The organism is Leucobacter luti, from assembly GCF_004217175.1.
Lineage (GTDB): Bacteria > Actinomycetota > Actinomycetes > Actinomycetales > Microbacteriaceae > Leucobacter > Leucobacter luti.
This window is the reverse complement of record NZ_SHKI01000005.1, coordinates 113,445-344,130: the sequence shown is the minus strand read 5'-3', so window position 1 is coordinate 344,130 and position 230,686 is coordinate 113,445. Positions and strand designations below refer to the sequence as shown.

Annotated in this window: 189 protein-coding genes, 4 tRNA genes, 1 pseudogene and 1 riboswitch (2 of these 195 only partly in view); of the genes and pseudogenes, 81 read left to right on the top strand and 113 right to left on the bottom strand. The window is 69.3% G+C overall.

Annotated features, from left to right (window positions below):
- On the bottom strand, positions 1-1,269 hold the 5' portion of the coding sequence (locus EV139_RS10610; protein ID WP_130454302.1) for an oleate hydratase. The gene continues 507 nt to the left of window position 1, outside the view; the window shows 1,269 of its 1,776 coding nt (coding positions 1-1,269); the start codon lies at positions 1,267-1,269; the stop codon falls past the left edge of the window.
- Between the two features lie 405 nt (positions 1,270-1,674).
- Here EV139_RS10610 and EV139_RS10605 point away from each other — a divergent pair, with 405 nt between their 5' ends.
- Complete coding sequence (locus tag EV139_RS10605; protein WP_130454301.1) at positions 1,675-2,655, top strand: DMT family protein; 981 nt, start codon at positions 1,675-1,677, stop codon at positions 2,653-2,655.
- A gap of 57 nt (positions 2,656-2,712) precedes the next feature.
- Here the strand turns inward: EV139_RS10605 and EV139_RS10600 are convergent, their stop codons facing one another.
- The 3 genes from EV139_RS10600 to gad all read right to left on the bottom strand — a co-directional run bounded on the left by EV139_RS10600 (position 2,713) and on the right by gad (position 6,107).
- Positions 2,713-3,798 carry a linear amide C-N hydrolase gene (locus EV139_RS10600; RefSeq protein WP_130454300.1) on the bottom strand — a complete coding sequence of 362 codons (1,086 nt, stop codon included), beginning with the start codon at positions 3,796-3,798 and terminating at the stop codon, positions 2,713-2,715.
- Positions 3,799-3,917: 119 nt separating this feature from the next.
- On the bottom strand, positions 3,918-4,625 hold the full coding sequence (locus EV139_RS10595; protein WP_130454299.1) for a hypothetical protein: 708 nt from the start codon (positions 4,623-4,625) through the stop codon (positions 3,918-3,920).
- 81 nt (positions 4,626-4,706) lie between these two features.
- Positions 4,707-6,107, bottom strand: a complete 1,401-nt coding sequence (gene gad, locus EV139_RS10590) for a glutamate decarboxylase (protein ID WP_130454298.1) — start codon at positions 6,105-6,107, stop codon at positions 4,707-4,709.
- A 372-nt stretch (positions 6,108-6,479) separates the two neighbouring features.
- Here gad and EV139_RS10585 point away from each other — a divergent pair, with 372 nt between their 5' ends.
- Both EV139_RS10585 and EV139_RS10580 read left to right on the top strand, forming a co-directional pair.
- On the top strand, positions 6,480-7,859 hold the full coding sequence (locus EV139_RS10585; protein WP_130454297.1) for a threonine/serine exporter family protein: 1,380 nt from the start codon (positions 6,480-6,482) through the stop codon (positions 7,857-7,859).
- A 31-nt stretch (positions 7,860-7,890) separates the two neighbouring features.
- Positions 7,891-9,102 carry an ATP-grasp domain-containing protein gene (locus tag EV139_RS10580; protein ID WP_130454296.1) on the top strand — a complete coding sequence of 404 codons (1,212 nt, stop codon included), beginning with the start codon at positions 7,891-7,893 and terminating at the stop codon, positions 9,100-9,102.
- 11 nt (positions 9,103-9,113) lie between these two features.
- On the opposite strand, the gene EV139_RS10575 is transcribed toward EV139_RS10580, so the two are convergent.
- A complete protein-coding gene (locus tag EV139_RS10575; RefSeq protein ID WP_241989025.1) occupies positions 9,114-10,316 on the bottom strand; it encodes an alpha/beta fold hydrolase in 1,203 nt (400 codons plus the stop codon).
- 6 nt (positions 10,317-10,322) lie between these two features.
- Positions 10,323-11,402 (bottom strand): FUSC family protein, encoded by a 1,080-nt coding sequence (locus EV139_RS10570; RefSeq protein ID WP_130454295.1) that lies wholly within the window; start codon positions 11,400-11,402, stop codon positions 10,323-10,325.
- A 159-nt stretch (positions 11,403-11,561) separates the two neighbouring features.
- Between EV139_RS10570 and EV139_RS10565 the strand changes: the two genes are divergently transcribed.
- On the top strand, positions 11,562-12,260 hold the full coding sequence (locus tag EV139_RS10565; protein ID WP_130454294.1) for a hypothetical protein: 699 nt from the start codon (positions 11,562-11,564) through the stop codon (positions 12,258-12,260).
- A gap of 35 nt (positions 12,261-12,295) precedes the next feature.
- On the opposite strand, the gene EV139_RS10560 is transcribed toward EV139_RS10565, so the two are convergent.
- The 3 genes from EV139_RS10560 to EV139_RS10550 form a co-directional block, all read right to left on the bottom strand.
- Entirely contained in the window at positions 12,296-14,482 is a 2,187-nt protein-coding gene (locus EV139_RS10560; RefSeq protein ID WP_130454293.1) for a YhgE/Pip domain-containing protein, read from the bottom strand.
- Between the two features lie 5 nt (positions 14,483-14,487).
- Positions 14,488-17,031 carry a YhgE/Pip domain-containing protein gene (locus EV139_RS10555; RefSeq protein ID WP_198677537.1) on the bottom strand — a complete coding sequence of 848 codons (2,544 nt, stop codon included), beginning with the start codon at positions 17,029-17,031 and terminating at the stop codon, positions 14,488-14,490.
- Positions 17,032-17,326: 295 nt separating this feature from the next.
- Positions 17,327-17,399: transfer RNA gene (locus EV139_RS10550), tRNA-Arg, on the bottom strand.
- Positions 17,400-17,508: 109 nt separating this feature from the next.
- Between EV139_RS10550 and EV139_RS10545 the strand changes: the two genes are divergently transcribed.
- The 3 genes from EV139_RS10545 to EV139_RS10535 all read left to right on the top strand — a co-directional run bounded on the left by EV139_RS10545 (position 17,509) and on the right by EV139_RS10535 (position 21,179).
- On the top strand, positions 17,509-18,135 hold the full coding sequence (locus EV139_RS10545) for a TetR/AcrR family transcriptional regulator (RefSeq protein ID WP_130454291.1): 627 nt from the start codon (positions 17,509-17,511) through the stop codon (positions 18,133-18,135).
- A gap of 77 nt (positions 18,136-18,212) precedes the next feature.
- A complete protein-coding gene (locus EV139_RS10540; RefSeq protein ID WP_130454290.1) occupies positions 18,213-19,925 on the top strand; it encodes an MDR family MFS transporter in 1,713 nt (570 codons plus the stop codon).
- Between the two features lie 36 nt (positions 19,926-19,961).
- Positions 19,962-21,179: an MFS transporter gene (locus EV139_RS10535; RefSeq protein WP_130454289.1), complete on the top strand. Its 1,218-nt coding sequence runs from the start codon at positions 19,962-19,964 to the stop codon at positions 21,177-21,179.
- Positions 21,180-21,193: 14 nt separating this feature from the next.
- On the opposite strand, the gene def is transcribed toward EV139_RS10535, so the two are convergent.
- Positions 21,194-21,757 carry a peptide deformylase gene (gene def / locus EV139_RS10530; protein ID WP_130454288.1) on the bottom strand — a complete coding sequence of 188 codons (564 nt, stop codon included), beginning with the start codon at positions 21,755-21,757 and terminating at the stop codon, positions 21,194-21,196.
- A 137-nt stretch (positions 21,758-21,894) separates the two neighbouring features.
- Between def and orn the strand changes: the two genes are divergently transcribed.
- On the top strand, positions 21,895-22,545 hold the full coding sequence (gene orn / locus EV139_RS10525) for an oligoribonuclease (RefSeq protein WP_130454287.1): 651 nt from the start codon (positions 21,895-21,897) through the stop codon (positions 22,543-22,545).
- Positions 22,546-22,685: 140 nt separating this feature from the next.
- Positions 22,686-25,025 (top strand): putative bifunctional diguanylate cyclase/phosphodiesterase, encoded by a 2,340-nt coding sequence (locus EV139_RS10520; protein ID WP_130454286.1) that lies wholly within the window; start codon positions 22,686-22,688, stop codon positions 25,023-25,025.
- Positions 25,026-25,055: 30 nt separating this feature from the next.
- On the opposite strand, the gene EV139_RS10515 is transcribed toward EV139_RS10520, so the two are convergent.
- A complete protein-coding gene (locus EV139_RS10515; RefSeq protein ID WP_130454285.1) occupies positions 25,056-25,937 on the bottom strand; it encodes a hypothetical protein in 882 nt (293 codons plus the stop codon).
- Positions 25,938-26,198: 261 nt separating this feature from the next.
- Here EV139_RS10515 and EV139_RS10510 point away from each other — a divergent pair, with 261 nt between their 5' ends.
- Positions 26,199-26,969 carry a hypothetical protein gene (locus EV139_RS10510; RefSeq protein ID WP_130454284.1) on the top strand — a complete coding sequence of 257 codons (771 nt, stop codon included), beginning with the start codon at positions 26,199-26,201 and terminating at the stop codon, positions 26,967-26,969.
- Entirely contained in the window at positions 26,969-27,922 is a 954-nt protein-coding gene (locus tag EV139_RS10505; RefSeq protein ID WP_130454475.1) for a ThiF family adenylyltransferase, read from the top strand. Before EV139_RS10510 ends, EV139_RS10505 begins: the two co-directional genes overlap by 1 nt.
- Positions 27,923-27,926: 4 nt before the next feature.
- Here the strand turns inward: EV139_RS10505 and EV139_RS10500 are convergent, their stop codons facing one another.
- Both EV139_RS10500 and EV139_RS10495 read right to left on the bottom strand, forming a co-directional pair.
- On the bottom strand, positions 27,927-28,574 hold the full coding sequence (locus EV139_RS10500; protein ID WP_130454283.1) for a hypothetical protein: 648 nt from the start codon (positions 28,572-28,574) through the stop codon (positions 27,927-27,929).
- A 234-nt stretch (positions 28,575-28,808) separates the two neighbouring features.
- Positions 28,809-28,884 (bottom strand) — tRNA-His (locus tag EV139_RS10495).
- A 151-nt stretch (positions 28,885-29,035) separates the two neighbouring features.
- Here EV139_RS10495 and EV139_RS10490 point away from each other — a divergent pair.
- The 3 genes from EV139_RS10490 to EV139_RS10480 are packed head-to-tail and all read left to right on the top strand — an operon-like array spanning position 29,036 to position 30,266.
- On the top strand, positions 29,036-29,383 hold the full coding sequence (locus EV139_RS10490; RefSeq protein WP_130454282.1) for a metallopeptidase family protein: 348 nt from the start codon (positions 29,036-29,038) through the stop codon (positions 29,381-29,383).
- A gap of 5 nt (positions 29,384-29,388) precedes the next feature.
- Positions 29,389-29,676 (top strand): ATP-dependent Clp protease adapter ClpS, encoded by a 288-nt coding sequence (gene clpS / locus EV139_RS10485; protein ID WP_130454281.1) that lies wholly within the window; start codon positions 29,389-29,391, stop codon positions 29,674-29,676.
- Positions 29,673-30,266, top strand: a complete 594-nt coding sequence (locus EV139_RS10480) for a DUF2017 family protein (RefSeq protein ID WP_130454280.1) — start codon at positions 29,673-29,675, stop codon at positions 30,264-30,266. Before clpS ends, EV139_RS10480 begins: the two co-directional genes overlap by 4 nt.
- A gap of 90 nt (positions 30,267-30,356) precedes the next feature.
- Here the strand turns inward: EV139_RS10480 and dinB are convergent, their stop codons facing one another.
- Positions 30,357-31,571 (bottom strand): DNA polymerase IV, encoded by a 1,215-nt coding sequence (dinB, locus tag EV139_RS10475; protein ID WP_130454279.1) that lies wholly within the window; start codon positions 31,569-31,571, stop codon positions 30,357-30,359.
- 81 nt (positions 31,572-31,652) lie between these two features.
- Between dinB and EV139_RS10470 the strand changes: the two genes are divergently transcribed.
- From EV139_RS10470 to EV139_RS10460, 3 genes are all read left to right on the top strand, one after another.
- Positions 31,653-33,404 (top strand): glycerol-3-phosphate dehydrogenase/oxidase, encoded by a 1,752-nt coding sequence (locus tag EV139_RS10470; protein WP_130454278.1) that lies wholly within the window; start codon positions 31,653-31,655, stop codon positions 33,402-33,404.
- A 111-nt stretch (positions 33,405-33,515) separates the two neighbouring features.
- Positions 33,516-35,030: a glycerol kinase GlpK gene (glpK, locus tag EV139_RS10465; protein WP_130454277.1), complete on the top strand. Its 1,515-nt coding sequence runs from the start codon at positions 33,516-33,518 to the stop codon at positions 35,028-35,030.
- 158 nt (positions 35,031-35,188) lie between these two features.
- Complete coding sequence (locus EV139_RS10460) at positions 35,189-35,584, top strand: hypothetical protein (protein WP_130454276.1); 396 nt, start codon at positions 35,189-35,191, stop codon at positions 35,582-35,584.
- A 97-nt stretch (positions 35,585-35,681) separates the two neighbouring features.
- Here EV139_RS10460 and gatB read toward each other — a convergent pair whose 3' ends face one another.
- The 9 genes from gatB to EV139_RS10415 form a co-directional block, all read right to left on the bottom strand.
- Positions 35,682-37,196: an Asp-tRNA(Asn)/Glu-tRNA(Gln) amidotransferase subunit GatB gene (gene gatB, locus EV139_RS10455; protein WP_130454275.1), complete on the bottom strand. Its 1,515-nt coding sequence runs from the start codon at positions 37,194-37,196 to the stop codon at positions 35,682-35,684.
- Positions 37,196-38,731 (bottom strand): Asp-tRNA(Asn)/Glu-tRNA(Gln) amidotransferase subunit GatA, encoded by a 1,536-nt coding sequence (gene gatA, locus EV139_RS10450; protein ID WP_130454274.1) that lies wholly within the window; start codon positions 38,729-38,731, stop codon positions 37,196-37,198. The genes gatB and gatA overlap by 1 nt, the downstream gene beginning before the upstream one ends.
- Positions 38,731-39,066 carry an Asp-tRNA(Asn)/Glu-tRNA(Gln) amidotransferase subunit GatC gene (gatC, locus tag EV139_RS10445; protein WP_130454273.1) on the bottom strand — a complete coding sequence of 112 codons (336 nt, stop codon included), beginning with the start codon at positions 39,064-39,066 and terminating at the stop codon, positions 38,731-38,733. The genes gatA and gatC overlap by 1 nt, the downstream gene beginning before the upstream one ends.
- A 45-nt stretch (positions 39,067-39,111) precedes the next feature.
- Positions 39,112-39,798 (bottom strand): DNA-3-methyladenine glycosylase I, encoded by a 687-nt coding sequence (locus EV139_RS10440; RefSeq protein WP_130454272.1) that lies wholly within the window; start codon positions 39,796-39,798, stop codon positions 39,112-39,114.
- Between the two features lie 121 nt (positions 39,799-39,919).
- Complete coding sequence (gene ligA, locus EV139_RS10435) at positions 39,920-42,322, bottom strand: NAD-dependent DNA ligase LigA (RefSeq protein ID WP_241989024.1); 2,403 nt, start codon at positions 42,320-42,322, stop codon at positions 39,920-39,922.
- Positions 42,323-42,420: 98 nt separating this feature from the next.
- On the bottom strand, positions 42,421-43,641 hold the full coding sequence (gene mnmA, locus EV139_RS10430) for a tRNA 2-thiouridine(34) synthase MnmA (RefSeq protein ID WP_130454271.1): 1,221 nt from the start codon (positions 43,639-43,641) through the stop codon (positions 42,421-42,423).
- A 9-nt stretch (positions 43,642-43,650) separates the two neighbouring features.
- Entirely contained in the window at positions 43,651-44,841 is a 1,191-nt protein-coding gene (locus tag EV139_RS10425) for a cysteine desulfurase family protein (protein ID WP_130454270.1), read from the bottom strand.
- Positions 44,842-44,849: 8 nt separating this feature from the next.
- Positions 44,850-45,821, bottom strand: coding sequence for a tetratricopeptide repeat protein (locus EV139_RS10420; RefSeq protein ID WP_130454269.1), 972 nt, complete (start codon positions 45,819-45,821; stop codon positions 44,850-44,852).
- Positions 45,822-45,823: 2 nt separating this feature from the next.
- A complete protein-coding gene (locus EV139_RS10415) occupies positions 45,824-47,914 on the bottom strand; it encodes a DUF8094 domain-containing protein (protein ID WP_130454268.1) in 2,091 nt (696 codons plus the stop codon).
- Positions 47,915-48,167: 253 nt separating this feature from the next.
- Here EV139_RS10415 and EV139_RS10410 point away from each other — a divergent pair, with 253 nt between their 5' ends.
- Both EV139_RS10410 and EV139_RS10405 read left to right on the top strand, forming a co-directional pair.
- Complete coding sequence (locus EV139_RS10410; protein WP_130454267.1) at positions 48,168-51,080, top strand: hypothetical protein; 2,913 nt, start codon at positions 48,168-48,170, stop codon at positions 51,078-51,080.
- A gap of 100 nt (positions 51,081-51,180) precedes the next feature.
- Positions 51,181-51,714 carry a ribonuclease H family protein gene (locus tag EV139_RS10405; RefSeq protein ID WP_130454266.1) on the top strand — a complete coding sequence of 178 codons (534 nt, stop codon included), beginning with the start codon at positions 51,181-51,183 and terminating at the stop codon, positions 51,712-51,714.
- Between the two features lie 125 nt (positions 51,715-51,839).
- Here EV139_RS10405 and EV139_RS10400 read toward each other — a convergent pair whose 3' ends face one another.
- From EV139_RS10400 to rpsB, 8 genes are all read right to left on the bottom strand, one after another.
- The gene (locus tag EV139_RS10400) at positions 51,840-52,121 is read right to left on the bottom strand and encodes an ATP/GTP-binding protein (protein WP_130454265.1); all 282 of its coding nucleotides are present in this window, start codon (positions 52,119-52,121) and stop codon (positions 51,840-51,842) included.
- Positions 52,122-52,133: 12 nt separating this feature from the next.
- Positions 52,134-52,766 (bottom strand): aggregation-promoting factor C-terminal-like domain-containing protein, encoded by a 633-nt coding sequence (locus EV139_RS10395; RefSeq protein WP_130454264.1) that lies wholly within the window; start codon positions 52,764-52,766, stop codon positions 52,134-52,136.
- A gap of 89 nt (positions 52,767-52,855) precedes the next feature.
- Positions 52,856-53,410 carry a DivIVA domain-containing protein gene (locus EV139_RS10390; protein WP_241989023.1) on the bottom strand — a complete coding sequence of 185 codons (555 nt, stop codon included), beginning with the start codon at positions 53,408-53,410 and terminating at the stop codon, positions 52,856-52,858.
- 50 nt (positions 53,411-53,460) lie between these two features.
- Positions 53,461-54,378: a phosphatidate cytidylyltransferase gene (locus EV139_RS10385; RefSeq protein ID WP_130454262.1), complete on the bottom strand. Its 918-nt coding sequence runs from the start codon at positions 54,376-54,378 to the stop codon at positions 53,461-53,463.
- Between the two features lie 5 nt (positions 54,379-54,383).
- Positions 54,384-54,938 carry a ribosome recycling factor gene (frr, locus tag EV139_RS10380; RefSeq protein WP_130454261.1) on the bottom strand — a complete coding sequence of 185 codons (555 nt, stop codon included), beginning with the start codon at positions 54,936-54,938 and terminating at the stop codon, positions 54,384-54,386.
- A gap of 35 nt (positions 54,939-54,973) precedes the next feature.
- On the bottom strand, positions 54,974-55,693 hold the full coding sequence (pyrH, locus tag EV139_RS10375; protein WP_130454260.1) for a UMP kinase: 720 nt from the start codon (positions 55,691-55,693) through the stop codon (positions 54,974-54,976).
- 118 nt (positions 55,694-55,811) lie between these two features.
- Positions 55,812-56,642 (bottom strand): translation elongation factor Ts, encoded by an 831-nt coding sequence (gene tsf / locus EV139_RS10370; protein WP_130454259.1) that lies wholly within the window; start codon positions 56,640-56,642, stop codon positions 55,812-55,814.
- Between the two features lie 44 nt (positions 56,643-56,686).
- Positions 56,687-57,577 (bottom strand): 30S ribosomal protein S2, encoded by an 891-nt coding sequence (gene rpsB, locus EV139_RS10365; protein ID WP_130454258.1) that lies wholly within the window; start codon positions 57,575-57,577, stop codon positions 56,687-56,689.
- 385 nt (positions 57,578-57,962) lie between these two features.
- On the opposite strand from rpsB, the gene EV139_RS10360 reads away from it, so the two are divergent.
- Positions 57,963-58,529: a peptidoglycan DD-metalloendopeptidase family protein gene (locus tag EV139_RS10360; RefSeq protein ID WP_130454257.1), complete on the top strand. Its 567-nt coding sequence runs from the start codon at positions 57,963-57,965 to the stop codon at positions 58,527-58,529.
- A 123-nt stretch (positions 58,530-58,652) separates the two neighbouring features.
- Here the strand turns inward: EV139_RS10360 and EV139_RS10355 are convergent, their stop codons facing one another.
- The 5 genes from EV139_RS10355 to EV139_RS10335 all read right to left on the bottom strand — a co-directional run bounded on the left by EV139_RS10355 (position 58,653) and on the right by EV139_RS10335 (position 63,463).
- A complete protein-coding gene (locus EV139_RS10355) occupies positions 58,653-59,642 on the bottom strand; it encodes a tyrosine recombinase XerC (RefSeq protein ID WP_130454256.1) in 990 nt (329 codons plus the stop codon).
- Positions 59,643-59,646: 4 nt separating this feature from the next.
- Entirely contained in the window at positions 59,647-61,017 is a 1,371-nt protein-coding gene (dprA, locus tag EV139_RS10350; RefSeq protein WP_130454255.1) for a DNA-processing protein DprA, read from the bottom strand.
- Positions 61,014-62,588, bottom strand: a complete 1,575-nt coding sequence (locus EV139_RS10345) for a YifB family Mg chelatase-like AAA ATPase (protein ID WP_130454254.1) — start codon at positions 62,586-62,588, stop codon at positions 61,014-61,016. Before EV139_RS10345 ends, dprA begins: the two co-directional genes overlap by 4 nt.
- Entirely contained in the window at positions 62,585-63,007 is a 423-nt protein-coding gene (locus tag EV139_RS10340) for a YraN family protein (RefSeq protein ID WP_130454253.1), read from the bottom strand. Before EV139_RS10340 ends, EV139_RS10345 begins: the two co-directional genes overlap by 4 nt.
- 132 nt (positions 63,008-63,139) lie before the next feature.
- Positions 63,140-63,463 carry a DUF2469 domain-containing protein gene (locus tag EV139_RS10335; protein WP_130454252.1) on the bottom strand — a complete coding sequence of 108 codons (324 nt, stop codon included), beginning with the start codon at positions 63,461-63,463 and terminating at the stop codon, positions 63,140-63,142.
- Positions 63,464-63,618: 155 nt separating this feature from the next.
- Between EV139_RS10335 and EV139_RS10330 the strand changes: the two genes are divergently transcribed.
- The 4 genes from EV139_RS10330 to EV139_RS10315 all read left to right on the top strand — a co-directional run bounded on the left by EV139_RS10330 (position 63,619) and on the right by EV139_RS10315 (position 71,122).
- Entirely contained in the window at positions 63,619-64,386 is a 768-nt protein-coding gene (locus tag EV139_RS10330; RefSeq protein WP_198677536.1) for a hypothetical protein, read from the top strand.
- On the top strand, positions 64,383-65,978 hold the full coding sequence (locus EV139_RS10325) for a DNA polymerase Y family protein (protein WP_130454251.1): 1,596 nt from the start codon (positions 64,383-64,385) through the stop codon (positions 65,976-65,978). The genes EV139_RS10330 and EV139_RS10325 overlap by 4 nt, the downstream gene beginning before the upstream one ends.
- A gap of 75 nt (positions 65,979-66,053) precedes the next feature.
- The gene (locus tag EV139_RS10320) at positions 66,054-69,710 is read left to right on the top strand and encodes an error-prone DNA polymerase (protein ID WP_130454250.1); all 3,657 of its coding nucleotides are present in this window, start codon (positions 66,054-66,056) and stop codon (positions 69,708-69,710) included.
- 95 nt (positions 69,711-69,805) lie between these two features.
- Positions 69,806-71,122 carry a nicotinate phosphoribosyltransferase gene (locus EV139_RS10315; RefSeq protein ID WP_130454249.1) on the top strand — a complete coding sequence of 439 codons (1,317 nt, stop codon included), beginning with the start codon at positions 69,806-69,808 and terminating at the stop codon, positions 71,120-71,122.
- Positions 71,123-71,200: 78 nt separating this feature from the next.
- Here the strand turns inward: EV139_RS10315 and EV139_RS10310 are convergent, their stop codons facing one another.
- The 3 genes from EV139_RS10310 to EV139_RS10300 form a co-directional block, all read right to left on the bottom strand.
- Positions 71,201-71,485: a DUF3039 domain-containing protein gene (locus EV139_RS10310; RefSeq protein WP_130454248.1), complete on the bottom strand. Its 285-nt coding sequence runs from the start codon at positions 71,483-71,485 to the stop codon at positions 71,201-71,203.
- Positions 71,486-71,558: 73 nt separating this feature from the next.
- Positions 71,559-73,124, bottom strand: a complete 1,566-nt coding sequence (locus EV139_RS10305; RefSeq protein ID WP_130454247.1) for a hypothetical protein — start codon at positions 73,122-73,124, stop codon at positions 71,559-71,561.
- Positions 73,094-74,173 (bottom strand): ABC transporter ATP-binding protein, encoded by a 1,080-nt coding sequence (locus tag EV139_RS10300; RefSeq protein WP_241989022.1) that lies wholly within the window; start codon positions 74,171-74,173, stop codon positions 73,094-73,096. Before EV139_RS10300 ends, EV139_RS10305 begins: the two co-directional genes overlap by 31 nt.
- A 293-nt stretch (positions 74,174-74,466) precedes the next feature.
- Here EV139_RS10300 and EV139_RS10295 point away from each other — a divergent pair, with 293 nt between their 5' ends.
- The gene (locus EV139_RS10295; RefSeq protein WP_241989021.1) at positions 74,467-75,249 is read left to right on the top strand and encodes an ABC transporter permease; all 783 of its coding nucleotides are present in this window, start codon (positions 74,467-74,469) and stop codon (positions 75,247-75,249) included.
- A 1-nt stretch (position 75,250) separates the two neighbouring features.
- Positions 75,251-76,021 (top strand): ABC transporter ATP-binding protein, encoded by a 771-nt coding sequence (locus EV139_RS10290; protein ID WP_130454245.1) that lies wholly within the window; start codon positions 75,251-75,253, stop codon positions 76,019-76,021.
- Between the two features lie 33 nt (positions 76,022-76,054).
- On the opposite strand, the gene EV139_RS10285 is transcribed toward EV139_RS10290, so the two are convergent.
- Positions 76,055-77,290 (bottom strand): hypothetical protein, encoded by a 1,236-nt coding sequence (locus tag EV139_RS10285; protein WP_130454244.1) that lies wholly within the window; start codon positions 77,288-77,290, stop codon positions 76,055-76,057.
- Between the two features lie 59 nt (positions 77,291-77,349).
- Between EV139_RS10285 and EV139_RS10280 the strand changes: the two genes are divergently transcribed.
- A complete protein-coding gene (locus EV139_RS10280; RefSeq protein ID WP_130454243.1) occupies positions 77,350-78,402 on the top strand; it encodes a glycosyltransferase family 2 protein in 1,053 nt (350 codons plus the stop codon).
- A 69-nt stretch (positions 78,403-78,471) separates the two neighbouring features.
- Here EV139_RS10280 and EV139_RS10275 read toward each other — a convergent pair whose 3' ends face one another.
- The gene (locus EV139_RS10275; protein ID WP_130454242.1) at positions 78,472-78,936 is read right to left on the bottom strand and encodes an Lrp/AsnC family transcriptional regulator; all 465 of its coding nucleotides are present in this window, start codon (positions 78,934-78,936) and stop codon (positions 78,472-78,474) included.
- Between the two features lie 213 nt (positions 78,937-79,149).
- Between EV139_RS10275 and EV139_RS10270 the strand changes: the two genes are divergently transcribed.
- Positions 79,150-80,544, top strand: coding sequence for an MFS transporter (locus tag EV139_RS10270; RefSeq protein WP_198677535.1), 1,395 nt, complete (start codon positions 79,150-79,152; stop codon positions 80,542-80,544).
- Positions 80,545-80,709: 165 nt separating this feature from the next.
- On the opposite strand, the gene EV139_RS10265 is transcribed toward EV139_RS10270, so the two are convergent.
- Entirely contained in the window at positions 80,710-81,465 is a 756-nt protein-coding gene (locus EV139_RS10265) for a FadR/GntR family transcriptional regulator (protein ID WP_130454241.1), read from the bottom strand.
- A 271-nt stretch (positions 81,466-81,736) separates the two neighbouring features.
- Between EV139_RS10265 and EV139_RS10260 the strand changes: the two genes are divergently transcribed.
- The 5 genes from EV139_RS10260 to EV139_RS10240 all read left to right on the top strand — a co-directional run bounded on the left by EV139_RS10260 (position 81,737) and on the right by EV139_RS10240 (position 88,587).
- Entirely contained in the window at positions 81,737-83,257 is a 1,521-nt protein-coding gene (locus EV139_RS10260; RefSeq protein WP_130454240.1) for an ABC transporter substrate-binding protein, read from the top strand.
- Positions 83,258-83,365: 108 nt separating this feature from the next.
- Complete coding sequence (locus EV139_RS10255; protein ID WP_130454239.1) at positions 83,366-84,313, top strand: ABC transporter permease; 948 nt, start codon at positions 83,366-83,368, stop codon at positions 84,311-84,313.
- A gap of 2 nt (positions 84,314-84,315) precedes the next feature.
- Complete coding sequence (locus EV139_RS10250; protein WP_130454238.1) at positions 84,316-85,218, top strand: ABC transporter permease; 903 nt, start codon at positions 84,316-84,318, stop codon at positions 85,216-85,218.
- A complete protein-coding gene (locus EV139_RS10245; protein WP_130454237.1) occupies positions 85,218-87,104 on the top strand; it encodes a dipeptide ABC transporter ATP-binding protein in 1,887 nt (628 codons plus the stop codon). The genes EV139_RS10250 and EV139_RS10245 overlap by 1 nt, the downstream gene beginning before the upstream one ends.
- 52 nt (positions 87,105-87,156) lie before the next feature.
- Positions 87,157-88,587 (top strand): amidase, encoded by a 1,431-nt coding sequence (locus tag EV139_RS10240; RefSeq protein ID WP_130454236.1) that lies wholly within the window; start codon positions 87,157-87,159, stop codon positions 88,585-88,587.
- A 209-nt stretch (positions 88,588-88,796) separates the two neighbouring features.
- Here the strand turns inward: EV139_RS10240 and EV139_RS10235 are convergent, their stop codons facing one another.
- The 12 genes from EV139_RS10235 to EV139_RS10180 form a co-directional block, all read right to left on the bottom strand.
- Entirely contained in the window at positions 88,797-89,348 is a 552-nt protein-coding gene (locus tag EV139_RS10235; protein ID WP_130454235.1) for a hypothetical protein, read from the bottom strand.
- 26 nt (positions 89,349-89,374) lie between these two features.
- A complete protein-coding gene (locus tag EV139_RS10230; RefSeq protein WP_198677534.1) occupies positions 89,375-90,412 on the bottom strand; it encodes a lysozyme family protein in 1,038 nt (345 codons plus the stop codon).
- A gap of 1 nt (position 90,413) precedes the next feature.
- A complete protein-coding gene (locus EV139_RS10225) occupies positions 90,414-92,045 on the bottom strand; it encodes an Ig-like domain repeat protein (RefSeq protein WP_198677533.1) in 1,632 nt (543 codons plus the stop codon).
- A gap of 11 nt (positions 92,046-92,056) precedes the next feature.
- A complete protein-coding gene (locus EV139_RS10220; protein WP_130454233.1) occupies positions 92,057-92,491 on the bottom strand; it encodes a hypothetical protein in 435 nt (144 codons plus the stop codon).
- Positions 92,488-93,210 (bottom strand): biliverdin-producing heme oxygenase, encoded by a 723-nt coding sequence (locus EV139_RS10215; protein ID WP_130454232.1) that lies wholly within the window; start codon positions 93,208-93,210, stop codon positions 92,488-92,490. Before EV139_RS10215 ends, EV139_RS10220 begins: the two co-directional genes overlap by 4 nt.
- An 85-nt stretch (positions 93,211-93,295) precedes the next feature.
- On the bottom strand, positions 93,296-96,898 hold the full coding sequence (locus tag EV139_RS10210) for an immunoglobulin domain-containing protein (RefSeq protein ID WP_130454231.1): 3,603 nt from the start codon (positions 96,896-96,898) through the stop codon (positions 93,296-93,298).
- 100 nt (positions 96,899-96,998) lie between these two features.
- The gene (locus EV139_RS10205; protein WP_130454230.1) at positions 96,999-98,576 is read right to left on the bottom strand and encodes a hypothetical protein; all 1,578 of its coding nucleotides are present in this window, start codon (positions 98,574-98,576) and stop codon (positions 96,999-97,001) included.
- Positions 98,573-100,150, bottom strand: coding sequence for an HtaA domain-containing protein (locus tag EV139_RS10200; protein ID WP_130454229.1), 1,578 nt, complete (start codon positions 100,148-100,150; stop codon positions 98,573-98,575). The genes EV139_RS10205 and EV139_RS10200 overlap by 4 nt, the downstream gene beginning before the upstream one ends.
- Positions 100,147-101,196 carry a hypothetical protein gene (locus EV139_RS10195; RefSeq protein WP_130454228.1) on the bottom strand — a complete coding sequence of 350 codons (1,050 nt, stop codon included), beginning with the start codon at positions 101,194-101,196 and terminating at the stop codon, positions 100,147-100,149. The genes EV139_RS10200 and EV139_RS10195 overlap by 4 nt, the downstream gene beginning before the upstream one ends.
- Positions 101,193-102,068 (bottom strand): heme ABC transporter ATP-binding protein, encoded by an 876-nt coding sequence (locus EV139_RS10190; protein WP_241989020.1) that lies wholly within the window; start codon positions 102,066-102,068, stop codon positions 101,193-101,195. Before EV139_RS10190 ends, EV139_RS10195 begins: the two co-directional genes overlap by 4 nt.
- Positions 102,065-103,252: a FecCD family ABC transporter permease gene (locus EV139_RS10185; RefSeq protein WP_241989019.1), complete on the bottom strand. Its 1,188-nt coding sequence runs from the start codon at positions 103,250-103,252 to the stop codon at positions 102,065-102,067. Before EV139_RS10185 ends, EV139_RS10190 begins: the two co-directional genes overlap by 4 nt.
- Positions 103,249-104,385 carry a heme/hemin ABC transporter substrate-binding protein gene (locus EV139_RS10180; protein WP_130454227.1) on the bottom strand — a complete coding sequence of 379 codons (1,137 nt, stop codon included), beginning with the start codon at positions 104,383-104,385 and terminating at the stop codon, positions 103,249-103,251. The genes EV139_RS10185 and EV139_RS10180 overlap by 4 nt, the downstream gene beginning before the upstream one ends.
- 129 nt (positions 104,386-104,514) lie before the next feature.
- Here EV139_RS10180 and EV139_RS10175 point away from each other — a divergent pair, with 129 nt between their 5' ends.
- From EV139_RS10175 to EV139_RS10165, 3 genes are all read left to right on the top strand, one after another.
- Complete coding sequence (locus tag EV139_RS10175) at positions 104,515-108,273, top strand: S8 family serine peptidase (protein ID WP_130454226.1); 3,759 nt, start codon at positions 104,515-104,517, stop codon at positions 108,271-108,273.
- A gap of 125 nt (positions 108,274-108,398) precedes the next feature.
- Positions 108,399-108,998 (top strand): class F sortase, encoded by a 600-nt coding sequence (locus tag EV139_RS10170; RefSeq protein WP_130454225.1) that lies wholly within the window; start codon positions 108,399-108,401, stop codon positions 108,996-108,998.
- Between the two features lie 78 nt (positions 108,999-109,076).
- Entirely contained in the window at positions 109,077-109,775 is a 699-nt protein-coding gene (locus EV139_RS10165) for a metal-dependent transcriptional regulator (RefSeq protein WP_130454224.1), read from the top strand.
- Positions 109,776-110,183: 408 nt separating this feature from the next.
- Here EV139_RS10165 and EV139_RS10160 read toward each other — a convergent pair whose 3' ends face one another.
- Both EV139_RS10160 and EV139_RS10155 read right to left on the bottom strand, forming a co-directional pair.
- A complete protein-coding gene (locus EV139_RS10160; protein WP_130454223.1) occupies positions 110,184-110,987 on the bottom strand; it encodes an SDR family NAD(P)-dependent oxidoreductase in 804 nt (267 codons plus the stop codon).
- An 83-nt stretch (positions 110,988-111,070) separates the two neighbouring features.
- The gene (locus EV139_RS10155; protein WP_130454222.1) at positions 111,071-112,561 is read right to left on the bottom strand and encodes an aldehyde dehydrogenase family protein; all 1,491 of its coding nucleotides are present in this window, start codon (positions 112,559-112,561) and stop codon (positions 111,071-111,073) included.
- A gap of 177 nt (positions 112,562-112,738) precedes the next feature.
- Between EV139_RS10155 and EV139_RS10150 the strand changes: the two genes are divergently transcribed.
- On the top strand, positions 112,739-113,869 hold the full coding sequence (locus EV139_RS10150) for a 3-isopropylmalate dehydrogenase (RefSeq protein WP_130454221.1): 1,131 nt from the start codon (positions 112,739-112,741) through the stop codon (positions 113,867-113,869).
- A 326-nt stretch (positions 113,870-114,195) separates the two neighbouring features.
- Complete coding sequence (locus tag EV139_RS10145) at positions 114,196-116,103, top strand: DUF5979 domain-containing protein (RefSeq protein ID WP_130454220.1); 1,908 nt, start codon at positions 114,196-114,198, stop codon at positions 116,101-116,103.
- Here EV139_RS10145 and EV139_RS10140 read toward each other — a convergent pair.
- The 3 genes from EV139_RS10140 to EV139_RS10130 all read right to left on the bottom strand — a co-directional run bounded on the left by EV139_RS10140 (position 116,100) and on the right by EV139_RS10130 (position 123,956).
- Positions 116,100-118,469: a CDP-glycerol glycerophosphotransferase family protein gene (locus tag EV139_RS10140; RefSeq protein ID WP_130454219.1), complete on the bottom strand. Its 2,370-nt coding sequence runs from the start codon at positions 118,467-118,469 to the stop codon at positions 116,100-116,102. The genes EV139_RS10145 and EV139_RS10140 overlap by 4 nt on opposite strands.
- Positions 118,470-118,572: 103 nt before the next feature.
- Positions 118,573-120,432: a S1C family serine protease gene (locus EV139_RS10135; protein ID WP_130454218.1), complete on the bottom strand. Its 1,860-nt coding sequence runs from the start codon at positions 120,430-120,432 to the stop codon at positions 118,573-118,575.
- A 161-nt stretch (positions 120,433-120,593) separates the two neighbouring features.
- The gene (locus tag EV139_RS10130; RefSeq protein ID WP_130454217.1) at positions 120,594-123,956 is read right to left on the bottom strand and encodes a hypothetical protein; all 3,363 of its coding nucleotides are present in this window, start codon (positions 123,954-123,956) and stop codon (positions 120,594-120,596) included.
- Between the two features lie 423 nt (positions 123,957-124,379).
- Here EV139_RS10130 and EV139_RS10125 point away from each other — a divergent pair.
- Positions 124,380-124,453, top strand: a tRNA-Met gene (locus tag EV139_RS10125).
- A gap of 215 nt (positions 124,454-124,668) precedes the next feature.
- Here the strand turns inward: EV139_RS10125 and EV139_RS10120 are convergent.
- From EV139_RS10120 to EV139_RS10100, 5 genes are all read right to left on the bottom strand, one after another.
- Positions 124,669-124,860 (bottom strand): hypothetical protein, encoded by a 192-nt coding sequence (locus EV139_RS10120; protein WP_130454216.1) that lies wholly within the window; start codon positions 124,858-124,860, stop codon positions 124,669-124,671.
- Positions 124,861-125,087: 227 nt separating this feature from the next.
- The gene (locus tag EV139_RS10115) at positions 125,088-125,372 is read right to left on the bottom strand and encodes an SHOCT domain-containing protein (protein ID WP_130454215.1); all 285 of its coding nucleotides are present in this window, start codon (positions 125,370-125,372) and stop codon (positions 125,088-125,090) included.
- Positions 125,369-125,806 carry a DUF6325 family protein gene (locus EV139_RS10110; protein ID WP_130454214.1) on the bottom strand — a complete coding sequence of 146 codons (438 nt, stop codon included), beginning with the start codon at positions 125,804-125,806 and terminating at the stop codon, positions 125,369-125,371. Before EV139_RS10110 ends, EV139_RS10115 begins: the two co-directional genes overlap by 4 nt.
- A 2-nt stretch (positions 125,807-125,808) precedes the next feature.
- The gene (locus EV139_RS10105) at positions 125,809-126,363 is read right to left on the bottom strand and encodes an HdeD family acid-resistance protein (protein ID WP_130454213.1); all 555 of its coding nucleotides are present in this window, start codon (positions 126,361-126,363) and stop codon (positions 125,809-125,811) included.
- A 288-nt stretch (positions 126,364-126,651) separates the two neighbouring features.
- The gene (locus EV139_RS10100; protein WP_130454212.1) at positions 126,652-127,323 is read right to left on the bottom strand and encodes an alpha/beta fold hydrolase; all 672 of its coding nucleotides are present in this window, start codon (positions 127,321-127,323) and stop codon (positions 126,652-126,654) included.
- 168 nt (positions 127,324-127,491) lie between these two features.
- Between EV139_RS10100 and EV139_RS10095 the strand changes: the two genes are divergently transcribed.
- From EV139_RS10095 to EV139_RS10070, 6 genes are all read left to right on the top strand, one after another.
- A complete protein-coding gene (locus EV139_RS10095; RefSeq protein ID WP_130454211.1) occupies positions 127,492-128,082 on the top strand; it encodes a hypothetical protein in 591 nt (196 codons plus the stop codon).
- A complete protein-coding gene (locus EV139_RS16305; RefSeq protein WP_202318626.1) occupies positions 128,060-129,067 on the top strand; it encodes a SpaA isopeptide-forming pilin-related protein in 1,008 nt (335 codons plus the stop codon). The genes EV139_RS10095 and EV139_RS16305 overlap by 23 nt, the downstream gene beginning before the upstream one ends.
- Before the next feature lie 1,445 nt (positions 129,068-130,512).
- On the top strand, positions 130,513-133,254 hold the full coding sequence (locus EV139_RS10085; protein ID WP_198677532.1) for a SpaA isopeptide-forming pilin-related protein: 2,742 nt from the start codon (positions 130,513-130,515) through the stop codon (positions 133,252-133,254).
- Positions 133,255-133,335: 81 nt separating this feature from the next.
- Entirely contained in the window at positions 133,336-134,865 is a 1,530-nt protein-coding gene (locus tag EV139_RS10080; RefSeq protein WP_157993029.1) for a SpaH/EbpB family LPXTG-anchored major pilin, read from the top strand.
- Positions 134,866-135,090: 225 nt separating this feature from the next.
- Positions 135,091-135,996, top strand: coding sequence for a class C sortase (locus EV139_RS10075; RefSeq protein ID WP_130454207.1), 906 nt, complete (start codon positions 135,091-135,093; stop codon positions 135,994-135,996).
- A 181-nt stretch (positions 135,997-136,177) separates the two neighbouring features.
- Positions 136,178-138,766 (top strand): helix-turn-helix transcriptional regulator, encoded by a 2,589-nt coding sequence (locus EV139_RS10070; RefSeq protein ID WP_130454206.1) that lies wholly within the window; start codon positions 136,178-136,180, stop codon positions 138,764-138,766.
- A gap of 108 nt (positions 138,767-138,874) precedes the next feature.
- Here EV139_RS10070 and EV139_RS10065 read toward each other — a convergent pair whose 3' ends face one another.
- The 3 genes and pseudogenes from EV139_RS10065 to EV139_RS10055 all read right to left on the bottom strand — a co-directional run.
- Positions 138,875-139,129: an integrase core domain-containing protein gene (locus EV139_RS10065; RefSeq protein ID WP_130454205.1), complete on the bottom strand. Its 255-nt coding sequence runs from the start codon at positions 139,127-139,129 to the stop codon at positions 138,875-138,877.
- 22 nt (positions 139,130-139,151) lie between these two features.
- Positions 139,152-140,222, bottom strand: coding sequence for an IS110 family RNA-guided transposase (locus tag EV139_RS10060; protein ID WP_130454204.1), 1,071 nt, complete (start codon positions 140,220-140,222; stop codon positions 139,152-139,154).
- A gap of 263 nt (positions 140,223-140,485) precedes the next feature.
- Positions 140,486-141,001 (bottom strand): annotated as a pseudogene (locus tag EV139_RS10055) (IS3 family transposase); the annotation flags it as partial.
- Positions 141,002-141,073: 72 nt separating this feature from the next.
- On the opposite strand from EV139_RS10055, the gene EV139_RS10050 reads away from it, so the two are divergent.
- Positions 141,074-142,245, top strand: a protein-coding gene (locus EV139_RS10050; protein ID WP_130454202.1) for an IS3 family transposase whose coding sequence is annotated in 2 segments (ribosomal slippage) — positions 141,074-141,350 and positions 141,350-142,245 — 1,173 coding nt in all. Because the reading frame shifts where the segments join, the coding sequence is not laid out codon by codon here.
- Positions 142,246-142,266: 21 nt separating this feature from the next.
- Here the strand turns inward: EV139_RS10050 and EV139_RS10045 are convergent.
- Entirely contained in the window at positions 142,267-142,470 is a 204-nt protein-coding gene (locus EV139_RS10045; protein WP_198677531.1) for a hypothetical protein, read from the bottom strand.
- A 256-nt stretch (positions 142,471-142,726) separates the two neighbouring features.
- Between EV139_RS10045 and EV139_RS10040 the strand changes: the two genes are divergently transcribed.
- Together EV139_RS10040 and EV139_RS10035 are read left to right on the top strand one after the other, a co-directional pair.
- Positions 142,727-143,263, top strand: a complete 537-nt coding sequence (locus EV139_RS10040) for an antirestriction protein ArdA (protein ID WP_130454201.1) — start codon at positions 142,727-142,729, stop codon at positions 143,261-143,263.
- 118 nt (positions 143,264-143,381) lie between these two features.
- Positions 143,382-144,494 carry an AAA family ATPase gene (locus EV139_RS10035; RefSeq protein ID WP_198677530.1) on the top strand — a complete coding sequence of 371 codons (1,113 nt, stop codon included), beginning with the start codon at positions 143,382-143,384 and terminating at the stop codon, positions 144,492-144,494.
- Positions 144,495-144,623: 129 nt separating this feature from the next.
- Here the strand turns inward: EV139_RS10035 and EV139_RS10030 are convergent, their stop codons facing one another.
- Positions 144,624-144,881 carry a helix-turn-helix domain-containing protein gene (locus tag EV139_RS10030; RefSeq protein ID WP_130454199.1) on the bottom strand — a complete coding sequence of 86 codons (258 nt, stop codon included), beginning with the start codon at positions 144,879-144,881 and terminating at the stop codon, positions 144,624-144,626.
- Between the two features lie 121 nt (positions 144,882-145,002).
- Here EV139_RS10030 and EV139_RS10025 point away from each other — a divergent pair, with 121 nt between their 5' ends.
- The 3 genes from EV139_RS10025 to EV139_RS10015 are packed head-to-tail and all read left to right on the top strand — an operon-like array spanning position 145,003 to position 146,890.
- Positions 145,003-145,860, top strand: coding sequence for a hypothetical protein (locus EV139_RS10025; RefSeq protein ID WP_130454198.1), 858 nt, complete (start codon positions 145,003-145,005; stop codon positions 145,858-145,860).
- Positions 145,860-146,159, top strand: a complete 300-nt coding sequence (locus EV139_RS10020; protein WP_130454197.1) for a hypothetical protein — start codon at positions 145,860-145,862, stop codon at positions 146,157-146,159. Before EV139_RS10025 ends, EV139_RS10020 begins: the two co-directional genes overlap by 1 nt.
- The gene (locus tag EV139_RS10015; protein ID WP_130454196.1) at positions 146,156-146,890 is read left to right on the top strand and encodes a hypothetical protein; all 735 of its coding nucleotides are present in this window, start codon (positions 146,156-146,158) and stop codon (positions 146,888-146,890) included. The genes EV139_RS10020 and EV139_RS10015 overlap by 4 nt, the downstream gene beginning before the upstream one ends.
- Before the next feature lie 1,082 nt (positions 146,891-147,972).
- Here EV139_RS10015 and EV139_RS10010 read toward each other — a convergent pair.
- The 5 genes from EV139_RS10010 to EV139_RS09990 all read right to left on the bottom strand — a co-directional run bounded on the left by EV139_RS10010 (position 147,973) and on the right by EV139_RS09990 (position 153,703).
- Positions 147,973-149,460, bottom strand: coding sequence for a hypothetical protein (locus EV139_RS10010; protein WP_130454195.1), 1,488 nt, complete (start codon positions 149,458-149,460; stop codon positions 147,973-147,975).
- Positions 149,461-149,856: 396 nt separating this feature from the next.
- The gene (locus tag EV139_RS10005) at positions 149,857-150,207 is read right to left on the bottom strand and encodes a hypothetical protein (RefSeq protein WP_130454194.1); all 351 of its coding nucleotides are present in this window, start codon (positions 150,205-150,207) and stop codon (positions 149,857-149,859) included.
- Positions 150,208-150,349: 142 nt separating this feature from the next.
- Positions 150,350-151,876 carry a DNA primase family protein gene (locus EV139_RS10000; protein ID WP_130454193.1) on the bottom strand — a complete coding sequence of 509 codons (1,527 nt, stop codon included), beginning with the start codon at positions 151,874-151,876 and terminating at the stop codon, positions 150,350-150,352.
- Positions 151,877-151,880: 4 nt separating this feature from the next.
- Entirely contained in the window at positions 151,881-152,183 is a 303-nt protein-coding gene (locus EV139_RS09995) for a helix-turn-helix domain-containing protein (protein WP_130454192.1), read from the bottom strand.
- A 209-nt stretch (positions 152,184-152,392) separates the two neighbouring features.
- The gene (locus EV139_RS09990) at positions 152,393-153,703 is read right to left on the bottom strand and encodes a site-specific integrase (protein WP_130454191.1); all 1,311 of its coding nucleotides are present in this window, start codon (positions 153,701-153,703) and stop codon (positions 152,393-152,395) included.
- 475 nt (positions 153,704-154,178) lie between these two features.
- Between EV139_RS09990 and EV139_RS09985 the strand changes: the two genes are divergently transcribed.
- Positions 154,179-154,252 (top strand) — tRNA-Met (locus EV139_RS09985).
- 112 nt (positions 154,253-154,364) lie between these two features.
- On the opposite strand, the gene EV139_RS09980 is transcribed toward EV139_RS09985, so the two are convergent.
- Positions 154,365-155,102 carry an SDR family NAD(P)-dependent oxidoreductase gene (locus tag EV139_RS09980; protein ID WP_198677529.1) on the bottom strand — a complete coding sequence of 246 codons (738 nt, stop codon included), beginning with the start codon at positions 155,100-155,102 and terminating at the stop codon, positions 154,365-154,367.
- 250 nt (positions 155,103-155,352) lie between these two features.
- On the opposite strand from EV139_RS09980, the gene EV139_RS09975 reads away from it, so the two are divergent.
- On the top strand, positions 155,353-156,480 hold the full coding sequence (locus EV139_RS09975; protein ID WP_130454190.1) for an AAA family ATPase: 1,128 nt from the start codon (positions 155,353-155,355) through the stop codon (positions 156,478-156,480).
- A 141-nt stretch (positions 156,481-156,621) separates the two neighbouring features.
- Here EV139_RS09975 and EV139_RS09970 read toward each other — a convergent pair whose 3' ends face one another.
- Positions 156,622-159,654, bottom strand: coding sequence for a UPF0182 family membrane protein (locus EV139_RS09970; protein ID WP_130454189.1), 3,033 nt, complete (start codon positions 159,652-159,654; stop codon positions 156,622-156,624).
- 95 nt (positions 159,655-159,749) lie between these two features.
- The gene (locus EV139_RS09965; protein WP_241989018.1) at positions 159,750-160,886 is read right to left on the bottom strand and encodes a YlbL family protein; all 1,137 of its coding nucleotides are present in this window, start codon (positions 160,884-160,886) and stop codon (positions 159,750-159,752) included.
- A gap of 127 nt (positions 160,887-161,013) precedes the next feature.
- Between EV139_RS09965 and EV139_RS09960 the strand changes: the two genes are divergently transcribed.
- Both EV139_RS09960 and EV139_RS09955 read left to right on the top strand, forming a co-directional pair.
- The gene (locus tag EV139_RS09960) at positions 161,014-162,408 is read left to right on the top strand and encodes a zinc-dependent metalloprotease (protein ID WP_130454188.1); all 1,395 of its coding nucleotides are present in this window, start codon (positions 161,014-161,016) and stop codon (positions 162,406-162,408) included.
- 126 nt (positions 162,409-162,534) lie between these two features.
- A complete protein-coding gene (locus EV139_RS09955; RefSeq protein WP_130454187.1) occupies positions 162,535-163,449 on the top strand; it encodes a hypothetical protein in 915 nt (304 codons plus the stop codon).
- Between the two features lie 11 nt (positions 163,450-163,460).
- Here EV139_RS09955 and EV139_RS09950 read toward each other — a convergent pair whose 3' ends face one another.
- Together EV139_RS09950 and nudC are read right to left on the bottom strand one after the other, a co-directional pair.
- Entirely contained in the window at positions 163,461-165,179 is a 1,719-nt protein-coding gene (locus EV139_RS09950) for an ATP-dependent helicase (RefSeq protein ID WP_130454186.1), read from the bottom strand.
- Positions 165,169-166,182: an NAD(+) diphosphatase gene (gene nudC, locus EV139_RS09945; RefSeq protein WP_130454185.1), complete on the bottom strand. Its 1,014-nt coding sequence runs from the start codon at positions 166,180-166,182 to the stop codon at positions 165,169-165,171. Before nudC ends, EV139_RS09950 begins: the two co-directional genes overlap by 11 nt.
- 150 nt (positions 166,183-166,332) lie before the next feature.
- Between nudC and EV139_RS09940 the strand changes: the two genes are divergently transcribed.
- Entirely contained in the window at positions 166,333-167,724 is a 1,392-nt protein-coding gene (locus EV139_RS09940) for a phosphotransferase (protein ID WP_130454184.1), read from the top strand.
- Here the strand turns inward: EV139_RS09940 and EV139_RS09935 are convergent.
- Both EV139_RS09935 and EV139_RS09930 read right to left on the bottom strand, forming a co-directional pair.
- Positions 167,716-171,366 carry an ATP-dependent DNA helicase gene (locus tag EV139_RS09935; RefSeq protein WP_130454183.1) on the bottom strand — a complete coding sequence of 1,217 codons (3,651 nt, stop codon included), beginning with the start codon at positions 171,364-171,366 and terminating at the stop codon, positions 167,716-167,718. The two genes, EV139_RS09940 and EV139_RS09935, sit on opposite strands and share 9 nt — an antisense overlap.
- Entirely contained in the window at positions 171,363-174,581 is a 3,219-nt protein-coding gene (locus tag EV139_RS09930; RefSeq protein ID WP_130454182.1) for a UrvD/REP family ATP-dependent DNA helicase, read from the bottom strand. The genes EV139_RS09935 and EV139_RS09930 overlap by 4 nt, the downstream gene beginning before the upstream one ends.
- A gap of 233 nt (positions 174,582-174,814) precedes the next feature.
- Between EV139_RS09930 and EV139_RS09925 the strand changes: the two genes are divergently transcribed.
- Positions 174,815-177,502: a penicillin acylase family protein gene (locus EV139_RS09925; protein WP_130454181.1), complete on the top strand. Its 2,688-nt coding sequence runs from the start codon at positions 174,815-174,817 to the stop codon at positions 177,500-177,502.
- Between the two features lie 185 nt (positions 177,503-177,687).
- Complete coding sequence (locus EV139_RS09920; protein WP_130454180.1) at positions 177,688-177,912, top strand: DUF3107 domain-containing protein; 225 nt, start codon at positions 177,688-177,690, stop codon at positions 177,910-177,912.
- A 69-nt stretch (positions 177,913-177,981) separates the two neighbouring features.
- On the opposite strand, the gene EV139_RS09915 is transcribed toward EV139_RS09920, so the two are convergent.
- Complete coding sequence (locus tag EV139_RS09915) at positions 177,982-179,367, bottom strand: bifunctional phosphopantothenoylcysteine decarboxylase/phosphopantothenate synthase (protein ID WP_130454179.1); 1,386 nt, start codon at positions 179,365-179,367, stop codon at positions 177,982-177,984.
- A gap of 66 nt (positions 179,368-179,433) precedes the next feature.
- Between EV139_RS09915 and EV139_RS09910 the strand changes: the two genes are divergently transcribed.
- Positions 179,434-180,189, top strand: a complete 756-nt coding sequence (locus tag EV139_RS09910; RefSeq protein ID WP_130454178.1) for an NRDE family protein — start codon at positions 179,434-179,436, stop codon at positions 180,187-180,189.
- A 241-nt stretch (positions 180,190-180,430) separates the two neighbouring features.
- Here EV139_RS09910 and EV139_RS09905 read toward each other — a convergent pair whose 3' ends face one another.
- Both EV139_RS09905 and EV139_RS09900 read right to left on the bottom strand, forming a co-directional pair.
- Positions 180,431-181,747 (bottom strand): methyltransferase domain-containing protein, encoded by a 1,317-nt coding sequence (locus EV139_RS09905; protein ID WP_241989038.1) that lies wholly within the window; start codon positions 181,745-181,747, stop codon positions 180,431-180,433.
- 2 nt (positions 181,748-181,749) lie between these two features.
- Positions 181,750-182,469 (bottom strand): ferritin-like fold-containing protein, encoded by a 720-nt coding sequence (locus EV139_RS09900; protein ID WP_130454176.1) that lies wholly within the window; start codon positions 182,467-182,469, stop codon positions 181,750-181,752.
- A gap of 195 nt (positions 182,470-182,664) precedes the next feature.
- On the opposite strand from EV139_RS09900, the gene EV139_RS09895 reads away from it, so the two are divergent.
- Positions 182,665-184,224, top strand: coding sequence for a DEAD/DEAH box helicase (locus EV139_RS09895; RefSeq protein ID WP_420029108.1), 1,560 nt, complete (start codon positions 182,665-182,667; stop codon positions 184,222-184,224).
- On the opposite strand, the gene EV139_RS09890 is transcribed toward EV139_RS09895, so the two are convergent.
- The 3 genes from EV139_RS09890 to EV139_RS09880 are packed head-to-tail and all read right to left on the bottom strand — an operon-like array spanning position 184,221 to position 186,975.
- Complete coding sequence (locus EV139_RS09890; protein WP_130454175.1) at positions 184,221-185,042, bottom strand: ABC transporter ATP-binding protein; 822 nt, start codon at positions 185,040-185,042, stop codon at positions 184,221-184,223. The two genes, EV139_RS09895 and EV139_RS09890, sit on opposite strands and share 4 nt — an antisense overlap.
- Positions 185,039-185,926, bottom strand: a complete 888-nt coding sequence (locus tag EV139_RS09885) for an ABC transporter permease (RefSeq protein ID WP_241989017.1) — start codon at positions 185,924-185,926, stop codon at positions 185,039-185,041. The genes EV139_RS09890 and EV139_RS09885 overlap by 4 nt, the downstream gene beginning before the upstream one ends.
- The gene (locus EV139_RS09880; protein WP_237464350.1) at positions 185,926-186,975 is read right to left on the bottom strand and encodes an ABC transporter substrate-binding protein; all 1,050 of its coding nucleotides are present in this window, start codon (positions 186,973-186,975) and stop codon (positions 185,926-185,928) included. Before EV139_RS09880 ends, EV139_RS09885 begins: the two co-directional genes overlap by 1 nt.
- Before the next feature lie 29 nt (positions 186,976-187,004).
- Positions 187,005-187,115: riboswitch (TPP riboswitch) on the bottom strand.
- Positions 187,116-187,203: 88 nt separating this feature from the next.
- Here EV139_RS09880 and EV139_RS09875 point away from each other — a divergent pair.
- Positions 187,204-187,875 (top strand): YkoF family thiamine/hydroxymethylpyrimidine-binding protein, encoded by a 672-nt coding sequence (locus EV139_RS09875; RefSeq protein WP_241989016.1) that lies wholly within the window; start codon positions 187,204-187,206, stop codon positions 187,873-187,875.
- A 74-nt stretch (positions 187,876-187,949) separates the two neighbouring features.
- The gene (locus EV139_RS09870) at positions 187,950-188,804 is read left to right on the top strand and encodes an alpha/beta fold hydrolase (protein ID WP_130454173.1); all 855 of its coding nucleotides are present in this window, start codon (positions 187,950-187,952) and stop codon (positions 188,802-188,804) included.
- A gap of 113 nt (positions 188,805-188,917) precedes the next feature.
- Here the strand turns inward: EV139_RS09870 and EV139_RS09865 are convergent, their stop codons facing one another.
- Positions 188,918-189,760, bottom strand: coding sequence for a PHP domain-containing protein (locus EV139_RS09865; RefSeq protein ID WP_130454172.1), 843 nt, complete (start codon positions 189,758-189,760; stop codon positions 188,918-188,920).
- A 17-nt stretch (positions 189,761-189,777) separates the two neighbouring features.
- Positions 189,778-190,530 (bottom strand): SDR family NAD(P)-dependent oxidoreductase, encoded by a 753-nt coding sequence (locus tag EV139_RS09860; RefSeq protein ID WP_130454171.1) that lies wholly within the window; start codon positions 190,528-190,530, stop codon positions 189,778-189,780.
- Between the two features lie 137 nt (positions 190,531-190,667).
- On the opposite strand from EV139_RS09860, the gene EV139_RS09855 reads away from it, so the two are divergent.
- The gene (locus EV139_RS09855) at positions 190,668-192,047 is read left to right on the top strand and encodes an aminopeptidase P family protein (protein WP_130454170.1); all 1,380 of its coding nucleotides are present in this window, start codon (positions 190,668-190,670) and stop codon (positions 192,045-192,047) included.
- 14 nt (positions 192,048-192,061) lie between these two features.
- Here the strand turns inward: EV139_RS09855 and EV139_RS09850 are convergent, their stop codons facing one another.
- Entirely contained in the window at positions 192,062-192,451 is a 390-nt protein-coding gene (locus tag EV139_RS09850; RefSeq protein ID WP_130454169.1) for a YchJ family protein, read from the bottom strand.
- On the bottom strand, positions 192,448-194,109 hold the full coding sequence (locus tag EV139_RS09845) for a DUF885 domain-containing protein (protein ID WP_130454168.1): 1,662 nt from the start codon (positions 194,107-194,109) through the stop codon (positions 192,448-192,450). The genes EV139_RS09850 and EV139_RS09845 overlap by 4 nt, the downstream gene beginning before the upstream one ends.
- Positions 194,110-194,221: 112 nt before the next feature.
- On the opposite strand from EV139_RS09845, the gene EV139_RS09840 reads away from it, so the two are divergent.
- Positions 194,222-194,446: a hypothetical protein gene (locus EV139_RS09840; protein WP_130454167.1), complete on the top strand. Its 225-nt coding sequence runs from the start codon at positions 194,222-194,224 to the stop codon at positions 194,444-194,446.
- Between the two features lie 93 nt (positions 194,447-194,539).
- Here EV139_RS09840 and EV139_RS09835 read toward each other — a convergent pair whose 3' ends face one another.
- A complete protein-coding gene (locus EV139_RS09835; protein WP_130454166.1) occupies positions 194,540-196,150 on the bottom strand; it encodes an aminotransferase class I/II-fold pyridoxal phosphate-dependent enzyme in 1,611 nt (536 codons plus the stop codon).
- Between the two features lie 125 nt (positions 196,151-196,275).
- Between EV139_RS09835 and EV139_RS09830 the strand changes: the two genes are divergently transcribed.
- Positions 196,276-197,190 carry a LysR family transcriptional regulator gene (locus EV139_RS09830; protein WP_130454165.1) on the top strand — a complete coding sequence of 305 codons (915 nt, stop codon included), beginning with the start codon at positions 196,276-196,278 and terminating at the stop codon, positions 197,188-197,190.
- 61 nt (positions 197,191-197,251) lie between these two features.
- Here the strand turns inward: EV139_RS09830 and EV139_RS09825 are convergent, their stop codons facing one another.
- The gene (locus EV139_RS09825) at positions 197,252-198,724 is read right to left on the bottom strand and encodes an MDR family MFS transporter (protein ID WP_420029109.1); all 1,473 of its coding nucleotides are present in this window, start codon (positions 198,722-198,724) and stop codon (positions 197,252-197,254) included.
- Positions 198,725-199,055: 331 nt separating this feature from the next.
- Between EV139_RS09825 and EV139_RS09820 the strand changes: the two genes are divergently transcribed.
- Entirely contained in the window at positions 199,056-199,511 is a 456-nt protein-coding gene (locus EV139_RS09820; protein WP_130454163.1) for a carboxymuconolactone decarboxylase family protein, read from the top strand.
- 40 nt (positions 199,512-199,551) lie between these two features.
- On the top strand, positions 199,552-200,643 hold the full coding sequence (locus EV139_RS09815) for an FAD-dependent oxidoreductase (protein ID WP_130454464.1): 1,092 nt from the start codon (positions 199,552-199,554) through the stop codon (positions 200,641-200,643).
- Here the strand turns inward: EV139_RS09815 and EV139_RS09810 are convergent.
- From EV139_RS09810 to EV139_RS09785, 6 genes are all read right to left on the bottom strand, one after another.
- Positions 200,640-201,410 (bottom strand): amino acid ABC transporter ATP-binding protein, encoded by a 771-nt coding sequence (locus tag EV139_RS09810; RefSeq protein WP_130454162.1) that lies wholly within the window; start codon positions 201,408-201,410, stop codon positions 200,640-200,642. The genes EV139_RS09815 and EV139_RS09810 overlap by 4 nt on opposite strands.
- On the bottom strand, positions 201,407-202,231 hold the full coding sequence (locus EV139_RS09805; RefSeq protein ID WP_241989037.1) for an amino acid ABC transporter permease: 825 nt from the start codon (positions 202,229-202,231) through the stop codon (positions 201,407-201,409). Before EV139_RS09805 ends, EV139_RS09810 begins: the two co-directional genes overlap by 4 nt.
- 94 nt (positions 202,232-202,325) lie before the next feature.
- Positions 202,326-203,141, bottom strand: a complete 816-nt coding sequence (locus tag EV139_RS09800; RefSeq protein WP_130454160.1) for an ABC transporter substrate-binding protein — start codon at positions 203,139-203,141, stop codon at positions 202,326-202,328.
- A gap of 111 nt (positions 203,142-203,252) precedes the next feature.
- Positions 203,253-204,566, bottom strand: a complete 1,314-nt coding sequence (locus EV139_RS09795; protein ID WP_130454159.1) for an amidohydrolase family protein — start codon at positions 204,564-204,566, stop codon at positions 203,253-203,255.
- Positions 204,567-204,579: 13 nt separating this feature from the next.
- Entirely contained in the window at positions 204,580-206,181 is a 1,602-nt protein-coding gene (locus EV139_RS09790; protein ID WP_241989015.1) for an adenosylhomocysteinase, read from the bottom strand.
- Positions 206,174-206,866: a hypothetical protein gene (locus EV139_RS09785; RefSeq protein WP_130454158.1), complete on the bottom strand. Its 693-nt coding sequence runs from the start codon at positions 206,864-206,866 to the stop codon at positions 206,174-206,176. The genes EV139_RS09790 and EV139_RS09785 overlap by 8 nt, the downstream gene beginning before the upstream one ends.
- Before the next feature lie 51 nt (positions 206,867-206,917).
- Here EV139_RS09785 and EV139_RS09780 point away from each other — a divergent pair, with 51 nt between their 5' ends.
- Positions 206,918-207,292 (top strand): GNAT family N-acetyltransferase, encoded by a 375-nt coding sequence (locus tag EV139_RS09780; RefSeq protein ID WP_130454157.1) that lies wholly within the window; start codon positions 206,918-206,920, stop codon positions 207,290-207,292.
- A 31-nt stretch (positions 207,293-207,323) separates the two neighbouring features.
- Here EV139_RS09780 and EV139_RS09775 read toward each other — a convergent pair whose 3' ends face one another.
- The 5 genes from EV139_RS09775 to EV139_RS09755 form a co-directional block, all read right to left on the bottom strand.
- Positions 207,324-208,088: an ABC transporter permease gene (locus EV139_RS09775; protein WP_130454156.1), complete on the bottom strand. Its 765-nt coding sequence runs from the start codon at positions 208,086-208,088 to the stop codon at positions 207,324-207,326.
- Positions 208,088-208,936, bottom strand: a complete 849-nt coding sequence (locus tag EV139_RS09770) for an ABC transporter ATP-binding protein (RefSeq protein WP_130454155.1) — start codon at positions 208,934-208,936, stop codon at positions 208,088-208,090. Before EV139_RS09770 ends, EV139_RS09775 begins: the two co-directional genes overlap by 1 nt.
- Entirely contained in the window at positions 208,929-209,303 is a 375-nt protein-coding gene (locus EV139_RS09765; RefSeq protein ID WP_130454154.1) for a DUF1048 domain-containing protein, read from the bottom strand. The genes EV139_RS09770 and EV139_RS09765 overlap by 8 nt, the downstream gene beginning before the upstream one ends.
- 112 nt (positions 209,304-209,415) lie before the next feature.
- Positions 209,416-209,739 carry a PadR family transcriptional regulator gene (locus EV139_RS09760; RefSeq protein ID WP_130454153.1) on the bottom strand — a complete coding sequence of 108 codons (324 nt, stop codon included), beginning with the start codon at positions 209,737-209,739 and terminating at the stop codon, positions 209,416-209,418.
- A gap of 399 nt (positions 209,740-210,138) precedes the next feature.
- The gene (locus EV139_RS09755) at positions 210,139-210,801 is read right to left on the bottom strand and encodes an asparagine synthase (RefSeq protein WP_130454462.1); all 663 of its coding nucleotides are present in this window, start codon (positions 210,799-210,801) and stop codon (positions 210,139-210,141) included.
- Between the two features lie 228 nt (positions 210,802-211,029).
- On the opposite strand from EV139_RS09755, the gene EV139_RS09750 reads away from it, so the two are divergent.
- Together EV139_RS09750 and EV139_RS09745 are read left to right on the top strand one after the other, a co-directional pair.
- A complete protein-coding gene (locus EV139_RS09750; protein ID WP_241989014.1) occupies positions 211,030-211,350 on the top strand; it encodes a DMT family transporter in 321 nt (106 codons plus the stop codon).
- Complete coding sequence (locus tag EV139_RS09745) at positions 211,351-211,755, top strand: DMT family transporter (RefSeq protein WP_130454151.1); 405 nt, start codon at positions 211,351-211,353, stop codon at positions 211,753-211,755.
- Here the strand turns inward: EV139_RS09745 and EV139_RS09740 are convergent.
- Entirely contained in the window at positions 211,752-212,462 is a 711-nt protein-coding gene (locus EV139_RS09740) for a metal-dependent transcriptional regulator (RefSeq protein ID WP_130454150.1), read from the bottom strand. The two genes, EV139_RS09745 and EV139_RS09740, sit on opposite strands and share 4 nt — an antisense overlap.
- A 155-nt stretch (positions 212,463-212,617) precedes the next feature.
- Here EV139_RS09740 and EV139_RS09735 point away from each other — a divergent pair, with 155 nt between their 5' ends.
- Together EV139_RS09735 and EV139_RS09730 are read left to right on the top strand one after the other, a co-directional pair.
- Positions 212,618-213,640: a polyprenyl synthetase family protein gene (locus EV139_RS09735; protein ID WP_157993028.1), complete on the top strand. Its 1,023-nt coding sequence runs from the start codon at positions 212,618-212,620 to the stop codon at positions 213,638-213,640.
- Positions 213,637-214,656 (top strand): LacI family DNA-binding transcriptional regulator, encoded by a 1,020-nt coding sequence (locus EV139_RS09730; protein ID WP_130454148.1) that lies wholly within the window; start codon positions 213,637-213,639, stop codon positions 214,654-214,656. The genes EV139_RS09735 and EV139_RS09730 overlap by 4 nt, the downstream gene beginning before the upstream one ends.
- Before the next feature lies 1 nt (position 214,657).
- Here EV139_RS09730 and EV139_RS09725 read toward each other — a convergent pair whose 3' ends face one another.
- Positions 214,658-216,184 (bottom strand): APC family permease, encoded by a 1,527-nt coding sequence (locus EV139_RS09725; RefSeq protein WP_130454147.1) that lies wholly within the window; start codon positions 216,182-216,184, stop codon positions 214,658-214,660.
- A 226-nt stretch (positions 216,185-216,410) separates the two neighbouring features.
- Here EV139_RS09725 and EV139_RS09720 point away from each other — a divergent pair, with 226 nt between their 5' ends.
- Positions 216,411-217,178, top strand: coding sequence for a nitrilase-related carbon-nitrogen hydrolase (locus EV139_RS09720; RefSeq protein WP_130454146.1), 768 nt, complete (start codon positions 216,411-216,413; stop codon positions 217,176-217,178).
- A 110-nt stretch (positions 217,179-217,288) separates the two neighbouring features.
- Here the strand turns inward: EV139_RS09720 and speB are convergent, their stop codons facing one another.
- From speB to EV139_RS09705, 3 genes are all read right to left on the bottom strand, one after another.
- Positions 217,289-218,278, bottom strand: a complete 990-nt coding sequence (gene speB / locus EV139_RS09715; protein WP_130454145.1) for an agmatinase — start codon at positions 218,276-218,278, stop codon at positions 217,289-217,291.
- A gap of 189 nt (positions 218,279-218,467) precedes the next feature.
- Positions 218,468-220,141: a MocR-like pyridoxine biosynthesis transcription factor PdxR gene (gene pdxR / locus EV139_RS09710; RefSeq protein ID WP_130454144.1), complete on the bottom strand. Its 1,674-nt coding sequence runs from the start codon at positions 220,139-220,141 to the stop codon at positions 218,468-218,470.
- Positions 220,138-220,986, bottom strand: a complete 849-nt coding sequence (locus EV139_RS09705; RefSeq protein WP_130454143.1) for a DNA-methyltransferase — start codon at positions 220,984-220,986, stop codon at positions 220,138-220,140. The genes pdxR and EV139_RS09705 overlap by 4 nt, the downstream gene beginning before the upstream one ends.
- Before the next feature lie 110 nt (positions 220,987-221,096).
- Between EV139_RS09705 and EV139_RS09700 the strand changes: the two genes are divergently transcribed.
- Complete coding sequence (locus EV139_RS09700) at positions 221,097-221,453, top strand: VOC family protein (RefSeq protein ID WP_130454142.1); 357 nt, start codon at positions 221,097-221,099, stop codon at positions 221,451-221,453.
- A 48-nt stretch (positions 221,454-221,501) separates the two neighbouring features.
- Positions 221,502-221,999: a YbaK/EbsC family protein gene (locus tag EV139_RS09695; RefSeq protein ID WP_130454141.1), complete on the top strand. Its 498-nt coding sequence runs from the start codon at positions 221,502-221,504 to the stop codon at positions 221,997-221,999.
- Between the two features lie 50 nt (positions 222,000-222,049).
- Here EV139_RS09695 and EV139_RS09690 read toward each other — a convergent pair whose 3' ends face one another.
- Positions 222,050-223,189 (bottom strand): enoyl-CoA hydratase/isomerase family protein, encoded by a 1,140-nt coding sequence (locus EV139_RS09690; protein WP_130454140.1) that lies wholly within the window; start codon positions 223,187-223,189, stop codon positions 222,050-222,052.
- Positions 223,190-223,252: 63 nt separating this feature from the next.
- Positions 223,253-224,575, bottom strand: coding sequence for an MFS transporter (locus EV139_RS09685; protein WP_241989013.1), 1,323 nt, complete (start codon positions 224,573-224,575; stop codon positions 223,253-223,255).
- Between the two features lie 83 nt (positions 224,576-224,658).
- On the opposite strand from EV139_RS09685, the gene EV139_RS09680 reads away from it, so the two are divergent.
- The 5 genes from EV139_RS09680 (at position 224,659) to EV139_RS09660 (ending at position 229,541) form a co-directional block, all read left to right on the top strand.
- Positions 224,659-225,495 (top strand): DUF3097 domain-containing protein, encoded by an 837-nt coding sequence (locus EV139_RS09680; protein WP_130454139.1) that lies wholly within the window; start codon positions 224,659-224,661, stop codon positions 225,493-225,495.
- A 115-nt stretch (positions 225,496-225,610) separates the two neighbouring features.
- Complete coding sequence (locus EV139_RS09675) at positions 225,611-226,471, top strand: arginase family protein (protein ID WP_130454138.1); 861 nt, start codon at positions 225,611-225,613, stop codon at positions 226,469-226,471.
- Entirely contained in the window at positions 226,468-226,872 is a 405-nt protein-coding gene (locus EV139_RS09670) for a Fe-S oxidoreductase (protein WP_130454137.1), read from the top strand. The genes EV139_RS09675 and EV139_RS09670 overlap by 4 nt, the downstream gene beginning before the upstream one ends.
- A gap of 32 nt (positions 226,873-226,904) precedes the next feature.
- A complete protein-coding gene (locus tag EV139_RS09665) occupies positions 226,905-227,834 on the top strand; it encodes an alpha/beta fold hydrolase (protein ID WP_130454136.1) in 930 nt (309 codons plus the stop codon).
- A gap of 147 nt (positions 227,835-227,981) precedes the next feature.
- Positions 227,982-229,541: an ABC transporter substrate-binding protein gene (locus EV139_RS09660; protein WP_130454135.1), complete on the top strand. Its 1,560-nt coding sequence runs from the start codon at positions 227,982-227,984 to the stop codon at positions 229,539-229,541.
- 57 nt (positions 229,542-229,598) lie between these two features.
- On the opposite strand, the gene EV139_RS09655 is transcribed toward EV139_RS09660, so the two are convergent.
- Positions 229,599-229,865 carry a zf-HC2 domain-containing protein gene (locus tag EV139_RS09655; protein ID WP_130454134.1) on the bottom strand — a complete coding sequence of 89 codons (267 nt, stop codon included), beginning with the start codon at positions 229,863-229,865 and terminating at the stop codon, positions 229,599-229,601.
- A complete protein-coding gene (locus tag EV139_RS09650; RefSeq protein ID WP_130454133.1) occupies positions 229,862-230,494 on the bottom strand; it encodes a sigma-70 family RNA polymerase sigma factor in 633 nt (210 codons plus the stop codon). The genes EV139_RS09655 and EV139_RS09650 overlap by 4 nt, the downstream gene beginning before the upstream one ends.
- Before the next feature lie 69 nt (positions 230,495-230,563).
- Here EV139_RS09650 and aroA point away from each other — a divergent pair, with 69 nt between their 5' ends.
- On the top strand, positions 230,564-230,686 hold the 5' end (the start) of the coding sequence (aroA, locus tag EV139_RS09645) for a 3-phosphoshikimate 1-carboxyvinyltransferase (protein ID WP_130454132.1). It continues 1,314 nt past the right edge of the window; the window shows 123 of its 1,437 coding nt (coding positions 1-123); its start codon is at positions 230,564-230,566; its stop codon lies off the right edge, out of view.

Below are 230,686 nucleotides of genomic sequence, written 5' to 3'. Positions count from 1 at the left end.
GTAGTTGCCCACCGCCTCCGGGAACAGTCCGTACACCCACACTACGATCTGGTCTTTCGGCTGCTTCTTGAAGTGCGGCTGGCGGTTCACCGTCCACGACATGAGCCAGTTCGAATCCATCACGGTCACGATGCCGCCGGTGACCACCTTGCCGCTAAACGGGTCGCGCTTCGAGATCTTGCGAATGTACTCGGGGATGCGGGTATCGAGCGTGGTCACCGTCGCGGATTCCCACTTGGTCTTCGGGATGTTGCCCCCGAACACGTCGGGCTGCCCGAACGCCGGATCCTTCGCGGCGATTCGACGCCACAGGTCCCACGCGGGCGCGGGGCCGGTGTTGAGCTGCGCCGGGGTGTGGTGGTCCCCGTCGCTAGAGTTCTCGGTGAGGGAGCCAATTGTCATGAACAGGAGGTCGTCGTCGGTGAGGTCGATCTGCCCCGCCTCACCCCGCTCGCGCAGGTGAATGCGGGTCGCCTGCTTGCGGGGCTCATCGTGCGCAATCGCAAAGTCGACGTCGGTGATCACGGTGCTGTAGCGGAAGTTCACGCCGTGGTCGGTGAGCCAGGTGACGAGCGGCAGCACGAGCGATTCGTACTGGTTGAACCGCGTGAACTTCAGCGTGGTGAAGTCGGGCAGGCCCTGGATCTGGTGGATGAATCGGTGCAGGTAGAGCTTCATCTCGAGCGCCGAGTGCCACTCCTCGAAGGCGAACATGGTGCGCCAGTAGAGCCAGAAGTTGCTGTCGAGGAATTCGCGGGTGAACACCTCGTCGATGCGCTTATCCTCCATCTCCTCGGGGAGCGCGGTGAAGACGTTCGAGATCTCTTGCTGCGCCTTCTGACTGAGGGCGAACTTGAAGTCCGTGCCCCCGTCCTCGCCCTGCTGCTTCGTGGTGCGGCGGAGCGTCGAGTTCGGGTCGTCTCGGTTGAGCCAGAAAAACTCGTCGAGCACGCTCGCGTTCTCTTCTTCGAGCGAGGGGATCGAGCGGAACAGGTCCCAGAGGCACTCAAAGTTGCTCTCCATCTCGCGGCCCCCGCGGATGACGAACCCCTTCTCTGGGACATCGAGCCCATCAAGCGCGCCGCCGGGCAGGTCTTGCTGCTCGAAGATCGTGATGCGTGAGCCGTCCATCTGACCGTCGCGAATCAGGAACGCCGCGCCGGCGAGCGCCGCGAGGCCCGAACCGACGAACCAGGCACGCTTGGTGTCGACGCCCTCCGGCTTCCGCGGTCGCGCAAATGCTTCGTAGTTTCCACTCGTATACCGCACACTCGCTCCTCTGATTGGTCGCACTGGTCTTCACGTGCGCTGCTGTTCTCTCCGCTGGTATTCACTGCGCCGCTATTCACGTGCGCTGCTATTCACGTACACCGAGCGGCTCTTGTGTCCGCCCGCAGCCCTGAGGCACCCCACCGCCAGCGCGCCAAACAAACATGAAACTCACACGTTAGCAATGGGTTGCTCATAGGCTATCCGAAGCTTGACGCGCCGCGCCAGGCCATCGCGCCAGCCCGCCGGGTCGAACCATCGGGCCGCGAATCGCCGAATCCCGGAATGTAGAGCCCGATGCCCGAGCCGTCAACGCATAGGGAATCGATCACTGGCACATCAGTACACCACGATCACTAGACTGGAAACTCAGGATTCTTGCTTGTCCCGCAGAGAGGCGCATCGGTGACCCACGAACTATCGCACGTGACGGGAATCGCCCTGGCGGTGCTGTCCGCAGCAGCGCTTTCGTTTGGCAACGTCTGGCAAAGCCGGGGCGTGAAGATCGCCACCGCGCGCAAGGGCGACGGAAAGTTCTTCCTCACCGTGGTGAAGACACCGGTCTGGCTCCTGGGCACCGCACTCTACGGCGTCGCGATCCTGCTGCAGATCAGCAGCCTGACGTTCGCCCCGCTCATGCTCGTGCAGCCGATTGGCGTGCTGGCGCTGGTGTTCGCGGTGTTCCTCAACCCGCACTTCGGCGGCCCGAAGCCCACGGTCGCGGTGTACCGCGCGATGGGAGTGTGCCTCGTGGGCGTGCTCGGATATGTGATCATCGCCGCGCAGGTGAGTGAGCAGCGCTCGATCACCGACGCCGAGCTGGTGGGCGTGCTCCTCTCGCTCGCGGCGGTGCTCGCTGTCGCCGGCGTGAGCCTGGCTCTCAACCGGGGAAAGATCAGGATCCCGGTCGTCTACGTGCTGCTCGGCGGCGTATTCTCCGCGTTCGTCGCCGCGCTCGGGAAGACCGTCATCCTGCGCGTGCAGGGGATCTTTGCCGGCCACGCTTTCACACTCGACAGCGAGGGCGTCCTCACGCTCCTCTGCGTGATCGGCATCGGCATCGCCTCCGCACTCTCGATGTACTTCGTGCAGATGGCCTACACCTGCAACGCGTCCGACGTCGTGGTCGCGGGGACCACGGTGATCGACCCGGCAGTCTCGGTGGTGATCGGCATCGTCATCCTGCACGAGGCCGCAAACGCCCCGCCGTGGTCGCTCATCGCTATCGCCGTCGCCGGCTCGATCGCGGTCGTCGGCGTACTGAAGCTCTCGAAGGCCGAGACTCCGGGCAGCGGCGCCCCGAGGACCGAACCCACGGCGGGCGAGGCGCCGGCAGAGCCCGTGGCGGGCGAGACAGCCGCGGCGGGCCCGGAGCCCACAGCGTAAGAGCCCTCGGTGGCGGGATCACGATCCCGCCACCGAGGGCTCTTCTCGTCGAGCGAACTACTTCCCGGACTTCACCAGGCCAAGCTTGCCCAGCGACTTCACGATCGCAGTGAATTCGTCCTGCTTCCGGGCCACGAACTCAAGCGCGTCCTGCCCGGCCTGTACGATCCCCATGCCGAGGTCATCGACCGCCTCGAACTTGTGACTGACATCGCCGGCGATCCCGCCCTCGAGCGAGAGCTTGCTGAGCAGGTCGAGCTTCAGCACCTTCGTGCCCTCGGCAAAGCTCAGCTTCTCGAAGTCCACCCACACAATGTTCGGGCGCGTGGTTGACTCGAACGCGTACCGCTTGTTGGTGAGGTCGGCCACGACCTGCCAGATGGTCTGCGAGGCGTCGGGCTTGCCCGGCTCGGGCGTGCGGAACGGCTGCGCGGCGTTGCGAATAATGCTGAACATCGCGGCCATTGCCTGCAGCTCGGTCTTAGGCTGCACCTGGTGCTCCACGTAGTAGGAGGCCCGCGCGAAGCGGTCGGACGCGAGCGTGGACCCGGGGAGCGGCTTGTCTCCCCCGAACCCCTCGGTCTCCTTGAGGAGCTCAAGCTGCTTATCGAAGGTGGGTGAGTTCGTCATCACCTTGTAGTCGCGGCTGTGGTACACCTTCGCCGAGCCGTCGGTGTACTCAATAATGGCGGAGTCGCCACTCGCGTCGTTGAACGCGAGGTGCAGCGTGGGGACCAGCTTGCCGGTGGGGTCGAACAGCTGGGCGATCTTTACGCCCGAGCTCTCGGTCCACTCAACCGCCTCGGCGACGGTGGCGAAGTTGTCGAGGTAGTACTGCAGCCACACGGCCTGGCTCAGCTGCACGTCCGAGTCTGCCGGCTTGCCGTAGTTTGACTCCGCGAGCCACAGCACGTGCCCGGCGAACCCCTCCTCGTTCATGCCATCGGTCGCGATGAGGTCGAACGCGGTCGCGATCACGCTGCCGTACTTCGCCTTCCAGACGAGCTTGCCGTTGGCGCCGTCCTTGCGCTCGATCCCCCGCGGCATCTTCCACAGGTTGGTGAGGAGATCCATATGGAAGTCCATGTTCCGCCCAACAATCACCGCGCCGTTCGCGTCAGGCCAGAGTACTCGTGTACACATTTTGGGTCCCTTTCGGTCCTTGCACTCGTGAAGTGCGTTGTACGCTTCGGCGCCTGGACGGCCCCGAAGCGGGTCTCGGTTCGCCGGGCACCGGTGTGCCCCGCGAGGGTTCGGGTGAGTCAGGCACCGGCCGGACTCGGTGCCGCGGTCGCCGCGCGCACCGCCTGCGCCCGGTTCCAGGGCGCCTGCGGGAGCACAACTGCGGACGCAAGCACGAAGCACACGGCGCCGATAAACGTGCCCCAGTTGGCGACCGGCGCGTCCTTGCTCGATCCGTCACTCAATACGAACGCACCCACCGCTGACACCGCGAACGCGATGCACCCCAGCATGTTGATGTGCGCCGACCACCAGCCGGAGCTGCGCGGCTCCCAGAGAGTGTGCTCCGAGCGATAGAACGCGACGTACACAAAGAACGCGCTGATCAAAAACGCAACCGAGCCGCCGGCGTCCGGGTTCCACATGTAGTGCTTCTCGGCCGACACCGACTTGGCGGTGAGCGCCGTAGTGGTGCTCACGTTGAAGAGGATCGTGCCAAAGCTCTGCGTGGCAGCGGCGAGCCACTCCGCCCGAAGCGCTTTCCCCTGACCGGGCCGGCCCGGCACCGTCGCGTCGCCGCTGAGCACCACCTGGAACAGACCGGCCGTGGTGAAGAACCACGCGCCAATGAAGCAGCACCAGTTCGTGAACCCCACGCCGGCAAAGTCCCAGATCGAGGCGGCGGAGCCCACCGCGAAGAGGGATCCGCCGATGATGAAGTAGACGCTCTGCTTGGTGAGCGACGGGGTGAGAAATGCAGCGCGCGTGATGGTCGCGTGGGGTGTCATCTGTGATCCTGATCTCTGACGGAGCGCTCGGGACGCTTGGCTGCGGTGCCCGTGCGGACACCGCAGCCAAGCGGCGGTCGACTAGTGGGCGAAGCCCTGCTTCTTCGCCTCGCTGGGAAGCGGCGTCGTGAGGGCCTGGAGGTACTCCACTTCCTCCCGAATTGCCGTCAGGAGGTAGTCGGCGAGGTCCATGCTGAGGTCGGATCGCACCACGATGCGCTGCACGATCATGTCCGAGATATTGTCGGGCATCGGGTAGGCCGGCACCAGCCAGCCGCGCATGCGGAGGCGGTCGGCGAGATCATAGAGATCCCAGTTGCGTGCGCCGTCCTTCAGCTTCCAGGCGAACACTGGAATGGTGTCGCCCTTGCTGATGAGCTCGAACGACTCCATCTTTGCGATCGAGGAGGAGAGGTAGGTTGCCACATCGATCGAGCCCTGCTGGATCGCGCGGTAGCCCTCACGCCCCAGGCGCAGGAACTGGTAGTACTGCAGCAGCACCTGCGAGCCGGGACGCGAGAAGTTCAGCGCGAGCGTCGGCATGTCCCCGCCGAGGTAGCTCACGTGGAAGATCAGGCTCTCTGGGCACACCGCCTTGTTGCGCCACACGACCCACCCGACGCCGGGGTACACGAGACCGTACTTGTGACCGGAGGTGCTGATCGAGTTGACCCGCTCCACTCGGAAGTCCCACTCGAGCTCCGGCTGGCAGAACGGGGCCACCATGGCGCCCGAGGCGCCGTCGACGTGGATCTTCACGTCGAGGCCCGTTGCCGCCTGGATCTCGTCGAGCTTCGCCGCGATCTCTCGGACCGGCTCGTAGAGGCCCGTGTAGGTCTGGCCAAGAATTGCTACGACGCCGATCGTGTTCTCGTCAACGTACTTCTCGAGCTCGAAACCGTCGAGCACCAGGTGCTCCTTGGTGACCGGCACGTAGCGCGCCTCGACGTCCCAGTAGTTGCAGAACTTCTCCCACACCACCTGGACGCCGGCCGACAGCACCAGGTTTGGCTTCTCCGTCGACTTGCCCTCGGCCTTGCGGCGCTCCTGCCACAGGCGCTTGAGCGCGAGCCCGCCGAGCATGCACGCCTCGGAGGAGCCGATCGTGGACGTGCCGATGATGTCGTCGACATCGGGGGCGTTCCAGAGGTCCGCCAGCATGCGCCAGCAGCGGTCCTCGATCTCCGCGGTCGCCGGGTACTCGTCCTTGTCGATCATGTTCTTGTCGGCGGCTTCAAGGTGCAGCTTCTGTGCGTTCTCGTCCATCCACGTCGAGACGAAGGTGGCGAGGTTGAGACGCGAGTTGCCGTCGAGCATCGCGGTGTCGTGCACGATCTGGTACGCCGTGTCTGGAGCCATCAGCCCGTCCGGCATCTTGAACTTCGGGAGCGAAGACGCCTCGCCCGGCCGGGTGAAGACAGGCTTGATCTCCAGCTGTGCCTCCGAGCTCTGCTCGGCTGCGTTGCGGAAGCGTTCTGACATAGGGTGTCCTCTCCAGAGTTGAGAATGTTGCGGCTAGTGGTACACGGATTCAGAGCAGGCCGCCGGGCACGGCAGAGGGCCCCGTGGGAGGCCCCCCAGCGTGCGCCGCGGAGCGGCCGGATCGAGAGCCCTGGCGCGCGCGGGAGTGGCGCGGACCCCGCGGCGCAGCGGCCGAGAGTCGTGCGCCCGCGGCGGAGACAGCGGGCCCGGCATGAACAGACGGTGCGCCATAGTCCCCCCTCCAGATGCGGCCGGTAAGGCCCCCTAGCTCCACCTCTGCACCTCACCAAGATCAGTCACAGTGCAGTGTGAAACTCTTCCCTATCCAAGTGTTATCCTAGCAATTAACCATGAGCCGAGTTCAAGGATATTGTGACTTTCGTCCCGGATCGAGCGTCCGATGAGGGCGCCGCGCAGGACGGGAGCACCGGCATGAGTCTCCGGAGAACACGACTGCAGCGCGCCCTCGCGGCGATCGCCCCGGAACACTCGGACGAGCACGCCCGCGCCGAGCAATCGCCACGCCTCATTGAGCTGTTGGGCCTCCTCGGCCAGGCGCTACTCGCGGGCTCCCAGCCCACCAACGAGGTCGCCGCGACGCTCAGCTCCCTGGCCCGCGTCTACGGCCGCCCGGGCGTTCGCGTCGTGGTGCTCCCCACGGTCGTGCTCATCGAGGACCCGGGCGTGGCGCGCGACGCCCCCTCCATCTTCGAGGTCACGCAGTCGACGCTGCGTCTCGACCAGGTCGCCGACATCGAACGGCTCATTGCGCGCGCCGCGCACGACCGCACCGATCCAGCATCGGCGATCCAGCGGGCGCAGGAGATCATCGCGGCGCCGCCGCGCTTCGGGTTCTGGCGTTCCCTCCTCGGACACACGCTCCTCGCGGTGGGCTTCGGCCTCGTGATGAACCCCATCCCCGCCGCCCTGCCGGTCTACGCGATCCTGGGGCTCGCGATCGGGGCACTCGTGCTGCTCGGCTCACGCGTGCGCACGCTCTCGCTCGTACTCCCGGTTCTCGCCGCGTTTACGGCGACGGCGGTCATCGGCCTCATCGCACCGGATCTCGGAAGCGGCAGCACCCTCAGCCTGGTCACTCCGGCACTCGCGAGCCTGCTCCCCGGGCTCACGCTCACGATCGCCGCCGTCGAGCTCACGAACGGCCAGATCATCGCCGGCGCGAGTCGCCTGGTCTACGGGCTTGCCACGCTCGCCCTCCTCGCGTTCGGGCTCTACGTTGGCATCGTCGTCACGGGAATCTCCCACCCGCACACCTCGTCGGCGCCGCACCTGGGGCCGTGGGCGCCGTGGGTGGGGGTCGTCCTCGTTGCTGTCGGCTACTACCTCTACTCGGTCGCGCCCAAGCGCTCGCTCCCATGGATCCTCTTTGCCCTCGCGCTCGCCTACGCGGCGCAGCTCCTCGGGCACACTCTGCTGGGCCCCACACTCTCCGGACTTGTGGGGGCGCTCATCGCGGTACCCGCGATCTACCTCGTCGCGCACTTCCCGTCCGCGCCGCCGCCGGGCGTCATGCTGACCTGCGCGTACTGGATGATGGTGCCAGGAACCATGGGGTTCATCGGCCTCACCGAGGCGGTGTCCGGGACCGCCGGGGGCGGCGGTATTCTCATGCAAACCGCGGGGGCCGTGCTGTCGATCGCGATCGGCATGATCATCGGCACCGGGCTGAGCCGCGACACGGGGGCGTTCGCTCGCGCCTGGCAGCGCGAGCGCACCCATCACCTAAGCTGAGTGTTACTTATCAACTTCGAGAGGATTCTCTATGCGTGCCCTGGTACTGAGTTCACGGAACACCTTCGCTCTGGACATCATCCGGAAACTCGGGAGCTCCGGCCGCTACGTCGTGGCGGCAGACACCTTCGCCGGGGCGATGGGCAGCCACTCGCGCTTCCTCGCCGCGCACGAGGTCACGGCGTCACCCAGGTTTGAGACCGACCAGTTCATCGCAGACGTGTGCCGCATCGTCACCGAGCACAACATCGACACGATCATCCCCACCTTCGAGGAGGTCTTCTACCTCGCCGCGCGCGCCCACGACCTCCCGGCGGGGGTGCGACTGTTCGCTGGCGGGTTCGGCGAGCTCGCCCGCCTGCACGACAAGGGCAGTTTCCAGCGCCTCGTGGAGCAGGCCGGCGTACCGATCCCCGAGACCGTCGTGGTCTCGTCCGAGGACGAGCTGCACGAGGCGATCGCGCGGTTCCCACGCTTCTTCGCGCGCGCAGTGTTCTCGCGCGGCGGCGTGGGGCTCCTCACGAACACGGGACCGCTTGCCGGCAAGATGTCCGTCGCGGACTGCCACCCGACGGCCGACCAGCCCTGGCTGGTCCAGCCGTTCACCGACGGCCCGATGATTTGCACCTACAGCATCATCGTTGACGGCCGGGTGACCGCACAGTGCACCTATAGTGCCCCCGAGCAGTGGGCGCACAGCACCGGGATCACCTTCCTCGCGGAAGACAGCACGCAGACCCTCGAATACACGCAGCGCATCATCGACGAGCTCGACCCGAGCTTCACCGGCCAGCTCTCGTTCGACTTCGTGAAGCACGAGGGCGAGCTCTACGCGATCGAGTGCAACCCGCGACCCACCAACGGCGTGATCCTGCTGGAGACCGCCGAGTTCCTCGACGCGTTCGACGGAACCGTGATCGAGCCGGCAATTGTCGCCCCGGGGGTTGAACGCCAGATCCGCCTCGCGGTGCTCGCAGACGCGTTCGCCGAGCCCGTGCAGCACCTGAAGACCTCACTGCACGATCTGCTGCACGTCAAGGACATCGGCCACCAGTGGCACGACTCGTTTGCGATGATGTGGGGGCCGGCGGCACTGCTGCACGGCGCGAAGCTGGCGCACGGCGAGCGCCAGGAGCTCCTCAAAGCGATGGGCGAGGACATCGTGTGGAACGGCGAGCCAATCCCCGGCATGACCGACGCGGACGCGGCGGCACTCCTGGACGTGCACGCCCAGCGCATCTAGCCGAGCCGCCGCTACGTCACGAGTTCAAGCAGCCTGAGCCCTCCCGCGACGGGACCCCGCCGCGGGAGGGCGTCGAGGCGGTCCGCGATGCCCGGCAGCGTCTCGTGCTGCCCGGCCAGGAGCCGGTCAAGCGCGTTCAGGAGCGCCATCGGGTGCGTGTCGAGCGCACTGTGACCGTTCTGCAGGGGCACGATCACCGCGCCCGGCGCGGCGCGCGCAACCCGCGCGGCGATCTCGGGCGGCGTGCGGAGATCCCTGGCGCCACTGAGCAGCACCAGGGGCCACGCAATCGTGCCCGCGGCAGAGGCCAGATCAACCGGCTCCCCCGCGAACGCCGGAAACTGCCCAGCGAGCGGCGCGTACGTGCTCGCGGGGTCGAGCGGGTGCCCGTCCGGGTGCGCGCCGTACCCCAGCTCCCGAAACGCAATCGCCCCCACCAGGTCGAACTCGTAGATCCCCGGGTACCGCACGATCGTCTCGTCTCGGGTGGCGTACGCGGCGAGCGCGCGCCACGCGCCGCTCCGCCGGCTGCGAAGCCGGCGCTCAGCCAGTGCGACGAGCAGTGGCTCACCCCCGAGTTCGTACGCGGCACGAGTCACGTCGAGCAGCACGCGCGGATCGAGTCCGGCCGCGTGGAGCTGGCGCACCGCGCGGGCGGCAGGGCTCGGGCCCTCCCACAGCAGCCGCCGGATCACGGTGCGCTCGAGCTCAAGGTCCCCAGCCGACTGCAGCGCCGAGTCGAGGATCATTCCGGCCACCCGCTGCGGCTGCGCGGCGCCAAAGCAGGACGCCAGATAGCTCCCGTACGACGATCCCACGACGTGGACGCGTTCGACCCCCTCGTGATCGAGCACGGCGCCGAGGTCGGCGACCACCTCGTCAATCCGCATCGCCGCCGCGGGGAGGTCATGCCCGGTGAGATCGGTGCGCGAGAGTCCCACCCCACGGTGCTCCACCATGATGAGATCGAGACCGCGCCGCGCGGCGATGCGACGGAGGAATCGGTACGGGAGCACTGAGCCGAGCCCGGGCCCGCCGGGGATCACGAGGGCCGGCGGCCTCCGGCCCTCGGGACCCGTGCGCACGTACGCGAGGTCGAACTCGGGGGTGTGAGCGGTGGCGGGGCGGCGCAGCGTGCGCACCCCCGGAGCGCGCCACGCCGCGCCGAGCAGCGCTCCCCGCAGGGCGCGAAACGCGGGCCCGTCGGATCCCACGCCGCTCTACACTCGCTCGGGAGCGGAAAGGCCCACCCGGGAGAACCCGAACAGGTTCACGAGGAAGGCGACGAGGATCGACAGCGCCGCCCCGATGACCGTAAACCCGATACGCTCCGCGTTCAGCAGCTGCGTATCAACGTCGGAGGTGTCCATGAGGATCACCGCGATCGTGAGAAACAGCGTGTACTGCCAGTAGGGCCGCCGAATGACCATAAACACCAGGCACAGCCAGAGCGCGGGGAGCGCGAGCAGGTGCAGCAGCCCATCTGGCACCCCCGCAAGCGCGAGCGCCGAGACGACCACGAAGCCGAGCAGCGTGCCACTCACGCGACCCCACATCTTCGCCGGAGTGAACAGCTGCTGGGGGTCCGCAAGCACGTAGAGCGTGAGCGTGATCCACACCCAGTGCGTCTGCAGTCCACTCAGGGTGGCGACCACCATCACGATGGCAGAGAACAGCCCGAGGATCGCGCCGTATTCAAGCGGGATCCGGGGGTTCGGAACGTCCAGGCGGGCGAGGTGTCGCGTGCCCGCGGCGAGGCTCAGCACCACGACCGTCCAGATCCCCGCCAGCAGCATCACCACGCTCACGCCGATGAGGTACCGTGCATCGACGATCGGCGGGTCAGAGAAGAGCGCGGGTGGATCGTTCATGAAGTAGGGGGTCAGGATCGGGAGCTGCAGCACGGCTTTTCCCACCCCGCGGCTGGCCGCGTAGCCGTACGCGACGCCGAGCAGCACGAGCAGCAGCGCGAGCGCCCAGGTGTGCTCCCGAAGCAGGATCGAGATCACGCCCAAGCCGGTGAGCGCCACCACGACGGCAGCGCCGATCTTTGGCCCCCCGCTGATCCAGCCAAAGGCTGCCGCGAGCACGCCGAAGAACGCGACCCCGCTCACCCCCGGAACAAACGAGGTGGCGATGAACGCGGGGGCGGCGATGACGAGGAGCGCCACCAGCAGCTTGGCGGCGAGGATCAGGATCGCGCGCCGGGACCACTCCTTCGCGGGGGGACCGGCCGGCGCAGAGTGCTCGCGATCGGCCGCCTCAGGCCTGAGCGACTCCCCCGATGTGCGCGACTCCATACGAGCGATCCTAGTGCACGGCGCAGCCACTTTTACAGCCCCGCCTGTAGCTCAGCATCGCAAGGTATACGAGCTGGCTTGGCAGAAGCCATGTGTTCTCTCTACACTTTCTACGGAGGGCGACACCACTGGGGACGTCGCGCGGAGTGAAGGATTCACGTGCACGAGACACTCAGCTGGGCCGCCGCAGTGCTATCACTCATCGGGTTCGCCCTCGTCTTCGGCGTCCACCCAATGCTGTACGGGGCGACCGCCGACATGCTCGCGCGGGGCGGCGAGTTTCGGCCGTCGCTCGGCGCGCTCCTCGCGGGCCTCGTGTGCGGCGCGACCGCCATGTACGCGCTTCTCCACGTGGTCAACCCCACGCGGTACCTCGCCGCCGCTGAACACGACCTCGAGCGCGCGGCGACCAACCACACGATCGACCTGTGGACGGGAATCGCATTCATCGTCGCCGCCATCGTCGTGGTGACGTGGCGCCTCATTCACCCCGGGTTCGCCCCCGCCCCAGTGAAGCTGCCCCAGCAGGGCACCGCCGTGCTCGCCTACTTTGTGGTGGGGATTGGCTGCGCGGTCGTCGGCTTCACCACCTGGCCGCTCATGTACCTGGTCATGCGCGTGGTCACGGGGCTCAGCGCCAGCTTCATGCTGCGCGGCACCGCCTTCGCGGTGTTCCTCGCCGCACTCGTCATTCCGTTCGTGCTCCTGGCCTGGCTGTGGTCGCGGTTCCCCGTGGCCGCGAAGAAGATCACCACGGTCTACGCTCGCGTGCTCGCCGCAGACTACCGCTGGGGGCTCGCGATCGTGCTCGCCCTGGGCGGTGTGCTCCTCATCGGATTCGCCGCGCTCCCCCGCTAACTCAATTCAGCGCGGGGAGCGCAAGCACACCGCGGTCACATCAGCTTCGTCGACTCGAGCGCGCGCGCGAGGTCGCCGTTGATCTTGAGCACCGGCAGGCGCAGCACCAGTCCGATCAGGAGCGCGGGAACCACGAAGAGCGCGAGCTGCCCCAGCGAGATCCAGTAGTCGCCCTCGTAGATCCCCGCGATTGCCGCGCGCACCGCGTTCGTCGCGTGCGTCACTGGCAGCCAGGGGCTGATGCTCTGGAACCACTGCGGCAGCACCGACAGCGGGTATGCGCCGCCGCCGGCGGAGATCTGCACCACCAGCAAGAACACCGCGAACGCCTTCCCCGCCTCCCCAAACGAGAGCACCAGCGTGTAGGTGATCAGCGAGAACACGAACGACATCACCCAGCCCGCCAGGAGCAGGAGCAGCGGGTGCGCCACGTGCACACCGACAAAGCCCATCAGCCCGAGGTAGAGCAGCGAGCTCTGGAAGAACCCGAGCACCGCGAACATCCCGTAGCGGCCGAAGTACTCCTGCGTCTTCGTGAACGGGCCAGCGGCCGGCAGGATACTCGGCGACACATCCGTGCGGATCAGCACCGAGAGCAGAAGGGCGCCCACCCAGAGCCCGAGCACTGTGTAGAACGGAGCCATCTGGGCGCCGAAGGTATCCACCGGGTACACGGCGATGCGTTTGAGGCCCACCGGACTCGTCAGCTCCCCCGCGAGCGCCTCCTGGTTTCCGCCGATCAGCGCGACCACCTTCGAGAGGTCGCCGCCGCTCGCCGCTTCGCCGAGCGCGCTCGCCAGCTCCGAGAACTTGTCGGCCGCGTCACGCAGGTCCGTCGCAATCGCGGTGGTCGTCTCCTCGGCCTGGGTGAGGAACGCGACCAGGGAGGTCGACCCGCCAGACAGCGCTGTCGCAGCTGCGGCAAGGTCGCCGCCGATCTGCTCGAAGCCCGAGTTGATCCCGGCGAGCGATCCGGCCAGCTGCTCGAGTTTCGGTCGCAGCGTCCCGTCGTAAGAGTCCCGCGCGCCGTCGACGGCAGCGCGCGCGGCGTCGGCCAGCGCGATGATCTCGTCGCGATCCGCGCCCATCCCCGCACCGGTCTCCGCAAGCTTCGTGGCCGACGAGGTCACCCGGCTCGCGAGCGCAGTCTGGCGGTCGATCGCACCCTGGAGCGTCGCCGCCGTCCCCTGGAGCGCGGCCTTCAGCGCGGGATCCGAGGTCGCCTGGGCTTGCGCCTCAAGCGTGTCGTGGAGCTCCTGGTTGGCGGTGACCCGGACGTCGATGGCGCTCGCCGCGGCGGTCAGCGTCGCCGCTGCGTCCTCGGCCTGGCCCGCAAAGTCTGCGTCGAGCTCGGACAGCTGCGCGATCAGCGCGGTGTAGCTGCCCGAGGTGCTCGCGAGCGCCGCCGAGATCGACTCGTTCGCGGTACCGAGCACCGACTGCAATGACTGGGCCGCGGTCGCGCCCTCCCCGATCGCATTCGAGGCGTCCTGGACCGCGGCCAGAGACGCGTCGGTGAGCGACGCCGCACCACGCACGAGCCCCGTGCTCGACCCGAGGAGCGAGCTGAACAGCTCGAGCGTGGTGGCGCTCGATCCGATCGTCGTCGCGGCGGTCTGCGCGCTCGCCTGCACGCGCCCGAGCGCGGCGCGCGACTCGTCCGAGCCGGCTTGATCCGCGAGGGACGAGATGAGCGCGAGACCCACCTCGTTGAGCGTCTTCGTGAAGGTGGAGTTGATCGTGGTGGAGACCTCGGTCGCGGCCTCGTCGGTGATCTTGGGAGAGAGCGCGTTCTTCTTCTCGTTTGAGTAGTAGTCGATCTTCGCCGCCTGCGCGCCCGGCGCGAGGAAGGTCATCATGTCCCGGCTGAAGCTCGGGGGCAGGACCAGCGCGGCGTAGTAGTCGCCGGCCTTCGTACCCTCGATCGCCTCTTCCTCGCTGGTGAACACCCAGTTGAGATCCGTGTTTGCCCGCAGGTTCGAGATCACCTGCTCACCCACGTTGATCTTCATGGGGAACAGCTCCCCCTGGTAGCCCTCATCGGCGTTCGCGACCGCGACCTTGAGGTTCTTCACGTTGCCGAACGGGTCCCAGCTTGAGAGCACGTTGAACCAGCCAAAGAAGGAGGGCAGCACCACCACCCCGAAGAGCACCACGAGTGCGATCGCGTTGCGCTGCACCCGGCGCGCGTCGGTGATAAAGATCCGAGCGATATTCTTCATGTTCGTCACACCTGCTCTTCGAGCTTGCCGAGCTTCGCGTTCGAGTGGATCGCGCGTTCTTCTCTGGCGAGACGCGATTGCAGTTCAGGGGCGTCGAGCGTGCCGACCTTCTTTGCGTAGGCGATGTTCTGCTTGACGTACTCAAGCGTGACCACAAGCGCGATCACCAGCACGCAGAGCACGCCCCACAGGGCCAGCACCGTCGCCTTCGCGTCGGGGATCACCCAGGCGACGCAGGCGAGGAGCGCGGTGCAGAGCACGGCGATGAGCAGCGCGAGCCGCACGATCGAAAGGTGATGCGCCTCGAACCAGCGCGCCTGCTGCGCGGCCTTCGCGCGGAACGCCTCGCGGTTGGTGAGTGCCTGCACGATCTGCGTCACGCGGCGGCGCGAGCCGAGCACCTGCACGTTCTCGCTCACGAACAGGTCGGTTTGCGCGAGCCTGCCGTTGAAGAGCCGGGCGAAGTTGCCGAGCCGCTGCCGGAAGAACAGTCCCAGCAGGAACGACAGCCCCGCAAAGACCGCGAGCACACCGACGAACTTCCAGTAGTCGCCGCCGTAGAACCCGCCAATGGTCTCGCGCAACGCATCGATTCCGTAAGTGAACGGGAAGAACGGGAAGAGCGCTTGGAAGAACTCGGGCATCATCTGAATCGGGTAGATGCCCGAGGCGCCGGGGATCTGCATGATCACAAGGAGAATGATGAGCCCCTTGCCCACGTACCCGAACGACACCGCGAGGGCGTAGATCAGCGCCATATAGACGAAACCGATAAAGACACTCGTCGCGACGAATGCGACCGCGCTCGCCATTTGCACGCCGATCACCACGTTCCCCACGCTGACGAGCAGTGCCTGGAAGAAGTTAATGAGCGCGAGCAGCATCCACCGCCCGAAGTAGGCCTGCCGCACGGTGACCCCCTCGATCCCCTCGGTGTCGACCTCCTGCCGCAGCAGGACCACCAGCACGAAGGCCGCGATCCACAGCGACAGGTTGGTAAACAGCGGCGCCATCGCGGAACCGTACGTGGTGACCGGGAACAGAATCTTCTCCGTGACCTGCACCGGTGCCGCCATGAACTTCGAGATGTCGTCGGGGCTCAGGCTGGTCAGCGCTCGCACCTGATTGAGCAGGCCGGCGGCGCTGAGCGCGCTCACGTCCGTGCGCACGTCCGCGAGGTTCTGCTCCACCTCAGCGAGCGTGACATCGAGCGCCTCGCTCGCGGTGCGTGCCTGCTCCGCTTGCTCCTCGAAGGTGTCGAGGAGCCCCACCGCCTCGTCGACCAGGGCCCGCTGCGAGCCGAGCGCCGCCGAGAATCCGCCGGCACTCGCGGAGAGCGCGCTCATCGCGCTGTTGACGCCGGGGAGCGTCTCCACCATTACGTCCCGAATCGCCCCCGAGGTGGACGCGGTCTCGCGCACCGCCGCGTTAATGGCGTTCGCTGAGTCTTGAATCCCCTGGGTCACCGCGGACACGTCTGAGTTCAGCGTGCCGAGCTGCGCCAGGAGCGCCGCGTCCGCGTCAACCCGCTTCGTCAGGGTCTCGATCGCGCCGTCGAGCGTGGCGCGGATCGGATCGCCGGCCGGGAGTGCGTCTCGGATCACGGTGAGCTCGTCGACCACCTGTGCCGCGGCGTCGGCGACGACCGTCGCGTCGCTGATCGCGGTAGCGATCTCCACGTTTGCCTGGCTCGCTCCGGCGGCGAGCACCGAGAGCTTCTCATTGAGCTTTGCCGAGATCTCGGTGAGCTCAGCCGACCCCGCGGTGTACGACTCGGTGACCTCGCTCGTAAAGGTGGCGAGACCAGACTGCGTGTCCGCGACGATTGCTTGGGCCTCAGTAATGGCGGCCTGCACCTCGTCGATCACCCCGTCGAGCCGCAGGAGCGCGGAGCGCGAGTCCGCGAGCGCAGCCTCGCCGCTCGCGAGGCTCTCCTGAATGTCAACGATCCCTTCCCGCGCGTCGGCCACCTGCGCGCTGGCGTCCGTGAGCACGTCGAGCGAGGTGCTGCGCGCCTCGGTGAGTCGCGTGTCGATCGCGGTCCCGGCGCTCTCCACTGCCTCGGTGATGGTCTGCGACACGGTGGCGACGAAGGTGGAGTTGATCTGCGTCTCGAGCGTGGTCGCCCCCACCTCGGTGATCTTCGGCGCGATCGCGTTCGCCTTCTCGTTGACGAAGTACTCGAGCTCGGGGCGCACGAAGTCGCCCGTGGTGAGGCTGAGGAGATCCTCGCTGAACTCCTCGGGAATCACGATTGCCGCGTAGACCTCGCCCGACTCGACCGCCCGCATCGCGGCGTCCTTGCCGAGGAACTGCCAGCCGAGCTGATCGTTCTGCTTCAGCTGGGCGACCACCTGGTCGCCCACGTCCAGAGACCCCGTGAGCGAGGAGTAGGCACCCTCGTCGAGGTTGACCACGGCGACCTTCACGTCTTTCGTATTGCCGTAGGGATCCCAGAACGCGATGATGTTGAACCAGGCGTACAGCGACGGAATCACGATGATTCCGATGAGAATGATGACCGCCTGCGGAACTCGAAGGATCCTCATGAGGTCACGCTTGGTAACCCTCAACGCGTTCTTCAACCTGGCCCCCATCGACTATGCCTACACACAGACTACATTTAGGGAAGACACTAGCGTTACATCGATTTGAGGGGCTCTGATGCAACGCGCCGCGCGCGTCGCGGGGCGCGCGGTCGCCAGACCAGGTCCGCTCGGAGCTGCCTGACCCCGGCGACTCGGGCTCGCCTGGCCGCCGCGCAGCCGGGGGCCCGGCATGGCCGGGTCGGCGCGTAGCCGCGGTTCGGGCGCACTCGGGCCGACGCGCAAGCGAGACAAAAAGTGCCCCCGGCTGGACTCGAACCAGCGACCGACAGATTAGAAGGCTGTTGCTCTATCCACTGAGCTACGGAGGCGACCTTACGAGCGTACACTGAGGTCCGCGAAACTCGCGCAGCGCGCACCCCCGGGGCCTCGGTCGATACCATTTTGCACTCTCAGGCGAATCGTGCATAATTGCACTTCATGACCGAAAGTGCAGACATGTCCGGACGCGCTGCGAAGATGCGGCGTACCCGGATCGCAATTACCGAGCACGCCCGGAAACTCACGGCGGCTCACGGCCTCTCGGGCTTCACGATCGAGGAGGTCTGCGAGCCCGCCGGGATCTCCCGTCGCACCTTTTTCAACTACTTCCCCTCGAAGGAAGCGGCGGTGATTGGCTCGCCGCCGGATATCCTCGAGAGCCCCGCGATGGCGCGGTTCATGGCCGCGGGCGTTGCGGACGGGCGGATCAGCCCCACACTGCTCGAAGACATGGTGGAGATCGCGGTGGACGCGCTCGACGAGGTCTTCGACATCGCGGGCACCATCACCCACGTGAACGAGATCATCGCCCGAGAGCCCGCGTTCATGGAGAAGTTTCTCACCGACTCCGAAGAGCTCAACCGCCGATTCGTGGGCATGATCGAGCAGCGCGAGGGCCTCCCCGCCGGAGACCCGCGGGCGGCGCTCGCACTGCAGGTGCTGGGAGCGATGCTGCACGCCTCGGTGCACGAGTTCTTCGCCAGCGGGAGCACGGGCAGCATCGGCCCGCGCCTCCGCGCGGCGCTCGCCCAGACCCGCGCCCTCTTCACCTGCGAGACCGCCTAGTCCGACCGCGACCATTCACGCTCACACTCACACGTACCTTTCCACGCCACCAAGATCTTTCCGAAGGGCCCTCCGACATGACAGCAGTCGCCACCCCCGGCGCACCAGCAGCACCGCTGCTGCTCACCCAGCGCAGGATCTGGATCATCTTCTCCGCGCTCATCGCCGGCATGATGCTTTCAAGCCTCGACCAGACCATCGTGTCGACCGCCATGCCGACCATCGTCGGCCAGCTCGGCGGCGTTGAGCACCAGGCGTGGATCACCACGGCGTACCTCCTCGCCACCACCATCGTGATGCCGATCTACGGCAAGTTCGGTGACGTGATGGGACGGCGCACACTGTTCTTGATCGCGATCGCGCTCTTCACGCTCGCCTCCGTGGGTGCCGCGTTCGCGCCAGACTTCACCTGGTTCGTGGTCTTCCGCGCTATGCAGGGCCTGGGTGGCGGCGGCCTCATGATCCTCTCGCAGGCAATCATCGCCGACATCGTGCCTGCATCCGAGCGCGGCAAGTACATGGGACCGCTCGGCGCGATCTTCGGGATCTCGGCGGTCGCCGGCCCGCTCCTCGGCGGCTACTTTGTGGACCACCTCACCTGGCAGTGGGCGTTCTACATCAACATCCCCGTCGGCATCGCCGCGTTCCTCATCGCCTGGTTCGCGCTCACCCTGCCGAGCAAGAAGGTCACCAAGAAAATCGACGTGCTCGGCGTGGTCCTCCTCTCGATCGCCACAACCTGCCTGATCTTCTTCACCGATTTTGGCGGCGGCAAGGAGCACGGCTGGGCCGCTCCGGAGACCTGGCTGTGGGGCGCCGGCCTCGTGCTCGCCGCGCTCGCATTCGTGCTCGTGGAGTCCCGCGCAGAGGATCCGATCATCCCGCTCGGGCTCTTCAAGAACCCGATTTTCGTGAACGCCACCGCGATCGGATTCACGCTCGGCCTCGGCATGTTCTCCGCGATCGCCTTCGTGCCCACGTTCCTACAAATGTCGTCGGGCACCTCGGCCGCGGCATCGGGGCTCCTCATGCTCCCCATGATGGTCGGCATGATGGGCACCTCGATCTGGTCCGGCATCATGATCACCAAGCGCCAGAAGTACAAGGCGTACCCGATCGTCGGCACCCTGATCACGGCCGCGGCGATGACCGCGATGACGACGCTCACGGCGGCGACACCCATCTGGCTGATCTGCGTCTACCTGTTCTTCTTCGGCGCCGGCCTCGGCCTCATCATGCAGGTGGTCGTCCTCGTGGTGCAGAACGCCGTGGGAGCCGACGTGGTGGGCACCGCGACCAGCACGAACAACTACTTCCGCGAGGTTGGTGCGTCCCTCGGCGTCGCGATCTTCGGGGCCATGTTCACCACCCGCCTGAGTGATAGCCTCACCGAGGTATTCGCGGGCATGCCCAACGCCGACGCCGCGGTGTCGACCATCGACCCGCAGAAGCTCGCGGAGATGCCCGACGCGATTCGGGAGGGCGTGGTCAACGCGTACGCAGACTCGCTCGCGCCGGTGTTCTGGTACCTCATCCCGTTCATCCTGCTCGCGTTCCTGCTCGCGCTCTTCCTCAAGCATATCCCCCTGTCCGACCAGTCGGGCATGGTCGCGCGCGGTGAAGCGATCGCCGGGGACGAGGCCGAGGCGCTCGAGTCAGCCGCGCGCGGCGGGGCCGGGAACGACGGGGCCGGTAGCGCGGCGCCGGCGCACCGGTCAGCCGCGGGGTCCGCCGACGCGGACGCGACGCCGACCGGCGACGCCGCGGGTTCAGCCACGAGAGAACCGTAGCCGCGCTCGCTCACCCGTCGCCGGTAGGATCGACGGGTGAGCGACGCTTCGAAACCCCGGCTTCCGTTCGAGGTGTGGGCCCTCGTTGCTGGCGGGTTCACCGTGGCGCTCGGATACGGTGTGGTCGCCCCCGCGATCCCCCAGTTTGCGCTCGAGTTCGGCGTCACTGCGTTCGCGGCATCCGCGATCGTCAGCGCCTTCGCGCTCATGCGGCTCGTCTCTGCCCCGCTCGCTGGCTGGGTGGTGGGCCGGATCGGGGAACGTCGCACCTACACGATCGGGATCCTGATCGTTGCGGGCTCGACCGGCGCCGCGGCGATCGCCGCAAACTACGCACAGTTCGTGGTGCTCCGTGGCGTGGGCGGTATCGGGTCGGCAATGTTTACGGTCGCCGCGACGGCGCTCCTCATCAAGGTGAGCCCGCCCGAGGCTCGCGGCCGCGTCGCCAGCCTCAACGCCGCGGGGTTCCTGCTCGGCGGCCTGCTCGGCCCGGTATTCGGCGGCATTGTCGCAGGCCTCGGTATTCGAGCGCCGTTCGTGTTCTACTTCTTCACGCTGCTCGCGGCGGCAGCGGTCGTGGCGATCGCCCTGCGCCGCTCACGCGCGGCCGGCCACCCAAACGGGGACGGCGACGACGACGAGCGCGTCTCGCTCGCGGCAGCGCTCCGGGTGCCGCAGTATCGCACGCTCCTGCTGTCGGTGTTCTCGTTTGGCTGGGCATCGTTCGGCGTGCGCGTCTCGATCATCCCGATTTTTGTCGCCGTCGCGTTCAACGGCGACGCCGCCACCGCCGCCTGGATCCTCGCCGCCTACGCCGCCGGCAACGCGATCCTCATCTTCCCCTCCGGCCGCTGGAACGACACGCTCGGCCGCAAACCGATGCTGGTCATCGGCTCCGCCATCCTCGCGGTCACCTACGCGGCATTCCCCGCGTCCCCCACCCTGTGGGTGGCCGCGGGCGTGATGTTCGCCGCGGGCGCCGGTTCAGCACTCGTGAACCCCGGGCAGCAGGCCGTACTCGCCGATGTGCTCGCGCGCCGCAGAGGCGGCAACGTCGTCGCCGCCTACTCGATGATGAGCGACCTCGGCGGCGTGCTCGGCCCGTTGATCGCCGGTGCGATCGTGGACGCCGCGGGCTTTGGGTGGGCGTTCGCGGTCACCGCGGCGCTGATCGCCGTGGCAGGTATCGCTTGGACGCTCGTCCCCGACTCGCGGCAGCTCGGCCGCGACCCGGGCCACACCGAGAACCGATAGCCGCGCGGCGGCGCCTATCCTTCGAGGTCGTCGACGCCCGGCACCCAGCTCAGGCCCGGCCGCCCCCACCCGTTCTTGCGCTCAGCCTTCTGCGCGCCCCGGCTTTCCGGGTGCACGAGGCGATCCACGTAGAGCAGACCGCTCAGGTGGTCGTACTCGTGCTGCAGGATTCGGGCGAACCAGCCGCTGGCCTCCACTTCAAACGGCTTGCCATCGATGTCCTGCGCGCGGAGCAGTGCGCGCTCCGAGCGTCGCAGCGCGAATCGCTCGCCGGGAAACGACAGGCACCCCTCGATCTCCTCGTCGCCGGGGAGCCCGGGCTCGGGCGGCGAGATCCAGAGCGTCGGATTGATCGCGACACCCTGCGGGGCTGCCTCGTCCTGGTCCTCGTACAGCCACACAAACACCTGGAGCCCCACCCCGACCTGCGGCGCTGCGAGCCCCACCCCCGGTGCGGCCACCGTCGTCTCGAACATGTCGTCAACGAGCGTGCGAAGCGTCGCGTCGAACTCGGTGACGGGCGCGGCCGGGCGGTGCAGTACCGGCTCACCGGAGATCACAATAGGGAGAACAGCCATGACTCCCAGCTTAGGGCGTCTCGGACCCCGGCCCCGCCGCAGGGGCGGGCGATAGACTTGCTTGGCTGCGGGTTACTCGCAGCAGAGTGCTGCGGGCCACACGCGGCAGAGTATCGAACGCCGCGAGAGGAATCACCATGCCGAGTGCACCCGCCGAGCAGATTGTTTGGATCGACTGCGAGATGACGGGACTCGACGTGGACCGCGACGGCCTGTGCGAGATCGCCGTGATCGTGACCGACTTCGATCTCACGCCGCTCGATGACGGCTTCGACATCGTGATCAACCCGGGTCCCGACGCGCTGGCCAACATGAACGATTTCGTGCGCAACATGCACGAGACCTCGGGGCTTCTCCCCCGCATCGAGTCGGGCGCCACGCTCGCCGAGGCCGAGGAGCAGGTCATGGCCTATCTCAAGCGGTTCGTCACCGCGGGCCGGCGCCCGCTGGTGGCGGGGAACACCATCGGCATGGACCGCAGGTTCATTTCAAAGTACCTGCCCAACCTTGAGGAGACGCTCCACTACCGCAGCGTCGACGTGTCAACGATCAAGGAGCTCAGCCGGCGCTGGTACCCGGCCGCCTACTTCGGCGCCCCGGCGAAGCACGGTGGGCACCGCGCCCTCGCCGACATCGCCGAGTCGATCCAGGAACTCGCGTACTTCCGCGACGCCGTGATGATCGCGCAGCCCGGCCCGGACAAGGCGGCGTCGAAGGCGATCGCACAGTCGGCGACGGAGCGGTTCGCCACGCTCCTCAGCGGCCCCGCCGAACCTGAGTCAGAGTAAGGCGTGGGACGCGCGGTGTGACGACCGGTTTTAGCCCCCCAGTCGTGCCATAATAAACACCGCTGAGCAGCTGCACTTCGCGTCTGCGGCCGTCGCGGTATGGCACCGCGATTTGGGGGAAAGGGGCCGTGTTCAGACGCATGAATGCGACGACTCGAGACACAGCTTTTGCGGCACCGTTCGCGCTGATCGCCATCGGCACCGTCGCCTTTGGCGTCGGCCGCCTGATCTGGTCCGCTCCCGAGTCATGGACCCTCGTGCTCACCGTGATCATCGGGGTGCTCATTTGCGGTTCATTCCGCGTGGGCGTCGGCACGGCGCCCGGCTTCCCGGTGGTTGGGGTCACCATCACCATGCTCGCGATCGAGCCGATCAGCAGCTCCCCGTACACGGGCGTGGGCGTCTGGGCGATCGGGATCCTGCTCTCGCAGCTCATCGGCAGCAGTGACACCCTCCGCTCGCTGTACCTCGCGGGACTCTGCGCGGTCGCCGCGTTTGGTTTCGTGGCCGTCTCCGATTCCCTCACGTCTTCGGGGGTGTGGCTCCCGCTCGCATACCTGGCCGCGACCGCCGCCTACTACGCGGTCTTCCTGACCGGCGAGCTCGTGCGCTGGCGGCTGAGCCCCGCGTTCGACACGGCGCTCGGTTTCTCAATCATCAGCCCGCGCAAGCTCTCCCTCGTGGTCCTCGGAGTGGCCGCGGTCGCGACGCTCATGAACTACGTCGACGCCGCAATCATCCCCTGGCTTGAGTTCGATCCCGAGGTGCGCCGCGCGCCATTTGTGGTGCTGCTCGCAGCGGCGCTGTTTTACGCGCTCGCCCAACGCTCGCGCGCCACCGAGCTCGAGCAGCGGTTGCGCGCCATGCTGTCCGCGGCCGTTGAGCTGCCGCGTGAGACGGGCGCCGAGTTTATCGCCGCACTCCAGTGTCGCACCCGCACGATCCTCCGCGCCGCAAACGTCGAGGTGCGCGCGACACCCCCGGAACGGCAGGAGATCGGGGCGCCGGTAAAGTTCGACCCGGCAGCCGAGCCGCAGTACCTGATCGCCACCCACAAGGCCGGCGGCACGTCGTTCACGCGCGAGGATAAGCGGGCGATTTCGACCCTCGCGCACGTGGCGAGCGAGGCGGCGCGGGTGCAGAGCGAGGTCGATGCGCTTGAGCGTCGCGCAAGCACCGATCCCCTCACCGGCCTCCCCAACTACGGCGCGTTCCAGCAGGCGCTCGTGGCGGCAAACGAGCACCGGCCATACCACGAGGGCATCGCGCTCCTCTTCATCGACCTCGACAACTTCAAGAAGCTCAACGACAATTTTGGGCACCGCGCGGGTGACGAACTCCTCAAGGTCGTCGCGGAGCGGCTCCAGCACGCAGCCGGGGGCGGCGATTTCGTTTCCCGGGTGGGTGGCGACGAGTTCGTGGTGATCCTCACGGGGCTTGTCACGCTTGAGCAGGCCCGCGAGACCGCCGACCGCATTATCGCGGCGGTCAGCGACCGACTCACCCTCGACGGACACGACATGCGTCCGCTCGTGAGCGCGGGGCTCGCGTTTTCGCACCACCGGGAGATCGACGCGCAGACCCTCGTCGAAGACGCGGACCGCACCATGCTGCAGGTCAAGCGGTCGCGCCACCTCGGCTCCGCCGCCGAGCACAGCAGCGTCAGTGTGTCCACGCACCGCTCCACCCGCACCAACGACATTGTGGCGCGCGCGATCCGCGACGACCGGCTCGTCCTCGCGTTCCAACCGATTGTGGGTCTCGACGACGGCAAGATTTGGGCCTTCGAGGCACTCATCCGCTACGTTGACCCCGAGCTCGGCCCGATCACCCCGCCGTCGCTGGTGGCGCGGGCGAAGAGCCTGGGCCTCATGAACGAGCTGACGCAGCAGGTCATCACGAAGGCCCTGCGCGCGGCCTCCGAGTTCAATCGGCTCGAACCGAGCATCACGTGCATCACGGTCAACCTCGAAGTGGGCCAGATCAGCGACGCCGAGCTGGGGCCGTTCATCCGCGAAGCGGCGCGGGCGCATCCAGATCTGAAGCTCTGCGTCGAGCTCAACGAGCGATCCCTCCGCGAGGTCACGGACGAGCTGCGCCGCGACGCCGAGTCGCTGCAGCGCGCCGGCGTGCTGATCGCCCTCGACGACTACGGCTCCGATGACTCGTCCGTCGGCGCGCTCGTGAGATTCCCGATGAACATCCTCAAGATCGATAAGAGCATCATCAGCAACCTCGACGACGTGCGCCAGCGCGAGGTCGTCAAGTCCCTGCAGGTGTTCGGCGACAACCTCGACTACACGGTGGTGGTTGAGGGCATCGAGTCGCTCGACGCGGCGGAGGTGCTGTCCTCGCTCGGGGTGCGCAGCGCACAGGGCTACTTCTTCGGCCGCCCGCTCGGGTACGGCCAAACCATCGACCGGCTTCGCCGCTGGGGCACCCGCTCCATGGCCGGGCCGCGGGCCGGCAGCGGCGCGTAGCAGGGGGCCCGGCCGGCGCGTGGCAGGGCGCTAGAGCGCCTGCGGGGTCACGTCGACCCCACCGACCAGGCGCGCAATCGCGTCCTCGGGAACGAACTCCGGGTCCGGCTCGATGAACGCGTCGACCACGCCGATAAAGGACAGCGCGGCGACCGACCAGGTCTCGGTTGCGGCCCCCGCCTCTGCGGTAGCGTCGCCGCCGGAGTGCTCGCCGTCATCGGCCGGGAACTCGAAGTGGGCCTCCACCAGTGCGGGAACCGTCGCCCGCACGATTCCGAGGCCCTCGATCACCGACGCTGCGGCGATCACGAACGGCTGGTAGTCGTTGTGGAACACGGGTTTGAGGCGGTAGCCAACCGTGGGAAGCACGTTGCGGTAGAAGCTCTCCATCGTCTCCACGAACGAGAGCTCGCTGGCCCGCAGCGCCTCGAGCACCCGGTCCCTCGCCTCGCCCTCCGGCCACGACAGGATCGTGGTCGAGAGCGCCGCGTAGGTGCGCCACTTGCTCGACGCCGTCACCACGTCGAAGTTGTACTCCGCGGCGGTGCGAATCACGTCGATCAGCACGCCGCGGCGGCCCTTCGGCGAGTGCAGATCGTCGACGCGCATGCCGAGGTACTGCCAGGTGGTCAGGAGGGTCTGCGTGTCCGCGCGATCGATCCGCGCCTGGTTCGCAAGCTCGCAGAACAGATCGGCGAGAAACGCCTCGGCCGACGCCCACACCTGGGCAAACTGCCGAGTGGTGACTCCGGCCTCACGGGCCAACTGCTCGACGAGCGCCGCGTTGATCCCGAGCGAGAGCCCCACGGCTTCGACGTGCTGGGTGCCGCGCTGCAGCAGCCTCGCACGCACGTCCTCGAGCCCAGGATGACTCCCCTGTCCGCTCACCCGATCCCACATTTCTCCCGGCATAGCTCCCCCTGATCGCGACAGCCTAATTAATACATCCTACCAACCCGAAATGCCGCACAACAGCGTCGTTTTCGCCGTCGGATCCGGCCCACGCTTGCACCGCCGCCCGTTCTGCGGCTCGCCGCACCCAAAACGGTGTGTCGAGCGCAGTTATGCGGCAGAATAGTTCACCGCACGAGTGTCACCCGGCTGTGCCGTGGGGGAACGGCAGCAATGTCCGTGGCGAGTGACGCCGTGCTGTACCTGGGGGGGGCTCCACAGTTGTCCAATATTGACCGCACCGTCACGAATCACGACGTGATTCCGACGCTCAATTCGCACGTGTTCGATGAGCATCCGACAGCGAGGCTCGCGTGCGGGCTCATCGCCGTGAACGACGTCCCGCTTCCGGGGCTCGAATCCGAGTACGCGAGCCACTTCGAGCTCCGCCGGAGGGTCTACGTCGACCAGACCGGTCAGCTCGATGCGAGCGAGCTCCAGGACGACGGCACCGACCGCGACCCGGACGACGCGCGATCCGCAACCTTCGCGGTGTTCGAGAATCACCCGGCCGGCCTGCGCGTCCTCGGCGTTGCGCGCCTGATCCTGCGCGGCACCGACGCGCCGCTCCCCGTCGAGGAGTTCTGTCCAGACTCGTTCGCGACCGGCGAGCTCAGTCCGCGCAGCGTTGAGGTGTCCCGCGTCATCGCGCGGCACGAGACCGCGCTCGTGCAAAACGTGGTGCAGTGGCACCTCTTCACGCTCATGCTCGCCTACATCGCCAACCACGAACTCGAGCGCACCTTCGCGATCATCGAGCCCTGGTTCGAGCGCCACCTCAAGAGCATCATCTCCATCACCCGCATCGGTGAGCCGCGGTACGTGGAGCACTACCTCGACTACAACCTGCCGATCGAGATCGATATCCCCGCTTCGGCGCTGCTTGCAAACGCGCACAACGACGGCTTCATCGACCGCTACCGCGCGGCCGAGCCCGGACTCACGTTCGTGGGGCGCGCGGCGCGCGGCCCCCGAGCGGAGCAGGCAGCGTGATGCGCGGCAGCGTCTCCGCCCCCGAGTACTCACGCAACTTCGGCTTCTGGAACGAGGACGAGCAGCGCGCGCTCATGGCCGCGCGCGTCGCGATCGCCGGGGTCGGCGGAGACGGCTTCCAGCTGGGCCTCAAGCTGGCGCGGATGGGAGTGGCGCGCTTCAGCATCGCTGACCCGGAGGTCTTCGAACCCGAGAACGTCAACCGCGTTGAGGGCGCCACCGTCTCGTCGTTCAATCGGCGCAAGGCGGACGTGTTCCGTGACCGGGTGCTCGATATCAACCCGGACGCTGAGATCGACGTGTTCCTCGACGGGGTCACCCCCGACAACATCGAGGCGTTCATGCGGGGTGCCTCGCTCGTGCTCGACGAGTCAGAGCTCACCAAGCCCGAAATCGGCTCGCTCATCGCCCGGCAGGCGCGAGCGCAGGGGATCCCTGACCTCCTCGTCATGAACGTCGGCTTCGCGGCGCAGGTCACCTCGTTCGCGCCCGACTCCCCCTGGACCTTCGAGCGGTTCATGGGCTTCAGCGCGACGATGTCGCTCGACGAGATCGCCGCGGCCGGCGTGGACTTCTCCCGCTGCCTGCCCTACGTGCCGGGGTACACCGATCTGCGCTCGCTGCAAGCGGTGCAGGGCACGGTGGACACGCCGCCCGCGTCGCTCCCGTCAATCTCGATCGGCGTCGACGTGGCCTCGGCCATCGGCAGCGCGCAGGCGTTCCTGCACCTCACCGCCGGTGTGGCAAACCGCCGCCGCACGCCCGTGTGGGCGCCGCGAGTCGCCTACACCGACGCGTACTCGCTGCGCACGCGCGTGGTGCGCGCCGGGAAGCTCGCGCACCTGCGGGGACTCCTACTCGCGGCCGGACGACAGAAGCTGGGGCTCAACCCGCTCGGCAGCTACACGCCAGCCGACATCGCGCGCCGCGCGGCCGGGCGGGTCGAGGCGTAGCGACCTAATCGAAACCTTCCTCCACCAGCACGCAGCTCCCCTCGGTGATCACGTGTGCCTGACCGGAGCCGCCGACGACTCGGCTTGAGCTTTCGACGAAGAGTCGGTCCTTGAAGATGGACATGGAAAACCCTCCGTACATGCCTGGATACCCAAAGTAGAGGTCTTCGAGTGGCTCCAACGCGATGAGTTCAGTGGGAACCGGACGGACGCTCACGTGCCCCACGCGCTCGGTGCGCGCCGAGATCAGTTCCGCAAGGTGCCGGTCCCACGCAGCAAACCGCTGCTGCTCCTGCTCGTGGGGCACGCGCACGGCGAGTACTTCTGTCAGGTGCCCGTGGCCGCGCTGCCGGGACAGGTCGATCGGCCGGTCACCCTCTGCAGTGCGCAGCGAACGCCATCCGCCGCGGCGGATGAGTTCCGCCACCACGTCCACCGGCGCCCCGAGCCAGGCCGCCTGGTGGAGCGGCGCAAACAGTGATCGCCCACCGATCCGCCACTGATTCGCGCTCAACCGCTCATTCGCGTCGAGGAGCCCAAACACGTCATCCCACCTGCCAGCCCTGGCCGCGTCGGCGAGCAGAGTGACGCTCGCCACGTGGTTCTCGGTGAGGGACCCCGAATCAACGACGCCAGGCCATTCGACAGTCACGTGCTCCCCGCTTTCAGTCTTCGAGAGGTGTCCCCCAGACTACTTGGGCTGGCGGCACGTGCTGAATACCGCGCTCGCACGGCCCGCGGCGCGGCACCGCATCGCGCGCGAGCGAGCGCGCAATGCCGCGCGGCCGTGGTCGCGGCGCGGGCGCACCATGCGTGGAAACGAAAAAAGTGAGGCTCACACTCTCACAAGACCGAATCGTCTTGGGAGGGTGTGAGCCTCACTACTTGGGGTGGCTAACGGGACTTGAACCCGCGACCACCGGCACCACAAGCCGGTGCTCTACCGACTGAGCTATAGCCACCATGCGACCGCATTCACCGGGGCGAACGAGGCAACTCAACGATCATAACCCATATCGGGGGCCTCTCGCGAACCGGCGCGTCGCCCCGGGTGCGCCGCGCAGAATCTCGGTCTCTCACCCGCCGTTCGCCGCTTCTGTGTAGGGTGAAAGCATGCTCGTCATCCCCCTTGAAGAGTTCGAGGCCCTCGTATCCGACGGCCTCGATTCGCTGCACGACGACATGATGTCTCAACTCGACAACGTCATCTTCCTCGTCGAGGACCGACCGCAGGACGGCAGCGATATTCTCGGCGTCTACGAGGGCTTCTCCCTCGCCGAGCGCAACGTCTACGGCTATGGCGAAGAGCCAGACCGCATCATCCTCTTCCGGGAGAATCTCCTGGAGCACTGCGCCGACCACGACGAGCTCGTGCACGAGATCCGCGTGACGCTCGTGCACGAGATCGCCCACTTCTACGGGCTCACCGAAGAACGCATCCACGAGCTCGGGTGGGGGTGATGGGAATGACCGAGACCGAGGTCAGTCGCGTTGCAGACGCCCAGCTGCTGCCCGACCACGGCTGGCAAGCGGTGGTGTGGGACGATCCGGTCAACCTCATGTCGTACGTCGCGTACGTGTTCCAGACCCACTTCGGCTTTGAGCGCGGCCACGCGGAAGAGCTGATGCTGCGCGTGCACCACAGCGGCAGCGCGGTCGTTGCTGAGGGGAGCCGGGAGGCGATGGAGATGCACGTCGAGGCGATGCACGGCTACGGCCTGTGGGCCACCGTTCGCGAGGCTGGAGCCGCATGAAGCTGATGCCGACGCCCGATGGGCTGAAAGTCACGTTCGAGTACGACGAGGCAGCGATGCTGGACCAGCTCGTCACGCAGCTCACGCAGTTGCTCCAGAGCCACAGCGGCACCGCACTTGACCCTGACCCGCTGTTCGCGAGCCTGGAGGTGGGCGGCTCGGACGAGCTGCCCGAGGATCCGGCGCTTGCGCGCCTGTTCCCGGACGCCTACCCGGAGGACGGCGAGGCCTCGTCATTTCGGCAGGTCACCGAGCAGGGTCTCCTCAACCGCAAGCTCCAGGACGCGGCGGTGGTCACCTCCGCGCTGGGTCTCGGCGACCCACCGGCCGGACCAGCAGAACCGTCCGAGCCGATTGTGATCAAGATCTCACCGGTCACGCTCCCCGCCTGGGTGCGCACCCTCACCGCTCTGCGGCTGGCAATCGCCGCGCGCATCGGGCTCGACACCACCGAGGATCGCGAACAGCTCCTCGACGGCGACGACACCCGGGGCACGGTGCTCGTGTTCGACTGGCTCGCCGCAATCATCGAGTCGGTGCTCACGATCATGGCCGCGACCGACGAGGACGCCGCGAGCGACGCCGGCTGAGCGACGACGACGGCTCCTCGCCGGGCGACTGAGCGACGACGACGGCTCCTCGCCGAGCGACTGAGCGGCCGCCGCTGAGCACGACGCCCGCTAGGCGGGCGGCTGCAGCGATCGGGGGTCGACCACTTCGCCCCGCCCCGTGAGCAGGCTGGCCGAGGTGACCCCGGCGGCGCCGAATCTGCCGCGCACCTCGTCGACGGCCTGGTCGACGGCCCGCCAGTCTTCGTCGTCGCTCCACAGCGCCGCCGGGTCGCTCCCGGCCGGCGCGAGCTGCTCGGCGCGCACCCCGATGAGCCGCACTGGGCGTCCCGTGCCGAGGCCACCGAGCAGCTCGCGCGCGGTCTGGTAGATCCGCTGCGTGGCGTTCGTCGCCTCTGAGAGGGTGCGCGACCGCGAGACCGTCTCAAAGCTCTCCCAGCGCACCTTGATCGCCACGGTGCGCGCCTCGAGGCCCGCGTCGCGGAGCCGCTCCCCCGTGCGCGTGGCGAGGCGCAGCAGCTCACGCTCAAGAAACTCGCCGTCCACGACGTCGCGGGCGAAGGTCTCCTCGTGGCCGATGCTCTTCTCCACCCGCGTGGTCTCAACGGCGCGCGCATCGCGGCCGTTCGCCAGCGCGTGCAGCCGCTGCGCGCTCGAGGTGCCCACGAGGCGGGTGAGCGCGGGCAGCGGCTCGCGTGCGAGATCCGCCACCGAGTGGATCGCCCGCGACTTCAGCGTGCGCGCGGTCGCCTGCCCCACACCCCACATCGCCTCCACCGGGAGCGTGTGCAGGAACTCGACGGTGCGCGCCGGCGGGATCTCAAGAATGCCGTCTGGCTTTGCGCGCTGCGAGGCGAGCTTCGCGACGAACTTGGTCGCCGCGAGCCCCACGGACGCCGGGAGGCCCGTCTGCTCGCGGATCCGTTCCCGGAGCGCACGCGCGATGTCGGCCGGGGTGCCAAACAGCTTCAGCGATCCGGACACGTCAAGGAACGCCTCGTCGATACTGAGCGGCTCCACCAGCGGAGTGAACTCGTGGAAGATCGCCATCACCTGCTTCGACGCGCGGCGATACTTCTCGAACGAGGGCGGGATCAGCACGAGCTCGGGGCAGAGCTGCTTCGCCCGAGCAACCGGCATGGCAGAGCGCACACCAAAGCGACGCGCCTCGTAGCTCGCGCTCGACACCACCGAGCGGGTTGTGTCGTGGGCGGAGACCACCGGCTTGCCGCGCAGCTCCGGGTAGTCGAGCAGCTCGACCGACACGAAAAACGAGTCCATGTCGACGTGCAGCATCGAGGCCACCGAACGCTGCGACTCATTCATGCATCAATTGCACCACAGACCACCGACCTTTCTTGTAGCGTTAGCCGTGAACACCACTGGCTCCGGCACGAAAGCAGGCCCATGGCACGGCAGGACTCCCCCACCCCTCGCCCCTCGGTCGCGCGGCTGCGCGACCGGCCAACCGCGGACGTGATCATCGTCGGCGGCGGCATCAACGGCATCGCCACGTTCCGTGAGCTCGCGCTCCAGGGCGTCGACGTGATGCTCGTCGAGCGCGGCGACTTCGTATCCGGCGCGTCCTCCGCCTCGAGCCACATGGTCCACGGCGGCGTCAGGTACCTCGAAAACGGCGAGCTGCGGCTCGTGCGCGAGGCGGTCCAGGAGCGCAACCGGCTGCTGCGCAACGCGCCACACTACGTCGCCCCGCTCGAGACCACGATTCCGATCTTCAAGACGTTCTCCGGTGTGCTCACGGCCCCGTTCAGACTGCTCGTCTCGCACGGACGCGGCAAGCCGCGCGAGCGGGGCGCCCTGCTGATCAAGATCGGGCTCGTGATCTACGACACGTTCTCGCGCGGCGGCGGGCGCGTCCCGCGGCACCGCTTCCACGGGAGAGAACGGTCGCTGCGGGCACTGCCGCGGCTCAACCCCCGGATCAAGTACACCGCCACGTACTTCGACGCGTCGATGCACGACCCCGAGCGGCTCGCGCTCGACGTGCTGGGCGACGGGATCGCCGCCGGGCAGCAGCAACCGGGCGCGCTGCCCGAGACCGCAACCGCGCGCGCGGCGAACTATGTCTCGGCGGTCGGCTTCGCCGACGGCGGCGTGCAGCTGCGCGACGAGCTCACCGGGGACGAGTTCTCGCTCACCGCGCGGGTCGTGATTAACACGAGCGGCCCGTGGACCGACCAGACCAACGCGGCACTCGGCCGGCCCACCCACTACATGGGCGGCACGAAGGGCTCGCACATCGTGTTCGATCACCCGGAGCTGCTCGCAGCGACCGGCGGGCGCGAAATGTTCTTCGAGCACTCGGACGGCCGGATCGTGCTCATCTACCCGCTCAAGGGCCGGGTGATGGTGGGCACCACCGACATCGACGCCGACCCCGGCGAGCCGAGCGTCTGCACCGACGCCGAGGTTGACTACTTCTTCGACCTCATCCCCCACGTCTTCCCGAGCGTCACGGTGCGCCGCGACCAGATCGTGTACTCGTTCTCCGGGATCCGACCACTGCCCCGGCACGACGACACCGCGCCGGGCTTCGTGTCGCGCGACTACCGGATCGAGCACGGCTGGCTCGGGGGCGTCCGCACGCTCAGCCTCGTGGGGGGCAAATGGACCACGTTCCGCGCGCTCGCCGAGCACCTGGGCGATGAGACGCTGCAGCTGCTCGGCGCGACGCGTACCGTGAGCACCCGCGCCACCATGATCGGCGGCGGGGCGGGCTTCCCCAGGGACCGCGCCTCGCGGCGGATCTGGATCGCCAAGCACGGCGGCAGCCACGACCCGGTGCTCGTCTCCCGGCTGCTCGACCGGTACGGTACCCGCGCCACCGAGGTGCTCGCGACGCTCCCAGCCGCCCCCGAGGAGCTCGCCTCGGCGCCGGGCTACTCGGCCGAGGAGCTCGCCCACCTGGCCGGAGCCGAGGGTGTGGTCCACCTCGACGACCTCCTGCTGCGGCGCACCTCGATCGCGTTCGTCGGCGGGATGACGGCCGACACGCTCAGGGAGGTGGCCGCCGCGATCGCCCCCGCGCTGGGCTGGGACGCCGCCACCCAGGAGGCGGAGGTTGCGCGCACCACCGAGCTCCTCCGAACCGCCCACCGGGTCGAGCTCGGAGCACGCGGCCTCGTCGCGCAGCACTAGCGTCGCCACCCGGCGTCCGCCACCCGGCGCTCGCTGCCAGCTTCCCGATATTCCGTCCCTTCCCTTCGCAGACCAGATCGCCGTTCCGCCGCACCGTCAGAGGAGACCCACATGCCCGAATACGTGATCTCGATCGATCAGGGCACCACGTCCTCCCGCGCCATCATCTTCGACCGCGCCGGAAGTCTTGTCGCCGTGGGGCAGAAGGAGCACGCGCAGCTCATGCCGCAGGCCGGATATGTTGAGCACGATCCCCTGCAGATCTGGCAGAACGTGCAGGAGGTGATCGGCGTCGCGCTCGGCCGGGCGGACCTCACCGGCCAGGACATCGCCGGGATCGGCATTACCAACCAGCGCGAGACCACGATCGTGTGGGATCGCCACACCGGCGAGCCGATCCACAACGCGATCGTGTGGCAGGACACACGCACGCAGCCGCTCATCGACGAGCTCGCCGCGTCGGGCGGCACCGATCGCTTCCGCAGCACGACTGGGCTCCCGCTCGCCAGCTATTTCTCCGCGTCAAAGATCGCGTGGCTGCTCGAGCACGTCCCCGGCGCCCGCGAGCGGGCCGAGGCCGGCGATCTCCTCTTCGGCACCCCGGACACGTGGGTGCTCTGGAACCTCACCGGCGGGCCCGAGGGCGGCGTGCACATCACCGACGTCACGAACGCCTCGCGCACACTGCTCATGGAGCTCACCACACTCTCCTGGCACGACGAGCTGCTCCGGGCGTTCAACATCCCCCGCGCCATGCTTCCCGAGATCCGCTCGTCGTCCGAGGTGTACGGCCACGCCGAACCGTCCTCGCTGCTGCACGGCGTCCCGGTCGCCGGGATCCTCGGCGACCAGCAGGCGGCGACGTTCGGGCAAGCGGCTTTCGAGGCTGGCACGTCGAAGAACACCTACGGCACGGGCTGCTTTCTGATTTTCCAGACGGGCACGGAGATCGTCCACTCGACCAACGGACTCATCACCACCGTCGGCTATCAGCTCGGCGACGCTCCCGCACACTACGCGCTCGAGGGATCGATCGCCGTCACGGGGTCCCTGATTCAGTGGCTCCGCGACCAGCTCGGGCTGATCCGTTCGGCCGACGAGGTCGAGGCGCTCGCGGGCTCGGTGCCCGACAACGGCGGGGTGTACGTGGTCCCGGCGTTCTCCGGGCTGTTTGCCCCCTACTGGCGGCCCGACGCGCGCGGCGCGATCGTGGGGCTCACCAGGTACGCGAACCGCGGTCACATCGCGCGGGCCGCCCTTGAGGCGGTCGCGTACCAAACCCGCGACGTGCTCGACGCCGTCAACGCGGACGTGCCCGTCCCCCTGGCGGAGCTGCGCGTCGACGGCGGCATGGTCGCCAACGACACACTGATGCAGTTTCAGGCCGACGTGCTCGGCGTCCCGGTCGTGCGGCCGCGAGTTGCCGAGACCACGGCGCTCGGCGCCGCGTACGCGGCGGGCCTCGCGGTGGGCTTCTGGTCTGGCATCGACGAGCTGCGCGCCAACTGGCGGGAGGATCGCCGCTGGGAGCCGCACCTCGAACAGGCCGAGCAGGACCGGCTGCTTCGGCAGTGGCGCAAGGCAGTGTCGAAGTCGATTGACTGGGTCGACGCCGACACACAGTAGTTGGCACTCAGACAGCGCGGTCACACCCGCCCCGCTCACATGCGAGGCTGAGTAGCCCAGAGTCGCGAGTTACTCACAGACCCACCTGCGCGCCCAATTTCACGACCCCACCCTGGCACGATCGGTACACACCACACACAATAGGGAGCGTGACGACCGTGACTGAACCTCAAATCTGGACCGCCATCGGCTTGCTCGTCGCGACGCTCGTGAGCATGGTGGTGCTGACGTCGCGCGCCACGCACCGCACCGTGGGGGTCCTGGTAGACGGGCTCCGCGCCGAAATGCGGCTCCACTTCACTCAGATCGAGCGCAACTTCGAACAGATCGACCGCCAGTTTGCACGGGTCGACCGCCAGTTCGAGCGGGTCGAGCACCAGTTTGCGCAGATTGACGAGCGTTTCACGCGGGTCGAGCAGCAGTTTGATCGGATTGACGGGCGTTTCTCGCGCGTCGAGGCCAGGCTCGACCGCCTCTCTGCTGACGTCGCTGGCCTCGACCGCGATATGCAAACGGTGGTGCGCCGCGTCTTCCCCGACCCGGGCGCCGAGTAGCGCGCGCCGGCGCGACTCCGCCCGTGCACGCTCAACGGACGAGGCGCCCGGCGGATCACTCCGCCGGACGCCTCGTCCGGGTACTCCGCGAACTTCGTTACGCGCTCGCGCGCTCCAGCACGAGCTCGCGCACGCGCGCGGCATCGGCCTGGCCGCGCATTGCCTTCATCACCGAACCGATGATCGCCCCGGCGGCCTGCACCTTGCCGTCGCGGATCTTCGCGAGCACGTCGGGCTGCTCGGCAAGCGCGGCGTCGACGGCGGCGATGAGGGCCCCGTCGTCCGACACGATCGCGAGGCCGCGCGCGGCGACGATCTCCGCCGCGGTGCCCTCGCCGTCGATGATGCCGGCGATGACCTGGCGCGCCAGCTTGTCGTTCAGCGTGCCCTCGTCCACGAGCGCCACGACCGAGGCGATCTGCTCGGGGGTGATGAGCTCGGTCGGAACCGCGCTTCGCTCGTTCGCGATGCGCGCGATCTCGCCCGTCCACCACTTGCGCGCGGCATGGGCCGGCACGCCGGCGGCGACGGTCGCTTCGATCGCGCCGACCAGGCCCGCGTTGACGACGTCCTGGAACTCGAGTGCGGAGAACTGCCACTCGGAGATCAGGCGGCGCCGGCGCAGCGTGGGGTGCTCGGGCAGCCCGGCGCGGAGCTCCTCAACCAGCTCGCGCGACGGGGTGAGCGGAGCCAGGTCGGGCTCCGGGAAGTACCGGTAGTCGTCGGCGTCGCTCTTCGGACGGCCCGGGGAGGTCTCCCCGGTGTCCTCGTGCCAGTGACGCGTCTCCTGCGTGATCGCAGTGCCCTCGGAGAGCAGCTGCGCCTGGCGCTGGATCTCGAAGCGCACCGCGCGCTCGATCGAGCGCAGCGAGTTCACGTTCTTCGTCTCCGTGCGAGTGCCGAGCACGCTCATGCCGGCGTCCTCGTTGCCACGCGGCCGCAGGGACACGTTCGCGTCGCAGCGCAGGTTCCCGCGCTCCATCCGCGCATCGGAGATCCCGAGCGCCGTGACCAGCTCGCGGATCGTCGCAACGTACGCCGCGGCGATCTCGGGGGTGTCGGCCTCGCCGCCAAAGATCGGGCGGGTGACGATCTCGACGAGCGGCACGCCGGCCCGGTTGTAGTCAACCAGCGAGTACTCCGCACCCTGGATGCGCCCGGTTGAGCCGCCGATGTGGTTCAGCTTCCCGGCGTCCTCCTCCATGTGGGCGCGCTCGATCGGCACGTGCACCACACGGCCGCTCGCGAGCTCGATCTCCACCGTGCCGTCGAACGCGATCGGATCGTCGTACTGCGAGATCTGATAGTTCTTCGCCATGTCTGGGTAGAAGTAGTTCTTCCTCGCGAACCCGGAGACCTCAGCGATCTCGCACCCGAGCGCGAGGCCCAGGCTGATCGAGTAGCGCACGGCCTGCTCGTTGACCACCGGCAGCGCGCCGGGCAGCCCGAGGCACACCGGAGTGAGGTTCGTATTCGGCTCAGCACCGAAGGTGTTCGGGGCGGAGGAGAACATCTTCGTGGCGGTGTTGAGTTCCACGTGCACCTCGAGCCCGATGACCGGCTCGTAGCGCTCGAGCGCTTCCTCGAACTTCATCAGCTTCGTCTTCGCCATTACGCGGCCGCCTTCCGGCTCGGGGCACCTGCAAGGGACGGGGCCTGCGCCCAGAACGGCGCACCATCGCGGTCTGCGATGAGCTGCTCGATCGCGGCGCCGGCGCGGTACAGGCGAGCGTCTTCGAAGGCCGGGGCCATGAGCTGCAAGCCGACGGGCAGGCCGTCCTCGCTCGCGGTACCGATCGGGAGGCTGAGCCCCGGGATCCCTGCGAGGTTCGCGGGGATCGTGGTGGCGTCGTTCAGGTAGTCCTGCATCGGGTCTCCCGTGTGCGTGCCGAGCGCCCACGCGGTCGTGGGCGCCGTCGGCGAGGCGATCACGTCGACCTGGGCGAACGCCGCGGCGAAGTCGCGCTGGATCAGCGTGCGCACCTGCTGCGCGCTGCCGTAGTACGCGTCGTAGTAGCCGGCAGAGAGCGCGTAGGTGCCCAGGATGATGCGGCGCTTCACCTCGGCGCCGAAGCCCGCGGCGCGGGTCTCACTCATGACCCCCTCGACGGTGCCACCGCCGGCGGGGGTAACTCGGAGGCCGAAGCGCACCGAGTCGTACTTCGCAAGGTTGCTCGATGCCTCAGCGGGGAGGATCAGGTAGTAAGCGGCAACCGCGTACTCGAAGTGCGGTGCGTCGATCTCGACGATCTCGGCACCCTGTGCCTGCAGCAGCGCGAGCGACTCGTCGAAGCGCGCCTTGACGCCCGGCTGCACGCCGTCGATCATCAGCTGCTTCACCACGCCCACGCGAAGGCCGCGCAGGCTCGCCGGGTCGGCGCCGCTGCGCGCGGCGGCGGCCATCGACGGCCACGCGTGGTTGAGCGAGGTGGAGTCGTGGTGATCGTGCCCGGCGACCACGTCGTGCAGCAGCGCGGTGTCGAGGACGGTGCGCGCACAGGGGCCGATCTGGTCGAGGGACGACGCGAGCGCGATGGCGCCGTAGCGGCTCACCCCGCCGTACGTGGGCTTTGCGCCGACGGTGCCGGTGAGGGCGGCCGGCTGGCGGATCGAGCCGCCCGTGTCCGAGCCGAGCGCGAGCGGCGCGGCGAACGCGCCCACCGCGACGGCCGAGCCGCCACCGGAGCCGCCGGGCACGCGAGACGTGTCCCACTGATTGTGCGTGGGCCCGTACGCCGAGTTCTCGGTGGCCGATCCCATGGCAAACTCGTCCATGTTCGTCTTGCCGATGTTCACGAGGCCCGCGGCGCGCGCCTTCGCGACGGCGGTCGCGTCGTACGGCGAGCGGTAGCCCTCGAGAATCTTCGACCCGGAGGTGGCCGGCATGTCGGTGGTGACGAGCACGTCCTTGATCGCCAGGGGCACGCCGGCGAGCTCGCCAAGCTGCTCTCCCGCGGCCCGGCGCTCGTCGACCGCGCGCGCGGCCGCGAGCGACGCCTCGGCGTCGGTCGCGAGGAACGCGTGCAGCTCGCCGTCAACGGCGGCGATGCGGTCAAGGTGCGCCTGCGTCGCCTCGACGGACGACACCTCGCCTGCGGCGAGCTTCGCGGCGAGATCCGCCGCGGTCAGCTGAATCAGCTCGCTCATTACTGTTCTTCTCCCAGGATCGATGAAACGCGGAACATGCCGTCCGTCGTCTCGGGCGCGTTCGCGAGGGCCTGCTCGTGCGTCAGCACATCAGCGATCACGTCGGGGCGCGTCACGTTGTTCAGCGGGATCGGGTGGCTGGTCGCTGGCACGTCGGCGCTCACGACCTCACCCACCTTCGCGATATTCGTCAGAATCGAGCCGAGCTCGGTCGTGAGCGATTCGATCTCGGTGTCGGTCAGTGCGATCCGGGCGAGACCGGCGAGATGCTGCACGGTCTCGGCCGTGATCTCACCGCTCGTCGCGGCGGGACCGGCCGCAGAGGTTTCAGGCATGCTGCTCCATCATGGCTTCGGGTGTGGTTCTCAGACCCCACCATCTTAGCGAGCGGTCGCGGGGAGCCCGCCCGGTTCACCGTCTGGTGCGCGGCTGGACCCGCGCGCGGCGAACGGTGCGGGCGCGTCGGTGCGACTCCCGTCGATGTTCCAGAGCCCCGAGCACCCGCGCCGCGGGCTGGTGACCAGGTGGCCGTCGGCGATCCCGATCGCGGTCATCAGCGCGTAGACCGTCGTGGGGCCCACGAAGCTAAACCCGTGGCGCTTCAGTACGCGGGCGAGCTCGACCGACTCCGGAGAGGTAGCGGGCACCTCGGCGTCGGTCGCGGGCGCGGGCGACCGCTCCGGCATGTACGACCAGACGAGCTCCGCGAGTGACGGGCCGTCTGCCGCGGCGAGCTGCAGCGTGGCGCGGGCGTTGCCGATCGTCGCGTGGATTTTCCTCGAATTGCGGATGATGCCGGAGTCGGAGAGCAGCCGCTCAACGTCGCCGTCGTCGTACGCTGCGATGCGCCGCGGGTCAAAGCCGTCGAAGGCCTCCCGAAACGCCTGGCGCTTCCTGAGCACGGTGAGCCACGACAGCCCCGACTGAAACGCCTCGAGCGTGAGCCGCTCGAAGACGCCAACCTCGTCGGTGATCGGGTCGCCCCACTCGGTGTCGTAGTACTCGAGCAGGAGCGGATCTTGCGTGGCCCACGCCGCGCGCTGCGTGGGCGCGCTCTGGTCTGTCATGCCGTGTCCCTTCAGCTTTGATGGCCGCCGCCCTGGGCGGAGGTTTCGTTAAGCGTAGCGAGAGCCAGGGCAAAGCTCGCGGCAAGTTTTTCGGCTGTGGATAACTCGACCGCCGCGGCACCTATTCGGTCGCGGCAGCGGCCTCAGCCGCATCGCCGAGCTCTGCCTTGTCGCCGAGCCCCGCCGGCCCCTCCGTGACGAGCACGGCGAACTGCGCGGCGTCGAGCACGGGGATTCCGAGCTCCTCGGCCTTTGCCAGCTTCGATCCGGCGCCCGGCCCCGCCGCAACGTAGTCGGTCTTCTTCGAGACGCTCGCGGCGGCCTTCCCGCCGGCCTGGATGATCGCTTCCTTCGCGCCGTCCCGGCTGAAGCCGTCGAGCGTCCCGGTAGCCACGATCGTGAGCCCCGCGAGTACGCCCCCCTCGGCCACCGCGGCACCGGGGCCCGGATGCCCGGGGGTGGCCCACTGTACGCCGGCGGCGGTCCACCGCTCCACGATCTCGAGGTGCCAGTCGACCGCGAACCAGTCGGCAAGCGAGTCGGCGATGGTGCCGCCCACGCCGTCGACCTGCGCCAGGTCTTCCGGCGTGGCGGCGCGGATCGCGTCGAGTGAGCCAAACCAGTCGGCGAGCGCGCGAGCCGCCACGGGCCCGACGTGCCGGATGTTGAGTGATACCAAGAGCCGCCACAGGGGCTTCGTCTTCGCGCGCTCAAGCTCCTGCAGGAATGTCTCCGCATCCTTCGACGGCGACACCAGCTCGTAGTCTTTCCTCACGTTCGCGGCGCGGCGCTCGGCCGGGGTCTTGTCTTCCCAGCCCGGCGGGTACACCCGGTCGACCTTCTGGAACGGGCGGCGGCGGCGCGGCTCCCCCGTCTCGTCCTCGATAATCGGCTCCCCCGTCTCGGCGTCGCGTACGACCACCTGGATGGGGACGATCTGGTCAAGCGTCAGGTCGAACAGCCCCGCCTCGGTCTGAAGCGGGGGTGTGGCCGGCACCTCGGGCTGCGTGAGCGCCGCCGCGGTGATTTCACCGAGCACCTCGATGTCGAGCGCGCCGCGCGACCCAATGTGTTCCACCCGACCGCGCACCTGGGCGGGGCAGTCGCGCGCGTTGGGGCAGCGCAGATCGATGTCGCCCTCTTTCATGGCGCGCAGCTCGGTGCCGCACTCGGGGCAGCCCACCGGCATGCGCCACTCCACCTCGCTGCCGTCGCGCAGCTCAAGCACCGCGCCGAGCACCTCGGGGATCACGTCACCGGCCTTGCGGAGCACGACCGTGTCGCCGATCAGCACCCCCTTGGCGGCCACGACCTGCTGGTTGTGGAGCGTCGCCTGGCGCACCGTTGATCCGGCCACCTTCACCGGCTCCATCACGGCGTAGGGCGTGGCGCGCCCGGTGCGGCCCACGCCAACGCGAATATCGAGGAGCCGCGTGTGCACTTCCTCCGGCGGGTACTTGTACGCGATCGCCCAGCGCGGGGCGCGGCTCGTCTCGCCCAGCTCAGCGTGGAGCGCAAGCTCGTTCACCTTCACCACGATGCCGTCGATCTCGTGTTCGACGTCGTGGCGGTGCTCGCCGCGATCCTCGATGAACGCGGTCACCTCGGCCACGGTGTCAAACACGCGGGAGTGCGGCGAGACCGGCAGCCCCCACTCGCCCAGCAGGCGGTACGCGTCAGACTGCTCTGCGAAATCCGGATCCGCCCACGCACCGATCCCGTGCACATACAGCGAGAGCCGGCCGAGCCGCTCGCGCATCAGCTCGAGCTCCGCCGGGGTCTTCTTGTCGGCGCGCTGCCGCAGGCTGCCCGCCGCGGTGTTGCGGGCGTTCGCAAACTCGGGGTACCGCACCGGGATGTCTGCTGCGGCGCGCCCGCGCGCGAGCTGCTCGGCCACGAACTCGGCCTGCAGCGCGTGCTGGCGCTCGTTCAGCCACAGGAAGTCGGCGCCGCGCAGGAATACTTCCCCGCGAGCCTCAAAGAACTCAGGAATTCCGTCGCCGTGCAGGGTCCGCGGGATCGCCGAGATGAAATCGACGTTCTCGGTGATGTTCTCGCCCACGCGGCCGTCGCCGCGCGTGGTGGCGGTCTCGAGCACACCATTGCGGTAGGCGAGGCTGATCGCGAGCCCGTCGATCTTCAGCTCCGAAAGCCACCGCACCGGGCGCCCCGCAGCGGCTCGCGTCTTTTCGGCCCACTCCCTAAACTCGTCGAGCGTGAACACGTTGTCGAGGCTGAGCAGGCGCTCGGCGTGCTCGTGCTCGGGGAAGCCCGCCGACACGATGGCGGCCCCCACCTCGCGCGTGGGGCTGTCTTGACCCGCGAGCTCGGGGAACGCGCGCTCAAGCGCCTCAAGCCGGTGAAACTGCACGTCGTACTCGGCGTCGGAGACCAGGCTCGCACCCTCGGAGTAGTACGCGCGGCGCAACCGCTCGATCTCCGCGGCGAGGCGCGCGGCTTCTTCTCGCGCTGCGGCGAATTCAGTGGGCAGCTCGGCGGGAGTCTCGGCGGAAGAGGTGTTCACACGCCAATTCTAGGTTTGACCCCCGACAACACGCATCTGAATCGCGGCGCACCTGAATCGCAGCGCGGTAGATTCGCGGCGCTCCGGGCGTTTGGCGGCTAGGCGCGCTCGGAGCCGCCGACGGCGGCTGCCCCGTCGCCCGCGCCGGCCGCCTGATCGGGGGCGGCCTCGGCATCGAGCGGCACCGCGCGGTCGATCGTGAACTGGCCGAGTACGCGCGTGCCGATGTAGAGCACCGCTGTCTGCCCCGGGGCGACCCCGAGCAGCGGCTCGGCGTGCAGCAGGTCGATGTCGACGACGATCTCGTGCGTCGCGTCGGCGCGGTGCTGCTCCGTGCGCTCCGCCTCGAGAATCGGGACGAGGCGCGCCGTCGCGGGAACCGGATCGGCGTGGGCGCGGATCTGCACCTCGCAGCGGAACGTCTGAGCGGTGTCGAAGCCGGGCTCCCCCGCCCAGCTATAGCGTCCGCCCGCGATGCGGGAGATCGCGAGCCGCTCCTTCGGGCCAACCACCACCTGGTTCGACACCGGCCGGATCGACAGTACGTAGCGCGGCTTCCCGTCCTCAGCTGGACGCCCCAGTTGCAGACCGCGGCGCTGGCCCACGGTGTAGCCGTGCGCCCCATCGTGGCTGCCGATCACGGCGCCCGCCTCGTCAAGAATCTCGCCGGGCTCGCGGCTCACGTGGTCGGAGAGCCACCCGCGCGTGTCGCCGTCCGGGATGAAACAGATGTCGTGGCTGTCGGGCTTCTGCGCGACCTGCAGGCCGCGGTCGGCGGCCTCCGCGCGCACGAGGTCCTTCGACGGGGTATCGCCGAGCGGGAAGTAGCAGTGCGCGAGCTGCCGCTCCGTGAGCACCCCCAGCACGTACGACTGGTCCTTGGACCAGGCGCTCGCGCGGTGCAGCTCCCGCCCGCTCGCGCCGTCGGCGAGCGTGGCGTAGTGCCCCGTGGCGACCGTGTCGAACCCCAGCGCGATCGCCTTGTCGAGGAGCGCGGCGAACTTAATCTTCTCGTTGCAGCGCATGCATGGATTCGGCGTGCGTCCCGCCGCGTACTCGGCGATGAAGTCGTCGACCACGTCCTCGCGGAAGCGCTCACTCAGATCCCACACGTAGAACGGGATCCCGAGCAGGTTTGCCGCTCGGCGCGCGTCCATCGCGTCCTCGATCGTGCAGCACCCGCGCGAGCCGGTCCGCACCGTCCCGGGCATCCGGCTCAGGGCGAGATGCACGCCAACCACATCATGCCCGGCCTCGACCGCGCGGGCAGCAGCAACCGCGGAGTCGACACCCCCACTCATCGCCGCCAGAACTTTCACCGGAATAGTCTACGCCAGTCCGGCGCTGCGCGCCCGCCGCAGCGCATCTGGCAGCGCCGCGAGCAGCCGGTCGACCTCGTCCGCGGTGGTGTGGGCCCCGAGCGTGAAGCGCAGCGCACCGGCGGCCTCCGCCTCGGGCACGCCCATTGCGCGGAGCACGTGGGACGGCTCCGCGACGCCCGCCTGGCAGGCGGAGCCCACGGACGCTGAGACGCCGGCGGCGTCGAGCAGGAACACGAGCGAGTCGCCCTGGCAGCCGGGGAACGTGAAGTGCGCGTTGCCGGGTGCACGCTCCGCACCCGGGGCCGGCCCGCGCAGCACCGCACCGGGATCGGCCGCGCGCACGCCGGCGATCAGGCTGTTGCGGAGCGCCGTGACCCGCGCGAGCGCGGTGTTCCCCGGTGCCCCGGTCGGTGCAAGCGCGAGGCGCAGGGCAGCCGCAAATCCGACCGCACCGGCCACGTCCTGCGTGCCCGAGCGGGCGCGCTGCTGCGTGCCGCCGTGCACGAGCGGATCCGCCACCGCGCGGCGCCCGAGGAGCAGGGCGCCCACGCCGACGGGCCCGCCGATCTTGTGCGCGGATACGCTCACCGCCGCCGCTCCAGAGCGGGTGAAGTCGACGGGGACCTGCCCCAGCGCGGCGACCGCGTCGACGTGGCTGGGAATCCCGGCCGCGGACGCGATCTCGCACAGCTGCGCCACGGGCTGCACCGTGCCCACCTCGTTGTTCACCCAGATGAACGACGCGAGCGCGACCTCGGCCGCTCCCGCCGCCGCGATCGCGGAGCTGAGCGTCTCCGGGGCCAGGCGCCCGGCCCCGTCTATGGGGAGCCACACGAGCGTGGCGCCCTGGGTGTCGCGGAGCCACTCGGCGGCCTCGATCGTGGCGTGGTGTTCCCCCTCGGCAACGAGGATCGTGCTCCCCAGTCCCGCGCGCCGCCGCGCCCAGTACATGCCCTTCAGCGCGAGGTTCACCGATTCGGTGCCGCCGCTCGTGAAGATGAGCTCGGCGTGATCGCAGCCGAGCAGGCCCGCGATCTCGTCGCGGGCCTGCTCCAGCGCCTCGCTCGCCGCCTGGCCGTGCGCGTGCGTAGACGCGGGATTCCCCACGGTGCGCAGTGCGTCGACATACGCCGCGAGCACCGGCTCGGGCATCGGCGAGGTCGCGGCGTGGTCGAGGTATGCGCGCGTCTGGGGCATCGGCCCTCCTAGTAGAGCAGGTTCGCGAGCCGCCCCCGGGCGGCGATCACGCGCGGGTCAGCCACGCCAACCACCTCGAACAGCTCGAGCAGGCGCTCACGCACCACCGCGCGGGCGTCCTCGTCGCTCGCGGCGAACAGGTCGAGGAGTCGCAGGAACGCATCCTCGACGTGCCCGCCCGACACGTCGAGATCGGCGACCGCGAGCTGCTCGGCGATCCCCTGGGGCGCGGCAGCGGCGGCCGCGCGGACCTCCTCAGCGCTGACACCCGAGAGGCGCTGCAGCAACCGCATCTGCACGAGTGCGGCACGCGCCACGGCGTCGGCTGGCGCCTTCGCGAGCACCGCCTCCCACTCGGCGACTGCCCCGGCGAAGTCACCGCGCTCGGCGGCCTCGACCGCGGCGACGTGCGCGGCGGGGATCTCGGGCTCGCTCGGCGCGGCGTCGGCGGCCGTCGCGTCCTGGTCGGGCGCCGCGACGCGCCCCACCACCCCGTGCTGCTCGGCGAGCTGCAGCAGCTGCGTGAACACGTCGCGCACCTGCTCCTCCGGCTGCGCCCCCTGGAAGAGCGGCACCGGGCGCCCGGCGACAAGCGCGACGACCGTGGGGATCGCCTGCGCCTGGAATGCCTGCACGAGTCCGGGGTTCGCGTCCGCGTCGACGCGCGCAAGCAGCACGCGCCCGCCGAACTCGCGCGTGACCTTCTCGAGGACCGGGCTCAGTTCGGCGTTGGGCTCGCTCCACGCGGCCCACAGCTCGACCACCACGGGCACGACCGTCGAGAGCTGCGCGGCCTGCTCGAAGCTCGCGTCCGTCACGTCCATCACGAGCGACGGCACATCGACCACGCGCGCGTCGGGCGCACCGCCCGCGCCAGCAGCTGCGGGGCCGCCCGGCTGCGCGGCCGCCTGGCCGCGCGCGGCGAGGTGGCTCAGGTCAATGCCGCCACCGGGGATTCGTTCGGGGATCTGCTGTGACATCTCTAGTTCCTCACTCCTACAAGCTCGCTCGTCACTCCGAGGAGCTGGATCTTCGCGTCTTCGGCCTTGCTCGGGACGAAGAACAGCATCTGGTGCGCGACCTCCTGCACCAGGCGGTCCTGCTCGCCGCTCAGCCCCGAGAGTGCCGTTACCTCATCCTTAGCCTGCGGCTTGTACCGGCCGCCGTCGGCGTCCACAATCTGCTCCTCGATCACGGTCGTGGCGACGAGCGCACCACCGGCCCCGGTCGAGAGCGCAACCGGATCCTCGTCACCCTGGCGGGCAGTCACCGAGAACTTCATGGTCTGCCCCTTCTCGTCCGACTGCGCCTGCGCGGCCTCGGCCCGCACCTTGCCGTACGTGTCGAGCAGGGAGTCCGTGGTGAGGTCGAAGTACTGCGCCTCCTCGGCGTCTGCGCCGTTCTGCAGCAGCGCAGCGTAGGCAGCGCCCACCTGCCCCGGCTGCAGCACGAGCGTCTCGATGTCGTTCGCGAGCACGGCGGTCCCGTCCTCGGCGGGCGCGGCCTGCGGCATCGAGATGCCGCCGCGCAGCGCGATCACCCGAGACACCCGGTAGTTTTCGTGCGGGTTTGCCTGCGTCATCACGAGCGCGAGCGACGGCGACGTGCCGGTCGTCTCGGCCCCGGCCTCGGCGTCAGTGCCGGCATCGCTCGCGGCCGCCCCCGGGGTCGATGCCACCGTGACGAACAGGGTGCGCGGCCAGGTCTCGGTGCTCTGCATCAGCTCGTAGTCGAGCTCCTCCGCCGTGATCCGCGGCGGCACCACCCCGTAGTCCGGCTTTGCGGACCGGATCGCGTAGTTTGCGGCCCGCTGCGCGAGCGCGTCACCCGTGAACCGATCCTCCAGCGCGGACGCGTCGAGCGTGTCGTCGCCGGTCATCGCGTCCGCGGAGATCTGCTCGATGATCCGCTGCAGCTGCCCGTCGGTCACGGGGACCGGGGCGACCGCGGAGGCCGGCGACTCGGAGGGCGCCTCCGACGTCTTCGTGGGCGCCGCCGTCTGCGGCCAGTAGCTCGCCGAGCAGCCGCTCAGGCCGAGCGCGACCGTCAGCCCCAGCGCGGGGAGCGCGCCGCGCCGCGCCCACCCGGGGCGCCGCGACGTCACAGCCCGCCGTTCGGCCTTCGCTCCACCGGCCGCGTCGGGTGCGGCGGTAGGCGCCTCGGGTGCGGCGGTAGGTGCTTCGGCAGGTGTCTCGGGCGCAGCTGGTGCTTCGGTGTCGACTGGCGAGACGGGCGCGGCGCCCGCATCAGTGTCGGCAGCCGCGGGCGGGGCCTCAGACTCGGTCCCGTCGGCCGCTGCCGGCGTCGGATCGGCCGCCGGGCCCGCAGCTGCGGCGGGCGAGGCTGCGGCAGATCGCCGGGATCCGCCACGTGCCCTGCGATTGCGCAGGCCCTGCAGCGGGCCCCGACGGCCGCGACGCGGCCCAAGCCCGCGCCGGTCATGATCGACCGCGAGCAGGTAGAGCAGACCGCCCACGAGCGCGAGCACGCCGCCGCCAACGAGCAGCGGCCCCGCCCAAGGTGTGCTCCGATCCTGCGCCCACACGAGGGTCACGTCTGCCGGCATTGGCTGGGTCCCGTCTGCGGCTATCAACACCGACTGGTCTGAGGTCACCGATACCGGGACGCGCAGGGACTCGGTCTCAACACCGCTGCCGGAGGCGTCAATGGTGCGCTCCTCCAGCCAGAGATCGCTCCCCCGCGGGTCCAGGCCGGTCTCGGTGCTGACTCCCTCGGGGCCGGCGTCTTGCACGGGGGCGATCAGCGCACTGAGGAGCCGCTTCCCCTTGGTGTCAACCGAGAGTTCGGCGTGCAAAAAGGGCTCTACCCAGCCGCGAACGTCGCGAGTCGCGCCGGTGGCCACGAACGCCTGGTCGCCGGAGACGACCACGTTCGCCTGACCGGGCACCTTTGCAAACTCGGCGCCGTCGACGACCGCAAAGCTCGCCTCCGAATTCGTCTCCACGGGAAAGCTGATTTCAGCGGGTCCCGCAAGAAACGTGCGCTGGCCAATCCCCAGGATCAGCATGACGCCGGACAGCACGAGCGCTGCAATCGCAAGCACGTATCGCACGTGGGCTCCTCACATTGGTAATCGGTTCCGGCGGCCGCAGCACTGGTTTCGCTGCACGCAAACGGATCCTCAGCGTGTAACGCTACCCGAGCTTTCCGCATAATCCATGCGGACAAGCTCTGGATTCCCCCCGTCAGCCACGCAAAACCCCACTCGGCTCCCCGGGATGTGAACTATCATTAACCTTTACATGCCCAAGCCGCCACCCCCGGCGCGCCCGCGGGGATTTCTCGCCTCAGATTCCGGAGAGCACGTGTCAGAAGCAGTCCAGCCCTTCTCCCCTGCGTTTCGCGGCTACAACCGCGAAGAAGTAGACGACCGGATCGGAACTCTCACCGGTCACATCAGCGCACTCCAGTCACACATCGAGTCGCTGCAGTCGGCCCACCAGCAGGCGACCGGGGTGGGGCAGGAGCAGCGGCAGCTGATCGCGGAGCTCCAGGAGCAGGTTGCGGAGCTCGGCGCGAGCGGGTATTCGGGACTCGGACTCCGTGTGGAGAAGAGCCTGCAGGTCGCCGAGGATCACGCCCAGCGTCTCATGGCCCAGGCCGACCTCGACGCGGAAAAGCTGCGCCGCACCACCGAGGAGGAGAGCACGCGGGTGCTCGCCTCCGCGCAGACCCGGGCAGACGAGCTCCTGCGGTCGGCATCCGAGCAGGCCGAGACCCTCATCACCGGGGCCCGCACTGACGCCGCGCAGCAAGACGCTGCAGCGAACGCCGAGCGCGAACGCCTGCTCGAGGAAGCGACGCACACGGCAGAGCTCACCCGGAGCTCCGCCGAACGCGAGGCCGGGGTGGCGCGCGAGAGCGCCCACCGCGAGGCACAGGCGGCACTCGCTGCCGCGCAGGCCGAGGCCGAGCGCGTCACCGCAGAGGCACAGTCCGCCGCCGAGGAGCTCCGCGCGCAGACCGAGCAGCACGCCGTTTCGCTTGCGCGCCAGCAGGAGGAGAGCGAGCGCGAGGCCGAGCTGGAGCGGGCACGCCTGGTCCGTGAGGGCGAGCGCGCGCGCACCGAGTTCGAGGCGAAGCGCCAGCGCGAGGAGTCGGAGCTCGAGGAGCGATTCACCGAGCGCACACGCGAGCTTGAGGCCGGGCTCGACGCGCAGCGGCGCGCGCTCACCACCGAGATGGAGACGCTTCGCGGGCGGATCGCGCAGGAGCGCGCGGAGCACGACGAGGCGCTGCACACCGAGCGCGAGCAGCACGATCGTCGGATTGCCTTCGAGCAGCAGACCCACCTCGATCGCAGCGCGCAGGAGCGGTCCGAGCACGAGGCCACGATCACGCGTGAGCTCGAGGCGCACCAGGCAGAGCTCGCGACCCTGACGGACCAGGCCGCGCGCGAACAGGAACGCATCACCGCCCGGGCGACGCAGGAGCGCGCCGACGAGCGCGCCCAGCTCGACAGCGAGCTTGCGGCAAGCCGCGAGCAGCAGGAACTTCAGCTCGGCGGTGAGCTCACCGCGCACCGCGACCGGATCTCCTCGGAGCGCGAGGCGCACGACACGCAGCTCGCCACCGAGCGCGACGTGCACGACACGCAGCTCGCTGCGGAGCGTGAGTCGCACGACAACTCGCTGCGCGCCGCGATCGTGGCGCACGAGGCGAGCATGCGCGACGAGCGCGACGCTCACGAAACGCGGATCGCCGCCGAGCTGTCTGAGCACCAGCTTCGGATCGCCACCGAGTCCGACGCCCACGAGACGCGTCTCAGCAGCGAGCTCGGGGCCCACCAGCTCACGATCGCGGCCGAGCGGGAGGCCCACGAAGCCGGGATTGCCAGCGAGCGCGCCGAGCACGAGGCCCGCATCGCCGCCGAGCGCGCCGAGCACGAGGCCCGCATCGCTGCCGAGCGCGAGGAGCACGAGACCGCGATCGACTCGGAGCTGCAGGCGCACACGCAGGCTCTCGCGTCCGAGCGCACGACCCAGGACGACGCGCTCGCAAGCGAGCTCGCCGCGCACACCGAGCGGATCGCCACCGAACGCGCTGCGCACGAGCAGCGCATTGGTTCCGAGCTCGCGAGCCACCAGGACCGCCTCATCTCCGAGTGGGAGAGCCACCGCACGCAGATCGACGCCGAGCGCGGCGTCCACGAGCAGGAGCTGCGCGACGAGCGCGATCGCGCCGCGACCGAGCAGGCGCGCGGATTCGCGGAGCACGAGGCCCGCATCACCGACGCGACAACCGTGCAGAACGAGCGCCTCGCCGCGCAGCTGAGCGCACACGAGCAGCGGATCGCCGACGAGCAGGCGGCCGAAACCGAGCGGATGCGAATCTCGCGGGAGGAAGCTGCCGAGGCACTCGGGCTCGAGCGCGAGGAACTGGAGCTGCAGATCGAGCGTGAGCGCGCGAGGCTCGACACGGATCTCGCCCGCGAGCGCGCCGAGCACGATCGCCAGATCGCAGCCGAGGTGGCGCAGCACACCGAGGAGCTGCGCACGCAGCGCGAGGCTCAGGAAGCGGCAATCGCCCGCGAGGTCGCCGCGCTGCGCGCCACGGTCACCGAGGAGACCGACCTGCTGCGCGCCGACACGGTCGCCGAACTCGCGGAGTACCGCGGCGCAGAGGAGGGGCAGCTCGCCGCGCTGCGCACTGCGGCTGAGGATGCGGCACGTCAGCTGCGCGAGCAGATCGACACCGATACCCGCAACTTTGCGCTGCACGCGTCCGAGCAGCGCGAGACCCTCGAGCAGGATCTCGCCACGCGGCAGCGCGAGGCCGCGGAGGCCTCGCAGCGCGAGGTCGCCGCGGCGACCGCGGAGCTGTCGGAGCTGCGCACTCAGCTCGACGCGGCCCGCGCCGAGTACGAGACGATCACCCGCAACGCGGCGCAGGACGCCCGCAACGCCCGCGCTGTCGCCGAGCGCCAGGCCGCGGAGATCGTGCTGGAGGCCGAGCAGCGCGCACAGACCACGTTCGCGGCGGCCGAGGATCGCGCCTCGAAGGTACTTGCCGCCGCAGAGGACCGCATGACGCAGCTGAAGGTGGAGCGCGGCGCTGTGGCGCGCTACTTCGAGAGCCTCGGCGAGGTCATCACAAACGCGCAGAAGATGAGCACCGTGGCTGGCCGCCTCGTCGACGCGCCCGTCGCCGATGGGGTCACGGCCTCCGCGGCCCCGGACGCGCAGGCGGCCGCGGCGCAGCCCGCACCCGAGCAGTAGTAGCCCCGCGGGCGGCACACCGGCCGGGAGCACCCACACCAGCAGCACCCCGTCGCGGCACTCGCCGCGGCGGGGTGCTGTGTTCTGAGAGGATTGAACCATGACACTCACAGCTGCAGCAGACGGATCCGCCCTCGGGAACCCAGGACCCGCTGGCTGGGCCTGGGTCGTCGACGCGCAGCAGTGGCGCGCCGGGGGCTGGCCGCGCGCGACGAACAACCAGGGCGAGCTCATGGCGGTGCTCGACCTACTGCTCGCCACGGCCGACCGCGCGCCCGAGCCACTGCACATTCTCTGTGACAGCCAGTACGTGATCAACTCGGTGACGAAGTGGATGCCGGGGTGGAAACGGAAGGGCTGGCGCAAGGCCGATGGCAAGCCGGTACTCAACCGGGAGCTGCTCGAACGCATTGACGCCGCCCTCGTGGGCCGCACGGTGACGTTTGAGTGGGTTAAGGGCCACGCCGGCCACCCGCTCAACGAGGCCGCCGACGATCGCGCCCGCGCGGCCGCGACGGCGTTCCAGGCTGGCCGCGCGCCAGACGAGGGGCCCGGGCTCGCTGGCGCTGCCACTGCGCCGAGCGCGACCGTCGACGTCGATCCCGCGGAACCGGCGGCTCCCACGCTGTTCTAGGCGCGGCGCTCCCCCCCACCCGCCGGGTTCGAGTGCGGGCCGGAGCGAGACGGGTGTCTCGGGTGCGGGTGGGCGAAGCGACGCGGATCCGCCTGGCCCTCAGATCGCCCCGACTCGCAGACGCGCTACGCGAGCCGCCAGCAGTGTGCGTGGTAGTGCCGGCGCTCGCGAACTGCGGCGTCATCGCCAAACATGTGCTCTGCCGACCACGCAACGAGGTGCGCTTGCCCGGCCGGAATGGCGAGGCCGCAGTCGGGGCAGCGATACACCTTCTCGGCGCGCTGCGCAGAGATCTCGCGCACGAACCACTCGCGGCCCCGCCGAGTCTGCCTGCGCGCCCCGCCGTTCGCGAGTCGCGTGACGTCGGGGAGCTCGCTCGAGTGCGCGCGTCGGTGCTTACGGGGCATAGTGTCCCCGGATCACCACCAGTGGTTCGCGGTCCAGAACGCGTACGCCTGAGCCCAGCTGCCGTAGCGACCCACGGCGTAGCCGTTCGCCCAGGTGAGGTTGTCCACCGGGTCGTAGCCGTTGCCCGGCACCTTGCTGCACGGCAGTGCCTGGATGAGGCCGCACGCTCCCGAACTCGCGTTCGTGGCGTTCGGGTTCCAGGTGCTCTCCTTGGAGGCGATGAAGTCGACGTATCCCCAGTCGGCCTCGGCGATGCCCGCGGCGGCCATCCACTCGGCTGGCGATCCGCCGCCCGAGTACTTCGGCGGCGCGCCAGCGTCGACGCTCGGCTGCCCGGCGGCCGCGGCCGCCTTCGCGGCTTCGGCGGCCTTCGCAGCGGCCTCGGCCTCCTGCTTCTTGCGCACCTCTTCCGGGTCCGGCAGTTCCACGACGGGGATCTCGGCGTAGACGAGGTCGGCCGTCTCGGTCTCGTTCGGCGTGAACTCCTGGTGGATGCGCTCCTGGAAGGCGAGCGTGTCCACGTCCGCTTGGGCGCTGGGAAGCGCGAACGGTGCGATCACTGCCGCACCGAGGAAGCCCGCGACAGCGAGCCCGGCGACGGGTGCGCGAAAACGCGACCAGCGGGAGACGGATTTGGTATTCACAGAAGCCACAATGTAACGATCTTATCTCAGCGAGCGGATTCGGACAACGGCAGACGCAAAGTCGGCGTTCAGGTGCGGCACGCGCCGCGTCAGCGCGTCGCCAGGATGAGCTCGACCACGCCGTCGAGTAGCGCGTCGACCTGGTCTTCGTCGTAGCCACGCCACTGCGAGTGGAACACCACGTCGCGCACTTCAGCGGGCTTCAGGGCGAGCTCGCGCCGCTCGAACATCTCGGAGACGCGGTCGAGGAACGCGTCAACCTGCGAGCGGCGGTACCCCGTGGCGAACAGGCCGCGCCGGCGAAACCGGCGACCCCGCGGTCGCTGAATGCGGCCGCGCACCTCGGAGAGCAGCGCACGGGTCTCGTCCCACCACGCGTCCTCGCCGGCGGCTCGGACCTTCGCCCGGCGCTCACGCTCAAAGAACACCTCTTCGAGGCGATCGAGCGCCGCGTCGACGTAGCGGGTCGCGTACCCACCGCGCTTCACTTGGAACGCCGTGTGCCGCACCTCGGCAGCAGTCATCCCCGCACCAGCGGTGTCGGCCCCCTCGTACGAGGCTCGCGCGCGCGCCAAGAACTCATCAACCTGCTCGGGCGCGTACCCCGGGTGTGAGCCGGACGCGAGTGGGAACGATGTGTGCACCGCACCATTCTGCCCCGCGCCGCGGCGGGCTTGCTGTGAACGCGCGCCCATCAGACCACTCCGAGGAAGAGCGCGACGCCGTACACGCCGACGGCGGACGGCAGCAGCGAGTCGAGCCGGTCGAGGAATCCGCCGTGACCCGGGATCCAACTACTCATGTCTTTCACTCCGAGGTTGCGTTTGATCAAAGACTCGGTGAGGTCACCGCCCGTCGCGGTGAGGAGCACCACGAGGCCGAGGATGATGCCCACCCACCAGGGCTGCTGCAGCGCGAACACCGAGACGGTCACCCCCACGACGGCCGCGAGCACCGCTGCGCCGAAGAAGCCCTCCCAGGTCTTGTTCGGGCTGATTCGCGGGGTCATCTTGTGTTTGCCCAGCGTCACGCCTGCCGCGTACGCGCCGACATCGACCGAGACGACGATCACGACGAGCGCGAACACCCACCACTCACCGCGCTCCGGAGCGACCAGCAGCACGGTGAACGATGCGAGGAACGCCACGTACACGAGCGTGAAGAGCCCCGAGAATACATCTCGAATGAGCGTGCGCGGGGGCGTCTCCCATGCGGGGAACAGGCCCTCGACCAGGCGCCACAGCGTCAACAGCGCCGAACCGGCGAACAGCCCGACGAGCATGCCCTCGGCACCCCAGAAGAACGCGCCACCCACAATAATGAGGCCGCCGAGGACCACGCCGACGCGCGGCACCCGGCGCCCGGACACGCGGAACGCGGAGGCGAGCTCCACGAGAGCGACCGCGACCACGACCGCGACCAGCGCAACGAACACCTGCTTCACGAGCAGCAGGCTCGCGAGGAACACTCCCCCGAACACTAGCCCCGACAGGATCGCGAAGAAGAGGTTGCGACCGGCGCGCGCCTCAATGCGAGCGTTCGTCGCCTCGAGCTGCGCGCGCGTCGTCTCGAGCGCGCTCCGCAGCTCGTCCCGCTTCTCCGCCCCTGACACGCGGCTCAGACCTCCAGCAGCTCGGCTTCTTTGCGCTTCAGCGCATCATCGATCTGCTCGATGAACTGCTTGGTGACCGCCTCGAGCTCCTTCTCGGCGCGCGCGACGTCGTCTTCACCGAGCTCGCTCTTGAGCGCTTCGAGGTCGTCCTTGCCCTGACGGCGCACGTTGCGGATCGCGACGCGCGCGTCTTCCGCACGGCCCTTCACGATCTTGACGAACTCCTTGCGGCGCTCCTCCGTGAGGTCGGGCAGGGTGACGCGGATCACGGTGCCGTCGTTCGACGGGTTTGCGCCGAGGTTTGGCATGTCGCGGATCGCCTGCTCGATGTCCTTCATCGCACCCTTGTCGTAGGGGGTGATGAGGAGGCTGCGTGCGTCCTGGTTCTGCACCGACGCGAGCTGCGGGAGCGGCGTCGGGGTGCCGTAGTAGTCGACCTGCAGATTCTGCAGCAGGGCCGGAGTCGCGCGACCGGTACGCACCGAGGCGAAGCCGTCCTTTGCGGACTCGACCGCGCCGTTCATGCGGTCCTTGATGTCGACGAAGACCTCTTCGATCACGGTGCTCTCCTTTGTGTTGCCGAACTTGTTCAAGCTTAGCGGTGTACCAGGGTCCCGAGCTTCTCGCCCCGGATCGCGGCGGTGACATTCCCGGCCGGTTCCATGCCAAACACCCGCATCGGCATCCCGTTGTCCATGCACAGGCTGAACGCGGTCGAGTCGACCACCTTCAGCCCCTGGACGAGTGCCTCGCCGTAGCTGATGTCTCGGATGAGCGTCGCGCTCGGATCCTTCGCGGGATCGGCGGTGTAGACGCCGTCGACGCCGTTCTTCGCGACGAGCACCTCGTCGGCGTGAATTTCGAGCGCGCGCTGTGCCGAGACCGTGTCCGTCGAGAAGTACGGCAGTCCGGCGCCGGCGCCGAAGATCACGACGCGGCCCTTCTCCAGGTGACGCACCGCGCGGAGGGGAATGTAGGTCTCAGCGACCTGGGTCATGGTGATCGCCGACTGCACGCGGCTAGACACGCCGGCCTGCTCCAGGAAGTCCTGGAGCGCGAGGGCGTTCATCACGGTGCCCAGCATGCCCATGTAGTCGGCTCGCGCGCGGTCCATGCCGCGCTGCGACAGCTCGGCGCCGCGGAAGAAGTTACCGCCGCCGACGACGACAGCGACCTCGGCGTGCTCCATCGCGGCCGCGATCTCGCGGGCGATCTGGCTCACCACGTCGGGGTTCACGCCGAGCGTGCCCCCGCCGAACGCCTCTCCGGAGAGCTTCAGCAGAACTCGACGCTTACGATCTGCGGTCTCGGTCATGTGGATCTCCTTCGTGCGGCGCGGATAGTGAAAAACTGTGTGGCCTCGACTGAGGCAATGATAGTGCGGACATGCCACGGGACCCGGACCAAAATGGCCCGGGTCCCGTGAACACTCGCTAGGCTCCGACCTTGCTGCGCGCGAAGCCGGTGACCGTGATGCCGGCCGCGTCAGCGACCTTCTTCACGTCGCGCTTCTCGTCATCAAGTGCGTGCACCTGCTCGCCGAGCACGACCTGCTTGAAGAACGCGTTCAGACGTCCCTCAACGATCTTCGGCAGAGCGGCCTCGGGCTTGCCCTCGTTCTTCGAGATCTCGGTGACGATCTCGCGCTCCTTCTCGACGTCAGCGGAGGGAACTTCCTCGCGCGTCACGTAGAGCGGGTCTGCGAACGAGATGTGGCGGGCGATGCTGAGTGCAGCATCTGCGCCGTCGCCCTCGTACCCAACGACCACGCCGATCTGCGGCGGCAGATCCTTCGAGGTCTGGTGCAGGTACACCGAGGTCGCGGGCGCCTCGATGCGGGTCACCTTGCGGAGCACGATGCGCTCGCCGATGATCGCGGACTCGTCTGCGATCACGTCTGCAACGGTCTTGCCGTCGGCGGGGGCCGCGAGGGCCTCCTCCGCGGTCGACGCGTTTGCGGCGACGATCGCGTCGAGCACGCGCTCGGCCAGGGCGATGAACTTCTCGTTCTTCGCAACGAAGTCGGTCTCGCAAACGAGCTCGATCATCGTGGCGGCACCCTCGCTCTGACGAACCGCGACGAGACCCTCGCTCGCCTCGCGGTCGCCGCGCTTGGCAACACCCTTCAGGCCCTTGAGACGCAGGATCTCAATCGCCTTCTCGATGTCGCCCTCAGCCTCGACGAGTGCGTTCTTGCTGTCGAGCATGCCGGCGCCGAGACGCTCGCGCAGCTCCTTCACAGCAGCCATGCTTACTGCAGCCATGTGTGACTCCTTCTGAGTGGTTCAGTGACTAACGGGGAACCGAATTACTCGGCAGCCGGTGCGGCGGCCTCGGTCGCCTCAGCGGCCGGTGCCTCAGCAGCCTCGGCGGCGGGCGCCTCAGCAGCGGCTTCGGTTGACTCAGCGGCGGGCGCCTCGGTTGCCTCAGCGGCGGGTGCGTCTGCGTTCAGCAGCTCAACTTCCCACTCGGCGAGCGGCTCAGCAGCAGCCTCGCCAGCCTCGGGCTTCTGGTGACGCTCCATGAGGCCCTCGGCGATCGCGTCAGCGATCACGCGGGTGAGGAGTGCAACGGAGCGGATCGCGTCGTCGTTACCCGGGATCGGGTAGGTGACCTCGTCGGGATCGCAGTTCGTGTCGAGGATCGCGATCACGGGGATACCCAGCTTCTTCGCCTCGTCAATCGCGAGGTGCTCCTTCTTGGTGTCGACCACCCAGAGCGCCGAAGGGGTCTTGCCCATGTTGCGGATGCCGCCGAGCGACTTCTGCAGCTTGTCGAGCTCGCGCTTCTTGAGCAGGAGCTCCTTCTTGGTGAAGCCGCTCGTGGTGCCCTCGAAGTCGAGCTGCTCGAGCTCCTTCATGCGCTCCAGGCGGCCCGTGACCGTCTGGAAGTTCGTGAGGAGGCCGCCGAGCCAGCGCTGGTTCACGTAGGGCTGGTTCACGCGGGTCGCCTGCTCGGCAACCGCTTCCTGAGCCTGCTTCTTCGTGCCAACGAAAAGAATGTTGCCACCGCGTGCAACGGTCTGCTTCACGAACTCGTACGCCGAGTCGATGTAGCCGAGCGACTGCTGCAGGTCGATGATGTAGATGCCCGAGCGCTCGGTGAAGATGAAGCGCTTCATCTTCGGGTTCCAGCGGCGGGTCTGGTGTCCAAAGTGAACGCCGCTGTCGAGCAGCTGGCGCATGGTTACAACGGCCATTGCCGTCTCCTGTTCTGCGCACCACAATAGGCGCGCGCTTTCGGTTGTGTTCGGTCGCGAGTGCGACCAGATCCTGGTGCCCTCGGGCCCCGCCGCTTTGTTCCAGAGAACGAAAGACCGATGGCGGCGCTCCGATGAGTGGGCACGCGAAGTCACCTCTTTCGAGGTGCGTCGACCAGTGTATCACCAGGACCGGCAGTGTTTCGTGCAGCGACGCTCCGGGACTCGCTCCGGGATTCGCTCCGGGCCTCGCTCCGGTATTCGCTCCGTCCGCCGCGGCTCGCCCCGCGCTCACAGCCCGGGAAACGGTGGAATCCAGCCCGACTTTTCCCCAGCACGGTAGTCGGCCCCGGCGTTCGCGGGCGCCGCGGGCAGAGTAGCGTCCATGCGCCATCCTCTCACCGGCTCCCCGGCCGCCCGCCGCACGCACGCACGCGGCTCGGCCGCCACCCTTGCCACGGTAGCGACTGTGCTCGCGCTCGCGCCGGGCGTGCCCTCGCCGGGCAGCGCGGCGCGCGTGGCCGCGCAGGACGCCCGGTGGTGGCCGCCGCTCGCCGGCCAGCTCGTGGTGTCCGGGCCCTATGCTGCCCCGCCCACGCCCTACACCGCGGGGCACCGGGGCATCGATATGCCGGCGCTGCCGGGCGCCACGGCGAGCGCGCCCGCTACCGGCACCGTCGAGTTCGTCGGACGCGTCGTGGATCGAGACACGGTCACCGTGCGGGTCGACGCGGAGACCGTGTACTCACTCGAACCGGTGACGAGTCACCTCGCTGTCGGCGACCAGATCGCACGGGGCGGCGCGCTGGGGACCGTGTCGGATGGCGGGCACTGCGCCGACGAGTGCGTCCATCTCGGGGTGCGCGTGGCCGGCGAGTACGTCTCCCCCATGCGGTACCTGCTCGGGGCACCGATCCTGCTCCCCTGGGGCGAGCATGAGTCCCCCGGGTAGAGCGCGCCCGGCATGGGCTGGGCCAGGGTCGGGCGGGGCGGGAACGGGCGGGGCGGAGTGGGGATCCGGGCGGGGCAGGATCGGGCCGGGGCGGGTCACGGTACGGGTGGGCCGTCGGCGCTGTCAGGCGCGCGGGTGGGCCTGCCGGTAGCGTTCGGCGAGGCGCTCCGTGGACACGTGCGTGTAGACCTGGGTGCTCGCGAGGCTCGAGTGCCCAAGCATCTCCTGTACCACGCGCAGGTCAGCCCCGCCGTTGAGGAGGTGGGTTGCTGCGGTATGGCGAAGAGTGTGCGGCCCGCTGGGCCCGCTGCCGGGTTCTTGCGCGAGCTCGCGTGAGACGAGCCGGTAGACGGCGCTCTGCGTGAGCGGGTCGCCCTGGTTGCCGAGGAACAGCTGGGGATACTTTGGGGCGCGGTCTGGTTCGGCGGCGAGCGCCCCGGAGCGCGCGCGTTCGGGGCGGCTCCGGTCAGCACTGCGCGCAGAGAGCACCGGGCGGGCGCGTTCAAGGTACGTGTCGAGTGCCCTGGCCGCGGGCCCGCCGAAGGGGACGACGCGCTCTTTTCCGCCCTTGCCGAGGACGCGGACGGTCCGTTCGCGTCGGTCGAGGTTCGCGAGCGTGATCCCGCAGAGTTCTGAGACGCGCAGGGCGGTGGCGTAGAGGAGTTCGAGTACCGCGTGGTCGCGTCCCGCTTCCGGGTCTCCCCCGGCTTCTGGGTCTCCCCCGGCGGCGCGGCGGCCTACCCGGTCGAGGATGCGGCTGATCTGCTCGTCTCCGAGCACCCGCGGGAGTGCGCGCGGGGCTTTGGGCGTGCGCAGGCGCGAGGCCGGGTTGCCGGGGAGCAGGCCACCCCGTTCGATCCAGGTTCCGAACGATTTGAGCGTGGCGACGTTTCGCGCGATGGTGCTCGCGGCAAGTCCCCGCTGCTGTCGGTCCCAGAGCCAGGCGCGCATCAGTTCGAGGTCGCAGTGCTCCAGCGTGGGGGTTCCCGTGCGCTCGGCGAACTCGGTGAAGTCTTGGAGGTCTCTCCGGTAGGCGCGCACGGTGTGCTCCGAGTACCCGTACTCTGCGCGGACGGCGGTGATGAACGCCGCGGTCGCCGCTTCAAGGTGCATGCCCTCATTCTCGCCGCTGCAGGGCCCACTCGTCGCCTTCGGGGCCCGGCGTTTCGCCTTGGGCGACGTGTCCGAGGAGAGCGAGCTCGGCGAGCGCCCCGCGCGCCTCGGCGAGCTCCACCCCGGCCCGGCGCGCTACCTCCGCGGTGCTGCGGCGCCCGCGCAGCGGGAGGGCGTCGATGATTCTGCGATGAAGCGGGGGCTGCCGCGCGGACCCGGCTGGTGGCGCATCGCCTCCGGCGGGTCCCTCCCCGGGGAGCCCTGCCCGCGGAAGTTCGAGGAGTTCCCGGAGTTCCTCTTCGTTTGTGACGAGGTCCGCCCCGTATTCGCGGAGGAGGAGGTGGCACCCCGAGGATGCGGCACTGGTGATCGGCCCAGGCACGGCGCCGAGGGGGCGGCCGAGTGCGGCCGCGTGCCCCGCCGTGTTGAGCGATCCGGATCTCAGCCCTGCCTCGGTGACGAGGGTTGCCCGCGCGAGCGCCGCGATCAGTCGGTTCCGCTGCAGAAAACGCCACCGCGTGGGTGCGGCGCCGGGCACGAGCTCCGAGCACACGGCCCCGGTTGCCGCGATCCGTTCCAGGAGTGTTCGGTGCGCGCTGGGGTAGCTCCGGTCTGCCCCGCCGGCCAGTACCGCGATGGTGGGGTGCGCTGCGGCGAGCGCGGCGCGGTGCGCGGCCGCGTCGATTCCATATGCTGCGCCGGAGACGACGGTGACACCGGCGGCACCGGCGGCGCTCGCGAGTTCGGCGGTGATGTGCGCCCCGTACCCGGTGCAGGCTCGCGCCCCGACGATCGCGAGTTTGGGCGCGGCGAGGCGTGCGGGGTGTCCGCGGACCCACAGAGCGAGTGGCGCGTGGGCCCCGAGGTCGTTGAGCGCGACGGGCCAGGCGGGGGTCTCCGGGGTGAGAATACGCATCTGCCCGGCGATTCCACGGTCGAGGTCGGCGAGGCACGCTGCCCGGTCAAGGCGGGGCACCCAGCGGCGCACTCCAGCGGCGACGGCGCGCTCGTCGAGGTCGTTCGCTCCGGCAGCCCGCGCCCGGTCACAGATGGCGCGCCCGCTCCGTCCCGCGACCAGGAGCGACAGGAGTGGTGCTGCGCCGAGCGCGGCGATGAGCGTGCCCGCGACCGCGTCGCCGGGCTCGACCAGTCGCGCCCAGACGAGTCGCGCGAGCAGGGCTTCGGCTCGCTCCGGGGAGATGTCGCCCTCGGACTCCCCCGCTGCCCAGGTGGGAGAGACGGGCGGTTCCCCGGGAGGCGTTTCGGGCGCCGCCTCGGATGGCGCTTCGGATGGTGCTTCGGGCGGCGAGGTCAGGATGCGCAGCCGCTCCCGGAACTCGGGGTCGGCGCCGAGTCCCTGCACGTCGCCCCTCATGTCCCCACTCCGTTTCGGAGCACCAGCGCCTGCGCAATATCGTCGCGCCGTGGGCGCTCGCGTCCCGCGAGGTCCGCGATGGTCCAGGCAACCCTGAGCGCTCGGTCGTAGCCGCGGAGCGTGAGTGAGCCCCGGGCGAGCGCCCCGTCGAGCACCGCGGTGTCTGCCCGGGACAGCTGCTGCCCGGGGGCGCGGAGCCAGCGCCCGGGTACCTCGGCGTTGACGCGCCACGGGGTGCCCCGCAGCCGGTCGGCGGCGCGCGCTCTCGCTCGCCGCACGCTCCGCTGCAGCGTGGCGCTGCTCGGTGGCCCGTGTTCTGGGTCTGCGCGGTGCACGCGGGACACCCGGTGAAGCGCGAGCCGCAGGTCAATGCGATCGGCGAGCGGCCCCGAGACTCGGTGCTGGTACTTCACACGCGCACTGGGGGTGCATCTGCACTCGAGCGCGGTGTCGGGCGACCCGGCGTTGCCGCACGGGCACGGGTTCGCCGCGAGCACGAGCTGTACCCGGGCCGGCAGCGTGGTGCGAATCTGGGAGCGATGAATCTCTACGGTGCCGGTTTCGAGTGGCTGCCGGAGCGCGTCGAGGACCGCGCGGGGGAACTCGGGCGCTTCGTCCATCAGAAGCACCCCGTGGTGGGCGCGCGTCACGGCTCCAGGCCGCACGATGTTCCCGGTGCCGACGCCGATGATGGCGGCGGCCGAGGCTGTGTGGTGCGGGCTCTCGAGCGGTGGCCGGCGGACGAGCTCGGTCAGCGGCCGCCCGCCCAGGGACGCGATGCTGCTCACTTCGAGCGCCTCGGCATCGGTGAGTTCCGGGAGCAGCGTCGGCAACCGCGTCGCCAGCAGCGTCTTTCCGGCCCCGGGCGGCCCCACGAGTGACAGGTGGTGCCGCCCCGCTGCGGCGATGACGAGTGCCTGCACGGCGTCTGCCTGGCCAATGATTTCCGAGATGTCCCCCAGGTGGGCCGCTGCTGCCCCGTCGGGGCCCGACCCGCTCACCGCGCGGTCGCGTGGCGCCGCGGGGGTGACGATCCGGTGCGGCGGGCAGCCCTCTCGGTACCAGGCAACCGCCTCCGCGAGGGTCCCCACCGCGATGACCTCGATGTCCGGGACCAGCGCGGCCTCAGCGCCGCAGGCCGCGGGCACCATCACGCGCTGAAATCCAAGACGCTGCGCGGCAACCACCGCGGACAACAGCCCCGCCGGGCGGCGCAGCTCGCCACCGAGGCTGAGTTCACCCAGGTGAGCGATGTGCGGAAGGTGCGTTGCGGGGAGCCGCCTCGACGCCGCCAGCGCTGCGAGCGCGATTGCGAGGTCGAACCCCGCCCCGTGCTTGGGGAGCGCCGCGGGGCTCAGGTTCACGGTGAGGAACCGGTTCGTGAGCGCGATCCCCGCTTGAGACGTGGCGGTGCGAACGCGAAGCTTTGCCTCCGCGAGTGCCGCATCCGGGAGGCCGATGATGGTCATCCCGGGGAGCTGCTGGGATACCGCGGCCTCGACCGTCACCGCGGTCCCGTGCAGCCCGGTAAGCGCGACCGCGGAGGCCCGACAGACCTCGTCCCCGCTCACGAGACGCCCCGCAGATGATCGAGGAGGGGCTCTTGCCCGGGGCGGATCGTGATGCCGATCGCGTCGATCCGGAGCCGAGCCCCGCGCGCCCGGTTCGTGCGCGACCACTCAAAGAGGAGCCGACGGAGGCGTGCGACCTTGCGCGCGGTGATCGCGGTGAGTGGATCGCCGTACCCCGCGCCGGCACGGGTCTTCACCTCGACCGCGACGAGTGTGTCGCCGTCGCACACAACGAGATCGAGTTCGCCGTAAGCGCTGTGCCAATTGCGCGCGAGCACACGGCAGCCGCGCTTGGCGAGGTAATCGGCAGCGATCGCCTCGCCTCGGGCCCCGAGCGTTCGGTTCTCGTGCTCGTGTTCGTGCGCTTGGTGCGCCGTGGCTCCCCGCCGAGGGGTGGGTGATTCTGGTGCGCGGTTCATGTGAACACCTCCTGCCGATATCTTCGGCGCGAAGGGTCACGAAAAACGAGCGAGTGTGATCTCTGTGGATAACTCGGTCGCGAACGCCGCGGCGGAGGCGCTGTGAATGGTACTCGCGCCGCAGCTCACCCGTTACTCGTCGAGCGCCAACTCCTGCGGCAGGGAGAACTCGCGGGCAGAGAGCTCCTCAATATTCACGTCCTTGAAGGTGAGCACGCGCACCGATTTCACAAACCGATCGGCGCGGTAGACGTCCCACACCCACACATCGGTCATCGACAGCTCGAAGTAGAAATCACTCCCAGCGTCTTGGCGCTGCAGATTCACCTCGTTAGCGAGGTAGAACCGGCGTTCGGTCTCCACGACATAGCGGAACTGGCTCGCGATATCTCGGTACTCGCGAAACAGCGACAGCTCGGCCTCGCGCTCATAGTCGTCCAGCTCGTCCTCGTTCATCTGCCCCATCCTACGCCGTCCGAGCCCTCACGATCGAGTCGCGACGCCGAGCGGCGCTCCCGCTCACCGCGGGGCACCAGACACGGGTTCGGGCGCGCAACACACGGAGCAAAATCGAGATTGACTTATTCGAACATATATTCGAATATTGCTGCATGAACCCCTCAGCGACAGTCCGCTCGCTGCAGCAGCGCATCACTCAAATGCAGCCACTGCGGCTCGATGATCGCGCGCTCCCCACCGCCGCTCCACTACGTCCGCTCTTGCCCGGCGGCGCACTCCGCATGGGCTCCAGCTATTCGGTCCACGGCTCACTCAGCCTCGCGCTCGCGCTGCTCACGGCGGCATCCGCCGCGGGCTCCTGGTGCGGCATTATCGGCATCCCCACATTTGGTGCGGAGGCCGCGGCAGCGCTCGGCATTGCACTCGACCGCTGCATACTGATCCCACACCCCGGGGCAGACACCTTCGGTCTCGCCGGGGCACTCAGTGAGGTCCTCACGGTTGTCCTCGTCCACGCCGCAGAGCGCCCCCGCCACGGCGACACCGAGCGCATTTCCGCGCGGCTGCGCGAGCACGGCTCAGCGCTCATCACCACAAGCAGCTGGCCCCACCCAGAAAGCTCGCTCCGCGTCACCGGGTCTCGCTGGTCTGGCCTCGGGCAGGGCGAGGGGATCCTGGGCGACCGAGAGCTCTCGGTGCAGTCCGAAGACCGTCGCGGCCAGCAGCAGCACCTCGTGCGCTTCACCGCGGGCGCGCTCGCGGCGACACCCACGGGAGCGGCTCCGCCTCTCGCTGCGACACCACCGCTCACTGCGACACCACCGCTCGCTCCGACGCCACCCGTGGCACTCGTGGCGACGCTGCCCGGGTCGCACAGGGCATCTTCGCCAGAGCCGCACGGGGCGGGGGAACTCTCATGAGCTCCGGCGAGCGGGCGCTCGTGTTCTGGGTCCCAGACTGGCCCGTTCACGCGTACGTCCACGACCAAGACGACGACACAGACCCCCTCCCGCCACCCATCGCGCTCGTCGCGAATCGGCGTGTCGTGGCCTGCTCCGCGGCAGCTCGCGAGGCGGGCGTGCGCGTCGGGCTCCGCGAACGCGAGGCCCAAATGCGCTGCCCGGACCTCGCGGTTCGTCCCCACGACCCGGAGATTGACGAGCGCAGATTTGCTCCGGTGCTCGCTGCTATCGAGCGTCTGATTCCTGGCATCGAGTCTCGGCGCCCGGGCCTGTGCGCCATGCGCGCGCGCGGGCCCGCCCGCTACTACGGCGGGGAGGAGCCCGCCGCCGCCGCGCTCCTCGCACTCGCGACCGAGCTCGACCTCACGGGGGTGCGAATCGGAATCGCCGACGGCATCTTCGCCGCGGAGCAAGCGGCTCGTGCCGCCGCGACCGCGCCGGGCCTCGCCGTCCCATGCGCCGGGATACGCATCGTCCCCGCTGGCGCATCCGCGGCGTTTCTCAGCCCGCTCCCCGTCGATCACGCAGCGCCGGGAGACTTCGCAGAGGTCTTGAGCGGGCTTGGCATTCGCACACTCGGGGCGCTGGCAGCGCTCCCCGAGGATGCGGTACGGCAACGGTTTGGGGCCGCCGGAGTCGCAGCGCACCGCCGAGCTACCGCAACGGGCCCCGTCCACGGCGCCGAGGTGCGGCCCCGCGCGCCGGTGCGTGAGTTTTCCGTGGATCTCAGCTTCGAACCCCCCATCGACACCGCCGAACAGCTCGCGTTCGCCTGCGCGACGCTCGCAGACCGGTTCATCTCGGGCCTAGCCGAGGAGCGCCTCGTGTGCACGGCGCTCCGCATCGAACTCACCGACGACATCTCTGTCCGCCACGAACGGGAGTGGGCGCACCCGCATCGTTTCACCGCGAGCGATACCGTCGGCCGCGTGCGGTGGCAAGCCGCGTCCATCTCACACGACGCTGAGCGTGGCGGGGCGGGCATCACCCGCGTCAGAATCACACCGACGCACACCGATCGGGCCGCAGCGCACGAACCGGGCCTCTGGAACACCGAGCCAGATGAGCGAGTGCACCACCACCTCAGTCGCGCCCAGAACCGCCTCGGGCACGCCGCCGTCGGCACCGCGCAGCTCTCTGGTGGGCGGCTCCTCGCATCCCGCCAAACCATGATCCCCTGGGGCACCTCCCGCACCCGCCCCGCGGACACCCGCGGGTCGGCGAGCGCGCCCTGGCCCGGCGCCCTCACCGGCCCCGTCCCGAGCCGAGTATTCGCTACGCCCTTGTCAGCCGCGCTCCTCGACGTCGAGGGCGTCGCGGTCAGCGTCGATGCAGAAGACCTCCTCACCGCGCTCCCCGCCCGGCTTCGCGTCTCGCACACTGAGTTCTCGGATCGAGTCGAAGGCTGGTCAGCCCCCTGGCCAGTTCGCGAACGCTGGTGGCAGGGCGCTCCCGAGCGATTCCGCCTCCAGCTGCGACTCGCCGACGGGGACGCCTGGCTGCTGTATTACGAACGCGGCGAGTGGTTCGCCGAGGGCCGCTACGACTGACCCACGACCGCGCGCCCAGCGGCGCGCAGCGCGAACGATGGCACACGACACACGACACGTGAAGGGAGAACGACCGTGGGATGGAACAATCCACCACTCACGTGGACCGATTTTGAACGTCGTCTCTCCGGGCGCGCGCAGAGACCTGCACCAGACACCACGGCCGGCGCACCCAGCGCGGAAGAGAGCGCCGGCACCGCACCCGTTCAGTTCACGCCAGCCCCCCGCGCCGCACACTTCACTCCCAGCCCCGACTCGCACGACGCCGAGCACGTTGAGTACGCCGAGCTCCACGCGCACTCCCACTTCAGTTTCCTCGACGGCGCTTCTGCTCCCGAAGCGCTCGTTGCCGAGGCAGCGCGGCTGCGCCTCTCCGGCCTCGCCATCACCGACCATGACGGGCTCTACGGTGCGGCGGTATTCGCCGCGGAGGCCGAGGCAGCGGAGCGTGCCGCTGCCGCGGCGGAGCACACGCCGCTGCTCACGGTCTACGGCGCCGAGCTCTCACTGGGTCTCGATGCCCCGCAGCTGGGGGCCACCGACCCGATGGGAACGCATCTCCTCGTCCTCGCGCGCGGTGCGCAGGGGTATCACCGCCTCGCCGGCGCGATCACCGAGGGCCAGCTCACCGGCGGGGTGAAGGGACGCCCCAGCTATGATCTCGAGGCGCTCGCCGCGCACGGTAAGGATGACTGGGCCGTTCTCACCGGATGCCGCAAGGGCGCCGTGCGGCGCGCGCTGGCCGCGGGGTCCACGCGAGCCGAGAGCGAGGCACTCGCCGGGGCAGAGCTCGATCGCCTCACCGCTCTCTTCGGGGTCGACAACGTCTACGTGGAGCTCACCAGCCACGGCCACCCCGGCGACGACACGCTCAACGCCCAGCTCGCCGCCCTCGCCCGAGAACGGCACCTCCCCACCCTCGTCACCGGAAACGTGCACTACGCCACCACCGCGCAGGCACCCCTGGCCGAAGCGATGGCGGCCGTGCGCGCCCGCCGCAGCCTCGACGAGCTCGACTCGCACCTCCCCGCCTCCGGCGGCGCACGCCTGCGCTCCGGGGCCGCGCAGCTGCGCCGCTTCGCTCGCTACCCAGACGCGGTGCACCGCACAGTTCCGCTCGCACGGGAACTCGCGTTCCCACTCCGCTCCGCACGCCCGAGCCTCCCGCGACTCCCCGTCCCCCACGGCCACACCCAGATGACCTGGCTCCGGCAGCTCGTGCGCGAGGGCGCCGAGCGCCGCTACGGCACACTCACCGAGGCGGTGCGGACCCGCCTCGAACGCGAGCTCGACGTCATCGAGCAGAAGGACTTTCCCGGCTACTTCCTCATTGTGTACGACCTCGTGCAGGAAGCTCGCAGACGGGGAATTCTGTGCCAGGGCCGCGGCTCGGCCGCGAACTCCGCGGTCTGTTACGTCCTCCAGATCACCGCCGTCGACTCGATCCGATACAACCTCCCGTTCGAGCGCTTCCTGTCGAGCATGCGCGACGAAGAACCCGACATCGACGTCGATTTCGACTCGGAGCGCCGCGAGGAGGTGATCCAGTACGTCTACGACACCTACGGCCGCCGCAACGCGGCACAGGTCGCAAACATCATCAGCTACCGCCCCAAGGCTGCAATCAGGGACGCCGCAAAGGCGCTCGGCTACGGTGCGGGGCAGCAGCGGGCGTGGACCAAGGCAATGGAGCGCTGGCGCGAGATCGACGAGGACCCAGACAGCCCGATCCCGCTCCCGGTCCAGCGCCTCGCGCAGGAGTTCCTGCGCGCCCCGCGGCACCTCGGCATCCACTCCGGCGGCATGGTCCTCACCGAACGCCCCGTCGGCGAGGTCTGCCCGATCGAACACGCGCGCATGGACCGCCGCACCGTCCTCCAGTGGGACAAAGAATCATGCGAAACCATGGGGCTCGTGAAGTTCGACATGCTGGGCCTCGGCATGCTCAGCGCCCTCCAGAAGACCATCGACATCATCGCCGCCGCCACGGGAGAGCAGTGGACCCTCGAAACCATCCCCAAGGAGGAGCCCGGCGTCTACGACATGCTCTGCCGCGCCGACGCAATCGGGGTGTTTCAGCTTGAGAGCCGGGCACAGCTCAACACGCTTCCCCGGCTTCGCCCACGAAGCTTCTACGACCTCGTCATCGAGATCGCGCTGATCCGCCCAGGCCCCATTCAGGGCGGCGCGGTGCACCCGTACCTGCGGCGGCGCAACGGGGCCGAACCCGTGACCTACCCGCACCCGAAGCTCGAGCCGGTGCTCGAGCGCACGCTCGGGGTCCCCCTGTTCCAGGAACAGCTCATGCACATGGCGATGGCCGTGGGCGATTGCACCGCCGAAGACGCAGACCTGCTCCGCCGCGCTATGGGCTCAAAGCGCGGCGAGGAGCGCATCGGTACGCTCCGCGACAAGCTCTTCGCGGGGATGGCCCGCAACGGGATCACGGGCGACGACGCCACACACCTCTACGAGCAGATCGAGGCGTTCGCGAGCTTCGGCTTCGCCGAGAGCCACTCGATCAGCTTCGCGCTCCTCGTCTACATCAGCTCCTGGTGCAAGCTGCACTACCCTGGGGCGTTCCTCGCGGGGCTCCTCCGTTCACAGCCGATGGGCTTTTACGCGCCGCGCACCCTCGTCGCGGACGCGCGCAGGCACGGGGTCGAGATCAGGCCCGTCGACGTGCAGCACTCCGGCGCGCACGCCGATCTCGAGGCGCTCACCGCGGCGGGCGCGGGCGGCACAGCTGCGGACAGCGCGGGCGCGGACAGCGCGGGCGCGGACAGCGCGGGCAGCGCGGGCAGCGCGGGCAGCGCGGGCGCGGACAGCGCGGGAGGCGCAGATTCGGACAGCGTGGACCCGGGCGGCCGCGCCGCCCTCGAGCCGCGGGCCAGGACGCAGCGGGCAGGGGGCACGTGCACCGCCGACGAGCCGGTGCGCGCACTCGCGCCGCACGAGGCGACCGAGCCGGTACCACCGTTCGATCCCGGCGCCCCCGACACGAGCGGCGCGCATCGTCGCGACAGCGGCTTCGCCGTGCGGCTCGGCCTGTCCGACGTCCGCGGCATCGAGACCGCGACCGCCGAGCGCATCGTCGCCGCACGCGCAGCCGGCCCGTTCCTCAGCATGGCCGACCTCGCCAGGCGCGCCGACCTCGACCGCACGCGACTCGAGGCACTCGCAACCGCTGGCGCGTGCGACAGCCTCGGCCTCGACCGCCGCGAGGCGCTGTGGGCCGCGGCACCGGCCTCAGACAACCGCGAGCGGTTCCTCCCGAACATCGCGGTGCACGTCCAGCCCCCGCTCCTGCCCGTGCTCACGGGGAGCGAGCAGACCGCGCTCGACCTGTGGAGCACCGGGATCGTCACGGGAGAGCACCCGCTTGCGCTCCTCCGCGACCAGCTCGACGCGCGCCGGGTGATCCGCTCCGACCGCACCAAAAGCACCCGCCCTGGAACCGTGATCACCGTCGCCGGGCTCGTCACCCATCGTCAGCGCCCCAGCACAGCCGGCGGCATCACATTCCTCACGCTCGAAGACGAGGCCGGCACCGTCAACATCGTCACCTTCGCACAGGTGTGGCAGCGCAACCGCCTCGTCGCGCGCTCCGCACCGGCGCTCATCGTCACCGGGCTCCTCGAGCGCTCCCCCGAGGGCGTCGTCAACGTCATCGCCGACACCTTCGAACCGCTCGCGGCCCCCGCGGGCGTCGGCTCCCGAGACTTCCACTAGCCACGCGCCGCATCATCATGCCACACGAATCCGTCACACTCATGAATCGCCGAAACCACTGCCACGACCCCCAGCTCACGCACTATGCTGGCGACGTGAACGTCTCAACGGCCCTGCTCACTGACCACTATGAACTCACGATGGTGGATGCAGCGCTGCACGCCGGCACAGCGCACCGCCAAAGCGTCTTCGAGCTCTTCGCGCGCCGCCTCTCCGGCGCACGCCGCTACGGCGTCGTCGCGGGAACCGGACGCCTCCTCGAAGCGATCGAGCGGTTCCGATTTGAAGACGCCGAGCTTGAGTTCTTACGCGCGGGGCGCGTCGTCACCGACACCACGCTCGACTGGCTCGCGAACTACCGCTTCAGCGGCAACGTGTGGGGCTACCCCGAGGGCGAAGTGTTCTTCCCGGGCTCCCCGCTCATCACCGTCGAAGCGAGCTTCGCCGAGGGCGTGCTCCTCGAAACGCTCGCCCTCAGCATCCTCAACGCAGATTCCGCCGTCGCAACCGCGGCATCGCGAATGAGCCACGCCGCCAACGGTAAGCCCCTCGCAGAAATGGGTTCCCGCCGCACGGGCGAGTACAGCGCCGTCGCCGCCGCACGCGCCGCATACATCGCCGGGTTCAGCGCCACCTCAAACCTCGAAGCGGGCCGCAGCCACGGGATCCCCACGATGGGCACCGCCGCGCACAGCTTCACGCTGCTCCACGACAGCGAACGCGAGGCGTTCGAGGCGCAGGTCGCCGCGCTCGGCGCAGACACCACGCTGCTCGTCGACACCTACGACATCGAGCAGGGCGTGCGCACCGCCGTCGAAGTCGCGGGGACCGGACTCGGCGCGGTCCGCATCGATTCCGGCGACCTGCCCATCGTCGTCGCCCGCGTACGCGCCCTCCTCGACGAGCTCGGTGCGACGCAAACCCGGATCACCGTCACCAACGACCTCGACGAGTACACCGTCGCCGCGCTCGCCGCGTCGCCGGTCGACAGCTTCGGCGTGGGCACCTCCGTGGTCGTCGGATCGGGCACCCCCACCATGGGGATGGTCTACAAGCTCGTCGCGCACGAAGACGACTCAGGGAACTGGGTGTCCGTCGCCAAGAAGTCCGCCGACAAGGCCTCCGTCGGCGGCCGCAAGAGCGTGCGCCGCCGCTACAACGCGCGGGGCGTCGCGAACGCCGAGCTCATCTTCCTCGGAGACGGCCCCGGCGGCATGGCCGAGGGCGAAGAGACCGCCGGCCGCGAGGTGCTCGTGCCGCTCGTGATCGACGGCGAGGTCCAGTCCGAGCACACCGGAGCGTCAGGGATCGCCGCCGCACGCGACCGCCACCAGCTCCGCGTGAAGGAACTCCCGCCCGTCGCAATGAGCCTGACCCGCGGCGACCCGGCGATTCCCACCGAGTACCGCTAACCAGACCGCACGCAGAACTGCCGTGGCCCCGCGAGAGCGCGGGGCCACGGCAGTTCTGCGTGCGGTGCAGTGTTTCGGCTACTTCTTCATGCGCTCGTAGACGCGCTTGCAGTCGGGGCAGACCGGGAACTTCTCGGGATCGCGCGAGGGGGTCCACTTCTTGCCGCAGAGTGCGCGCACGGGCTTACCGCTGAGCGCCGACTCCATAATCTTGTCCTTCGGCACGTAGTGCGAGAAGCGCTCGTGGTCGCCGTCCTCAATCTGTGCGTCTTCAAGCAGCTTCTCGAGCTCGCGGTCGAGCACATCAGTGCCGCCAGCTGGGCTCCCAGAACCGTCCGAGTCACCGCGTGTAAAGAATCCCATGACCCAATTCTAAACCCGTTCGGCGAATCCGCACAGCCCGGGTCCGCCGTCGGCGAACCGCGCCGCAGTCGGCCTAGTCGTAGACCTGCGTGACACCGATGAGCTCGGGACCGGACCGGTCGAAGATCCGCCCCCCAACAAACACGCCGAGCGCGAGCGCGAGGAGGCCGTAGCTCGCCCCGAACAGCAGCGCCCAAACATTTCCGGCAAACTCAACGTCGACAATCGCGGAGATCGAGAACCACACTGGGGGCACCGCGAGCACGAGCGTCACGACCATGGAGAGCGTCTGGGCAAGGCCAGATCCGGAACCCGACCACTGCGGTTGCACGAAGGGGCTGTCCCCCGGCCGAGTGGCCGGGTACGGCATGAGCACCGAGAAGACGCTCGCAACCGCGCTCGCGACGAGCAGCACGCCCAGGTTCATGCCGATCACCGCGGGCAACACGCGCCAGTCACCAGCGACCGTGACCGTGATGCTGGAGCCGATGAGCGCGAGCGGCACACCGAGCAGCAGCACGGGCGCGAGCCGACCGGCGCGGTCTGCGCCGCCCCTCGTGCCGCTGGCGACGTGTTCCCAGATGGCGGTTGAGTCCATGGCAACGTCGTTGTGCTGCGACCAGCCGAGCAGCAGCAGGATCACCGGGAGCGGCACGAGCGCGAGCGGACCAAGCGGAGCCCCGGCCACCCAGAAGGCGACGAGCATGACGATCGGCGCGATCGGGATCGCGAACAGGGCAACGCGGTAGCGGGGGTCGCGCGCCCAGTAGGTCAGCAGTCGCGCGGAGATCGCGGGGGCCGGGCGAGCCGGCAACCGCTCAAACCAGCCGAGGCCGCTGCGGGCCACTCCGACCTCGAGCGGCCGCTCCACGCGGCTCAGCGAAACGTTCACAACGATCGACCAGACCAGGAGCAGGACCGCAATCGCCGCAGCGAGGATCCCGAGGTGCAGCATCCCCGCCGCAGGGTCTGCCGCGGCGCCGAGCGCCGCGAACGGGGCACCGAACGGCGTCAGCGCCAGCACGTCGGCGAAGTCCGCAGCGGCGCCGAGGCCGTCAGTTCCGAGCGTCGCGGCAATCGCGAACACCGCGAGCGGCAGCGCAGCGACCAGGAGCACGGCACCGATGGTGCGCATGAGGCCCTCATATCGCTCACCCAGCAGCAGCTTCGAGAGCGCCGAGGTGACGCGCGCCGCGGTCACCGCGAACACCGCGACCAGCGCGAGCGTGACGGGGGCGAGCCAGCCGGGCTCAGCCCACTCGGGCCGGAGCACACGCAGCGCGATCAGCCACACGAGGAGCAGGAAGAACGGCCAGCTCACGACCGTTGTGGTGAGCAGCGCTGCGCCGACAGCCCCGGGGCGAGCCGGGAACTGCGCGAACTGCCGCGGTTCGAGGTGACCGCGGTTCGCGAAGAACGGCACGAAGAACACCGCCACGAGCACGATCGAGCCCAGGCAGACGTCGATGATCGCGCGCTCGGACGGCGCGTCGATCAGCCAGACCGGAAGCGCTGCGGCGAGCACCGCGAGCGCCGCGAGCAGCACGAACAGGATCGAGGTGCGCAGTCCCCTGCCGAACGATCCCCGAAACGCGCCGCCGAGCAGCGCTACTCGGATTCGGAGGAGCCGTGCAGCCATTCGAGGCCCTTCTGTGTGTCGCTCATGCCGGTGAGCTTCGTGAAGCGCTCCTCCAGGCTAAGTCCGTCGCGCACCGCGTCAACGGTGCCCTGGGCGATCACGCTGCCGTCGACGATGATCGACACGTGGTCGCAGACCCGCTGGATCAGGTCGAGGCTGTGGCTCGACATGACCACGCTGCCGCCGCCAGCGACATACTTCTCAAGAATCTCGGTGACGTTCGCCGCGGATACGGGGTCGATGGTTTCGAACGGCTCGTCGAGCACCAGCACCTCGGGCGCGTGGATCATTGCACACGCGAGCGCGATCTTCTTCTGCATGCCAGCCGAGTAGTCGGATACCAGCCGCCCGAGCGCCGATTCGAGGCCGAACGCGACCGCCAGCTCGGATGACCGCTGGGCGACCGCGGCAGCGTCCACCCCGTGCAGCACGCCCGAGTAATAGAGCAGCTGTGCGCCGGTGAGGCGATCGAAGAGCCGCAGGCGGTCGGGCAACGAACCAATGAGGCGCTTCGCGGCGGGCCCGTCGGTCCACACGTCAACACCGCTCACCGTCACGCGACCGGAGGTGGGGCGGAGCAGACCGCTGATCATCGAGAGCGTGGTGGTCTTTCCCGCGCCGTTGGGGCCGACGATGCCCGTGAACGAACCCGCGTGCACGTCAACCGAGACCTCGTTCGCTGCGATGAGCGAACCGTAGGTCTTCGTGAGCATCTCGGTGCGGAGCACAACCGGGTTCTGCTCCGCGATGCGGCCACGCTCGCGGGCGCGAACCACGGAGGGCACGGGCACCTGAATGCGGCCAGTGCGCGGGCTCGCGGACTGGGCCGGCGCTGCCTCGCGGGCGGGAGCCGCCTCGCGAGCGGGCGCCTCCTCGCGTGCGGGCACTGCCTCGCGTGCGGGCACTGCCTCGCGTGCGGGGGTCTCTGGCTGCGTGGGCGCGGAGACGGGCGGAACCGGCGCGGCGGCCTGGGCCGGCACCGCAGGCTGAGCCGGGACCGGCGCGGCCACCGGGGCGGCCGCGGGGGCCGCGGGCGCGGCGCTCGGCACCTCAGAGTGGGCGGGCGGCGCGGACGGTTCGGCGGGCGGCGCGGGGGGCACAGGAGGCACGGCGGGCGGCGGGACAGGAGCGCCGGCGGCGCGGCTCGGGCGAACGCGGGGTGCGCCGCTTGGCGCTGCGGCGGAATCCCCCTCGAAAACCGGGACGCTCGACGTCGAGCTCTCTTCTGGCTCGGAAGCGGGCACGGCGGAGGGGGTTACGGACGGCACGTCTCCAATTTATCAAATACTCGCGCGCCAGGCGCATGCGCGCCGAGAAACACAGAAACCGGCAGAATAGCGGTGTGACATTTGTTCCCAGACCACCGCGCTCGAATCCGTGGTCCTCCCTGTGGCTCCTTACCCGCCGTGATCTGAAGGTGCGGTACTCGACGTCGCTCCTCGGGTATCTCTGGTCGATCCTCGATCCCCTCCTGATGAGCCTGATCTACTGGTTCATCTTCACCCAGGTGTTCACCCGCTCGGTCGGTGAGACGCCATACATCGTCTTCCTCCTCACGGCGCTGCTGCCGTGGGTGTGGTTCAACGGCGCGGTCTCGGACTCCACGCGCGCATTTTTGCGCGACGTGCGGTTGGTCAGGTCGGTTGCGCTCCCCCACTGGATCTGGGTGGGCAGGATCGTGGCGTCGAAGGGCATCGAGTTTGTCCTGAGCCTGCCCGTGCTCGTCCTGTTTGCAGTGTTCTCAGGCGCGCAGGTGGGCTGGGAGCTCGTCTTCTTCCCGCTCGCCGTCGTGATGCTGGCCGCGCTGACCCTCGGGATCGGGCTGCTGGTCGCCCCGCTCGTGGTGTTCTTCCGCGACCTGGAGCGCGCCGTGAAGCTGATTCTTCGCGTCGCGTTCTACGCCTCACCCATCATCTACGGTGCGGCCGACCTGCCCGAGTTCGCGCAGCCGCTCGCCTGGTTGAACCCGCTCTCGGGCATCTTCGCGCTGTTCCGCGCGGGTTTCTTCCCGGACCAGCTTGACTGGGCCCTGGTCGCGGCGTCGGGCGGGATGACGCTCGTGTTCCTCGCCCTCGGCGTGTTCGTATTCAAACGCGCCATCGGTGGCGTTCTCAAGGAGCTGTAACGTGACGGATTCAGTGCAGGGCGACACGCAGACGGCGGCCGCGCTCATCTCAGCCGAGGGGCTCGGGGTGCGGTTCCGCCGCAACCGGGGCTCGCGCCGCAGCTTCAAGGACCTGTTCGCGGGCCGCGCGCGGCGCACGCGCCGGGGCGAGTTCTGGGCGCTGCGCGACGTCTCGTTTACCGTGCGCCCCGGCGAAGCGATCGGCGTGGTGGGCCGCAACGGGCAAGGCAAGTCGACGCTACTGAAGCTCGTCGCGCGCGTGCTGTTCCCCGATGAGGGCCGCGTCTCCGTGGGCGGTGGGGTCGCCCCGCTGATCGAGATCACCGGCGGCTTCGTTGGCGACCTCACCGTGCGCGACAATGTGCACCTCACCGCCGGCCTGCACGGGCTCACCAAGCGCGAAATCGCAGCTCGCTTCGACTCGATCATCGAGTTCGCGGGCGCCGCCGACGTGATCGACACCCCGTTCAAGCACCTGTCGAGCGGGATGAAGGTGCGCGTCGCGTTCTCGGTGATCTCGCAACTCGACGAGCCCGTGCTGCTCGTCGACGAGGTGCTCGCGGTGGGCGACAAGGCGTTCCGCGCGAAGTGCTACCGGCGGATCGACGAACTGCTCGCGGAGGGCAAGACCCTCTTCCTGGTATCGCACAACGAGCGAGACCTGCGGCGATTCTGCACGCGCGGCCTCTACCTCAACGGCGGCCGCCTCGTACTCGACGGCCCGATCGACGACGTGCTCGATCGCTACGCCGCAGACCACCCGGTCGATTAGGCGCCGGCTGCGGGCACGACTCCGAGAATCTCGCTAGCTGTCTGCTGCTTGGCGCGCGCGCCAGGCAGCAGCGCGCGCGAGCAGCTCGTCGATCGCCGCGTGGAAGCGCCGCGTGGGCGCCCCCGGCGAGGTGTCCCCGAAGTAGCGGGTTGACCACGTACCCAGGCGCTCGCGCGCGGCCTCGTCGCCGATCACTCGGTCGGTCACCGCCACGGCGTCGCCGAGTTCAGCGACGTCAAGCCACTCGCACACGCTCAGGTAGCCGCCCTCGTCCACCGCGGCCTCGGGCGCCGCGGGCCGGGTCACCATGAGCGGCTTGCCGGTCGCGAGCCGGTCGTAGACCATCGCTGAAATATCGCAGATCGCGAGGTCTGGAAGGCTGAGCTGCCAGCCGAGCACGGGCGACTCATCGTAGACGTGGTGCGCGCTCGGATCAGCGCGGTTCGCGTCCGCGATCGCCGCGATGATCCGCGCGTTTGCGGCCCCAAACTCGGGGTCCACCACGCCGCTGCGCGGGTGCGGGCGGTACACCACCCGGTGCCGGCCGGTACCAAGGAGCGCGGCGACGAGGCGCTCGCCGTGCGAAGCAACCGATCCGTAGCTCGCGGCGGGGCGGTCCCCCTCCCAGGTGGGCGCGTAGAACACGACAGTGCGGTCGTCCGGAATGAACGGCGGAGCGCCGCTCAGGTGATCGGTCTGCGGGCGGCCGATCGCGATCGTGCGCGTTTCGACGTCGAAATCCCACAGCGCCGCCGCGAGTCTTGCCTTCGCGGCGTCCCCGGCCACCAGCGCCAGGTCGTACGCCTTGTGCTGGTTGCTGGTCATGTACATCTTGTCGCTCTCGCCGTGGTTGACGAAGACGTGCCAGCGCTGGCCATAGCGCATCATCTGGAAGTTGCGGGTGTTCTGATTCACGTAGAGGATCACGTCGAGCTGCTGCTCGTCGATCACCCGCTCGAGGTCCGTGACCTTCGGCGCAAACGCGATATCGAGTCCGCTCTCGCGCATGAGCTGCCGCGCACCGGCCGCGTTGCGCGCGAGCACGAGCACGGGGCGCGTCTTCGAGAGCTCCTGCAGCGGCGCGTACCACTGGCGCATCTGGTAGATGTTCACGTCGCTATCGGCGAAGTACACGCCGACGCGGTAGTGCTGCTCCGGCACCGGGCCACGCTCCTCGAGCATGCTGCGCAGCTCAAAAAACGCGCGCCGCCCCTTCAGCACACGCTTCGCCAGACGGACCGCGCGCTTCGTATCCTTCGCCAGTTGCATCCCCCCAGAATAGCGCCGTCATCTCAGGATCTCCGTGACGGGTGTGGGAAGATCGGTTCGTGCAGCTCCCCCCTCTCGCCCCCGTACCCGCTGTGAGCTACGTGATGCCGGTGCTCAACGAGGCGGAGTTCCTGGAATCGGCGGTGCGCACGATCCTCGCCCAGGAGTACGCCGGCGAGCAGGAGATCGTGCTCGCGCTCGGGCCGTCCCGCGACGACAGCACGGCGATCGCCGAGCGGCTCGCGGCCGCCGACCCGCGCGTGCGGCTCGTGGCAAACCCCGAGCGCGACATCCCGAACGGGCTCAACCACGCGATCGCCGCGAGCACTCACCCCGTGATCATCCGCGTCGACGCACACTCGGAGCTCACCCCCGACTACACCGCGCGCGGCGTCGCTGCGCTGCAGCGCAGCGACGTGCCGGCGCTCGCAAACGTCGGGGGCATCATGCGCGCCGCGGGGCGGGGCGACGTGCAGCGCGCGATTGCTCGCTCGTACAACAGTCCGTTCGGGCTGGGCGGCGGCGCGTACCACGGCGACGGCACCCCCGGCCCGGCAGAGTCGGCGTACCTCGGCGTGTTTCGACGCGAGGCGGTCGATGCGGTGGGCGGGTACGATCCGACGATCCTGCGCGGCGAAGACTGGGAGCTGAACCTCCGAATCCGGCGCGCCGGCTTCACGGTGTGGTTCGATCCCGCGCTCAAGGTCACGTACTGGCCGCGGGCGAGCTTCGCGGATCTCTCGCGGCAGTTCTTCGCGACCGGCACCTGGCGCGCGGTGCTCGTGCGCCGCTACGGCCGCGCGAACCCGTGGCGTTTCTTCGCGCCGGGCGCGCTCGTGCTCGGCCTCGCCGTGAGCGCGATCGCGCTCGTGCTGCTCTGCGTCGGCGTGCTCCCCTGGGCCTCGGCGTGGCCGGTCCTCTTGGCGCCGGCGGCGCTCTACGCGCTCGGAATCCTCTTCGCAGTGGTGCGGATCCCCGAGCAGCGCGGGATCCGCGACCGGGTACTCACCGCGGTCACGCTCATCACCATGCACCTCAGCTGGGGCACCGGCTTCCTGCGCGGGATCACCCTCGGCGGCGGCCGCGTCGTGGACCGCTCGCGCGTGGCCTAGCAGCGCACTGTCCCCGCGCGCGGCTCGGGTGCGCGCGGTGCTCGGGCAGTCGCGGCGCGCATTCGGGCGCTACGCCCCCTCGGCCAGCAGCCCCGTGACTCGGTACGGGATCACCTCGCGCAAGAACAGGCTCGTGGAGGTGCGGTTGATGCCGGGGCAGAGCCGAATCTCCTCGCTCACCCGATAGAGGTCGTCGGGGTTCTTGGCGACCACCCGCAGCAGGAGGTCCGTGTTGCCGGCCGGGGCGAAGCACTCGAGTACCTCCGGGATGTTCGCGAGCGCTGTGATCGCCTCCGCGATGAGGTGCTGGTCGAGCTCCACCTGCACGCTCGCGCCGACCGGGCGGCCGAGCGCCGCAGGAGCGATCCGGGCGCTGTGCAGCCGGAGCGCGCCGGCAGCGGAGAGTTTTTCGAGCCGCGCCTGCACGGTGCCACGGGCGAGCCCGAGGCGGTGCGCGATCATCGCCGTCGGCATTCGCGCGTCGCCGTCAAGCTCGCGAAGGATGCGGCGGTCTGTTGCGTCGAGATTACTCATTTTGCACGCTTTCTGCGGGTTAGTTCCTGTAGATATTGATCATATTGCACAATCTAGATCAAGTCGCTTGCGCGATTCGGGCAGTCCTGGCTGAATACTTCTCAGGGACGCGGTCAGTGCGTCCGTATACTCAGCTAGACACCGCAATCGCCACACCCGGCGCACGCGGACGGACACGCCCCACAAGGGCACGCCCACCACAAGGAGAACGCCATGAGCGTCGCCCGTACCCACGAGCACCCCGCACACACCCGGGTCACCCCCACCCAGGTTCGGCCACGGATACGCATCGCACTGACCGCCCTGACCCTCTTCACGCTGCTGGTCAGCGCCAACCTCGCGACTCCCCTGTTTCCGCTCCTCGAACAGCGACTCGGGATCACCGCACTCGGCACGACACTCGCGTTCTCGAGCTACGTGCTCAGCCTGATCGTCGGCCTCCTCGTCTTCCGCCGCTTCGCCGACACCGTGAACCGGCGCACCGTCCTCGTGTCTGCGCTCGCGGTCACCGCGCTCGGCACCGCAGGGCTCGCGTTCGCCCCGGATCTCGGGTGGTTCTGCGTGACCCGCGCCGCGCAGGGCGCCGCGATCGCCTGCGCCACCGGCACCGCCTCGGCCGCGCTCCGCACGCTCCTTCCCGGCAGGCCGGCGCTCGTGGGACGCCTCACGCTGCTCGCAAGTTCCGGTGGCGTGGCGGCCGGCCCCGTCATCGGCGGGCTCCTCTCGCAGGGCGCCGCACCGCTCGTGACCCCGTTCATCTCGCTGGCGATCACGCTCGCCGCCCTCATCCCCGCGATTCTCCTGCTCGCCCCTCACGAGCTGTGCCGCCCGATCCGGCTCCCGGATCAGATCGCACTGGCCGACGCCCCGCCGCGAATCGCCCGCACCGACCGGCGCCGCGGGCGGCAGTCCCCCGCCGCGCTGCGCGCGTTCAGGGTCGCGGCGGCGACCGGCTTCCTCAGCTTCACCGTGTTCGGGTTCTGCCTCTCCCTGGCCCCCTCGCACTTCGCGAGCATCGTCCAGACCGATGCGCGGCCCCTCATCGGGCTGCTCGCCGCGCTCACGCTCGGCGCCTCGGCGCTCACCCAGCTGCTGCCGCTCTCCGGCGTCTGGCGGCTCCCCACGGGGCTCGGCACACTCGCCGTCGCGCTCGTCGGCGTGGCGGCGGCGGGCCCGCTCGGCAGCCCGGCGCTGCTGGTCACGGCGAGCCTGCTCGCCGGCGTGGGCCAGGGCGTCGCGTTCCAGGCGGCGTTCACCGCGGCCACCGCCGCGGTCGATCCGGCGCACCACGCGTCGACGGTCAGCGCGATCTACACCGTCACCTACCTGGGCAGCGCCGTGCCCGTGATCGCGCTCGGCTTCCTCACCGAGCGGCTGGGCCTGGGCTCGGCGGTCACCGCGTTCGCGCTCGCGACCGCGGCGGCCTGCGCCGTGCTCGCCGTGATCGCGCGGCAGCGGCGGGGCCTCGACGCGGCGGCCCCCACAGACGCGTCCGCGGGCGGCTCCACCAGCGCGCCCGCGGGCGTCTTACCCGCCACGCCCGTACCCGCGAGCGCCCCCACCCCCGCGAGCGCCCCCGCCCCCGCCTCCGCGAGCGCCCGAGTGTAGCCAAAGCGCCCCGTCACGGCACCGAAGGGGCACTTTGGCTCCACTCGGCGACGAAGAAGCCAGGACCCAGGACCCAGGCCCAGACCCAGGGCCCAGGACCCAGGCCCCAGACCCAGGCCCAGGCCCAGGCCCAGGCCCAGGCCCCGGCCCCGCGCGCGGACCCCGCTACTCGGCGAGCAGGTGGAGCGCCGCGCGATCCGATTCGTCGAGCAGTGGGCCGAAGCGGTCGGCCACGGCTCCGCGCGCGATCTTGCCCGCGGCAGCCGCGTCGCGTCGCTCGATCGCGTCGAACAGCCCGCGGTCGATCTCGGCGGAGGCGAGCTTGACCCGGTTGTCGTGGTGTTCCCCCTCGGCGTCACGCTGCATCATGCCGCGCAGCACGCCGGAGACGGCCTGGCCGCTCATCTCGAGGATCTGATTGCCGCTCGCCGCCCACACGGCCTCGTGAAATTCGAGGTCGGCGGACGCAAAGTCGGCGTCGTTCGTCTCGGCGGCGGCCCGCATCCGCTCCACCGCGGCGCGCATCCGCTCGAGCTGCTGCTCGGTGTGGCGCTGGGCGGCGAGCTTGGAGGCGGAGCCCTCGAGGATCACGCGGTACTGCACGAGCTCGGCGACGCTGAGCGCGTCGGTGCCGATCATGGTGCGGAACGAGCGGCCCAGCGTCTTCGACGAGGGGGCGAGCACGAGCGGGCCGCCGCGGGTGCCGGGCTTTGACTCGATGAGCCCCATCGACTGCAGCACCCGGAGCGCCTCGCGCACCGTGGGCCGACTGACGCTGAACTGGACCATGAGGTCGCGCTCGCTCGCGAGCTGAGAGCCGATCGGGATGTCTCCCGAGAGTATCGCCTGCTCGATTTGTTCGACGATGCGCTGATACGTGTGCACGGGCACCGCGGGCGAAAAGCTGTGGGTGTTCGTCAACTGAGGGTCTTTCCTACTGTTGGTGGACGCGATCACGCCGTCCCGCACCGGGCCGGAATTGCCCATCAGTCTAGTCCCCATCAAGTGGCCTTACCATGTATCCTGGTTCGAACCCGGCGATTCGGAATGATAGATCAAGGATGATTAGAAGAGCAGGTGCCACAGCACCGAACCGGTCACGGTGACACGCACACCCTCGCGTGTTCCGCCACAGAATGAACGAGCCGCGGCCCCAGCGCCAACGCCAGACCCCTCGAACAGGAAAGCAACGATGCGACGCAGGAATTCACTGACCCTCACCGCGGCGGTCATCGCGGCCGGCGCCCTCACCCTCGCGGGCTGCTCCGCGGGATCCGCGGGCAGCGGCGGCTCCGACTCCGGAACCACGCCGACCACCGCCACCATCGCGCTCACCGGCGCACCCGTGAACCTCGACTTCACCACCACCGCCGGATCAGCGATCCCGCAGGCAATGATGTCGAACGTGTACGAGGGCCTCGTGCAGCTCGATCAGGCCGGCGAGATCCAGCCGCTGCTCGCGAAGAGCTGGGAAATCAGCGACGACCGCAAGACGTACACGTTCACGCTGGAGGAGGGCGTCACGTTCTCGAACGGCGACGAGTTCACCGCCGACGATGTGAAGTTCAGCTTCGATCGCGTCAAGACCGACTGGGTGTCCAGCCTGAAGGCGAAGATGGACGTCGTGGAGAGCGTCGACGTGATCTCGGACACCGAGGTGGCCGTGACCCTCACGCAGCCCTCGAACGCGTGGCTGTTCAGCCTCGCCACGCCGGTGGGCGCGATCTTCTCCCCCGACGGCGTCGCGGACCTCGCGAACGAGCCCGTGGGCACCGGCCCCTACGCGGTCGAGACGTTCACCGCGAACGACAAGATCGTGCTCGACACCCGCGACGATTACTGGGGCGAGGCGCCCGGCGTCGAGTCCGTCACACTGAAGTACTTCGCAGACGCGACCGCCACCACGAACGCGCTCCGCACCGGCGACATCGACGCGATCGTCAACCTGCAGGCGCCCGAGCTGCTCGACACCTTCGAGGCGGACGACGCGTACACCGTGACCACCGGTACCTCGAGCGGTGAGGTCTCGCTGTCACTCAACAACAAGGCGGCCCCGTTCGACGACGTGCGCGTGCGCCAGGCCGTGCTCTTCGCACTCGACAAGCAGGCGATCCTCGACACCGCGTGGAACGGCTACGGCTCGCTCGTCGCCACCTACGCGACCCCGACGGACCCGTACTACGAGGACCTGAACGATAGGTACCCGTACGATCCCGAGAAGGCCAAGGAGCTCCTCAAGGAGGCCGGCCAGGAGAACCTCACGATCGAGTACACCGTGCCGACCCGCCCCTACGCGCAGGCAGTGTCCGAGATCGTCGTCTCGCAGCTGAAGGACGTCGGCATCACGGCGACCATCAAGAGCTCCGAGTTCCCCGCCGTGTGGCTCGACGAGGTCTTCACGAACCACAACTACCAGATGACCACGGTCCTGGCGACCGAGGCACGCGATCTGCTCACCGTGTTCAACGACCCGAACTACTACATCGGCTACGACAACACCACGATCGCGCCCATCGCGGCCGAGGCCGACGCCGCCGACGAGGCCGGGTACGTTACAGGGATGAAGCAGGTCGCCGAGCAGATCGTCGACGATGCCGCAACGGGCGTCCTCTTCCTGTTCCCCAACATCACGGTCGCGAAGGCCGAGCTGCAGGGCCTGCCGGAGAACGCCATCATCGAGGCGCTCAACCTGTCGCAGCTCAGCTGGAACTAACGAACCACTGAAACACCCGGGGCACTCCCCCGCCGCACCACGCGGGCGTGGGCCTATCCGGCCCACGCCCGCCCCCGCACCGTCAATCCCCCACCCCGAGGACCACGCATGGCCATACGGATTCTGATCAACCTCGCCCGCTTTGTGGTGACCTACCTGGTCGCGACCGTTGTCGTGTTCCTCTTCATGCGCCTCATCCCCGGCGACCCCGCCCAGATCGCGCTCGGCGTCAACGCGACCCCCGAGCTGCTGGAGCAGACGCGCAAAGAGTTCGGCACCGACCGCCCGCTGATCGTGCAGTACTTCGACTGGACCGGCGGCCTGCTGCGCGGCGACTTCGGCGTCTCCTACGTGACGCGCACCGACATCAGCCCGCTCGTCACCGACCGCCTCCAGGTGAGCCTCATCCTCGTGATTGCCGCGATGATCGTCGCGCTCGCGATCGCGATCCCCCTGGGCACCTGGGCCGCGGTCAAGCACCGCAACCTCTCCGGCGTGCTCATCGGTGCCGGCTCACAGCTCGGCGTCGCGATCCCCGGCTTCCTCGCCGCGATCCTGCTCGTCCTCATCTTCGCCGTGGGCCTCGGGTGGCTGCCCGCGAGCGGCTGGACGCCACCGAGCGAGAACTTCGGAGATTTCCTCCGCAGACTGATCCTTCCGGTCCTCGCGCTCGCGTCCGTCCAGGGCGCGATCCTCACCCGCTACGTGCGCTCGGCAGTGCTCGAGATCATGAGCGAGGACTACCTCCGCACGGCCCGCGCGAAGGGGCTCAGCAAGATGGGCGCCCTCGTCAAACACGGACTCCGCAACGCGGCGATCCCCGTCATCACGGTCACCGGCGTGCAAATTGCCGCCCTCATCATTGGCGCCGTCGTGATCGAGCGCGTGTTCGTGATCCCCGGCCTCGGTTCGATGCTGCTCGACGCCGTCGGCAACCGTGACCTCCTCACCGTGCAGTCAGTCGTGATGGTGCTCGTCGCCATCACCCTGGTCCTGAACCTCGTGGTCGACGTGCTCTACACGATCGTCGATCCCCGGATGCGAAAGAGCGCGTAATCATGACCACGCAGAATGTCCCCACGCCCCCGGTGCAGGCACCGCGCACCACCGCGATCTCAGCCCCGCGCGCGCCAAAGAAGCGCGCCGGGCTCTCCCCCACGCTCATCATCGGGCTCGTGCTCGTCGCGATCGTCACGCTCGCCGCGCTCGTCTCGTTCGTGTGGACCCCGTACGACCCGGTGCAGGCGATCGCCGCCGACCGCCTCCAGGGCCCGAGCGCCGAGCACTGGATGGGCACCGACCGCTACGGCCGCGACGTGTTCTCGGCGATGCTCTACGGCGCGCGGATCACGCTCTTCGTGGGCATCGTCTCGGTGGGCATCGCGATCCTGATCGGCACGCCACTCGGCATCCTCGCGGGAATCCGCGGCGGCTGGATCGAAGAGGTCATCATGCGCACCTCCGACATCGCGCTCGCGTTCCCCGCGCTACTGCTCGCGATCATGTTTAGCGCCGTGTTCGGCGCGTCGACGCTCACCGCGATGGTCGCGATCGGAATCGCCACGATCCCGGGCTTCGCGCGCGTCGCGAGATCCGGCACCCTGCAAGTAATGAGTACCGAGTACGTGCTCGCCGCCCGCGCGGCAAGCCAGTCGCGATTCCGGATCGCGCTGCGGCACGTGTTCCCCAACATCCTCGGCATCGTCGTGGTGCAGTGCTCGGTATCGTTCGCCCTCGCCGTGCTCGCGGAGGCAGGCCTGAGCTTCCTCGGGCTCGGCACCCCGCCGCCCACGCCCTCCTGGGGCCGGATGCTGCAGGAGTCGCAGCAGTTCCTCGGAACGCACCCGCTCCTCGCGATCTTCCCCGGGCTCGCGATCGCCATCGCGGTCATGGGCTTCAACCTGCTCGGTGACGGACTCCGTGACCGATTCGACCCGAAGCTGAACGGAAACCGCGGCTGATGACGACGACACTTCCCGCCCAGGCACCCAACGCCCGCCCGCTGCTCGCCGTCGACGGCCTCACCGTGCGCACCCCGCACCGGGCCCTCGTGCACGATTTCTCGCTCCACATGGCGCACGGCGAGCGCATCGGTCTGATCGGCGAGTCCGGATCCGGCAAGTCGATGACCACGACCGCACTGCTGGGCCTGCTCCCGGCCGGCGTCTCCGCGACCGGCTCCGTGGAGCTCAACACCGGACGGGAGGGCGCGCCCACGGGCAACCTCCTCACCGCCCCGGAGTCCGAGCTGACGCGGATCCGCGGTCGCGACATGGCCATGGTGTTCCAGGAGCCGCTCACCGCACTGAACCCGCTCATGCGGGTGGGGGCGCAGGTCGCCGAGATCATGCTGCAACACAAGCTCGCGCCAACCCGCGCCGAGGCGCACCGCCGCGCGGTCGAGATGCTCGACGCCGTGCACCTGCCGGATCCCGCCGAGGCCGCGCGCGCGTACCCGCACCAGCTGTCCGGCGGGCAGCGCCAGCGCGTCATGCTCGCCATGGCGCTCGCGAACGATCCCGGGCTGCTGCTCTGCGACGAGCCCACCACGGCGCTCGACGTCACCGTGCAGCGGCAGGTGCTCGACCTGATCCTCGAACTCGTGAAGCAGCGCAACACGGGGCTGCTCTTCATCACCCACGATCTCGCCGTGGTGGCGAACATGTGCACGCGCGTGCTCGTCATGAACGACGGCGTGGTGGTCGAGGAGGGCACCACCGAGGAGGTGTTCACGCGCCCCCAGCACGCGTACACGCGCGGGCTGCTCGCCGCGAGCGATCTCGACGCGACCGACGCCGAGGGGCGCCTGTTCACCGTCGCGAGCGCGAAGGAGTACGTGCCGCCGACGCGCGAGCAGCTCGCCGCGGAGGCCGCGGCCGCTGAAGCCGCGGCTGCCACTGAGGCTGAGGCTGCTGAGGTTGCGGCCGCTGAGGTTGCTCCTGCTGCCGATGCTGCCGCGGACGCGACGGGCGCGGGCGAGGCCGCGCAGGATCCGGATCGGGCGCCCGCCGCGCAGGATCCGGCACCCGCGACCGCCGAGTCAGTGATGCGCGTCACCGACCTGGTGCGCACCTACACGCGCAGCAAGACCAGCCTGTTCAAGCCCGCCCCCGAGGTGCGCGCGCTCAAGGGCATCTCCTTCGAGGTGCCGCGCGGCGGTCGCCTCGGTGTGGTCGGCGAGTCCGGCTCCGGCAAGTCCACGCTGCTGCGGATCCTCGCGGGGCTCGATCAGCCGACCTCGGGCAGCGCGATCGTTGCCGGCAACGAGGTCGCCGGGGCGAAGGAGTCCCAGCTGCGCGAGCTGCGCCAGCAGCTGCAGATCGTGTTCCAGGACCCGATGGGATCACTCGACCCGCGCATGACGGTCGAGCAGATCATCGCCGAGCCGCTCCTCGTGCGCGGCAGGAACGAGACCGCGGCCGACCGGTCCCGCATGGTCGCCGAGATGCTCGAGGCCGTGGGGCTCCCCGCCTCGGCCGCCGAGCGCTTCCCGCACCAGTTCTCGGGCGGGCAGCGGCAGCGCATCTCGATCGCGCGTGCCCTGATCTGCCGCCCCCAGGTGGTCGTGGCCGACGAGCCGGTGAGCGCGCTCGACGTGTCAGTGCGCGCGCAGGTGCTCAACCTGTTGGCCGACCTCGTCGACGAGTACGGGCTCACCCTCGTGTTTGTCTCGCACGACCTCAACGTGGTGCGGCACCTGTGCGACTCGGTGATCGTGATGCAGTCGGGCGAGATCGTCGAGGCCGGCGACACCGAGTCCGTGTACCGCGATCCGCAGCACCCGTACACGCAGCGCCTCATCGCCTCGTCGCTGACGCTGCGCCAGGAGCTCGCGCACGCCTTCTAACCCGACGGCCGACGCTCGTCGCCCGCCACGCCACTCGAAAGGATCCCCCGCCGTGACCGATCACGCCGCCTCGACCGCCTCCCCCGCAGCACCGCGCCTCGCCGATCTCGACGCTGGCGCCCTCGCTGCCGGGTACGCGGCAGGCACCTTCACGCCGAGTGAGGTCGCGGAAGACGTGATCGCGCGCGTGGTCGACCGGGAGCCCGAGCTCAACGCGCTCTTCCTGTTCGACCCGGAGCAGGTGCGCGCAGACGCCGCGGCGGCAACGGCGCGCTGGGCGGCGGGCGCCGCGCGAGGCCCGCTCGACGGGGTGCCCGTGACCGTCAAGGAGAACATCGCGCGCGCCGGGCAGCCCAAGCCCTCCGGCACCGCGATCCCCAATCCGCCGGTGCCCGAGCAGAACGCGCCCACGACCGACCGCCTCCTCGAGGCCGGCGCGGTCATTGTCGGGTCCACCACGATGCCCGACTGGGGAATGCTCTCGTCGGGGGTATCGAGCCTGCACGGGATCACCCGCGGCGGCCTCAACCCCGCGCACACCTCGGGCGGATCGAGCGCGGGCGCCGGCGCCGCGGCGGCGGCCGGCTACGGTCCGCTGCACGTTGGCACCGACATCGGCGGCTCGATCCGGCTCCCCGGTTCCTGGCAGGGCCTCACGGCGCTGAAGCCGAGCGAGGGCCTGATCCCGCTCGACGTGCCATACACGGGCCGGGCGGCCGGGCCGCTCACACGCACCGCCGCTGACGCGATCCGGCTCATGTCGGTCGTCGCGCAGCCGGACCCGCGCGACTACCTCACGCGCGCGTACGCCGGGCTCGAGTGGTCCACGGAGCCGCTCGCGCCGGCCGGGATGCGCGTCGCGCTGCAGCTCGACGCCGGGTCCGGGCTGCCGGTCGAGCCGGAGACGCGCGCGCTGATCGAGGCTGCCGCCGAGCTGTTCACCGCCGCGGGTGCGACGGTCGAGCCGCTCGCGCCGTTCATCGCGCCCGAGATCCTCGACGGGATCGTGGGGTACTGGCGTAGTCGCTCGTACGCAGATTTCGAGGCGCTCACGCCCGCCGAGCAGTCGGTCGTGCTGCCGTTCATCGTTGAGTGGTGCGTGGCAGGCCGGGACTTCACCGCGGCCGAGACCGTGCGCAATCGCAGCATGATGGACGAGATGGCGCGCCTCACCCGCGCCGCCACGCAGCCATTCGACCTGGTCATTTCGCCGGTCACCCCGGTCGCGGCGTTCCCGGCCGAGGACCCGATGCCCATCACCGACCCGCTCCAGACGATGGGGCACATCTCGTTCACGGTGCCGTACAACATGTCCGGTCAGCCAGCCCTCTCGATCGGCGCGGGCATCCAGGCGGACGGCCGCACGGTCGGCCTGCAGATCGCGGGCCCCATCGGCAGCGATGACCGCCTGCTGCGCGTGGCAGCCTGGTTCGAGGCCGCCCGCGGCGCTGACGCAGCCGTCGACTGGTCCCGGCTGCCGTAGGGCGCGACGCGTCGGGCAGCGACTGCGCGGCGCCGCTGTCCCCACGAGTGGAGGCTTCACTGACGAGCGTGCGGCTTGCCTGCCTCCGCGAAGCCGCACACTCGTGACGAAGCCGCACACTCGTGGAGTGGCGTGGAGTGGGCAGTGGGCAGCGCACGGGCGAGTGGGGCAGACAGGGCAGGCAGGGCCGGCAGGGCAGCGCTCCCTGCTTAGCCGTTCCGGGCGTCGGTCTCGTCCCCGAACTCGAGCGGGGTGAACGAGGCGGAGTACCGGTATTCAGTGTCAGCCTCGGAGCTGGCGGCGGTGTCTGAGCCCCTGGAGCGGGGGGCTCGCGGAGCGGGTACACCACGGGACGGCGACCGAGTTTCCAAGACCCAGCTCGGGTCCGCATAGTGCAGCGTTGGGGTGAGCTCGGCGCTGGGCAGTTCGTTCACCCATTCAACGTCGACACCGGCGAGGCCAAGTGCCTCCTGCCATGGGTATCTCCGCGTCACACCGCTCCCGGGCGGCGGCCCGAGATCGAGCGCGGCAATCGAACCGGCAATGTCGGCAGCCGGCGCCGCCGCATCGGAGTAGATCTCCGCGAGTTCTGAATCGCGATAGATCCTACCGATGAGCCGATCGGGGCTGCCCCAGGTGTAGAACAGCACGAGTACCTCAGCCGCGCTGATCGCGGCGCGCACGATCCGGTACGCACCGAACTCGATTCCCTCGGCAATCACCTCGTCGGCGACCGCTGCAAGATCCACCCGCGAGACCATGTCCCGAGCGTAACACTCGGGATCCCTCAGGCGAGGCCCGCGTAGTGGTCGGCTGCGTCGGCCACGTCGTTGTTGTAGGCGACGCTCGGGTTGTAGGCGTTGACCGCGGCGATCCAGTTCTCCGGCACGCGGACGTCGCCGCCGATCGTGCACAGCATCGTCGCGGCGGAGAGCGCGGCGTCCTCAATCCTGTCGATGTCGGGCACCCCGCCGCTCGCCGAGCGGCCGTAGTCCGCCCAGGTCTGCGGGATGAACTGCATCGGCCCCACCGCGCGGTCCCAGTCCGCGTCACCGTCGAGCCTGCCGCCGTCGGTGTCGGCGATCGCGTCGAACGCGACCCCGTCGAGCGGCACCCCGAGGATCCGTGGGAGGGCGCGCCCGTCATCGTCGAGGCGCGCCCCGCCGATCGTGCCGTGGTGCGTTTCGACGTACCCGATCGCGGCGAGCGTGTTCCACCCGATGCCGCAGCCCGGCTGCTCCTGCGAGAGCGTGAGCGCCGCGCCCGCGTAAGCGAGCATTGCCGGCTCTGGGATGCCCGCACGGTCGGCGAGGTCTGCCGCCCACACCGGGTCGACGACGGGCGCCGCCGCAGCGTCGACGTCGCCCGCGGCCGCAGCCGCGTCAGTCGCGTCGGTCGGCTCGGCGGGCGGCACGGCGGCGGGTGCCGGATCGGTCTCGGTCGCCCCCCCGGACCCCGCGGGAGCGGCGTCGGCCCCGCCGATCACCGCAGCACCGATTCCGACCACGGCGACAGCGGCGAGTGCGAGGCCGCCGATGACCGCCGTGCGCCACCGGGCGCGACGCGGCCGCGGTTCCCGGCCGCCGGACTCGCGCCCACCGTCACCGATACCCTCGCCGTTCACCTCGCCATCGTACTCCAGCCCGCGGAGCAGCCAGGCGAGCCGCTCGTCCGCGGTGCCGGGCGCGGCCCCGGGGTCGCTGGGCGCCGCGGAGGCGGAGCCCAGCGAGTCTCGGGAGGCCGCGGCCGGGACTGACACCGCGGCTGAGGCCGGGACCTGGGCCTGGGCCTGGGCCTGGGCAGCCCGCACCGTCGTCCCGGCCACGCTATCCGCGGCCGCGCCACGCACGGCGCGCCCACGAGAGCCACAGTGCGGCCACGCCAAGCAGCGTGGCGGCCGCGGTGAGCGCGGCGGTGTGCTCGGGCGACAGCCCGACACCGCCCGTGTGCGCGAGCGTCGACGGCCGGGTGGCCGAGGTCGACGCAGCAGCAGTGGTCCCCGCGGGGGTCCCGCCGTCGGGCACACCAGGCCCGGCTCCCCCTGCGACCCCACCATCAGTCGCGGGGCCCGGATCAAGGCCCGGGTCACCGCCCGGGTCAGTCCCGGGGTCGGTGCCCGGGTCAGTCCCGGGGTCGGTGCCCGCGTCCACGCCGGGGTCAGTGCCCGGTTCCGCACCGGGACCGGTCCCGGGCTCCGTCCCCGGATCCGTGCCGTCGTCAAGCGCTGTCTCCGTGAAGCGGAGCGTGATCGGGTGCGGGATCTTCGAGTCGTCGGTGGCGACGGCGCTCCGCGCGAAGAACGGCGCAACGAGCGGGTTGAGTAGCGCGACGAACTCAGTGGGGAACGAATCGTTGTAGTCGTAGAACCAGGTGCCCGGCCCGCGTGCCTGGCCCGCCCAGTTCAGCTCGATCGTCGCAGCAACCTCGCCAGCCGCAGTGGGTGCGCCCAGCTCGGCGGCGTCGAAGGTGGCGATCGTGACGCGAGTTTCGGGGTAGTCCTGGCGCGCGTCGCCCGCGGCGTAGAAGCCGCTGAACAGCGCCGTGATGTACCCGGCACCATCGGCCCCGAGGTGTACGCGGGGCGCCGCGAAGTCCCAGCGGTTGCCGCTGCCGGAGCTGAGCCGCGCGGTGCCCTCGAACGCGATGACCCGGTTCCCGGCCGCGTCGCGCGCGCCGGTGCCCGACCCGAAGGTGAACGGCCGGAAGTAGTAAGCCTGCAGGGCCGGATCGCTCGCTCCGGCGCCCGGGTGCGCTATCGCCGGCAGCGTGACGTCGCCGTCGAGCACCTCGCGTTCGAAGCCGACCCGGAAGTTGCTGAACCAAATGTTTCCGATCGTCCACTCGAGGTCTGCCGCCGCGATCGTCGCGGTGGGCTCCCCCGAGAGCGCGATGTCGGGCACCGCGCGCGCAGTGTCCACCACCCGGTAGGTGCGCGGCGCGCTGGTCGCCGGCTCGAACTCGGACCCCGGCTCCGGCGTGAACTCGGCGTGCACCTCGCGGGCGCCCCCGGCCGACCAGCCGGCGGTCTCGATCCGCGCGGCCGCCGTGGCAGCGCCCGCGGCCGGCACGGCGGGCGCGCTGCCGAGCGACACCGCCCCGTCGAAGAATTCGACCGTGCCGCGCGGGGCGTCCGCGGTGGCCCCCGCCACCGCGGACGCGCGCACCGTGGCGGTGACGGGGGCCGCGACGCCGAGCAGGTATCGCGCGCGCTCAGCAATTTCGGGGACCGCGACGGTCACGGAGGTGGGCACGGCGGCGGCAGCGAGCGTGTCCCCGGGGGCCACGGCGTCCCGGGCAGCCGCGGCGCTCGCTTGAGTCGGAGCTGCGGCGCCGCTCGCTTCAGCCCCGACCGCGGGTCCCGCCCAGGCGGGCTGAGACGCGGTCAGCGGCGTGACCGCGAGCGCCCCCGCCACGAGGCAGGCGAGCGCGGCCGCGGCGCCAACCCGTCGCCCGCTCACTCGCCGCCCGCTCACTCGTCACCCCCGGCGACGGTCACTTCGAGCGCTTGTGCGTCTGCGTCGCGGCCCGCTGGCATGAACTCGACGACCGCGGTACCGGCTCCGGCCGCGCGCACGCTCACCACCCGCGGGTTCGCGTCTGGATCGTCCTCAACCACCTGCGCGACGGTCGAGTCTGCGCTCGTGACGCGCCAGTCGACGTCTGGCGTGTCGATGAGCACGCGCAGCTCTTCTCCCACGCGCAGCTCCCCGTCGAGGCCAGAGACCTCGCCAACCGGGGCGGACTCGACCACGACGGCGCTCGACGAACCCGCAGCGCCGGGGCCCGCGTCGCCGCGGGGCGCGCACCCGGCAGCGCCCGCCCCGAGCGCGACGGCGAGGCTCGCGATCGCGACGCGGCGCAGCGTGCGCCCCGCCCCTCCGGCCCCGCGAATCGTGCGGCTCACGCCGTCACCTCGGCGTACTCGGCGAAGCGGTCCTCAAGGTCCTGCCCGGCGACGCCGTTAAGCCAGTACGCGGAGGCGACCTCGCGGAGCACCGTGCGCTCCTCGTCTGGCGTGAAGCCCGCGCCGTCGACGAGCGCCCGGTAGCGATCCTTGTAGGCGGCCGGGTCTGCGATCTCCGGGAAGGTGTAGAACGTCGATCCGGCGTCGCCGTCGGTGCGGTAGCTGTCGCGGAACATGCGCGCGATCATCTGCCCGCCGGAGAGGTCGGCGAGGTAGCGGGTGTAGTGGTGCGCCACGAAGTGGGGCAGCGAGTCGCCCGCGACCTCGGTGATGCGGGCGGCGTAGGTCATGATGCCCGTGGTCGCGAAGCGATCGTACACGGCGCTGTGCCAGTCGGCCCCGAGCCAGTGTTCGAGGTCTGCCGCGAGAGACGGGAGCCGGTGCAGCTCCGGGAGCCAGAACGCGAAGTCGTCGCCGCGACTGGCTCGCTGGGCGACGGCGGCCCGCTCGAGGGCGTGGTACATGAGGTAGTGCTGCGCGGCCTGCGCCGCAATTCCGTCTCGATTGAGTCCACCGCGCAGGAACGCGATGGCGAAGCGGGGCTCGCTCTCGCCCTCGACGTGGCCGACGCGCGACAGCGCTCGAAGCCGCACCGACAGCGGGCGCCCCTCGGTCTCGGCGATCACGGCGTCAACTGGGGTGTCTACGGCCTGGTTCATGACTCGTCCATCTTTTCGGTCCCGCAGCGGGAGAAGTGTGTAGGTGGGGTGAGGCGGGGCACCCCGAGGGGTGCCCCGCCCGTGGTTACTCCGGTCGCGCCGCGCCGCGGCGGCGCAGCACGAGGGCCGCGCCGGCCGCGAGCAGCAGCGCCGCCACGCCCGCCGCCGCGAGCGGCAGCATTCCGCCCGTCACGGCAAGGCCGCCAGCGGTGCCCGGCTGGGACGCGGGCGTGGCGCCCCCGGTGGTTCCGGGCGTTGCACCTGGCGTGGTCCCCGGATCCGTGCCCGGGGTCGTGCCGGGGTCGGTGCCGGGGTCGGTGCCGGGGTCGGTCCCCGGATCCGTACCCGGATCGGTCGGGGCCTTCGCGGTCACCGTGAGCGTCACCGGATCGGTGACGATCGGATCGCCCACCCCGTTGTCGACCACCACGCGCACCTGCGTGCCGCTCTGAGCGAGCTGCACCGCCGGGAGCACGAAGGTGTCGGCCGTGGCGCCGTCGACGTCGACCCACTCGTCTTCGGCGAGCGGGACCGCCAGGGCACGCGCCGCCGTGTCAGGCTGCGCGTCACCCGCGTCACCCGCGTCGGCCGCCACGTCCTCGGGCGCCGCGGCGCTCGGGGCACGCAGTTGCCAGGTGAACGTCGGCTCGGGCGTTCCGGTCGCGCTGACCGTGAACGTGGCGTCCTGGCCCTCGACAACGCTCTGCGCGGTGGGTGCCGCGCTCAGCTGCGCGGCCCGCTTCGCGCGGACCTCAACCTCGACGGCGTCCGCCGCAGCGGTACCAAACGCGTTGGTCGCCACAACCCGGTAGCGGCCGGAGGCGTTGGTCTCGGCCGCGGTGATGGTGAGGGTGTCACCCGTCTCGTCAGCCAGATCTTCCCAGGTGTCGCCGACCTCGCGCTGCCACTGCAGCGTCGGGGCGGGATCGCCCGAGGCGGTGGCAGTGAGTACGACATCGTCGCCCTCGATGACCCGCGCGCCCGTGCCCACGGCAGCGGTGGGAGCCACGCCCGCGGCGAAGCTCACACCGATGGGTGCGCCGGCCTTCGTCGAGTCCGAAGAGCTTCCGGACTGCAGGAAGTACGAGCGGACGTTGCTGTTCACGTGACGCAGGAACTCGTTCGTGAGCGTCGCGCCGGTGTAGGCGCCGTTCCAGGTGCCAGCGGCGACCTGACCCTCGAAGAGCGGAGCCACCGAGAACGCGGTGAGCCCGTCGCTCGTCTCGGGCTGCGCGCCGACGAAGGTCTGTACGACCACACGGGCCGGGCCGTACGGCTCGTCCTCACCGTCGAACGCGCTGCCGAACCACATGCCGTCGATCGTCGCGGTGAGCGTGCCGTTGCCGGCGGCGTTCATCACGAGCTGCGGGTCGCTGAAGTTCCACTGGGGCAGCGTGCCCGAGGTGAGGCGCACCGAGCCGTCGAAGTCGATGACGCGGTTGCCCGCGGCGTCCTCGTGGCCGGTTCCGCCTGCGAAGACGAACGCGCGGTTTGCGCGGTCGGCCGTCGTCGGGGTCTCGGGCAGCGGGGCGAGCGCCACGTTGCCGCCGAGCACCTCCTTGCCGGGGCCGGAGCCGAAGCTCACGTAGTTTGCCACCGACCAGCTCAGCTCGGCGTCCGTGATCTGCTTCACGGCCTCGCCGACCTCAATCGTGTCGACCGCCGGGGCGAGATCCACAATGCGGAACACGCGCGCGGCGGATTCGGACGGCGCGAACGCGGCGGCATCGACCGGGGTGAACGCCGCGGTGATGCTGCGCGCACCGCCCGCGAGGGCAGCGGTGGTCAACTCTGCGGCACCGTCCGAGGATACGGCAGCGCCGAGCGAGACACCGTCGGCGAAGAACTCAACCGAGCCGGCTGCGGCCGGGGCGACGGTCGCGCGCAGCGCGACGTCCTCCCCCGCGAAGTGCAGCGGGTACTCGGCCGTCGGCTGCGCGTCGACGGCGATTGTTGTCTCGGTCGCGGCGGCCACGGAGACCGTGAGGGTCGCGGCATCCGAGGTGACGAATCCGCTCGCGTTCGTGGCGACGAGGCGGAAGCGGTCGCCGCTCTGCGCCGCGGTGACCGCGGACACGGAGAGCGTCGCCTCGGTTGCGCCCGCGATGTCTGCGAACTCCTCGGTTCCCGCGGCGGCGCGCTGCCACTGCAGGGCGGGCTCGGGGGTGCCGGTCGCCGTCGCGGCGAAGTTCGCGGCAGCGCCCTCGTCGACCGTGGTGCTGGCCGGCTGGGTCACGATCTGCGGGGCGATGCCCTGGGCTTCGGTCGCGAACTGCACCGGGGTGAACACCTCGACGCCGCCGGAGCGCTGCCCGTGGGCACCGATCGTCATGAAACCGCACTGCGTGTCCGCCGCGAGGCAGTCGATGGTCTTGCCGGCCTGCGACGTGAACTGAGCGCCGGGGATCGCGTGGTTTTCGAGCGTCCAGCTCCCGTCAGCGTCCATGTACGGCATGCCGGGCTCGGTGCTGCTGCCCGGGTAGTTCACCATCAGCTGGTACACGCCGGCCTCGCCAGCGTAATCGTAGTTGACCCCGCTCACGCCGCGCTTGGTGGGGGCCCAGCTGCCCGGGTCCGCCGCGTCACGGAGCGAGATCGCCCCGAACAGCGTGTACGCACCACCGAAGCTGCCGCCCGCGTCAGAGGTGGTGGCGTAGTTCGCACCGGTGAGGGTCACGGTCTGTGAGCCGTCCACCGCGAGTTCCTGTCCCGGGGTGACCGTGAGGCTCGGCTGAGCCGCCCCGGCCGCCTGGTTCACGCCGTAGCCGGTCACGGCGCCGGGGGTGCCCGGCTGCTCGCCCCCGGTGTCGCTCACCGTGAGGGTCGCCGTCTCGGAGGTGACGGAGCCCGCCTGGTTCGAGACGACCACGCGGAAGCGGGCTCCTGAGTCGGCCGTGGCCGCTGCGGCGACGGTCGTCGTGGCGGCCGTCTCGTCGGCGAGATCAGCGAAGTCGTCCGACCCCGCCGCGGCGCGCTGCCACTGGAAGCTCGGCTCCGGGGTGCCCGTGGCCGTGACGGAGAAGCTGGCGTCGGCACCGTCCGCGATGCTCGCGTCGGCCGGCTGCCCCGTGATCTGAGGCGCGACCGCGGTGACCGGCTCCGCGAACGACACCCCCACGTACGCCTCGCTGAGCGCGTTCACGCGACCGTGCGCGCCGAACGAGAAGAAGCCGCAACCGGCCCCCGCGAGGCAGTCGACCGTGCCACCGAAGAAGCTGGGGAACTCTGCCCCCGGTACCGAGACCGACATGGTCCAGTTGCCGGACGCGTCCATCTCTGAGTCGGCCACCTCGGCGTCTTCCGAGCCGTTGGCCACGACGAGGCGCGGCACGCCGTACACGTAGTCGCCGTCGTGACCGCTCAGGCCCCCCTGGCTGCGGCGCCACTGCTCCGGCGTCTCCGGCGAGAGGTTTTCGCCGAGGCCAACGTAGATCGGCTTTGTCGGATCAAAGTTGAAGCCGCGCACGGTCACCGCGCTCGCCCCGGTGGGGTCGAGCTGGGTGCCGGGCGTGACCGTCATGTACGCAGGCGTGTCCGAGTAGGGGGAACCCGTGACGGTCTCCCCCTCGGCGGCGAGCGCGGGGGCCGCGCCGAGGCTCGACAGCACCAGGGCGGCGGTCGCGCTGAGCACGATCCCTGCGGCGCCGACGCGCCGAGAGCCCGTGGCTCTCATTCGCGTGTCTCTCATGTCTGAGTGTTCCTCTCCGTAGTGGTGGCGCGGATCGCGCCGGTCAGGTGGGCGGGATCGTCCCGCCCCGGTCAGGGTCCCGGGGGTCCCCGGTCCCGAGTCAGATGGGGCGCACTGCGCCCCGGCGTGTCCGCAGCAGCAGGACGCCGCCGAGAAGTCCGGTGCTGAGGAGCAGTACCCCGCCGATGAGGACGGTGCGCGCTGCCCCGGCCGCGCCGGTGGCGGGGAGGCCGCCGTTGACGCCGACGCCGCTCTGGCCGGTCGTCTGGGTGGCTGCCGGGAGCGCCGTGCCCGGCACCGGAGTCCCGCTCACCGGTGCGCCGCTCCCGGAGCCCGACGGCGGCGCGGGGGTGGTCGGGGTGGGGGTGGTCGGCGAGGTCGGGCTGGTCGGCGGGGTGCCGGAGGGATCCTGCCCGCCGAAGTAGACGGGCACGTATGCCTCGTTCGCCGCTGCGACTCTGCCGTGCGCCCCGAAGCTGAATACACCGCAGTAGGCGACCGCGCAGTCGATCGTGCCGCCGAAGAAGCTCGCGACGTCTTTCCCGGGCACGGTCAGTGTGAGCTGCCAGGTCCCGTCGGCGCCAATCTCGGCGTCGGCAAGTGCGGCGTCCTCGGAGCCCTGCGCCACGACGAGCCGTGGCAGGCCGTAGTCGTAGTCGCCGTCGGGCCCGCTTGCGCCGCCGGCGCTGCGGCGCCACGCCTCCGGGTTGCCGTGGTCGGCCAGTGCGCCGAGCCCAACGTAGACGGGCTTCGTCGGGTCGTATCCGGTGCCGGAGACCACCACCTCCGTTGCGTTTGCGCAGGGCAGGTAGCGGCCCGGCACCACCGACATTGCGGCGGCCGTGCCGCTCAGTGCCGCGCCCGTCACCGTGAGCTCGGCGTCCGCGGGCACCTCTGTGACGAGGCAGGGGTCTGCGGGCACCACGACCGGGTCGGTGCCTGGATCGGTGCCGGGGTCGACCCCAGGGTCAGTTCCCGGGTCAGTGCCGGGGTCGGTGCCCGGTTCAGTTCCCGGATCGGTCCCGGGCCCGGTGCCCGGCGTCTCGCCCGCAAACGTGACCGGGGTGAACACCTCGACCCCGCCGGAGCGCTGGCCGTGCGCGCCGATCGTCATGAACCCGCACTGCGTGTCTGCCGCGAGGCAGTCGATGGTGTTGCCCGACTGCGAGGTGAAGCGCGCTCCGGGGATCGCGTGGTCCGCAAGGGTCCAGTTGCCAGCCGCGTCCATGTAGGGCATCCCGGGCTCGGTCGTGTTGCCCGGATAGTTGACCATCAGCTGGTAGAGGCCCGCCTCCCCGGCGTAGTCGTAGTGCGTGCCGCTGACGCCGCGCTTCGTGGGCGCCCAGCTGCCCGGGTCGGCCGCGTCGCGCAGCGTGATTGCGCCGAAGAGCGTGTAGGCGCCACCCAGGGTGTTGCCCGAGGCCGAGGTTGTGGCGTAGTTCGTGCCCGTGAGGGTGACCGTGCTCGGGGCGTCCGGGTCGAGGTCCGCCGCCGGCGCGACGGTGAGACGCGGCTGCGGCTGACCGCTCGGCTGGTTCACCCCTATCCCGGTCGCGGAGCCGGAGGGCGCGGCACTCGCGGCGGCGGCTCCGACCGTGGTGAGCGCACCGCCGGCGATGACGGCGGCAGCGATCGCCGCGACCGCGCGGCGGCGATGTGACGTGGGCGAGTGGCTCATGCTGTGGTTCCGATCTGCGAGTTCGTGCGACCCGGACCGCCGCGGCGGCCGTGCCTGAAGATGAGCGCCGCACCGAGCGCGCCGACGCTGAGCAAGAGGACGCCCCCGAGGAGCGCGGTGCGCGCGGGGTCGCCTGCACCCCCGGCTGCGAGGCCGCCGTTGACGGCGAGGCCGCTCGGCTGCGCCGTTCCGACCGTCCCCGCGGCGGGCACCGCGGCGTTTGGGTTTGCCGAGACGGGCGCCGCGACCGGGAGTTGCGGCGCAGCGCCCCCGGTTTCTTCCGCGCTGTCGGTGAAGTACACGGGCACAAAGACCTCGCCGAGCGCATTTGTCTTGCCGTGGGCGCCAATCAGCATGACCCCGCACTGCATCTCGTAGCAGTCAACGTCGATCCCCTGCTGGCTCTCGAAGCGCGACCCGAGGATCGGCAGCTCCATCTCGAACGCGCCGTCGGCGCTCAGCGTGGGGAAGCCCGGCACCGTGGTGTTGCCCGGGTAACTGACCATGCTCTGGTAGGTGCCCTGCGGCTCGATGTCCTGCGTGTACGTGAACGTGCGCCCGGAGGTGCCGCCGCTCCCGGGGCCCCAGTTTGCGCCCGCGGCGGGATCCACCCAGCCGAAGAGCACGTAGAGTCCGCCGAAGTTCGTGCCGTCCGAGCCGGTGGTGGGGAACCCCGTGCCTTCGAGTCGCACGGTCTGGCCCGTGTCGGCGAGGCTGTACGCCGGGCTCACGGTGAGTTCGGCGCCCGCCGCGTTCCGGGCGGTGCTGGTACCGTGCGCCGCCGCCTTCGAGGCGCCGGGCGCAACCGGGGTGGGATCGGGATCGGGCGCAGGATCGGTGCCGGGGTCGGTGCCGGGGTCCACTCCCGGCTCCGGCGTCGTGCCCGGCTCCGCCGCGAGCTCGAGTGTGAGCGCAAACGGGTCGGTGTACGCGTTCTCCCCACCGTAGGTCGGCTGTCCGTCCATCCGGGGCAGGTGGTTCGCCCCGATGGTCTCGGGGAACGTTCCCTCCTCGCCCTGGATTACCACGCGCTCCCCCTCGACGCGGACGGGGTCGCTCCCGGCGAGCGGGAAGGTGGCGAGCACCACGTCGTCGACGCGCGTCGGCGTGGTGAAGCTCTCGCGCATGTCGACCGTGAGGGACGCCACACCGCCGGAGATATCGAGTCGCAGGTCTTCGAAGTGCAGCCAGGGCGATCCGAAGCCGTGCATGTGGAGGCGGCCGGCGAAGCTGATGCTCGCCTCGTCGTTCTCGGCGTCCACCCACCCCGCGGCGGCCGGGAAACGCGCCCCGGCGTCGCCCTTCCGGTAGCTCGCGCCGTCGTAGGCGGCGACGTAGCCCTCGGTGTGGCCGAAGTTTTCGAGGTAGTTGCGGATCGAGGTGCGCACACCCCAGGTGAGCTCTCCCCCGGAAATCGTCGCGCGACCGTCAGCCGCGGCCGGAGCTGAAGCCGCCAGCGCCGGAGCGGGAGCCGCCGCCGGAGCCGCGGCGGCGAGTGTGGCCGGTGCCGCGAGGGACGCCAGCAGCGCCGCGGCGAGGCCCAGGGCGGGAACGAGGCGTGCACCGCGGCTCATGACCCCACCTCCTCACGCGCGCGGAACGCCGCGCTCGCGCCGCCAGTGACCGTGCCCTCGGGCGCGGGACCGCTGGCCGGAGCTCCCGGACCCGGCGGCGTGGCGGTGGCGGTCGACGCCGCGAGAGCGCGCGCGGCACCGCGCCGCTTTACGGTGACCACCGTGATCGCGGCCCCGAGCGCGAGCACCGCAACCGCGAGCACTCCGAGCACCACCCAGGTGAGTGTTGCGTCCGGGGTGTCGGCTACACCCGGTGCGGCGGCGGGCTGCGGTGCGGCAGCGGTCGTCTCAGCGCCGGTCTCGTCGGCGGCCGCTGCGGGCGCCTCCGCGGCGCCGGGCACCTCGATCTTGGTGGCGGCGTCGTTCGTGCTCGCCCCACCAAACTCCTGCACCGCCCCGCTGCCCGACTGCAGCTGGCCGTTGGCCGCGGCGAAACTCACCGGGGTGAACGACTCGTTGTTCGCGTTGACGAGGCCGTGCGCGCCGATCGTAATGATCCCGCACTGCACCTGCAGGCAGTCGATCTCCTGGCCGGCACCCTGCGCCCCCTCGTGCGGGTTGCCGAAACTCGCGGTAAACCTCGCCCCGGGGATCGTGAGCTGGGCCGACCACGCACCGTTCGCGTCGATCACCCCGTTTGCCTCACCGGACGAGCTGCCGCCGGCAAACGCGACGAGCAGCCGCGAGCCGTCGGTGCCCGCGTACGCGAACGTCTCGCCCGATTTGCCCCCCTGACTCGGCGACCACGAATTCGTCGCAGGATCCGCCACCGCGCCAAAGAACACGTAGACGCCGCCCGGGGCGTTCGGCTGGTACTGGAAGCCGCTGCCGGAGAGCGCGACCGTGGTCGCCGCGTCGGCGCTCGGCGCGGGAGAGACGTCCACGCGCGCGGCGGCATGGGCCGGAGTGCTGCCGAGCGCGAGCGGCAGCCCCGCGATCGGGAGCGCCGCCAGCAGGGGCAGCAGCACGGCGGCGATCCGCCTGCCCGCCGCCCGTCGGGGCTGGCCGCGCCGGGGCGTCGCCAGCGGTGATTCCTGCGCTCTCATTTGGGGGTCCTTTCGGGGTGTGCGTGGGTACCCGTCGCGGCGGGATCCTCGTCCGGGAATCTGATGGGGGTGATCGCGAGCGCCCCGTCGGCGTCGCGTCCAACGCGCACGGGGTGGCGGTAGACCTCGCTGACGAGCTCCTCGGTGAGGACCTCTTCAGGGGTGCCCCAGGCCCGCATGGTGCCGTCCGCGAGCATGAGCACCCGGTCGCTGTACGCGGCCGCGGCGGCGAGGTCGTGCAGCACGACGACGACCGCGTTGCCCTGCCGCGCGGTGCGCCGCGCCACCGCGAGCACCTGTTCCTGGTAGTTGATGTCGAGGGCGGCCGTCGGCTCATCGAGCAGCAGCAGACCCGTCCGCTGCGTCATCGCGCGGGCGAGCGACACCCGTGCCCGCTCCCCGCCGGAGAGCGAGGTGTAGCTGCGCTCGGCGAAGCGGAACGTGTCGGAGCGCAGCATCTCCTCGGCGATGATCCGGTCGTCCTCCTCAACCGGGGTGATCGAGCGCCACGGGGCGCGCCCCATTTTCACGATGTCGACCACGGAGAACGGGAAGCTCACCGAGTTGTTCTGCCGCAATACGGCCCGGCGCAGCGCGAGCTCCCGGTTCGGCCACGCGGTGACTTCGCGGCCGTCGAGGGTGATCGCGCCGCCGTAGGGGTGGTCCCCGGCGAGCGCCCCGAGGAGCGTCGATTTCCCGGCCCCGTTTGGCCCGATGATCGCGAGCACCTCACCGCACCGCACCTGGAATCCAACCTCGGCGATAATGCGCTTGCCGCCGAGCGTCACCGAAACGTCCGCGGCACTGAGCACCACCTCGCCGCGCCCGATCGGTGCGGGTGGGTGCGGGGTGAAGCGGCCGATCCGGCTCACAGCCAGCCCCCGTTCTTCCGCGACGTCGCGCGGATCAGGAAGAAGAAGAATGGTCCGCCGATGATCGCGGTGAGCATGCCGAGCGGCAGCTCCGCGTAGGGGACGGCGGTGCGCGCGAAGGTATCGGCGACGACGAGCAGGAGCGCGCCGCCGAGCGCGCTGGCGGGAATGAGCACGCGGTGCCCGGGCCCCACGATCATGCGGATCACGTGCGGCACCACGAGGCCGACGAAGCCGATGATCCCGGCGAAGGCGACCGCCGCCGCGGTGAGCACCGAGACGATCATGATCGAACCGATCCGCAGCCGTTCGATGTTGAGGCCGAGGTGCCGGGCGGCATCGTCGCCGAGGCTGAGCAGGTCGAGCTTGCCAGCGACGAGAAACGCGAGGGCGAGCCCCACGACCACGAGCGGGAGGACGGTGGCGACCTGGGGCCAGAGGGATCCGGCCAGGCTGCCCATCTGCCAGAACACGATCTGCTCGCGCTGATTCATGTCGGCAGAAAAGGTCATCAGTGCGAGCGCGGCGCCGCCAAACGCGTTGACGGCCACGCCCACGAGGATCAGCGTGATCACGCGGGTGCGTCCCCCGGAGCGCGAGATCGAGTAGATCAGCAGCGCGGTGAGCACGCCAGTGACGAACGCGCCGGCGGGGATCGCGAAGCTCGAGCCGGCGGCGAGCCCGGTGATGATCATGAGGCTTGCGCCCACCGCGGCGCCCGAGGACACCCCGATGATGCCGGGGTCGGCGAGCGGGTTGCCGAAAACGCCCTGCATGATGGCGCCGGAGGACGAGAGCGCCATTCCCACGAGCACGGCGAGCGCGACGCGCGGGAAGCGCACCTCCCACAGCGCCGCGTCCGCGTTCGGGTGCACCGCCTCGGCCCCGCAGACGAGCCCCGCGCGGCGGCACAGCGATCCGATCACCTCGGTCACGGGGATCTGCATCTGGCCGAGCGCAGCGGCGAGCAGCGTCGCCACGATCAGTCCGGCGCCCAGGACCACGAACAGGAGCGTGACCCTGCCGCGCTTGGGTCGCGGCAGCGCAGCCGCGGTCTCCCCGTAGTCGAGGACCCGCGGGAGTTCGGCGCCGACGGGCGCGGCCGGGAGCACCGGCCGCGTCCGGTCGCCTGTGGGCTCGTGGGTGCCGGGCAGGGTGACGGCGCCAGTGTCGAGGCCGCTCACGACGCAGCCCCCGCGGGAAGCTCAACGGCGTCGAGGTCAACGTGGTAGATCGCTTCGGCGAGCGCCGTCAGTACGTCGGGCGTGCGCGGCCCCCAGGTGAACATTTCGTAGTCGCTCATGTCGACCACGCGGCGGCGATCGCCGGCCGGGGTCTGCGCAACGCCCGGCACCTCAAGGAGCCCGTCAATCCCGCCGACCGACTCGAGCCCGAGCGTGAGCATCAGGATCAGGTCCGGCTCAAGGTTCATTAGCCCCTCGGCCGTGAGGTTGCCGCTCGTCCAGTTCTCATCGCCAGCGACGTCGATCGCCCCCAGCTGCTCGATCAGGATCCCGGCGATCCCCGGCGTCCCGTCCGGGTTGTTGCCGTACATGTAGTACACGCCAGCGCGCCCCCGCATATACAGGAACACCGTGCGCACCCGGTCCTCCTCGGCCCGCGGCGCCACCGAGCGGATCTTCGCGATCGTCGTGTCGAGGCGCTCGCTGAAGTCAGCGACGTAGCGCTCCCCCAGCGCGGGCACCCCGAGCGCCTCGGCCACATCGCCAATCAGCCGGGGAATATCGTCGAGGTCTGTGGCTCCGTCGAAGAACACCACGGGGATGCCGGCGTTGCGCATCTGGAGCTGCACGTCGTACGGGCCGACGCTGTAGTCGGTGAGAATCAGGGTGGGGTTGAGATCGAGGATCGACTCCGCGTTCAGCGTGTGATTGTCCATGACGAGCGGCAGGTGCTTCGCCGACTCCCACCCGGTCGTGAGATCTCGCCCCACCACGCTCGCCCCGAAGCCGAGCGCCCACACCACCGAGGCGAGGCTGCCGGTCCCGTCGAGCGCGAGGATCCTGCTCGTGTCGGTGATTTCGACGGCGACGTCATCGAGCCCGGTGAAGGTGACCGGGAGCTCGGGGCGCGGGTCGTCGGTGATCGCCTCGATATCGGGGCTGTCGAGCAGGGCGGTTTCGGGGCCCTCCATCAGGCGCGGGCTGTCTGCCGCGGCGAGGCTGGCGTCGGCCACGCTCGGCGCATCGCCAAAGACGAGCGCGCAGCCGACCAGGTTCACCGAGAGCAGCGCGGCGAGTGCGGCCACACCAAATCGAAGGGTGCGGGCCCGAGGCCCGCCGTTGACGAGATTCACGGAGGTTAGGCTAGCATTACTTAGGTCAGATGTTCAATCCTTCGCATTACCTAACCTGCATCAGATGTTACTCCACGCGCCGGCTTTCTGTGGGCTGCTCCCCCGAGGCTCGCGCGCGCAGATCGAGAGATGACTTTGCTCCAGACACCCAGCTTCCGCATCACCCGCCACCGCCGCCCGCTCGCGGCCGCGGCCTCCGGCGCCCTCGCCATCGCCGTCGCGCTCACTGGGCTCGCCGGCTTCGCGCAGCTCACCCCGCACCTCGGCGGCGCGGCGGCGCTCGCCTCCGCCCCCGCCGAGATCGCCCCCGAGCTCGCTGCGGCATTCGCGGCGGGTGACGCCACGGGCGGGGCGGGCGCCCCGGAGCAATCGGGTCCGCCGAGCGGGCCGGCTGAGTCGACTGGCTCGGCCGGGCCGGCTGACTCGGCCGACTCGGCTGGCTCCAGCGAACGCCGCGCGGCGGCCGACGAGCCGGCGGCGAACGAGCCAGCGGGCGGTGAGCCGGCGGCCGACGAGCCCACGGCGGCCGCGGAGGCACCGACCGAGCCGTGGTTTGATCCGGAGACCGGCGAGGCCGAGATCCTGATCCGCTTCGCCGACACCGGGATCGCCCCCGCCGCACAGGGCGACGCGGCGCTCGCGGCGGCATCACTCCAGCGGGGCGCCGACGCCGCGCTCGCAGCGGCGGAGCCCGCCCTCACCGAGCTTGAGCGCGCCGGCGACATCCGAGTGCTCAACCGATTCTGGATCGCTGCGAGCGTGCTGGTGAGCGCGGAGCCGAGCGCCGCGATGCTGCGCACCCTCGCCGAGCTCCCCGGAGCGCTCAGCGTCGCCCCGAACGCGGAGGTCACGCCGCTGGAGGCCGTCGAGTCGCCCGAGCCGGTCACGGATCCGAGCGCGCTCGCCGCCACAACCGATCGCGACGGCACCCCCGTCACCTACGGACTCGACCAGATCAACGCTCCCGACGCGTGGGCCGAGTACGGCGCGACCGGGCACGGCGTTCGGGTCGCGGTGCTCGACACCGGCATCGACCCCAACCACCCGGATCTGCGCGAGCGCATCGCCACCGATGATCCACACGATCCACTGTTCCCCGGCGGCTGGATCCACCTCGACCGCACCGGCACGGCGCAGCCGAAGCGCCCGGCCGATCCGGCCACTCACGGCACGCACGTCGCCGGTACCGTGCTCGGCGGCGACGCCTCCGGCACCCGCATCGGGGTTGCACCGGACGCCGAGCTCATGGCGGTCAACGCGATCAGCGATGGGAGCAGCGACGCGAAGATCCTTGCCGCGCTTGAGTGGACCCTCGCACCCTACGATTCGACCGGGCAGCCCGCGGGCCGCGCCGCCGACGTGATCAACATGTCGCTCGGGGTCAGTAACTCGTACAGCGATTTCTTGCTCGACGTGCTCCACCGCGTGCGTCAGGCCGGCGTGTTCACGGCCGTCGCCGTGGGGAACGACGGCGATCGCAGCCCCGGCTGCGTGTCAAACCCGAGTTCATCCTTCGACGCGTTCGGCGTCGGCATGACGAACGAGGCGCGCGGGGTGGACCCGCGCTCTTGCGGCGGGACCACGCGCTGGGGCGCCGACGTCGTTGAGCGCTTCGGGTGGCCGTCGGGCGACTTCACGAAGCCGGACGCTTCGGCCCCCGGCGTCGACGTGATCTCCTCGGTTCCCGGCGGCGGCTGGGGCCGCTCCTCGGGCACCTCGATGGCGACGCCGCACGTCGCCGGGGCGGTCGCCGCGCTCAGGTCGGCGCAGGCCGGCCTCAGCGTCGACGCGATCGAGCAGGCACTCGAGTCAACGGCCTGGCATCCCGACGGCGCGCCAGCCAGCGGTGACACGCGCTACGGGGCGGGCATCATCGACCTCGACGCCGCGGTCGCCGCGGTCCGCGGGGACGCCGGCGTGGACGTGCTCGCGACGGACGCCGAGACGGGCGCCGCGCTCGCCGACGTGACGGTCAGCTACGGCGAGCGAGGCGAGGTCTGGGGCACCGACACCACCGGGCGCGTCCGCGCGCACCTCACCCCCGGCGATTACACGATCATCCTCGAGCGCTTCGGCTACGCCACGGAGGCACGCGAGGTCACGGTTGCGGCAGACGGCTTCGCGGAGGTCGCGGCGGCACTCACGCCGCGTACCGCGGGGGTGGCGACGGGCACGGTGACCGACGCGGCGAGCGGCGCCCCGCTCGCCGGGGCCCTGGTTTCCCTGGTCGGACAAGACCTGAGCGCCACGAGCGACGCGACCGGGCAATTCAGGATCGACGGAGTCCCCGTGGGCACGCATCGGTTCCGGGCCGCGACCGAGGGGCGCTACACGGCGACGTCCGAGCCGGCAGAGATCCTTCCCACCTCCGACGCGGCGACCGTGGTCGATTTTAGGCTCGCGGCACTCCCCACCGTGCTCGTGCTGGGCGACCAGACCGGGCGCACCGTGGACCTCATCGCCACGCAGGACGCCGTGGCCACCGGCCTCGCCACCCTCCCGGCGGATCCGGCGGTACTCGCCGGCTACGACGCCGTGGTGTGGGACGACCCGGGTGCCGTGACGCCCGCGGCACTGACCGCGGCAATCGCGAGCGCCGACGCGGCCGGGACGGGGATCGTCTGGCTTGACCTCGGCGCCACGGCGACCTCCGGGCTCGGCGCGCTCCACGAGCAACTGGGCTCCCCCGCCGCGCGCACCGCAGGGATCGACGCGACCGTGGCGGCCGCGGGGTATCGGATCTGGGAGCAGCCCGAGCACCCGCTGTTCGCACCGGGCGCGATCGCAACGGGAGAGCTCATCGCCGGCAGCATCGTGCTGCAGGATTCACGTGCGGACTCCGAGAAGTACGTCGCCTCGTTCGACGGGCTCACGAGCCCGACCGCCCAGGTGCTCGCGCAGACGATCGTGCGGGTGCGCGATGGTGAGGCCGTGCGCGTCGAGTCACGCGGCCCGGGCATCGCGGTCGACGAGCGAGGCGGCACCCGCCACGCGTACCTCGCCATGCACGGGAGCCACGCGGCCTCGGACGCGCGCACCTGGTCGGCTGCCGGGCAGCAGATCCTCGTCAACGCGGTGAACTGGGTCGCCGGGTCCGCGGCGCAGCAGCCGGAACAGCCGGAGCCGAAACCACCAGTGACGCCAAAACCGCCGGTGACGCCGAACCCGCCGGTCACCCCGCAGCCGCCGACCCCCACACAGCCCGGGGACACCGGGGGCACCGGCACGGGGCAGCCGACGGCGCCCGGTGGCACCGATCCGGCGGCTCCCACGAGCCTGGGCGCGTTGCCGGCCGCTGGCGGCGCGGCCGCCGGAGCGTCCGGCGGCGCGGCATCCGGCGGCCTGCGCGCCCCGGCCGCGCAGGCAACCCCCAAACCCGAGTTCACCCCCAAGCCGCCGGTCGCCACCCAGAATCTACTCACGGCAGCGAACTGCGGCGGGGTGCTCGTGCGGGTCTCCGACGGGATCGCGCACCTCACCGTGCCGGGCAGCTCGGCCGGGGACTGGTTCTTCTTGCACGTGTACCCGAGCAAGACTCCGGTTGATTGGATCAGGGTCAACGACGACGGTGAACTGCGCGTCGACATCACCACGCTGCGAGACGGTGCGTACCGCTTTGCGCTCACCGATGCCGAGCGCGCGTTTGCCGGCTGGGTCGAGGTGACGGTTGGTTCCGGCGCCGCGGCCACGACAGGCGCGCCCGCGGCGGTGCGCGATGCGGCGACGGTGCTCCCGGCGACGATCACGGCCCCCGGGTTCGCGCTCACCACCGCGGAACAGCTCATGCTGCTCGGCGCGGCACTGATCCTGCTCACCGCCGCCGGGGTCGTGCTTCTCGGCCTCCGCGGCTCGGGTCGCACTGCCGCCGAGCCCGGAGCCGCATCGTGAGCGACGACCACCACGCCGCCGCGCGAGATCAGGGGCCAGAGTCGCCAGCCATCCCCCGCGGGGCATTGGACCCCGGGGAGCCCCGGGCACCCCGGGGACCGAGCCGCGCGTGGCGCCGCGCGCTCGTGGGCGCAACGGCGCTCACGGTGGTCGGCGGGCTGGCACTCGTAGGATTCGGGGCCTGGCAGCTCCTCGCACCGCCGGCACCGCCCACGGGGGCCGAGCGCCGCGCGGTCCCGCGGATCTCCGACGAGCTCCCGCCAGCGGCGGCCGCCGCCCCGAGCGGCGTCGCGGTACCCGCGATCGGATTCGTCGCCGACGTGCTCCCGCTCGCGGTGGGCTCGGCCGCCGTGCTCGATCCCCCCACCGCCGACGAGGCGTACTGGCTGAGCGACTACGGCATGCCCGGATCCGGAACCGACAACACCGTATTCCTCATCGGGCATACCTCCGCGGACGCGCGCGCGGTGTTCGACCCGCTGGTTGACCGCGCGCGGCAGGACACCACGCTCATGCCCGGCGACGAGATCCTCCTCGCCACGGAAACGGGGACGGTCGCGTACGAGGTCATCGGCTCGGAACGCCACGAAAAGACCCGGCTCGCGGAGCTCGAGAACGTGTGGGAGAGCGATCCCGGCCGGCTCGTGCTCATCACCTGCCTGTTCCAGGCGGATCGCGATCTCGCACCGGACAACGTCGTCGTCTTCGCCCGACAGGCCGAGTGAGCCTGCTCCGGCACCGGCTGCGCGGCCGATAAGCTGGCAGTCGATGCAGCGAGCACCGCGGAGTGGAGGAGGGCCGGAATGGACGCGCTCCTCAACCCGACGGAGGCCTATCTCGGTGCCGTACTCGAGTGCGAGGAGATCGGCACCGACGCGCTGCGCGCACGGCTCGCTGAGCGCATCGGCCACGCGCCGTCGACGGTGACGCAGACCGCGAACCGCCTGATTCGCGACGGGCTGCTCTTCGCGGTACCCGGCGACCGCCGACTGTATCTCACCCCCGAGGGCCGGCGACTCGCACTGCGCGTGATGCGCAAGCACCGCCTCGCCGAGTGCCTGCTCGTGGACACCATCGGGCTCGACTGGGCGTGGGCGCACACCGAGGCGTCGCGCTGGGAGCACGCGATGGGCGACCGCGCCACCGAGCTGATCGCTGAGCTGCTGCACCACCCCGAGCGATCCCCCTACGGCAACCCGATCCCCACCCTCGCCGAGGCGGAGCGCGGGGCGGCCCTGCCACACCGCGACCCCGCGGCGGTGAACGCGCTGCGACGCACATTCGACGCCGACCCGGAGACACCGGCCAGCATCGTGTCGATCGGCGAGACCGTGCAGTCGGACCCCGCTCTGCTTGAGCGCTTTGCCGCGGCCGGCGCGCTGCCCGGCACCGCCGTGCTCGTTGAGCGCAGCGGCATCGGGGTGCGCCTGACCGCGCTCGCCGGGCCCGAGACCCCGCTCGACCTCGATCACGCCCAGGCGGCACAGGTCTTCGTGGCCTGAGCGCCGCGCTGGCGGCGGGTGGGCGGCGACAGGTAGGTAGCGGTGCGCCCGCGCCCCATTTGCCCACGAGTGGCGCTTTCGGCGACGAGCGTGCGGGCTGCCACCGGGCGCGAAGCCGCACACTCGCGACGAAGCCGCACGCTCGTGGGGTCGGGCGACGCCGGGCGGGGTGGGGCGGCGCCGGGTGGTGTTGGAACGGATGGGGCGGCACTTGCCACGGCGGCCCCATCTCCCCCGCGAGCGGCGTGCTCGCCCACGAGCGGCGGGTTCACGCGCGAGCGTGCGGCTTGCCACCGGACGCGAAGCCGCACACTCGCGACGAAGCCGCACGCTCGTGGGGTGGGGTGGAGTGGAGTGGGGCGAGCGGGCGGGCCTAGGAGTCGGCGGCGGCTCGACGCCGCGCAGCGCCTAGGAGGCGGGCGGCGTGAAGCGGCCGTCGATCGCGGTCCAGCCGCCGTCGACAGTCAGCGTGGTGCCGGTGACGAACGACGACGCGTCCGAGGCGAGGAACACGACCGCACCCGCGAGCTCATCCGGCCGCGACCAGCGCCCCAGCGCACTCTTCTGCGCGTACGCGTTGTACCACTCCGGGTTGGCCGTGATCTGCGCGGTGAGCGGGGTCTCGACCACGCCGGGGGCCACCACGTTGACGCGCACACCCTGCGCGCCGTACTCGGCGGCGGCGGTCTTGGCGAGCTGCACGAGGCCCGCCTTCGTTGCGGCGTAGACGCCCTGCCCCGGTTCGACGACCTGGGCGCGGATCGACGCGAAGCCGATGATCGAGCCCCCGCCGTTCGCAGCGAACCGCTTGCCGAAGTGACGGATCAGCTGGAACGAGGCGCGCAGGTTGAGGTTGACCACCCGGTCGAACTCGTCCATCGTGTAGTCGTCCATGCGCTTGCGCACGTTGGTCGCCGCCGTGAACACGAGGGCCGACGCATCGCCGAAGCGCTCGGCGGCCGCCTCAACCTCGGCGTCGTCGAGCACGTTGAGCTGGTACGCCTCGGCCGACCACCCCTGCTCGCGGATGAGCGCGGTGGTGGCCTCCGCGGCGTCGAGCGCCCAGTCTGCGACGACCACGTGGGCCCCCTGCGCGGCGAGCGCCTGCGCGGACTCGCGCCCGATCCCCGACCCCGCACCGATGACCACGGCCGTCCTGGTGTCGAGGCGGAACAGTCGGGTGTAGTCGGGGGAAACGGGAGGCTGCGTCATGCTCGGAGTCCTTGAGTGTCGGGGTCGCGCGGGGCGGGAGGGGCGGTGGTATGGGTGGGACGGGAGGGGCTGCGCGCTCAGCGCTAGCTGCGCGCGCGGGGGCGGATCATCGCCATGCGGGTGACCGTGAACTCTTCGATCGCGTAGCGAGGGCCTTCGCGGCCGACACCGGAATCTTTCACGCCGCCGTAGGGCATGATGTCCGAGCGGAATCCGGGGATCTCGTTGACGACCACCCCGCCGACCTCGAGTCGCTCGATCGCGGCAAATGCGCTCTCCAGCGAGGAGGTGTAGATCGCGGCCTGCAGCCCGTACCGGGACGCGTTTACGAGGTCGATTGCCTCGTCCATCGAGTCGACCTCGGTGAGGCAGACCACGGGTCCGAAGATTTCCTCCGCCCAGGCCTCGGAATCTGCGGGGACGTTCCCGAGCACCGTGGGCTGCACGAGCGCGGCGTTGGCGGTCGGATCCGCCGCCCCGGGTGCGCCTTCGCCAGCGAGGACGGTCGCCCCCGCTGCGACGGCGTCCGCGAGCAGCGCGCGGATCCGGTCGCCCGATGCCGCGTTGATCACTGGGGCGACGGTGGTCTCCGCGGCGCGTGGATCGCCGACAACGACCTCACCCATGCGGGCGAGCAGCCGCTCGGTGAACGCTGCGGCGACGGGCCGCTCAAGCACCACACGCTGCACAGAGATGCAGGCCTGTCCGTTTGCGTAGAACCCACCACGAAGCACCGCGTCGACGGCCGCATCGACGTCCGCATCGGCAGCGACGATGAAGCCGGTGTTGGAGCCGAGTTCGAGCAGCGTCTTGCGGGGCGCTGCCTGCTGCGCGATCAGGTGCCCGATCTTCGCGGAACCGGTGAAGGAGACCACCTGGGCGCGCGGATCCCGCACCAGCACCTCCCCGATCTCGGGCGCACCGTTGACCAGCTGCACGGCCGCGGCGGTGATGCCGTGCGCCACGAGCACCTCGCGCACGATCGCCACGAGTTCGAGCGTGGCAAGCGGCGTGTTGGGCGCCGGCTTGATGATGACCGGGCAGCCCGCCGCGATCGCGGGGGCGAGCTTGTGCGAGGCAAGCAGCACGGGGTAATTGAACCCGGCGATTCCCACGACCACTCCCGCGGGCTTGCGGCTGTAGTAGCCGATCATGCCGCGGCCGAGCTCCTGCAGGTCGAGGGGCACGGTCTCGCCGTGGATGCGCGAGACTTCCTCAGAGGTCGCCTGCAGGGTGACGATCGTGCGGTTGATCTCCACCTGGCAGTCGACGCGCGGCTTGCCCGTCTCGAGGATGAGGAGATCGACGAAGCGCTCCGCTTCAGCCTTGAGCCGATCGTGCACGGCGAGCAGCACCGACTTGCGCTGCGCGGTGGTGAGCGCGGCAACCTCGGGGCGCGCAGCCTCGGCGGCGTCGAGCGCATCCCGCGAGTCCTGGACGGCGCTGACGGGGGCCTGGGCCACGACGGAGCCGTCGTAGGGGAACACCACATCCTGCGCGGCCGCAACCGTGCGCCACTCGGTCCCGATGGGGAGCTGGCCGGCGGGGGCAATCAGTGAGAGCGTGTCGCGCATCGTGCTGTCCTTGCGTGCGGGCTGACGCCGCGGCGACGGATCGCGTGCCGCGGTGCAACGGATGACCTGGGTACTCGGGCCACCAACGAGTGGCCTTACCAGTTAATATAGTTCAACATCGCCCGATCGCCAACGCAGAGCCGCACGGCCGGGCGCGACCAGTCGGAAGGACCCACCATGACGAACCGCTACTCCCTCGCTGTACTCCCGGGCGACGGAATCGGACCCGAGGTCGTCGGCTGCGCACTCGACGTGCTCGACGCCGCGGAAGCCCGATTCGGGTTCGGCACCGACCGCACCGAGATCACCGCCGGCGCGCAGCACTACCTCGCCACCGGAGAGCTCTTCGCCGAGGTCCAGGACGCACTTCGCGGACACGACGCGATCCTGTTCGGCTCGATGGGCGACCCGGCGGTGACGCCCGGAATCCTTGAGCGCGGCTTTATTCTCGAAATGCGACAGCGCTTCCAGCAGGCCGCGAACGTGCGACCCGTGCGCCTCTACCCCGGCGTACCCACGCCGATCGCGGGTCTCACCCCCGAACGCTGCGAGATGGTGATCGTTCGCGAAAACACCGAGGGCGCGTACGTGGGCAGCGGCTCGACCGTGCACGCGGGCACCCCCAACGCCGTGGCAATGCAGGAGTCGCTCAATACCCGGGCGGGGATCGAGCGGGTGGTCGACTTCGCGTTCAGGCTCGCGCTCGGCCGCCGCAAGAAGCTCACGCTGTGCCACAAGACCAACATCCTCGTCGCAGCGGGGCAGCTGTGGCAGGAGGTCGTCGCCGACCTCTCCGCGCGGTACCCCGAGGTGGAGACCGATTACGTCCACGTCGACGCGATGTGCTTCCACCTCCCCCTCACCCCCGAGCGCTTCGACGTGGTCGTGACCGACAACCTCTTCGGCGACATCATCACCGACCTCGGCGCGGTCATCCAGGGCGGCCTGGGCGTCGCAACGAGCGCGAACCTCAACCTCGACGGCACCGCGCCGAGCATGTTCGAGGCAATCCACGGTTCCGCCCCGGACATCGCCGGAAAGGGCTGGGCCAACCCCTCGGGAGCGATCCTGTCGCTCGCGCTCCTGCTCGGTCACCTCGGCGAGGGCGAGGCAGCGCGCGCGGTCGAAGCCGCGACGGTGCAGGTACTCGGCGAGCTGCCGGCGCTCGCCGGCGCTGAAATGGGAATGAGCACCTCCGAGGTGGGCGCCCGCATCGCCGCGCTCGTGCGCGATGCCGCCACCGACGCGACCCTCGTCCCCGATTCCCTGCTGGGCCAGCTCGCGACACTTGCCCCCTCGCGAGGCTAGGCGCGGAGGCGCGAGGCTAAGCGCGGAGGCGCGGGGCACTGAGATGCGCTGCGGCCCCGCGCACCGCGCGCTGTCCCCGGTGCGCCCCTCGCGCGTGGCGCGGGGCACGTGGCGGGTGACTCGCCCCGGAAGCCCGCTGTCCAGACACACACCATTGCGCAAACACCCGATCCTGACGTATTTTGTGTGGACGCAGTCCGTATCCCATCACGTGTATACTAACTTCGCGCCTCGTACGCGTTCGTTCTCAGGGGGGAAGCACGGTCGCTGCGTGCGAAAGTGCACGGGTCGCAATCTGCGAGCCCGCCTCACAGATTGGGACGAATATGCTTCACCACGCGACCGCGCAGACCCCTACACCGCCGAAACGGGGCGCCGGCAAGCGCCGCGCTCGGATCGCCAACGCACTCATTGCCGTTGGCGCGGTCTTCCTCGGGGCGGCACTGAGCACCGCCCCCGCGCAGGCCGTCCCGGTCGAAGCGATCGACCCGGGCACCATCACGATCACGCACACCACCGGCGGGTCGGAGGTCGTGCTCTACGACGAACTCCGCGTCAGCGCCGACTGGGCGGCGCCGCCGAACGCCGTCGCGGGCGACACGTTCAGGCTCGTACTGCCCACCGAGTTCAACGTTAACGGCGGCACGTTCCCACTCGAAGTCAGGGGCGGCGGCGATGCGGGCATCTGCACCGTCACCCCGAAGGACGGCGAGACACGGGCCTACATTGACTGCGCACTATCTGACTACATCACCGGCAAAGACGACGTCGGCGGTCTCCTCTGGTTCAAGGTGCAGGCGGTTACCGTGACTGAGAACACCCAGGTCGAGTTCGGCGTCGGTGCCGGCAACGTGATGATCCCGCTGCCCGGGAGCGGCGGCATCGTCCCACGCCCCGACCCCATGCCCACGGACGTGTACAAGGGCGGCTTCGTGGTGACCGGCCACGAAAGCGTGATCGCGTGGAAGGTCGTAGCCCCCGGGAACCGCGTCAACGCGGCCGGAGACCTTGTGATTCGCGATGTGTACTCGAACGATCTCGAGCTCATTGAGGGCAGCACCGACTTCCCGCTGCTCGTCCACTCGATGGCCCGCACGCAGGCCGCGTGGGACTTGAACGAGTGGGACGACATCACGGACGCGCGGGTTGAGAGCTTCCCCGATACCCACGAGCTCGTCGTTACGATCCCGGGGCCGATCGATCCCGAAAAGATCTACGAGGTGTTCTACCACACGCAGATTGTGGTGCCGTATTTCCCCGGTGACGCATTCAGCAACACCGCGAGCTTCAACGGCGTAGACCGCAGCGCATCCGTCACGATCACCGAGACCGGAGGCGGTACCGGATCCGGCGTCCCCCGCGGGGAGATCGAAATTCGCAAGGTCACAGAGGGCGCCGTCGAACCGGATCTCCAGTACCTCGTTGACGCGAGCTTCACGCGGTTCGGGCTGGCCGAAACCCGGGAGCTCCCCCTCGCCGCGGGCGGAGACGCTCAGCGCCTCAACAATCTCCCGGCGGGCACCGTCGTGACACTCACCGAAGAGCTGCCCGCGCTTCAGGCGGGCGAATGGAACGCCCCGCGGTACACCGGCGCGGGCGTGGTCGACCACGGGGACGGCACCGCGACGATCACCGTACTCGCCGAGCAGACCATCGAGGTGACGCTCACCAATTCGCTCGCGGTGCCCGAGACGCCAACGGGCGGATTCACCCTCACTAAGGAGGTGACCGGGCCCGGCAGCGAGCTCGTCCCCGCCACTACGCAGTTCAGGGTGCTCTACACCGCCACGGGGCCCGAGATCGATCGCAACGGCGACTTCACGCTGACACCCAACGGCACGGTCGGGCTCGGGGATCTGCCCGCGGGCACAGAAGTCACCCTCACCGAAATCTTCGCCGTACCGCTCGACGTTGCCGACGCCGACGCACGCACGATCGCCTTCGGGACCCCCGGGTTCTCGGTCTCCGGTGGTGCGCCGAGCGAGACCGCGAGCTTCGTGATCCGGGCGGACGAGACGGTCGCTGTGGTACTCACGAACCCCACGAGGGTCACGAACGTTCCCGGCACAGTGACACCGCCAACCGCGAATCCAGGCGGCACGGGCGCCCCGGCCGGGCTTGCTTCGACGGGCGGGCCGGGATCACTCGTTCCCGCGCTCACCGGCGGAGTCCTCGTCGCGCTCGGCCTCGCGACCGCGCTCCCGCGGCTGCGTCGGGCCCGCACGCGCGCCTAGCGCGCGGCGGGTTCCCAGCCGCGCTCGACGAGGGCCTGGACGACGCGCTCGGCGGCGTGGCCATCGTCGTGGGGGGCGAAGCGCTCTCGCCACGCCGCCGCGGCGTCCGGGCGGAGCCAGCTCGCGGCGGCGCCTGAACGCGCCCACTCGTGCGCCGTCGCCACGACTCCCTCGCGGGTGTCGAGCAGGGGGCCGGGCGCCTCGCGCTCGAAGTCGAAGGTGAAGCCGCGCTCCCGGTCACGGTAGGCCGCGAGGTCGGGCACGAAGAACAGCTGCGGCACCCGGGCCACCGCGGCGTCAAACATGATCGACGAGTAGTCGGTCACGAGCAGGTCCGCCGCAAGAATCACGTCGTTCACGTCGGGGTGCTGCGACGCATCGAGCACCCGCCCCGCGGTCGCGCCATAGCCCCCGAATGCGTGGGTCCGCGTGTGTCCGCGCGCAACCACCACCCAGTCCTCACCAAGCTCGTCGGCGAGGCGGCGCACGTCGAGCTCGTCAACCACGGTGACCCCGCCGTCGCGCCACGTGGGCGCGTAGGCGAGAACGCGCGCCTCTGCGGGGATTCCAAGTGTGGCGCGCGCCGAGCGCACCGCGATGGGGTTGCGTCCGTCCCCGATCGCGGCGCGCGCGAGGCGGTCCACCCGCGGGTAGCCGAGTTCGAGAATCTCGCCGCCGAACGCGTAGCTGCTGCGGAACTGCTCAGTTGCGTGCGGGTTTTGCGAGAGGAGCAGGCTCCAGCGCCGGCTTTCCCGCCGGATCGCGAGGCGGGTGCGCAGCCCCACGCCGGGCCGCCCGAGCGCGAGGTGTTTCAGCATGGTGCCGTGCCAGGTCTGCAGCACAATTTGACCGCGCCTCCGGCGGAAGCCGTGACGCAGCCAGTCGTTCACCACGAGGAGCGCCGCACCGCGCCGGGCCGCGTGCCATTCGCGCCCTCCGACGAGCACGGGGACGGCGCCCTCGGGTACCACCTGGCGCTCACTCGTGACGCTCCAGTACCGCGTCGCACTCGGGAACCGCGCAGCAACCTCCCGATCAATCGCGAGGGGGTTGCAGCTGACCTGTCGCCCGTAGAAGCTCTCGAAGAACACGCCGCCGGGCGGCACCAGCTCACGCACCGGCAGCCCGAGCTGGCGAATCGCGGCGAGCACGCGCGTCGCGGCCCCGCCCTCCGGGTGCGCGTGGAAGCGTGCGGCGAGCGCACGTGTCTCGCTCTCTGCAGCGCGCCGCGCCGCGGACCCCTCGCCGAGTTCCCCGAGGCGGCGCAGCACGCCGGCCCAGTCGTGCTCAACCCTGCCGCCGCTGGTCACCTCGAGCGGCTCGTAGAGCCCGCGGTGTGCCGTGTAGCTGGCCAGATCAGGGGCAAACCACACGATTGGCCGCCCAAGCAGCGAATAGTCGAGTGCGATCGAGGAGTAGTCGGTAATGACGGTGTCGATCCCGCCGAGGAGCGGCGTCATGTCGCGCACCACCTCGGCCCCGAGGAGGTGGATCCGCTCCCCCGCGAACGCCTCGTACGCGCCGTGGCCGAGCGGGTGGGGTCGGATCACGAGGTGCGCGTCGAGGCGCGCGAGCTCCGCGGCGATGCTCGCCGCCTCCGCGGAGGTGGGCACCGCCGGATCCGGCGCACCGTCGCGCCAGGTGGGCGCGTACAGCACCACAGCCCGGCTGCCGGCGATCCGGCCGTCGGCCCCGAGCGCGGCGTCAATCGCCAGGCGCGCGGCAGCCGCGAGCGCGGGGTCGGCGGCCTGCTGCGCCACCGCGTCGTCTCTGGGATCGCCGAGCACGCGTACCTTCCCCGGATCGACCTTGAACGCCGAGCGCAGGCGGTCGGCGGCGAGGGGCGAACCCGCCACGTAGAGGTCGACCTCGCGGGCGCCAGCGAGGTACATGCGCCGCAGCACCGCCCGCACGGGCGCGGGCCCGCGCACGGCGGTGGTGACCGGGGAGTCGAGGTGCAGCCGCTTGAGCGGAGCGCCGTGCCACAGCTGAATCACCCTGCCGCCCATCACGCCGAACCGGTTGACGTCGCCGAGGCCGTGGGTGACCACGAGCTGGCCGGCGCGCAGGGTGGCCCAGTACCCGGCCCACCCGTGCCGCAATACCGGAGTGAAGCCGTGGTGCCGCGCGGCGTCGGCCTCAGCGTCGTCGCCCACAATCCAGGAGATCTCAGCCTCAGGGTCGTCGAGCTGCAGGGCGTGCGCAACCGCGAGCGCTCCCTCGCCGACGCCGATGCCGCTCCCGAACACCCAGCGGTTGGCGGCGCGCGGCACGCACCACGCGACCAGGAAGGAGAGAAGGTATTTGGGGAGGGCGAGCAACTTGGCGAGGTTGCCCTGCGCGAAGGTAAATCCTGCGGTACTCATCGCCCCCAACTGTAGAGGATGCGCACGACAAAACGCCGCGGGTGCGCGTCTTTCGACGACACACCCGCGGCGTTCCGAGGGGTACTGCGGTGACGCTCGCTAGCTACCAGTCAAGGCTTCCGAGTGTTGCTTCGACCTGCCCGGGCTTGCCGCCCCGCGTGTAGTCGATCGTGACCTTGCTGCCGCCGGCGTGCATCCGGATGAGCGCCGACACCGAGGTGCCGTCAACCGCTGCGACTCCGTCAACGGCGGTGATCACATCGCCCGACTTGAGACCGGCCTTCGCGGCGGCGCCGTCCTGGGAGACATCAACGAGCAGGCCGCCCGCGTGGTTTGCGTCTTCGTCAACGTCCTGGCTGGAGTCGGCAACGGTCGCGCCGAGCAGGCCGTGCGACGGCTGCTCGCCCGCGATGATCGCGTCCGCGACGCGCGCCGCAAGGTTTGACGGGATCGCGAAGCCGAGGCCGTCACTGCCGGCGGTGCCGGAGGAGCTCGCGGCTGACGCGATCGCGACGTTGATGCCGATCAGCTCGCCGGACCCGTTGAGCAGCGCACCGCCCGAGTTCCCCGGGTTGATTGACGCGTCCGTCTGGATCACCGGAAGCGTGACCGTTCCGCTCGTTGACTGCTGTTGCTGTTGCTGTTGCGATTCGTCGCTGCCGTCGGGCAGCCCGAACCGGAAGTCCCAGGGGAAGCTCGGGTTCGTGCCCTGATCGCCCTGGTCACCCTGGTCGTTCTGATCGTCTGGCTGCTGCGTGGGATCCTGCGGGATCAGCGGACTCCCCACTGAAATCCCGCGGTTCAGTGCGCTGACGACGCCGCTGGTCACGGTATTTGCGAGATTGAGCGGCGCGCCGATCGCGACCGTGAGATCGCCCACGTCGAGCTTGTCTGAGTCGGCAACGGTGATCGCGGGCAGCCCGGTCGCATCGACCTTCACGACCGCGAGGTCAGCGTAGGGGTCGACGCCCACCAGGCTGCCGTCGAGGATCCGGCCGTCGCTGAGCTTGACGCGGATGCCGGCGCCCTCGAGCGCCGCACCGTCAAGCGTCACCACGTGCGCGTTCGTAATGATGTATCCGTCTTCGCTGTAGATCACGCCGGAGCCGGATCCGCTCGCGCTGGAGCTCTGCACCTCGAGCGTGACGACGCTCGGGGTGGCAACTGCGGCGACACCCGAAATGGCCGTCGCGTTCTCAGCATTGTTCAGGGTGATCGCCCCGCCGCCCTGCGCGACGCTCTGCGGCGAAACGTTCGAGGCAACCACCGCGGCGACGCCGCCGCCCACGAGACCGCCCAGCAGGGCGCCAATCGCGAGCCCCGCGACGAGCGCACCGGTGCGGCTCTTCGGCTGGTTCGACCGCGGTGCCGGCTCCTCAGTGGTGACGCCGAACGCGGCGCCCTGTCCCGGCTGCTGCCCGGCGTAGTGTCCGGCTGCCCCCGGGTGCTGAGAGGCGGCGCCGGGATACTGCGCCCCCTGCGCGTACCCGGCGCCGAGCTGTACCGTCGGCTGGGTCATCTGTCCGGCGTCGGCGTGACCGGCCGGCTGCGACCCAGCCGCCGTCTGCGTGTGTGCGGCGGGCTGCTCCGCCGGTGCGGGAGCGCCGGCCGGCGTCGCCGCCGCGTGCGGAGCCGCACCGGCGACGCCGGGCGAGCCCTGCGGGGCATGGGGCGTGTACGGCGTGTGCGACGCCGCGGGCGGTCCCTGCGGAATCTGCGCGGCAGATGCTGCAGGTGCTGCAGGTACTGCAGGCGCAAGTGGTTCTGGAGTCACGGGCGCCGCGGCAGGGGCTGCGGGTGCGCCCGCGCCCGCGCCCGGGCCGGACGGGATCGGAGCCTCGGGCGCCAGCGGAGTCGCGTCAGATGCGACTCGCGGGGTCCCGGTGGCGTCAACGCCGGCCTCGCCCGGCTGCTGCGGTGCAACTTCGCGGTCGTTGTTCTGGTGCTCGGGGGTGGTGGTCATGTGAGCTCCCTTCCGTATGAGTCCAGCTTGGCCCGAGAATCTATGAAATTCATAAGTGAGAACTGCATACGGGCTGCGGATGCGAATTGCTGGCCCCACCTGGACGATCCCCGAGCGGTTCACTCCCCGGGTGCTGGTGCCGGCACCCCGCCTTCCAGACTCTACTCTCGACGCCTCCCCGCACGCCGGGACTGCACCAGCCACATCGTCGATAGACCACAGAGCAGCAGCGCCGCGGCGCTGAGCAGCGCCGGAAGGGCGCCCGCCCCTCCGGTCGCTACGAGTGGGCCGTCCGCGGGCGCACTCGGGCTCGGCCGATCCGCCGGCGCGGGTACGATCGGTGGCGCGACGACCTCAAACCGCTCACTCGGCGCGCCGCACTGACCCTCGTGCACCACAGACTCGCGCCCGCCCTCTCGCATCAGAAGCGTCTCCACGAAACCACCCACACCCTGGTGCTCGGCGCCCACCACGACACGGCGCGAGGTGTACCTCCCCGGCCGGTCAACGGGCACGCCCTCCAGGTCCGAGAGCGCCGGGATCACCGCGTCCGGCTCGCACCGCAGCACGCCGTCGGCCCCCACGGCGTAGGCGGTGAATCGCACCCGGTAGCTGACACCCGCGCGCTGAGCGAGTCGCCCCTCGACAATTGCCACGTCGTAGAGCTCCTCACCTACCGAGACGGTGCCCGCGGACTCGGTGCGCACCCGCGGCGCCTGGATCGTGGTCGTCTCATTCGCGTCCCCGCAGCTGCCCCTCGCGAGTTCACTCACCTCACCGGCGACGCGCTGCCGCAGCACGGCAACCCACCACACCGTGTCGCCGTACTCGGGGTCCGCACTCAATTCCGGGGACCACACCTCGCCCGCGTCTCGCACCGGGATCGGATCGGTAGCGAACAGGGCGTTCTCTGGAGCACAGCGCGCGTCTCCCGTACCGGTTGCGACGCGGTCGCCCCGATAGCCTTCGAACACGAGTTCGTGTGTGACCCCCGCTGCCTGTGCGAGGGGCCCGGTCACGATGGCGAGGTCGCGCATCAGCTCCCCGGTGGCGACCGCTGCACTCGCTCGGGTCTCGATCGTCGGTGCAGACACTCGCGTGGTCTCCTGCACCGCGCCGCACTCGCCCACGCTCACTGCGATCCGGCTGTCCCCCTCCACAAGCCACAGGGTTTCCACCCACCAGATCGACCCGCGCCAGTCCGCCTGCACGCGCACGTCCTCTGAGCGGTACTCCCCCGCACCATCAACCGGTGTCGCCCCCGTTTCGAACAGGAGATTCTCCGGCGCGCACACCGGCGGGGTGCGCTGCGCGTCAGGTGACGCCTCCGCCCCGGACTCGGACTCGGATTCGGATTCGGATTCGGATTCGATCCTCTCAGACTCGATCCCCTCGGACTCAGGCTCGGTCCCCTCGGGCTCAGCCTCGGTCCCCTCGGTGTCGACGGCCGCGGCCTCTCCCTCGGCGGCGCTCGGGGCCCGGTACCCGGCGAAGGTGAGCTCCCATCGCGCGCCTTCGGAGTTCGCCAACTCGCCGGAGACACGTGCGGTGTCGCTGATCAGGTCTCCCACCACCGCGTTCTCGGGCGCCACGGTTGACACCTCGGGGCGCTCAATGGTGGTGGTCTCGGCAGCGATCCCGCAGGCTCCGCGATGCAGCCGTTGCGGCCCGTCCTCGGTCTCCCAGAACAGTGACTCGACCCACCAGATTGTCGGCCCGTGTTCCCAGCGCGCAATCAATTCGGGTGAGCGGAGTTCTCCCGGGCCCGCAACCGGGATCCGATCCGAGCTGAATACTCGGTTGTCCGGGGCGCACACCGGCTCGCCGGCCGCTGAGGTGTCAGCCCGGTACGCCTCGAAACCGACGCTGTATTGTGCACCGGCAGCGAAGCGACCGCTGAGCACCGCGACGTCCGTCATCGCTTCGCCGAGGCGCGCCGTGGGCTGCGCGCGGGTCACAATGCCCGGCTGCTCAATCACGGTGCGCTCATTCGGCACCCCGCACGTCCCCTCGTGCACGGCCGCGCCCTCAGACGTGATCCGTTCAACCCAGTTGATCACGCCCGGCGATCGCACCGTCACACGCTGGGACCGGTACGTACCCAGCCCCGGGATTCGGATCCCGCCCTCGCGATACACCGGCTGCGCGACGCAGCGTTCCGCCGGGCTCATCGCGGCGATCTCTTCCTCGGACCAGGTGAGCGGTTCACGCGCAGCAGCACCGGATTGGGGACTCGCGGCCGGAGCCGGAGTCGCTGCCCCGTCGGTGCCTCCCGAGTGCGCCGCACGGCCGCCGTGATCAGCGCCGTCGCCGCGGCCTGCGTCTTCGGCCCGATCGGCACCGAGGCCCCGCTCTGATTCGACACCGAGACCACCCCGAGGTGCGGTGGCTCCACGCTCAGCATCGGCAGATTCCCCATTTTCGGGATGTCCCCCTGCGGTCGATTTATCTCCGGTGCCGGCCCCCTCCCCAGCGTCACCGCGCGCCCCGCTGTCGGGTGCCGCGTCGGCCTCGGGTGATTGCGCGAGGCCGACGTCCGCGTAGCGCGGCTTCCACTGCGAATCGTATTTGGGGGCTCCCGCGACTGGTTCGAGGTACGCCGTAAACTCGGCGACCGCGCCGGGCCACAGCTCTGCCTGCGTGCCCGGCGCCTCCCGCACCTGGAGCACGTCGCGCATCACGCCGCCCACCTCGGCGGACGGCTGCGCCTGCGTCTCGGCGATGGGCGCGCCCGGAGGCAGCGGGAGGGCCCGCGTGGCCGTCGCGAATCTGCCCCGCAGCACCGTGCCCGCAGACTCTCCCGTGGCCACCGCGAGGCGCTGCCCGACGCGCCCCGTGGCGGTAGACGAGTTATAGATGTCGAGCAGCGGCTCCCAGCCGCGCGGACCGCGCACCCGCCAGGAGCCGTTCACCTCAATCTTGGTCGCGCCCGGGTCCGCCTGCACGTACCGGTTCGACGCACTGCTCCCCGAGACTGACAGCGACGTGCCACCGTTGCGCACGAACGTCCCGCCGCGAACCGAGAGCTGAGTGGTGCCGCCGGGGTAGCTCACGCGGAATCGCCCCGGCTTGCTGTCGGACGCCGGGCGGATCCGCAGCTTGCCACGGACCGGCTTTGGGGGCGTGGGCGGCGTCGCCGTGTTCCGCGCCTCAGCGACGAGCCGATCCGACGCGCGAATCAGCGAGCGGCCCCGCGCGGAGCCCTCAAGCGTGGCGATCCGACTGTTGAGATGCGGGTTCGATTGGCTGAAGTTCTCACGCATGCGCCAGATCGAGATCTGCACTGCCGCGGCCGTCCACGCGTCACGCTTCTGACCGTGCCGATCAATGAGGTAGTTGATCTGGCGCATCCCGTTCGGGTCTCCCCAAGCGGGGAACTTTCCCGACCTCCCCGGAAGCAGCGACACCCGCCCCGCCTCTGAGATGTAGCCGGACGGCTCGCCCAGCTCGATTTCGATGCAGTACGCGCGTGACCCGTTGGGCATCACGTAGTTCGACAGCGTGAGTCCGCCTGGAAACGTCATCGCTTCACCCCGCGGGAGTGCACTGGCGGGCGCAGGAGCCGCGACCAGCGATCCCGCCGCAACCGCCGCAGTCAAGACCACACCGGCGGTAGCCCGCGCCGCCGTGCGCACGAGCGACCGGCACGCGAATCGCGCGCGGTCCCCCGCCCACGCCGCCCCGCTGGGCCGAGCTCGCACCGCGCGTGGACCCGTGCTTCCGCGCCAACCCAGCACCCACCGGGGCAGTCGCACCCACCGGGGCAGTCGTCTCATGAGCGTTCCCTTCGTCGAGCACCTCCGCGGTGCGCTGTTCCCCGCCACCCTGGCGGAGCATGTCCCACCGATGATGCGGGCACCGCTGCGGCGGTGCGACGCACTATCCACAGGCAGCTCGAGGCCTCGATTCGCACACTGTCGACCGCCGTGGTAGAGTTGTCGACGTGCCGCGGGGTGGAGCAGTTCGGTAGCTCGCCGGGCTCATAACCCGGAGGTCGTAGGTTCAAATCCTGCCCCCGCAACGAAAAACAGCCCCTGATCAGGTGAAAACCAGATCAGGGGCTGTTGGCTTTTCGGTTGAAAGTACCGAACTACGCTAAGGACTACGCTAAAGCGATTCCGCCGTGATACTGCGTGATACTCCCGAGATCACGCGGATGTCGTGGCTCATGGGCCTGTCCGAAGCGGAGCGGCGGACGGGCCTGCCCGCTGCTCGGAGCGGAGCGGAGAGCACGGCCTACCTCATCCCCTCGAACGGGTCTGTGACGCCGTGCAGGCCGTGCTCAGGGCACGAGAACGCGACCCGAATGCCAACGCCCTCGCCGCCCTCGAATATCTCAGGCTCGCAGTCACGGCCGCAGACGGCGCAGGTGCGGTAGTTCTCGTTGCTCGAGCCGTCGCCGATGCGAATCATTGGCAGGTCGCTCATGAAAGACTCCCCTCGCCAGAATCGCCGGCTTCTTTAGAGACGATGGACATGAACTCGACCTGCTAATCGCTAGAACGTCCAGAGCCTTCGCCTTTTGGCGAACGGGATCGTCGTTCGAGACCACGACCGGCTTGCGGAACGGACGGTCGGCTGCCGGTAGAGGCCGACGAACGCGAAGAGGGTGCCCAGTCGAGACAATCGAGCACCCTCTTCGGAACGGCGCGCGTCTACGCGCCGGAGAGGACGCGCTGCTTCTGCGCCTCGAACTCAGTTTCAGTGAGCACGCCCGCGTCCCGGAGCTGGCCGAGCTGCGCGAGCTGGTCGAGAACCGAAGTGCTGCCCCCAGCGGGTGCCGGTGCGGGCGGTGCGACGGGCTCCGGAGGAGCAGCCGCTGCAGCGGGAGCGGCGGCAGCTGTGTCCTGCGCGGCCCAGCGTTGTTGCTGGCGGCGGTGGGTGCTCCCGATGACCCGTGTTGCGACGGATGCGCGCGCTGCGGTGCGGAGGAGACTCATGACTGATTCCCTTCGTTGAGTGCTCGTTCGAGATCCTCGATGGCGATTCCGCCCGAGAATAGTTCTACGCCGCCTGCCGCCGCCCATGCTCCTGCAGCGACAGCGAGCGAGCGATCCTCATACACCACCGCAAGCGCTACCTGCCCGCGTTGAAGTTCGGCGGCGATGCTCGCGAGGTCATCTGCGTCGAGAAGACTGCTCGCTGCCCCATCGAACGTCGAGAGGTTGATGCCGGTGACACCGCCGAGGTCCGTGAGCTCGAGCCGGCCGGGAGCGCCTGTCTCGTCGACACCAATGAGCTCGATATCTAAGATCTCAATGATCCCCTGCTCGACACGGTCTAGCATTGCGGATAGGCCGGGGCCAAGGTCGGCGTGCTCGTCGAACACGAACACGAGGTAGTCGACGGGGCCCGCGAATTGCTCTGTTGCCATGGTTAGGCCTTCTTCCTGGCGATGGCGCGGACCGCGTTCAGACCACCAAGCACGATGAGCGCGACACCGAGGAACCACCACAGGAATACTGCACCCCACAATGGGCTGCTTAGGAGTGTGAAACCGGCGATGACGGAGAGGATCGCGAACACGATTGTGAGGCCACTCGAACCGGACTGGCCGAGAGAGAAAAGCGCAGTGAAGCCCTCGACGATCCACATGACGCCAACCATGATGGTGAGGAAAAGCGCCAGGAACGCAGCGGACTGCTGGAGCGAGGAAAAGGCATATACGCCGGCGATCACGTAGAGGATGCCGAGGAGGATGTGGCCGATCCGACCGCCTGCACCGAGCTCTTTGGAGAAGACCCCGAGTGCCGCGTAGACGATACCCGAGATGATTGCGTAGGAGGCAATGACACCGGTCAGCGCGACTGCTGCCTTCGTGGGCCAGGCGAGTACGGCGATGCCGAAGCCAACGGCGGCGATCCCACCAATTAGCAGTGCGAGGCGTGCTCCCTTTGTAGGCGCGGCGGGGGACAGGGTGGCAGTCGTCATGAAGCGCCTCAGATTTTCTCTTATGCATGTTTGTGACAGGTTCGTCTACGAGCGATCCTATCTGCAACTCCAGCTAGACAGTGGGCTTTCGCGTCCAACATGACGAAGCTTGTATGCAGGTAGAGGTATGGGTGCCACCAGAACAGCCAGCCTATAGTCGTACTGACCTCTAGGGCGACCGCATTTCCAAGTACTCTGGAGAGCTTCCCTGTGGCAACCTCGTCGAAGAACAGCCAGCAACGGCTGCTCCGTACACCTTCGAGCCCCACCGTGGGCAGCTGACCGCCCCTAGTGCGGAAAGGTACGCTTGGGCAGCACTCCTGCAGGAGCTCGCAAAAATGCCCCGAGAGCCTGAGCGAAAGCTTCCGGTGCCTGGAGGTGTGACTGGTGCCCAGCTCCGGCAAGGACACGAAGCTCAGCGTTCGCGATGGCTTCTGCAAGCGCTCGCGAGCCGGGGAGACCCAGTCGATCCTTGGAGCCACAGAGGACGAGCGTCGGCGCGACAACGGCTGCCAGTTCCCTCGAGAAGTCCGTTGTTCTCGCCGATTTGAGTGCCGCGATCATCTGGGGCTTGTCGACACCGTTGCGCACGTATTGCTTCGCGGGGATCAGGGACATGAATACCTGCTGCGCGATCGCCAGTGTCTTCGGCAGGCGAATCTGCCCCGCAGCAAGCGTCAACGAGAGGACTCGGTCTGGATAGTCGACTGCGAATCGCAAGGCGATCATCGCACCAAGTGAAAGACCGCAAAGATGAATTGCAGCGACACCGATCCTATCGATCTCAGCAGCAATGCTCGCGGCCGACCTGCTCAGAGAAAAACTCTTGTTCGGTGCTGGCCCAAACACGTCGATCACGAGTGGGGCGAAGCCATCTGGAAGCGCGCCAGCTTGGGCGCGCCACACCTCAGGTACTTCACCCAGGCCATGGACGAAGACAACGAGCTCGTCACTACTCATGGTTTCTACCTTCGCACAACCTTCGCCGCCGACAGCGAAGCACGATCCGCCGTATGCCTGCGAGCGCACACCCCAATACCTAATTTCACTGATATCTCTACGTGCTTGTCTAAAAGCTGCACCCCAACCGCTTCACTACTCGCTGCAGGTCCGGTATTTAGTTGGATCATGTCACTCATCAAATCCATATCCTCCGTCGCTGTGGCGGGTATCGCGCTCTCCACGGCCTTCCTGGCTTCGACCGCCGCGACCGCTGATATGCGGACTGAACCAGTGAAGCAGTTCGCCGGCCAAGAGCAACGGGGGCTGGGCCTTGGATCTGAGACGTCGTTCACCATCGAAGCGTCAGCACACAACTCGGACACGAGCGTAGTCGACACCTGGAAGATTACCGACGAGCTCGACTCACGTATTAGTGACGTACAGGCGGTGACTATGGAAGTGATCAACCCAGCAGACCCTTTGCACCCAACACCTCTTCCATTCGTTGACGAAGAAAGTAACGCGGGGTATCGATGGGAACGCACAGGAAACACGATTTCGGCTTGGATCACCCCAACCGGGCTTCGAGACTTTGTGAATCTTCCTGGCATGATGCCGCGAGACATGCAGGTAATCCGAGTCACGGTTGATGCATCTGTGAGTGCAGTGGGAGACGGAATCATAAAGAACACCAGCACACTGGAGTACGCAACCACCGCGTGGGCCAACGATACTGCTTGCGCAGTCAAACACGATGTTTGTTCTCCATCCGGATAACCCAAGCATAGGCGCCTGCTTCGGAGATCCGGAACACCCGTATCTGCCCCCTTGGATCCCCACAGGCTGGGACGAGTTGCCTCCCATACCACATTCGCGGCAGGCACCCTCGGAGATTTCGAACATCGCGACTACCCGGTGGGGCTGGTATGAAGCGTATAAGGTCGACGGTGTGACCGGCGCAGGGCTGGCTGGCGCGAAATTCGAAGTGTACCCCGCAGCAGACCCCTACGGGGAGAGGTGTGTAGCGACCCCCTTGGCCGGGTCTGGCCCAATCGAAGTTGTCGAGAACGGAGCCACGGTTACGGAATTCACATCTGACACAAACGGCCGCGTGTTCATTCCAGGCTTGTTCATCGATCAGGACCCAATCCACCCTTTCAGCGCGTACCGCTGCTACGTACTGAAAGAAACTCTGGCTCCGGTGGGATACGATCTGCCTTATGGCAGCGCCGCATACACCCCGTTCAGCGTGACCCCCGGTGCCCCAGGTACTGGCACCACATATGTTCCAAAACGCATCCCAAACACACGACTACCCTGGGCGATGTCCCTTCCCACACCCATCGTCGTCCAGGCCACCTGTCCCGTACCTGGCCAGCCGACCGTCCCCAGTGTGATGTTCCCACCTACTGCCAACATTCGCACTGTCACGATGGTCGGTGAGGTCAAGGCCGGCTCAACTGTCACCGTGCGAGTGCTTGGCGATGAGGAGTACGTATTTGTCCAGTCCGCAGGCTGGACTATCACGAAAGTCGGCGCCAGTTTCATGGGGGAATACACCGTGAAGTTTGATGCTATCGATTGCGAGAAGCCGCCCGTAAAGGAGTCAAAGCCACACGAAACAAGCCTTGCCGTTACCGGTGGCAGTGACATGGTCCCGCTCCTGCGGATGGGAGTTGGAGCCATCCTGCTCCTCGGCGCCGCAGTTTTCACCGCAGCTCAGGTTACTAAACGACGTAGGCGCGCAATGGAACAAGCATGAATCCCTCAAACGAATCCTTGATGCGTCGGCGGCTGAGGCTGCAGCGGTCAACTTTGTCGTCGTGATTTCAGTCCCAGCAACCGCCGCTCCTCACTAAGGTAGAGCGCACAAGCAAGCGACCCTGAAGCATCAGCTTCGGGGTCGCTTGCTTGTGCATGCGTCTCAGTCGTCTTCAGTACACGGGGCTCAGCAGTGAAGCCGCTCCCTATCGGCAGGACAATTCTCCGTGGACAGAGATTTGCGGCGCATGCCGCTTTTGCCGTTGGAGGGATGCGGCCTCACATTCCGGGGTGTCCAGCATTCACAGTTCCACAGCCTGCCTCAGGCCGGTTCTCGTTGACGCGTCTGATGCGCTGAGCTTCTGCGGTGGCCTCAGGCTGCCTGTCAGCCGTGCAGTGAAACTCGCGAGCTGCTCGTCGTGCTCGAGGAGGTGCTGGCGCCCCTCCTGGTACTTGCGAGATGTGCTGTTCACGGCTGCACGGTCCCTCTTGATCGCTGCCCTGGTCATCCGGGGAAGAGCGAAGCGCAATGAGTCTGTCGTATGACAGCCAACAGCTTCCCCGTTCTCCAACAGCAGAGCTGTCACTCTTTGGTACTCATCTCAATGATTCTCAGGGTTTTGAACATGGGGAACGGTGTTCGCATCCGACCCAAAGTGACGAGCCGATAGCGGCCGAGCCCGCAATGCTGGCTGTATGGATGATTGGACTGAGTTGCCGAGCAGCCGCAGTCTGTACTGCCGTGAAGGCTCGCTTTGCAAATAGAAATGGTGGCAGAGATGCACAAAATTTGACAGAGGTTCGTTAGAGATCTCGCCAACGCAAGCAACCATGATGTGTTCATGTCCATTCGTCCACCCAAATGGATACTCCCTCGGCGCCGCCATACGTGCCGCCTTCTCGCGCTTCAAATTCATGGTGTTGCCCGGCAAGGTCTACTCGGCACATCCCGCATCCCTCTGAAAGCGCTAAGAAGATTCCAGCATCAAGACCTACGCATCTGATTGAACAGCGGAACGGATAGCGGCGCAATAGTACCTAATCCAGCGCACAGCACTACCTATTTACGTGTCCTCGGCAACGTATTTCACAGGTTAGCGATGGTGATTGGGCTCGTGACAGGCGAGAGTTCTTCAGGGGCAAACATGGAGAAAACCGTTGTCCTTTGGAACGAGCAGAATCAGCCGTTATCGCAATCTGGGCTGAAATGAGGGGTGCAGGGAACATATGCGAAGTGGGGCTTCCTTCTCGTCGAAGTATCACAGTTTGGTGCGAGTAGCCGCGGTAGGTGCGGCTGCAGCACTACTTCTGGGGAGCTTCGGCTCTACCCCAGGCGTCACGGCAGCACACGCCGCAGAAGAGCCGGTGCCGTCGAGTACCGACAACATTGCTCAAATCTCGCCAGAGGCGAGTGCAACGAGCGACCAGGATCCATCGGACACAGAGATGGAAAGCGAGTCGCCCGATTCGCCCGTTCCCAGCGACCAGGATCCATCGGACACAGAGATGGAAAGCGAGTCGCCCGATTCGCCCGTTCCCACAGACATTGCGCAGCAAGTTCCTGAGATCACCACAGAGGAACTAGCAGAAGTAGGTATTGCGCCTGCCTCGGTACCGGTGGCACCCGCAGGCAGCGTCGTCATCAGCGTGCGCGTCGGTGGCGATAGAGCAGCCGACACCGGCACCCAGGCCGTCAACATGAACAACGCTCAGGCTACCGGAGTGGCCGGTGTGACGCTCTACCTCGGTGCCCCGGGACGCAAGTACTCCGCAGACGATGGGACCGTCACCGACGCCATATTCACACCGTTCCCTTACAGTTGGGCAAAGTGCGTCTCCGACGCGGACGGTGACTGCAACTTCATCGTCCCGGTCAAGGCTGCCGGCACGACACCGGCGGTCGATGAATCTGGCATGGTGGTCAACCGCAAGCCTTGGGTTGGAATGTCTCCCTCCGCGCAGCCGGCGATCACCACGCCCGGATGGCACATGCCGGCCACGTCGGTGTTCAGCAATAACGTCAACGTGAGCACCCCGATTGCTGCTGCTTCGTTTACTTACCTATTTCAGGTGAACACCGTGGTGGTGGCGGGGTCGACCTACAAATCCCTGGACAACACCTTCCCGTTCCTGAAGGACGGCAACGGGGATGCCACGAATTTCGATCCCCTGATGCCGTACGCAACCCAGCCGGGGACGACGGTGTCAGGTGGCCGTTTTATGGTAGTGCGCGACAACCCATCACTCAAGTACACGCCGAACTGTGCTCTAAAAGTGGCGGTTGTGCTCGATCTCTCCAGTTCTATGGCACCGGGAGAGGTCACCCAGGCGAAGGCCGCAATCGATGGCATGGTGAACAACTTGACCGGCAAGAACACACAACTTGGTGTGTTCAGCTTCAATAGGGTGAGCCCCGCCGTTCAGGCGAACGGCAGCTACGCAACGAATTACCCCGGCCCCTATTCAGTGACCACTCCCGCGCAGGCCGCGACGTTCAAGAACCTCTATAGCACTTGGACTGCACCGCTAAGCGCAACTGCGAACTACAATGCCTCCACGAACTGGGATCACGCGCTGACCACGGTTGCCAACTCGGGGGTGACCTACGACGTGGTGGTTCTTATCACCGACGGGGCACCGACCACCCTGACCGCAAATCCGGTGGGCACTTGGGGCCTGGCACTCTCGGGCTACCTTCCCAACACTCGCGCGCTAGAAGCTGGCGTGTTCTCGGCGAACCTCGTGAAATCGAAGGGTACGCGCATCGTGCCCTTCTACGTAGACGATCTGACCGCCTCGAATGCTGCAGTCAAATTCTCAGTGACAAATAACATTCGCAACGTCTCGGGCCCAACACAGAATTCCGACTTCTATAACGTCAGTGACTTTAGTGGCCTCTCGACATATCTCAACAACTTTGCGCAGACCTGCGCTTTCAGTACGCTGAACGCGCAGATCAATGTGAACAAGCGCATTCAGGATGCTGATGGCTCCAATGAGCGGGTTGCATCCGGCTGGGTACTGGGAGCAGCCACCACCGCGACCGCTGGCACGGTAACCACAACCCCAACCGCCACCACGCAAGTGACGCCCGCAAGCGGCAAGGTGACCTGGACTGCAGCGTTCGGGACGAGCGCGTCCCGTGCCAGCGTGGCTATCTCGGAGACGCAACAGCCAGGCTACGAGTTCGTGAGTGGATCATGCACGATTACTCCCGTGAGCGGTGCCGTGCGAACCGTACCTATTTCGGGCGCAGCGGGTGTCACCTTGACCGGCATTGCGCCCCAGGACACGGTGGACTGTACCTTCGTGAACAAACCACCCACACCTGCGAAGATCAATGTCACCAAGCGCATTCAGGACACGGACGGAACGAATGAGCGGGTCGCTTCTGGGTGGACACTCGGCGCAGCAACAACAGCCACTACCGGTACGGTTACAGCAAGTCCGACCGCCACTACGCAGGTGACGCCCGCGACCGGCAAGGTGACCTGGACTGCAGCGTTTGGAACCCCAGCCTCCCGTGCGAGTGTAGCTATCTCCGAGACGCAGCAAGCGGGGTGGGTATTCGTGAGCGGCACGTGCACCATTACGCCTGTCACTGGATCTCCTCGCACCGTCACACTGCCCAACGCCGCCGGTGCAACACTGACTGCGATCGCCCCCGGGGACACGGTCGACTGCATATTCGTGAACAAGCCCGCTGCACCGGTCACCGGCAGTGTGCTCTGGGAAAAAGTCAATGGAAGTAAACATCTGGCGGGCTCAAGCTGGAAGCTCACCGGTCCAGGCGCATCAGGAACCGTCAGAACAATCGACGACTGCACCAACGCGCCTTGCTCAGGTCCGGACACAGACTCGAGGGCAGGCTACTTCGATGTGACCGGACTCACTCAAGGGAGCTACACCCTCGTCGAAGTAAAGGCACCCGCTGGTTACGTATTGGATACGACACCCCATTCCTTCACGATTGGAACCACGCCGCCGGCGGTGCTCAACTGGGATCTCGGCCCGATTCAGAACGAGCAGCAGCTCGTACCAGGTATCCCCTTGACAGGTGGAATCGGGCGAGACCACCTGCTCATCGCAGGCGGCGGGTTCCTACTTGCCGCACTTGCTCTTGCAGCCGTGTTCTGGCGCCGTGCACGGAACACGTCGGGGCTAGGCAGGAGGTCGCCCCAAGACTGACCTCACCACTTTCCGACCAATCGAGATTCACCTAGCACAGAAAGCACAACACCCATGGCTACGTATAAGAAGACACGCGGCATGATCGCCGCAGCTGGAGCCGTCGCGCTCGGATTCGGCGGACTGATGTTCGCGACGATCCCCGCGAACGCAGTCCCGGTCGACGGGCCTGTCGATGCCACAAAGACCGGCTCGCTCACAATTCACAAGTTTGAGTACCCCGCAGACGGAAACCAGAACCCCTCAGGAACGGGTACCAACCCGACCGGCCCGATCGGCGATGTGGTTTTCACGGTTTGCAAGATCGACAACATCACTTCCCTCGGCGATACCTCGAACGCTGGCTGGGCTCAAGTGAAGGGCCTGAACGCCCTCTCAACTCCGCCGTTGACCGGTACGGTCGCAGGCGTTGATTCGAGTACAACGTTCCCAGTGAGCGGTTGCCAGACCGTGACCAGCGCGGCGAGTGGCAGCACCCCAACGTTGAGCGGCCTCGCTGTTGGTGCCTACCTCGTCACTGAGACCAGTGCTCCCGCTGGCGTGGTGAAGGGTGATCCCTTTATCGTTACCTTGCCGACCCCGGCCGACACCGCCGCAGGCGCTACCAACACCGGCCGCTGGGAGTATGACGTGAACGTCTACCCCAAGAACCTCAAATCCACCGCTCCGACGAAGACCATCCACGATCAGCCGAACAACGGTGTCGTGCTCGGTCAGGATATCGACTACACGATCAGCCAGGTGGTTCCCGCACTACCCAGCGGGCAGAGCTATACCAAGTTCGTCGTCACCGACGCGCTCGACGCGAAGCTGGATCTCAAGTCCGGCTCGGTGGTAGTCACATATGACGGTGGGACGCTCACCGAAGGCACTGATTACACGCTCGACACCACCGGTGATGTGATTGTGGTTACGCTTCTCGCAACAGTGCCGGGCACCCCTCCTGCCCCGAATTCCATTCCGATCGAGGCCGGCAAAACCCTCACGGTCGACTTCACCGCCACCGCAAACGCGACCGGCGAGATCCCCAACACCGCTGTCGTTAATATCAACGACCTTGACTTCGACGGGGACGGCACTCCCGGCACACCCACAACCGAGGTAAAGACTCGCTGGGGCAACCTTCTGGGCGAGAAGATCAACGCTGACGACACAATGAAGCTCGGCGGCGCGAAATTCGAGGTCTACATGACCGCTGACACCGATGGCACCTGTGCCGCGGCGACCACCGCTGATCTTGCGGGACTTTCCTCGGTGACCACGGTTACCTCCGCTGCAATGGGCAGCATCGCAATCCCCGGCCTTTGGGTTGGCGATACGAACGACAATGTCACCAACCGCTGCTACATCCTGAAGGAGATCGAGGCTCCTGCAGGCTACGTGCTCCCAACCGGAGACGCCGCACTGCACTCTGTGAACGTCACTGTAGGCACGGTTTCTACCGCAACCTTCGACGTGAGAAACGATCAGCAGCTCGTCCCCGGCCTGCCTCTGACTGGTGGCGATGGGGAGCGCATGCTCCTGGTGGTTGGTGGGGCACTTCTCATCCTGGGCGCGGTTGGGGTTGCTTTGCGACTTAACAGACGACGCGAAATCACCGCATCGGCCTAGCCACCTAGTAGGTTCCCCACAGCGCGAGAATCTCCCAGATCGCTTGACACTCCCCCCTCAAGCGCGCGTTGTGGGTTCCTTCCTGACCCCTACCCCCATAGTGGGCCAGGAAGCTCCGCGCGGTGCCGGAAATAAACTTTCCGGCACCGCGTTCTCTTCTGTCACAAACTGAGAGGCGCACCCACATTGTCATACAGCCGCACGAAGGACGAAGAGGCGCCTCGAATGACTGTGCCCGCTCGAAAATGGCGTGCCTCAGCATCATTGATCCTCACGGTTCTCGTGGCTGTTGCTGGCGTCACTACTCTCACCTATTCCACTGCGGCGAGCTGGGTTTCCGCGATTAACCAGAGCCAGGTCGTTAATCGATACGAAACATCAGTCAACGATGCTGAACCGTCAGCCTCAGAGCAACTCAGAGCAGCGCATATTTACAATTCGGCGCTCTCATCCGGTGCACTTCTCGAGGCGAATTCGACGGTGCCGCAGGGGAACGGCGAGTACGCGGACACCTCTTTTGACTACCGCAGCATGCTCGCTACCTCGACTGGAGTGATGGCACGACTTCAAATTCCCAAGATCGATGTAGACCTTCCCGTTTACCACGGCACCAGCGAAGAAACACTTGAGATCGGGGTGGGGCATCTCAAAGGCACCTCGCTACCGGTTGGAGGTGAGAGTACTCACAGCGTGCTCACCGCACACCGAGGCCTCCCCTCCGCCACTCTCTTCACGAACCTGGATCAGGTGAAAGTGGGTGACACATTCACCATCACGACGTTCGGGGAAGTTCTGAACTACCGCGTCGTCTCCAGACAGGTTGTCGCGCCCGAGGACACCGAGACATTGCGGCAGATTGAGGGTGAAGACCTGGTCACGCTCGTCACCTGCACACCACTTGGCGTGAACACCCATCGAATTCTCGTGACCGGAGAGCGTATCAACCCCACCCCGCCAGAAGCGATTGAGGAGGCTAGGTCGTCCGCGAGAGAGCCGGGATTCCCCTGGTGGGCGGTCGCCTACATCAGCGCTCTCGCCGTAATCGGCTGGTATGCCTGGTGGGCTGGAAAACCACCTCGCCGACGACCACAGCATGCCAGCACGGAGTGCAGTTCCAACGCGCAACAATAGTACTTGGGTGCGGAGAGCTACCGGTTTTCGAGAACCAAATAGTAGACTTCGAGTTGGAGGATAAGTGGAACTGGAGACTTTGCAATGCAGTTTGTGGCTTTAGAAATCAGCGGTGACAGCTTGCGACAAGGGGCAATAGGCTTGTGATGAGCGGGATCTGCTAGAGCGGGGCGGGGGCTTCATGGATATTCAGCACGGCGACACGCTTGCCCTCGCGGCAGAGACGGTTCGAGCCGGCGGTAGCGTGGAAGTAGTCGGCAGTCATGGTAGTGGCAAGAGTACTTTTCTGAAGAATCTGAACGATATCCTGCGTGACGGCGGGTGGAGTACTCTTTTTATTCGTGGGATCGCCTCTCTCAAGCAGTTTCCGCTCGCAGCCCTCAACCTTCCAGGGGTGTTAGATGCTGGGGATGAGGTCCGTGGTATCGCCTCAATTCACCAGGTAACTTTTGCCCTGCAAGCGAAAGTATCTGGCCCTAACTCGGTGATCTTTATTGACGACTGGAATGAACTTGATGAGGCTTCATGGGGAATCATCGATTCCGTCCATCGTGCGCTTTCGGTACCAGTCGTGTTCTCCCACTTGCGGGGTGCTCGGGCGAGCAGTATTTCGGATGAATCTTACCTCTCACGAGTGCCCACGGGATACGTCGTGGAAATGCGGTCGTTGCGAATTGATGAGCTAGGAGCAGTACTCAAAACGCACCTGAATTCACCGATTGAGAGAGGTGCACTAAGTCGTGTCTATGCGATGACAGGCGGGCACATAGGTTTAGCACTTGCCTTAGTGAAGGCAGCACGGCGTGAGAACCAGTTGGTTCAAGACTCTTACGGAGTATGGACAAGCACGGACGACCTGTGGAGCTCTGGTCTCACGTCAATGCTCGAGACTTACGTCAGCGACCTCCCCACCCATGTCCGAGATTCCCTGGAAGTTCTTGCCTCCGTGGGGACAGTTGACCTGGACACTGCACGGAAGCTTGTTGAGGTTGAGGTACTCGAACTGCTGGAGGAGCGTGGACTCACAACAATCCTCTCGGGTTCAGTGCATGACTGGGTGATGGTTATTCCCCCTCTCTTAGTCGAATATTTTCGGCGCGCACCCGCCTCTACCCGGAAGGATCGCCTCAATAGGCACATCCTTGAGCGAATCGGTGAGGTGGAACCCGCCGCAGTCGTCCTAGCAGGGAATTCTCCCCTGGCTCCAATAGTCGATGGCAGAGAGGCATTGTTTGCTGCCTTGGCTCGGGAACAGGTACGAACGCGGATCACAGTTGCGTCGGCAGATTGGGTGGCATCACAGACACCACGAAATGCGGTGGGCTACATCACCGCGCTCATGCAGTTACCTCAGGCAGACAGTGAAGTACTTGTTGAGCAGGTTTTCCGTGACACGGATTTCTCTACCGGTGAAATCGAAAGTCATGCAGAGCTCATCGTTCTTCACGCCAACTGGCTTGCGCATGTTCAGGGGAAGGTCGATGACGCGCTGGAACTGCTTCGCACCGAGCGGAACTCTTTTGGTGACTTCGGGCGGCTACTTGATGCGGCTGAAGTCACTATTCTCACCAACCTAGTCAGGGCCCCCAGCGATTCCTTGAAGAAGCTCAAGGTAACCCACGACCTCCCAGTAAAAGTGCAACTCGCCCTTCTAGAAGCGCAAATGTTGATCTTCGTGACATCGTGCCGGTTTAATGAAGCCCACCAAGCGTTCGAGCGCATCCGTGTATTAGACCCTCTGCAAGAGCAGATCAAACCACGAGTTCTTTACGGATTTATGTTACTCGGGGAGGGGCGCCATGCTGAAGCGCTGCACCTCCTTACTCATTGGTTAGAGGAAGCGAGGGAACAGGTCGATATCCAGGGCGTTCGCTCTCTCGCGTGCGCGCTTGCGTTGTGCCACAGCCAGTCAGGAGACCATTTTGCCCTTGACCGCTTAGCTGAAGTTGTCGCTGCGGTTGGAGGCCACACCTCGTTCCCTTCGAATCCACAGGTGGCCACGGTCTCCGTGACCACTAGTGTGGTCGCCGCCCGTCGCGGAGACACACTCCTCACTGAACGGTTTGTACGTGAGGCGCAGCGACAGGGTATTGCTGATGGGCCGCTGCCGGCACAGTCGCTTGCCTGGCCAATTGCGCAACTGATGATCCTGCAAGGAGAACTAGAACACGCTGCAGAAGAGCTCTGGAGATCAGGTGAGAAGTTATGGGCTCGGGAAGCGCGCTATGCAGGGATGCTGGAAATGTTCGTTTCGATCGAGATTCACCCCAATGCAGAACGACTCGACAAAGTGAATCAGCTCCTGAAGCTCGTTCCCGAAAATGTCTCCCTGCAAGCCCAGGGAGTTTACGTGACGGCACTCGTGAAGAAGGACCCGGAAAGCATGTTGAGGGGTGCCGAAGCGCTAGTGGACACGGGGCGCTTTGGTTTAGCTGCGTCAGCCTATGCCATGGCCGAAGCATGGTTTGAGAACGCGGGAAATGCTGCACGCGCTACGGATGCGCATGAAGCCGGGAACCGGGCGCGATCGCGGATCGGTAGTTCTGCACTTGACGTTTCCCGGTTTAGTGCATTGCCTGCAGTTCTTTCCCGCCGAGAAGAGCAGGTCGCGAGGCTGGTTGCTTACGGTCTCACCAACCGTGAGATTGCAACGGAACTCTACCTGAGCGCTCGGACCGTCGAGGGGCACGTGAGACGAATCTTTCGGAAGCTGAAGCTCAAAAACCGACGCGCTCTGGAGGAATACTTCACTGACCAGTCTGGAATTTGAGAGTTTGATCTTGGGACAGTTCGAAGGCGAGCCTGTTGAGCCCTGGATTTTTGGCAGAAGCAATCAGTGATATGAAGGTGAAGCGCCCCGGGTTTCGTGGAGGCTCGGTTATCTGGAACCGGCTCCGATGGGAACCTGTTCTCCAACGTAGCTGACGGGCTCGTGGGATGCCCAGTGGGCGGCCTCGAACTCGGCGGGTGGGATGTGTCCGATCTCGCCGTGCAGGCGCCGGTGGTTGTACCAGTCGACGTATTCGGCGACTGCGATCTCGACGTCGCGGATCGACGCCCACCCGCCCTTGGGGCGCATCATCGGGTTGCGGATACACTCGGCCTTGAACAACGAGTTCAGCGCCTCGGCCATCGCGTTGATGCTCCTATATTTGTCAACTCACAATCTCACCTGTCCTCGGATTGACTTTGACGAGGTGGTAGAGCTCGCGAATCACATAGCGTTTCAAGCATCGGATGATGTCTCGTTTGCTTTTCCCCTCGGCGGTTCTGCGGGCGACGTAGTCGATGGTGGGCTGGTGGAATCTCATCCGCACGATCACGGTCCGATAGATCGCCGCGTTGAGTTGCCGGTGCCCGCCATGGTTGATGCGATGCTTCCCGCTGGTCATGCCTGATCCGGTGGGGACCGGGCTGATACCCGCGAGTTTCGCGAACGCGGCCTCGGACTTGATGCGCTCGGGGTTGTCTCCTGCGACGATGAGGATTTCGGCTGCAGTATCCACACCAATACCAAACGCGTCCAGCAGATGTGGTGCGCGTCCGAGAACGAGCTCCTCGATCATGCTGGTGAGTTCCTTGATCTCCTCGTCGAGCAAGAGCCAACGCTTCGCAAGCGACCGCAGCGTATGCCGGTTCGCATCCTCTGGGGAGTCGAGGCCGCGCGGCCGGAATGCTGCGCAGTAACGCGCGAGAGTGCGTTGCGTCTTCCGCGCGGTCTCGGCACGGAGCTGTTCTTGCGCGTGCACGAGCAGGGCTTTGAGCGTCACCATCGTCGCGGCTTTCTGCTTCACCGCAGTGTCATGGGCAACTTTGAGCTGCCGGATCATCTCGACCGCGCCATCCATTGTTTTCGGGGTCGCGGTCGCGAACCCCGCAAGTACCGCTCGCGCGGCGTTCTCCGCATCGAGAGTGTCGGACTTACCGTTGAGCCGGCGGAGTCTGCGGTCAGGGCGTGAGACCTCGACGACCTTGTACCCGTGCCGCCGCAGGAACGAGGTGAGGCCTGCCCCGTAGGAGCCGGTTCCCTCGATCCCGAAAGAGATGATCTTTCCGAACCCTTGAGCCCAGGCGAGCAGCTGCCTATACCCGGCGGTGTCGGTTGCGATCGTGAGGGTCGCGAGTACCCCGTCGATGGTGTCCATCACTGCTGCGACGTGAATGTGTTTATGCGTGTCGACGCCGATCACGATATGCCCTGAACGGGTGGGTTCTGTCTGGGTCATAGCGGGGGTCCTCTCGGCCGGTTATCGTGGGTTTCACGCTGTCACCGGCGAGGGGACAGGACTGTCACGGGGACGCTGTTTGAGAGTAGGCTCCAGGCTCCTATTAGGTCACGCCTCGTCCGGTGGCAGCGCTTCATGCGCTGCCCGGGCGGAGGGTCGACAGATCAACGCAAAGGCACCCTGCGGGCCATTCGTAACAAGAGTCAGACCGCTCCGACCGGGACTCCCCAATCCTTGCGAGATCGGGTGCAAACAGACTGACAGTCGTAGCTGTCGCCGACCGTTCCGACGGACGCGACGGCGTCGGCTTCGGCGAGGCGCTCGGTGTAGCGAATGGCTCGATACTGCACTCCGGCATCGCTGTGATGGATCAGCCCGGCGATGTCCTGCCCTGCTCTGCGGCGCTCCCAGAGGCCCATGTCGAGCGCGTCGACGGCGAGATCGGTGCGCAGCGACGTGGACACCTGCCAGCCGACGATACGGCGAGAGAACACGTCGAGGACGAACGCGGCGTAGGTCCACCCGGCGTGGGTACGGATGTAGGTCAGGTCCGCAACCCAGAGCTGGTTCGGTGCCGTCGCGGTGAACGCGCGCTTCACGAGGTCGGCGGGCCGGTCGGTCTCCGCGCCGTCCCCGAAGGTGGTCTTGCGGGTCTTGTCGCGCCGGATGCCCTGGATGCCCGCGGCGCGCATCAGCCGCTCGACGGTGCAGCGGGCGACCTCGACGCCCTCCCGGTTCAGGGCAGCGTGGATCTTCCGGGCGCCGTAGACACCGAGGTTGGGTCTGCTGAGGGTTTGGTTGAGTCCAAGACTGCTTCGCTCATGAGGGTCGGAGCTGGAAGGATGATGACCATGCCAATGAAGTACAGCGAGGAGTTCAAGCGTGACGCTGTCGCGCTCGTGGAGTCCGGCATCGCACAGAAAACCGTGTGCCGTGATCTTAGTATCTCGAAATCAGCACTCGGTGCGTGGGTACAAGACGCCAGGTTCAAAACGTATGGGATGACCCCCTCGAAGGACCCTGAGGAGCAGCGCGAAATGCGAGCTGCTCTGAAACGTATTCGTGAACTCGAGATGGAAAACGAAGTGCTCCGGCGTGCGGCAGCGTATCTCTCGCAGGCGCATATCACGCCCCCAAAATGATTTACCCGCTCGTCCGTGAGATGGCTGCGCCAGGTGCCCGTGTCAGGGTGCCGGTCGCGGTGGCGTGCCGGGTACTGGAGTTCAGTGAGCAGGCCTACTACCGATGGCTCACATCTCCGCAGTCTGCCCGTGAGGCCGAGGAGGAGCAGTTGATCGGGGTGCTGCGTGAGCTGCACGAAGAGGATCCCGAGGGTGGCTACCGTGTGCTTGCTGATGATCTCCATGATCTCGGCTACGACATCAGCGAGCGGCGCGTGTGGCGGCTGTGCAAGGTCGCGGGTATTCAGTCGGCCATCACCAAGCGTAAGCGCCGTTACCAGCGAGCTGGAGAGCCGGTGGGTGATGATCTCGTGGAGCGCGACTTCACCGCAGATGCACTTGACGAGAAGTGGCTCACGGATATCACCGAGCATTGGACAGGAGAGGGCAAGCTCTACTTGTGCGCGATCAAGGACGTGTGCTCGAACCGGATCGTGGGGTACGCGATCGATAAGCGGATGAAGGCATCGCTTGCGGTTCGGGCGCTGGGAAACGCGCTGCAGCAGCGTGGCTATCCGGCGGGCGTGATCGTTCACAGCGACAGGGGCAGTCAATTTCGTAGCCGGAAGTTCCAGCAGGCTTTGAAGCGGCACCAGTTGAAGGGTTCGATGGGAAGAGTGGGCGCGTGTGGTGATAACGCTGCCATGGAGTCGTTCTTCTCGCTGTTACAGAAGAACGTGCTTGACCGGCAGTCGTGGCGCACCCGGCAAGAGTTGCGCCTCGCGATCGTGGCCTGGATCGAGGGGAAGTATCACCGGAAACGACGTCAGCGCAGGCTCGGGAAGCTGACACGGGTCGAGTTCGAGGCCATAATGATGGATGTCGTCGCTTTGGCGGCATAAACCCCGGACTCAACCAAAGCATCAGCAGACCCGAGGGAGCACGCGGACCTTGTTGCCCTTGCGGATGCGGTGGCCCGCCAGCTCGACTGCCTCGGGCGCATGGCGCTCGAAGTTCAGACCGAACGGCAGCCGCTTCTGAAGCGGACGGATCTCGTCATCGAGATCCTTCGCAAGCTGCGGATCGAGCTGTTCCAGCGTGCGCAGCAGGTCCGACAAGCGCGACATCGGCACCCCTTTCTGGCAAGACTAAAGAGTCCGTCATTGCGCGTGCGCAACACGAACTCTTTCCGATTCTAGTGATTCGTGTGTAGGAGCGCGAAGAGAATTCCGTTCCGGGCATGTCAGTCTCGCCCGGCAGCCGCCGGGCCGGGATCTCCTCCGGGAGCAGCGCACGGCGGCGTAACCGCGTCATTTCAATAGAGCCTGACTGCCTGCCGTCGGCGCTGCCCCGCATCACTGCCCGGAGGAGGAGGACGCTCCAATGACCACCATGACTACTACCGACACCACACCCCGAGTCTGGATCGGATGCCTTGCCTGCTACAACGCAGGCCGACTCGTCGGCGACTGGCACGACGCCATAGGCGCTGCCGACGTCACCACAGCCGACGTCCACGGCCGCCCGAGCTCGCACGACGAGCTCTGGTGCTTCGACATCGAGAACATCCCCGTGCGCCGCGAGATGAGCCCTAGCGAGGCCGCGGAGTGGGGGCGCGTGTTCGACGAGATCGACGAGCACCAGCGAGCTGCGCTTTACGCGTGGGTCGCGAGCGGAGACTACGTCGCCGAGGGCACCGGCGACCTGCCCAGCACCTCTGACTTCGAGGACCGCTACTGCGGCCACTGGGAGTCATTCGACGACTACGCGAGCAGCTACGCGGATGACACGGGGTTGCTGACCGGCATCCCCGAGGAGATCCAGCGCCACTTCGACTGGAAGTCCTGGACTGCCGAGCTGGCCTATGACTACACCACGTGCGACGCCGACAGCGGCGTCTACGTGTTCCGCAGCTACTGAGAAAAGAGCCCACTATGAACCAGGAGATCGACGACGAGCTGCGAGCAATCCTCGCGAGAAACCTCGAACGCTGCGGGCCGATCCAGGCGCACGCCGACACCGACGGAAAGGAACCAGAATGAGCGTGCACAGCAACGCCCGCGCGCACGCCGCCGACTTCAGGTGGCACCAGGGCCGCGACGACATCACCGAGCACACCGCACGAACGCTCGACCTCGAAGCGCTCTACGACGCTACCGGCGAAATGCTTGCCGAGCATCTCAGAGCCGCACGCGATGACGAGCCGGTAGAGCCAGACGAGAGCGAGGTCGCGCTACCCAGCATCGACGACATCACGGTGTGGAAGCCACCGCCTCGGCCGCTCGACCTCACGTTATCGCTCAGATCAGCCGTAATCGGGCAGGACCGCGCCGTGGGTGCTGTCGCCGAGCGCGTCGCGATGTCACTCTCCGGGCTGAAGCTCAAGCCAGAGCGACCGCACGGGGTGATTATGCTGAACGGCCCGAGCGGCACCGGGAAGACCACCCTGGCACACCAGCTCGCCACCGCCGCGTACGGCGACGCAGAAGCCATCATCCGGCTCAACATGTCCGAGTACGCCGACGCAGCAGACGCACGCATGAAGCTCATCGGAGCATCACGCATCTGGAAGAACTCGACCCGTGAAGGGCTGCTCACCACCCGTGTCGCCGAGAAGCCGCGCAGCGTCGTGCTGCTCGACGAGTTCGAGAAAGCGCACCCCGACCTGTGGCAGCTGTTCTTGCAGGTGTTCGACGATGGGCGCCTTACCGACGGCTGGGGAACCGAGGCGAGCTTCGCGGAGACGATCATCGTGATGACCACGAACCTTGGAGCCACTGCCGAGTCGCGCACGCCCGAGGACGTGTTCCCCGGGGAACTGCTCGGCAGGCTCGACGTGAACGTCGCGTTCGACCAGCTCTCGCCTGAGACGGCGAGGCAGATCGCTGAGAAGGCCGTCAGCGAGGCCGTGACGCGTGTCACGCAGCAGGGCTGGTACGTCGAGGTCGGTGAGGATGTCGCCCAGTGGCTCGCCGGTCGGCACCGCGACACTCGTCTCGGCGTACGCGGGCTGCACCGCGAGATCGAGCGGCTGCTTCTCGCACCGCTCATCGCGTTCGACGATCACAGGGTGCGAGTACAGGTTCGCTCAGATGGTGCAGCGCTCACGTTCGAGCCGCTGCGGGGGCATGACGACCCCCTCGAACCGTAGCCGCACGTACGCGCAGGAGATCACTTCTCCCGGGAGCACACCCGCTCTCGGGGGACATCTTCCATGGGAGTCAGCTCGACCAGAAGGCTTCATCGCCGCCGCAGGCGTGCTCGGTGCCCTACAGCAGCACTACAGGTCAGCTTTCGCGAGAAGCTCCGACATGCTCATGCCGAGCGCGTCGGCGATTCCCGCGAGGGTCTCCATGCGAGGGTTCGAGGCTCCCGCTGTAGCGATGGGGCCGGAGCCCCTGCCGCGCTCAAGCAGACTCATCTGGTTCTTGGTGAGGCCGGACGCGTGCGCGAGGTCCTCCTGCGACATCCCGCGATCGTTGCGCAGCTCGCGCAGCGTCTTGCCCAGACGCCTCGCGTCACTACTCCTCCAACCCATACCTCAATGGTGTTGAGAGGGACAACAATAGTACACCCACTAACGTAGTACCACTATAATATGAGTCTGCTCGTAGGCCAGGCGAAATTGCGGGTCTGAACACAGCGAAAGAGGCCATTAGATGACCAAGAAGACGATCAAGACCACGACCGCACTGCTGGCGGCCGGGGCGATGCTCCTGCTCGCGGGATGCTCCTCCGATGCCCCACCCGCTGGCGACGGCGCGCCCACGGAATCCGCGGAGCAAGGCGTATTCGAGTTCCAGACCCCGCGCTACGGCTCCGACAGCGGCGAGGTGCTGATCCGCCTGCCCGAGGGCCTGCTCGACGTGGTCACCGATCGTGAGATGCTCTCGACCGAGGCTGTGCTGACGCCTCGCGAACTGGGCGGTGCGAAATACTGCGCGATCGACGTCGAGCCCCGGTATCTTGACGGCTCGCAGGACGTGCTCAAGGCACCGTCCGAGAGCGCAGGCGACCATGCCGCGGAGGCATCCGAGCGATACGAGTCGCTGGAGACCTGGGAGCCTGTCGAGCCCGAGGTGGTCGCGCTGTTCATGGACGGCACCATCGGCACTGTGGAAAAGGCCCAGCAGTACATCGCAGGCGGGGGTCAGTACGCCGACTGGGTCCAGGGAGTGCTGGACGAGGTCGGTGTCGGGTACTACTCCGACGCGCCCGCGTGGGGCCTCCTCCGAGACGCGGAGACGATCTCTGAGCTCGACGACGCTGATCCCGTAGCGGGCACTTATTACTCGGACGACCTGAGCGTCATCACGCTCGTCGCCAACTGCGCCGCATCGCCCGCAGACGACGGGGACATGGAGTTCAGCTTCCCCGCGAAGGTGAAGGAAGACGGCCAGATAGCTTGGCTCGGAACCGTCGAGCTGTCCGTCATGAAGTCCGGCACGATCACTGTGACCGAGGCCCGGGTCGCAGGCTTCGTCCGCGACACCGACGGCAACTGGATCGCCGACTGATGGTTGCGAAGCAGCCCTACGTTCCCCGCCGCCCAGGCACCACCGCCGGCCAGCAGCCCGCATCTCCAACGCAGGCACAGCGCCCCGGCCCGCGCGCCACGGTCGAGTACCGGCAGATGACGGCCCCCGCGGCCGACGGGAAGTTTGAGTGGCTCCTCAACGCCCACGCGGCCGAGGGCCGGGAGGTTCAGTCGATCAACCTGTTCGAGGGCACCAACCTGGTGACGTTCGTGCGGAGGCTTGCGGTGCGCAAGAGGGTCACCACCACGGAGACCACCCGTCACGAGGACATCCGTTGACCGTCTCCGCACCGCGCCGCAGCCGCAAGAGGCTCGTCGCCCTGATCGCCACAGGCGTGCTCGTCGTCGGCGCGGGCATCACCGGCACAGTCTTCGCCGTTGCTTCCCACAACGCCGAGACCGAGCGCCTCTGCGCGGAGGCCCTCGACGGGGCCGCTGCCGCCCGCGAGGCGCTCGCAGCGTCCACGGAGGCGGGCGAGGACGCCCTGACCGCCGTCGAGAGCACTGCGCTCGCTGACGGCGGCACGAGCGCGCCGTACGCCGGGCGCGAGGGCGCGACCGATCTCGTAGCCGACGTGGCGCACAAGCTCGACGGGGCCGAGGGCACAGAACTCTCGGATTCCTGTGAGACGCGCGACGATGCCGAGGAGATCCAGTCGTCGATAGCGCCCGCCACCCGGGCTGCAGCCGATCTCGACGACGCCGTGGAAGCGCTGCTCGCCGACTTCGAGCAGCACAAGGTGGACGAGACCGCGCGCATCGCGGCCGAGAAGAGCGCAGCCGAGGAAGCTGCTGCTCAGGCCGAGGCAGAGCGTCTCGCCGCCGAGGAGGCCGAGCGCCAGGCCGCTGAGCAGGACTCCTGGAGCGGCTACGACCCCGGGTACTCCGGCGGCGGAGGAAGCAGCAGTGGGGACACAGGCGGCAGCAGCAATAACGGCGGCGGCACGATCATCGCCCCGCACCAGGGCGGCGGAGGATGCCCGCCGAACCAGCCCGTCTGCTATGGCTGAGCAGCACCCCAAGCAACAAGACCCTGCAGCCTCGCGCTGCGGGGTCTTCGCTTTACGCAGCGCGCGCACGCAGAAGAACACCCACCCACGGGAGCTTGCGCTCTCGGGGGGACCTCCTTTTAGGGAGAGAGCTCAGGCAAGAAGGGCTGCATGACTGAGTGATACAAGTGTCATTGTGCTGAGTGTGCTCACTTGTTCCATAGCTTTCTGTAGAGACTATCTGTCATTTCTCACGCGTGTAAAAAGATAGGTATAAGTCAGCACAGTCAGCACACTTCCGCATGATTACGCGGTTTTTGCCTCTCAACGCATGCGCCCGTTGGCCCGAGCAGCCTCCCCAAAGAGGGGTCTCCCGAACCACTACCTAAAGAAGAAGTATTACTACTTACTACGAGCGCCGCGCCGAAGGCGTGCTCGATGCCCTGCGGGTGTCGCACCAGTCACCGTCACGAGAGGTCACGCGACGTGAATAATCCGCGCTCCGGCAGTATGTATTTACTCACTGTTCGTGGGCATGTCCGAAGCGGAACGGAGGACGTGCCCGAAGCGGAGCGGCGGGCGCGCCTATGCGAGCCCCGAGATCTCCTCGGTCGAATCACGAGATTTCGACCGAGAAACGACCGAAGTTGACACGAGGCAAAAGACGTCACCGAGAGTGACACGAGTTTCGACGGAGCCACGACCGGCGACAGACCGAGGTTTCACCGGGGCTGAAAGCGCCCACGGAAAAGTAACCGATGTTTCACCGAGCTACGACGGAGCTTCAACCGGCAACAGCCCGAGTTTCGACCGAGGCAAAACGGCGTCCGAAACGCGACCGAGAGTGACACGAGTTTCGACCTGCTACTGACTGAGCTTCGACTGAGAAGTGACCGAGCTTTACCAATAATCGCTAAAACCGAGGTTGGCACGAGGTTTTCAGGCTCTCAGAAGTGGCACGAGTTTCAACTGAGGCTTCGCTCCTGACCGATTCATCTTCCACAACGCCCGCCAGGATGCCCCCTCGCCGTCACGGCTGCGGGGGCATCCTGCGTGCTGTCAGGGCTGCCGCCGTGCTGCGCACCGTTGCCCTCTGCTGCGGGTCATTCGTTGTACGGGATTCCGGTGCGGGAGCCGGTTTGCTGCTGGGTGCCTCCGTCGATGAGAGCAGCTCGCGCGGCGTCCTTCTGGTCGCGGTCGCGCTTTGCTGCGGCTGCGTGACGGTTCTCGGCCTGCGGCGCGGGTACGGGCGTCGGCGGCGTGAGCGCGGCGTCGAGGCTCTCGCGGAGCGGCTGGCGCTTCACCTCGTCGTCGATCTTGTCGAGAGCCTTGTTGCCGAGGTCGCCAACCTGCTGCGCGAAATCAGCGGCCCACTTGATGCGTGCCGATGCGATGCGCTCGCGGAGCCCGGCCACGTAGTGCGCTTCTGCCAGTTCTTCATCAGCGGCCGCGCGGGCGGCCAGGATGTCCGCGTCAGCGTCGCTGCGATGCCAGCTGAGCGCCTCGGCATCGTCGATAGCGACCTCGCGCAGCTCGGCACGGTCTGCGGCGTTCTGGGCGGCGTCTGCGGCGTTTCTCGCCTTGGTGCGGGCGACCAGCGCCAGGTCGTCGCTCACCTCTTTTCGCGCGGCGATGACATCCTCACGAATGGAGGCGACAATTGCCCTGTCGCGATCCAGCTCCCGGCGATCGCGAGCGTTGCGGGCCTCGCCTCGCGTGGCTGCGTTGCGCAGCGATGCCGCCTCTGCCTTCTCGTCCTGCACCTCCTCGTAGACCTCCTTCGGCAGCTCACGGCCGTGGTGCTCGCCGGGCTCTGACTCGACCGGGTAGCCCTCGGCGATCATCCGCTCGCGCAACTGGGCCTGGTACTCGCGGATGCGCTCGCCCTTGCCGTACATCTTGCCGTTCGCCTTCCGCACCTCGGCATGACTGGTGTAGGCGCGCGAGGCCTCCGTCCGCAGCGCGCCTGGCACCTTCGGGTCGGGCGCGAACGGGTCGGCCATGACCTGGATATGCGGCGTGCTCTCGTCGAAGTTCGTCGCCCACCCGTGGATGGAGTCCATGCCGCCGGGGCTGACCTTCAGACCGAGGAACGCGACCGCCGTGACGAAGTACCGCATCGCCTCGTCGTGGTCGCGTGCGACCCAGCGCGAGCGGCTCATCGGCTCGCCGGTCTCGGGGTCGAGCCGCTCGGAGCCGTCGGGGTTGTAGCGCGGGTAGTAGTCCTTGATCTCGACGCACATCGTCTTCGGCAGATGCACGACGAAGAGATCGACGGTGCGCGACCCTGCGGCGATCTTCCGGTGCACGCGCTTCTCGCGAGCATCGCCGTAGTCGAGCACCTGCTTGATGCTTGTCGCGACCTCGAACCCGCTGTTGCCGTCGTTCACGTACGCAGTGTTCAGGTGCGCGTCGGCGGGCGCGATGCTGCCGTTCTTGTGCGCCTGACGCGCGACCTCCTTCGGGTCGAGATGCCGCATCGACTCCTTCAGCAGCTTGCGCCGCTCACCACGCGTTCCCACCCTCGTCCCGGTGTGCCTCGGCGCGTCCTTGTGCTTGTGGAAAGCGGCGTGTCCCTTGACCTCGCTCATCGTCGTTCCTCCTCTTCTCTAGGCGCTCCATCAGCGCCACTCGTAACCACTCGTGTCGCCGCTGTCGCTGCGTCGTCACATCGTCCGGGGCCCCTCGCTGCGCTACCCCGAACGCTGCGCCGCCGCGATGACGATTCCCGCCTCGTGCTGCCCTCTCCCATCGCCCCGTACAGGGGTCGCTGTGAGCCTCTGGGCATCCCGAGACGGAAATCGTCATAGCCCCGTATGACGATTGCTGCGCAATCGTCCGGGGCCCTGCGGGGCACCTCGGCCCTGGCGGGCCTCGACGCGCAACTGCGACGACGCCCCACTGGGGCCTCGTCTGCGGCGCGCGTGGCGCGTCGAGCACCGGACAGCCCGCTCGCTGATCCGGTGCCCTCCGACATGGTCACGACGCTACGCATCGCGACCGCCGTACGCCTCATGCTGAGCGCCCGAAGTGTCCGGCGATTCCGGGCGGTCAGCGTCGTCACCCTGCGCGGAAGTGTCCGGCGATTCTGCCGACACCTTGCTCGCGAGATGCGCCCGCACCTCGTCGGTGTCGAGCGCTGCATGGAGGCGCTCCACGGCCTCGGTGGTGTCCGCGCCAACGGACTCCGTAAGCCAGACGCCGAGCGCCTGACGAGCGGACAGCAACGCCTGCTTGGCAGCCGCAGCCTCCGCCCGCTTCGCGGACCTGATCTCACGGTCGAGCTTGCGGCGCTGTGCCTCCATGTCGGCGATCTTCTTCGCCGTGATCGTTGCCACGATGTGGCTCCTCTCTGTCGATGTACTAGCCGCCTCACAGGGCAGCTCGGGTCTGAATCTTGTTCACGCTCTGGTGCGCGTACCTGGAGCAGTGCTGCGGGCGCGCGGCCGAGGGTTGCCCCGACCGCGCGGCCCGCTGTTGCTACGGCTTACTGACGGCGACGAGCCCGTGCGCGGTCCCGTGGCGGGACTTCACACCGGGATACCCCAGACGCTCCAACGACTGGCTGAACTTGGTCTTGCCGAGGATGTGAGCCGGGTGAATGTTCTCGCCCTGCGCCCACTCGGTGTAGGCACTGTGCAGCCCCGTAGTAACGAACGAAGTAGCAAGAGGGGCAGGGTTGCAGCACTCATCGATGAAGCGGCGCACGTCGTCCTGGCTCTCGGCGTACTCCTGCGTGGCGACCTGCACCGCGGCCGGCGTCACCAGGCCATTCGCCTGGTAGTCAGTCCACCCTCGCGCCGCCCACGCCAGCACGGCGTCAGCATGAGCCTTGAGCTTCTCAGGCAGGAGGACGTCCTGCTGCGCGTCCGGGATGACCACGCTGAACGGCACCACGCGCACGCGGGCCCAGACGGCGGCGTCGTTGGCAGGGAGCTTCGGCAGGAAGTTCGTCACCATGAACGCCGTGAACGCGGGATCGAACTCGAACGGCTTGGCCCAGAGATCGCGGGCAGACAGCTTGTCGCCGCCCGTGAGGCGCTTGGTGAGCGCCGCGTCGAGCCGGGCCTTCTCGTCGAGCTCCGAAGAGACCAGGAAGCGTGCCCCGCGCAGCTTCGCGATCGCGGGCGAAGCGCTGTTCGCGTTGCGGCCGTGCGTGGCCTCGAAGAGCCCGTCGTCGGCCACCGTCGCGTAGTCGCCCAGCGCGTGCATGACGGCGTTGTAGAACACGCCCTTGCCGTTGCGGCCCGTACCGATCAGGATCAGCAGAACATGCAGCAGCACCGCGCCCCACAGCGAGAGGCCCACGGCCTGCTGGAGGTAACGGAGCACCTCGGCGTCAGGCAGCACGGTCGCGAGGAACTCGTCCCACAGAACGGACTGCGCCGGGGCCTGCGGGTCGTAGTCGCCGACGGTGACCTTGGTGAGCATGTCGTGCGGATCGTGAGGATGCCGCATGCCGGTATTCAGATCGAGGGTCCCGCTCGGCATGTTGAGCAGGTGCGGCTTGGCGTCGAAGTCGCTCACCTGTGCGGCGATGCCCGAAAGCCTCCCCGCGATCTTCAGGATCGAGTCGAGACCGCTGCTCGTCTGCGCGTTCGCAGCCATACCGGTCTTCGCTTCTGCAGCCTTCCTCTCGTCCGACTTATCCAACGCAGCGGCAGCCTCAGCCACACCCTCCGCCTTGAGCGCCCGGAGCGTATCCAGGAGCAGACGGGTGACCACGGCCTCGTTCTCGTCCGCCTTGTACCGCGTGCCGTCGAAGACGAACCACTTGAGACCGGCCGTGTACTTCACCCGGTGCCCATGATCGGCCGCGAAATGGTACGCGAGCTTGGCCTGATTGTCGGAGGCGTCAGCCAGCGCGAGATTCAGCTTGCGCTGGATAACATCGACATGCGACAGCTGCGCAGCAGCGTCGAGACTGGTAGACTTGTGCGTAGCGTCAGCAGCTACTTCGACGGCCTCGGTGTTACCAGTACCGGGGCTGTTCTCGTTCTGGTGCATGGTCTCACGCACCCCCGTTCGAGGCCGCGACCCGCTCTTCGAGCCAGGCGTCGAGATCCTTGACGAGGTAGTAGACGCGCGAGTTCAGACCACCCGCACGGAAGAAGCGAGGGCCACGGCCCTGAGCGCGCATATTCGCGAGCGTGCGGTTGTTCAGACCGACGTACTGAGCAGCGTTCGGCGACGAGAGCGCGCCAGGCGTGAGCTCGATCACAGGCGGGGCCTCGACGACGAGACTCTCAGCCTTCGAGACGCGGCCGGTGCGGGGGTTTGCGGGGGGCTTCTTGGCCTTGCTGATGGCGGCCATAAGGCACACTCCTCTCAAAGAGGAGTGCTCGGGGGTTTACCTCCCCCTAGTACCTTTACCTCCGAAGAGGTGGCCCAGGCTCGTCCTGGTGCCGGTCCGTTATCTGTCGTGCAACCACACTCGTGTTCATTTGTCTTGTAGCTCGGGAGTTCCTTTCGGATCGCCTAAGCTGCTGCGATCCTAGCAAGTGATGCAAGCATCACGCAACTTCAAGCCTGCGCGAGGCGCTGAATCGCCGCCTCGGCAACGGAAAGCGGCATGGCCGTATCTGTGTAGTGCGACCGGTTCACGTCGGCCGTGTGGCCGAACTGCGCTTCGAGCATCACATCCGGCACGGTGCCCTTGAGCAGCGTGTTCAGGGTCGCGCGCCAGATGTGGGAGCGCTCCTTCTCGAACGCGGCGATCTTCAGGTCCTCCGCAAGCTCCAGATAGAGGGACCGGTTCACTGACGTGAGGTTCGACAGGTCCCAGACGGCGCTCTCCGCGTACGGAGAGCCCACCAGCGGGTCAGAGCCTACCCCGGGCTGCGAAAGGCGCTCACGCACGCGCACAGCGATGTCCTCGTTCAGCACGTACGCGACGCGCGGGGTGCCACCCTTGGCGATCTCCTTCACGACGTTGACCCGCAGGCCGTCGGCGTCATCGAGCATCAGGTCCCGCCACACCTGCCGCGCCTCATTGACGCGCAACCCGGTGGCGGCCTGCAGCAGGGTCAGGTCAATAGCGTTGCGGCGCTGAGCGATCCGGTCAGCCAAAGTCCAGCGACCGCGCTTCGGCTTCTCAACACCCTCGGCAGGGTCGATCGCCAGCAGATGCTCCACCACGCGTCGGTAGTCCGCCTCTGAGAGAGCCACGCCGCCCGTGCGCCCGTCGTGCGGGCGCGCATTGGCCTTCAGATCGAGCCTCTCGCCACGGATAGGGTTCCCCTGGATCAGGTTCCGGCGCTTCAGTGCTTTCATCACATAGCCGCTCAGCACCGTGCGCGACTGGCGGGCAATCTCCGCGCCGTGCAGCTCGGCGATCTCCAGTAGGCAGTCCTCCAGGACGTCGTACTTCACCGCAGCAGCGATCGTGCGACGACCGAGCGCCCGCGCATGTCCATGCCGTTCGCAGTCGCCGATCAGCAGCCGCAGCGCGCCGCGGTACTGATCCTTCGTGCGAGCAGCCACGCCAGCCTTGTCAATGTCGGCCGTCACCACTTCCCGAGCAAACTCCCCGAGGGAGGAGCTCGGCTTCCAATCGGCCTTCTTCCCACCAGAGCGCAGCATCTCTTCTGCCGTGGACTTGGCTTTGGCCTTCACCTCGGCGTTCGACGAGCCCTTCGGCATCTGCGTGCGCCTCGCCACGGGCTCCGCGTCGCCGTGGAGGCGGATGCGCCAATCGAGGAGCTTCTTGTCGCCGACGACGCGCACGTTCGCGCGGTCGATGCTGTGCTCACCCTCGGCGAGGCGGCTCTTCGCCGCGGGGGCCTTCTTCGCCGACTTCGCGGGCATCTTCACTACTGCGGTTGCTGTGCTCATGCCTTCTAGCGTAGTCGGAAACTACGCTAAACACTACGCTAAAGAATCCGTGATACTGCGGGTGGACTGAATGATACTGCGGGACACTTTACGTAGATAACGCCTGGTCAGAGTTATATTTTTCAACAGTCGCCGCAAGGTGTCAAATATGAACATTTACTACCCCGGAGGTCGTAGGTTCAAATCCTGCCCCCGCAACGAGATAGGCCCTCGATCTGGATGAATTTCCTGATCGAGGGCCTCGCACTTTTCTCGGCCGCGTGAGTGCGCCGCCTGCTTCCCCGCTTGGACGCGCGATGGCCGGCACGCCGACACCGCAGCACGACCCCGGCCGATCGGGCGGCGGGCGGGCTCGTTCCGCCGCGTCCCGCTCCGCGTAGCGCACGAGCTGTGGACGAGCCTCGCCCCCGCAACACGCCACCGTTTCGGCGATTTGGCGCCACCAGACCCCCGCCCGGTAGGCTAATGATCGTGCCGCGGGGTGGAGCAGTTCGGTAGCTCGCCGGGCTCATAACCCGGAGGTCGTAGGTTCAAATCCTGCCCCCGCAACGAATGACAGCCCCTGATGAGGTGAAAACCAGATCAGGGGCTGTTTGCATTCCTGGATGAGTCCAAACTCGCCCGTTTCCGGCACCCTGCCGCTGCTGGGGCGGAGGGCGAGTCAAATCCCAGTGGTCAAGTAGCCCCCATCAACCGGGAGCACTACGCCGGTAATGAATGACGCCGCGTCTGACGCAAGGAAAGCGATGGCCTTGCCAATTTCTTCGGGATCTCCGAACCGATTGAGCGGAGTCCTAGAGAGTAAGCGATCCACGACTGCCTGGTCTTCGATGGTGGCAAGCAGTGGAGTGTTGATCCAGCCCGGGGCAACCGCGTTTACGCGGATTCCGTCTGGAGCCCACGCTTCGGCAAGAGACTTTGTGATCTGGACAACAGCTCCCTTCGCTGCGGAATAGGCCACGCGACGCCCCCCGCCGAAGAATGAGTACATCGAGGCGATGTTGATCACAGAGCCCTGAGACGCGGCCAGGAGAGGGTGCGCAAGATCAGTGATTCGGTAGACGGCGTTGAGCTGAATGGAGAGAACCGTATTGAACGCTTCCCATTCGATCTCGCGATCACCCAAACTGATGCCCGCAGCAGGGACCAGAATATCGAGTCGGTCGAGATCAGCAATGACTGCTTTCAGCGCCTTGTCGTCAGTGACGTCTACCTCACGAAGGTCCAGCTCGACCCCGTCGCTGACAGCGGTTCTGTCGGCGCCCAAGCCAATCGCTACGACGTGAGCACCGTGACGCGCGAGATACTCTGCCGTCGCTTGACCGATTCCAGACGTGCCTCCAGTAACAAGGGCAGTTTTTCCAGCGAAAAGGTCCGAGACAAAGGTTGACATGTTCATTACCCTTCTTTCCATACAAGCACCCAATTCGGGCGGGTCCGGGGCCGTCCACCATACCCTCTGCGTATGATCTGAACCTGATCGCGGGCCCCTGGCTCGGACAGCGCCCGGGTGCACTACGGCCTGGGAAATCCGCAAGCTCGCCCCGAGGGAGGAACCCGTCCGGATGCCCCAGGCGCTCGCGGACCACGAGCCCGGATCGCACTCAGCCCGCGGCGCCACGCGCGCGGGCCCCGGCTACAGTTGAGACATGATCCGCACCCTCGCAATCGAGAACTATCGCTCGCTGCGGGAGGTCACGCTCGAACTCGACCAGCTCTCTGTGGTGACGGGCCCAAACGGGAGCGGCAAGTCCAACGTGTATCGCGCCCTCCGCCTGCTCGCCGAGATCGTCCGCGAGGGCGCGCTCAGCTCGCTCGTCGCCGAGGGCGGCCTGCGCAGCGCACTTCACGCGGGGTCACGGCCGTCGAGCCAGCCCGTTGCCCTCCGGCTCGGAGTTGCCACGGACGAGCTCTCGTACGCGATCGACCTGGGACTCCCCCAGCTGCCGGCATTCAGCGTGCCCGGTGTTGAGCGGCTGCTTGACCCCGAGGTGAAGAACGAGACCGTGTGGCACGGAGAGACCCTGCGACCGTCCGCGGTCCTCGCGGAGCGCCGCTCCCTCGCGGTGCGGCTTCGCGACGACTCGGGCAAGCTCACACTCAGCGATTGGCGCGTGCGCGAGAGCGAATCGATGCTCGCCACGCTCGCGACGCCGAGCGAGACGCCGGAGTTGTTTGCGCTCAGGGAGGCCGCGCGCAGGTGGCGGTTCTACGACCACCTGCGCACGGATCCGGAAGCGCCCGCGCGTCGTCCGGGGCCGGTGAGCTTCACGCCGGTGCTCGACGCTTCGGGGGCGAATCTGCCGGGCGCGCTCGCGACGGTGCTCGGTGTGGGCGACGCTGATCGCCTGCAGGACGCAGTCGGGGCCGCCTTCGATGGCGCGAGGGCGGCGCTCGAGGGCGACGACTCCGGCATCGGGCGCGTCTGCCTCGAACAGCCGGGGCTGGCCCGCCGTGTGAGCGCGGCCGAGCTGTCAGACGGGACGCTCAGGTTCTTGCTGCTCGCCACCGCGCTCCTCACCCCGCGGCCGCCGGAGCTACTCGTACTCAACGAACCAGAGGGCAGCCTCCACCCGAGCCTGCTCCCCGGGCTTGCGGAGCTGATCCGCAACGCCGCGCGGTTCTCCCAGATTATCGTGGTCACGCACGCCGAACCGCTCGTGCGAGCCCTCTCGAACGAGGCACGCATGATTCAACTCGAGAAGCCGGGCGGCGAGACCCATGTTGCGGGCCAGCTCAGGTTCGAGGGCCCCAACTGGCGTTGGCCGAAGCGGTAACGGGAGCCACAGCAGCAGCAGCAGCAGCAGCAGCAGCAAGCGCCACCCCGGTCGTCCGCGCGCGCACCCCAACAACGCAGCGGGCCCGGGAGACAATCCGTAGATCGTCACCCGGGCCCGCTGCTGCGAAGCCGCGCCGAGCTAGCTGCCCTGGAGCGCGTTCTCGAGCGCCTGGCGCAGCCGCTCGTCGGCCTCGCCGTAGGCGGTCCAGTCGCCGTCCTTCATCGCCTTGTCGCGATCCTGGATTGCCTGCTGCATCTCCTTGAGGACCGGATCCAGCGGGTCGGAGGACCCACTGCTTGAGCCGTTCCCCGTCTCGGCGTCGTCGGCGGGCGTGTCGTCGCCCGGCACGACCGGAGTTGCACCGTCGCCGGCGTTCGCCCCGGAGTTTCCGCCGAACAGCTCGTCGAGCGCGGCGTCGAGCGTGTCCTCGAACGCGATGTCATCGCCGAACGAGACCAGCACCTTCTGCAGGATCGGGAAGCTCGTGCCCGAGGTCGCCTGCACGTACACCGGCTGCACGTACAGCAGGCCGCCGCCGACCGGGAGCGTCAGCAGGTTACCGCTGATCACCTTACTCTCGCCCTGCCGGAGGATGTTCAGCAGGTTCGAGACCTTCGAGTCGGTGGTGAAGCTGTTCTGCACCTGGCCCGGGCCGGGGATCGAGTTGCCCTTCGGCAGCGTCAGCAGCTTCAGCGTGCCGTAGTCCTCGGAGATCGTACCGTCCTTCGACCCGGCGTTCGAGTTCGCGGCGAGGTACCCGGTGAGGATGTCGCGCTGGCCCTCCCCGCTGGCGTCAGGAATGTACGTGGAGTAGATCGAGTAGTTCGGATCAGCGTTCGCACCCGCCGCAAGCGTCAGGTAGTACGGCGGCTGAGCGAACTTCACGGCGTCCGCCGTCGCACTCGATACCGGGTCGTTCGGCGTGCGCCAGCGGTCCTCCGCCGAGTAGAACGCGTCCGGATCGGTCACGTGGTACTCGCCGAGCACTGCGCGCTGCACCTTGAACAGGTCAGACGGGTAGCGAACGTGGCTCAGCAGGCCACCGCTCATCTCAGAAACATCCTTGAGTGTGCCCGGGAAAATCTTGCCCCAGGACTTGAGCAGCGGGTCCTCGGAGTCCCAGGCGTAGAGCGAGATCGAGCCGTCGTACGCGTCGACGGTCGCCTTCACCGAGTTGCGAATGTAGTTCACGTTCTTCGGCAGTGGGTCGCGCGTCTTGTTCGACGAGTCAACGGTCAGCGCGTTCATGTCGGTGACTTCGGAGTACGGGTAGTTCGCCGAGGTGGTGTACCCGTCAACGATCCACACGAGGCGGCCGTCGACCACCGATGCATACGGCGACGCGTCGATGGTGAGGTACGGCGCCACCTTCTGCACGCGCTGCACCGGGTTGCGATCGTAGAGAATCTGCGACCCGTCCACAACGGCGCCCGAGAGCAGCACCTCCATGTCCTGGAACTTCAGCGCGTAGATCAGCTTCGTGAAGATGTTGCTGAGCACCGGCCCGCCGTCGCCCGTGAACGTCGTCATGTTCTGACGCCCGGACTCAACCTCTTCGTCGGCCGCGGCGTCATCCGTCGCAGCCTCGTCGGTCGCAGCCTCGTCCGTAGTGGCTTCCTCCGTCGTCGCTTCTTCAGCGCTCGGGTCAGCGGGCGCCGGATCGTCGGCGGTCGCCTCGGCGGTGCTTTCGGCGTCCGCCGGGAAGTCAAGCTCGATCGGCTTGCTTCGCTCGCCGCCAACGATCGAGTACTCGGGCGAGCTCATGCCGAAGTAGACGCGCGGCTCAAACTCACCGAGCTTGCCGCTCGTGGGGATTCCGTTTTCGAGGAAGACCGGCTCGCCGCCGGGCGACCGCTGGTTGCCGTACGCCGCGACCATGCCGTACCCGTGCGTGTACACGAGCGTGCGGTTGAACCAGCCGGTCTGATCAGTGATGTTGATATCGCGCACCGCGGTCACGGCGTCTTCGACCTGGCCATCAATTTCGTACCGGTCGACGCTCAGCGACTTCGGGAACTGGTAGTACTGGCGAATCTGCTCGAGCTGCGAGAACGTGGGCGAGACGACCTCGGGGTCGATGATGCGGATGTTCGCGGTCGCTGCCGCGTCGTCGCGGAGCGCGCCCGGCTCGGCGTCGGTGACCGCGTCGTAGCGCTCAACGTCGACGTCGTCGATGCCGTACGCCACACGCGTGGCATCGATGTTGCGCTGGATGTACTCGGACTCGAGGCTCTTCTCATCCGGGCGCACCTGGAACTGCTGCACCGCCCAGGGGTATCCGATACCGAGCACGATGCTCGACACGAGGAAGAGCGCGGTGCCCACCACGGGGAGCCGCCACTTGCCGGTGAACGCGGTCACCAGGAAGAGGATCGCCACGATAATCGCGATTCCGGCGAGGATCTGCTTGCCCGGGATCACTGCGTGCACGTCCTGGAACATCGCACCGGTGCGCAGCCCCGAGCTGCCGGTGAGGGAGCTGTACTGGTCCAGCCAGAGGCTCACCGCCTGGAGCAGCAAGTAGAGAGTTGCGAGCACGGCGGCCTGGATGCGGGTCGACTTCGAGACGCGCACGTCGCGCCCCGCAAACGCGATCCCGCCGTAGAGGTAGCTCGTCGCTACCCCCGCGATGAGCGAGATCAGCGTGACCGCGGACGCAAAGCCCACAATCCCCTGCAGCATCGGCAGGTCGAACAGGAAGAAGGAGATGTCGAACCCGAACTGCGCGTCGGTCTCGCCCGTGGGCGAGCTGTTCAGCCAGAGGAGCGCGCTCTGCCACTGCGCGGCGGTGCTCACGCCAGCGAACAGGCCGATCACCGCGGGCAGGCCCCACTTGACGAGGCGCCGGAGCGGCTCAAAGAGCTCCTGGTATCGGTCGAGCTGAGCGGTGAGCCGCGCGTAGACCGGTCGCTTACGGTAGGCGACGTCGATCGCGAAGAACAGCGGCACCGCCATTCCGAGGAAACCGATCACGAACATCACCGCCGCGGCGATCCACTGGGTCGTGAGTACGGGGAGATAACCGGTCTGCCGGTACCACAACACTTCAGCCGTCACCGCGGCGACCGCGAGGAAGCCGATGATGAGGATCACCACCAGGATGATGGTGGCTGCGAGCGGGGAGATACGGCGCTGACGGGCGGCCTGAGCATCTACGTTCTGGTCGGTCACGTCTAACACTTTCCTGTCCTTGGTGCACCGATGGGTGCCGGGCGGGTTCCGCGAGACAGCCTATCGTTTCGCGCTGACAATCCTCCGGGGCCCGGTCAGCCCGCGGCAGTTGCGGCCGCGTCGCAGACCTCGACGCCGGGTACCGTGTCACCGGCCACGGTCGCTTCGATCGCTGCGAGCGCCTCGTCGAGTGTGGCAACCGGCGCGATCTGCAGGTCCGACGGCACCCTCGCGGGCACGTCCCCACAGTTCGCTACGGGCATGAGAAAGAGATCGCTGTCGGCCCGCGCGGCCGCCCAGATTTTCTGTTCGAGGCCACCGATCGGACCAACTTCCCCGGTGTCGGTCACCGTGCCGGTGCCGCTGACAGCGATCCCGTCGAGCATTGCGCCCGGGGTCAGCTGGTCAACGATCCCGAGCGCGAAGATCATCCCTGCGCTCGGCCCGCCGATGTCGGAGAGCGAGATGTCCACGTCGACCGGGAAGTCATACTGCGTGGCGATCACGGCACCGATCAGGGGGTCGGTACCGCCCTCGGGGACCTCCGGTCGGATCGTCACCTCCGTCTCGACGCCGTCCCGGCTGACGGTGAGGAGGAGATCCTGCTCCGCTCCCGAGTCGACAATGGCGGCCCGCAGCGCCGCGAAGTTGGCGATCTGAGCACCGTCGACGCGCAGCAGGGTGTCGCCCTCGCGCAGCACCCCCGCGGCGGGACCGTCCTCGGACACCGCCGCGATCACCAGCGAGACCGGCACGTCTTGACCGAGGGCGGTAAACGCCGCTGCCGTGGCCTGAGCCTGCGAGGACTGCATCTGCACGGTTCCCTGGGCCTCACGGTCTTTCAGCGTGACGCCATCGGGGTAGAAGTCCGTGCGGGGCGCGATTCGTTGACTCGGGTCGAACAGGGCTGGCACGAGTGACAGCCAGCTCGTCGGGTGCTCGGGGCTGCCCACGAGCGACACCGTGAGCAGGTTGAGCGCCCCGCTCGTCGGGAAGGTTTCGGCGTCCGGGATCGAGATCACGGGCATGGTCTCGCCCTCGATATTCACATCGCCGAGGGTGTTCACGACCGGCCCCGGGCGCTCAATCGTGTAGGGCGAGGGGGTCACCGCCGCGAGCATGAGGAGAAACGCGACGCCCGCGACGACCATCGCGACCCGGGAGCGACGCTTTGCCCGGCCGACATCGTTGAAGTTCCCAGACCCGCTGAAGTCGCCCACATCGCTCGCCACCGGTCAGCCACCCATCCTCTGTTCGCACTCGGCGCAATGGAATTCGCCGAGCGCCCGTCAATCTAGCAGGCAGAACTGATGGTCGTGCCGTAGCGTTAATTAACCACGAACGACCGAGGGAGCAGCGATGAGCGCGAACGAGCACGACAGCTCCGACGACCAGGGCCGAAACGACTTCGAAGATCTGCAGCGGATCCTGTCCGAGATGCTGTCCGGCGAGGGCGGCGGTGCCGCATTCGATCCGGCCGAGTTCGCGAAGGTCGCCGGGATCCCTGTCGACCCGAAGACCCTCCAAGGACTCTTCAGCACGCTCCAGGGCGCCATGCACAATCCGTCCGCTGAGATCGACTGGTCGGTGACCCGCCGCACGGCACTCGAGGTCGCGAGCGACGGCAGCCCCGCGACCGATCCGGCGCCCGCTCTGCGTGCGTTCCCCGTCGCGACGCTCTGGCTTGACGAGGTCACGGAGCTGGGAGCCACCCCCGACGCGCCGCGCACGCTGAGCCGCATCGAGTGGGTGCAGCAGTCTGTCGATACCTGGGTGGGGCTCGCTGAGCCGGTCGCGGACTCGATCACCGGGGCGCTCATGCACGCACTTCAGACCCAGATGCCCGAGGAACTCAGCGACGCGCTCAAGGGCGCCGCTCCGATGCTCAAGAGTGTCGGAGGCGCGCTCTTCGCCGTGCAGCTGGGCACCATCATTGGCAAGCTCTCCGGCGAGGTCGTCTCTGCCGGCGACATCGGTGTGCCGCTCCTTTCGGGCCCGGGGCGCGAGGGCGGGGCCCTGCTCCCCAGTGGCGTGGCTGCGTTCGCCCAGGGACTCGATCAGGATCCCGAGGCCGTCACCCTCTACCTCGCCGTCCGCGAGCTCGCTCACGCGCGCCTGTTCCGGCACGCGAAGTGGCTGCGGCTGCACCTACTTTCAGCGATCACCGCGTACTCGCGCGGGATCCGGATCGACACCGATCGCATCGAGGAGATCGCGCACGACATCGACCCGTCGCGGCCCGAGCAGATCCAGGAGCTCATCTCGAATGGCGCGCTGATCCCGCCGAAGACCGAGGAGCAGGAGGCCGCGCACGCGCGCCTGGAGACCGTGCTCGCGCTCATTGAGGGCTGGGTCGACGTGGTGACCGCGGACGCCGCAAAGCGGATTCCCGGCGCGGAGGCGATCGCAGAAATGGTGCGGCGCCGCCGCGCAACGGGCGGGCCTGCCGAGCACGCGTTCGCCGCGCTCGCGGGGCTCGAACTGCGGCCCCGGCGCCTGCGCGAAGCCGCGGCGCTGTGGCGGCTCGTCGCCGAGCGCAGTGATGTCGCGACCCGGGACGGCCTCTGGGCGCACCCGGACCTCCTGCCCAGCTCCGAGGAGCTCGATCAGCCCGAGCTCCTGCTTGAACGGCTCGGGCTCGGCGGCAGCACCACCGAGACCGTTGACGACTTCGACGCGGCCCTCGCCCAGTTGCTCGACGGCGAACTCCCCCCGCACGCTGGCGGCGAAGACGGGGACGCCCCCGCGAAGTAGCGGAGCGACGCCGGGCACGCCCCCGGCGTCCTCCACAGGCCTGCGCTGCGGGCGTGTTGCGTGCGTAGCGCGCGAGTTCTGTGGAGAACCACCCGCGATGGTCGCCCAGCGCGCACACTAGCGTGCATGTCCGCATCTCACGGGGGCACCGCCCCGGCCACCACGCCCACGCTCCGCATTCGACCGGAGCTGCCACTGAGCTGGGAGGATCCCGACACCATCAGGATCGGGTTCGACCGTGCCGTCGCACGCGTGGCGCGCCCGTCCGCAGCGCAGCAGCGCCTGCTCGGCCGCCTGCGACTTGGGCTGCCGGCCGGGCAGCTTCACGCGCAGAGCCGGGAGGTCGGGGCGACCCCGCGCGAGGCGCGCGAGCTCCTGGCAGCGATTGCATCGGCACTTCAGCCGGGGCTTGCGCCGGGGTTCGATCTGACGCTGGGCGGAGCGGGTGGCGACGGTGCGGTCGCGGGGCGCCGGCCCGTGCGGGTGGCGCTCAGCTCGGGTGGGCGGCAGGTCCCCGGGTTCGCGCAACTCCTGGCCGACTCCCGCGTCTGTGTGCTCGACCGAGACGCGCCACAGCTCGTCGTGTATGTCGAGCGGTTCCTTGAGCCGCTTGAGCGCGCGCAGGCCTGGCTCATGCTGGATCTCCCCCACCTGCGGGTCAGGTTCACGGATACGCAGCTCAGCGTGGGCCCGCTGGTCGTGCCGCCCGGCGCCCCCTGTCACACGTGCGCCACGCTGCACCTCGTCGACCGCGACCCGGCGCTGCCGGTCATTGCGGCGCAGCTGGTGGGGACCGTGCCAGCGAGCGAGACCCGCCTCGTCGGGATGTGCGCGGCGAGCACGGTGGCCACGATCATCGCCGCCTGGGCGCGCGGTGACCCCGCAGCGCAGCGCACGCGGCTCACGTTCCCGGTGGCGCACGGCCGGATCCGCGGCGGCCCGGTCAGCGAGACAATCGCTGCGCACCCGGAGTGCGCGTGCGGGGAGCTGGCGGCGGCCGAGACGACGCCGCCCGCGCTGCCTCCCGGAGGCACCCCGTGACCGCGTTCACGCTACGCCAGCCCGGACTCCCCGATAAACCTGGAGGGCTGCCGGTGCGCCCGCGCGCCGCCCGCGACCCCCGAGAGCCGCAGCAGATCGCGCGCTCGCGTGAACGCCACGTAGGCGAGACGCCGCTCCTCGTCGATGCTCGCCTCGTCAACGGCGTGCACAATCGGAAACTGCCCTTCACTCAGGCCGGCGACGTGCACCAGGGACCACTCAAGACCCTTCGCCGCGTGGACCGCGCTCAGCGTCACCGCGTCGACCGTGGGTTCATGCTGGGTGCGCTGCCGGGCGAGCAGCTCCTCGCTGAACTCGCGAATGCCAGAACCCGGCGGCATTTCGTCGACGAGGGAGAGCAACGAGCTCAGCGCCTCCCACTTGTCACGCTGCGCCGCACCCTCGGGCGGTCGTGTGGACCAGCCACCGGCGCGGAGGGCGTCACTCACGATCTGAAACAGGGGGCGATCGTGCGCCACCTTCGCCTCGCCGCGGATCAGCATGACCGCCTGCCGCACATCCGCGCGCTCAAAGAAGCGCTGCGCGCCGTGCACGCGCACGCCGACACCGCGCTGGCGCAGCGCCTCCTCAAAGCGCGCCGACTGCGCGTTCGTGCGGTAGAGCACGGCGATGTCCGAGGCCGGCGTCCCCGCCTGGATCGCCGCCGCGATCGAGCTCGCCACGGCCTGAGCCTCGTCCCCCTCGCTCGCAAACCACTCGAATGTTGGGGCCGCGTGCGCCGCCGCTTGGCCGGTCTCCGGCGCGGCGCCCGCCGCGGTCCGGGTGTCGCGCATTGCGGTCAGCGTGAGCGCGCCGGGCCGGTCGCGCATCAGTCGGTTCGCCATGCGCACGATTGGTTCGACCGAGCGGTAGTTGCGCTCAAGCTTCACCTGCCGCGCGTTTGGATGCTCGATGCCGAAGCGCAGCAGGTACGAACTCGAAGCACCGGCAAACGAGTAGATCGTCTGACTCGCGTCGCCCACCACGCAGAGGTCGTCGCGGTCGCCCAGCCACACGTTCAGCAGCGCGTGCTGCAACGGCGAAATATCTTGGTACTCGTCAACGGTGAAGAAACGATACCGCTCCCGCACCTGCAGCGCGACGCGCGGCTCGCTCTCGAGCATGCCGGTGAGCAGCACGAGCACGTCTTCGAAGTCGATCTGGCGACGTTCCTCAAGCAGCGCCGCGTACTTGCCGTGCAGCTCCAGCAACTGCTCGGCGGTGAGCCCCGTGGGGATCGGGCGCTCCGCGATGCGTTCCTCGTAGCGGTCCAGGCTGAGCATCGACGTCTTGCGCCACTCGATCTCCGCCGCGAGGTCGCGCAGCGCTTCACCGCCAAGACGCATCCCGGACGCCTCCACAACCTGCGACAGCGCCGCGACCTTGCCGGAGAGGATCTGCGGGGCCGCCCCGCCCACCACCTCCGGCCAGAAGTGCCCGAGCTGGGCGAGCGCCGCGCCGTGGAACGTCTGGGCGCGCACGCCATCCGCGCCGAGCGCGCGCAACCGGCCCTGCAGTTCGCCCGCGGCCTTCCGGGTGAACGTCACGGCGAGCACGCGGTCGGGCGCGTACACACCGCTTCGTACCCCGTACGCGATCCGGTGGGTGATCGCGCGAGTCTTGCCCGTTCCCGCGCCGGCGAGCACCGAGATCGGCCCGCGCAGGTGCTCTGCGATCTGCCGCTGCTCCGGGTCGAGCCCGTCGAGCACCGACTCGGCGTCAGCGGTCACCGGCGTCGCCCTCCGCCACCCACCGGTCGATCATCCAACGAGCAATTGAGACGGTCGTGGGCAGCACGATCCCGGGCTCCGGGGTGCGCAGCTGTTCGCGCGAGAACCACCGCAGCTCCGAGATCTCCTCCGGGTCCGGGTGCAGTGCCGCAGGATCCGAACCGGCGGCGAGCCGCGCGCGGAACCCGAGCATGAGCGAGCGCGGGAACGGCCAGGGCTGCGACGTCACGTATTCGATGTCGTCGAGGCGCACTCCAGCCTCCTCAAACACCTCGCGCGCGACGGTCTGCTCAAGCGCCTCGCCCGCCTCGACGAAACCGGCGAGCAGCGAGAACCGGCCGGCCTCCCAGAGCGCGTTCGAGCCGAGCAGGATTCGATCCTCGTGCTCGATCAGCACGATCACGGCCGGGTCGGTGCGCGGGAACAGCTCGCCCCCGCGCGCGTCGCGCCGACCCCAGCCGCCGAGCACTACCTCGGTCGCCTCGCCGTCCCGCGGCGAGTAGACGGCTGCCTCGTGCCAGCGCAGCAGCGCCGAGGCCACGGCCACGAGCTCGCGCTCGGTGTCTTCAAGCTGCGCAGCCACCTCGAACGGGTGAACCCAGCGCTCAGGAGCCGCCGCGGGTGCGGCGGCCTCGGCCGGTGCCTGGGGCTCCGTCGCTGCGGCCGGATCGGCGGTTGCGGTCTCGGCCGGTGCGGCTTCGGCAGGCACTGCGTCGGCCTGTGCCTCCTCGGCCGCGGCGAACACGGCGCGGCCCTCGGCGCGGCCCAGGTAGACGTGTCCGGCGGGCGCGGTCGCGGTGGGCGCCGGAAGCTCCCCCGCGGCGGGCTGAAGCGAGAGCCGCGGCGGGCCGTCGGCGACGCTGATCGGGATCTCGACTCCGCGCATTCGCAGTACCCGGGTTGCCGGTTCCCGCCACGCCGCACGCAGCAGCTCCGGCGTGGCCCGGGTCGCAGCGTCACGGTCGAGTGCGCCGCTCGCGAGCGGCGGCCGATCCTCGATCATTCGTTCTCCTCTAATAAATGTCTGCGCCGAGCACGGTGGCCCGTCGCGTGGGGCCTCGGGCTCGCGAATTGGGCGCGGGTTCCGGCGAGTGTGCCCAGTGGTGCGCGTGGCGTGACCGCCGTCGCCCCCGCCCTGCATACCCTGATGTACATGGCCTCCATCCCTTTCACTCTAGCCGCGCTCGCTACGTCGGCGGTGCCGGGTCTCACGGTGTTCGGAGTGCGCGAACACGACGAGGACCCACAGTTTGCCGAGGCGGTCGTGGTGAGCGAAGACGCCGAGCTGCTCGTGCGCGTCCCCCGCACGCAAGCCGCGGAGGTGCAGCAGTCGGCGACAGTGCTCGGGCTCGCTGCGCTCACGGAGGGCCCGCGCGGTCGACTGCCGTTCGCGGTGCCCGAGACGCTCGGGATGACTCGCGCCGGCGAGACACGCGCCGTGGTCATGACCCTCGTCGACGGCGACCGCTTCGACGCCGCGGATCTCTCGGACGACGCACTGCTCGTTGAACCCATCGCCGAGGCCATCGCCGCGATCCACAATCTCCCGCTCAGCGTGCCGCAGGGCGGCGGGCTGCCCGTATCGACCGCGCAGGATCTCCGCCTGGCCGCAACGCGCCTGATCGACCGGGCCGAGGCCACGCGGATGCTCCCCGAGACGGTGCTGCAGCGCTGGCAGCGCACCGTTGAGGCGGCGGAGCTCTGGGACTTCGCGCCCACCACGGTGCACGGCTCGCTCGACGCGGACCAGTTCCGGGTGTCCGAGGATCGGATCAGCGGGGTCATCGGCTGGGCGGAGCTCGCCGTCGGGGACCCCGCAGCCGACCTCGCGTGGCTGTACGCCCCGGGCAGCGACGTGTTCGAGGGCGTGCTCGTCCGCTACTCTCGGCTGCGAAACGCGGGATCCCTTGCCCACACTCGCACTCGCGCCGCGCTCTACAGCGAGCTTGAGGTGGCCCGCTGGCTGCTGCACGGCGCCGAGGCCCACGATCAGTCGGTCGTCGATGACGCGGTGGCAATGCTCGACCGCATGGTGGGGGTGGGCGGACCGCTGAGCATGGCGTTCGCCGCGTCGCAGGAGCGGACTCCCCTGCGGGAGAGCGAGGTCGCTGCTCTGCTGCAGGAGACCCCCGCTGTCACGAGCCACCTGTCGGAGACCGCGGCGGTTGAGGCGCTCGACGAGGATCGGATGTTCGGGAACGAAACCGACTTCATCGATCCGCTGCCGGACCCGGATGGCGAGCCCGCCCCCGCGGCGTCGCCGGCCGCGGACGACGAGGAGTTCGCCGCGCTGCGCGCGGACACGGGCGTGGTCCCGGACTTCGACCTCGCCGAGCTCGAGCTCGACCTCGGCGCAAAATCCGGCACGGCCTCGGCGCCCGCCCCCACCCCGACGCCCGGTGGTGCGCACCCGCCCCGGGACGCGGCCGGCCCCCGGGACGCGTCTGCCCCGCTGAGCGTCGACGATCAGCTCACTGAGCCGTACAGTGATGACGAGCTGCCCGGAGGCGCCGCGCGCCCCACGAAGAAGCCGTGGTCACGCTGAACCGCTGAGCCGGCCGGCGGCCGCAAGCCAGATCGCTTCGAGCTCGGCGAGCGATCGCGGGGCACCGCTGCGCAGCTCGGTGCCCTCCGCGACGTAGAACAGCGAGACGTCGATGAGCTCGGGTGAGATGCCCGCCCACTGCGCGTACGCGTGCCGATAGAGGTCGAGTTGAAAGAACCGCGACTCGCGCTCGGCGTCGGTCCGCGGCGGTCGCCCGGATTTCCAGTCGACGATCTCGGTGCGCTCCGCGCCACCGCGGTCCTCGGTCTGCCGGTAGACCGCGTCGAGCTTGCACACGAGGGTTCGTCCGGCGAACGGCAGCGTCACTTCGAGCTCGACGGCAACGGGGGCGAGCAGCGCCCAGCGCGAGCGCTCGAACTGTTCAATGAGCGGCTGCAGCTCGGCCTCGTCAGCCCCGGGGGCGAACTCGCCGTCGGCGCCGTCCGATGCCGGAGCTACGAGACCCGCGCTCGCCTCGTCGAAGCCGGCGAGCGGGAGTGCGCCGCCGATCGCCGTGGTGGCGCGCCGCTCCACCCACTCGTGGAAGCGGTTGCCCACCCGGGTGCGGCGATAGGGGCGCTGCGGGAGCGGGCGCAGCCTGAGCCGTTCCGCCTTCGTGGGGTCCTCGACGAACTCGTGGAACGAGGAGGCAGTGATGCGCTCGGGCAGGTCTTCCGCTGTGCGCGAGCCGGCCGGCTCCCCCTGCGCCGCGCGGCGCTCGGCAAGGAGGAGCGCCACCGTCTCGTCGAGCGCGGTGTCGGCCCCGACGGCGGCGGCACCCTCGGCGGGAGCCGCGGCTCCGGCGGTCGCGGCACCCCCGACGGCGGCGGTACCCTCGGCGGGAGCCGCGGCTCCGGCGGGGGCTGCAACCCCGGCGGAAGCTGCGACCCCGGCGGGGCGCTCGGTTGCGGGGACGGGTTCCGCGGCGGCGGGTTCCGCGGCGGCGGGTTCCGCGGCGGCGGGTTCCGCAGCGGCGTCCGCGGTGCGGGCGTCGAGGGCGGCACGCAGCGCGGCCGCGGCCGCGAGCACCGCGTCCTCGCGGGCGCCGAGCGGCGGGAGGGGCCACTGCGCGGTGAGCTCGGCGGTCTCGCTCGGATCGGTCTCGTGCGCGCTCGCCTCGGGGAGCCCGGCAACAAGCCCGGCCTCCACGAGCTCCAGCAGGAACGGCGACGGGGGCCGCTGCCGTGTCTGCCCGCCCCAGAACGAGCCGCTGAGCAGCAGGCGGTCGGCGGAGCGCGTGATCGCGACGTACCCGAGGCGGCGCTCTTCCTCGGCGTGCCGGTCCTGCAGCTCAGACTTGTACTCCGAGATGCGGTCGCGTAGCTCCTTCTGCGTCTCGGCGATCCGCCAGTTGAGCTGGGGGCGGGCGGCGGCGTCACCGCGCAGTTCGTCTGGGATCTGACCGGTGCGCAACCAGCCTGCCCCGCTGCGGGCGGAGCCGGGGAACTCCCCCGCGACGAGCCGCGGCACGGCGACCAGATCCCACTCCAACCCCTTCGAGCCGTGTGCCGTGATGAGGTGCACGGTGCCGGGAACCGGTGCGGCGACGTGCTCGGCCGCCTCGTCCGCCTCGACTGCCCGCTCGATCCACTCGAGCACGGAGGCGAGCGTACCGCGGGAGTCCACGGCGAGGTAGGCGTCGACGAGGCTCCCGAACAGGTCGAGATTCGCGTGGGCGGAGGAGGTGCCCGCGTGCTCGCGCGCCTCGTTCGCGTCGAGCTCGATGTCGAGACGAAGCGCCTGCACGGTCGCGCCGATCAGCTCCCCGATGTCGCCGCCCACGCTGTGCCGCAGGGTGGCGAGCATGCGCCCGGCGTCTCGGAGCCGGTCTCGCCCCGCGGCGCTGACGCTGCGCAGCGCTCGATGGTCGAGATCGCGCATGTTGGCGATCTGATCGAGCGCGTCGAGCAGCGTGAAGCGGCGATCCGGATCCTGCAGCACACGGTCGTCGGCGCGGTCGGCGTCCGAGAGCGGCTGCTGGGAGAGGTCTCGCTCCGCGAACCAGCGGGCCGCGTCTCGCAGGCCGGCGAGATCCGCCACACCGATCCGGAATCGCGGCCCAGCGAGCAGCCTGATCAGGTCGCCTCCGGCGTCCGCGTACCAGAGCGCCCGCAGCGTGCAGACGACGTCGGTGACCTCCGGCGTGGTGAGGAGCCCCCCGAGGCCCACGATCCGGTTGGGCACGCCGGCCTCGCTGAGCGCCGCGGAGAACGCGGCCATGTGGCGTCTGGTGCGGAAGATCACGGCGGCGGTGGGAAGCTCCCCGTGCGCGGCGAGGTGCTCAGCCCGCGCGTCCCGGAGCCACGCGGCGACGAGCGCGCGCTCCTCGTGCACCGTCTCCGGGTAGGCCCAGTCGACCGTGCCGGCCCCGGCGCCGGGGCGCGGGGCGAGCTGCGGCACGGCGATCGCGGAGGTGGCGGCGAGCGGCGCGGCGATCGCGTTCGCGGCGTCGAGCACCCGGCCAGGGTTGCGCCAGCTCGTGGAGAGAGTGAGCGTGGCGGGTGGCATCGTGTGCCCGCCGCTCCCCCGCGAGCGCTCCGCGAAATCTCCGTGGAACGAGCGCAGGCCCTCCGCGGAGGCGCCGCGCCAGCCGTAGATTGACTGGTGCGGATCACCGACCGCCATCACCGAGGAGCCCGCGAAGATCATCGCGAGGAATCGGGTCTGCCCCACCGAGGTGTCCTGTACCTCGTCGAGGAGCACCGCGCGGTGCCGGCGCCGCAGTGCGGCGATCGCGTCGGGCGAGTGCTCCAGCGCGCGGGTGGCGAGGGCCAGCTGATCCGGAAACTCGATCAGGCCCCGTTCCTGCTTCGCGGCCGCGTACTCTCTGGCCAGGCGGGTGATCAGCGGTGTCTCGGCGAGGGCGGCTACGGCATCACGCACGGGCGCGTACACCTTGCCGCTCGGCTCGCCTCCGATCTCCTTCTCCGTGTACGGCAGCGTGACCACGCGGCCAAACTCCGTAACCACCTGGTCGACGCGGTCGAGCGAGGTGAGGTTGTCGGCCACGGCGTGGTCGAGGTTCAGGAGGTGCCGGATCAGCTCGGGCGTGCGCGTATCGCTGACCGCCAGCTCGGGATCGGAGCTGCCGATCACCACCTCGCGCGCCAGGCGCCAGGCGGTGGCCTCATCGATGACGGCCGCGCCCGGGGCCACCCCCGCGGCAATGCCGAATTCCTGGAGTACCCCCGCCGCGAACGAGTTGTACGTGCTCACCTCGGGGATCTCGAGCCCGTCCGAGAGCAGCGCGTCGAGCCGTCCGGCTGCCGCGAGCTCGGCAGGCGCAAGCGTGCCGCGCTCCGCGGCGTCGCGCAGCCGGTCGATAAACACCGCGAGGCGGCCCGTGATCCGCTCGCGCAGCTCGCCGGCGGCCTTGCGAGTGAAGGTGAGCCCCAGCACCTCGTCTGGTGCGACCAGCTCGTTCGCGACGAGCCAGACCACGCGGTTCGCCATGGTCTCGGTCTTCCCGCTGCCCGCGCCGGCGACCACGAGGGTGCTGCCGCCAAGGGCCTGCTCGATCACCGCGCGCTGCTCAGACGTGGGGGTGAGCGGTGGTGCGGGGGGCACGGCGAGCAGCTCCGCGATTCGCCCCGCGGAGAAGACGATCTGGCCGCCCGCTGCGGTTTCGCGTGCGGCGCTCATCCCTGGCTCACCGCCGGGATAATGTGCAGCCGGCAGTTGCCCGGCTGGTGCGGATCCGAGCAGTGGTGCTCGACCCTGGCGGTGAACTCGCCCGCCGCCATCACACGCGCGATCTGCGCCACCCGCTCCTCCGTCTCCGCGATCGTCGCGTCATCAATTGGTTCTTGAACGCGCTCGATGAACGCGCCGCCGTTCGTCGCGTCGGGGTGCACGTACAGCAGCCGCGCCCCACCGCTGCGGGTCTCGGGGGCGGCGCTCTCGTCGCTGGTGTCGAAGGCCCCGAGCCGAACGCCGAGCTGATACGCGCGCAGCTGAGCGTGGGTCTCGGCCTGCACCTTGCTCGGCGGTGTCCGCCCGGTCTTGAGGTCGAGCACGGTCACCTCGCCCTCGCCGTCCGCGGTGACGCGGCGCTCGAGCCGGTCAGCGACGCCGCGCAGCACCGCTCGGTCGATCGGCGCGGCGAAGCTCGCCTCGGTCCCGATCAGGGTGCGCTCCGACGCTTCGAACTCGCGCAGGTACGCGGCGAGCCCCCGGGTCATCGCGCCGGCGAGTCGCTCAGCGCGCACAGCCTCCCACGCCGCATCGAACTCGAGCTTGCGCCACTCGGACATGACGGCGGCGAGCAGCTCATCGGCGTCGCTCGACTGGGCGGTCTCAAGGGCGTGGTGCACGAGTGTGCCAAGGTTTGCCTGCACGCTCCCGGTGCTCCCCCCGAGGTGCGCGATGACCCAATCGAGCGGGCACGTCTCTGCGCGCTCGAGCTGGGACGGACTGACCGACACCGCGGCCTCCGGATCCCCGTCGAGATCCACCAGCGGCGCGGAGGTGCTCGGCGGGAGCACGCCGTACCACTCGTCCGGGGGCGCGCCAGCGACGCCGGCGCGTGCGAGCTCTGTGAGGGCCCGCAGTGCCACCGGATCGGCCGGATCATTCGTGAGCCGCCGCCGCATCGCCGCGGTGACCCCGCGCAGTGTCAGCCGCGAGCTCGGGAGCCCCGTGACGCGATAGTCGCGGCCCAGCCCGAAGAGCGCGCTCGGGTGCTGATCCTCGTCAGACACTGCTACGACGAGCAGCTCAGCGCTCGCCCGGGCGCACGCGTGGACGAGGAGGCGGAGCTCATCGTGGATCGTGTCGCGGCGCGACGGCGGCACCGCCTCCTCGCCGCGCAGCCACCGCTCGAGCGCCGCGGCGCCCAGCAGTGAACCGCGAGCTCGCAGGTTGGGCCAGGACCCGTCTTGCAGCCCGACGATCGCGACGATCGCGAATTCGCGCCCCAACGCCCCCTGCGGGGTCGTGACCGTCACTGCGGCGCGCTGGCTGCGCTGTGCAAGGGAGTCCTCGGGGACGGCGCTCGTGAGCAGCTCGTCGAGCAACTCGGCCACCGGTTGCGCGCTGTCCTGTTCTTCGTGCCGCTGCAGCGCGAAGAACAGCCCCAGCACCGCGTCGAGCGAGCGGTGCGCGTCGTCTGAGCGGGCGCCGCGACCGTCGAGCGCGTCGGCCTGCCAATCGCTCGCGAGCTTCGTGCCGTCCCAGATCGCCCACAGCGTTTCGCGCGGTGTACCCCCGGCCGCGTGCACCTTCGCGGCGGCCGCAATAATGAGCCCGAGCCGCCGCAGCACGCGCCCACCCGCGCTGTCGACCACGGGTGTCGCCCCGGGAAACGCGACCGCGTCCGCAACGATCTCGTCGGTCTCCCGCGCCGCGCGCTCTTCTTCCCGCGCTTCGCGCCGCTCCTGCAGCAGGAGCGCGCCGCGGAGCCGGCGGAGCGCAACCGGGTCGAGGCCGCCGATCGCGCCTCCGGCAAGCCCCAGCAGCTCCTCGGGCGATAGCGCCCGAATGCCCAGCACGTGCTGCAGCACCCGCACCAGCTCCCGAGCGATCTGGTGTTCCCGCAGCACAATGCCACCGGCGGCGATCCCGGTGGGAACCTGATGCACCGCGAGCGCGCGGGCCACCCGCGTCGCTTCCAGGCGGCTGCGGCACAGCACCGCCATCTCGCTCCACGGCACGGGGGCCGTTCCGCCGAGCCCGAGCCGCCGCGCGCGCAACCGGTGCGCAATCACTCCGAGCTGCTCGGCGCCGGAGTCGACCACGGCGAACTGCACGGCCGGATCCGGATCCTCGGGTCGCGCTGCGCGCGGCTGCGCGGCACGCTGCTCCCCCAGTTCCGCGGCGCCCACGCGGTCCGCGAGGCCGCTGATCGCGCTCCGCAGCCCGGGCCCATGCCGGTGTGCGGTGTCGAGCACCACCAGCTGGGCGGCGGCTTGATCGCGCAGTGACGGCCCCGCCTCGCTGCGCCGCGCGAGCTCGTCGTCGAGCCGCGCGAGCACCCGGGTGCGCTCGCCCTGAAACGCGCCGGTCGCCAGATCCGGATCCCCGAACACCCAGATGGCGGTGCCCACATCGGCGCAGGCCGCGAGGAGCGCGAGCTCCCCCTCTCCGAGCTCCTGCGCGTCGTCGACCAGGATCAAGCGCGGCACCGGCAGCTGCGCGGTGGTGTGCGATCCGCGCCGCCCACCGTCGCGCCGCACCGCCGCGGCCGCCGCGCGGAGGAGCCCGCTCGCACTGAGTTCGTCGGGCCGCTCGGCCCCGAGCCGAGCAGCGACCGCGTCGATCAGACCAAAGCCGTCGCGCCACCGGGCGCTCAGTTCCGGATCCGGCACCCGCGCGAATGCCTCGCTCGCGGCGGCCGCCCCGAGCTCACCAAGCCGCGCCACGAGCGCGCTCGGCGCGATCCCGAAGTCGTCGGACACGCGCCACAGCTCACGCAGCTCCGCGCGAAACGCGGGGCTGTGCAGCACCTCCGTCGGGATACCGGAGATCCCGGCGTCCGATTCGGCGACGCCGGCGGCAACCACCTCCGCGATCGCCTCGTCTTGCACCGTGCCGGTCAGGAGCCGGGGCGCCTCGCGGCCCTCGAGCGAGGCGGCTCGGCCCAGCAACGCGAACGCCAGTGAGGTGGCGGTGCGCACGGGGGTGCCCCCAAACGCGCGGCCCAACCCGCGCTCAACGCCCGCTCGAAGCGATGCAGCAACCAGGCGGTTGGGCGCCAGCACGAGCGCGTCCCCCTCGCCCCACCCCGGTTGGCCGAGTACCCGCGCAAACGCCGCCAGCAGTACCCGCGTCTTCCCCGTCCCAGCAGCCCCCAGCACGCGCGCGTGGCGCGTGGGATCCAGGTCGAGAACCCGGGACTGGGAAGGGTCGAAAGAGCGCATGCGGCAAGCCTACTGAGCACCTCGGACACCGTTGTGTTCTCGGCGCAACCGACGCGCGAAAAACTGCCGCGGAGCTGTGGTTTCCTCACACCGCATCGCGCCCCACGCGCCGCTCGTGCAAGACTCCTTGCACCCGGTGTCGGTGGGTCATGCAAGACTCGCACCACGCCCCGCGGCAAGGCTCTGCCAGCTCGCGGGCCTCACCCGCACCCCTCAGAGTGGAGGATCACGACATGGCAGTTACCGCGCCCGAACTGCGTCCGCCGGCCGCGCCCCCGGGTGCCGCGCCGCCGAGCTCACCGCCCGCGGCTCGGCCCCCTCGCAGGGGCCGGTTCGCGCGCGTGCTGCTGTGGCTCCTCGCGGCCGTGATCGTGCTCGCGCTCCTGGCCGGCGGCCTCGGCGTGTGGGTAGTCACCCGGGCGTTCCCCCAGGCAAACGGTCAGCTCACCGTGGCCGGACTCGAGTCCACCGTGAGCGTCACGCGCGACTCGCAGGGGATCCCCACGATCACTGCGGCGAGCGCGAGCGATCTGTTCACGGCGCAGGGCTACGTACACGCTCAGGATCGCTTCTGGGAGATGGACTTCAGGCGGCACCTCACGAGCGCTCGGCTCTCCGAGTTGTTCGGGGAATCGCAGGTGGGCACGGATTCGTTCCTGCGCACCCTCGGTTGGCACCGCACCGCTGAGGCGGAGGTCGCGGCACTCCCCGAGGGGGTGCGCGCTTTCTACGAGGCGTACGCCGCCGGTGTGAACGCGTACCTCGCTGAGCGCCAGGGCGGCGGGCTCTCGCTCGAATACACGGTACTGGGGCTCCAAAACGCCGAGTACGAGCCCGAGCCGTGGACGCCGGCCGACTCAGTCGCCTGGTTCAAGGCCATGGCGTGGGATCTGCGCACCAACATCGAGGACGAGACCGCGCGCGCCCTCCAGGCGCAGGGGCTGAGCGCCGATCAGCTCGCGCAGCTGTATCCCGGGTACCCGTTCGACGAGCACCCGGTCATCCTCGCCGACGATCCCGCGGGCTCCGCGGTCACCTCCGGCACGCTGGCGGCCCCGGCCCCGGCAACCACGGGCCGCACCGCGCTCGGGGCGCTGCTTGAGCGGGTCGACGCGCTCGTGGGCGGTCAGGGCGAGGGCATCGGCTCGAACTCCTGGGTGGTGTCGGGCGAGCACACGACAACCGGCAAACCGCTCCTCGCAAACGACCCGCACCTGGGTGCCGCGCTCCCCTCCGTCTGGACGCAGATGCAGCTGCGCTGCGCCACGGTCAGCCCCGAGTGCCCGTTCGATGTCGCCGGGTACAGCTTCTCCGGCCTCCCCGGGATCGTGATCGGGCACAATCAAGATATTGCCTGGGGCTTCACCAACCTCACCACCGACGTGGCTGACCTCTACGTCGAGCGGGTGGAGGACGACGGCTACTGGCAAGACGGGACCAAGCACCCGTTCGAGACACGCTCGGAGACCATCACGGTGGCCGGGGGCGACCCGGTCGAGCTTGAAGTGCGCTCCACCGGACACGGGCCGATCGTTTCGGGCCTCGAATCGAGTTTCACGGAGATCGCGGCGGATCCGCGGGTCGGCGCGCCGGCTGCGGGTGGGGCGACGACCGACTCCGCGGGCGACGCAGCGTCGAGCGCGGCGCTCGACCCCGCCGACGGGGAGTCAGATGTCCCGCCTGGCGAGTACGCCCTCAGTCTCCGCTGGACCGCGCTCGATGTCAGCCGCACCGCCGAGGCGATCTTCACGCTCAATCTGGCCGAGAATTTTGCCGATTTCAGGCTGGCAGCCTCACAGTTCGATGTGCCCGCGCAGAACCTCATCTACGCGGATCCCGAGGGCAACATCGGGTACCAGGCGCCCGGCAAGCTTCCCATCCGCGGCGCCGGCGACGGTTGGCTGCCCCAGCCGGGCTGGGACAGCGCGTACGACTGGCAAGGATTCATCCCGTTCGAGGATCAGCCGATGACATACAACCCGGCGTCCGGGGTGATCGTCACCGCGAACAACGCGATCGTCACGGACGACTACGAGTACTTTCTCAGCCGAGATTGGGACTACGGGTACCGCGCCGCGCGGATCGCCGAGCTGCTCGACGAACGGATCTCAGCGGGACCGGTCTCCGCGGTCGACATGGCCGAAATCCAGATGGACAACCAATTCCCCGGGGCGGCCACGCTACAGCGGGCGTATGCGGGGATCTCTGGCACCAGCGACGAGGTCACCGCGGCGCTGCAGCTCCTCGCCGACTGGGACGGGCAGAATGACGCAGACTCGGCGGCCGCCGCGTTCGCGAACGTCCTGTGGAAGCGGGTCACCGCGCAGCTCACCGACGAGCAGGGTGTGCCGATCCCCCGAGACGATCAGTCTCGCTTCGCCCGCGTGTTTGAGCTCCTCCTCGACGATCCAGAGTCCGACTGGTGGCGCAGCTCCGCGAACGGTGAGGCCGCCACGCAGGAGGAGGTGCTCCGGCTCGCGGCAGAGCAGGCCGTCGCCGAGATCGGCGAGCTGCAGGGCACCGATCCGGCGAATTGGAACTGGGGCGAACTCCACGCGATCACGCTCACCAACGGTACCTTCGGCACCAGCGGTATCGCGCCGATCGAGTGGCTGTTCAACCGCGGGCCGTACCCAGTGGGCGGCGGCTCCGGGGTGGTGAATGCCACCGGCTGGGGGCTCGACGACGAGGGCTACGCGACCACCACGGTCCCGTCGATGCGCATGGTGATCGACGCGTCCGACTGGGACGCCTCGACCTGGCAAAACCTCACGGGCGCGAGCGGGCACGCGTTCCATCCGAACTACACCGACCAGACCGACGGCTGGACCCGGGGCGAGCAGGTGCAGTGGGCGTTCTCCCCGGAGGCCGTCACGGCGCGCGCCACCGATGAGCTCACCCTCGCCCCGGCGCAGGGGTAGGGCCTGCGGTACGGAGCGCCCCACAGAGCCGGGGTGCTCCGTACCGCCCCGGGCGACCCCGGCCTCGCCCGGGTGCGCTCACGGCGAACGGAGCCCCAGATCCGGGCAGCGACCCAGCCCGTCGCCATAGACTCGGAGCAGTTCAGATCTCAGTGGCCCCGTGCCACACACTCGAGGAGGCCCCAGTGGAAGTTCGCATCGGCATCAAGCAGTCACCCCGCGAGCTCGCGTTCGAAACCGACGCGACCGCCGACGACGTGCGCGCGCTCTTCGAGGCGGCCGTCACCAAGGACGCGGAGCTCGTCGCACTCGTCGACACCAAGGGTCGGCAGTACCTGGTCAACGCCGCCTCGGTCACGTACGTCGAGCTCGGCGGCGAAGCCGGCCGCCGCGTCGGCTTCGTCAGCTAAGCCGCACCGCCAAGCAACAGCACTGAGGCCCCGGATCCCACGATCCGGGGCCTCAGTGCTGTGCGCGAGCTAGCGCGCGGCGGCGTCAATCTCGTGACGCACCGCGTCCAGGAGCCGCTCGGCTACCTCGCGCTTGGACCCGGCGGCCACCGCCACGACGGTCCCGTCCGCGTCGAGCACCCGAATGTCGTTGTCCGCCGATTCGAACCCCGCGGCCCACCCGACAGCGTTCACGGCAAGCAGGTCCACCCCCTTGCGCAACAGCTTGCGGCGGCCGCGCTCAAGCAGCTCGTCCTCGCTCGACACGGTCTCGGCGGCAAAGCCGACGATCACCTGCCCCGGACGGCGCTCGCGCACCAGGCCCACGAGGATGTCCGGGTTTTCCACGAGGGTGAGGGTCGGCGGGGCGCCCGGGGAATCCTCCTTGCGGAGCTTCTCGTCAGCAACATCCGCAACTCGGTAATCGGCAACGGCGGCGGCCATGATCACGGCCTCGGCACCCGCGGCGGCGGCGTGCGCGGCGGACTCAAGCTCAGCGGTGGTGCCCACGGGCACGATCCGCACGGCAGCGCGATCCGCCACCTCCGCGAGCACCGCGTCGTCGATGTTCGCGGCAAGCAACACGACCTTCGCTCCGCGATCAGCCGCCGCGGCCGCAACGGCGACGCCCTGCTTCCCGCTCGATCGGTTTCCCAGGTACCGCACCGGGTCGATCGGTTCCCGCGTGCCGCCGGCGGTGACGAGCACGCGCAGGCCCACGAGATCGCCCTCGGCGGCGGGCTCCGCGGCCGACGCCTCCGCGGCGGCGTTCGCCGCCTCGGCCCCGATGGGCTCTGCGTCAACGGGCTCTGCGTCGGCCGCGGCGCCCGCTCCGAAGGGCGCAGTCGGGGGCGCAACACCCGCCGCGTCGGCAGACTCTTCCGCCACCCCGGCGGCCAGAATCGCAGCCACGCGGTCGAAGATCGCTGCGGGCTCGCTCATGCGGCCCGGCCCCGAGTCGTCCCCGGTCAGCCGCCCGCTCTCCGGCCCCACGAACACAACCCCGCGCGCGCGAAGAATCGCGACGTTGTCCTGCGTGGCGGGGTGCTGCCACATCTCCGTGTGCATGGCGGGCGCGACGAGCACGGGCGCCCGCGTAGCGAGCAGAGTGGTGCCGAGCAGGTCGTCGGCGAGGCCAGCGGTCATCCGCGCGAGGGTGTTCGCCGTGGCGGGGGCGACGACCACCAGGTCAGCGCGCTGCCCGAGCGCGACGTGCCGCACCTCCGGCACGTCCTCGTGGACTGAGGTGGTCACCGGGTGCCGGCTGATCGCCTCCCAGGTGGGCTTGCCCACGAAGCGCAGCGCGTCCGCGGTGGGCACCACGTGGACCTCGTGCCCGGCCTCAACCAGCAGGCGGGCAAGGGCAACCGACTTGTAGGCGGCGATCCCGCCGCTGACTCCCAGCACAATGTTCACGCCCCCATCCTCGCATCAGTACCCACGCTTCTCCGGAATTGATCCGAAATGGCTACACTCGGCCCCATGTGTACCGTGGTTGTTGAGATTCCCAGTGGCCCGGCAGACCGCATCCGAGTCCTTGCCGTTCGAGACGAAGATCCCGCCCGAGCGTGGGATCCCCCTGGCCGGTGGTGGCCAGACACGCATCCAGACACCGTCGGGGTGCGGGATCGCCGCGCGAACGGTGCCTGGCTGGCGTACGCGCACGCTCCGGGGCGACTCGCTGTCGTCCTGAACCGGGGCGCTGAGGTGCCGGAGCCCGTGGGCGGCTTCGCCTCACGCGGCGGGCTCGTGCTCGACGCGATCGCGGGCGCGCCGCTCACTGATCCGCCGCGCACCGCCGCGTTCACGCGGGTGTCGGTGACCACCGGCAGTGACGCCGCTGGCGGGAGCGGCGGCGGCGTGGAGGTGGCGTCCTGGGACGGGCACGCGCTGCGCCGCGAGGCACTCCCCCCCGGGATCCACATGGTCGATCACTTTGAGGTCGACGATCCGGCCTCCTCAAGGATCGCCCGCTGGCTGCCTGAGTTCCGCGCCCTCGCGGGAGCGCCCGACGACGCATGGCGCGCCGAGTGGCTGGCCCTGCTCGCCCGGACCACCGAGATCAGCCGCGAGGACGACCGCGCGATCATCCGCGATAACCACCCACACGGGTACCCCACGCAGTCGCTCCTCGTGTGCATCGCGGAGGTAGCGCCGGGCGGCGTGGCGCTCGACTGGGCACCGCTGACCGAGCCCGGCGTGTGGGGCACCCCGGAGTTTCGTCCGGCCGACGCGTAGCGCGCCGATCGCGGCACCCGCCGCGGCGGCGGTGCCGCGCCCCGCGGCACCCACCGGGGCGCCCCACCGCGCACAGATCCGACCCGTTTGCCCACATCCGACCCGCGCCACCGGGGCCAGGCCGCGAAGTAGCGGGTCGGAACCGCGCTCAGGGGTCGGATCTGCGGGCGCGGGGGCGGGCCGGCGGGGCGGCGGCGGGGCGGGGCGGCGGCGGCGGCGGCGCGGCGCGCGGGCGAACGCCTCAGGCAGCCGGGGCGGCGCGCTCGAGCAGCACCATCACCTCGAGGTGCGTGGTGTGCGGGAACATGTCGAAGACGCGCGCCTCGCGCACTTCGAACCCGGGCATCGCCGCGAGGTCCTTCGCGAGGCTGTCTGGGTTGCAGCTCGAGTAGATCACGCGCTGCGCACCGCAGCCGTCGAGCCACGCGGCGAGGTCCGCGCCGATCCCGCGCCGCGGCGGGTTGACGATCACGAGCTCGGGCACGCTGCCGGGCGCGGCGCCGAGCGCGAACGCGGTCGCGTCCGCGGCGACGAACTCCGCGTCGATCCCGGCGTCCGCCGCGCTGCGACGGGCCGACCGCACCGCTTCCTCGGAGACCTCAACACCGAGCACGCGACGCACACCGGCGCCGGCCGGCTCGCCCGCCTCGGGAGAACCAGCAGCACCAGCGCCAGCCGCCAAGGCAGCACCAGCCCCCGCGCCACCAGCAGCACCAGCAGCACCAGCAGAACCAGCACCCGCACCACCACCCCGCGGCGCGCAGGCGAGCGCGAAGCCGCCGACACCGCAGTAGAGGTCCCAGATCGAGGCCGGGTCGAAGCGGGCCACCCACTCGGCCGCCTGCGCGTAGAGTTCGCGGGCCACGACCGTGTTCGTCTGAAAGAAGCTCCGCGGAAGCAGGTGCAGCGCGATCCCGGATCCGGGCGGCTGCTCCGGCGCGGCGGCGAGGCCGAGGTCCATGGTGAGCGCCGAGCCGAGCAGGGGCTCCTCGCGTTCCCCCTCGAGCAGCGCGACGTGCTCCGGCAGCAGGTTCACGGAGATCACGGCGGCCTCGGGCACGGCGGCCCGCAGCTCGGGCAGCGCGCGTCGCAGCACGCCGAGCGCGTGGTCAGTGCGCACCACAAAGCGCAGCATGAGCGTGCCCGAGGGCGCCACCGTGACGTGGGCGTACTTCAGCTCGCCGCGCCGCCGCGGCACGTCGTAGGGCGGCAGGCCCGTGCCGTTGAGAAACTGTGCCAGGCGCGGGATCGCGGCCCGGATCCCGGGCTCCTGGATCAGGCAGTCGCGCAGGTCGACGCCCACGCCGCCCGGGCCGAGGATCCCGAGGGTGACGTCGCCGGTGGTGCCGCCGACCACGAGCTTGGCCTTGTTGCGGAAGTCGCGCTCCCCGCCGGAGACAATCGGCAGCCACGCCTCGGCCGGCACGGCGGGCAGTAGGGCGCGACAGCGCGCGTCTTTTGCGCGGAGCTGCTCGGCGATCGGCGTCTCGATGAGTGCGCACGAGCGGCAGCGCCCGGCCTCGAAGTAGTCGCAGCGCGGGGTGGTCACAAGCGGCACCATTAGGCGGTGAGGCCCAGCCCGTCCATGCGACGGATGTGATCGGCGATGAGCTCGGTGAACACCGGCTCCACCTCGCTCGCGTTGAACTCGCGGTGCTCGCTGAGCGTCAGCACGGCGCGCGACACGAGCAGCGTGTCGCCCACGAGCCGCCGCCCCCAGAGCGCGAGCCAGCTCGACAGCGCCTCGTCTTCGGCGAGCTGCTGTTCGAGGAGCGCCTTCAGCTCAGCGCGGCCGGTGTCGTTGCTCAGGATCCGGATCGCTTCGGTGCGGTACCCGTCGCGCAGACCGCCCGCCAGGGTGGCAAAGAAGTCGTCGAACAGCCCGCCCACCAGGTAGAGCGAGAGCACGTGCTGGTGCCAGTCGGGCGTCTCGATGCGCTCCACGTACTCGTCGATCACGGGCGAGAACGGCTCCATCACGGTGTGCGGCTGGTGGCCGCGGTCGCGGATCTCGGTGGTGAGCAGCTGATGCTTCGACAGCGTCTGCCCGGCAATCTCGGCGAGCACGTTCTTCGCTTCGAGGGTCGGAGCGCCGGATACGGCGCGCGTCGCGGCCTCGTACAGCTCAAGCTGCAGGTAGGCGGTCAGCCCGAGGAACGGCAGGATCCCGGGCGCGAACTCCGAGAGTTCAACGCGCTCGGTATCGGCCCCATCACCGCGAGAGCGCAGCTTGCGCGTCGGGGCAGTTTTGCGGCGCAGCCCTCGGATCCACTCGAACACTCTGACAGCTTAGCGTCGGAGCGCGCGGACACAGGTATACGCCCCGCGGGGAAATCCCGATCACTTCCCGAGTTTTTGGGCGCGCGCGAATAGACTGCACACTGTACGTATTCACCGCCGACGCCGAAGGAGCGCTCGGCCGCTGCGCCTTTGACACCGCGCGCAGCACCGCACACACCGTTAAAGGACGCACACGTGACGACATTTATCGAACTCGGCGTCGACCAGGACATGGTTGACGCACTCGCTGAACAGGGCATCATCGATGCATTCCCGATTCAGGAGCAGACCATCCCCCTCGCCTTGACGGGTCAGGACATCATCGGCCAGGCGAAGACCGGCACGGGAAAGACGTTCGGCTTCGGTCTGCCGCTGCTGCAGCGCATCGGCGCGTCGCCCGAGCCCGGCGTGCAGGCGCTCATCGTGGTTCCGACGCGCGAACTCGCGGTCCAGGTGACCGAGGACCTCCAGCTCGCGGCGAAGAACCGCGACGCGACCGTGGTGTCGATCTACGGCGGCAAGGCGTACGAGGGCCAGATCGAGCAGCTGAAGGCCGGCGCGCAGATCGTGGTCGGCACCCCCGGCCGCCTGCTCGACCTCGCGAACCAGCGTCTCCTGAGCCTCGCGCACGTGCGCGAGATGGTGCTCGACGAGGCGGACAAGATGCTCGACCTCGGCTTCCTCGCCGACATCGAGAAGCTGTTCTCGCTCACTCCCCCGATCCGGCACACCATGCTGTTCTCGGCCACCATGCCCGGCACGATCGTCACGCTCGCGCGGCGGTTCATGTCGAACCCGATCCATATCCGGGCGACCGACCCGGACGAGGGACTCGCCCAGGCAAACATCGAGCACATCGTCTACCGCGCGCACTCGCTCGACAAGGACGAGGTCATCGGCCGGATCCTGATGGCGGAGGGCCGCGGCAAGACCGTGATCTTCATGCGCACCAAGCGCGCCGCCGCGAAGCTGACCGAGGAGCTCACCGACCGCGGGTTCAACGCTGCCGCGGTGCACGGTGACCTCAACCAGGAGCAGCGCGAGCGCGCGATGGCGTCGTTCAAGGCCGGCAAGAAGGACATCCTGATCGCCACCGACGTTGCCGCGCGCGGGATCGACGTCGACGATGTGACCCACGTGATCAACCACACGGTCCCCGACGACGAGAAGACCTACCTGCACCGCGTGGGCCGCACCGGGCGTGCGGGTCGCACGGGCATCGCCGTCACCTTTGTTGACTGGGACGACCTGCACAAGTGGGCGCTGATCAACAAGGCGCTCGACTTCGGTGTCCCCGAGCCGGTCGAGACGTACTCTTCGTCGCCGCACCTGTTCGAGGATCTGAAGATCCCCGAGGGCGCGAAGGGCCGCCTGAAGGCGACCCCCGTCAAGGAGCGCCCGGCCGCGGCTCGCGGCGCAAACGATCGCGGCTCGCGCGGCGGCTCACGCAGCGGAGCTCGTGAGGGCGCACGCGAGGAGCGCTCGGGCGAGGGCGGGCAGGCACGCCGCCGCACCCGCGACGCGAACCCGCAGGGGCGCGGCCGCCACGAGGTGCACAGCCACGAGCAGCACGGACACGACGCGGAAGGCGGCGGCGAGCCCGGCGCTCCCCTGGTGACCGAGGGCGAGGCGCCCCGGCGCCGGCGCCGTCGCCGGCGCGGCGGGTCGGGTGGCGGCGAAGCCGGCACCGGCGCCCCGGCCAGCGGGGCACCCGCGGCTGAGAGCGCGGCGCCGAGCGAGGCCCCCGCGGCCTAGCGCACGAGTGACTGAGCGCGGGGTCCGGCTGAGCCGGGCCCCGCGCTGTCGCGTTCGGGGCCGCTCGCGGCCCGCAGCAACCCGTGCAGCCGCGCCTCGAGCTGCGGCGCGCGCGGATCGAGCAGGAACCCGTCGCCGCGCGGGAGCGACCTCGGGACGCCCACCTCGCCGGCGATCCCACCCGCATCACTCGCGAGTACGAGCACCCGGTCGCTCAGTCGCACGGCCTCCCGAATGTCGTGCGTGATCAGCAGCACGCTCCACCCGTGCGCTTCCCAGATGTCAAGCAGCCAGCGCTGCAGCTCGTCGCGGGTGATCGCGTCGAGCGCACCGAACGGCTCGTCGAGCAGCAGCACGGGCTTGCCCTGCACCACCGTGCGGAGAAACGACACGCGCTGCCGCATCCCGCCGGAGAGCTGCCTCGGGTACCGGTGCTCGGTGCCAGCCAGCCCGAACGGGCCGAACAGCGCCCCGGCACGCTCGCGCGCCTCCCGGCGGGGCACCCCGGCAACCTCCAGTCCGATGCCCGCGTTGTCCAGGATCCGACGCCACGGCAGCAGCACGTCGCGCTGCGGCATGTACGCGAACGGCCGCTCCCGCCCGGGCGCCGCCGGATCGAGGAGCACACCGCCGTGGTGGATCTCCCCCGCGCTCGGCCGCAGCGCCCCGGTGAGCAGCGCGAGCAGCGTCGATTTCCCGCTCCCGCTCGCCCCCACGAGCGACACGATCTCGCCCGGTGCGACGTCGAAGCTGACGTCCGCGAGCACCACGTGCTCGCCGAACGCTGCACCGATGCCGCGCAGCGACAGCGCGCTCACCGCGCGCCCCCCTGCTCGACGCGCAGCCACGGAATCGCGAGCCGCTCGATGAGGGCGACGAGCCCGAACAGCGCGAGCGTCAGCGCCGAGCTCAGCGCTACTGCCGCGAGCACCAGGTCGGTGCGGAACACGTGCTTCGCGGACTGCATGTACACGCCAAGGCCGGAGACGGCGCCGGCGTACTCGGCAAAGATGGTGCCCACTACGGCGTAGGTGATCGAGATCCGCAGCGCCGAGAAGAACGACGGGATCCCGGCCGGGAGGCGCAGCAGGCGAAACACCTGCCACCGCGATGCGCCCATCGACCGCAGCAGGTGCTCGGCCTCCGGTTCGGCGGCCGCGAAGCCGCGCAGCAGCCCCACCACCATCGGGAAGAACGTGACGAACGCGACGAGCAGGATCTTGGGCAGCAGGCCGAAGCCGAACCAGAGCACCACGAGCGGCGCGAGCGCGATCAGCGGCAGCGTCTGGCTCACCACGAGCAGCGGCAGGATCGCGCGGCGCAGCACCCGCGAGAAATCGAGCAGCGTGGCGACCGCGAACGCGACCGCGACGGAGAGCGTGAATCCGGTGAGCGTGGCGGCGAGCGTCGGCAGCAGGTGCCGCAGCAGCGCGTCGCGCTCGGCGAATCCCGCGGCGGCCACGCGGGTCGGCGCCGGGAGCAGCTCGGGCGGCACGAGCCCCGCGGTGGTCGCCGCCTGCCAGCCGCCCAGCAGCAGCGCGGCGGCGATGAGCGGCGGGGCGACCGCGGTGACCACGGCCGCGGCCGCACCGGATCGCGCACCCGCACCGGATCGCGCACCCGCACCGGATCGCGCGGGCCGCTTCCCCGCGCCCGGCCCCGGCCGCCCCGGCGCCGACACCTCAGCGCGCGCCACGGGCACTAGGACAGCTCGTCGACGTAGTACGTCGACCAGTCGGGTTCCTCGGTGACCGGCTCCCCCGCGGCGTTCGTGAGGAAGCCACCGTCGAACAGGAACGCGCCGAACTCCTCCCAGGCCGCCGGGTCCGCGGCACCGATCGGGCGCTCGCGCGACACGAGGTACCCGTCCTCCGCCATGAGTGCCACGCTGCGGCGCACGAGCTCCTCAGCCGTGCCGAGCGTGTCCGGGTTCGCGGCGATGAGGGCGTCCGCGGCCGCGTCGGGGTGCTCCGCGGCAAACGCGTAGCCGCGTGCCACCGCCGCGACGAACGCGCTGGCCTCGTCCGGGTGCGCGGCGAGGTAGGCGTCGCTCGAGATGATCCCGGTCGACTGCTGCTCGGGCACACCGAAGTCCTGGTAGCGCCACGCGCGGTACGGGTGCCCATCGAGTTCCATCTGCAGGTTCTCCCACGTGGCGACCGAGAGCGTGAAGTCGATCCGGCCCTGCGAGAGCGCCTCGTACGCGCCGGTATCGAGCACCACCTCCTCGAACTCGCCTTCGCCCCCGTCGCCCTGGATCGTGGAGGTCGCGAGCGCCGCGAACAGCGGGGCGCCGAAGCCCCCGAAGACCAGGCCGTCGAGGTCGCGCGGCCGGGTGAGATCGTCCCGGTCGCCGAGCACCACGAGCCGGCCGGTGTCAGTCTGCGTGATCCGGTACACGGAGACGACGTCGAGCCCGGCGGTGCGCGCCATCTGCACGCCCGACTGGCCGCCAATCCCGAAGTCCGCCTCGCCGGCAGCGACGAGCTGGCTCGCCGGGGTCGAGCCGTACGGCAGAATCTCCACGTCGAGGCCCGCGTCGGCGAAGTAGCCCTCCGCTTCCGCGACGTAGAGCCCGATGTGGTTCGTGTTGGGCGCCCAGTCGAGGGCGAACGTGACCGGGACGAGGTCCTCGTCACCGCCGGGGGCCGCTGCGCCGGGAGCGGCGCAGCCCGCGAGTGCGAGCGCTCCCGCGGCGAGCGCGGCGGCGGACGCGATGAGGCGTGCGTAGACATGGGTGTGGTGACGCATGTGCGTGCCCTTTCAGTCGTTGAGGGGCACGGGTGTTGAAGAGTGTCTCCCTGCGCTGGCATGATCCAGATCAGGTTCGACGGTCGAAAGTTGAGTACTTTCCTCTCAGCCCGGCCTACCGGACTCCCGTGTGCTCCACACCGTAGCAGACGGGGCGCGGGGTGCCGTCCACACACCCGGCGCCGGGCACGCGACGCCGGGCACGCGCCATCGTCTATGGTGGTGCCCGTGACTACGACACGCGACGCCGCCCGCGGCACGGATTCCCAGACCGATCCCGGCCCCGTGGCGCCAGCCGCGCGGATGACGCCGAGCCAGTACGGGGTGGGCGCGCGCTTCACCCTGTCGGTGTATGACTCCGACTACGTGCGAATCATCCTCGACGCGCTTGCCGCGGCGGATCAGGCCGGGCTCACGATCGAGACGAACGACATCTCCACGTTTGTCGGCGGCCCCGAGCAGCGCGTGCTCGACTTTCTGCGCGAGGTGATCGCCGGGGCGGCGGGGAGCGGCGCGCACCTGTCCGCGGCGATCCTGCTCTCGCGCGGCTGCCCCGGCGAACTCGCCTGCGAACTCCCGGCCGGTGTCGCCGCGCTCGGCGCCGCGCCGGTCGAGCTTGCGGCCACGGGGGTGCGGGCACGCGCGCACTGGTCGCTCTATCCGCTGCTCGACGGCGGGGCGACGGGCGACCACATGGGCCCGATCTACGCCGCGATCGAGGACGCGCGCGCGGCCGGCGTGGTCGCCGGATCGGACCACTTTGCGACCCGCTTGGACGGGGACCTGGCGACGGTGCTCGCAACAGCCGCGAACGGCTGGATCGGCGTCGGTGCCCTGGTGCAGCACGTCACGACGCACCTCACCGTGTCGGTCAACAGCCCGAGCGAGATCACCGAGTAGGGCGCGGCTGCGTCGCGGCGTCACGCCGCGACACAGAGGGTGCGCGGCCGCGGATCGGCGCATACGCTGACCGCATGAGCATCGACTTCCCAGAACTCCCAGCGTCAGTATCGAGCCAGCGCGTGCGCGTCGCACCAGACGTGGAGCTGCGCGTGCTGAGCGCCGGATCCGGGGCGCCGGTCATCTTCGTTCCGGGGTGGAACTTCTCGGCCGAGGTGTTCGTGCACCAGCTCACCGAGCTCGCTCAGCACGCCAGGGTGATCGCGATCGACCCGCGCGGCCACGGCGAGTCGAGCAAGCCGCTCACGGGCAACAGTTTCCCGCAGCGCGGGCGCGATCTCGCCGCCGTGATCGCGGCGCTCGAACTCGACGGCGTGACGCTCGCCGGATGGTCGTTCGGTGTGCTCGACGTGCTCTCATACCTTGAGCAGTTCGGGGACGAGCGCGTCGCCCGGCTGATCCTGATCGACGAGCCGCCGCGGGTGCCGTTCGACCCGGCGAACCCGGCCGAGTGGGGCGAAGCGGCGCTCACGCACGAGGGCCTGCCCGCCTACGTGAAGTTCCTGAGCACCGACCGTGCCGGGTTCCTCGAGTACATCGCGGCGGACGCGCTCGGCGTCGCAGCTGACGCCGCCGCCGCGGAGCCCGCGGTCGCCCGGCTCATCGCGGATGGCGCACGCACGCCGGAGCACATCGCGATCATCACGGGGGTCGAGGGACTGGCCACCGACCTGTCGGGTCCGGCCGCGGCGTTCGCGGCGACGGGGAAGCCGCTGCTCTTCGTGGCGCAGGACGCGTGGGCGAGCGACGCCGAGCGCTGGGTCGCAGCGAACCTGCCGGGCGCGCAGTTCGACACGATCCCGGTGCACGCCGGCTTTCTCACCGCGCCGGCGGCGTTCAACGCGCGCGTCGCGGAGTTCATCGGCTAGCCGGTCGAGTCGCGGCCACTCGCGAGCCGGGCCGGGCGAATCGGACGCGGGCCAGTCGCGAGTCGCGCTCTCGGGTCGCGCGTGCACGAGTCGCGAGTCACGCGTGCGCGCGCCTACGCGGGGGTGGTGAGCCCGGCGCGGAGGCGCGCAACCACGGCGGCCAGGGTGCGGCGCTCCCCCAGGCGGTTTGCCTTCCCGGCGCCGTGGTAGTCGCTCGCCCCGGTCGTTTCAAGGCTCAGCTGGGCGACGGCCGCGACGAGGGGCGGCAGCCACTCAGGCCGGTTCTCCGGATGGTCGAGTTCGACGCCCCAGAGGCCGGCCGTCGCGAGCTCGGAGAGCTCGGTCGCATTGACCGGGCGCCGCTGCCGGGTGGCCGCCGGGTGGGCGAGCACCGCCCGCCCTCCCGCGGCGCGCACCATCCGGATCGCGTCGTCGGTCTCGATTGCGTAGGTGCCGATGTAGTACTCGGAGCGGGGATGCAGCACCCGCTCGAACACGGTGGTGCGGTCGGCGAAGTAGCCGGATGCGACGAGGGCGTCCGCGATGTGCGGCCGGCCCACCGTGCGCGCGTCTTCCTCGCCGACCACGTCCTCCCACCGAATCGCGTAGTCGCGTGACACCCGGCGCACCATTTCGCGGGCGCGGTCGAGCCGGGCGGCCCGGACCACGTCGAGCGCGGCGAAGAGCTCGCCCGCGGCCGGGTCGATCCCGTACCCGAGCAGGTGCCGGGATCGGCCGCGGTGCTGGCTCGTGATCTCGATGCCGGGAATGAACTCGACGCGCGCAGCGGCCGCGGCCGCGCGCGCCTCCGCCCAGCCGCCGATCGTGTCGTGGTCGGTGAGCGCGAAGCCGGCGAGCCCGATCGCGGCGGCCTCAGCCGCGATCTCCGCCGGTCGCGTCGTACCGTCGGAGTGCACGGAGTGCGTGTGCAGATCGTACCCAGCGCTCCCGGTCATCCCCTCAGTCTAGGAGGTTACGGTGCAGTGTACCCACCGTCGACGAGGTGGTAGCTGCCGGTGACGAACGACGCCGCGTCGCTCGCGAGGAACGCGACCAGTTCAGCCACCTCTTCTGCGCGTCCGAGCCGGCCCATCGGATGCTTGGCGATCAGCGCCGCGCGCGTGGCCTCGTCGGCGTTCTTCAGCAGCGGGGTGTCGATGTAGCCGGGGCCGACCGAGTTGACGCGCACGCCCGTGGTCGCGTTCTCCAGCGCCGCCGACTTCGTGAGCCCCACCACGCCGTGCTTCGCCGCGACGTACGCCGGCGAGTAGGCGCTGCCCACGCTGCCCAGGATCGAGGCGATGTTGACGATCGCGCCACCGCCGTTCGCCTGCATCTGCACGATCTGGGCGCGCGTGCCGCGGAACACGGCTGAGAGGTTGATGTCGATGACCTTCTGCCAGTCGGCGTCCGTGTACCCGGCGGTAGGGGCGACCGCGCCGCCGATGCCGGCGTTGTTCACGCCGATCTTCAGGGGCGCGAGCGCCTGCGCGGCGCGCACCGCCTCGTCGATCACATCGGGCGATCCGGCGTCCCCGAGCACCGCGACGGCAGTGCCGCCCGCGCCCTCGATCTCTGCCACAACCGCCGCTGCGGCGTCCGCCGAGAGGTCCTGCACCACGACCTTTGCGCCGTTCTTCGCGAGCAGCAGGGCGACCGCGCGCCCGATTCCGGAGCCGGCGCCTGTGACGATTGCTGAGCGGTCTGCGACATCGTAGGTGGCCATAGTGGGGACATCCCTTCGTGTGGGTCAACGAGGCGTGGGTATCGCCTCACGGCCGACCATACTCCCCGATCCCGAGCACCGCGCTCAGCTCGGCGGCCCGGGCCCCACGCGGCGCGCTTGGGTGAGATGATGGAGCCATGACCGAGAGCGCACAGACCACTCACGAGGTGGAGATCGATAACAGCAACCGGAGCACGACCCCGCAGACGAGCACGTTCGCGGAGTACATCTCCAGCGAGTGGGCCGACCGCCCGGAGATCGTCCCCGACGAACTCGCGGTGGCACCGTTCGCGGCGGCCCGCCGCGCCGCCCTCTCCGCGCAGTTCCCCGGCGCGCGACTCGTGATCGGGGCCGGGCCAATGAAGCAGCGGTCAAACGACACGTTCTTCCAGTTCCGCGCGCACAGCGCGTTCGCGCACCTCACTGGCTGGGGCAGCGAGAGCGAGCCCGGCGCGATCCTCGTGCTCGATCCCGAGGGCGAGACGCACACCGCCACGCTCTACTTCCGCGAGCGCGCGGGCCGCGACAGCGACGAGTTCTTCGCGAACCCCGAGATCGGCGAGTTCTGGATCGGCGCGCGCCCGTCGCTCGGGCAGGTCGCCGCGGCCCTCGGGATCCGCACCGCGCACATCGCCGACTTCGCCGCGGGCGACGCGGACCTCACGCTCGACCACGCTGATCTCGCGCGCGCGGCCTCCGAGCTGCGCCTCGTGAAGGACGCGTACGAGCTCGCCGAGATGCAGGCCGCCGTCGACGCGACCGCGACCGGCTTCGCCGAGGTGCTCGCCGCGCTGCCGACCGCCAGCGCCCACCCGCGCGGTGAGCGGATCGTCGAGGGCGTGTTCAACCAGCGCGCCCGCCTCGACGGCAACACGGTCGGCTACGAGACGATCGCCGCGTCGGGGCCGCACGCCTGCACTCTGCACTGGATCCGCAACGACGGCCCCGTGATCGCGGGCGACCTGCTGCTGCTCGACGCCGGGGTGGAGCTCGACAGCCTCTACACCGCCGACATCACCCGCACCGTCCCCGTCTCGGGCACGTTCAGCCCGGTGCAGCGCCGCGTGTACGACGCCGTGCTTGAGGCGGCCGACGCCGCGCGCGCGATCGTGCGGCCCGGGATCCGCTTCAGCGAGGTGCACGCCGCCGCAATGCGCGTGATCGAGGCGCGCACCTGCGAGTGGGGCCTGCTCCCGGAGGACGACGGCACGGCGTACTACCGCCGCTACATGGTGCACGGCACGAGCCACCACCTCGGCATGGACGTGCACGACTGCGCGCAGGCCCGCCGCGACATGTACATGGACGGGATCCTTGAGCCCGGCATGGTCTTCACCATCGAGCCCGGCCTGTACTTCCAGCCCGACGATCTGACGGTCCCGGCCGAGCTGCGCGGCATCGGGGTGCGCATCGAGGACGACATCGTGGTGACCGCCGACGGCTGCGAGAACCTCTCGGCGGGGATCCCGCGCACCGCTGACGCGGTCGAGGCGTGGATCCGCGAGGCGCAGGCCTAGGCCACTCGCTGGCGCTACGCGGCGTCCCCGTCGACGTAGCGCCAGTGGCCGTCCGCGCCGCGCGCGAAGCGGCTCCGCTCGCGCTGCTCGACACGGCCCTCGTCTGAGCGGCCGATCGCGGTGAACGTGACGTAACCGGTGTCGTCGCCCGGGCCCCCGGCTGTGGTGTCCGAAATAAACAACCGCCGCCACTCCACGCCGCCGTCGAGCACGAGTTCCTGTGGCCGGGTCGCCGGATCCCAGCTCGTGAGCAGGTACTCGGGCAGGCCGAGCGCAAACGCGCTGAAGCGCGACCGCATCAGCCGCTCTGCGCTCGGCGCGACCGCCCCGGCGTGCAGCGGGCCGCAGCACGCGGTGTAGTTCGCCCCGCTACCGCACGGGCAGGGCCCGGGATCGGCGCTCACGCGCCCAGCTCGCCGCGCAGCACCAGCTGGAGCGTGTCGAGCCGCACGCCGCCGAGGGCGAGGGCGGTGCGGTGGAAGTCGCGCACGTCGAAGCCGGCGCCGGCCCGGGTCGCCGCCTCGTCGCGCAGCTGCTCCCAGATGCGCTGCCCCACCTTGTACGACGGCGCTTGCCCGGCCCAGCCGAGGTAGCGCAGCACCTCGAAGCGCACGAAACCGTCGTTCATGTTGACGTGCTGCGCCATGAACGCGAACGCCGCGTCGCCGTCCCACACCCCGCCGTCGGGGTGCGGCTTGCCCAGGTGCACGCCGATATCGAGCACCACGCGCGCGGCGCGCATCCGCTGCCCGTCGAGCATCCCGAGTCGATCGGCGGGATCGTCGAGGTATCCGAGCTGCTCCATGAGCCGTTCGGCGTAGAGCGCCCAGCCCTCGGCGTGGCCGGAGGTCCCGGCGAGCTGCCGCCGCCACTCGTTGAGCGTGCCCCGGTTCACCACCGCCTGGCCAATCTGCAGGTGGTGCCCGGGCACGCCCTCGTGGAACACCGTGGTGAGCTCCCGCCAGGTATCGAACTCGGTGACCCCCTCCGGCACCGACCACCACATGCGACCGGGCCGGGTGAAGTCGTCGCTCGGGCCGGTGTAGTAGATCCCGCCCTCCTGTGTGGGCGCGATCATGCACTCGAGCGCGCGAATCTCCTCGGGAATGTCGAACTGGCTCTCCCCGAGCTCGCGCACCGCCCGATCGCTCGTCTCCTGCATCCAGCGCCGCAGCGCGTCGGTGCCGCGGAGCTTGCGCGACTCGTCGCGCTCAAGCTGCGCGATCGCCTCGGCGACGATGCCCGGCCTGCGGTTGCCGCCCACGATCTCCGCTGCGATCCGCTCCTGCTCGTCGACCATGCGCGCGAGCTCGTCGAGGCCCCACTCGTAGGTCTCGTCGAGATCCACCTTCGCGCCGAGGAAGGCCTCGGACGCCAGCGCGTAGCGCTCCCGACCGAACGCGTCTGCCTCGGGTGCGCGGGGTGCGAGTTCGGTCTCGAGATAGTCAGCGAACTCGGCGTAGGCGCCGGCCGCGCGCGCCGCCGCGGTCTCAAGCTCGGCGCCGTGCCCCGCGGCGAGCCGGCCAAAGAAGCCGGGGGCCGCCGGAGTGCCGGCCGTGCGCCGGGTCTGCGCCGCGACCTCGGTGACCTGCCGCAGCGCCGGGGTAAGTCCGCGCTCCGCGCCGAGGCTGAGCGCCGCGCGGTAGCCGTCGAGCGCACCCGGGATCGCGCGGAGCCGCTCGCCGATGTCGGCCCAGTCGGCGTCGGTGGCGGTCGGCATGAGGTCGAAGATGTCGCGGATCTGCTGCAGCGGCGACTCGATCACGTTGAGATCGCGCAGATCCTCCCCCGCCTCGTGCTGAGCGAGTCCGAGTCGCAGCTCGGCGGCCAGGTCGGCGCGCGTCACGGCGTCAACCGCGTCGACCGGCGCTGCCGCGTCGAGCTCCGCCAGCGTCGCGCGCTGCACATCGGCGAACGCCGCCGCGCCCTCCGGCGAGAAATCCGCGAGGCCGCCGCCGGTGCGGCCGATGTAGGTGCCGATCGTCGGGTCGTGCGCGACGAGCGTATCCACCCACGCTTCCGCGACGCGGTCGATCTGAGTCTGCTCCCGTGAATCTGTCATGCCTCAAGCCTACGGCTGGGCGGCTCCCCCGCACCGCAAAGCACGCTAGGATGAGAGGCAGTGGTGTGCGGGCTCAGGCCCCGCACCTGTCGAGACCCGCGAGGAGAACACCGTGAAGATCCGTACCCGTATCGCCACCGCCGTGACCGTAGCGCTCGCTTCGGTGTTCGTCGCAGCGCCCGCGTTCGCCTCCGGCGGCACCGACACCGGCGACTCGATGTTCTCGTCGGCTGGCCAGCCCGTCGACGTCGTGGCGATCTCCATCGTCGGCGTCGTGCTGCTCGCGGTCATCCTCATCGGCTCCACCCTGATCGGCAATCTCTTCGAGAAGAAGTAGCCCGGGGTACACAGCGGCGGGGCGGCGATCAGTGATCGCCGCCCCGCCGCTGTCGTGTGCGCGGGTGTGTACCCGCGCACACACTCCGCCCGGTTAGCCGCGGAGCACGCGGAACTGCGCCACACCGGCGTCGATCGCGCCGCGCACGTAGCCCGTGGGCGACGCGGCGACGGCCTGGAGAAACGCGACGGTCTCGGCGGTGATCTCCTCGCCGGGCAGCAGGTTCGGGATCCCAGGCGGGTAGGCCGCGAGCGTGTCCGCCGAGACGCGGCCAACGGCCTCGCCGGCGGAGACGACCTCGCTCTCGCCGAAGTAGGCGTCGCGCGGCCGCACCCGGAGCTCACCGGCCTCCGGCAGCGCGGGGAAGGCGATCGCGTCCGCGGCGGGCAGAGTCGCGGCCTCGTCGGCGACCGCCGCGAGGGCCGCGATGAACCGGTCGACGTCGATGGTGCGCAGGGCCCCAATCACGGCGACCACGCTCGTGGCGGTGGACATCTCCAGGTAGATGTCGTGCGCCTCGCTCATGCGGGAGCGTACCCAGTGCCCGCTCTGACCGAGCCCGGACACGTCGATCGGGACGCGCAGCAGGTCGGTCTGGAAGATGTCGGGGTACGCGTCAAACCCGTCGCTGATCACGGCAAAGCGGGGATCGCGGCGCAGGCGGTCGCGGATCTCGCGTGCGGCGGCGACCGCCTCGCCGATCTGTGCCTCGCCCTGCACGAGCGCGCGCCGGGCGGCATCGAGGGAGCTCATGAGGATTCCGCTCATCGAGGTGGACGCGGTCATGGAGAACGCGCGGGCAACGAGGGGTTCGAGGCGCTCCGCGAACGGGCCGTCGCCAAGGTGCAGCATGGCAGACTGCGTGAGCGAGCCCGCGAGCTTGTGCGTGCTCGAGATCGCGAGGTCGGCGCCCAGGCGGGCCGGCGACTCCGGCAGGTCTGGGTGGAAGCCGAAGTGCGCGCCCCAGGCGCCATCGACGATGATCGCGGCGCCGTGCGCGTGCGCCACCTCGGCGAGCCCGGCCACATCGGCCGTCGACCCGAAGTAGCTGGGCGAGACCACGAGCACGCTCGATACGGGGGTGCCGGCGGCCGCCTCGCGGGTGAGCGCGGCGTCGAGCATCGCCGGGGTGAGCCCGTGCGCGATGCCGTGGTGCTCGTCGATGTTCGGGGAGACGAACGCGGGGATCAGCCCGGACAGCAGGACCCCGTCGGTGAGGCTCGAGTGCATGCTGCGCTGGATCAGGATCCTCTCCCCCAGCCCGCGCACCGCGATCGCGGCCGTGCGGTTCGCCTGCGATGCGCCGTTCGTGAGGAACCAGGTGCGCTTGGCACCCCAGGCGTCCGCGGCCAGGCGCTGCGCCTGCACGAGCGGCGAGTCGTCTCCCAGGTCGATTCCGGGGAGCATGAGCGGCACATCGAGCTGCGGCACGCGCGTGCCAAACAGTTCGGCGAGGTGCATCCCACCGTTCTCGGGATCGTTGCCGTGCCCCGGGACCATGAGCGACAGGGGCGATGAATCGGCGAAGCGCTCGATCGCTTCCGCGTAGGGCGCGCGCGCGTGCTCCGGGCCGAATCGCTGCTGGGGACTCTCCACGGCTATCGCCTGCGCCGCGGCGTCTGCCGGAGTGACGGCGGGCACAGCGACCGCCTCCCCGGCAGTCGCGTCGGTGAGGTCGATGTGTGATGAGTCCTGATGCAGCATGGTGCCAACACTGCCCGCTTCGCGGCCGGGCAGGAACCCCCGCATCCCCTTTCGGGGACCATATACTGTCTTGAACCGACTTGGGTTTTCACCCGTGCGGGGTCCATACGAGATAGGGATACTCAATGATCGATCTTCGGCAGCTCCAGGCGCTCAGCGCGGTCGCGGCGGAGGGGTCCGTCGCCCGAGCGGCGACGCGCCTCGGCTGGAGCCAACCGACGGTTGACTACCACCTGCGCAACCTCGACCGCCTGGTCGGCGCCGACCTCACGGTGCGCAGCACGCGCGGCAGCAAGCTCACCACCGCGGGCACGCTGATGCTCGAGCGCGCCGAGGAGATCCTCGGGCTCGCGGACCGGGCACTGACCGACGTACGCGATCTCGCGCAGCTCGGCCGGATCCGGCTGCGGTTCGGCACGTTCCCCACGGCGGCGGCGCGGCTCCTCCCGGGGATCACGAGCCGCGTGGCCGAGCTCGGGATCGAGCTCGACGCCACGCTCGAGGAGCTTTCCCCGCTCGTGACGCGGGTCAACCAGCACACGCTCGACGCGGCGCTCGTGTACGCGGCCGGCGGCTACCAGCTCCCGTTCCGCGCCGAGGTGCACACCACGCACCTGTTCACTGACCCGATGCTGCTCGCGCTCCCGGCCACGCACCCGGCGGCCCACCACCGCAGCTTTGACCGCGCCACGCTGCTCACGCTGGCGCACGACAGCTGGGTCATGGGGTCCACCCCCGGAGACACGCTCGACGACCTGGTGCGGGAGGTGTTCCAGTCCGCCGGCCACAAGGTGGACGTTGCGATCCGCACCGACGACTACTCGGTGGTGCTCGGCCTCATCGCGGCTGGGATGGCCGTGGCGCTCGTGCCGAGCCTCGTGAGCAATCAGGCTCCCGAGGGCGTGGTGCTGCGCCCGATCGACGATCCGCGCTTCGCCCGGGAGCTGCTGCTCGCGGCACCGGCAGGCCCAGGCGGTCCGTCCGCTGCGGTGCGCCAGCTCGCCGAAGCAGTGCGGCGCTCGATCAGCGCACTGGGCTGATCGAGCGCCGCACTCCCGCAGTCGGGGCCGGGGTCCCGTCGGGGTCAGTGCCCCGCCGGGATCAGTGCCCCGCCGGGACTCCCGCCTGCTGGTCGGCCGGCTTCTGAATGAAGAAGGCGAGCACGACCGGCACGAGCGCGATGCACGCCGCCGTAAAGAACGCGGCGCGCGCGCCGGGAGCGCCGGCGTCCGCCGCGGCGAGCCCGGCCTGCTCCCCCGCGTGCAGGTACCCCGAGTAGATCGAGATCAGGACCGCGGTGCCCACGGCGCCCGCCACCTGCTGCAGCGTGTTCAGCGCCGCCGAGCCGTGCGAGTACAGTGAGCGGTCGAGCGAACCGAGCGACGCGGAGAACAGCGGCGTGAACGACCCCGCGAGTCCGAGCGACATCGTGATCTGCACGATGATCAGGAACCACATGGGCGTGTGGGTGCCAACGGTCGAGTACACGAACATGGCGATCGCGATCAGCATCGTGCCGGGTACGAGCAGCGTCTTCGGCCCGCGCGCGTCGTAGATGCGACCCATGACGGGGCCCATGAGGCCCATGAGCACAGAGCCAGGCAGCAGCACGAGGCCGGCCGCGGTGGGGTCGAGACCCGCCACGTTCTGCAGGTACAGCGGTAGCAGCGCGAACGTGCCAAACATCGACAGCGCCACGACGGCCATGATGATGACCGAGATCGCGTAGTTGCGCGACTTAAAGATGCGCAGGTCGAGCAGCGCGTCGTCGACCCGCTGCAGCACCAGCTGGCGCCACACGAACAGGCCGAGGAACACCGCGCCCGCGGCGATCACGACGGCGGGCGGCACGCCGCCCACTCCTGCCCCGTGCCCGCCAAGCTGACTCAGACCGAACACGATGCCGCCGAAGGCGAGCGCTGACAGCACGATCGAGAGCACGTCGATCGGGGCGCGCGTGGTCTCGCCGAGGTTGGTCATCCACTTTGCGCCGAGCGCCAGCGCGATGAGCGCGATCGGGAGGATGATGCCGAACAGCCAGCGCCAGCCGAGCGTGTCGAGCACGACGCCCGAGAGGGTGGGGCCGAGCGCCGGGGCGAGGCTCATGACGAGGCCGACGCGGCCCATCATGCGGCCGCGCGAGCTCGGCGGCACCACGTTCATCACCGTGGTCATCAGCAGCGGCATCATGATGCCGGTGCCGGCCGCCTGGACCACGCGGCCCGCGAGGAGCGCCGGGAACCCGGGGGCGACCAGGCAGATCGCGGTGCCGAGGATGAACGTGATGATCGCCGCGAGGAAGATCTGGCGCGTGGTGAAGCGCTGCAGCAGGAACCCGGTGGTGGGGATCACCACCGCCATCGTGAGCATGAACGCGCTCGTGAGCCACTGGCCGAGCTCTGGCGGGATCCCGAGCGAGACGTTGAGCGCCGGAATAGCGATCGCCATCGTCGTCTCGTTGAGGATGGCAACGAACGCGGCCACGAGCAGCAGCCAAATGACCCGCATCCCAGCGGGGTCAATGGTGTCGCTGCCGGCGGCAGACGTGCGAGCGGGTGAGGTGTCAGGGGTCACGAAGTGAGGCTCCTCTGGAAGACGGATCCACCCCGGGAACTGAGCAGGCGACGCTCGATCGGAGGCAGACGTCATAGTCTAACCAGGATCCACCGTCAGCATTCCCGAATCCGCAGATTTCGGTGCTTCCGCCTGTTCGCGCACCGTACTTCCGCGTGTTCGCGCACCGTGCTCCCGCGTGTTCGCGCACCGTGCTCGCGCCGGGCGGAGCGTCGCGTGTTCGCGCCGGGCATAGCGCCCGGGCGTGACGGCGGGCCGCCGCTCTGCTTGACTTGAGGGAGGCTGAGCCGCGCGCACCGGGCGGGCGGAATCGCCCGCAGCGAGGAGAGTCATGCGCCCCTATCTCGACAAGGCAGCGCCGGAGGCGTGGGCCGCCGCAGGCACGTATTCGCTCGCGATCGGGGAGGCCGCCGCAGCCAGGGGCCTCCTCCCCCGCGAGAGCGAGCTCATCAAGGTGCGCGCCTCGCAGCTCAACGGCTGCGCGTTCTGCCTGAACCTGCACACGCAGGAGGCGCGCGCCGCCGGCGTACCGCAGCAGCAGCTCGATCTGCTCCCGGCGTGGCGCGAGACGACGCTCTTCGACGAGCGCGAGCGCGCGGTGCTCGCCATCTCCGAGGCGGCAACGCAGCTCCCGCTCAGCGAGGAGGCCCAGGCGGATCTGTTTGGCGCCCGCACCGTACTCGGAGACGACACCTTCGTCGCCGCCGAGTGGGTCGCCGCAACGATCAACCTGTTCAACCGGATCTCGATCCTCAGCGAGCATCCAGTGCGGCAGCGGCGTGAGTAGCGGGGCGGGAACCGGGCTCGGCGCCGGGGCGGCCACCGCCATCGACGTGCTCGACAGCGTGGTGATCGGCGCGGGCCAGGCCGGGCTCTCCGCGTCGTACCACCTCGCGCGGCTCGGGATCCGGCACGTGGTGCTCGACGCGAACGAGGCGCCCGGCGGGGCGTGGCAGCACCGCTGGGACGCCCTCACCATGCGCGACGTGCACGGGATCGCGGAGCTCCCCGGCTCGGAGCCCCCGGCCCGCGACGGCGCGCGCGCGAACGCCGCCGTCCCCACCTACTTCGCGGCGTACGAGGCGGCGCACGCGCTGCCGGTGCTGCGGCCCGCCGCCGTCGATTCGGCGACGAGCGCGGTGCCGCCGAGCGAAGACGCCCCGGGCTCCGGGCTCCTCACCGTCACGGCCGGCGACCGCTCGTGGCGCAGCCGCACCATCGTCAACGCGACCGGCACCTGGACTCAGCCGTTCATCCCGCACTACCCCGGCGCGTCTGAGTTTCGCGGTGAGCAGTTCCACACGGTGTCGTACCCCGGCCCGGAGCACTTCGTGGGCAAGCGCGTGCTCGTGGTGGGCGGCGGAGCCTCCGCCGTGCAGTTCATCGGCGCACTCGCCCCGCTCACCGACACCGTGTGGGTGACGCGTCGCCCGCCCGTCTGGCGCGACGACGACTTCACGCCGGAGGCCGGCGCGGCCGCGGTCGCACTCGTCGAGGAGCGCGTCGCGGCCGGGCTGCCGCCGCGGAGCGTGGTGAGCGTGACGGGGCTCATGCTGCGCGACCAGGAGCGCGAGGCCGAACGGCTCGGCGCGTACCGGGCGCGGCGCCCGATGTTCGAGCGTCTCGAACCGGGCGGCGTGCGCTGGGCGGACGGCGCCTTCGAGGCCATCGACGCGATCATCTGGGCCACGGGGTTTCGCCCGGCAATCGGACACCTCGCACCCCTGCGGCTCCGCAGCGCGGCCGGCGGGATCCAGCTCGACCGCGCGGGCCGCGGCACCGGATCGGTGTTCGACCCGCGCGTCCAGCTCGTCGGGTACGGGCCGTCCGCGAGCACGATCGGGGCGAATCGCGCCGGCCGGGCCGCCGCGACCGGGGTGCGCGGTTTCCTGCGCGAGGACCTCGCCCTGGCGGGCTAGGCGAACGGATCCTGCAGGCGGCTCAGAAACTCGCGCGTCTCGGCGCGCTGCGGGTCGCCGAAGATCTGCTCGGGGGCGCCGGCCTCAACGACCACGCCGTCCTTCATGTAGACAACCCGGTCGGCCACGCGGCGCGCGAACGACATCTCGTGCGTCGCCATGACGATCGTCGAGCCTGCGGCCTTGAGCTCGCGCACGAGGTCGAGCACCTCGCCGACGAGCTGCGGATCGAGCGCGCTCGTGATCTCGTCGAGCAGGAGCAGCTCCGGATCCGTGGCGATGGCGCGGGCAATTGCGACGCGCTGCTGCTGCCCGCCCGAGAGGCGGTCCGGATATTCGCCGGCCTTCTCGGCGAGGCCGATGCGCGTGAGCAGCGCCAGTCCGGTCGCCTCGGCCTCGGCGCGCGGGGTGCGCGCCACCTGCCGCGCGGCGAGCGTCACGTTGTCGAGCACCGACATGTGCGGGAACAGGTTGTAGTGCTGAAACACCACGCCAATTCGCGCGCGCACGGCGTCAGCGTTGGTGCGCGGGTCGGTGATGTCCTCGCCGCTGAGCAGGATCCGCCCGTCGTCCACCTGCTCTAGCAGGTTGACGGTCTTCAGTAGCGTCGACTTGCCCGAGCCGGAGGCACCGATGAGCACGACGACCTCGTGCGGGGCGACCACGAGGTCGATCCCGCGCAGCACCGCCTGCTCGCCAAAGCGCTTGTGCACGCTCTGAAGCTCAAGTACCGGCGGGCGCGCGCCCGCCGCGTCAGTCCCGGTCATACGGCTCCCCCGATCTGTTCACGACGCTGCTGCCGGGCCGTGACCCAGTCGGTGAGGCGCACGAACGGCAGCGCGAGCAGCACGAAGAGCACCCCGGCGACCACGTACGGCGTGAAGTTGTAGGCGGATGCGACCTCGATCTGCGCGGCGCGGATCGCGTCAACCGCGCCCAGTGCAGAGATCAGCCCCACGTCCTTCATCATCGAGACGAAGTCGTTCATGAGCGCCGGCGTGACCTTGCGCACTGCCTGCGGCAGCACGACCAGGCGCAGCGTCTTCCCGTGGCTGAGTCCGAGCGAGCGCGCGGCGAGCCGCTGCGACGGGTGCACGGCGTCGATCCCGGCCCGCAGCACCTCGGCCACGTACGCCGAGTAGCAGAGCACGATCGCGATCCCGCCCCAGAACTGCGCCGGCATGCGGCCGGTGAGCTCGAGCCCTGGAATCCCGAAGCCGACCAGGTAGAGCACCAGCAGCACGGGAATCCCGCGGAACACGTCGGTGTACCCGGCGGCGAGCAGCCGGATCGGGGTGAACACCGCCCCCTTCAGCGTGCGCGCCACCGCGAGCAGCGTGCCGAAGATGGCGACGCCGATCACGGCGACCACGAGCACCTGCACGTTGAGCCAGAGCCCCGTGATGATCCGCGGGAACGACTCGACGGCGACGGCGGGGTCGAAGAACGTGTCCTTCACCCGATCCCAGCCGGGGCTGTTGATCAGCACAATCGCGATCACGCCCGCGAACACCAGGGTGCTCGCGATGCTCACGAGGATCGAGCGCTGCTTGCGCGAGCGCCGGTATTCGCGGCGCTCGCGTTCAATGTCGCTGACGGCGAAACCGCCGGCGCCGAGCTGATCGGCGCCGGCGGTGTTCGCGCCGGGGGTGAGCGAGGTCACTGTGGGGGCTTCTCCCTGGTTACTTCAGGACCGGAGCGCCCTGATCGGCGATCCACTTGGCGACGAGCTCGTCGAGGGTGCCGTTCTCGCGCAGCGTGTCGACGGCCTTCGTGACGTCGGCCGTGAGCTCGGAGCCCTTGGGAAGCACGAAGGCGAACTCGTCGCCGCCGGCGTCGGAGTCGAGCTGACCCACGATCACGCCGTCGTCGAGCTGCGCGTCGCGCACGTAGAACGCGCCCGGCAGGTCGGTGACGAGCGCGTCGATCGTGCCGTTCTGCAGCGCCGCAACCGTGTCGTCAACGTTGTTGAACACCTGCAGCTGCTGCGTGGGGGCGATCACGTCCTCCGCGACCTGCAGCGAGGTGGTGCCCGAGGCGACGCCGATCACGGCGTCCTTGAGGTCGGCAATGCTCGTGGCCTTCGCGGCCTCGGTGCCGCCCGCGGCCACGACAGCCTGCGTGGTCGTGTAGTACGGCGAGGAGAAGTCCACGGCCTTCGCCCGGTCCTCGCTCACGGAGAACTGCTGCACGTTCAGGTCGAAGTCCTTGGGGCCCGGCGCGATCGCGGCGTCGAAGCTGGTGCGCACCCACTCGACGTCGTCCTTCGCGTAGCCGAGCTCCTCAGCGACGGCGTACGCCACGGCGGCCTCGAAGCCCTCGCCGCTCGCGGGGTCGTCGTTCAGCACCCAGGGCGCGTACGCCGGCTCGCCGGTGGCGATCGTGAGCTTGTCCGGCGTCACGGTGACGGAGTCTGAAGCGCTCGCGCAGCTGGTGAGCGCGAGGAGCGCGGCGGCGCCCACAGCGACGGCTGTGGCGAGGCGTGACGTGCGGGACATGGGTGCTCCTTGAACGGATGAAGTGAAAGGGATTCGGCGCAAGCGGATGCGCGCCTCAGTCGATTGTAGAAGATGTCCGACCACCGCGCTCGCGCCGGTCGTCACGGACCGTCACACGGTGCTGGCGGCAAAGCGCTCGACGCCGGCGACGATCGTGCGCCGCGCGCGCCCCGCCCCGTCCTCGACGAGCTCAGCGAGCGCGACGTCCGGGTCAGTCGCGTCAGTGGCGAAGAACGCGAGATCGGCGAGGGCGCCCACCCCGAGCTGCCCGATCCGGCGCTTCCCCACGTGCAGGCCGAGCGCCGCCGCGCCACCGAGGGTCGCGGCACCAAACAGGCGCTGGTGCAGGTCGTCGCCACGGTAGCCCTGCGCGCGCGCCACCCGGTAGAGGGCGGCGACGTCGGCGAGGAGGTCAAGCGAGGGCGACGACGAGAGCGAGTCGGTGCCCACCGCGATCTGGTTCCCCTCGCGGAGGTACGCGGCGACGGGCGGCATGTCGAGCCCGATCACCTCGTTGGAGCGCGGGCACAGGGCGACGCTCGTGCCGCGCGCGCGCAGCAGCGCCCGGTCTTGCGCGCTCACGTACACCCCGTGCGCAATGTGGCAGTCGGGCCCGAGCACCCCGAGGTGGTCGACGAACTGCGTCGAGGAGACGCCGATGCCGTGCGAGCGGAGCGCGCGGAAGCTGTCGGCCGCGAGCTCGGGCCACTCGCCGTGCCCGGCGGGGCCAGCGTAGCCGTCGATCCCGTCGAACTCGCGCTCCATGTGTGCCTCGGCGAGGTGGATGTGCAGGCGCAGCCCCTCCTCGCGCACGATGTCGGGCAGCTCGAGCAGCGGCTGCACCTCGAGCGAGTACGGCGCGTGCGGCGAGACGCCGGCCCCGGGCGGGGTGGGGATCTGGCGGATCTGCTCGCGCACCTCCTCGCGCGCGGCCTCGTCCCAGTCGTCGTTGTTCTTGCCGTACACCTCCCAGTAGGCGATGCCGTGCAGGCCGGCGTCGTGCAGCGCGCTCAGCGCCTCGCGATCCGTCACCACGTCTGCCGCGGCGGTCACCCCGGCGGCGAGGCTCAGAGCGGCCCCCTCCGCCGCGGCGGCGGCCCAGTCGTGGTCACCCCGGTCGTACACCACGTCGAACGCGTCGCCCCAGTGGTCGAAGCCCGTGTAATTGCGGGTCGCCACCTCGGCCATGTGCGTGTATTGCAAGTGCGTGTGCGCGTTCACGAGGCCGGGCGCGATCACCCCGTCCCAGTGTTCCTCCCGGTAGGCCACGCCGCGCGCCTCGAGCGCCTCCCGCACCCAGCGGCGGTCGCCGACGTGCAGGATCCGGTCGCCCTGCACCGCGACCGCGCCGTCGGCGATGCGCGGGCTGGTCACGGGGAAGACGAGGGGGGCGGTGTAAACGACGATCGAGGGTGCACTACTCACCCAGTGAGTCTAGCTACCCCGCAGCGCGAGTTGCCCGGTAGCGGTGCACCGTCCACGGCTGCGCGGCCCCGCCGGGGCGGGAGCGCTGCGGTGTCGCGTCGGCCGAACCGCCGCGCGCGGCGAGGGCCGCGCGCGCCACCGCGTGCTCGTCGGCCACGCTCAGCGTGTGTACTCCCGGCGACAGCTCCGCGGTGAGGAGCCGCGTGAGCGCCGCGAGCTGGGTCGCGAACGAGAGGTCCATCACCTCGATGGGGTTGCCCTCCCCCGCCGAGTAGTTCACCCCGCCGCCCTCGGCGAGCACGAGCGGGCCCGCGGTGGCCCCGGGCGCGCGCCACTCGGCCACGCGCGGCGCGCGCTCTCGCGCCGTCCAGCCCGCGGCGACGAGCTCGTCGAGCGCGAGCTCGTCGTCTATTCCGCCCGCGACCGCCACGACCGTGTCGGGGCGCAGCAGCGCAACCCCGGCGGCGTCGAGCGTGTGCCACACCCCGGTCGCACTCACCACGACGTCGGCTGCCGGGAGCGCGGTGACCGCCGCCGCCGCGTCGAAACCGTCGTGCAGCGCGGCGAGCGCGCGCACCGGATCCTGCTCCACCACGGTGATCCGTGCGCCCAGCGCCGCCGCGAAGCGCGCCACGCCCTGCCCCACCGGACCGTAGCCGAGCACCGCCCAGCGGCTCCCGGCGACGCCACGGTAGTGCGGGTTCGCGGCGTCGCACAGATCGGCGATCGCGAACACGCACGACTGGCCCGTGCCGATGAGGTTGTCGAACCCGGTCTTGGTGCGCGCGTCGTTGACCGCGATCACTGGAATGCGCAGCTCGCCAGCCGCCGCCATCTCGTGCAGCGGGCGCACGCCGCTCGTCGTCTCCTCGGCCGCGGCGCGGAGCGTTGCGAGCGCCTCCGGCTTCTCGGAGTGCGCGAGACGCACGAGGTGCGAGCCGTCGTCAATGAGCAACTCGGGGGCCCAGTCGAGCACCGCGGCGGCGTTGCGAGCGTCGATCACCGCCCAGTCCCCCGTGACGGGGGCGAGCGGCGCGCACACGGTCACGCGGCCAGTTGCGGCGAGCGCCGCCGCGACCTCGGGATCCGTCTCGCTCACCGCGCTGAACACGGCCACCTCGCACCCGGCGGCGGCGAGCGCGAGCGTGAACGCCGCGGTCTTCGGTTCGAGCACCAGGCTCACGGCGATGCGCGGCGCGCTCGCGCCGGTGGCCTCCCGCAGCCCGGCGGCGAGCTGCGCGGTCGCGGGCATGCCGCGCGCGGCCCAGTCGATGCGCGCGGCTGCGTCTGCCCCGCGCGGCGAGTCGATCGACCCGTCGAGGCCGACGGTGACGGGCGGGAGCGGGGCGGGGCCGCCGGGTGCCGCGGGCGCGGCGGCGCCGGGTGCCGCGCCGGGGGCCGTCGCCGTGAACGCGAACTCGACGGCCGGATCGCCCGGCTCGGCGGTGCGCACGCCCATGCGCGCAAGGGCCGCGCGCAGCGCCGCGCGCTGTGCGGGATCCCGCACGTCAACGCTCGCGATCCCGCCCGCCAGCATCCGGTTGCCGGCGCGGGCCGCGGCGCGCAGGGCGCGCTCAACGGCGAGGAGAGTGGTGGGTGCGAGCTGATCAGCCACGTGGCCGCTCCTTCGGGGTGGTCGGGGTGGGAGCGGTGTCTTCGGCGGTGTCGGGGCTTCCAGGGCTGCCGGAATCGTCGGAACCGCTGGAACCGTCGGATTCGGCGGCATCTGGATCCGCGGCAGTCTCGCGCTGTTTCTCGGCCTTGGCCTCGGCCCGCTGTTCCGCCCACTGCGTGCAGGCGGCGTCGGGTTCGGTGGGGAGTTCGAGCGCGGTGTGCGCGGCGGTTGCGGCAGCCGCGGCGTCCCCGGCCCCCTCCCACGTGTGCGCGACCATGCGCTTCGCGTCGAGCTTCGCGACGGTGAGGGCCTGTTTTCGGTCTGCCACCAGCGTCTGCCGCACCTCCGCCACCGCTTCGCGCGCCGGGGCCGGCCAGGTACTGCGCTTGGGGTCAAGGCTGGCGGCCGCGCGCTTGCTCTCGTCGGCCACGTGCCGGAGCGCAGCTGCGGTGTCGTCCGGGTCGGCCGATCCGCGCGAGACCGCGAGGCGGAGGCGGTCGAGCTCAACGTCTGCCAGGTCCCACGCGGTATTCACGGGGCACACGGCGTCGAGGTAGGCCGCACCGGCGGTGCTCGCGGTGAGGACCTCGGGGGTCGGCTCGGGTGGGGTCTGGCTGCAGCCGGCGAGCAGGAGAGCTGCGACCCCGGCCCCCAGCGCAGCCCGGCGCCGTAACGTCTTGTGCACCCTCCGAGGGTATCCTGCGCGGCTGCACGGTTTCGGGGTTAGTCTGGGCGCATGGCCAGATACTTGACGGAGGACGAGGCCGCCGCGGCGGGCTTCGAGATCGTGCACGAGCCGAAACAGGACCGCTTCGCCCTGTACCTCGACGCCGCGGACGGCAGGCGCCTCGTTGGGGAGGCGCAGTACCGACTCGTGGGCGAACCGGGCCCGGGGGCGAGCGCGGCACCGGCCACGGACACCGCCGCAGGCACCATCGACTTCACGCACACCGCGGTGCTCCCCGAGTTCCGTGGAACGGGCCTCTCTGGGATCCTGGCCCACCACGTGGTCACCAACCCGATCGTGCACGGCCGCCGCGTGCTCACGACGTGCTGGTTCATCGAAAAGTATCTCGCCCGGCACCCCGAGCTGCTCGGCGCCGGCGCGTAGCCGCGGCTGGGGCGGGGCCCCGGGCCTGCGCCTAGCGCAGCCTGCGCCGGTAGCTCGCTGTAGCGACCGCGTAGGCCACGGCAAGGATGCCGAGCAGCCAGGCGAGCGCCGTCCAGATCTCCGCACCGACAGGCTGCTGAGCGAAGAGCGCACGGATCGTGTCCACGACCGCGGTCACCGGCTGGTGCTCGGCGAACCACGCCACGGGGCCCGGCATCGAGGCCGTCGGCACGAACGCCGAGCTGATGAACGGGAGGAAGATCAGCGGATAGCTGAACGCGCTCGCCCCGTCGACGGTCTTCGCCGAGAGCCCAGCGATCACGGCCACCCAGGTCAACGCGAGGATGAACAGGATCAAGATCCCGGCCACGGCAAGCCACCCCGCGGGCGACGCCCCCGTACGGAATCCAAGCAGCAGCGCGACCCCCACTACGAGCGCGAGGGACACGAGGTTCGCGGCGAGCGAGGTCAGCACGTGGCCCCAGAGCACACTGGAGCGGGCGATCGGCATTGACTGGAAGCGGTCGAGGATGCCGCTCTGGAGGTCGAGGAAGAGGCGGTAGGCGGTGTAGGCGGTGCCCGAAGCGATCGTGATCAGCAGGATCCCCGGCAGCAGGTACGAGACGTATGACCCGCTGGAGTCAGTGGTGATCGCGCCGCCGAGCACGAACACAAAGAGCAGCATCAGGGCGACCGGAGTGACCGCGGTGGTGATGATCGTGTCGGGGCTGCGGAGGATGTGGCGCAGCGACCGGCCGGTCAGGACGCGGGTGTCGCTGAGCACGGTGGAGGTCATTATGCGGCCTTCCCCGAGCTGTCGGCGCCCGCGCCCTCGTCGTCTGCGCCGTCGTCGCCGACGAGCGCGAGAAACACGTCCTCGAGCGACGGCTGCTTCTCGACCACCTCGACGCGCGCTGCCGGCAACAGCTGCCGCAGCTCGGCGAGGGTGCCCTGCTGGATGATCGTGCCGCGGTGCAGGATCGCGATCCGATCGGCGAGCCGCTCGGCTTCCTCAAGCATCTGAGTGGTGAGCAGCACGGTGACGCCGCCGCGCGCGAGCGCCACGATGGTGTCCCACACCTCTATGCGAGACTGCGGGTCGAGACCCGTAGTTGGTTCGTCGAGGAAGATCACCCGCGGGTCGCCAATGAGGCCCATGGCGATGTCGAGTCTGCGCCGCATCCCGCCCGAGTAGCTGCCGGCCCGCCGCCCGCCCGCCTCGGTGAGCGCGAACCGGGCGAGCAGCGCGTCCGCAACAGCGGCCGGCTCCCGCTCGTGGCGGAGACGTGCCACGAGCAGGAGATTCTCACGCCCCGTCAGGACCTCGTCCACGGCGGCGAATTGGCCGGTGAGGCTCATCACGCGCCGCACCTCGGCCGGGTCGCGCGCCACGTCCCAGCCGAGCACGCTCGCTGTGCCGGCGTCCGCGCGGAGCAGGGTCGCGAGGATGCGCACAAGCGTCGTCTTTCCGGCGCCGTTCGAACCGAGCAGTGCAACGACGTGCCCCGCTTCGACGTCGAGGTCGACGCCGCGGAGCACCGCTACCGCGCCGTACGATTTCTCGATGCCGCGAACGCTGACGGCTGCGCCGCCCGCCGCACGAGTTCCGCCACCGACGCCGCCCGGAGCCGCCCGGTCAGACATGATCCCGTCCGCCCCCGGCGGCTGCATTGACCGCGGCGACGAGGCGCGCGCGCTCCTTGTCGATCCACTCCTTCCCGGCGTACGCGCGGGCGAAGGTCTCGGCGAACTCGACGGGGTCCTCCCCCACGATCTCGCGCACGGGGGTGCCGTCGACCGCGGCGCGCTCCCACAGGTCGATGTGGTCACCGAGCATTGTGACGAGCGTGTCGCCGTCGGTGTACCCGGCCCAGTAGGTGAAGTACCGCTGCAGGGCCTTCGCCGTTGCGCGGTAGGGCTCGGGCAGCGCCTCGAGCCGTGCGACATGCTGCTTGTACTGCTTCTTCTGTTCGAGCGAGCCCGTGAGGGCTTCGATCCACTGTGCGGCCATGGTGTGGCTCCTTGCTGGGTGAACTGCGTGGGGATGTGTGGGGATGGGGAGGCGCGTAGGCACCGGTGGGGTGCGGGCGCCGGTGGGGTGCGAGCGCCGATGAAGCGCGGGGCTACGCCGGGCGGAGGTGCTCGATGCGCGCAGAGAGGACGCCCCAGGTCTCCCAGAAGTCGGCGAGCTGCTCGCGCCCGGACTCGTTCAGCGAGTACACCTTGCGCGGCGGCCCCTTCTCGGACGGCACCTTCTCGACGTCGACCAGCCCCTTCTGCTCGATCCTGATGAGCAGCGCGTACACGGTGCCCTCGGCGATACTCTCGAAGCCCTCGTCGCGCAACCTGGTGGTGATCTCGTACCCGTAGGCCGGCTGATCCCGCAGGATCGCGAGCACAATGCCCTCGAGAGTGCCCTTCAGCATCTCGGTCATGTGGCTAGCCATCGACCCACCTCTCTACTTAGCGTTATTGACTACCACTAGACAGTAACACTAAGTACCGGTACATAGCAACACTGAATACCGGTCGACCTCCAGAGGCGCTGAGAGGGGATACCAGAGGTACCGCCGCCCCTAAGGAGCGCGACCGGGCTTCCGCAGGCTCCGCGGGCCACACCGGGTGGCCGAGGCCGCGCGGACCACCCGAACTCACGCAGGAGATCCGAACTCACGCAGGAGATCCGAACTCAGGCGGGGAGAATCGGGCGAATCCGTCCGCCTGAGTTCGGATCTCCTGCGTGAGTGCGGGCAGGCTGGCGGGCAACACGCAGATCCCAAGCGCAGCGCGCAGAAGCGAAGCGGACAGCGCAGCGCGCAGAAGCGCACGCGGACAGCGCAGAGCGGCTAGTCGCGGTCCTTGCGCTTGAACAGGCGCGGCTTGTCGGCCTTCTCCGAGGCCGGCGCTGCGACGTGCTCCTGGATCAGCGAGGTGAGATCCTTCTCGATCAGCTGCTGGATCCGGCTCTCGCGAGCCTCCTGGTACTCCTCCGACGCGCCACCGCTGTAGTACGGGTGGGTCGCGCGCTCCTTGAGCGAGTCGCCGATCTCGTCCCAGGCCATGTCACGCGCGCGCTGCGCCGTCGCCCGCAGCGCCTCGTCGTCCGCGGCGCGGGCGTGCAGCTCCTCCGCGACCCGCTCGTAAACCTCTTGGCGGTGGCGCAGCGTGCGGTTGTCGTCGTTGCCGTAGTCGGACTCGCTCCACGAGCTCCTACCGGTATCGCGAATCTCGCCGCGCATGCGCGCGATGTGCTTCGCGTCGCGTTCGCGTTCCTTCGCGAGGTCCTCGGTGGCCTGGCGCACCATCTCGACGATCTGGTCGCCGTCGTAGTCGACGTGCTTCTGCAGCGCGTTCATAATGATCGCGTTCTTCACGGACATGCGCACCGCGACATCTGCGACGAGGAGCCCCTGCTCTACGATCTCCTCAACCGGAGCCAGTACGCGCTTCGGCAGTCGGCGCAACGGGCGCGAGCTTCCCCGTTTGCGCTTCTTCGACCAGCCGAACACTGTGCTCCTCTCGCGCGCCCACGCGGGCACTCCCCCATTATCCCGGATTCGGGGCCGTTTTCGCAGCCCGATGACCCCGCGGGTCCGCACACTCGAGCGCGGCGAGCCTGTGCAGCAGCTGGGCACGCGTGTGTGCCGGGTGTGCGAAACTTGAGAGTGACCCCGATGCAGGGGTGCGGACGAGGGAGCAGTACCCGCACACTGACGACTGCCAGAAGGATCGTCGTCGTGTCGTTTGCATGGATTGCCCTCATTGTGAGTGGCCTGCTTGAGGCGGTGTGGGCCACCGCGCTCGACTCCTCGAAGGGGTTCCGTCGGCTGTGGCCGACCGTCATCTTCCTCGCGTCATACATCGCCAGCATGGTCGGCTTGGCCATCGGGATGAGCGAGATTCCCGTGGGCACCGCGTACGCCGTGTGGGTGGGGATCGGCGCTGTGCTCACCGCGGCCTGGGCAATGATCACCAAGAAGGACCGCGCCACGGTGCTGCGCGTCGCGCTGCTCGCCGGGCTGATCGCCTGCGTGGTTGGCCTGAAGGCGGTGAGCTAGATGTCTCCGCGGAACTCCCGCCCGGCACAGCCGGCCGCCGAGAAGACCCCGCTGACCCGGCACTGGGTGGTGCTCTTCGCGAGCGCGGTGCTCGAGGCGGTGTGGGCGCTCGCGCTCAAGGAGTCGCACGGCTTCACGGTGCTCGCGCCCACGATCGTGTTCGCGATCGCGAACCCCATCAGCCTTATCGGCCTCGGCTACGCGATGCGCGGCCTCCCCGTGAGCGTTGCCTACGCGATCTGGACGGGGCTCGGCGCGGCGCTCACCGTGGGCGCGTCGATTGCCATGGGCATCGAAACCGTCTCGATCCTGAAGCTCGTGTTCCTCGCGGGGATCGTGGGCTGCGTGATCGGGCTTAAGTTCGCGAAGGATCCCGCGGCAGCCCCGGCACGGGCGAGCGCCTAAGAAGCGGTGTCGGATCCGGCGGCAGCGTCGGATCCGGCCCCCGCTACCCACACCGAAGCGGCGGCCGCAGCGCCCAGGCTCACGGGTTCGGCCCCGCCGCCGATGCGCACGGTGACCGTCTCGGAGTACGGCTCCCCCGGCAGCACCTCAAGCTCGGCGTCGACGACCAGGCCGCGGCTGGCAAAGTACTGCAGCATCGCCGTGTCCGAATCGGAGATGCGCTCCACGCGGACCCGGCACGGCGCAGTAACGCTCGCGAGAATCACGGCGTCTGGACGGTGCACGCGGCCGTCGGCGCTGGGGATCGGGTCGCCGTGTGGATCGCGCGTGGGGTACCCGAGCGCGCGGTCGACACGATCGATGAGCCCGTCCGAGACGGCGTGCTCCAGGCGATCGGCCTCGGCGTGCACTTCGTCCCACTCGTAGCCGAGTGCCTGCACGAGGTACGTTTCAAGGAGGCGATGCCGGCGGATCATCGAGACGGCGTGTTCACGGCCCGCATCGGTGAGCGTGACGCTTCCGTAGCGCGCGTGCCCGATCAGCTCGAGGTCGGAGAGCTTGCGGAGCGCATCGGACACGGTCGACAGCCGCACCCCGGCCGACTCTGCGATCGCGGAGTTCGATACTGGCGCGTCTGACCACTCCTGCAGCCCCCAAATCACCTTGAGGTAGTTCTGCATACTCGGGGAAAGATCGTCCACACTCACGCACTCAGGATAGCCCGATCGGTCGGGTGGAGCCCGCGCGACGTCGAGGAGCCGAGGACGCTGGAGCTATATACCGAATGCTGAATCGATTTGGCATGGCGCAACCCCGGCCCGTACGCTGGAGGGATCGAGCCAACCCTGAGCCGGAGGATCGCATGGACGCGCACCGCACTCCCGACTCCGATTGCGCTGAGGGCGGAGCAGCCCACGTCTCCCGCATTCACGCAGCGACGGCCGACTATCTGCGTGAGCTGACCGTTCACCGGTTTGCCAGCACGCCGCTACCCCGACAGCACCCGGAAGTCATCGCCGCTCTCGCCGGGGGCAAACATCTGCGGGCCCGCGCGTTCATCGCGACCGCGCTTGCTTACGGTGCGCGGGACGAGCGGCTCCTGCGCGAGGTCGCGGCGGCGATCGAGCTGATTCACACGGCATCCCTCGTCCATGACGACATCCTCGACGACTCGTCGCTGCGCCGAGGGGTGCCCGCGCTCCATGCAGCGACCTCGACGGGCACGGCGGTCCTCGTTGGCGACTCGCTCGTCGCCCTCGCGTTCGAAGCCGCCGTGGGGCGCGCAGGCGAGGTGACCGCCGCTCTCGCCCGCGCGTTCGGCGAGTTGTGCCTCGGTCAGCTCAGCGAGCCGGAGCTGGGCTGGGCCAACGACGCGCTCCCCGCGCTTGAACGCTACGGCGCCCTCAAAACGGGTGCCCTGTTCGGCGCCGCACTTGAGTGCGGCGGAATCGTAGCGGGGAGACCCCCCGCCGAGTGTGCCATGCTGCGCACGGCCGGGGTGCGACTCGGCCTCGCATTTCAGCTCGAGGACGATTTGCTTGACGTCCAGGGCGACGCCGCAGCGCTTGGCAAAGACCACGGGGCCGATTTAAGAAACGGAATCCCCACGTACCCACTGTGGCTTGCATATCGCGCACTGACCGCCGACCGCGCCGGTGAAGTCGCCATTACGCCAGGTGAGCTGGCCGCGACGGCCAACTCAGCCTGGATCGCGGATCGCACTGCGCAGCGCGTCGCCACGCTTGTTTCGGAGGCCCGCGCCACCGTGCCGCAACCAGCGCACGCGCGACTCCTGGAGATCGCCATCCAGACCGTCGTACCCGCCACGGTGCCACCCACCCCGCACCCCACAGAGACTCTCCCCGACGGAAGCGAGACCCCATGAAGCAGCGCCGCATCACCATCAAGGACGTCGCTCACGAGGCGGGCGTTTCCGTGGCCACCGCCTCTGAGGCACTCAACGGAAAGGGGCGAGTCGCTCCCGCCACCAGACAGAACGTCATCGACACGGCGGCACGGCTCGGCTACTCAGCGAACCGGCTCGCAAAGAACCTGAACGCTGGCCGCACTGGGTCACTCGTGCTCGCTGTGTCGCCGCTGTCCACCCAGTCACCCTCTCCCGGCATCCAACCGGAGTGGGACGTCGAGTACTACTTCCGTGTGCTGAGTGGGGCAAGCGCGCACGCGTTCAAGCGCGGGTTCCTTCTTTCGATGCTCCCGTCGAGCGAATCGTCACGCAACTTCCTTTCTGCCGCCGACGGCCTCATCGTGGTAGACCCCAGCCAGGACGACCCGCTAGTGTCCGCCGCCGCCGCAATCGGGATCGCGTGCGCCACGATCGGACGCAACTGGGACGATCTTTCTTGGGTTGACAACGATTTCTCAGCAGGCACGATGACGGCGCTCAGTCACTTGAGCGAGATTCAGCCGGCGCACCCCGCACTGTTCCTGAGCGAGACGAGCTCGTCTTACGTCAGAGACGAGCTCGCCGCGTACCTCGACTGGTGTTCGGAGGCCGGGCTTGACCCAGTGATCCTACGTTCACCAGGGCCGCGAGTCGACGAGGCGGAGCCAGTGATCACGGCAGCGCTCGCAGACCCCGACCGCCGCTTCGACGCCGTAGTGACGACGCTCGACACGCTCGCCCACGCCACCGAGCGCAGCGCTCAGGCACTCGGGCTCGACGTCCCCGGAGACCTCCAGATTCTGAGTCTGGCAGACAGCCGATACTTGGATTACGGACTCCAGCGCCCCATCACCGCGCTGGATCTCGACCCGGTCCGGCTCGGCGAGATCGCTGTGGAACTCCTTCTCGACACACTTGATGGAACAGCGGAGCGCCGCCGGGAACTCGTCCCGACGACGCTCACTGTGCGCAACTCGACGCGCACGCCCGAGTAGCTCAGCTCTCCCTGGCGGCGGCGAGGCCGTCACCCCGGCGCTCACGGACCCGACCTTCATCGTCGCCCTCGTCCTCGTCATCAGCCGATTCGTCGCGCTCGAACACCACGATCGTTGAACCAGTCGAAGCCGCGAAAAGCCGCTTTCGGTGCACCCACGCTTCGACCCCGATGCCGAGGAGCCCGATGGCGGCGATACCGAGCACTGTTGACCAGTCACTTGCCCAGCCGGCACCACTCTCGCGCGGCCAAGCGACATTCACGATCTGGAATACGAGCCAGATCAGCGCGAGCGAACCAACCGCCTTGCCGGCTCTGCCGAGAAAGAGCGTGGGGTCGTCGCTCCACCGCCCCCGCATCCGAGCTACGGCGATTCCGAGTACCGGGAACAAGAACGAGATGAAGAAGCCAACCGAGGAGAACGAGATCAGGGCCATCTGAATCCCCTCGCTCTGGAATGGCAGGAACAGGAGCGCCGCGATAATCGCGGTGACGATCACTGCGCGGCGTGGGAGCCCCGTCACACCAGACAACCGAGTGAGGAACCGGGCAAACGGCAGTTCACCGTTGCGGGCTGTGGCCCAGACGATTCGTGACACCGTGATCTGGATCGTCATGAGGCTCGCAGCAAACGCGACCACGAAGAGGGCGAGAATCGCCCGGAACACCGGCTCCGGGAAGGTCGCCGCAATAATTGCGACGGCGGGGTCTGCCGCGTTGTCTGGATCCTGCAGGAACGCGTCGCTCGGCACGGCGAGCGTGAACGCGAGCGTGCTGAGCAGCACGATGATCATGATCGCGAAGAAGGACACCACCATGGCGCGTGGCACTGCCCGCTTGGGACGCTTCACTTCCTCCGCGATTGAGCTCGCACTCTCGAACCCGATCGCGAAGTAGCTTGAGAACGCGATTGCCATCACGAGTGGGGCGGAGAAGAACGCACCGCTGTACTCACCAAGAGACTCCGGCGAGAGGTATTCGAGGCCCTGGTGACGCTCGAAGAAGAGCAGCCAGATCGCCACTCCAATTGACCCGACGGCCTCGGCGATGATGACGGTGACCATCAGGATCTTGATGAAGACTCGCCCAGCGAGGTTTACGAGCGTACTGAAGGCGAGCATCCCAACGGCGAGCCAGGTGACAAGTTCGTGCCCAGCGGCGGGAACGTCGAAGATGGGCGGAATGAGTACGGCTCCCGCGTACGCAACCGCCGGGAGCGTGATGAGGAGGGTCCAAATGTAGGTCCAGGAGGCGAACCAGCCGTATCGGTGCCCGAGCAGCCGGCGGGACCACTGGTAGATTCCCCCTGAATCGGCCCACTTCGAGGCAAGAACGCCGAGCGTGAGCACGACAATGAACTGGCCAGCGAACAGAATCATGCCGCCCCAGATAAACGCGGGGCCGGATGTGGCGAGCCCCACACCGAGAACGCTGTACACCGCCACAATTGGCGAGACGAACGCGAACGCTACGGAGAGCGCTGAGAACATGGTGAATTCACGTTTCATCACCGTCGGCGCCGTGGTCATAGAAACTCCTTTGCTTCAATTCGGCGACGGAGTGCGACGGTCGTCGGCGCATCCGCCCGGAGGTGGTCGGACACCCCAGGCACGTACCCCCTGCTCGGTCCGAAAGTCACGCTACCCCAGCCGAAACGTTTAGACAAGTCGCTATTTCGTTATTAATTACGTAGGATTCATACCTGAAACGATTTGGCAACAGTCAGCTCGCCCGCGTGCGCCCAGAGGAGAATTCATGCACTCGCTCCGAATTACTGTCATCCAAGACGCACCAGAGCCGCGAAACCCCGCGGCAAATCTCGCGCGCATCATCGAGCAGCTTCGCCGCGGAGACGCGGACCTCGTCGTGTTCCCCGAGCTCTTCGTTACCGGATACCAGACCGGTGGGCTCCCCGAACTTGCGCTCTCACCCAACGACCCACTGATTCGCACGGTCGCCGCAGCATGCCGGGAGACCAGCACCGCGGTACTGGCCGGTTTCATCGAACCCGCAAACCACGGTTTCTACGATGCGTACCTCGCCATCGATCGCGACGGCACGATCCACGACCCCATCCGCAAGACGCACCTCTTCGGCAACGAACGGGCCGCCTTCCTGCCCGGAGACCACCTTGCCCCGGTGACACTCTGCGGCACCAAGATTGGCGTCATCAACTGCTTCGAGCTTGAGTTCCCCGAGGTCGCACGCACCCACGTGCTCCGGGGAGCAGAGCTCCTGATCGCGGGCTCCGCGAACATGCACCCGTACGAGCTTGACCATCGGATTGCGGCCACCGCACGCGCGCTCGAGAATCGAGTGCCGCTCGCGTACGCAAACCGAGTGGGCAAGGAGTCAGGCCACCACTTCTGCGGGTCGAGCCGCGTCATCTCCGCCAACGGTGAAACACTGGCCGCGCTCGGCACCGCCGAGTCGGCCGAGATCTCAGCCACTGTGGACACGGGGCGAGCGACCTCCGGTCCGACCAACATGCTCGCGCAGCGACGTCCCGAGCTCTACGCGTAGGAGCCGTCAGCGCCGACACAGGCAGGCTCGCGCGCGGCGCGGATAGGCCACCCCTGGAAAGCGGGGACGCCGCGGCAGCAGCCACCGCGACGCCCCCGAACTCCATGGCGCTACCCGATGTAGATCGGCTCGCTCGGCGAACCTGCATGGAACGCGAGGGCTTCAAGCGCGATTCTGCCAGCGAAGAGCTGGGTGCGCGTCGAGTGATCGAGCGACGGCGCTGGCTCTGCGACGTCGAGCCCGATCAGGCCCGCCGGAGCGATTCCGCGCACGATCTCAAACGCCTCGCGAATGGTCATACCGCCAGGCGTCGGGGCGCAGGTGCCGGGCGCGAAGGCCGCATCGAGCGCGTCAACGTCGAACGTGAGATAGAACCCGTCCTCCCCCACCCGCTCGAGGATCTGCTCCACCGCCCACACCGTGCCCTTCGCCCAGATGTCTTCGAGCCAAATCACGCGAATCCCGTTGTCGCGGCAGTACTTCAGCTCGGTTTTCGGGTTCATCCAGCCGTTGATCCCCACGAGCACCATCTTCGCGGGATCATATCCATTGTCGACAGCGCGGGTGATTGTGCAGCAGTGACTCAGTTCTTCCCCACCGACATCCGGCGCGGAGTCGAGGTGGGTGTCAAACTGCACCCACCCCGGACTGGTGCCCGGCTTCTTCGCGGCCTTTCCCACCGGGATGCTCACCGAGTGGTCCCCGCCAAACACCACGGGGATCGCCCCACCCGCAACAATCTCAGTAATGTCCGCCTCGACCCGTTCAAACGTTTTTGGGGTGTTCCCGAGTGCGACATGGCAGTCGCCGCCATCGAAGAGCGGCAGGTGCGCGAACAGGTCAAAGTCGAACGTCGCCTGAAAATTCGTGTACTGCACCGAGGTCTCTCGAATCGCTCGCGGGCCGTAGTTCGCGCCACTGCGACTAATGGTGGTCGCGTCAAACGGGAAGCCGTACACGACCGCTTTTGCCCCGGCTGCCGCGATCGCCTCGCGCGTGAGCTCAACCTTCGGCACACCCATAAACGTGCCGCCGAGGCCGCCGTGCAGCAGTCCATTCCACATCGTCTCGTCGAACGATCCCGCCGATACTTCACTCATGTTGTCCTCGTTCCATAGTGGCGCGGCACACCGCGCCCCGAATGATGAAACGTTTTGGAGCCTCATTGCTTCACAAGCACTACGCTGCCGAAACGCTTCGGCAATCGTAACAGCGGGACTCCTTCAAAGTCCAGGAGATCGTGGCGCACCGCCCCCGCGCGACCCGCGGCCGCGGGCACCAGCCCCGGGCTAGTGAGTGTCGAGGATCGCGCGGAGCCGCACGAGCGCGTGCTCAAACTCGGCGTCGTCCGGGCCGCCCATGCCGAGCACGAGTCCGGCCATCCCGGGTTCGCGGTCTGGGCGCTGCCAGTAGCTCGCGAGCCCCTGCACGCCGAGCCCCTCGGCGCGCGCCACCGCGAGCACCGCGCTCTCGCGGGCCGCGGCGTCGCGGCCCGGACCGGCGCCGTGGCCGCGGACAGGACCGGGACCGGCGCTCGCACCGGAACCAGCGGCACCGGACCGCGAACCCGCGCCAGCACCGACGGTCCCCGCATCGGCACCCGCCGCACCGGCCCCCTGGAACTCGATCACGGCGTGGAGTCCGCCGTCCATCGGGCGCACCCGGACCCCGGCCGCGCCGGCCAGCCGGTCCGACACCGCGTCGCGCCGCGCCGCGTAGCGCCGCAGCATTCGGGCGGTGTGGCGCCGCAGCTCCCCGCTCGCAAGGTATCTCGCGAGCGCGGCCTGCACCACGCCGGAGACGGGGCCGCCGAGCTCGCGCCGCAGCGGTTCGAGCCGCGCCCGCAGCCCGGCGGGCGCGAGCAGGTAGCCAGCGGCGAGCCCCGGCGCGATGGTGCGCGAGAACGTCCCGAGCAGCACCACCGAGCCGCGCTCTGGATCGTCGAGCGCGGCGAGCGTGGGGAGCGCGCTTCCCGTGTAGCGCAGCTCCGAGTCGAAGTCGTCCTCCACCACCACCACCCCCGTACGCCGCGCCCAGGCGAGCAGCTCGCGGCGGCGCGGCAGCGGCAGCGAACCGCCGAGCGGATACTGGTGGCTCGGCGTGACGATCACTGCGTCGAGGAGCCCCTCGGGGAGGCGCCGCGTGTCGAGCCCCTCCGCGTCGGTCGGGAGCGCCACGATGCGCGCCCCGAAGCGCTGGGCGGCGCCGCGCAGCGAGGGCAGGCCGGGATCCTCCACCCCGACCACCAGTTCACGTCCCCGCGTGCCGCCGAGCGCGGTGAGGAGCAGCCCGAGCCCGTCGCGCGTACCGGCGGTCACCAGCACGTCGCTCGCGGCGCGCGCGGTGCCGCGCATGCGGCGCAGGTGCTCGGCGAGCTCGCGGCGCAGCGCCGGATCACCGAGCGCTGGCGGGGCCACGTCCACGCGCGCCGCAGCCTCGCGCCAGGCGCTGCGCCAGGCCGGGCCGACGACGGAGTCGGTGATCGGCTGCCCCGGCGCGAGCGGATCCGGCACGGCGGCCCGCTCGGGGGCGGGGTCCCCGGTCCCGGGTGTCGGCGCCTCGGGTCGTGGGACACCACGGGATCCCGCGGCGCTCGCGGCCTCCAAGCCCCCCGCGGCGCCTCCGGCTCCCGCGGTCGGCCCAGCCCCCGCGACCCCGGCATGCGACTGCCCCGCGCCGGGTTCCGTCAGCTCGAGGGCAGGGTTTACTCGCGTGCCGCGGCCGTGGCTCGCCGCGAGATAGCCCTCGGCGATGAGCTGCTCGTAGGCGACCACCACCACGCCGCGGGCCACGCCGAGCCGGCGGGCCAGCTCACGAGTCGCGGGCACCTGTTCGCCTGGCCGGAGCGTTGCCGCGTCGATCGCCTCGCGCAGGGCAGCGGCCAGCTGCACGGGCAGCGACGCCTCGGCCGCCCGGTCGAGCTGCACGGGGAACCCCCCGGCCGCGACGCCGACCTCGCTCATGCGAACTTCACCTCCCGGTCCGCGAAGCGCGCACGCATCACGTCGATCGCCTCGGGGTTGTCGTCGATGAGCACGAAGCGGCGATCGAGCTCCGCCGCCGCGGCCCCCGTCGTCCCGCTCCCCGCGAACGCGTCGAGCACCCAGTCCCCCGGGCGCGACGATGCCTGCACGATGCGCCGCATGATGCCCACGGGCTTCTGCGTGGGGTAGCCGGTGCGCTCCTGACCGGTGGGCGACACGATCGTGTGCCACCAGGTGTCGGTGGGGAGTTTGCCGCGCGCCGCCCGCTCCGGTGTGACCAGGCCGGGCGCCATGTACGGCTCGCGGTCCACGGCCTCGGCATCGAAGTAGTAGTGATCCGGCAGCTTCGCGTACACGAGAATATTGTCGTGTTTGGCGGGCCAGCGCCGCTTGGTGCGGGCGCCGTAGTCGTACGCCCAGATGATCTCGTTGATGAAGCACTCTGGACCGAACAGCGCGTCCAGCAGCACCTTCGCGTAGTGCACCTCGCGGTAGTCGAGGTGCAGGTAGAGCAGGCCGTCGGGCGAGAGCACACGCCAGGCCTCCTCAAGCCGCGGCTCTAAGAAGTCCCAGTAGTCGCGAAAGCGGTCGTCGTAGGCGAGCGTCATCTCGCGGGTGACGTCGTACCCCTGCCCGCGGAATCCCAGGCGGCCGCCCTCCGACCGCACCCCCCGCACCCGCTCCGCCTGGCGCGCGCGCCCGGTGTTGAACGGCGGATCGAGGTACACCACAGCAAACGCGCTCCCCGGCAGGCTGCGCAGGATCGGCAAATTGTCGCCCGCGTACACCACGTCGGGGCCGGCCGGTTCCCAGCGCTCTAGCATCCGTCAAGCGTAGCGCCCGGACCGGGCTGCCACGGGCGCGAGCGGCACGGGGCGCGGGGCCCGTCGGGTAGCGTGGACGGGACGCACCCGCGACCGAAGGAGCTCACCGCATGATTCGACTCGGCATGATCACGATCGATACTGGCGATGCGCGCGCGCTCGCGGCCTGGTGGGCGGAGCGCCTCGGCGGCGAGATCGTGCACGACGCCGACGGCTGGTTCTGCATCGTCCAGGCCCCGGAGGTGCCGCTCGCGCTCGGGTTCCAGCTGGTCGAGTCGCCGACTCCCGGCAAGAACCGGGTGCACCTCGACCTCGACCGCACACCAGATGTCGATCGCGACGCGATGGTGGCCGAGTGGGTGGCGGCCGGGGCGACGCACCTTGGGCGCCGCGGCGAGGCGGGCTTCTCGTGGGACACCTTCGGTGACCCCGACGGCAACGAGTTCTGCATCGGCGACCCGCACTAGCCGCGCGGTCGCGCCCACCCACACCTCATCTGACGCCAAAGGACACACATGAACACGCAGCGAGTGCGCGATCACCTGACCACGCTGGGGTGGACCGGGGACATCCTCGAGTTCGCCGAGTCGAGCGCGACCGTCGAGCTCGCCGCCGCCAAGGTCGGCACCGAACCGGCCCGGATCGCAAAGACCCTCGGGTTCTACGACCCGCAGGATCCGAGCCGCGCCGTGCTGGTGGTCGCGGCGGGCGACGCGCGCGTCAACGGCGGGCGCTACAAGCGCGAGTTCGGCGCGAAGCCGCGCATGCTCCAGGGCGACGACGTGCTGGCGCTCACCGGGTACCCGATCGGCGGGGTGTGCCCGTTCGCGCCGGCGGAGACCGCGCGGGTGTTCCTCGACGCGTCGCTGCGGCGCTTCGCGACGGTGTTTCCGGCTGCGGGCACGGCGACGAGCGCCGTCGAGATCCCGGTCGGCCGCCTCGCCGAGCTCTCGGGCGCGGCGGGCTGGGTAGACGTGACGCTCGGGTGGCAGGACGAGACGACGGCGCCGTAGCGGGCCGCGCGTCGAGGCCGCCGCACCCCTGGCTGCGCTCCCCGCCGGCGCTAGACCGCCGGGGTGAGGTCGAGCGCGGCCTCGCCGGGCGCGAGGCGCGGATCGACGATCGCGGCGAGCACCGCGGGGTCGAGATCCGCGATCGTCGCGGGCGACCACGCGGGGGTGCGGTCCTTGTCGATCACCTGGGCGCGCACCCCCTCAGCGAAGTCCGGCCGCGGCGCGAGCCGCCCGAGCACGCGGAGGTCGTCTGCGAGCACCGCGGCGAGATCCAGGCGCTCGCGGCAGGTGCGGTCGAGCTGGGCGAGAGTCACGGCGACCGAGGTGGGGCACATGCCCGCCACGAGTTCTGCGGTGGCCGCGGCCTCCGGGTGATCGCTCGCCGCGAGCGCCGCGCTCAGCCGAGTCGCCGCGCCGGCCGGATCGGCCGAGGCGGCGGGGTGCTCGGTTCCGAGCGCCGCTGCGGCGATCGGGTCCCACCAGGTCGCCGCGTCGATGACGGAGCCGGCGGCGGGCCGCGGCGCCGGCTCCGCGAACCGCGCGCACGCGAGCCCGGGCTCTTCCCCTGCGGCGAGCGCCGCGCGCAGGTCGCCGAGCCGCGCGCTGGGGACGAAGTGGTCTGCGAAGCCGAGCGCGAGTGCGTCGGCCGCGCCGAACTCGCCCGCGGTCACTGCGAGGAACTCGCCGAGTCGCCCCGGCGCACGGGAGAGCAGCAGGTGCCCGCCCACGTCTGGGGCGATCCCGATCCGCACCTCCGGCATTGCGAGCCGGCTGCGCTCCGTGACAATCCGGTGGGCGGCGTGCCCGCCCAGTCCGATCCCGCCGCCCATCGCGATCCCGTCCATGATCGCCACCACCGGCACCGGGGACGTGGCGATCCAGTGGTCGACGGCGTACTCGAGCGCGAGGATGCGCACCGATCCGACCCCGGAGAGCTCTTTGATGTCGCCGCCGCCGCAGAAGCCGCGCTCCCCCGCCCCGTCGAGCAGGATCGCGGTGGGGGCGTCCGCCTCGCGGGCGGCCGTGCGCGCAGCCCCGAGGGCGCGGGCGAGGATCCCGAACATCTCCTCCGAGAGCGCGTTGATGGCGCGCGGTCGGTTGAGCGTCACGTGGGTGATCGCGCCGTCGCGGCGCACGAGCACCAGCGGCTCGGTGGGGACGGCGGGGGTCGCTGGGGCTGCGGTGCTCATATCAGCACCGTAGCAGCGGCCGTCCACCGCGGCACTCGGTCGCGCCGTGGCGGACGGCTCGGGCTACGGGGTAGGCGCGTGGGCGTCGTAGCGCATGAAGCCGCGCGCGGTGCGAACGAGCACCAGCATGATGCCGAGGATCAGGATCCCTCCGATGAGCGGCGGGGCCCAGAGCGCGATCAGCGTGGCGAGCCCGCCGGCGACGAGGTCACCGATTCGCGGGCCGCCGGCGACCACCACGTAGAACAGCCCCTGCATACGACCGCGGACGTCGTCGGGCGCGGCGGTTTGCAGGATCGTGGTGCGGAACACCGCGCTGACGTTGTCGGCCGCGCCGGTTCCCGCGAGCGCGATGCACGCGAGCACGATGGCGGGCACCACGGGCTCGCCCGGAGCTCCGGGACCCACGATGAGTCCGGTGCCGAGCAGCACCACGCCGAACAGCGCGGTGCACGCGCCGAACGCTGCGACGGCGAGCGTCACGGCCCGGCCCTGCAGCCGCACGGCGCCGAGCGGCCCGGAGAAGAGTCCGCTGAGCAGCGCCCCCACGGCGAAGGCGGCCGTGAGGATGCCGACGGTGATGGGGCCGCCGCCGAGCACCAGCGCGCCCGCCGCGGGGAACACCACGCGCGGGGAGCCGAGGATCATGGCGATCAGGTCCCACACGAACGTGGCGCGCACGTTTGGCGCGTGCCGCAGGAACCGGAGGCTCTCGAGCACCGAGTCGAGCCCGAGCGCGCGGCGCGGGCCGTCGGGCGTGAGCGTGGGCAGGCTGAGGATCCCGAGGAACGCCCCCGTAAAGAGCACCGCGTCGAGCAGGTACGTCCACGGGAACCCCACGCTGGCGACGAGCACGCCGGCGACGGCCGGCCCGACGGTGATCGCGAGCCCCATGGTGATCCCGCTCAGCGCGGCCGCGGCCGGCAGCAGTTGCGGGCTGAGCAGGCGCGGCAGGATCGCACCGCGCGTGGCGCCGAGGATCGTCGCGGCGGCCGCGTTGACCGCGGCGAGCGCGTAGTAGGGCCAGGTGACCGAGACGTCGAGGAACGCGATCGTCGCCATGACACTGATGCTCACCCAGGCGACGATCGCGGTCACGAGGGCGACGCGACGCCGGTCGTACGTGTCGGCGAGCGCGCCGCCCACGAAGCCGGCGAGGATCATCGGGCCGAGCGCCCAGAGCGCCACGAACGACACGGCGAGGGTCGACTCGGTGAGCGCGTACACGTGCAGGCCAACCGCCACGATGGTCACCTGCGCGCCGATCTGGGCGACCGCGGTGCCGGTCCACAGCTTCGCGAACGCCGGGCTCTCGCGCAGGGGCGTGATGTCAACGAAGACGGATCTGGCGCGGCGTCTGGGCACGTGGTCGTCATCGTGGGGCACCGCTGTACGGTACCACCCGAGCGGTTCGCCGAGCGCGCTCGCGTCGCTCTGTTGCGCGGCCGCTCGTGCAATAGGCTCAGAGGGTGTTCGATGATCGGTATGACGGCGATCCGCTGGCCCGCATGAAGCCGCGGCGCGGCCCGGTTGAGCGGCGGGAGGTGCCGCTCGCGCGCGGTCTCGTCGTGGAGCACAGCGAGACCGAGTGGTGCGGTGCCGTGGTGGGCGCACGCGAGGGCCTCATCCAGCTCGAGGACTTCCGCGGCAAGGTCCGCGCCTTCCCGCTCAGCGACGGCTTCCTGATCGACGGGGAGCCCGTGCGCCTGGTGGCGCCGAAGCGCGCGCCGAGCGGCCGGCAGCGCACCGCCTCCGGCTCGTTCGCCACAGCCCCGCAGCGGGCGCGTGTGGCGATGCCGAGCCGCATCTTCGTCGAGGGCAAGCACGACGCCGAGCTCGTCGAGCAGGTGTGGGGCGACGATCTGCGCGTCGAGGGCGTGGTCGTCGAGCTGCTCCAGGGCGCCGACAACCTCGCCGACGTGCTCGCCGAGTTCGGCCCCGGCGCCGAGCGGCGCGCTGGCGTGCTGCTCGACCACCTCGTGCCGGGCAGCAAGGAGTCGCGGATCGCCGACGCGATCGCGCGCGGCCCGCACGGCGCGCACGTGCTGATCGTGGGCCACCCGTTTGTCGACATCTGGCAGGCGGTCAAGCCGGGCCGCGTGGGCCTGGAGGCGTGGCCCGTGATCCCGCGCAGCATTGAGTGGAAGAAGGGCATCTGCCTGGCGCTCGGCTGGCCCGGTGACGAGCCGGCCGACATCGCCGACGCGTGGTCGCGGATCCGCGGCCGCGTGCGCAACTTCCGGGACCTCGAACCGGAGCTCGTTGGTCGCGTAGAGCACCTCATCGACTTCGTCACCGTCGGGTAGCTGCCCCGCGTCCTCGGGCGCCGCGGATCCGCCTGATCCGGTGCGACATACTCGGCAAGTTTGGACCCGTGCGGGGCTACCATGAGATCGGGAACCGGAGTTCAGGGAGGCCCACGTGTCAACACCCGCTTATCTCGTAATGCCGCAGTGGCAGGGGTCCCCCTCGTCACGCGCGATGCGCCTCGCGGACGGCGCGGCACTGCTCAGAGAAGACCTGCCGCCCACCGCACGCGTGGACGTTGCGGTCCCGCTCGAGGCGGGTGACGCGCTCGGCACCCCCGTCGCCAGACTGAGCAGTCTCGTGCAGGCTCGCGACGCGGCACGCACCGCAATCTCGGGGGCCGTCGAGAGCGGCCACGACACCCCGATCATCCTCGGCGGCGACTGCGCTTCCTCGCTCGCGGGGATCGAGCACGCCGCCTCCGGCGACGGCACGCTCGCGGTGCTCTGGCTCGACGCGCACCCCGACCTGCAGCACCCGGACACGTCGCCCTCGGGCGCCGCCTCCGGCATGACCCTGCGGCACGCGCTCGGCGACGGGGCGCCCGAGCTGGTGTCGGCGCACCCCCTCGACCCAGCACGGATCCTGCTCGCGGGAGCTCGCGCGTACGATCCGGAAGAGGACGAGGTGGCCGAGCGGCACGGGATCCGGGCGCTCGCACCCCACGACTCCCCCGACGAGTTTGCGGCGCAGCTCGTTGCCGCGCTCGGAGACGCCGACCGGCTCTACGTGCACATCGACCTCGACGTGCTCGATCCGGCCGAGTTCGCCTCGGTGCACACGGCGGTGCCGTTCGGCCTCGGCATCGGCCACGTCACGGCCGCGCTCCGCGCCGCCGTCGCGGCGGTCCCCCTGGCGGGCGCGGCGATCTGCGAGTTCGCGCCAAGTGATGACGCAGCCGCCGCCGAGGACCTCCCCACCGTGCTGCGGATCCTTGCGGCGCTCACCTCCGGCGGCCAGCGGGCGGCGGCGTGAGCGCGACACCGCGGGCGCTTCCCCTCGCGCGCCTCGGGTACTGGTACGCGACCGCGGTCGGCTTCGTGTGGGGAACGATCTGGAGCACCGGCAGGGTGGAGCGGCACGACGGACTGTGGGTGTTCCGGGGCATGCCCAAGTGGACGTTCGGCCGCGGCGGGAGCTGCGTCGGCGCCTGCTACCTCACCGCCCACAACGCGGGTCCCGCGGTGCTGCGGCACGAGCGCGTCCACGTGGAGCAGTGGCGACGCTACGGCCTCGCCCTTCCGCTCCTGTACGCGCTCGCCGGGCGCGACCCCCTGCAGAACCGGTTCGAGATCGAGGCTGGTCTGCGCGACGGCGGCTACGTGCGCGGCCCCGTACCGCGCACCGCACCGCCCGCTGCTCCCGCGGCCCGCTGAGCCCCTGGCGCGGTGCGGCCTACACTTGACGCATGAGCACCGAGGCGAGCACCCCAGCGGACGACGAGTTCAGGTTTCTCGCGAGCGACGCCGCCCGTGTGGGACGCACCGGCCCGCTGCCTCAGGTGGCCCGAGTCGCCGTCCCGGTCGGTGACGGGCGCGCGCTCAGCGGGCTCGCGTTCGAGCCCGGGACGCCGCCGCGCCTCGTCGCGCTCCACGGTGCCGGGCTGAACGCACACAGCTTCGATCCGATGCTCCTCGCGCTCGACGCCCCGGCCGTCGCGCTCGACCTTCCCGGCCACGGGCGCAGCGACTGGCGCGCGGACGCCGACTACCGCCCCGATCACCTCGCCGACGACATCGTCACAGCCCTTGAAACGCTCGCACCCGAGCCCGTGGTGCTGCTCGGGCACTCACTCGGCGGGCTCACGGCCGCGCTCGCCGCCGCCGCGCGCCCCGAGCTCGTCCGTGCGCTCGTGATCGTCGACATCACCCCCGGCGTCTCACCGCAGGGCGACGCCGGGGCAATCGCCGAGTTCATCTCGGGCCAGCGGGATTTCGGGTCGATCGCGGAGATCGTTGAGCGAGCGATCGCCTTCGGTATCGGCTCCGATCGCGAGGCGCTCACCCGCGGCGTCGCGCTCAACACGCGGCACCGCCCCGACGGGCGGCTCGAGTGGACCCACCACTTCGCGCACCTCGATGGGCTCTCCCCCGCCTCCGACGATCCGCACCCGTACGCGCAAATCTGGGCGTCGCTCCAGACGCTCGAAGCGCCGCCGATACTGATCCGGGCCAGCCACGGCATGGTGGACGCGGCGCTCGCCGCGGAGTGGGCCGAGCAGCTCCCCGCGAGCCGCATTGAGACACTCACCGGACCGCACAACCTGCACGAGGCCGCGCCGCGCGAGCTCGCCGCGGCGCTCGCGCAGATCATTCCCGGGGCCGCGGGCTCCGCATAACAACCCTGCAACAAGGCACGGCTCAGTTCGGCGGAGAGCGCCCCCGCCGCGTAGTGTCGGCTATCGATGCTCGCGCACGGTGGCGCGTGGAATCACCTGCCCACCGCCCGCGCACGCCGCGTGCTTGATCCGAGGAGCTCGCTTCACGTGCCCGACCCCGACACCGCCACGCACGGCGTTGCCGCCCACACGCCCAGACGCCGACGCCCCGCGGGCCGCCTGCTGGCCGCGCTCTTCGCGAGCGTCGCCGTGGTCGCCTGTGTCGCCGCGTTCGCCTCCGGCGGCCCCGCCGCGGGGCAGAGCGCCGCCGACGACGGCGGCAGCGACGGCACCGTCAGGATCGGCGTGATCCTCGAGCCCACGAGCCTCGACATTCGCGGCAACCAGGGCGTGGCCACCAGCCAGATCCTCACCGACAACGTGTACCAGGGACTGATCGGCGTCAAGGCGGGCACTGTCGATGAGATCGTGCCAGTGCTCGCCACAGAACTGCCCCGGGTGAGCACGGACGGCCGCACCGCGACCTTCACGATCCGCGACGGCGTCACGTTCCACTCGGGCGGTGCGCTCACGGCGGACGACGTCGTCGCCTCGCTCGCCGAGACGCTCACTCCGGAAAACGTCGGATTCGCCCCAACAATCGATCGGGTCGACGCGCGCACGATCCGGATCACGCTGGCGGAGCGCAACTCGGACCTGATGTGGCAGCTCGCAAACACGCCCGGCCTGATCCGCGAGGCGGCCGCGGACAACGACCTCGAGGTCACCGCGAATGGCACCGGCCCGTACCGCTTCGAGGCGTGGGACCGGGGTGAGACGCTGACTCTCGTGCGCAACGCCGACTACTGGGGCGCCCCGGCCACACTCGACCGCGCCGTATTCTCGTTCCTGCCGCAGGGGCGCGCCGCCGTGAAGGCCCTGCGTGGCGGCGACATCGACGTGCACACGGCTCTGCTGCCATCGCTCAGCCCCGAGTTCGAGGGCGACGCGGCGTACACCCTCAACCGCGCGCGCAGCACCGACGTGTTCACCCTCGCGTTCAACTCGGCGAAGGCGCCACTCAACGACCCACGCGTGCGCACCGCACTGAGCCGGGCGATCGACCCGGACGCGCTCATCGCCGCGCAGAACGGGAACGGCACCCCGCTCGGCAGCCCCGTCACCGAGCTCGACCCCGGGTTCGTCGATCTCACCGACGTCAACGCGTACGACCCGCAGTCCGCGCGGGACCTGCTGTACGAGGCGGGCCAGGATCACCTCACGCTCACCATCACCATGCCGGACCACTACGATCCCGCGCCGCTCGACCTGCTGAAGGGCCAGCTCGCGGACGTCGGTGTGGCGATCGTGGTGAAGCAGCTCCCGTTCTCTGCCTGGCTTGAACAGGTGGTCAGGAACCACGACTACCAGGTGAGCTACGTCGACCACGCGGAGCCCCGCGGTCTCGCCGACTACGCACATCCCGGCACGTACTTCGGCTACGACAGCCCACGGGTGCAGGAGCTGTACGCCCGAGCGCTCGCGGAGGCGGATCCCGCGGCGGCGGCCGCGCTGTTCAGCGAGGCAGCCGCGCAGGTCGCGGCCGACGCTCCGGCGAAGTGGCTCGTCAACTACGCCCCCACGAACGTGCTCAGCACGCGGATCGCCGAGTTCCCGCGCGAGAACACGAACTCCCGCATCAACCTCGCGGGCGTTCGCCTCAACTGACGCGCGGCCGCGCCAGCGGTGATCCCGCGTGAACGGGTCGCGCGAGTGCCGCTCGTGCTAGAGCGCCGCCTCGCCCGCCGGGACTTCCGCGCGCAGGCCGCGCAGGATCGCGTCGCGCAGATCCACCGGGGCGCTGTCCTCGCGCTCGTCTTCGCACGCGCGGCGCACCACCTCGGTGAGCTGGAGACACACGCTCTGCTCGTTCTGACACCCCGAGCACGTCTCGATGTGCTCGCGGATCGGGGCGGACTCCTCCGCGCACAATTCGCCGCGCAGCAGCTCGTACAGGTTTGCCTTTGCCTTCTCGCACCCGCAGTCGCTCATTGCACGTCTCCCTTCGCTGCCTTCGTAGTAAGTCCAACGCCCTGCTCGCGAGCGTATTCCCCGAGAGACTTCCGAAGTCGCGCGCGACCCCGGTGCAGGCGGCTCATCACGGTGCCGATCGGCACCCCCGCGATATCCGCAATCTCCTGATAGCTGAAGCCTTCCACGTCCGCGAGGTACACGGCCATGCGGAAATCCTCGGGCAGCGCATTGAGCGCGTCGGTGACCACCGTGTCTGGCGTGCGGTCAATTGCCTCGGCCTCCGCCGAGCGCGACGACATCGCCGTGGTCGATTCCGCCCCGCCAAGCTGCCAGTCCTCGAGGTCTTCAACGACGCCCAGATACGGCTCGCGTTGTTTCTTGCGGTACGTGTTGATGTAGGCGTTCGTCATGATCCGGTACAGCCACGCTTTGAGGTTCGTGCCCTCCTCGAACGACGCGAACGCGGCGAACGCTTTCGCAAACGTTTCTTGCACCAGATCCTGCGCATCCTGTGGATTGCGCGTCATCTTCATGGCGGCCCCGTACAGCTGATCGAGCAGCGGGAGCGCATCAGTGGTGAAGCGGCGTTCAAGCTTCGCCTGATCTGCGGTATCGGTCACGTGTTCGATCCTATCGGGCGCAGGCATGGAGCCCGATGAATCCGGGCGGATGCGCTGCTCAGTGCGCACATGCGCGGCCCGGTAGACTCGGTGGGGATGCTGATAGGAAAACTGAACCCCGGCAAAGACGGCGACGAGGCACGCTCCGGCGAGGACACTCCAGAGGCCGAGGCGCACTGGCCCGCGCCGCTCGCCACCGCGCCCGTCGACGCCCGGGTT

Excerpts from the sequence above, each read along its gene's own strand:
- EV139_RS10135 (WP_130454218.1), bottom strand. The coding sequence starts at position 120,432 with ATGACCACCACCCCCGAGCACCAGAACAACGACCGCGAAGTTGCACCG.
- EV139_RS10595 (WP_130454299.1), bottom strand. The coding sequence starts at position 4,625 with ATGACACCCCACGCGACCATCACGCGCGCTGCATTTCTCACCCCGTCG.
- EV139_RS09940 (WP_130454184.1), top strand. The coding sequence starts at position 166,333 with ATGGCCTCCATCCCTTTCACTCTAGCCGCGCTCGCTACGTCGGCGGTG.
- EV139_RS10095 (WP_130454211.1), top strand. The coding sequence starts at position 127,492 with ATGTCACTCATCAAATCCATATCCTCCGTCGCTGTGGCGGGTATCGCG.
- EV139_RS09765 (WP_130454154.1), bottom strand. The coding sequence starts at position 209,303 with ATGGCCGCACAGTGGATCGAAGCCCTCACGGGCTCGCTCGAACAGAAG.
- EV139_RS09960 (WP_130454188.1), top strand. The coding sequence starts at position 161,014 with ATGAGCGCGAACGAGCACGACAGCTCCGACGACCAGGGCCGAAACGAC.
- EV139_RS10130 (WP_130454217.1), bottom strand. The coding sequence starts at position 123,956 with ATGACGTTTCCAGGCGGACTCACGCTGTCGAACTACGTGATGCCCAAC.
- EV139_RS10175 (WP_130454226.1), top strand. The coding sequence starts at position 104,515 with ATGACTTTGCTCCAGACACCCAGCTTCCGCATCACCCGCCACCGCCGC.
- tsf (WP_130454259.1), bottom strand. The coding sequence starts at position 56,642 with ATGGCTGCAGTAAGCATGGCTGCTGTGAAGGAGCTGCGCGAGCGTCTC.
- EV139_RS09735 (WP_157993028.1), top strand. The coding sequence starts at position 212,618 with ATGGACGCGCACCGCACTCCCGACTCCGATTGCGCTGAGGGCGGAGCA.
- gatB (WP_130454275.1), bottom strand. The coding sequence starts at position 37,196 with ATGGCGAAGACGAAGCTGATGAAGTTCGAGGAAGCGCTCGAGCGCTAC.
- EV139_RS10555 (WP_198677537.1), bottom strand. The coding sequence starts at position 17,031 with ATGAGGATCCTTCGAGTTCCGCAGGCGGTCATCATTCTCATCGGAATC.
- EV139_RS10115 (WP_130454215.1), bottom strand. The coding sequence starts at position 125,372 with ATGAGTCTCCTCCGCACCGCAGCGCGCGCATCCGTCGCAACACGGGTC.
- EV139_RS09720 (WP_130454146.1), top strand. The coding sequence starts at position 216,411 with ATGCACTCGCTCCGAATTACTGTCATCCAAGACGCACCAGAGCCGCGA.
- EV139_RS10000 (WP_130454193.1), bottom strand. The coding sequence starts at position 151,876 with ATGCACCAGAACGAGAACAGCCCCGGTACTGGTAACACCGAGGCCGTC.
- EV139_RS16305 (WP_202318626.1), top strand. The coding sequence starts at position 128,060 with ATGTTTGTTCTCCATCCGGATAACCCAAGCATAGGCGCCTGCTTCGGA.
- EV139_RS10245 (WP_130454237.1), top strand. The coding sequence starts at position 85,218 with ATGACGACGACACTTCCCGCCCAGGCACCCAACGCCCGCCCGCTGCTC.
- EV139_RS10085 (WP_198677532.1), top strand. The coding sequence starts at position 130,513 with ATGGAAAGCGAGTCGCCCGATTCGCCCGTTCCCAGCGACCAGGATCCA.
- EV139_RS09930 (WP_130454182.1), bottom strand. The coding sequence starts at position 174,581 with ATGCGCTCTTTCGACCCTTCCCAGTCCCGGGTTCTCGACCTGGATCCC.
- EV139_RS10260 (WP_130454240.1), top strand. The coding sequence starts at position 81,737 with ATGCGACGCAGGAATTCACTGACCCTCACCGCGGCGGTCATCGCGGCC.
- EV139_RS10340 (WP_130454253.1), bottom strand. The coding sequence starts at position 63,007 with ATGAACCGCGCACCAGAATCACCCACCCCTCGGCGGGGAGCCACGGCG.
- EV139_RS09695 (WP_130454141.1), top strand. The coding sequence starts at position 221,502 with ATGAACACGCAGCGAGTGCGCGATCACCTGACCACGCTGGGGTGGACC.
- orn (WP_130454287.1), top strand. The coding sequence starts at position 21,895 with ATGCCGAGTGCACCCGCCGAGCAGATTGTTTGGATCGACTGCGAGATG.
- EV139_RS10205 (WP_130454230.1), bottom strand. The coding sequence starts at position 98,576 with ATGAGCCACTCGCCCACGTCACATCGCCGCCGCGCGGTCGCGGCGATC.
- EV139_RS10060 (WP_130454204.1), bottom strand. The coding sequence starts at position 140,222 with ATGACCCAGACAGAACCCACCCGTTCAGGGCATATCGTGATCGGCGTC.
- EV139_RS09800 (WP_130454160.1), bottom strand. The coding sequence starts at position 203,141 with ATGTCCCGCACGTCACGCCTCGCCACAGCCGTCGCTGTGGGCGCCGCC.
- EV139_RS09865 (WP_130454172.1), bottom strand. The coding sequence starts at position 189,760 with ATGACCGGGAGCGCTGGGTACGATCTGCACACGCACTCCGTGCACTCC.
- nudC (WP_130454185.1), bottom strand. The coding sequence starts at position 166,182 with ATGATCGAGGATCGGCCGCCGCTCGCGAGCGGCGCACTCGACCGTGAC.
- EV139_RS10025 (WP_130454198.1), top strand. The coding sequence starts at position 145,003 with ATGACCAAGAAGACGATCAAGACCACGACCGCACTGCTGGCGGCCGGG.
- EV139_RS10080 (WP_157993029.1), top strand. The coding sequence starts at position 133,336 with ATGATCGCCGCAGCTGGAGCCGTCGCGCTCGGATTCGGCGGACTGATG.
- EV139_RS09880 (WP_237464350.1), bottom strand. The coding sequence starts at position 186,975 with ATGCGTCACCACACCCATGTCTACGCACGCCTCATCGCGTCCGCCGCC.
- EV139_RS10285 (WP_130454244.1), bottom strand. The coding sequence starts at position 77,290 with ATGCAACTGGCGAAGGATACGAAGCGCGCGGTCCGTCTGGCGAAGCGT.
- EV139_RS09845 (WP_130454168.1), bottom strand. The coding sequence starts at position 194,109 with ATGACAGATTCACGGGAGCAGACTCAGATCGACCGCGTCGCGGAAGCG.
- EV139_RS10035 (WP_198677530.1), top strand. The coding sequence starts at position 143,382 with ATGAGCGTGCACAGCAACGCCCGCGCGCACGCCGCCGACTTCAGGTGG.
- EV139_RS09955 (WP_130454187.1), top strand. The coding sequence starts at position 162,535 with ATGTCCGCATCTCACGGGGGCACCGCCCCGGCCACCACGCCCACGCTC.
- EV139_RS09770 (WP_130454155.1), bottom strand. The coding sequence starts at position 208,936 with ATGTCTGACCGGGCGGCTCCGGGCGGCGTCGGTGGCGGAACTCGTGCG.
- EV139_RS10405 (WP_130454266.1), top strand. The coding sequence starts at position 51,181 with ATGACACTCACAGCTGCAGCAGACGGATCCGCCCTCGGGAACCCAGGA.
- EV139_RS09725 (WP_130454147.1), bottom strand. The coding sequence starts at position 216,184 with ATGACCACGGCGCCGACGGTGATGAAACGTGAATTCACCATGTTCTCA.
- dprA (WP_130454255.1), bottom strand. The coding sequence starts at position 61,017 with ATGAGGGGCGACGTGCAGGGACTCGGCGCCGACCCCGAGTTCCGGGAG.
- EV139_RS10020 (WP_130454197.1), top strand. The coding sequence starts at position 145,860 with ATGGTTGCGAAGCAGCCCTACGTTCCCCGCCGCCCAGGCACCACCGCC.
- EV139_RS09780 (WP_130454157.1), top strand. The coding sequence starts at position 206,918 with ATGGCCAGATACTTGACGGAGGACGAGGCCGCCGCGGCGGGCTTCGAG.
- EV139_RS10580 (WP_130454296.1), top strand. The coding sequence starts at position 7,891 with ATGCGTGCCCTGGTACTGAGTTCACGGAACACCTTCGCTCTGGACATC.
- EV139_RS10255 (WP_130454239.1), top strand. The coding sequence starts at position 83,366 with ATGGCCATACGGATTCTGATCAACCTCGCCCGCTTTGTGGTGACCTAC.
- EV139_RS09935 (WP_130454183.1), bottom strand. The coding sequence starts at position 171,366 with ATGAGCGCCGCACGCGAAACCGCAGCGGGCGGCCAGATCGTCTTCTCC.
- EV139_RS10215 (WP_130454232.1), bottom strand. The coding sequence starts at position 93,210 with ATGAACCAGGCCGTAGACACCCCAGTTGACGCCGTGATCGCCGAGACC.
- def (WP_130454288.1), bottom strand. The coding sequence starts at position 21,757 with ATGGCTGTTCTCCCTATTGTGATCTCCGGTGAGCCGGTACTGCACCGC.
- EV139_RS09855 (WP_130454170.1), top strand. The coding sequence starts at position 190,668 with ATGACCGAGAGCGCACAGACCACTCACGAGGTGGAGATCGATAACAGC.
- EV139_RS09745 (WP_130454151.1), top strand. The coding sequence starts at position 211,351 with ATGTCTCCGCGGAACTCCCGCCCGGCACAGCCGGCCGCCGAGAAGACC.
- EV139_RS10160 (WP_130454223.1), bottom strand. The coding sequence starts at position 110,987 with ATGACGCAGCCTCCCGTTTCCCCCGACTACACCCGACTGTTCCGCCTC.
- pdxR (WP_130454144.1), bottom strand. The coding sequence starts at position 220,141 with ATGAGCGAGGTCGGCGTCGCGGCCGGGGGGTTCCCCGTGCAGCTCGAC.
- EV139_RS10355 (WP_130454256.1), bottom strand. The coding sequence starts at position 59,642 with ATGCACCTTGAAGCGGCGACCGCGGCGTTCATCACCGCCGTCCGCGCA.
- EV139_RS10325 (WP_130454251.1), top strand. The coding sequence starts at position 64,383 with ATGAGCTCCGGCGAGCGGGCGCTCGTGTTCTGGGTCCCAGACTGGCCC.
- EV139_RS10545 (WP_130454291.1), top strand. The coding sequence starts at position 17,509 with ATGACCGAAAGTGCAGACATGTCCGGACGCGCTGCGAAGATGCGGCGT.
- EV139_RS10075 (WP_130454207.1), top strand. The coding sequence starts at position 135,091 with ATGACTGTGCCCGCTCGAAAATGGCGTGCCTCAGCATCATTGATCCTC.
- EV139_RS09995 (WP_130454192.1), bottom strand. The coding sequence starts at position 152,183 with ATGGCCGCCATCAGCAAGGCCAAGAAGCCCCCCGCAAACCCCCGCACC.
- EV139_RS10010 (WP_130454195.1), bottom strand. The coding sequence starts at position 149,460 with ATGAGCGAGGTCAAGGGACACGCCGCTTTCCACAAGCACAAGGACGCG.
- EV139_RS10335 (WP_130454252.1), bottom strand. The coding sequence starts at position 63,463 with ATGAACGAGGACGAGCTGGACGACTATGAGCGCGAGGCCGAGCTGTCG.
- EV139_RS10480 (WP_130454280.1), top strand. The coding sequence starts at position 29,673 with ATGAAGCTGATGCCGACGCCCGATGGGCTGAAAGTCACGTTCGAGTAC.
- EV139_RS09925 (WP_130454181.1), top strand. The coding sequence starts at position 174,815 with ATGGCAGTTACCGCGCCCGAACTGCGTCCGCCGGCCGCGCCCCCGGGT.
- EV139_RS09835 (WP_130454166.1), bottom strand. The coding sequence starts at position 196,150 with ATGCTGCATCAGGACTCATCACACATCGACCTCACCGACGCGACTGCC.
- EV139_RS10490 (WP_130454282.1), top strand. The coding sequence starts at position 29,036 with ATGCTCGTCATCCCCCTTGAAGAGTTCGAGGCCCTCGTATCCGACGGC.
- gad (WP_130454298.1), bottom strand. The coding sequence starts at position 6,107 with ATGTCAGAACGCTTCCGCAACGCAGCCGAGCAGAGCTCGGAGGCACAG.
- EV139_RS09820 (WP_130454163.1), top strand. The coding sequence starts at position 199,056 with ATGCGCCCCTATCTCGACAAGGCAGCGCCGGAGGCGTGGGCCGCCGCA.
- EV139_RS10065 (WP_130454205.1), bottom strand. The coding sequence starts at position 139,129 with ATGGCCGAGGCGCTGAACTCGTTGTTCAAGGCCGAGTGTATCCGCAAC.
- EV139_RS09700 (WP_130454142.1), top strand. The coding sequence starts at position 221,097 with ATGATTCGACTCGGCATGATCACGATCGATACTGGCGATGCGCGCGCG.
- EV139_RS10030 (WP_130454199.1), bottom strand. The coding sequence starts at position 144,881 with ATGGGTTGGAGGAGTAGTGACGCGAGGCGTCTGGGCAAGACGCTGCGC.
- EV139_RS10330 (WP_198677536.1), top strand. The coding sequence starts at position 63,619 with ATGAACCCCTCAGCGACAGTCCGCTCGCTGCAGCAGCGCATCACTCAA.
- EV139_RS09975 (WP_130454190.1), top strand. The coding sequence starts at position 155,353 with ATGATCCGCACCCTCGCAATCGAGAACTATCGCTCGCTGCGGGAGGTC.
- pyrH (WP_130454260.1), bottom strand. The coding sequence starts at position 55,693 with ATGACCGAGACCGCAGATCGTAAGCGTCGAGTTCTGCTGAAGCTCTCC.
- EV139_RS10155 (WP_130454222.1), bottom strand. The coding sequence starts at position 112,561 with ATGCGCGACACGCTCTCACTGATTGCCCCCGCCGGCCAGCTCCCCATC.
- EV139_RS09665 (WP_130454136.1), top strand. The coding sequence starts at position 226,905 with ATGAGCACCGAGGCGAGCACCCCAGCGGACGACGAGTTCAGGTTTCTC.
- EV139_RS09690 (WP_130454140.1), bottom strand. The coding sequence starts at position 223,189 with ATGAGCACCGCAGCCCCAGCGACCCCCGCCGTCCCCACCGAGCCGCTG.
- EV139_RS10250 (WP_130454238.1), top strand. The coding sequence starts at position 84,316 with ATGACCACGCAGAATGTCCCCACGCCCCCGGTGCAGGCACCGCGCACC.
- EV139_RS10420 (WP_130454269.1), bottom strand. The coding sequence starts at position 45,821 with ATGTCACAGCAGATCCCCGAACGAATCCCCGGTGGCGGCATTGACCTG.
- EV139_RS09990 (WP_130454191.1), bottom strand. The coding sequence starts at position 153,703 with ATGAGCACAGCAACCGCAGTAGTGAAGATGCCCGCGAAGTCGGCGAAG.
- EV139_RS10400 (WP_130454265.1), bottom strand. The coding sequence starts at position 52,121 with ATGCCCCGTAAGCACCGACGCGCGCACTCGAGCGAGCTCCCCGACGTC.
- EV139_RS10045 (WP_198677531.1), bottom strand. The coding sequence starts at position 142,470 with ATGTCGCGCTTGTCGGACCTGCTGCGCACGCTGGAACAGCTCGATCCG.
- EV139_RS09775 (WP_130454156.1), bottom strand. The coding sequence starts at position 208,088 with ATGACCTCCACCGTGCTCAGCGACACCCGCGTCCTGACCGGCCGGTCG.
- EV139_RS09655 (WP_130454134.1), bottom strand. The coding sequence starts at position 229,865 with ATGAGCGACTGCGGGTGCGAGAAGGCAAAGGCAAACCTGTACGAGCTG.
- EV139_RS10200 (WP_130454229.1), bottom strand. The coding sequence starts at position 100,150 with ATGAGCCGCGGTGCACGCCTCGTTCCCGCCCTGGGCCTCGCCGCGGCG.
- EV139_RS09760 (WP_130454153.1), bottom strand. The coding sequence starts at position 209,739 with ATGGCTAGCCACATGACCGAGATGCTGAAGGGCACTCTCGAGGGCATT.
- EV139_RS10165 (WP_130454224.1), top strand. The coding sequence starts at position 109,077 with ATGGACGCGCTCCTCAACCCGACGGAGGCCTATCTCGGTGCCGTACTC.
- EV139_RS10235 (WP_130454235.1), bottom strand. The coding sequence starts at position 89,348 with ATGGTCTCGCGGGTGGATCTTGCAGCGGTCGCCGACGAGGTGATTGCC.
- gatC (WP_130454273.1), bottom strand. The coding sequence starts at position 39,066 with ATGCCTGAAACCTCTGCGGCCGGTCCCGCCGCGACGAGCGGTGAGATC.
- EV139_RS09650 (WP_130454133.1), bottom strand. The coding sequence starts at position 230,494 with ATGCCTGCGCCCGATAGGATCGAACACGTGACCGATACCGCAGATCAG.
- EV139_RS10270 (WP_198677535.1), top strand. The coding sequence starts at position 79,150 with ATGAGCGTCGCCCGTACCCACGAGCACCCCGCACACACCCGGGTCACC.
- EV139_RS10275 (WP_130454242.1), bottom strand. The coding sequence starts at position 78,936 with ATGAGTAATCTCGACGCAACAGACCGCCGCATCCTTCGCGAGCTTGAC.
- rpsB (WP_130454258.1), bottom strand. The coding sequence starts at position 57,577 with ATGGCCGTTGTAACCATGCGCCAGCTGCTCGACAGCGGCGTTCACTTT.
- EV139_RS10310 (WP_130454248.1), bottom strand. The coding sequence starts at position 71,485 with ATGGGATTCTTTACACGCGGTGACTCGGACGGTTCTGGGAGCCCAGCT.
- EV139_RS10105 (WP_130454213.1), bottom strand. The coding sequence starts at position 126,363 with ATGACGACTGCCACCCTGTCCCCCGCCGCGCCTACAAAGGGAGCACGC.
- EV139_RS10360 (WP_130454257.1), top strand. The coding sequence starts at position 57,963 with ATGCGCCATCCTCTCACCGGCTCCCCGGCCGCCCGCCGCACGCACGCA.
- dinB (WP_130454279.1), bottom strand. The coding sequence starts at position 31,571 with ATGAATGAGTCGCAGCGTTCGGTGGCCTCGATGCTGCACGTCGACATG.
- EV139_RS09870 (WP_130454173.1), top strand. The coding sequence starts at position 187,950 with ATGAGCATCGACTTCCCAGAACTCCCAGCGTCAGTATCGAGCCAGCGC.
- clpS (WP_130454281.1), top strand. The coding sequence starts at position 29,389 with ATGACCGAGACCGAGGTCAGTCGCGTTGCAGACGCCCAGCTGCTGCCC.
- EV139_RS09860 (WP_130454171.1), bottom strand. The coding sequence starts at position 190,530 with ATGGCCACCTACGATGTCGCAGACCGCTCAGCAATCGTCACAGGCGCC.
- EV139_RS10110 (WP_130454214.1), bottom strand. The coding sequence starts at position 125,806 with ATGGCAACAGAGCAATTCGCGGGCCCCGTCGACTACCTCGTGTTCGTG.
- EV139_RS09705 (WP_130454143.1), bottom strand. The coding sequence starts at position 220,986 with ATGCTAGAGCGCTGGGAACCGGCCGGCCCCGACGTGGTGTACGCGGGC.
- EV139_RS10140 (WP_130454219.1), bottom strand. The coding sequence starts at position 118,469 with ATGAGTACCGCAGGATTTACCTTCGCGCAGGGCAACCTCGCCAAGTTG.
- EV139_RS10425 (WP_130454270.1), bottom strand. The coding sequence starts at position 44,841 with ATGCCCCAGACGCGCGCATACCTCGACCACGCCGCGACCTCGCCGATG.
- EV139_RS10070 (WP_130454206.1), top strand. The coding sequence starts at position 136,178 with ATGGATATTCAGCACGGCGACACGCTTGCCCTCGCGGCAGAGACGGTT.
- EV139_RS09730 (WP_130454148.1), top strand. The coding sequence starts at position 213,637 with ATGAAGCAGCGCCGCATCACCATCAAGGACGTCGCTCACGAGGCGGGC.
- EV139_RS10120 (WP_130454216.1), bottom strand. The coding sequence starts at position 124,860 with ATGAGCGACCTGCCAATGATTCGCATCGGCGACGGCTCGAGCAACGAG.
- EV139_RS10150 (WP_130454221.1), top strand. The coding sequence starts at position 112,739 with ATGACGAACCGCTACTCCCTCGCTGTACTCCCGGGCGACGGAATCGGA.
- EV139_RS10305 (WP_130454247.1), bottom strand. The coding sequence starts at position 73,124 with ATGGCTGCACGGCTCCTCCGAATCCGAGTAGCGCTGCTCGGCGGCGCG.
- EV139_RS10440 (WP_130454272.1), bottom strand. The coding sequence starts at position 39,798 with ATGACAGACCAGAGCGCGCCCACGCAGCGCGCGGCGTGGGCCACGCAA.
- EV139_RS09810 (WP_130454162.1), bottom strand. The coding sequence starts at position 201,410 with ATGACCGGGACTGACGCGGCGGGCGCGCGCCCGCCGGTACTTGAGCTT.
- speB (WP_130454145.1), bottom strand. The coding sequence starts at position 218,278 with ATGAGTGAAGTATCGGCGGGATCGTTCGACGAGACGATGTGGAATGGA.
- EV139_RS10600 (WP_130454300.1), bottom strand. The coding sequence starts at position 3,798 with ATGTGTACACGAGTACTCTGGCCTGACGCGAACGGCGCGGTGATTGTT.
- glpK (WP_130454277.1), top strand. The coding sequence starts at position 33,516 with ATGCCCGAATACGTGATCTCGATCGATCAGGGCACCACGTCCTCCCGC.
- EV139_RS10540 (WP_130454290.1), top strand. The coding sequence starts at position 18,213 with ATGACAGCAGTCGCCACCCCCGGCGCACCAGCAGCACCGCTGCTGCTC.
- EV139_RS09830 (WP_130454165.1), top strand. The coding sequence starts at position 196,276 with ATGATCGATCTTCGGCAGCTCCAGGCGCTCAGCGCGGTCGCGGCGGAG.
- EV139_RS10195 (WP_130454228.1), bottom strand. The coding sequence starts at position 101,196 with ATGAGAGCGCAGGAATCACCGCTGGCGACGCCCCGGCGCGGCCAGCCC.
- EV139_RS10100 (WP_130454212.1), bottom strand. The coding sequence starts at position 127,323 with ATGAGTAGTGACGAGCTCGTTGTCTTCGTCCATGGCCTGGGTGAAGTA.
- EV139_RS10040 (WP_130454201.1), top strand. The coding sequence starts at position 142,727 with ATGACCACCATGACTACTACCGACACCACACCCCGAGTCTGGATCGGA.
- EV139_RS10210 (WP_130454231.1), bottom strand. The coding sequence starts at position 96,898 with ATGAGAGACACGCGAATGAGAGCCACGGGCTCTCGGCGCGTCGGCGCC.
- EV139_RS10515 (WP_130454285.1), bottom strand. The coding sequence starts at position 25,937 with ATGCCGGGAGAAATGTGGGATCGGGTGAGCGGACAGGGGAGTCATCCT.
- EV139_RS09980 (WP_198677529.1), bottom strand. The coding sequence starts at position 155,102 with ATGAACATGTCAACCTTTGTCTCGGACCTTTTCGCTGGAAAAACTGCC.
- EV139_RS10505 (WP_130454475.1), top strand. The coding sequence starts at position 26,969 with ATGCGCGGCAGCGTCTCCGCCCCCGAGTACTCACGCAACTTCGGCTTC.
- EV139_RS10470 (WP_130454278.1), top strand. The coding sequence starts at position 31,653 with ATGGCACGGCAGGACTCCCCCACCCCTCGCCCCTCGGTCGCGCGGCTG.
- gatA (WP_130454274.1), bottom strand. The coding sequence starts at position 38,731 with ATGAGCGAGCTGATTCAGCTGACCGCGGCGGATCTCGCCGCGAAGCTC.
- EV139_RS09910 (WP_130454178.1), top strand. The coding sequence starts at position 179,434 with ATGTGTACCGTGGTTGTTGAGATTCCCAGTGGCCCGGCAGACCGCATC.
- EV139_RS10520 (WP_130454286.1), top strand. The coding sequence starts at position 22,686 with ATGAATGCGACGACTCGAGACACAGCTTTTGCGGCACCGTTCGCGCTG.
- EV139_RS10145 (WP_130454220.1), top strand. The coding sequence starts at position 114,196 with ATGCTTCACCACGCGACCGCGCAGACCCCTACACCGCCGAAACGGGGC.
- EV139_RS10560 (WP_130454293.1), bottom strand. The coding sequence starts at position 14,482 with ATGAAGAATATCGCTCGGATCTTTATCACCGACGCGCGCCGGGTGCAG.
- EV139_RS10570 (WP_130454295.1), bottom strand. The coding sequence starts at position 11,402 with ATGGAGTCGCGCACATCGGGGGAGTCGCTCAGGCCTGAGGCGGCCGAT.